Annotated in this window: 222 protein-coding genes, 1 tRNA gene, 2 pseudogenes and 2 riboswitches (2 of these 227 running past the window's edge); of the genes and pseudogenes, 106 read left to right on the forward strand and 119 right to left on the reverse strand. The window is 67.1% G+C overall.

The window, feature by feature from the left end; translation table 11 throughout:
• Window positions 1–585, reverse strand: the beginning of a protein-coding gene (locus tag HNP51_RS12530) for a zinc-dependent metalloprotease (protein WP_184270919.1). 1881 nt of this gene lie to the left of the window's left edge; 585 of the gene's 2466 nt are visible here — the first part of the coding sequence; the start codon lies at window positions 583–585; the stop codon falls past the left edge of the window.
• A 33-nt stretch (window positions 586–618) separates the two neighbouring features.
• Entirely contained in the window at window positions 619–2358 is a 1740-nt protein-coding gene (gene ggt, locus HNP51_RS12535) for a gamma-glutamyltransferase (RefSeq protein ID WP_184270921.1), read from the reverse strand.
• A gap of 389 nt (window positions 2359–2747) precedes the next feature.
• Here ggt and HNP51_RS12540 point away from each other — a divergent pair, with 389 nt between their 5' ends.
• Window positions 2748–5801, forward strand: coding sequence for a TonB-dependent siderophore receptor (locus tag HNP51_RS12540; RefSeq protein WP_260398484.1), 3054 nt, complete (start codon window positions 2748–2750; stop codon window positions 5799–5801).
• A gap of 79 nt (window positions 5802–5880) precedes the next feature.
• Complete coding sequence (locus tag HNP51_RS12545) at window positions 5881–7332, forward strand: amidohydrolase (protein ID WP_184270927.1); 1452 nt, start codon at window positions 5881–5883, stop codon at window positions 7330–7332.
• A gap of 247 nt (window positions 7333–7579) precedes the next feature.
• Here the strand turns inward: HNP51_RS12545 and HNP51_RS12550 are convergent, their stop codons facing one another.
• From HNP51_RS12550 to HNP51_RS12560, 3 genes are read right to left on the reverse strand one after another with little or no spacing between them, the layout of a single operon-like run.
• Window positions 7580–8029, reverse strand: coding sequence for a low affinity iron permease family protein (locus HNP51_RS12550; RefSeq protein ID WP_184270930.1), 450 nt, complete (start codon window positions 8027–8029; stop codon window positions 7580–7582).
• 33 nt (window positions 8030–8062) lie between these two features.
• Window positions 8063–9670 (reverse strand): amidase, encoded by a 1608-nt coding sequence (locus tag HNP51_RS12555; RefSeq protein WP_409360122.1) that lies wholly within the window; start codon window positions 9668–9670, stop codon window positions 8063–8065.
• Window positions 9604–11853: a S9 family peptidase gene (locus tag HNP51_RS12560; RefSeq protein WP_260400767.1), complete on the reverse strand. Its 2250-nt coding sequence runs from the start codon at window positions 11851–11853 to the stop codon at window positions 9604–9606. Before HNP51_RS12560 ends, HNP51_RS12555 begins: the two co-directional genes overlap by 67 nt.
• 138 nt (window positions 11854–11991) lie before the next feature.
• Between HNP51_RS12560 and HNP51_RS12565 the strand changes: the two genes are divergently transcribed.
• On the forward strand, window positions 11992–12807 hold the full coding sequence (locus HNP51_RS12565; protein WP_184270936.1) for a ferredoxin--NADP reductase: 816 nt from the start codon (window positions 11992–11994) through the stop codon (window positions 12805–12807).
• Window positions 12808–12811: 4 nt separating this feature from the next.
• The gene (locus HNP51_RS12570; protein ID WP_184270939.1) at window positions 12812–13159 is read left to right on the forward strand and encodes a chorismate mutase; all 348 of its coding nucleotides are present in this window, start codon (window positions 12812–12814) and stop codon (window positions 13157–13159) included.
• An 8-nt stretch (window positions 13160–13167) separates the two neighbouring features.
• Here HNP51_RS12570 and HNP51_RS12575 read toward each other — a convergent pair whose 3' ends face one another.
• Window positions 13168–13521 (reverse strand): Hpt domain-containing protein, encoded by a 354-nt coding sequence (locus HNP51_RS12575; protein ID WP_184270942.1) that lies wholly within the window; start codon window positions 13519–13521, stop codon window positions 13168–13170.
• Window positions 13521–14930, reverse strand: coding sequence for an amino acid permease (locus HNP51_RS12580; protein WP_184270945.1), 1410 nt, complete (start codon window positions 14928–14930; stop codon window positions 13521–13523). Before HNP51_RS12580 ends, HNP51_RS12575 begins: the two co-directional genes overlap by 1 nt.
• A gap of 196 nt (window positions 14931–15126) precedes the next feature.
• Between HNP51_RS12580 and HNP51_RS12585 the strand changes: the two genes are divergently transcribed.
• Window positions 15127–15202: transfer RNA gene (locus HNP51_RS12585), tRNA-Lys, on the forward strand.
• A gap of 61 nt (window positions 15203–15263) precedes the next feature.
• Here HNP51_RS12585 and HNP51_RS12590 read toward each other — a convergent pair.
• The 7 genes from HNP51_RS12590 to cyoA all read right to left on the reverse strand — a co-directional run bounded on the left by HNP51_RS12590 (window position 15264) and on the right by cyoA (window position 22205).
• Window positions 15264–15800, reverse strand: a complete 537-nt coding sequence (locus HNP51_RS12590; protein ID WP_409360126.1) for a response regulator transcription factor — start codon at window positions 15798–15800, stop codon at window positions 15264–15266.
• A gap of 5 nt (window positions 15801–15805) precedes the next feature.
• Window positions 15806–17128 (reverse strand): ATP-binding protein, encoded by a 1323-nt coding sequence (locus HNP51_RS12595; protein ID WP_184270951.1) that lies wholly within the window; start codon window positions 17126–17128, stop codon window positions 15806–15808.
• Window positions 17125–17805, reverse strand: a complete 681-nt coding sequence (locus HNP51_RS12600) for an SURF1 family protein (RefSeq protein WP_311769949.1) — start codon at window positions 17803–17805, stop codon at window positions 17125–17127. The genes HNP51_RS12595 and HNP51_RS12600 overlap by 4 nt, the downstream gene beginning before the upstream one ends.
• 94 nt (window positions 17806–17899) lie before the next feature.
• A complete protein-coding gene (cyoD, locus tag HNP51_RS12605; RefSeq protein ID WP_184270954.1) occupies window positions 17900–18304 on the reverse strand; it encodes a cytochrome o ubiquinol oxidase subunit IV in 405 nt (134 codons plus the stop codon).
• Window positions 18301–18945: a cytochrome o ubiquinol oxidase subunit III gene (gene cyoC, locus HNP51_RS12610; RefSeq protein WP_184270957.1), complete on the reverse strand. Its 645-nt coding sequence runs from the start codon at window positions 18943–18945 to the stop codon at window positions 18301–18303. The genes cyoD and cyoC overlap by 4 nt, the downstream gene beginning before the upstream one ends.
• 4 nt (window positions 18946–18949) lie before the next feature.
• Window positions 18950–20959: a cytochrome o ubiquinol oxidase subunit I gene (gene cyoB / locus HNP51_RS12615; protein WP_184270959.1), complete on the reverse strand. Its 2010-nt coding sequence runs from the start codon at window positions 20957–20959 to the stop codon at window positions 18950–18952.
• A 13-nt stretch (window positions 20960–20972) separates the two neighbouring features.
• Entirely contained in the window at window positions 20973–22205 is a 1233-nt protein-coding gene (cyoA, locus tag HNP51_RS12620; RefSeq protein ID WP_184270962.1) for a ubiquinol oxidase subunit II, read from the reverse strand.
• A gap of 190 nt (window positions 22206–22395) precedes the next feature.
• On the opposite strand from cyoA, the gene HNP51_RS12625 reads away from it, so the two are divergent.
• Both HNP51_RS12625 and HNP51_RS12630 read left to right on the forward strand, forming a co-directional pair.
• The gene (locus HNP51_RS12625) at window positions 22396–23739 is read left to right on the forward strand and encodes an MFS transporter (RefSeq protein ID WP_184270965.1); all 1344 of its coding nucleotides are present in this window, start codon (window positions 22396–22398) and stop codon (window positions 23737–23739) included.
• A 243-nt stretch (window positions 23740–23982) separates the two neighbouring features.
• Window positions 23983–24414: a hypothetical protein gene (locus HNP51_RS12630; protein ID WP_184270967.1), complete on the forward strand. Its 432-nt coding sequence runs from the start codon at window positions 23983–23985 to the stop codon at window positions 24412–24414.
• Window positions 24415–24491: 77 nt separating this feature from the next.
• On the opposite strand, the gene HNP51_RS12635 is transcribed toward HNP51_RS12630, so the two are convergent.
• From HNP51_RS12635 to HNP51_RS12660, 6 genes are all read right to left on the reverse strand, one after another.
• Window positions 24492–25400 (reverse strand): hypothetical protein, encoded by a 909-nt coding sequence (locus HNP51_RS12635; RefSeq protein WP_184270970.1) that lies wholly within the window; start codon window positions 25398–25400, stop codon window positions 24492–24494.
• Window positions 25401–25417: 17 nt separating this feature from the next.
• Window positions 25418–27946, reverse strand: coding sequence for a hypothetical protein (locus HNP51_RS12640; RefSeq protein ID WP_184270973.1), 2529 nt, complete (start codon window positions 27944–27946; stop codon window positions 25418–25420).
• Window positions 27947–28008: 62 nt separating this feature from the next.
• Entirely contained in the window at window positions 28009–28857 is an 849-nt protein-coding gene (locus HNP51_RS12645) for a molecular chaperone (RefSeq protein WP_184270976.1), read from the reverse strand.
• A 175-nt stretch (window positions 28858–29032) separates the two neighbouring features.
• Window positions 29033–29836 (reverse strand): hypothetical protein, encoded by an 804-nt coding sequence (locus HNP51_RS12650; RefSeq protein WP_184270979.1) that lies wholly within the window; start codon window positions 29834–29836, stop codon window positions 29033–29035.
• Between the two features lie 257 nt (window positions 29837–30093).
• Window positions 30094–30678 (reverse strand): hypothetical protein, encoded by a 585-nt coding sequence (locus HNP51_RS12655; RefSeq protein ID WP_184270982.1) that lies wholly within the window; start codon window positions 30676–30678, stop codon window positions 30094–30096.
• Between the two features lie 240 nt (window positions 30679–30918).
• Window positions 30919–33072, reverse strand: coding sequence for a malate synthase G (locus HNP51_RS12660; RefSeq protein WP_184270985.1), 2154 nt, complete (start codon window positions 33070–33072; stop codon window positions 30919–30921).
• Window positions 33073–33175: 103 nt separating this feature from the next.
• Between HNP51_RS12660 and HNP51_RS12665 the strand changes: the two genes are divergently transcribed.
• Entirely contained in the window at window positions 33176–34066 is an 891-nt protein-coding gene (locus HNP51_RS12665; RefSeq protein ID WP_184270988.1) for a LysR family transcriptional regulator, read from the forward strand.
• A gap of 161 nt (window positions 34067–34227) precedes the next feature.
• Here the strand turns inward: HNP51_RS12665 and HNP51_RS12670 are convergent, their stop codons facing one another.
• The 3 genes from HNP51_RS12670 to HNP51_RS12680 all read right to left on the reverse strand — a co-directional run bounded on the left by HNP51_RS12670 (window position 34228) and on the right by HNP51_RS12680 (window position 38232).
• Entirely contained in the window at window positions 34228–36690 is a 2463-nt protein-coding gene (locus HNP51_RS12670; RefSeq protein ID WP_184270991.1) for a prolyl oligopeptidase family serine peptidase, read from the reverse strand.
• Between the two features lie 85 nt (window positions 36691–36775).
• Window positions 36776–37189 (reverse strand): DUF2177 family protein, encoded by a 414-nt coding sequence (locus tag HNP51_RS12675; protein ID WP_184270994.1) that lies wholly within the window; start codon window positions 37187–37189, stop codon window positions 36776–36778.
• On the reverse strand, window positions 37189–38232 hold the full coding sequence (locus tag HNP51_RS12680) for a cyclopropane-fatty-acyl-phospholipid synthase family protein (protein ID WP_184270997.1): 1044 nt from the start codon (window positions 38230–38232) through the stop codon (window positions 37189–37191). The genes HNP51_RS12675 and HNP51_RS12680 overlap by 1 nt, the downstream gene beginning before the upstream one ends.
• A gap of 141 nt (window positions 38233–38373) precedes the next feature.
• Between HNP51_RS12680 and HNP51_RS12685 the strand changes: the two genes are divergently transcribed.
• Together HNP51_RS12685 and HNP51_RS12690 are read left to right on the forward strand one after the other, a co-directional pair.
• A complete protein-coding gene (locus HNP51_RS12685; protein WP_184270999.1) occupies window positions 38374–39075 on the forward strand; it encodes a CoA transferase subunit A in 702 nt (233 codons plus the stop codon).
• Between the two features lie 3 nt (window positions 39076–39078).
• Window positions 39079–39729, forward strand: coding sequence for a 3-oxoacid CoA-transferase subunit B (locus tag HNP51_RS12690; RefSeq protein ID WP_184271002.1), 651 nt, complete (start codon window positions 39079–39081; stop codon window positions 39727–39729).
• Between the two features lie 243 nt (window positions 39730–39972).
• Here HNP51_RS12690 and HNP51_RS12695 read toward each other — a convergent pair whose 3' ends face one another.
• The 6 genes from HNP51_RS12695 to flgK all read right to left on the reverse strand — a co-directional run bounded on the left by HNP51_RS12695 (window position 39973) and on the right by flgK (window position 46618).
• Window positions 39973–40593 (reverse strand): ABC-type transport auxiliary lipoprotein family protein, encoded by a 621-nt coding sequence (locus HNP51_RS12695; protein ID WP_184271005.1) that lies wholly within the window; start codon window positions 40591–40593, stop codon window positions 39973–39975.
• Window positions 40590–41528 (reverse strand): MlaD family protein, encoded by a 939-nt coding sequence (locus HNP51_RS12700; RefSeq protein WP_184271008.1) that lies wholly within the window; start codon window positions 41526–41528, stop codon window positions 40590–40592. The genes HNP51_RS12695 and HNP51_RS12700 overlap by 4 nt, the downstream gene beginning before the upstream one ends.
• 17 nt (window positions 41529–41545) lie before the next feature.
• Window positions 41546–42334 (reverse strand): ABC transporter ATP-binding protein, encoded by a 789-nt coding sequence (locus HNP51_RS12705; protein ID WP_184271011.1) that lies wholly within the window; start codon window positions 42332–42334, stop codon window positions 41546–41548.
• On the reverse strand, window positions 42331–43449 hold the full coding sequence (locus HNP51_RS12710) for an ABC transporter permease (protein ID WP_184271014.1): 1119 nt from the start codon (window positions 43447–43449) through the stop codon (window positions 42331–42333). Before HNP51_RS12710 ends, HNP51_RS12705 begins: the two co-directional genes overlap by 4 nt.
• Before the next feature lie 119 nt (window positions 43450–43568).
• On the reverse strand, window positions 43569–44507 hold the full coding sequence (locus HNP51_RS12715) for a flagellin (protein ID WP_184271016.1): 939 nt from the start codon (window positions 44505–44507) through the stop codon (window positions 43569–43571).
• Entirely contained in the window at window positions 44504–46618 is a 2115-nt protein-coding gene (gene flgK / locus HNP51_RS12720) for a flagellar hook-associated protein FlgK (protein ID WP_184271019.1), read from the reverse strand. Before flgK ends, HNP51_RS12715 begins: the two co-directional genes overlap by 4 nt.
• A gap of 390 nt (window positions 46619–47008) precedes the next feature.
• Here flgK and HNP51_RS18640 point away from each other — a divergent pair, with 390 nt between their 5' ends.
• From HNP51_RS18640 to HNP51_RS12755, 7 genes are all read left to right on the forward strand, one after another.
• Window positions 47009–48934, forward strand: coding sequence for a flagellar hook-length control protein FliK (locus HNP51_RS18640; RefSeq protein WP_260398486.1), 1926 nt, complete (start codon window positions 47009–47011; stop codon window positions 48932–48934).
• Between the two features lie 3 nt (window positions 48935–48937).
• Window positions 48938–49651 carry a flagellar hook assembly protein FlgD gene (locus tag HNP51_RS12730; RefSeq protein ID WP_184271022.1) on the forward strand — a complete coding sequence of 238 codons (714 nt, stop codon included), beginning with the start codon at window positions 48938–48940 and terminating at the stop codon, window positions 49649–49651.
• A gap of 47 nt (window positions 49652–49698) precedes the next feature.
• The gene (gene flgE, locus HNP51_RS12735; RefSeq protein WP_184271025.1) at window positions 49699–51456 is read left to right on the forward strand and encodes a flagellar hook protein FlgE; all 1758 of its coding nucleotides are present in this window, start codon (window positions 49699–49701) and stop codon (window positions 51454–51456) included.
• A gap of 186 nt (window positions 51457–51642) precedes the next feature.
• Window positions 51643–51927 (forward strand): DUF1153 domain-containing protein, encoded by a 285-nt coding sequence (locus HNP51_RS12740; RefSeq protein ID WP_105563033.1) that lies wholly within the window; start codon window positions 51643–51645, stop codon window positions 51925–51927.
• Window positions 51928–52112: 185 nt separating this feature from the next.
• On the forward strand, window positions 52113–53282 hold the full coding sequence (mnmA, locus tag HNP51_RS12745) for a tRNA 2-thiouridine(34) synthase MnmA (protein ID WP_184271553.1): 1170 nt from the start codon (window positions 52113–52115) through the stop codon (window positions 53280–53282).
• 52 nt (window positions 53283–53334) lie between these two features.
• A complete protein-coding gene (locus HNP51_RS12750; RefSeq protein ID WP_184271028.1) occupies window positions 53335–53853 on the forward strand; it encodes a hemerythrin domain-containing protein in 519 nt (172 codons plus the stop codon).
• 97 nt (window positions 53854–53950) lie between these two features.
• Entirely contained in the window at window positions 53951–55882 is a 1932-nt protein-coding gene (locus HNP51_RS12755) for a S9 family peptidase (RefSeq protein ID WP_184271031.1), read from the forward strand.
• A 45-nt stretch (window positions 55883–55927) separates the two neighbouring features.
• Here HNP51_RS12755 and HNP51_RS12760 read toward each other — a convergent pair whose 3' ends face one another.
• From HNP51_RS12760 to chrA, 3 genes are all read right to left on the reverse strand, one after another.
• Window positions 55928–56404, reverse strand: a complete 477-nt coding sequence (locus HNP51_RS12760; RefSeq protein ID WP_184271034.1) for a MarR family winged helix-turn-helix transcriptional regulator — start codon at window positions 56402–56404, stop codon at window positions 55928–55930.
• 15 nt (window positions 56405–56419) lie between these two features.
• Window positions 56420–57727: a S41 family peptidase gene (locus HNP51_RS12765; RefSeq protein WP_184271037.1), complete on the reverse strand. Its 1308-nt coding sequence runs from the start codon at window positions 57725–57727 to the stop codon at window positions 56420–56422.
• Window positions 57728–57864: 137 nt separating this feature from the next.
• Window positions 57865–59058 (reverse strand): chromate efflux transporter, encoded by a 1194-nt coding sequence (gene chrA / locus HNP51_RS12770; RefSeq protein ID WP_184271040.1) that lies wholly within the window; start codon window positions 59056–59058, stop codon window positions 57865–57867.
• 232 nt (window positions 59059–59290) lie between these two features.
• On the opposite strand from chrA, the gene HNP51_RS12775 reads away from it, so the two are divergent.
• A complete protein-coding gene (locus tag HNP51_RS12775; protein WP_184271043.1) occupies window positions 59291–59749 on the forward strand; it encodes a hypothetical protein in 459 nt (152 codons plus the stop codon).
• Between the two features lie 60 nt (window positions 59750–59809).
• Here the strand turns inward: HNP51_RS12775 and HNP51_RS12780 are convergent, their stop codons facing one another.
• Window positions 59810–60301: a helix-turn-helix domain-containing protein gene (locus tag HNP51_RS12780; RefSeq protein ID WP_184271046.1), complete on the reverse strand. Its 492-nt coding sequence runs from the start codon at window positions 60299–60301 to the stop codon at window positions 59810–59812.
• A gap of 182 nt (window positions 60302–60483) precedes the next feature.
• Here HNP51_RS12780 and HNP51_RS12785 point away from each other — a divergent pair, with 182 nt between their 5' ends.
• From HNP51_RS12785 to HNP51_RS12800, 4 genes are all read left to right on the forward strand, one after another.
• The gene (locus tag HNP51_RS12785) at window positions 60484–61311 is read left to right on the forward strand and encodes an acyl-CoA thioesterase II (protein ID WP_184271049.1); all 828 of its coding nucleotides are present in this window, start codon (window positions 60484–60486) and stop codon (window positions 61309–61311) included.
• Window positions 61312–61385: 74 nt separating this feature from the next.
• Window positions 61386–62576 (forward strand): acetyl-CoA C-acyltransferase, encoded by a 1191-nt coding sequence (locus tag HNP51_RS12790; RefSeq protein WP_184271052.1) that lies wholly within the window; start codon window positions 61386–61388, stop codon window positions 62574–62576.
• Between the two features lie 46 nt (window positions 62577–62622).
• Window positions 62623–63135 (forward strand): serine protease inhibitor ecotin, encoded by a 513-nt coding sequence (eco, locus tag HNP51_RS12795; protein WP_184271055.1) that lies wholly within the window; start codon window positions 62623–62625, stop codon window positions 63133–63135.
• A gap of 227 nt (window positions 63136–63362) precedes the next feature.
• Complete coding sequence (locus tag HNP51_RS12800) at window positions 63363–63695, forward strand: VOC family protein (RefSeq protein ID WP_184271058.1); 333 nt, start codon at window positions 63363–63365, stop codon at window positions 63693–63695.
• 9 nt (window positions 63696–63704) lie between these two features.
• On the opposite strand, the gene HNP51_RS12805 is transcribed toward HNP51_RS12800, so the two are convergent.
• The 3 genes from HNP51_RS12805 to thiE all read right to left on the reverse strand — a co-directional run bounded on the left by HNP51_RS12805 (window position 63705) and on the right by thiE (window position 66921).
• Window positions 63705–64487: a hypothetical protein gene (locus HNP51_RS12805; RefSeq protein WP_184271061.1), complete on the reverse strand. Its 783-nt coding sequence runs from the start codon at window positions 64485–64487 to the stop codon at window positions 63705–63707.
• A gap of 32 nt (window positions 64488–64519) precedes the next feature.
• Complete coding sequence (locus HNP51_RS12810) at window positions 64520–66196, reverse strand: HAMP domain-containing sensor histidine kinase (protein WP_184271064.1); 1677 nt, start codon at window positions 66194–66196, stop codon at window positions 64520–64522.
• Between the two features lie 65 nt (window positions 66197–66261).
• Window positions 66262–66921 carry a thiamine phosphate synthase gene (gene thiE / locus HNP51_RS12815; protein ID WP_184271067.1) on the reverse strand — a complete coding sequence of 220 codons (660 nt, stop codon included), beginning with the start codon at window positions 66919–66921 and terminating at the stop codon, window positions 66262–66264.
• A gap of 123 nt (window positions 66922–67044) precedes the next feature.
• On the opposite strand from thiE, the gene HNP51_RS12820 reads away from it, so the two are divergent.
• Window positions 67045–67230, forward strand: coding sequence for a bacterioferritin-associated ferredoxin (locus HNP51_RS12820; RefSeq protein WP_114817976.1), 186 nt, complete (start codon window positions 67045–67047; stop codon window positions 67228–67230).
• 166 nt (window positions 67231–67396) lie between these two features.
• On the forward strand, window positions 67397–67897 hold the full coding sequence (gene bfr / locus HNP51_RS12825; RefSeq protein ID WP_184271071.1) for a bacterioferritin: 501 nt from the start codon (window positions 67397–67399) through the stop codon (window positions 67895–67897).
• Window positions 67898–67960: 63 nt separating this feature from the next.
• Here the strand turns inward: bfr and HNP51_RS12830 are convergent, their stop codons facing one another.
• Window positions 67961–68686 (reverse strand): ABC transporter permease, encoded by a 726-nt coding sequence (locus HNP51_RS12830; RefSeq protein WP_184271074.1) that lies wholly within the window; start codon window positions 68684–68686, stop codon window positions 67961–67963.
• Entirely contained in the window at window positions 68686–69621 is a 936-nt protein-coding gene (locus HNP51_RS12835; RefSeq protein ID WP_184271078.1) for an ABC transporter ATP-binding protein, read from the reverse strand. Before HNP51_RS12835 ends, HNP51_RS12830 begins: the two co-directional genes overlap by 1 nt.
• Window positions 69622–69713: 92 nt before the next feature.
• Between HNP51_RS12835 and HNP51_RS12840 the strand changes: the two genes are divergently transcribed.
• From HNP51_RS12840 to HNP51_RS12865, 6 genes are all read left to right on the forward strand, one after another.
• Window positions 69714–70211, forward strand: a complete 498-nt coding sequence (locus tag HNP51_RS12840) for a DUF2975 domain-containing protein (protein WP_184271081.1) — start codon at window positions 69714–69716, stop codon at window positions 70209–70211.
• Window positions 70211–70456: a helix-turn-helix transcriptional regulator gene (locus HNP51_RS12845; RefSeq protein WP_184271084.1), complete on the forward strand. Its 246-nt coding sequence runs from the start codon at window positions 70211–70213 to the stop codon at window positions 70454–70456. Before HNP51_RS12840 ends, HNP51_RS12845 begins: the two co-directional genes overlap by 1 nt.
• Before the next feature lie 54 nt (window positions 70457–70510).
• Window positions 70511–71062: a TspO protein gene (locus HNP51_RS12850; protein WP_184271087.1), complete on the forward strand. Its 552-nt coding sequence runs from the start codon at window positions 70511–70513 to the stop codon at window positions 71060–71062.
• 127 nt (window positions 71063–71189) lie between these two features.
• The gene (gene efp, locus HNP51_RS12855) at window positions 71190–71756 is read left to right on the forward strand and encodes an elongation factor P (RefSeq protein WP_184271090.1); all 567 of its coding nucleotides are present in this window, start codon (window positions 71190–71192) and stop codon (window positions 71754–71756) included.
• A 135-nt stretch (window positions 71757–71891) separates the two neighbouring features.
• Entirely contained in the window at window positions 71892–72698 is an 807-nt protein-coding gene (locus tag HNP51_RS12860; protein WP_184271093.1) for an inositol monophosphatase family protein, read from the forward strand.
• A 228-nt stretch (window positions 72699–72926) separates the two neighbouring features.
• Window positions 72927–73958, forward strand: coding sequence for a glycerophosphodiester phosphodiesterase (locus tag HNP51_RS12865; protein ID WP_184271096.1), 1032 nt, complete (start codon window positions 72927–72929; stop codon window positions 73956–73958).
• A 119-nt stretch (window positions 73959–74077) separates the two neighbouring features.
• Here HNP51_RS12865 and HNP51_RS12870 read toward each other — a convergent pair whose 3' ends face one another.
• Complete coding sequence (locus tag HNP51_RS12870) at window positions 74078–75937, reverse strand: ABC transporter transmembrane domain-containing protein (protein WP_184271099.1); 1860 nt, start codon at window positions 75935–75937, stop codon at window positions 74078–74080.
• A gap of 132 nt (window positions 75938–76069) precedes the next feature.
• Here HNP51_RS12870 and rpmE point away from each other — a divergent pair, with 132 nt between their 5' ends.
• Together rpmE and HNP51_RS12880 are read left to right on the forward strand one after the other, a co-directional pair.
• On the forward strand, window positions 76070–76294 hold the full coding sequence (gene rpmE, locus HNP51_RS12875; RefSeq protein WP_184271102.1) for a 50S ribosomal protein L31: 225 nt from the start codon (window positions 76070–76072) through the stop codon (window positions 76292–76294).
• Between the two features lie 165 nt (window positions 76295–76459).
• Window positions 76460–78016: a murein L,D-transpeptidase gene (locus tag HNP51_RS12880; RefSeq protein ID WP_184271105.1), complete on the forward strand. Its 1557-nt coding sequence runs from the start codon at window positions 76460–76462 to the stop codon at window positions 78014–78016.
• Window positions 78017–78044: 28 nt separating this feature from the next.
• Here the strand turns inward: HNP51_RS12880 and HNP51_RS12885 are convergent, their stop codons facing one another.
• Together HNP51_RS12885 and HNP51_RS12890 are read right to left on the reverse strand one after the other, a co-directional pair.
• Window positions 78045–78536, reverse strand: coding sequence for a DUF1465 family protein (locus HNP51_RS12885; RefSeq protein WP_184271108.1), 492 nt, complete (start codon window positions 78534–78536; stop codon window positions 78045–78047).
• Between the two features lie 141 nt (window positions 78537–78677).
• Window positions 78678–78881, reverse strand: a complete 204-nt coding sequence (locus HNP51_RS12890) for a DUF1192 domain-containing protein (RefSeq protein ID WP_184271111.1) — start codon at window positions 78879–78881, stop codon at window positions 78678–78680.
• Window positions 78882–78960: 79 nt separating this feature from the next.
• Here HNP51_RS12890 and HNP51_RS12895 point away from each other — a divergent pair, with 79 nt between their 5' ends.
• On the forward strand, window positions 78961–79932 hold the full coding sequence (locus HNP51_RS12895) for an NAD(P)H-quinone oxidoreductase (protein WP_184271556.1): 972 nt from the start codon (window positions 78961–78963) through the stop codon (window positions 79930–79932).
• A 42-nt stretch (window positions 79933–79974) separates the two neighbouring features.
• Here the strand turns inward: HNP51_RS12895 and HNP51_RS12900 are convergent, their stop codons facing one another.
• Window positions 79975–80616 carry a beta/gamma crystallin-related protein gene (locus tag HNP51_RS12900; RefSeq protein ID WP_184271114.1) on the reverse strand — a complete coding sequence of 214 codons (642 nt, stop codon included), beginning with the start codon at window positions 80614–80616 and terminating at the stop codon, window positions 79975–79977.
• Between the two features lie 212 nt (window positions 80617–80828).
• Between HNP51_RS12900 and HNP51_RS12905 the strand changes: the two genes are divergently transcribed.
• Entirely contained in the window at window positions 80829–81494 is a 666-nt protein-coding gene (locus tag HNP51_RS12905) for a DUF1013 domain-containing protein (RefSeq protein WP_184271117.1), read from the forward strand.
• Window positions 81495–81695: 201 nt separating this feature from the next.
• Here the strand turns inward: HNP51_RS12905 and HNP51_RS12910 are convergent, their stop codons facing one another.
• Window positions 81696–81869 carry a YdcH family protein gene (locus HNP51_RS12910; protein ID WP_184271120.1) on the reverse strand — a complete coding sequence of 58 codons (174 nt, stop codon included), beginning with the start codon at window positions 81867–81869 and terminating at the stop codon, window positions 81696–81698.
• Between the two features lie 115 nt (window positions 81870–81984).
• On the opposite strand from HNP51_RS12910, the gene HNP51_RS12915 reads away from it, so the two are divergent.
• The 3 genes from HNP51_RS12915 to HNP51_RS12925 are packed head-to-tail and all read left to right on the forward strand — an operon-like array spanning window position 81985 to window position 83333.
• A complete protein-coding gene (locus tag HNP51_RS12915) occupies window positions 81985–82605 on the forward strand; it encodes a UbiX family flavin prenyltransferase (protein ID WP_221415905.1) in 621 nt (206 codons plus the stop codon).
• Entirely contained in the window at window positions 82602–83069 is a 468-nt protein-coding gene (locus tag HNP51_RS12920; protein WP_184271123.1) for a TIGR02444 family protein, read from the forward strand. The genes HNP51_RS12915 and HNP51_RS12920 overlap by 4 nt, the downstream gene beginning before the upstream one ends.
• Before the next feature lie 39 nt (window positions 83070–83108).
• Window positions 83109–83333 (forward strand): YdcH family protein, encoded by a 225-nt coding sequence (locus HNP51_RS12925; RefSeq protein ID WP_184271127.1) that lies wholly within the window; start codon window positions 83109–83111, stop codon window positions 83331–83333.
• A 12-nt stretch (window positions 83334–83345) separates the two neighbouring features.
• On the opposite strand, the gene HNP51_RS12930 is transcribed toward HNP51_RS12925, so the two are convergent.
• The gene (locus HNP51_RS12930; RefSeq protein ID WP_311769950.1) at window positions 83346–83912 is read right to left on the reverse strand and encodes a GGDEF domain-containing protein; all 567 of its coding nucleotides are present in this window, start codon (window positions 83910–83912) and stop codon (window positions 83346–83348) included.
• A gap of 135 nt (window positions 83913–84047) precedes the next feature.
• Here HNP51_RS12930 and purE point away from each other — a divergent pair, with 135 nt between their 5' ends.
• Entirely contained in the window at window positions 84048–84539 is a 492-nt protein-coding gene (gene purE, locus HNP51_RS12935; RefSeq protein WP_184271133.1) for a 5-(carboxyamino)imidazole ribonucleotide mutase, read from the forward strand.
• Window position 84540: 1 nt separating this feature from the next.
• Window positions 84541–85638, forward strand: a complete 1098-nt coding sequence (locus tag HNP51_RS12940; RefSeq protein WP_184271136.1) for a 5-(carboxyamino)imidazole ribonucleotide synthase — start codon at window positions 84541–84543, stop codon at window positions 85636–85638.
• A 42-nt stretch (window positions 85639–85680) separates the two neighbouring features.
• On the opposite strand, the gene HNP51_RS12945 is transcribed toward HNP51_RS12940, so the two are convergent.
• Window positions 85681–86367: a COQ9 family protein gene (locus tag HNP51_RS12945; RefSeq protein WP_184271139.1), complete on the reverse strand. Its 687-nt coding sequence runs from the start codon at window positions 86365–86367 to the stop codon at window positions 85681–85683.
• A gap of 192 nt (window positions 86368–86559) precedes the next feature.
• On the opposite strand from HNP51_RS12945, the gene rpsU reads away from it, so the two are divergent.
• Window positions 86560–86802: a 30S ribosomal protein S21 gene (gene rpsU / locus HNP51_RS12950; protein ID WP_184271562.1), complete on the forward strand. Its 243-nt coding sequence runs from the start codon at window positions 86560–86562 to the stop codon at window positions 86800–86802.
• An 86-nt stretch (window positions 86803–86888) separates the two neighbouring features.
• Here rpsU and HNP51_RS12955 read toward each other — a convergent pair whose 3' ends face one another.
• From HNP51_RS12955 to HNP51_RS12985, 8 genes and pseudogenes are all read right to left on the reverse strand, one after another.
• Window positions 86889–87173: a hypothetical protein gene (locus HNP51_RS12955; protein WP_221415906.1), complete on the reverse strand. Its 285-nt coding sequence runs from the start codon at window positions 87171–87173 to the stop codon at window positions 86889–86891.
• Window positions 87174–87259: 86 nt separating this feature from the next.
• Entirely contained in the window at window positions 87260–88705 is a 1446-nt protein-coding gene (locus HNP51_RS12960) for an ABC transporter permease (RefSeq protein WP_184271142.1), read from the reverse strand.
• On the reverse strand, window positions 88702–89670 hold the full coding sequence (locus HNP51_RS12965) for an ABC transporter ATP-binding protein (RefSeq protein ID WP_184271145.1): 969 nt from the start codon (window positions 89668–89670) through the stop codon (window positions 88702–88704). The genes HNP51_RS12960 and HNP51_RS12965 overlap by 4 nt, the downstream gene beginning before the upstream one ends.
• Before the next feature lie 97 nt (window positions 89671–89767).
• Window positions 89768–90394, reverse strand: a complete 627-nt coding sequence (locus tag HNP51_RS12970; protein WP_184271150.1) for a M23 family metallopeptidase — start codon at window positions 90392–90394, stop codon at window positions 89768–89770.
• Window positions 90395–90624: 230 nt separating this feature from the next.
• The gene (locus HNP51_RS12975) at window positions 90625–92442 is read right to left on the reverse strand and encodes an autotransporter domain-containing protein (protein WP_184271153.1); all 1818 of its coding nucleotides are present in this window, start codon (window positions 92440–92442) and stop codon (window positions 90625–90627) included.
• A 97-nt stretch (window positions 92443–92539) separates the two neighbouring features.
• Window positions 92540–93769 carry a phosphoglycerate dehydrogenase gene (gene serA / locus HNP51_RS12980; RefSeq protein ID WP_409360127.1) on the reverse strand — a complete coding sequence of 410 codons (1230 nt, stop codon included), beginning with the start codon at window positions 93767–93769 and terminating at the stop codon, window positions 92540–92542.
• A 135-nt stretch (window positions 93770–93904) separates the two neighbouring features.
• Window positions 93905–94429 (reverse strand): annotated as a pseudogene (locus tag HNP51_RS19015) (HAD-IB family phosphatase); the annotation flags it as partial.
• An 84-nt stretch (window positions 94430–94513) separates the two neighbouring features.
• Window positions 94514–95053 (reverse strand): hypothetical protein, encoded by a 540-nt coding sequence (locus tag HNP51_RS12985; RefSeq protein ID WP_184271568.1) that lies wholly within the window; start codon window positions 95051–95053, stop codon window positions 94514–94516.
• 189 nt (window positions 95054–95242) lie between these two features.
• On the opposite strand from HNP51_RS12985, the gene HNP51_RS12990 reads away from it, so the two are divergent.
• Window positions 95243–96169, forward strand: coding sequence for an Hsp33 family molecular chaperone (locus HNP51_RS12990; RefSeq protein ID WP_409360123.1), 927 nt, complete (start codon window positions 95243–95245; stop codon window positions 96167–96169).
• Between the two features lie 158 nt (window positions 96170–96327).
• On the opposite strand, the gene phoB is transcribed toward HNP51_RS12990, so the two are convergent.
• The 6 genes from phoB to HNP51_RS13020 form a co-directional block, all read right to left on the reverse strand.
• Window positions 96328–97017 carry a phosphate regulon transcriptional regulator PhoB gene (gene phoB / locus HNP51_RS12995; RefSeq protein WP_184271162.1) on the reverse strand — a complete coding sequence of 230 codons (690 nt, stop codon included), beginning with the start codon at window positions 97015–97017 and terminating at the stop codon, window positions 96328–96330.
• A gap of 40 nt (window positions 97018–97057) precedes the next feature.
• The gene (phoU, locus tag HNP51_RS13000; protein ID WP_184271165.1) at window positions 97058–97810 is read right to left on the reverse strand and encodes a phosphate signaling complex protein PhoU; all 753 of its coding nucleotides are present in this window, start codon (window positions 97808–97810) and stop codon (window positions 97058–97060) included.
• Window positions 97811–97820: 10 nt separating this feature from the next.
• Window positions 97821–98693, reverse strand: a complete 873-nt coding sequence (pstB, locus tag HNP51_RS13005) for a phosphate ABC transporter ATP-binding protein PstB (RefSeq protein WP_184271168.1) — start codon at window positions 98691–98693, stop codon at window positions 97821–97823.
• 4 nt (window positions 98694–98697) lie between these two features.
• The gene (gene pstA, locus HNP51_RS13010; protein ID WP_184271171.1) at window positions 98698–100008 is read right to left on the reverse strand and encodes a phosphate ABC transporter permease PstA; all 1311 of its coding nucleotides are present in this window, start codon (window positions 100006–100008) and stop codon (window positions 98698–98700) included.
• Complete coding sequence (gene pstC, locus HNP51_RS13015; protein ID WP_184271174.1) at window positions 100001–101431, reverse strand: phosphate ABC transporter permease subunit PstC; 1431 nt, start codon at window positions 101429–101431, stop codon at window positions 100001–100003. The genes pstA and pstC overlap by 8 nt, the downstream gene beginning before the upstream one ends.
• 139 nt (window positions 101432–101570) lie before the next feature.
• Window positions 101571–102995, reverse strand: a complete 1425-nt coding sequence (locus HNP51_RS13020) for a cell wall metabolism sensor histidine kinase WalK (protein ID WP_184271177.1) — start codon at window positions 102993–102995, stop codon at window positions 101571–101573.
• Between the two features lie 148 nt (window positions 102996–103143).
• Between HNP51_RS13020 and HNP51_RS13025 the strand changes: the two genes are divergently transcribed.
• Window positions 103144–105429, forward strand: coding sequence for an ATP-binding protein (locus HNP51_RS13025; protein WP_184271180.1), 2286 nt, complete (start codon window positions 103144–103146; stop codon window positions 105427–105429).
• A 13-nt stretch (window positions 105430–105442) separates the two neighbouring features.
• Here HNP51_RS13025 and HNP51_RS13030 read toward each other — a convergent pair whose 3' ends face one another.
• Together HNP51_RS13030 and aceA are read right to left on the reverse strand one after the other, a co-directional pair.
• Window positions 105443–105652 (reverse strand): hypothetical protein, encoded by a 210-nt coding sequence (locus HNP51_RS13030; RefSeq protein ID WP_114817991.1) that lies wholly within the window; start codon window positions 105650–105652, stop codon window positions 105443–105445.
• A 15-nt stretch (window positions 105653–105667) separates the two neighbouring features.
• Window positions 105668–106945 (reverse strand): isocitrate lyase, encoded by a 1278-nt coding sequence (aceA, locus tag HNP51_RS13035; protein ID WP_184271183.1) that lies wholly within the window; start codon window positions 106943–106945, stop codon window positions 105668–105670.
• 155 nt (window positions 106946–107100) lie between these two features.
• On the opposite strand from aceA, the gene HNP51_RS13040 reads away from it, so the two are divergent.
• Window positions 107101–108531 (forward strand): short-chain fatty acyl-CoA regulator family protein, encoded by a 1431-nt coding sequence (locus HNP51_RS13040; RefSeq protein WP_184271186.1) that lies wholly within the window; start codon window positions 107101–107103, stop codon window positions 108529–108531.
• 4 nt (window positions 108532–108535) lie between these two features.
• Here the strand turns inward: HNP51_RS13040 and HNP51_RS13045 are convergent, their stop codons facing one another.
• The 3 genes from HNP51_RS13045 to HNP51_RS13055 form a co-directional block, all read right to left on the reverse strand.
• Window positions 108536–109369 (reverse strand): universal stress protein, encoded by an 834-nt coding sequence (locus tag HNP51_RS13045; protein ID WP_184271189.1) that lies wholly within the window; start codon window positions 109367–109369, stop codon window positions 108536–108538.
• A gap of 77 nt (window positions 109370–109446) precedes the next feature.
• Window positions 109447–110880 (reverse strand): hypothetical protein, encoded by a 1434-nt coding sequence (locus HNP51_RS13050; protein ID WP_184271192.1) that lies wholly within the window; start codon window positions 110878–110880, stop codon window positions 109447–109449.
• Between the two features lie 67 nt (window positions 110881–110947).
• Window positions 110948–111937 (reverse strand): YafY family protein, encoded by a 990-nt coding sequence (locus tag HNP51_RS13055; RefSeq protein WP_260398488.1) that lies wholly within the window; start codon window positions 111935–111937, stop codon window positions 110948–110950.
• A gap of 93 nt (window positions 111938–112030) precedes the next feature.
• Between HNP51_RS13055 and HNP51_RS13060 the strand changes: the two genes are divergently transcribed.
• On the forward strand, window positions 112031–112273 hold the full coding sequence (locus HNP51_RS13060) for a hypothetical protein (RefSeq protein WP_184271193.1): 243 nt from the start codon (window positions 112031–112033) through the stop codon (window positions 112271–112273).
• Between the two features lie 71 nt (window positions 112274–112344).
• A complete protein-coding gene (locus tag HNP51_RS13065) occupies window positions 112345–112923 on the forward strand; it encodes an HdeD family acid-resistance protein (RefSeq protein WP_184271196.1) in 579 nt (192 codons plus the stop codon).
• Here the strand turns inward: HNP51_RS13065 and HNP51_RS13070 are convergent.
• From HNP51_RS13070 to HNP51_RS13080, 3 genes are read right to left on the reverse strand one after another with little or no spacing between them, the layout of a single operon-like run.
• Entirely contained in the window at window positions 112901–114367 is a 1467-nt protein-coding gene (locus tag HNP51_RS13070) for an amidohydrolase family protein (protein ID WP_184271199.1), read from the reverse strand. The two genes, HNP51_RS13065 and HNP51_RS13070, sit on opposite strands and share 23 nt — an antisense overlap.
• Before the next feature lie 39 nt (window positions 114368–114406).
• Entirely contained in the window at window positions 114407–114823 is a 417-nt protein-coding gene (locus tag HNP51_RS13075) for a DUF1801 domain-containing protein (protein ID WP_184271202.1), read from the reverse strand.
• On the reverse strand, window positions 114816–115205 hold the full coding sequence (locus HNP51_RS13080) for a cupin domain-containing protein (protein ID WP_184271205.1): 390 nt from the start codon (window positions 115203–115205) through the stop codon (window positions 114816–114818). The genes HNP51_RS13075 and HNP51_RS13080 overlap by 8 nt, the downstream gene beginning before the upstream one ends.
• Window positions 115206–115351: 146 nt before the next feature.
• Here HNP51_RS13080 and HNP51_RS13085 point away from each other — a divergent pair, with 146 nt between their 5' ends.
• On the forward strand, window positions 115352–115933 hold the full coding sequence (locus tag HNP51_RS13085) for a hypothetical protein (protein ID WP_184271208.1): 582 nt from the start codon (window positions 115352–115354) through the stop codon (window positions 115931–115933).
• Here HNP51_RS13085 and HNP51_RS13090 read toward each other — a convergent pair.
• The 8 genes from HNP51_RS13090 to HNP51_RS13125 all read right to left on the reverse strand — a co-directional run bounded on the left by HNP51_RS13090 (window position 115930) and on the right by HNP51_RS13125 (window position 122430).
• Window positions 115930–117351 (reverse strand): NAD(P)(+) transhydrogenase (Re/Si-specific) subunit beta, encoded by a 1422-nt coding sequence (locus HNP51_RS13090; RefSeq protein WP_184271211.1) that lies wholly within the window; start codon window positions 117349–117351, stop codon window positions 115930–115932. The two genes, HNP51_RS13085 and HNP51_RS13090, sit on opposite strands and share 4 nt — an antisense overlap.
• A gap of 42 nt (window positions 117352–117393) precedes the next feature.
• Window positions 117394–117771, reverse strand: coding sequence for a hypothetical protein (locus HNP51_RS13095; protein WP_184271214.1), 378 nt, complete (start codon window positions 117769–117771; stop codon window positions 117394–117396).
• Window positions 117772–117782: 11 nt separating this feature from the next.
• Window positions 117783–118067 carry a hypothetical protein gene (locus HNP51_RS13100; RefSeq protein ID WP_184271217.1) on the reverse strand — a complete coding sequence of 95 codons (285 nt, stop codon included), beginning with the start codon at window positions 118065–118067 and terminating at the stop codon, window positions 117783–117785.
• Window positions 118064–118390, reverse strand: coding sequence for an NAD(P) transhydrogenase subunit alpha (locus HNP51_RS13105; protein ID WP_114818003.1), 327 nt, complete (start codon window positions 118388–118390; stop codon window positions 118064–118066). Before HNP51_RS13105 ends, HNP51_RS13100 begins: the two co-directional genes overlap by 4 nt.
• Before the next feature lie 2 nt (window positions 118391–118392).
• Window positions 118393–118866, reverse strand: coding sequence for an endonuclease domain-containing protein (locus HNP51_RS13110; protein ID WP_221415909.1), 474 nt, complete (start codon window positions 118864–118866; stop codon window positions 118393–118395).
• A gap of 53 nt (window positions 118867–118919) precedes the next feature.
• Window positions 118920–120053: a Re/Si-specific NAD(P)(+) transhydrogenase subunit alpha gene (locus HNP51_RS13115; protein ID WP_184271223.1), complete on the reverse strand. Its 1134-nt coding sequence runs from the start codon at window positions 120051–120053 to the stop codon at window positions 118920–118922.
• Window positions 120054–120284: 231 nt separating this feature from the next.
• Entirely contained in the window at window positions 120285–120533 is a 249-nt protein-coding gene (locus tag HNP51_RS13120) for an aa3-type cytochrome c oxidase subunit IV (protein ID WP_184271226.1), read from the reverse strand.
• Window positions 120534–120627: 94 nt separating this feature from the next.
• Window positions 120628–122430: a M3 family oligoendopeptidase gene (locus HNP51_RS13125; protein WP_184271573.1), complete on the reverse strand. Its 1803-nt coding sequence runs from the start codon at window positions 122428–122430 to the stop codon at window positions 120628–120630.
• A gap of 261 nt (window positions 122431–122691) precedes the next feature.
• Here HNP51_RS13125 and HNP51_RS13130 point away from each other — a divergent pair, with 261 nt between their 5' ends.
• The 4 genes from HNP51_RS13130 (at window position 122692) to HNP51_RS13145 (ending at window position 127125) form a co-directional block, all read left to right on the forward strand.
• Complete coding sequence (locus HNP51_RS13130; protein WP_184271229.1) at window positions 122692–124503, forward strand: DUF4153 domain-containing protein; 1812 nt, start codon at window positions 122692–122694, stop codon at window positions 124501–124503.
• Window positions 124504–124615: 112 nt separating this feature from the next.
• Window positions 124616–126073 carry a sigma-54 dependent transcriptional regulator gene (locus HNP51_RS13135; protein WP_184271232.1) on the forward strand — a complete coding sequence of 486 codons (1458 nt, stop codon included), beginning with the start codon at window positions 124616–124618 and terminating at the stop codon, window positions 126071–126073.
• 69 nt (window positions 126074–126142) lie between these two features.
• Window positions 126143–126910: a 7-alpha-hydroxysteroid dehydrogenase gene (gene hdhA / locus HNP51_RS13140; RefSeq protein WP_184271236.1), complete on the forward strand. Its 768-nt coding sequence runs from the start codon at window positions 126143–126145 to the stop codon at window positions 126908–126910.
• A 20-nt stretch (window positions 126911–126930) separates the two neighbouring features.
• Complete coding sequence (locus HNP51_RS13145; protein WP_184271239.1) at window positions 126931–127125, forward strand: hypothetical protein; 195 nt, start codon at window positions 126931–126933, stop codon at window positions 127123–127125.
• Between the two features lie 34 nt (window positions 127126–127159).
• On the opposite strand, the gene HNP51_RS13150 is transcribed toward HNP51_RS13145, so the two are convergent.
• From HNP51_RS13150 to ykgO, 4 genes are all read right to left on the reverse strand, one after another.
• Window positions 127160–127954, reverse strand: a complete 795-nt coding sequence (locus HNP51_RS13150) for a helix-turn-helix transcriptional regulator (protein WP_221415910.1) — start codon at window positions 127952–127954, stop codon at window positions 127160–127162.
• Between the two features lie 407 nt (window positions 127955–128361).
• A complete protein-coding gene (locus HNP51_RS13155; protein ID WP_409360124.1) occupies window positions 128362–128616 on the reverse strand; it encodes a hypothetical protein in 255 nt (84 codons plus the stop codon).
• 203 nt (window positions 128617–128819) lie between these two features.
• Window positions 128820–129098: a DUF2312 domain-containing protein gene (locus HNP51_RS13160; protein ID WP_114817882.1), complete on the reverse strand. Its 279-nt coding sequence runs from the start codon at window positions 129096–129098 to the stop codon at window positions 128820–128822.
• Between the two features lie 222 nt (window positions 129099–129320).
• Window positions 129321–129446 (reverse strand): type B 50S ribosomal protein L36, encoded by a 126-nt coding sequence (gene ykgO / locus HNP51_RS13165; protein WP_006274063.1) that lies wholly within the window; start codon window positions 129444–129446, stop codon window positions 129321–129323.
• 367 nt (window positions 129447–129813) lie between these two features.
• Between ykgO and HNP51_RS13170 the strand changes: the two genes are divergently transcribed.
• Window positions 129814–131097 carry a lytic murein transglycosylase gene (locus HNP51_RS13170; protein WP_184271245.1) on the forward strand — a complete coding sequence of 428 codons (1284 nt, stop codon included), beginning with the start codon at window positions 129814–129816 and terminating at the stop codon, window positions 131095–131097.
• A gap of 177 nt (window positions 131098–131274) precedes the next feature.
• Here HNP51_RS13170 and cysS read toward each other — a convergent pair whose 3' ends face one another.
• Window positions 131275–132726 carry a cysteine--tRNA ligase gene (gene cysS / locus HNP51_RS13175; RefSeq protein WP_184271248.1) on the reverse strand — a complete coding sequence of 484 codons (1452 nt, stop codon included), beginning with the start codon at window positions 132724–132726 and terminating at the stop codon, window positions 131275–131277.
• Window positions 132727–132852: 126 nt separating this feature from the next.
• Between cysS and folE the strand changes: the two genes are divergently transcribed.
• The 17 genes from folE to HNP51_RS13260 all read left to right on the forward strand — a co-directional run bounded on the left by folE (window position 132853) and on the right by HNP51_RS13260 (window position 148923).
• On the forward strand, window positions 132853–133470 hold the full coding sequence (folE, locus tag HNP51_RS13180; RefSeq protein WP_184271251.1) for a GTP cyclohydrolase I FolE: 618 nt from the start codon (window positions 132853–132855) through the stop codon (window positions 133468–133470).
• A gap of 180 nt (window positions 133471–133650) precedes the next feature.
• Window positions 133651–134091: a biopolymer transporter ExbD gene (locus tag HNP51_RS13185; protein WP_184271254.1), complete on the forward strand. Its 441-nt coding sequence runs from the start codon at window positions 133651–133653 to the stop codon at window positions 134089–134091.
• Between the two features lie 137 nt (window positions 134092–134228).
• The gene (locus HNP51_RS13190; protein WP_184271257.1) at window positions 134229–136073 is read left to right on the forward strand and encodes a gamma-glutamyltransferase family protein; all 1845 of its coding nucleotides are present in this window, start codon (window positions 134229–134231) and stop codon (window positions 136071–136073) included.
• Between the two features lie 24 nt (window positions 136074–136097).
• Window positions 136098–136886 (forward strand): hypothetical protein, encoded by a 789-nt coding sequence (locus HNP51_RS13195; RefSeq protein ID WP_184271261.1) that lies wholly within the window; start codon window positions 136098–136100, stop codon window positions 136884–136886.
• A 51-nt stretch (window positions 136887–136937) separates the two neighbouring features.
• Window positions 136938–137804, forward strand: coding sequence for an alpha/beta fold hydrolase (locus HNP51_RS13200; RefSeq protein WP_184271264.1), 867 nt, complete (start codon window positions 136938–136940; stop codon window positions 137802–137804).
• A 46-nt stretch (window positions 137805–137850) separates the two neighbouring features.
• The gene (locus HNP51_RS13205) at window positions 137851–138705 is read left to right on the forward strand and encodes an aldo/keto reductase (RefSeq protein ID WP_184271267.1); all 855 of its coding nucleotides are present in this window, start codon (window positions 137851–137853) and stop codon (window positions 138703–138705) included.
• A gap of 39 nt (window positions 138706–138744) precedes the next feature.
• On the forward strand, window positions 138745–138993 hold the full coding sequence (locus HNP51_RS13210) for a helix-turn-helix domain-containing protein (RefSeq protein WP_184271271.1): 249 nt from the start codon (window positions 138745–138747) through the stop codon (window positions 138991–138993).
• A complete protein-coding gene (locus HNP51_RS13215; RefSeq protein ID WP_184271274.1) occupies window positions 138993–139631 on the forward strand; it encodes a Pr6Pr family membrane protein in 639 nt (212 codons plus the stop codon). Before HNP51_RS13210 ends, HNP51_RS13215 begins: the two co-directional genes overlap by 1 nt.
• A gap of 10 nt (window positions 139632–139641) precedes the next feature.
• Window positions 139642–141174, forward strand: coding sequence for a UbiD family decarboxylase (locus tag HNP51_RS13220; protein ID WP_184271278.1), 1533 nt, complete (start codon window positions 139642–139644; stop codon window positions 141172–141174).
• A 96-nt stretch (window positions 141175–141270) separates the two neighbouring features.
• Complete coding sequence (locus tag HNP51_RS13225; RefSeq protein WP_184271281.1) at window positions 141271–143592, forward strand: methyl-accepting chemotaxis protein; 2322 nt, start codon at window positions 141271–141273, stop codon at window positions 143590–143592.
• A 217-nt stretch (window positions 143593–143809) separates the two neighbouring features.
• Window positions 143810–145585 carry a M14 family metallopeptidase gene (locus tag HNP51_RS13230; protein WP_260398489.1) on the forward strand — a complete coding sequence of 592 codons (1776 nt, stop codon included), beginning with the start codon at window positions 143810–143812 and terminating at the stop codon, window positions 145583–145585.
• Complete coding sequence (locus HNP51_RS13235) at window positions 145582–145983, forward strand: MAPEG family protein (protein WP_409360128.1); 402 nt, start codon at window positions 145582–145584, stop codon at window positions 145981–145983. The genes HNP51_RS13230 and HNP51_RS13235 overlap by 4 nt, the downstream gene beginning before the upstream one ends.
• 43 nt (window positions 145984–146026) lie before the next feature.
• Window positions 146027–147373 (forward strand): TldD/PmbA family protein, encoded by a 1347-nt coding sequence (locus tag HNP51_RS13240; RefSeq protein ID WP_184271290.1) that lies wholly within the window; start codon window positions 146027–146029, stop codon window positions 147371–147373.
• A complete protein-coding gene (locus tag HNP51_RS13245) occupies window positions 147370–148164 on the forward strand; it encodes a 3'(2'),5'-bisphosphate nucleotidase CysQ (protein WP_184271293.1) in 795 nt (264 codons plus the stop codon). Before HNP51_RS13240 ends, HNP51_RS13245 begins: the two co-directional genes overlap by 4 nt.
• Window positions 148165–148179: 15 nt before the next feature.
• Window positions 148180–148440 (forward strand): DUF4170 domain-containing protein, encoded by a 261-nt coding sequence (locus HNP51_RS13250; protein WP_184271296.1) that lies wholly within the window; start codon window positions 148180–148182, stop codon window positions 148438–148440.
• Between the two features lie 97 nt (window positions 148441–148537).
• Window positions 148538–148726, forward strand: coding sequence for a hypothetical protein (locus HNP51_RS13255; protein WP_260398490.1), 189 nt, complete (start codon window positions 148538–148540; stop codon window positions 148724–148726).
• Window positions 148723–148923, forward strand: coding sequence for a hypothetical protein (locus tag HNP51_RS13260; RefSeq protein WP_184271298.1), 201 nt, complete (start codon window positions 148723–148725; stop codon window positions 148921–148923). Before HNP51_RS13255 ends, HNP51_RS13260 begins: the two co-directional genes overlap by 4 nt.
• Before the next feature lie 12 nt (window positions 148924–148935).
• On the opposite strand, the gene HNP51_RS13265 is transcribed toward HNP51_RS13260, so the two are convergent.
• Window positions 148936–149601 carry a fused DSP-PTPase phosphatase/NAD kinase-like protein gene (locus HNP51_RS13265; RefSeq protein WP_184271301.1) on the reverse strand — a complete coding sequence of 222 codons (666 nt, stop codon included), beginning with the start codon at window positions 149599–149601 and terminating at the stop codon, window positions 148936–148938.
• Window positions 149602–149692: 91 nt separating this feature from the next.
• On the opposite strand from HNP51_RS13265, the gene HNP51_RS13270 reads away from it, so the two are divergent.
• Genes HNP51_RS13270 through lpxK form a run of 4 tightly spaced genes read left to right on the forward strand, consistent with a single transcriptional unit; the run spans window position 149693 to window position 154580 of the window.
• The gene (locus tag HNP51_RS13270) at window positions 149693–151558 is read left to right on the forward strand and encodes an ABC transporter ATP-binding protein (protein ID WP_184271304.1); all 1866 of its coding nucleotides are present in this window, start codon (window positions 149693–149695) and stop codon (window positions 151556–151558) included.
• Between the two features lie 32 nt (window positions 151559–151590).
• Complete coding sequence (locus HNP51_RS13275; protein ID WP_260398491.1) at window positions 151591–152241, forward strand: lysophospholipid acyltransferase family protein; 651 nt, start codon at window positions 151591–151593, stop codon at window positions 152239–152241.
• Window positions 152242–152244: 3 nt separating this feature from the next.
• A complete protein-coding gene (locus HNP51_RS13280; protein ID WP_184271310.1) occupies window positions 152245–153546 on the forward strand; it encodes a 3-deoxy-D-manno-octulosonic acid transferase in 1302 nt (433 codons plus the stop codon).
• The gene (lpxK, locus tag HNP51_RS13285) at window positions 153543–154580 is read left to right on the forward strand and encodes a tetraacyldisaccharide 4'-kinase (RefSeq protein ID WP_184271313.1); all 1038 of its coding nucleotides are present in this window, start codon (window positions 153543–153545) and stop codon (window positions 154578–154580) included. The genes HNP51_RS13280 and lpxK overlap by 4 nt, the downstream gene beginning before the upstream one ends.
• 81 nt (window positions 154581–154661) lie before the next feature.
• Here lpxK and HNP51_RS13290 read toward each other — a convergent pair whose 3' ends face one another.
• Window positions 154662–155978, reverse strand: a complete 1317-nt coding sequence (locus tag HNP51_RS13290; RefSeq protein ID WP_184271316.1) for an amidohydrolase family protein — start codon at window positions 155976–155978, stop codon at window positions 154662–154664.
• A gap of 127 nt (window positions 155979–156105) precedes the next feature.
• On the opposite strand from HNP51_RS13290, the gene HNP51_RS13295 reads away from it, so the two are divergent.
• Entirely contained in the window at window positions 156106–156804 is a 699-nt protein-coding gene (locus HNP51_RS13295; protein WP_184271319.1) for a murein L,D-transpeptidase catalytic domain-containing protein, read from the forward strand.
• A 42-nt stretch (window positions 156805–156846) separates the two neighbouring features.
• Here the strand turns inward: HNP51_RS13295 and purD are convergent, their stop codons facing one another.
• From purD to HNP51_RS13310, 3 genes are read right to left on the reverse strand one after another with little or no spacing between them, the layout of a single operon-like run.
• Window positions 156847–158124: a phosphoribosylamine--glycine ligase gene (gene purD, locus HNP51_RS13300; protein ID WP_184271322.1), complete on the reverse strand. Its 1278-nt coding sequence runs from the start codon at window positions 158122–158124 to the stop codon at window positions 156847–156849.
• A gap of 48 nt (window positions 158125–158172) precedes the next feature.
• Window positions 158173–158613 (reverse strand): PRC-barrel domain containing protein, encoded by a 441-nt coding sequence (locus HNP51_RS13305; protein WP_184271325.1) that lies wholly within the window; start codon window positions 158611–158613, stop codon window positions 158173–158175.
• A gap of 15 nt (window positions 158614–158628) precedes the next feature.
• Window positions 158629–158790: a hypothetical protein gene (locus tag HNP51_RS13310; protein ID WP_184271327.1), complete on the reverse strand. Its 162-nt coding sequence runs from the start codon at window positions 158788–158790 to the stop codon at window positions 158629–158631.
• A 65-nt stretch (window positions 158791–158855) separates the two neighbouring features.
• On the opposite strand from HNP51_RS13310, the gene xseA reads away from it, so the two are divergent.
• The 3 genes from xseA to HNP51_RS13325 all read left to right on the forward strand — a co-directional run bounded on the left by xseA (window position 158856) and on the right by HNP51_RS13325 (window position 161207).
• Window positions 158856–160349 carry an exodeoxyribonuclease VII large subunit gene (gene xseA / locus HNP51_RS13315; RefSeq protein ID WP_184271330.1) on the forward strand — a complete coding sequence of 498 codons (1494 nt, stop codon included), beginning with the start codon at window positions 158856–158858 and terminating at the stop codon, window positions 160347–160349.
• A 134-nt stretch (window positions 160350–160483) separates the two neighbouring features.
• Window positions 160484–160696, forward strand: a complete 213-nt coding sequence (locus tag HNP51_RS13320; protein ID WP_184271334.1) for a DUF2093 domain-containing protein — start codon at window positions 160484–160486, stop codon at window positions 160694–160696.
• Window positions 160697–160709: 13 nt separating this feature from the next.
• Window positions 160710–161207, forward strand: a complete 498-nt coding sequence (locus HNP51_RS13325) for a response regulator (RefSeq protein ID WP_184271337.1) — start codon at window positions 160710–160712, stop codon at window positions 161205–161207.
• Here HNP51_RS13325 and HNP51_RS13330 read toward each other — a convergent pair.
• Together HNP51_RS13330 and HNP51_RS13335 are read right to left on the reverse strand one after the other, a co-directional pair.
• Window positions 161204–162118 carry a lysophospholipid acyltransferase family protein gene (locus tag HNP51_RS13330; RefSeq protein ID WP_184271340.1) on the reverse strand — a complete coding sequence of 305 codons (915 nt, stop codon included), beginning with the start codon at window positions 162116–162118 and terminating at the stop codon, window positions 161204–161206. The genes HNP51_RS13325 and HNP51_RS13330 overlap by 4 nt on opposite strands.
• Before the next feature lie 43 nt (window positions 162119–162161).
• Complete coding sequence (locus tag HNP51_RS13335; RefSeq protein WP_184271343.1) at window positions 162162–162932, reverse strand: SDR family NAD(P)-dependent oxidoreductase; 771 nt, start codon at window positions 162930–162932, stop codon at window positions 162162–162164.
• Window positions 162933–163043: 111 nt separating this feature from the next.
• Here HNP51_RS13335 and HNP51_RS13340 point away from each other — a divergent pair, with 111 nt between their 5' ends.
• Together HNP51_RS13340 and HNP51_RS13345 are read left to right on the forward strand one after the other, a co-directional pair.
• Window positions 163044–164312, forward strand: a complete 1269-nt coding sequence (locus HNP51_RS13340; RefSeq protein ID WP_184271345.1) for an EAL domain-containing protein — start codon at window positions 163044–163046, stop codon at window positions 164310–164312.
• Window positions 164313–164487: 175 nt separating this feature from the next.
• On the forward strand, window positions 164488–165174 hold the full coding sequence (locus HNP51_RS13345) for a 2OG-Fe(II) oxygenase (RefSeq protein ID WP_184271348.1): 687 nt from the start codon (window positions 164488–164490) through the stop codon (window positions 165172–165174).
• 50 nt (window positions 165175–165224) lie between these two features.
• On the opposite strand, the gene ileS is transcribed toward HNP51_RS13345, so the two are convergent.
• Window positions 165225–168152 carry an isoleucine--tRNA ligase gene (gene ileS, locus HNP51_RS13350; RefSeq protein ID WP_184271351.1) on the reverse strand — a complete coding sequence of 976 codons (2928 nt, stop codon included), beginning with the start codon at window positions 168150–168152 and terminating at the stop codon, window positions 165225–165227.
• Window positions 168153–168394: 242 nt separating this feature from the next.
• Here ileS and HNP51_RS13355 point away from each other — a divergent pair, with 242 nt between their 5' ends.
• From HNP51_RS13355 to HNP51_RS13370, 4 genes are all read left to right on the forward strand, one after another.
• Window positions 168395–168958, forward strand: coding sequence for a DUF3828 domain-containing protein (locus HNP51_RS13355; RefSeq protein ID WP_184271354.1), 564 nt, complete (start codon window positions 168395–168397; stop codon window positions 168956–168958).
• 118 nt (window positions 168959–169076) lie between these two features.
• Window positions 169077–170282 carry a saccharopine dehydrogenase family protein gene (locus tag HNP51_RS13360; protein WP_184271357.1) on the forward strand — a complete coding sequence of 402 codons (1206 nt, stop codon included), beginning with the start codon at window positions 169077–169079 and terminating at the stop codon, window positions 170280–170282.
• 37 nt (window positions 170283–170319) lie between these two features.
• Window positions 170320–171492, forward strand: coding sequence for a carboxynorspermidine decarboxylase (locus tag HNP51_RS13365; protein ID WP_184271361.1), 1173 nt, complete (start codon window positions 170320–170322; stop codon window positions 171490–171492).
• Between the two features lie 68 nt (window positions 171493–171560).
• Entirely contained in the window at window positions 171561–172025 is a 465-nt protein-coding gene (locus HNP51_RS13370; RefSeq protein ID WP_184271365.1) for a hypothetical protein, read from the forward strand.
• A 40-nt stretch (window positions 172026–172065) separates the two neighbouring features.
• On the opposite strand, the gene HNP51_RS13375 is transcribed toward HNP51_RS13370, so the two are convergent.
• From HNP51_RS13375 to HNP51_RS13385, 3 genes are read right to left on the reverse strand one after another with little or no spacing between them, the layout of a single operon-like run.
• Entirely contained in the window at window positions 172066–172995 is a 930-nt protein-coding gene (locus HNP51_RS13375) for a bifunctional riboflavin kinase/FAD synthetase (RefSeq protein WP_184271368.1), read from the reverse strand.
• Between the two features lie 9 nt (window positions 172996–173004).
• Entirely contained in the window at window positions 173005–173466 is a 462-nt protein-coding gene (locus HNP51_RS13380) for a MaoC family dehydratase (RefSeq protein WP_184271371.1), read from the reverse strand.
• 38 nt (window positions 173467–173504) lie between these two features.
• Window positions 173505–174374, reverse strand: a complete 870-nt coding sequence (locus HNP51_RS13385; RefSeq protein ID WP_184271374.1) for a TIGR01459 family HAD-type hydrolase — start codon at window positions 174372–174374, stop codon at window positions 173505–173507.
• 130 nt (window positions 174375–174504) lie between these two features.
• On the opposite strand from HNP51_RS13385, the gene lspA reads away from it, so the two are divergent.
• Window positions 174505–175032 (forward strand): signal peptidase II, encoded by a 528-nt coding sequence (gene lspA / locus HNP51_RS13390; protein ID WP_184271377.1) that lies wholly within the window; start codon window positions 174505–174507, stop codon window positions 175030–175032.
• A 68-nt stretch (window positions 175033–175100) separates the two neighbouring features.
• On the forward strand, window positions 175101–175667 hold the full coding sequence (locus tag HNP51_RS13395) for a DUF3035 domain-containing protein (protein ID WP_184271379.1): 567 nt from the start codon (window positions 175101–175103) through the stop codon (window positions 175665–175667).
• Window positions 175668–175743: 76 nt separating this feature from the next.
• On the opposite strand, the gene ispH is transcribed toward HNP51_RS13395, so the two are convergent.
• Window positions 175744–176715, reverse strand: coding sequence for a 4-hydroxy-3-methylbut-2-enyl diphosphate reductase (ispH, locus tag HNP51_RS13400; RefSeq protein WP_184271382.1), 972 nt, complete (start codon window positions 176713–176715; stop codon window positions 175744–175746).
• A gap of 149 nt (window positions 176716–176864) precedes the next feature.
• Here ispH and HNP51_RS13405 point away from each other — a divergent pair, with 149 nt between their 5' ends.
• The 3 genes from HNP51_RS13405 (at window position 176865) to HNP51_RS13415 (ending at window position 180593) form a co-directional block, all read left to right on the forward strand.
• Window positions 176865–177530, forward strand: a complete 666-nt coding sequence (locus HNP51_RS13405) for a Tat pathway signal sequence domain protein (RefSeq protein WP_184271385.1) — start codon at window positions 176865–176867, stop codon at window positions 177528–177530.
• A gap of 4 nt (window positions 177531–177534) precedes the next feature.
• Window positions 177535–179337: an arginine--tRNA ligase gene (gene argS / locus HNP51_RS13410; protein ID WP_184271388.1), complete on the forward strand. Its 1803-nt coding sequence runs from the start codon at window positions 177535–177537 to the stop codon at window positions 179335–179337.
• A gap of 245 nt (window positions 179338–179582) precedes the next feature.
• A complete protein-coding gene (locus tag HNP51_RS13415; protein WP_184271390.1) occupies window positions 179583–180593 on the forward strand; it encodes an adenosine deaminase in 1011 nt (336 codons plus the stop codon).
• Window positions 180594–180873: 280 nt separating this feature from the next.
• Here the strand turns inward: HNP51_RS13415 and HNP51_RS13420 are convergent, their stop codons facing one another.
• On the reverse strand, window positions 180874–181842 hold the full coding sequence (locus HNP51_RS13420) for a class 1 fructose-bisphosphatase (protein ID WP_184271393.1): 969 nt from the start codon (window positions 181840–181842) through the stop codon (window positions 180874–180876).
• A gap of 111 nt (window positions 181843–181953) precedes the next feature.
• Window positions 181954–182052: riboswitch (glycine riboswitch) on the forward strand.
• Window positions 182053–182213: 161 nt separating this feature from the next.
• Here HNP51_RS13420 and gcvT point away from each other — a divergent pair.
• The 6 genes from gcvT (at window position 182214) to HNP51_RS13450 (ending at window position 188003) form a co-directional block, all read left to right on the forward strand.
• Complete coding sequence (gene gcvT / locus HNP51_RS13425; protein WP_184271397.1) at window positions 182214–183329, forward strand: glycine cleavage system aminomethyltransferase GcvT; 1116 nt, start codon at window positions 182214–182216, stop codon at window positions 183327–183329.
• A 12-nt stretch (window positions 183330–183341) separates the two neighbouring features.
• Window positions 183342–183707, forward strand: a complete 366-nt coding sequence (gene gcvH / locus HNP51_RS13430) for a glycine cleavage system protein GcvH (RefSeq protein WP_184271400.1) — start codon at window positions 183342–183344, stop codon at window positions 183705–183707.
• A gap of 120 nt (window positions 183708–183827) precedes the next feature.
• On the forward strand, window positions 183828–185174 hold the full coding sequence (gene gcvPA, locus HNP51_RS13435; RefSeq protein ID WP_184271404.1) for an aminomethyl-transferring glycine dehydrogenase subunit GcvPA: 1347 nt from the start codon (window positions 183828–183830) through the stop codon (window positions 185172–185174).
• A 15-nt stretch (window positions 185175–185189) separates the two neighbouring features.
• Entirely contained in the window at window positions 185190–186770 is a 1581-nt protein-coding gene (gene gcvPB / locus HNP51_RS13440; protein ID WP_184271408.1) for an aminomethyl-transferring glycine dehydrogenase subunit GcvPB, read from the forward strand.
• 220 nt (window positions 186771–186990) lie between these two features.
• Complete coding sequence (locus tag HNP51_RS13445) at window positions 186991–187413, forward strand: hypothetical protein (protein WP_409360125.1); 423 nt, start codon at window positions 186991–186993, stop codon at window positions 187411–187413.
• 119 nt (window positions 187414–187532) lie between these two features.
• Window positions 187533–188003: a DUF6789 family protein gene (locus HNP51_RS13450; RefSeq protein WP_184271411.1), complete on the forward strand. Its 471-nt coding sequence runs from the start codon at window positions 187533–187535 to the stop codon at window positions 188001–188003.
• Window positions 188004–188079: 76 nt separating this feature from the next.
• On the opposite strand, the gene HNP51_RS13455 is transcribed toward HNP51_RS13450, so the two are convergent.
• The 10 genes from HNP51_RS13455 to HNP51_RS13500 all read right to left on the reverse strand — a co-directional run bounded on the left by HNP51_RS13455 (window position 188080) and on the right by HNP51_RS13500 (window position 195865).
• Entirely contained in the window at window positions 188080–188598 is a 519-nt protein-coding gene (locus HNP51_RS13455) for a F0F1 ATP synthase subunit B (protein ID WP_184271414.1), read from the reverse strand.
• The gene (locus HNP51_RS13460; RefSeq protein ID WP_184271417.1) at window positions 188598–189203 is read right to left on the reverse strand and encodes a hypothetical protein; all 606 of its coding nucleotides are present in this window, start codon (window positions 189201–189203) and stop codon (window positions 188598–188600) included. Before HNP51_RS13460 ends, HNP51_RS13455 begins: the two co-directional genes overlap by 1 nt.
• A 72-nt stretch (window positions 189204–189275) precedes the next feature.
• A complete protein-coding gene (locus tag HNP51_RS13465; protein WP_046651755.1) occupies window positions 189276–189500 on the reverse strand; it encodes a F0F1 ATP synthase subunit C in 225 nt (74 codons plus the stop codon).
• Window positions 189501–189559: 59 nt separating this feature from the next.
• On the reverse strand, window positions 189560–190351 hold the full coding sequence (locus HNP51_RS13470) for a F0F1 ATP synthase subunit A (RefSeq protein WP_184271420.1): 792 nt from the start codon (window positions 190349–190351) through the stop codon (window positions 189560–189562).
• Between the two features lie 14 nt (window positions 190352–190365).
• Window positions 190366–190698: an AtpZ/AtpI family protein gene (locus HNP51_RS13475; RefSeq protein ID WP_260398493.1), complete on the reverse strand. Its 333-nt coding sequence runs from the start codon at window positions 190696–190698 to the stop codon at window positions 190366–190368.
• A gap of 207 nt (window positions 190699–190905) precedes the next feature.
• On the reverse strand, window positions 190906–191580 hold the full coding sequence (gene scpB, locus HNP51_RS13480; protein WP_184271426.1) for an SMC-Scp complex subunit ScpB: 675 nt from the start codon (window positions 191578–191580) through the stop codon (window positions 190906–190908).
• A 183-nt stretch (window positions 191581–191763) separates the two neighbouring features.
• Window positions 191764–192591 (reverse strand): ScpA family protein, encoded by an 828-nt coding sequence (locus HNP51_RS13485; RefSeq protein ID WP_184271429.1) that lies wholly within the window; start codon window positions 192589–192591, stop codon window positions 191764–191766.
• Window positions 192588–193652 (reverse strand): beta-N-acetylhexosaminidase, encoded by a 1065-nt coding sequence (nagZ, locus tag HNP51_RS13490; RefSeq protein WP_184271433.1) that lies wholly within the window; start codon window positions 193650–193652, stop codon window positions 192588–192590. The genes HNP51_RS13485 and nagZ overlap by 4 nt, the downstream gene beginning before the upstream one ends.
• Before the next feature lie 148 nt (window positions 193653–193800).
• Window positions 193801–194595, reverse strand: a complete 795-nt coding sequence (locus HNP51_RS13495) for an SPOR domain-containing protein (RefSeq protein ID WP_184271435.1) — start codon at window positions 194593–194595, stop codon at window positions 193801–193803.
• Window positions 194596–194677: 82 nt separating this feature from the next.
• Entirely contained in the window at window positions 194678–195865 is a 1188-nt protein-coding gene (locus HNP51_RS13500; RefSeq protein WP_260398494.1) for a deoxyguanosinetriphosphate triphosphohydrolase, read from the reverse strand.
• Between the two features lie 115 nt (window positions 195866–195980).
• On the opposite strand from HNP51_RS13500, the gene HNP51_RS13505 reads away from it, so the two are divergent.
• The 3 genes from HNP51_RS13505 to HNP51_RS13515 all read left to right on the forward strand — a co-directional run bounded on the left by HNP51_RS13505 (window position 195981) and on the right by HNP51_RS13515 (window position 197692).
• Window positions 195981–196322, forward strand: coding sequence for an iron-sulfur cluster assembly accessory protein (locus HNP51_RS13505; RefSeq protein WP_311769951.1), 342 nt, complete (start codon window positions 195981–195983; stop codon window positions 196320–196322).
• Window positions 196323–196365: 43 nt separating this feature from the next.
• Complete coding sequence (locus tag HNP51_RS13510) at window positions 196366–196758, forward strand: hypothetical protein (protein WP_184271441.1); 393 nt, start codon at window positions 196366–196368, stop codon at window positions 196756–196758.
• 82 nt (window positions 196759–196840) lie between these two features.
• Window positions 196841–197692: a neutral zinc metallopeptidase gene (locus tag HNP51_RS13515; RefSeq protein ID WP_184271444.1), complete on the forward strand. Its 852-nt coding sequence runs from the start codon at window positions 196841–196843 to the stop codon at window positions 197690–197692.
• Here the strand turns inward: HNP51_RS13515 and HNP51_RS13520 are convergent.
• Window positions 197679–198989 carry a DUF418 domain-containing protein gene (locus tag HNP51_RS13520; RefSeq protein WP_184271447.1) on the reverse strand — a complete coding sequence of 437 codons (1311 nt, stop codon included), beginning with the start codon at window positions 198987–198989 and terminating at the stop codon, window positions 197679–197681. The two genes, HNP51_RS13515 and HNP51_RS13520, sit on opposite strands and share 14 nt — an antisense overlap.
• 64 nt (window positions 198990–199053) lie before the next feature.
• The gene (locus tag HNP51_RS13525; RefSeq protein WP_184271450.1) at window positions 199054–199998 is read right to left on the reverse strand and encodes a pepsin/retropepsin-like aspartic protease family protein; all 945 of its coding nucleotides are present in this window, start codon (window positions 199996–199998) and stop codon (window positions 199054–199056) included.
• Between the two features lie 154 nt (window positions 199999–200152).
• Between HNP51_RS13525 and thrC the strand changes: the two genes are divergently transcribed.
• Complete coding sequence (thrC, locus tag HNP51_RS13530) at window positions 200153–201541, forward strand: threonine synthase (protein ID WP_184271455.1); 1389 nt, start codon at window positions 200153–200155, stop codon at window positions 201539–201541.
• A gap of 72 nt (window positions 201542–201613) precedes the next feature.
• On the opposite strand, the gene HNP51_RS13535 is transcribed toward thrC, so the two are convergent.
• From HNP51_RS13535 to HNP51_RS18365, 4 genes are all read right to left on the reverse strand, one after another.
• The gene (locus HNP51_RS13535) at window positions 201614–202144 is read right to left on the reverse strand and encodes a cytochrome b (RefSeq protein ID WP_184271458.1); all 531 of its coding nucleotides are present in this window, start codon (window positions 202142–202144) and stop codon (window positions 201614–201616) included.
• 124 nt (window positions 202145–202268) lie between these two features.
• Window positions 202269–203231 carry a homoserine kinase gene (locus HNP51_RS13540; RefSeq protein ID WP_184271461.1) on the reverse strand — a complete coding sequence of 321 codons (963 nt, stop codon included), beginning with the start codon at window positions 203229–203231 and terminating at the stop codon, window positions 202269–202271.
• A 2-nt stretch (window positions 203232–203233) separates the two neighbouring features.
• Window positions 203234–204967, reverse strand: a complete 1734-nt coding sequence (locus HNP51_RS13545) for a Gfo/Idh/MocA family oxidoreductase (protein WP_184271464.1) — start codon at window positions 204965–204967, stop codon at window positions 203234–203236.
• A gap of 122 nt (window positions 204968–205089) precedes the next feature.
• Entirely contained in the window at window positions 205090–205326 is a 237-nt protein-coding gene (locus HNP51_RS18365; protein WP_221415912.1) for a hypothetical protein, read from the reverse strand.
• 75 nt (window positions 205327–205401) lie between these two features.
• A riboswitch (SAM riboswitch) is annotated at window positions 205402–205525 on the forward strand.
• A gap of 79 nt (window positions 205526–205604) precedes the next feature.
• On the opposite strand from HNP51_RS18365, the gene HNP51_RS13550 reads away from it, so the two are divergent.
• Window positions 205605–206672 carry a homoserine O-succinyltransferase gene (locus HNP51_RS13550; protein WP_184271467.1) on the forward strand — a complete coding sequence of 356 codons (1068 nt, stop codon included), beginning with the start codon at window positions 205605–205607 and terminating at the stop codon, window positions 206670–206672.
• On the forward strand, window positions 206669–207847 hold the full coding sequence (gene metB, locus HNP51_RS13555; RefSeq protein WP_184271470.1) for a cystathionine gamma-synthase: 1179 nt from the start codon (window positions 206669–206671) through the stop codon (window positions 207845–207847). Before HNP51_RS13550 ends, metB begins: the two co-directional genes overlap by 4 nt.
• Before the next feature lie 130 nt (window positions 207848–207977).
• Here metB and HNP51_RS13560 read toward each other — a convergent pair whose 3' ends face one another.
• The 3 genes from HNP51_RS13560 to dusA form a co-directional block, all read right to left on the reverse strand.
• Complete coding sequence (locus HNP51_RS13560; RefSeq protein WP_184271473.1) at window positions 207978–209798, reverse strand: methyl-accepting chemotaxis protein; 1821 nt, start codon at window positions 209796–209798, stop codon at window positions 207978–207980.
• A 103-nt stretch (window positions 209799–209901) separates the two neighbouring features.
• On the reverse strand, window positions 209902–210726 hold the full coding sequence (locus HNP51_RS13565) for a sulfite exporter TauE/SafE family protein (RefSeq protein WP_184271476.1): 825 nt from the start codon (window positions 210724–210726) through the stop codon (window positions 209902–209904).
• 126 nt (window positions 210727–210852) lie between these two features.
• The gene (gene dusA, locus HNP51_RS13570; RefSeq protein WP_184271479.1) at window positions 210853–211893 is read right to left on the reverse strand and encodes a tRNA dihydrouridine(20/20a) synthase DusA; all 1041 of its coding nucleotides are present in this window, start codon (window positions 211891–211893) and stop codon (window positions 210853–210855) included.
• 376 nt (window positions 211894–212269) lie between these two features.
• On the opposite strand from dusA, the gene HNP51_RS13575 reads away from it, so the two are divergent.
• Complete coding sequence (locus tag HNP51_RS13575) at window positions 212270–213067, forward strand: site-specific integrase (protein WP_260398495.1); 798 nt, start codon at window positions 212270–212272, stop codon at window positions 213065–213067.
• A gap of 104 nt (window positions 213068–213171) precedes the next feature.
• Here the strand turns inward: HNP51_RS13575 and HNP51_RS13580 are convergent.
• Window positions 213172–213972, reverse strand: a pseudogene (locus HNP51_RS13580) (transposase); the annotation flags it as partial.
• Between the two features lie 454 nt (window positions 213973–214426).
• Here HNP51_RS13580 and HNP51_RS13585 point away from each other — a divergent pair.
• The 3 genes from HNP51_RS13585 to HNP51_RS13595 are packed head-to-tail and all read left to right on the forward strand — an operon-like array spanning window position 214427 to window position 216128.
• Entirely contained in the window at window positions 214427–214981 is a 555-nt protein-coding gene (locus HNP51_RS13585) for a hypothetical protein (protein WP_184271485.1), read from the forward strand.
• Window positions 214968–215600, forward strand: a complete 633-nt coding sequence (locus HNP51_RS13590; RefSeq protein ID WP_184271488.1) for a matrixin family metalloprotease — start codon at window positions 214968–214970, stop codon at window positions 215598–215600. Before HNP51_RS13585 ends, HNP51_RS13590 begins: the two co-directional genes overlap by 14 nt.
• A complete protein-coding gene (locus tag HNP51_RS13595; RefSeq protein WP_184271491.1) occupies window positions 215601–216128 on the forward strand; it encodes a hypothetical protein in 528 nt (175 codons plus the stop codon).
• A gap of 117 nt (window positions 216129–216245) precedes the next feature.
• Here HNP51_RS13595 and HNP51_RS13600 read toward each other — a convergent pair whose 3' ends face one another.
• The 4 genes from HNP51_RS13600 to HNP51_RS13615 form a co-directional block, all read right to left on the reverse strand.
• The gene (locus tag HNP51_RS13600; RefSeq protein ID WP_221415913.1) at window positions 216246–216512 is read right to left on the reverse strand and encodes a hypothetical protein; all 267 of its coding nucleotides are present in this window, start codon (window positions 216510–216512) and stop codon (window positions 216246–216248) included.
• A gap of 429 nt (window positions 216513–216941) precedes the next feature.
• Window positions 216942–217151, reverse strand: a complete 210-nt coding sequence (locus HNP51_RS13605; RefSeq protein ID WP_221415914.1) for a helix-turn-helix domain-containing protein — start codon at window positions 217149–217151, stop codon at window positions 216942–216944.
• Between the two features lie 66 nt (window positions 217152–217217).
• The gene (locus HNP51_RS13610) at window positions 217218–217445 is read right to left on the reverse strand and encodes a helix-turn-helix domain-containing protein (protein WP_184271494.1); all 228 of its coding nucleotides are present in this window, start codon (window positions 217443–217445) and stop codon (window positions 217218–217220) included.
• A gap of 110 nt (window positions 217446–217555) precedes the next feature.
• Window positions 217556–217762, reverse strand: a complete 207-nt coding sequence (locus HNP51_RS13615) for a helix-turn-helix domain-containing protein (RefSeq protein ID WP_184271497.1) — start codon at window positions 217760–217762, stop codon at window positions 217556–217558.
• Window positions 217763–217879: 117 nt separating this feature from the next.
• Between HNP51_RS13615 and HNP51_RS13620 the strand changes: the two genes are divergently transcribed.
• Together HNP51_RS13620 and HNP51_RS13625 are read left to right on the forward strand one after the other, a co-directional pair.
• Window positions 217880–218368: an RNA polymerase sigma factor gene (locus HNP51_RS13620; RefSeq protein WP_184271500.1), complete on the forward strand. Its 489-nt coding sequence runs from the start codon at window positions 217880–217882 to the stop codon at window positions 218366–218368.
• A gap of 13 nt (window positions 218369–218381) precedes the next feature.
• A complete protein-coding gene (locus HNP51_RS13625) occupies window positions 218382–219227 on the forward strand; it encodes a FecR domain-containing protein (protein WP_260398496.1) in 846 nt (281 codons plus the stop codon).
• On the opposite strand, the gene HNP51_RS13630 is transcribed toward HNP51_RS13625, so the two are convergent.
• Both HNP51_RS13630 and HNP51_RS13635 read right to left on the reverse strand, forming a co-directional pair.
• Entirely contained in the window at window positions 219190–220176 is a 987-nt protein-coding gene (locus tag HNP51_RS13630) for a sodium:solute symporter family transporter (protein WP_260398497.1), read from the reverse strand. The two genes, HNP51_RS13625 and HNP51_RS13630, sit on opposite strands and share 38 nt — an antisense overlap.
• A 383-nt stretch (window positions 220177–220559) precedes the next feature.
• On the reverse strand, window positions 220560–221045 hold the full coding sequence (locus HNP51_RS13635) for a MarR family winged helix-turn-helix transcriptional regulator (protein ID WP_184271503.1): 486 nt from the start codon (window positions 221043–221045) through the stop codon (window positions 220560–220562).
• A gap of 65 nt (window positions 221046–221110) precedes the next feature.
• Between HNP51_RS13635 and HNP51_RS13640 the strand changes: the two genes are divergently transcribed.
• A protein-coding gene (locus tag HNP51_RS13640) for an N-acetylglutaminylglutamine amidotransferase (protein ID WP_184271506.1) crosses the window boundary here: on the forward strand, window positions 221111–221789 show its 5' end (the start). The gene runs 1097 nt beyond the window's last position; 679 of the gene's 1776 nt are visible here — the first part of the coding sequence; its start codon is at window positions 221111–221113; its stop codon lies beyond the right edge, outside the window.

Raw genomic sequence — 221789 nt, forward strand, 5'->3', positions numbered from 1 at the left:
GAAGACCAGGGTCTGGTCGAGGTCGAGGTAGCCGAGCGTCGGCGCCGCCTTGAACGTCCCCTGACGCCCGCGCTTCAGCCGCCCGGCGGCGTTGACCGCGTCGCGCTCGAGAAAGCCCGACAGGTCCACCGTGACCGAGCCGTCCGCATGGGTTTCGGCCACGTCGGCGGCCCAGATCACCGAGGGGGCGAAGGAGGCCGTCACCGCGTTCTGCTGGTCCGCCCCGGCGCCGACGGCGCGGAAGCGGTTGTTCTCGAACCGCGCCAGGACGCGATGGCCGACCTTCTGGAAGGCCACGATCTGAGCCTGTCCCAGGCCCGAGCGATCCAGCCCGACCCCGTCCATGCCCAGACCTGCCGACAGGCCGGGCTGATAGAGGTAGCGCCCCAGAACGCCGCCCTCGCCCGGCGCCGGCAGGCGGACCAGAACCCTGCCCTTCTCGCGATCCAGACGAACCGCGAACAGGCCCTCCTGGAAGGCGGCGGTCGCCTCAGGACGCGAGCCTCCCGCCTCAGCCATCGCGGGCGCGGCGCCCGCGACCAGAACCAGGCCGGCGACGCTCGCCAGCAGAACCTTGCGCAACATGGGCCGCCCCCGCGGTTGACTAATGCTGAAGTGCTACTGGACGCCGAGCGCCAGGGCGTCGGGACGGCGGGTGTCCGCCGCGCCCAGGAATCGGTCGCCCTCGATCATGATGGACTGGGTGCTGCCCATTGTCATGGATGGGCGGACCGTGTGGCCGCGCTCGCGCAGCAGGCGTTCGACGTCGGGCGAGAAGCCGCCTTCCAGTTCCAGCGGGCTGTCGCCGCCGCCCTGGTTCAGGCGCGGACGCATGGCCGCCTCGGCGATGTTCAACTGATGGTCGATGACGTTGGAGATCAGTTGCACCATGGTGGCGATGATATAGCCGCCGCCCGGCGTGCCGGTGACCAGCCAGGGCTTGTCGTCATCGAACACGATCATCGGCGTGATGGTCGAACCCAGACGCTTGCCCGGCGCCGGCGAGTTCGGCTGGCCGTTCGTGCCCCAGGAGAAGTTGTCGAGCGAGTTGTTCAGCAGGATGCCCGTCCCCACCGGGGCGACGTGCGCGCCGTAGGAGTTGGACAGCGTGTAGGTGTTCGACACCGCATTGCCGTGGGCGTCGGCCACCGAATAGTGGGTCGTGTCCTGGCTCTCGTACGGATAGGGGTTGCCCTCCGGGATGTCCGCGGCCGCCAGCGAACGATCCATGCGGATCAGCTTGACCCGCTCGGCGGCGAATTCCTTGCTGGCCAGCCCCTGCGCCGGCGTCGTCCACTGCGGCGCGCCGCCGATCAGGCGACGGTCCGACGAGACGATCTTCATCGCCTCCGAGATCAGGTGCAGGCTGTCGACGCTGCCCCAGCGCAGTTCGCGCATGGGGAAGTGCTCCAGCAGGTTCAGCCCCTCGGCCACGCTGACGCCCGAGGCGGTCGGCGGCATATAGGCGATGCGGTGATCGCGATAGGTGGACCAGATCGGCGCCGTCACATCGGCGCGGTAATCGGCCAGATCCTTCTCGTCCATGATCCCGCCGCCGGCGCGCACGCCTTCGACGATCTTTTTCGCCAGTTCGCCGCGATAGAAGGCGTCGGCCCCGCCCTGCTGCACCTGACGCAGGCTCCACGCCAGTTGCGGCTGCTTGAACCGTTCACCGGCGCGGTAGGGCGTGCCGTCCGCCTTCAGATAGGCTTCGCGCGCGCCGGGATCGGTGGCCAGAACCGTGGCGCGACCCGCCGTGGCGTCCGCCTCGCCGTCCGACAGGATCACGCCGTCCTCGGCCAGCTTGACCGAAGGGGCCACGACCTGGGCCCAGGTCAGGGCGCCGAAACGCTTGTGCGCCTCCCACATGCCCGCGACCGTGCCGGGCACCGAGACGTTGCGGAAGCTGGAGGGCGCGCGGCGGTCGAACTTGCCGCTGTCGTCCAGCAGGAAGTCCGGCGTCGTGGCGCGCGGCGCCGTGCCGTAATAGTTGATGGCCACGTCCTGGGCCGGACGATCCGCCGTCGCGGCCATGTGGACGATCATGTAGCCGCCGCCGCCGATATTGCCGGCGCGCGGCAAGGTCACCGCCTCGGCGAAGGCCACGGCCACGGCGGCGTCCACGGCGTTGCCGCCCTGTTTCAGGATGTCGACGCCGACCTGGGTCGCCAGGGCGCTCTGGCTCACCACCATGCCGCCGCGCCCGACCGTTGGGCTGTGGATCTGGCCGTAGCTGACAATGTCGCCGCCGCTGCCGACCGCAGGCCGGGTCGGAACCGCCGCCTCCTGCGCCAGAGCAGGCGCAGCCGCCAGCAGCGCCGCCGCAGCGACCGCCAAAATCTTCAGATGAGAACGCATAGCCACCCCGTCACAATTCGCGTCAGCTTCATCGAAATACGGAGCCTACCGGCAGGCCGCGTTCAATGAGGAACGTCTGATGAGAGCGATAGCATTGCTGAAACTGCGAACTCAAGGTCGATTTGGAGTGATTACATTGCTCACAATATTGGATATCAGCAATATTTGACCTTAACCGGTTGACGGCGCGATTGTGGCGGCATCTAGTCCGACCTGAGACGGAACCTCCGGGTCAGACGCATTTCATGCGCACCAGCCCCGGACGTCTCACACCAGACCAACCCGGCCGCCGCCGGACGAGCATCGGGGGGATACCGAGCTCGATGACCACCAGAGGGGATAACCAGACCATGCGTGCAGCCTTCGCTCGTCGAAGCTTGAAGACGGCCATGTTGGCCACCACGGCCCTGTTCGGCGCCGCGACCGGCGCCGTCGCTCAGGAAGCCGCCGAAGACCAAGCCACCCAGGTCGACGAGATCGTCGTGGTCGGCTCGCAGATTCGCGGCGCCAAGGTGACCGCCGCCCTGCCCGTCTCCGTGGTCAACGAGGAACAGATCCTGGCCACCGCCGCGACCTCGGGCGACGACCTGATCCGGTCGATCCCCCAGATGGGCGACGTGACCTTCAACTCGGCCTACCTGCCCGCCAGCTCGAACTCGGCGCGCGGCGACACCGGCTCGGTCAACCTGCGCGGTCTCGGCATCGGCAACACCCTGGTCCTGCTGAACGGCCGCCGCGTCGTCGGCCACCCGACCAGCCAGGCCAACGAACACCTGGTCCCGGTTCTGACCTACAACACCAACGCCATTCCGGTGACAGGCCTGAAGCGTCTGGAAGTCCTGCGCGACGGCGCCGCCGCCATCTATGGCGCCGACGCGGTGGCCGGGGTGATCAACACTGTCCTGCGTGACGACCTGAACGGCCTGACCGTCTCGGCCCAGTACGGCGGCGCCGAGGGCACCGGCATGCGCGAGACCAACTTCAGCGCCTACGGCGGTCGTGACTTCCACGACGGTCGCGGCAATCTGTCGGCCTTCCTCAACTACGACCACCGCACCGAGCTTTCGACCACGGATCAGGACTACACCGCCTCGCTGGACAAGCGGCCCCTGTTCGCCGGCACCGGCTTCGAGAGTGCAACGAACCTGAACAGCCGCTCGTCCCTGACGTCCTGGGGCCTGTTCCGGCCTACGGGCGGCACGGTGCGTCTGCCGGGCGCGACGTCCAACCTGACCGCTTTCAGCACGCAACCGTCGACCTTCTCGGGCTGCAACGCCGCCCTGGGCAATGGGCTCTGCCTCAAGTCCGGCACCGCGATCGACCAGCGCCTCTACTCGGACTCGGCGGCCCTGGGCGTCAGCGTCATGCCCAAGGTCGAACGCCTGAACGTCTTCCTGAACGGCAAGTACCGGCTGAACGACAGCGTCGAGGCCTTTGGCGAGCTGGGCTATTATCAGGCTGAAACCACCGCCTGGCAGGCCCCGATCAGCACCCTGTCGTCGATCGTCCTGACCATCCCCAAGACCAATTTCTACAACCCCTTCGGCGCCACGACCCTGCCGGGCGGAGCCATCAACCCAAACCGTCTGCCCGGCGTCACCGCCCCGGCCGGCGGCGTTGATCTGCTGCTCAGCGGCTATCGCTTTGACGACCTGGGCCCGATCGAGGTCAATGTCACCAACAAGCAGTACCGCGCCCTGGGCGGCCTGCGCGGCGAGTTCGCCGGCTGGGACTGGGAAAGCGCCCTGCTCTATTCCGAAGCCAGCGCCGAGGACATCAGCGATAACGTCTCGACCACGGCCCTGCAGAAGCAACTCGCCCTGTCCACGGCGGACGCCTACAACCCGTTCAATGGCGGCGACCTGAACAACCCCGCCTTCGGCGACGGCACGCCCAGCAGCAAGGCCGCCCTGGACGCCATCCGCCAGAAGCTGCGGCGCTACACCGAGACCACCCTTGCCCTGTGGGACTTCAAGGTCTCGCGTCCCGACCTCTTCGCCCTGCCCGCTGGCGATCTCGGCATGGCGGCCGGCGTCGAGGCCCGCCACGAAAGCCAACTGGACGACCGCGACGCACGGATCGACGGCACCATCACCTTCACCGACGCCTCGGGCGCCGTTTACGGCGACCTGATCAACTCGTCGATGAACCCGGACACCGAGGGCGACCGCACCGTCTATTCGGCCTATGCTGAACTGGCCGTGCCGATCATCTCGCCCGAGATGAACATCCCGTTCGTGCACAATCTGGAAGCCCAGATCGCCGGACGCTACGAGCACTATTCGGACTTCGGCGACATCGCCAAGCCCAAGGTCGCCGTGGCCTGGGATCTGGCCGAAGGCGTCCGTCTGCGCGGTTCCTGGGCCCAGGGCTTCCGCGCCCCGAATCTGGAGCAGATCAACGCCAGCATCGTCACCCGCTCGAACAGCAGCACCGACTGGGCCTATTGCGAGGCTCTGACCCGTCGCGGCGCCATCACCGGGCTCAACCGCTGCGTCAGCCCGACCATCACGCCCGGCTTCTCAGACGCGGCCTCGGTCAACACCGCCCGTATCCGTCGCAACGTGGCCGAACAGCGCGCAGGCAACCCGGACCTGAAGCCGGAAGAGTCGGAAACCGTGTCGTTCGGCACGGTGATCCAGCCGGACTTCACCCCCGCCGAACTGGGCGACTTCACCATCACCATCGACTGGTGGAACGTGAAGCAGGAAGGCATGGTCGGCGTCTTCCGCGGCCAGAACGCCCTGACGCTGGACTACCTGCTGCGCAAGCAGGGCAGCTTCAACCCCAATGTGGTCCGCGCCGCGCCGACCGCGGAAGACATGGCCATCTTCGCCGGTACAGGCATGCAGGCGGCCGGCGAGATCCTCTACGTCAAGGATCTCTACGACAACCTCCAGCCCCAGGAAGTGCAAGGCATCGACCTGGGCGTCATGTGGAGCCTGCGCGGCACCCGGTACGGCGACTTCAGCGCCAATCTGAACGTCTCGCACCTGCTGCGCTACTATCTGGACCCGTCCCCGGCGGTTCAGGCCCTGATGGACGCCAAGGCCAAGGGCGAGATCGACCCGGTCGTCGCCTTCAGCGGCAGCGCCGGCGATCTGATCCGTTCGGGCGGTCGTCCCGAATGGAAGTGGTCGGGTTCGGCCACCTGGCGCTATCAGAACATCACGGTCGGCGCCTACACCGCCTATATCGGCAGCGTCGAGCAGGACAATCTGACCAACTCGGCGGGCGAAGCCTGGACCGTCGACTCGCAGATCACCGGCAACCTGTACGGCGAGTACGAATGGAATGACGGCGGCCTGGCCGGAACCGCCGTGCGCGTCGGCGTGCGCAACCTGACGGACGAGGCCCCGCCCCTGGCTCTGGACGGCTACCTCGGCACCGTTCACCAGCCCTACGGCCGCTACTGGTACGCCAGCATCCGCAAGAGCTTCTGATCGCTCTTGACCCTGTCGGGCGGAAGGCGAGCCATCGCCTTCCGCCCCTTTCTGTTTCGACGACTGTTTGGAGTTCCCGATGAAACCCGTCTCCCTGCGCGTGCTGGCCGTCGCCGCCGCCCTGACCGGCCTGGCCGCCCCCGCCCTCGCCGCCGAACTGTCGCCTCAGGCCAAGGCCCAGATCACCGGCACGGTCGAGCGCAACCAGCCCGCCCTGGACCACGCCGCGCTGGAAATCTGGAAGTTCGCGGAGCTGGGCTATCAGGAGACGCAGAGCTCGACCCTGTTGCAGGGCCAGCTGACCGAGGCCGGCTTCACCGTCACGCCCGGCGTCGCCAACGAGCCCACCGCCTTCCTGGCCAGCTTCAAGACCGGCGACGGCCCGGTCATCGCCGTCCTCGCCGAATATGACGCCCTGCCCGGCCTGTCGCAGACCCTGAACCCGGTACAGGAATCGGCCGGCGGTCACGCGGGTCACGGCTGCGGCCACAACCTGTTCGGCGCCGCCTCGGTCCACGCCGCCATCGCGGTCAAGGACTGGATGGTCGCCAACAACATCAAGGGCGAGCTGCGCGTCTATGGCACGCCCGCCGAGGAAGGCGGCTCGGGCAAGGTCTATATGGTCCGCGACGGCCTGTTCAGCGACGTCGATGTCGCCGTCCACTGGCACCCCGGCAACGTCAACAGCGCCCGTCAGGGCGACACCATGTCCAATGTCTCGGGCAAGTTCCGCTTCTACGGCGTCTCGTCCCACGCCGCCGCCGCGCCGGACAAGGGCCGCTCGGCGCTCGATGGCGTCGAGGCCATGAACGCCATGGTCAACCTGATGCGCGAGCACGTGCCCGACCGCACCCGCATCCACTACGCCATCACCGACGGCGGCAAGGCGCCCAATGTCGTCCCGGCCTTCGCCGAGAGCTACTACTACGTCCGCCACAACGACCCTCAGATCGTCCGCGACGTGCTGGAGCGGGTGAAGAAGGCCGCTGAAGGCGCAGCCCTGGGCACCGGCACCCGCGTCGAGTTCGAGGCCATCGGCGGCGTCTATTCCATGCTGCCGAACGAAGCCCTGATGACCGTCATGGACCGCAACCTGCGCCATGTCGGCGGCATCACCTGGACGCCCGCGGAAATCGCCCTGGCCACCGAGATCCAGAAGACCCTGCCGACGAAACCCGATCTGGCCAGCGTCGGTACGATCGAGCCCGCCGTGATCGGCGGCGACTTCGGCGGTTCGACCGACGTCTCAGACGTCAGCTGGGTCGCGCCGACGGTCGGCCTGTCCACCGCCACCTTCGTCCCCGGTTCGGCGGGCCACAGCTGGCAGAACGTGGTGGCCGCCGGTTCGACCATCGGTCTGAAGGGCGCGCATCTGGCCGCCAAGACCCTGGCCCTGACCACGGCCGAACTGTTCCAGAGCCCGGACACCATCGCTGCCGCCAAGACTGAGTTCGAGCGCCGTCGCGGCCCGGACTTCGAGTACGAGGCCCTGCTGGGCGACCGCACCCCGGCGCTCAACTACCGCGACTAAAGCGCCGCGCCCCTTCTCCCCTTGTGGGAGAAGGTGGCCCGTCAGGGCCGGATGAGGGGTGTCGGCGCGACGTTTGCCGCGAGGAACTCACGCAGCGTCGCGCCAGCCCGCCTAATCCGTCGCTCCAATCCCGGAAAATCACGGCGACTGCGCGCATTTCAGGCCCGTTGTCCTGCCGCCTCCCCTCCCTCTGTCATAATGAGCGGTCTACCAGCGCCACAGAGAGATTTCAGACGATTCAGACGAATTAGACTCTATTTTTTGTCGAGCCTTCGACCGCGAGGTCCTCATCCATACGAGAGGCCGGCCGCCCCCGGACCGCCCGCGCCGGTTGGCCGGCATGGATGTCGCGACCGCGCCGCTCGACCTCCTTGAGGATGACCTCCAGTTCCTTGTCGGTCAGGTGCTCGATGCCGATGAAGCCTGCGTCCGCCTTCTTCACCGCATAGACCAGCTCGTCCAGCTTGGCGTGCATGGCCGCCGCGTCGCGGTTCTGGGTGTTCTGGATCAGGAAGACCATCAGGAAGGTGATGATGGTCGTGCCGGTGTTGATCACCAGTTGCCAGGTCTCGCTGAACTTGAAGATCGGCCCTGTCGTCGCCCAGACCACGACCAGCAGCAGGCACAGGATAAAGGTCCACGGTCGGCCAGCCATCTTGGCCGTCGTATTGGCGAAATGGTTGAACAGCTTTTCCATGGCCGTTTAACCCGCGGGAACAGCCAAGGTTGCTCAGCGTCCCGGCGGCGCTCGACGCTCACGCGTCGCCTGCTCGTAGGCATGGCCCAGCGACAGGATGCGGGCGTCGTCCCATTTCCCGCCGATGAAGCTCAGGCCCACCGGCATGCCCCGATCAAAGCCCATCGGCACGGTCAGATGCGGATAGCCCGCCACCGCCGCCAGCCGACTGGCCGAGCCCTGCATCTCATCCTCGTCCCTGGGATCGTTGGTCCAGGCCCGCGAAGTGGTCGGCGCGATCAGGGCGACGACCCGGTGCTCGGTCATCATCCGATCGATGCCGTCCGGTCCCGCCGCCTGCAGCGAGTTCGCCCGCGCCTCGACATAGGCGGGGTCGTTCAACCCGCCGGTCGCCTGGGCCCGCTCGAACAGGTCCTGGCCGAACACAATCGTCTCGCGCGGTTCGGCGGCGTTAAAGGCGATGACGTCGGCGAGGGTCCGCGTCTTCACCTGCGTCGGGTCGGTCGAGGCCAGATAGGCGTTCAGGTCGTGCTTCAGCTCGGTCAGCAGAACCGTCAGCTCCCACCCGCCGACGGCGCGCAGGTCTGCGGGTCCCTGTTCAATCTCGACCACCTCGGCCCCGGCAGCGCGCAGGGCGGCCAGGGCCCGCTCGAACTCGGCCCGCGTCTCGGCGGAATAGGAGGGCAGCAGGAAGCGCATCACCCCAATGCGGGCGCCCCGCAGACTGTTCGCGTCCAGCGCCGCGCGATAGTCGACCTTGCGAGCGTCCGCCTCGACCGTGGCCGGGTCGGCGGGATCGGAACCGGCAATGACCGTCAGGACGATGGCCGCGTCCTCGACCGTCACAGCCATCGGCCCCGCGGTGTCCTGCGAGTGGCTGATCGGAACGATATGGGTGCGGCTGACCAAACCCACGGTCGGCTTGAACCCGACCACGCCGTTGACCGAGGCGGGACAGGTGATCGAGCCGTCCGTCTCAGTGCCAAGGGCGACAGGCGCCAGGCCGATGGCGACCGCCACGGCGCTGCCCGAGGACGAGCCGCAGGGCGTGCGTGCGGGGTCATAGGGGTTGCGGGTCTGGCCGCCGACCGCGCTCCAGCCGCTGATGGACGACGACGAGCGGATGTTGGCCCATTCCGACAGGTTGGTCTTGCCGAGGATCACCGCGCCCGCGTTCCGCAGTCGGACCACCAGGGGCGCGTCACGCCCCGGCGCGTTGTCAGCCAGGGCCAGCGAGCCCGCCGTCGTCGGCATGTCGCGGGTCTCTATATTGTCCTTCAGCAGGACCGGCAGGCCTTTGAGCAGCCCCGACGCGACCGGTGTCTCGTCCGCCATCACCGACGGCGCCATAGCAATGACCGCAGAGGGCGGCCCCGGCAGAGCGTTATCGGCGCTCAACGTGACTTCAAGCGCCCCGGCCAGAGCCGCGCGCGAAGGATAGACGCCGTCCACGATCGCGGCGGCGGTCGGAGGCTGGAATATCCGCCCCCCGTCCTCACCCGCCAGCGTCCAGCTGCCGTCGTCGTTCGGTATGGCGCACGCCGTCAGCGCCAGGGCGCTGACGGCAGCGAGGATCAGTCCGCCTTTTCGGGCGCCCGCGTACCAATGGTGCGGTCGAGGAAGTCGAGGTAGGTGCGCCATAGGTGAAGCTGCCTCTCGTTGCCACGCACGCCGTGGCGCTGTCCGGGATAGAGCATGGTCTCGAACGGGATGCTCTTGGCCTGAAGCCCGTCCAGCACCCGCGTCGTGTTCTCGAAGATGACGTTGTCGTCGGCCATGCCGTGCAGCAGCAGCAAACGTCCGGTCAGGTTGTCGAGACGGCCCAGCACGTCCGACGCGGCATAGCCTTCCACATTGGCCTGCGGCGTCGACATGTAGCGCTCGGTATAAGCCGTATCGTAGAGGCTCCACTCGGTCGGCGGGGCGCCGGCCAGGGCCGAGGCCAGGCCCATCCTGGGCTCGGTCAGGGCCATCAGGCTCATAAAGCCGCCGTAGGACCAGCCCATCATGGCGATGCGGCTGTCGTCGACATAGGGCAGCGACCGCAGATAGTCGGCGGCGATGACCTGATCCTCGATCTCCGGCTGGCCCATCTTCAGGTAAAGCGCCTGCTTGAAGGCCGCTGAACGGTCGCCCTCGCCCCGGTTGTCCAGGCGGAAGACGATGTAGCCCGCCTCGGTCAGAAGCTGGTTGGTCGCGCCCTGCCAGGCGTTCTTGACGCCGCCGCCCGACGGGCCGCCGTAAACCTGCATGACGACCGGATAGGTCCTGGACGGATCAAAGTCCGGCGGCGTGGTCATCTGCCACATCAGGGTCTCGCCGTGGCTTTGCAGCGTGCCGAAGGTCGGCTTCTGCTGGCGCTCGGCAAAGGGCCAGAAGGGATGGCCGGGCTGGAGCTTGTTTTCCTCGATCCAGCGCACGCGCGTGCCGTCGATCGAATAGAGGGCCGACTGAGACGGAGTGTTCACGTCGGTATAGTTGCCGACATAGGCCGTGCCCGTGTCGTTGACCGAGGCGCTCCACCAGCCGCCGCGCGGGGTGACCTCGGTCGGCGCGCCCGTCCGCTTGTAGCTGGCGCGGAACAGCTGCTGCTCGATCGGGTATTCCTTGCCGTCGCGCATGGAGGCGGTGAAGAAGACCTCGCCCGTCGTCGGATTGACGCCCGCCAGCGACTTGACCGGATAGTTCCCCTGCGTGATCGCGCGCAGGCGGCGACCGTCGCGGTTATAGAGGTAGAGGTGGTTCCAGCCGCTCTCTTCCGACGACCAGATGAAGTTGCCGTCGGCCAGGGCCTTGAAGCTGTGGCTCAGCGGCACCCAGGCGTCCGAGCGCTGGGTGGCGATGACGCGGCTGGCGCCGGTCGCCGGATCCACGCTCAGCAGCTCCAGAGTCTTCTGGTCGCGCGACAGGCGCTGGACGTAGAGGGTCCGCCCGTCCTTGGCCCAGTTGACGCGGGCCAGATAGATGTCGGCATTGGCGCCCAGGTCGACCTTGACCCGTTTACCGGCCTGCACGTCCTGGACATAGAGCTCGACCACGGCGTTGGGACGCCCGGCGCGGGGATAGCGCTGCTGGATCACCGAAGCGCCGCCGCCGGTGATGTCCAGGCGCGGGATGATGTCGACGGTGCTTTCGTCCGTGCGCTGCAGGGCGATGAAGCGCTCGTCCGGGCTCCACCAGTAGCCCGTGTCGCGATCCAGCTCTTCCTGCGCGATGAACTCGGCCGTGGCCCAGGTGATCAGGCCGTCGCCGTCGTTCGTGATCGCCTGTTCGGCGCCCGACGCCAAGTCCAGCACGACCAGATCCTGATCCCGCACGAAGCTGACGAATGAGCCCTTGGGCGAGACCTTGGCGTCGATCTCATCGGCGGAGGTTTCCGTCAGGCGGCGCACGCTGCCGTCGGCGCGGTTGGCCAGGAAGATGTCGCCTTCCAGCGGCGCCAGGATGTAGCGGCCCTGCTCGTCCCACGAATATTCGACCACGCCGCGCGCCGAGATGCGCATGCGCTCGCGCCGCGCCTTCTCGGCCTCGGACAATTCGCCGGCGTCGGGGACCAGAGCCCGCGCGTCGATCAGCTTGAACGGCTCGCCGCCCTTCACCGGGGCGGCCCACAGGTCCAGCACGTCCACGTCGTCCTCACGCGAGCGCAGGAAGGCCAGCAGCTCGCCGTCCGGCGACAGGCTGACGCCCTTGGCCACCGGCCCCGACAGGGACGGATTGGCGAAGACCCGCTCGACCGTCAGGATCGAAGAGGCGGGCGCGGTCGCCGCCGGGGGCGAAGCGGGTTGCGGATTGGTCTGGGCGAAGGCCGAGGTCGCAGCCATCAGGATCGTCGAAGCAAGAAGGAATGTGCGCATGGCGGCGAAGCTAGAGGCGGAATCCGCCGCCGTCATCCGCAAATCTGCACGGCTGCGACGCCCGCGAGCCTTTCGCATTCGCCCTCGACCGCCTAGGTAGTCGCCATGTCCGACGCCTCCCTCGCCGCGCCGCCCGTCAAGGCCAGCCCGTTTCACAATCTGGAAGTCCTGTGGGTCCGCCACTGGACCGACCAGTTGTTCAGCTTCGCCCTGAAGCGGCCCGAGGATTTCCGCTTCCGCTCGGGCGAGTTCGTCATGATCGGCCTGCCGGGCGAAGACGGCGGCAAGCCGGTGCTGCGCGCCTATTCCATCGCCAGCCCCTTCTGGGCCGAGGAGCTGGAGTTCTTCTCGATCAAGGTGGCCGACGGCCCGCTGACGTCGCGGCTTCAGAAAATCCAGCCGGGCGACAGCGTCCTGATGGGCAAGAAGCCGACCGGGACCCTGGTGCTGGACGCCGTGACCGGCGGCGAGCGTCTGTGGTTGATCGGCACCGGCACGGGCCTGGCGCCCTGGCTGTCGGTGGCGCGCGACCCCGAAACCTATTCGCGCTTCAAGCAGGTCATCGTCTGCCACACGGTCCGCAACGTGGCCGACCTGGCCTACCGCGACTTCTTCACCCACGAGATCCACGACGACCCGCTGATCGGCGACGAGGCCAAGGCCCAGTTGACCTATTACCCGACCGTGACCCGCGAGCGCTTCGAGACGCCGGGCCGCATCACCGACCGCATCAAATCGGGCGACGTCTTCGCCGACCTGCAACTGCCCATCGGCTTTTCGCCCAACAGCGACCGCGTCATGCTGTGCGGGGCCATGGCCATGATCAAGGAAACCGGCGAACTGCTGGAAACCTATGGCCTGAAAGAAGGCTCGAACGCCGAACCCGGCGACTATGTTCTGGAGCGCGCCTTTGTCGGCTGACCTGATGACCTCTCCCGCCGCTGTCGCCGCACGCTCGGTTGATATCGACGACCGCAAGGCCCCGGAAGACTGCGCCACCATGGTCGACGTGCGTCAGGGCGTGGATGCCCTGGACCGGGCCCTGGTGACCCTGCTGGCCGAGCGCCAGCGCTATATGGACGCCGCCGCCCGCATCAAGCCGAACCGCGACGCCGTCTTCGACCAGGCCCGCATCGACGACGTGGTGGCCAAGGTCCTGGCGGCCGCTGAACCCGCGGGCCTGTCGCCCGACATCGCCGAGCCGGTCTGGCGCCTGCTGATCGACCGCTGCATCGCCCACGAGTTCGCCAAGTACGACGCCACGCGGGGCTGAGGCGAACCTCAGCCCTTCAGGCTTCTCAACATCAGTTCGTGGCGATAGGCGGCGATGTCGCTCAGAGCGACGTCCAGCGCCGTCTTGACCCGCTCCAGCCCTGCCGCGGCCAGCCCCTGCTCGCCGTGTTCGACCTCGTTGCAGACGACCGCCAGATCATTGGCGCCAATGCCGGCGCTCGCTCCGCGAATGGTGTGGACCGCATCGCGCCAGCCCTCGGACGCGGCGTCCAGCAAGGGCGACCACAGGGCCGCCTGCTGCACGAACAGGCCCAGCACCTCTTCGGTGATGTCGTCCATGCCGCCGGTCATGGTCTCGAGGACGGTGAAATCCACCGCCCCCGTCAGGTCGCGCGCCGCCATCAGGCTTCCGGGGTCTTGGCCAGGCGGGCGTTCTTGGACGACCACAGCAGATAGATGGCCAGACCGCCCAGGTTCCACAGCAGGAAGTACAGCTGTGTCGAGGCCTTCAGGCTGAAGAAGAAGGTGATGCAGCCGACGATGGCGATGCCGCCGACCAGCCACCACAGCGGGGTCTTGAACTTGCGCTCGCGGTTGGGCTCACGCACGCGCAGCACGATCAGGCTGACGCCCACGGCCATGAAGGCCATCAGGGTGCCGGCGTTGGCCAGCGACGCCAGTTCGTCCAGACGCATGATGCCCGCCAGAATGGCGACGACGATAGCGGTGAAAATGGTCACCACGACCGGCACGCCGCGGTTGGAAATCTTGGCCAGGCGGTTGGGCAGAAGCCCGTCGCGGGCCATGCCCAGGAAGATGCGGCTCTGGCCGAACAGGAAGGCCAGCAGCACGGTCGGCAGGGCGATGACGGCGGCGGCGGCGATCCACTGTGCCGCCACGCCCTGTCCCAGACCGCGCATGATCAGGGCCAGAGGCTCAGGGCTGTCGGAGAAGGAAGCCACAGGCGCGGCGCCGATCGCGGCTGCCGCGACGACGATATAGAGGATGGTGCAGACCACCATCGATCCGATGATGCCGATGGCCAGGTCGCGCTCGGGCTTCTTGGTTTCTTCCGCGGCCGTGGCGATGGCGTCGAAACCATAGAAGGCGAAGAAGATGATGGCCGCCGCCGCCATGACCCCGGTCTGCACAAAGGGCGCGCCAAAGCCGTAGGGCATAAAGGGCGTGAAGTTGGCCGTGTCGAAGTGCGGCAGGGCGATAGCCACAAAGGCCACCAGGGCGGCGATCTTGATCAGCACCAGCACCGCGTTCAGCGTGGCGCTCTCCTTGGTGCCCATCAGCAGCAGGCCGGTCACCACGGCGATGATGAAGACGGCGGGCAGATTGATCAGGCCGCCCTCGACGTGCGGCCCGACCGTCAGGGCCAGCGGCAGGTCGATGCCCAGCCCGGCCAGGAAGGGAATAGCGTAGCCGGACCAGCCCACGGCCACCGCCGAGACGACCAGCGAGTATTCCAGGATCAGGCTCCATCCCACGACCCAGGCGAAGATCTCGCCCAGCGAGGCATAGGAATAGGTATAGGCGCTGCCCGAGGCTGGCATGATGGTCGACAGCTCGGCATAGGCCAGGGCCGCGCAGGCGCAGACCAGACCCGCCAGACCAAAGCTGATCAGCACCGCCGGACCGGCCAGACCGGCGCCGACCCCGATTAGGGTCAGGATGCCGGTGCCGACGATTGCGCCGACGCCAAGGGCCATCAGGTGCGGCCAACTCAGGGTCTTCTTCAGCGCCGGCCCCTCTTGCGGGGCCAGCATCGCATCGATCGACCGCCGACGGTTCCAGAACGCCATATGTGTAGTTTCCTCGTGCCGCGTCTGCCGGCGGCTGATTCCGGCGACTATCTTAACGCGTCCGACAAACTTTAGAAAATGCCACGATCAGCCCTTGCGCCCCCCCGGCATCCTGAGTAATAGGACGGCCCTTCGGGCAACCCAGCGGGTCGCAACGAAGAACCGGCGCCACACCAAATGGCGCAGACGACGGTACGGGTGATTAGCTCAGTTGGTAGAGCAGCTGACTCTTAATCAGCGGGTCCACAGTTCGAACCTGTGATCACCCACCATCGTCTCTCTCAAACATCCTGAGAACATCCAGCCCCTCGGGGCCGGCGATCGCTTGCGCCTTTAGGTGACCTGACGCTTCTCCAGTTTCCGCGCCAGGGTGCGGCGGTGCATGCCCAGGCGGCGGGCCGTCTCGGAGATGTTGAAGTCGGTCTCGGCCAGGACTTCGTGGATACGCTCCCACTCCAGGGTCTTGATCGAGGTGGGACGGGCGCTCAGGGCCGCGTCGGGGTCGCCCTCCTGACGGGCGAAGGCGGCCTCGATCTCGTCCGTGCCGGACGGCTTGGCCAGATAGTGGCGCGCTCCCAGTTTGATGGCTTCGACCGCCGTGGCGATGCTGGCGAAGCCGGTCAGAACGACGATGTTCAGATCAGGATCAAAGGCGTGCAGGGTCTGCACGCAGGTCAGGCCCGAGGCCGCCCCCAGCTTCAGGTCCACCACGGCGTACTGCGGATGATGGACGGCCAGCAGTTCGACCAGCTGTTCGTGGCTGCGCGCCGACACCACCTCATAGCCGCGCCGTTCGAACGACTTGCGCAGGGTCTTGGCGAAGGCCTCGTCATCCTCGACGATCAATAGCTGGCGTGGGGCGTCGGTCAGTTCAGTCATTTCGGTGCCAAGGCCTCCAGAGGCAGGGTGAGGCGGACGCTGGCGCCGCCGTCGCGTCGGTTGGCGGCGACGACGCCGCCGCCCAGCTTGCGCATGACATTGACTAGCAGGAAGAGGCCCAGCCCCGCCCCTGCCCGCCCCTTGGTCGACTTATAGGGCTGGCCAACACGCTCAAGGATATCGGGCGAGAAGCCCGGCCCGTCGTCGTTAAACTCGACCGACAGCAGGTCCTGGTCCAGCGTCGCGGCGATGACCATGCGCTCCGCCCCCGCCTCATGGGCGTTGTCCAGCAGGGCGCTGAACACCTGTTTCAAAGCCGGATCGGCGATGATGCGCGGATCGCGCGGCGTCGGCCCCCTCAGGACCACAGCCATGGCGTCGTTGGACTTCTCGCGCCAGTCGGCCACGATTTCGGACAGGAAGCCGCCCAGGGTGGTGATGGTCGGCGCCTCGCCTCGCGCCTCGCCCGCCGACATCAGGATGCCGGTGACGATGGTCTTGCAGCGCTCGACCTCGGCCTGCATCTCGGCGATGTCAGCGGCCAGATCGGCATTGGCCGTCAGTTCCGGCATCCGCTTCCAGTCGCTGAGGATGACCGACAGCGAAGCCAGCGGCGTGCCCAGCTCATGCGCGGCGCCGGACGCCAGCAGGCCCATGCGGACGATGTGGTCCTGTTCCGCCGCCTGCTGCCGGGCGTCGGCCAGATAGGCGTCGCGCGCCCGCACGTTCTGGGTCGTGCGCGTGACGAAGGCGACCAGCAGCACAGCGATCAGGATGAAGTTGACCAGGGCCCCGGCCTGGATCAGCCCCAGGCGCGCGTCTGCGCTGGGCGGCAGCAAGAGGGGCTGATGCCAGACAGCCAGCAGGCCCAGACAGGCGCTGGTCACCAGAACAAAGCCCCAGGCGTAGGGCGGTCGAAGCAGCACTGCCGCCAGCACGATCTGCATCAGATAGAGGGCTGCGAACGGATTGCTGGCCCCGCCGCTGAAGAACAGCAGCCAGGTCAGGGCGGCGACATCGGCAAACAGGGCCAACAGCAGCTCGGGATCCGTCACGCTCTGTCGGCGCAGCGCCACCGGGGCGCTGGCCAGGTTCATCAGCGCCAGCCCTGTCGGAGCCAGCAGCAGCATGCCCAGCGGCAGGGGAATCTTCAGCCCCCAATGAACCACGGCGATGGTCACCACCTGCCCGACCACCGCCAGCCAGCGCAACTGGATCAGCAGCAACATGTTGCGCCGCCCGGCCGCGCCCGGCGACACCGGCGCCTCGGCCTGGTCGTCCAGACCTAGGAGGCTGCGCGCGAACCCGATCGCGCTCATCGCCTGCGCTTCCTTTCCTCACGCAGGAACAAGACGAAGCCCGCCGCCGACATCAGGGCCAGACCGAACCAGGTCAGGGCGTAGATCAGATGGCTGTTGGCGAACCGCACCACGGTCAGGCCGCCGCGCGGCCAGCCCCCCGGATTGGGCGTGGCGTCGGCGTCGATGAAGTAGGAGGCGACCGGCCCGGCAAGCCCCCTCGCCTTGGCGATCCCCGCCACGTCGCGCGAGAACCAGCGGTCGCCCGCCGGATCATTCGCGCGCAGGAAGCCGCCGTCGGGTTCCGTCAGGCGCAGCAGGCCGACGACCGTCGTCTCGCCTTCCACCTGAGCGGCGGCGCGCTCCGCCGGCTTCTGGCGCTCGGACGGCACGAAACCTCGGTTGATCAGGACGGTAAAGCCGCGATCCGTCACCAGCGGCGTCATGACCCAGTAGCCGGGTCCGAGGTCCGTCACCGCCTTCACCAAAGCCTCGTGCTGATGATCGAAGCGGCCGCTGACGACGACCCGACGATACTGATCAGTCTGCCGCGTGATGGTCTGGTCCGGCGGCGGCGCGGCGACGGGCGCGGCGTGGATGCGGGCGTCGACCTGCCGGATCAACGCCTGCTTCCAGGCCAGCCGCTGCACCTGCCAGACGCCCAGAGCCGAGAAGCCCGCGAACAGCATGGCGAACATGACCGCCCCCAGGATCAGGGCGGTCCTGCTGCGCGGCGGCCGGGCGGGTCGCGACGACGGCTCTATGGCGCTTCTCCCCGGCTAGCCGTCAGGCTCAGCCCATGCTCTGCATCTCATGCGTGGGCATCATGTTGGTGTTCAGGTGATACATCACCCAGACCGAGCCCGCGACGGCGATCACCACGATGACGATGGTGAAGATCAGCGCCAGCATGTTCCACCCGCCCTCGGACTTGTGGTTCATGTGCAGGAAGAAGACCATGTGCACCACGATCTGCACCACGGCGAAGGCCGTGATGATCAGACCCGTGGTCTGCGGCGCCAGGGCCTCGCTCATCACCAGCCAGAATGGGATCGCTGTCAGCACGACCGACAGCAGGAAACCGATCATATAGGTCTTGAACGAGCCGTGATCGTGGTCGTCGCCATGATGGTGATCATCGTGGTGATGGTCACTCAGAGTCTTGGCAGCGTGTTCGTTGTGGGCCTCGGCGCTCATCGCAGCATCCCGAACAGATAGACGAAGGTGAAGACGCCGATCCAGATGACGTCCAGGAAGTGCCAGAACAGGCTGAGGCACATCAGCCGGCGCTTGTTGGCCGGGATCAGGCCCTTCTGCCAGACCTGGATCATCAGCGTGACCAGCCAGATGATGCCGAAGGTGACGTGCAGACCGTGGGTGCCGACCAGAACGAAGAAGGCCGACAGGAAGCCGCTGCGCTGGGGCGTGGCGCCCAGGTGGATCATGTGGGCGAACTCATAGAGCTCGATCCCCAGGAAGCAGAGGCCGAACAGACCGGTGATCGCCAGCCAGGTCTGCATCTGGGCCGTACGGTTCTTGACCATGGCCAGCATGGCGAAGCCGTAGGTGATCGACGACATCAACAGCATCGACGTGTTCAGCGCCACCAGCGGCAGGTCGAACAGGTCCTTGGGCGCCGGGCCGGCGGCGTAGTTGCCGCCGATCACCGCATAGACGGCGAACAGCATCGCGAAGATGAGGCAGTCGCTCATCAGATACATCCAGAAGCCCAGCATGGTGCTGTGGCCTTCCGGGTGATGCGGCTCCTCGACCGGGTGGTAGATCGGCCGCCCGGCCTCGTCGACGTAGTCAGGGTTCAGGGAAGCTGCGTGGCTCATCAGATCATCCCTTCGCCGCTGCGGCCGCCAGGGCCTTTGTGTGCGCGTCCTCGGTCGCCTGCACCGTCTCGGTCGGGATGTAGTAGTCGCGCTTGTAGTTGAAGGTGTGGAAGATGGCGTAGGCGATCAGGGCGAAGAAGCTCAACGCCGCCAGCCACCACATGTACCAGATCAGGGCGAAGCCCATGACCGTCGACAGGCCGGCCAGGATCACCCCCGCCCCCGTGTTGGCCGGCATGTGGATGGGCCTGTAACCGTCGATCGGACGCTCATAGCCGCGCGCCTTCATGTCCCACCAGGCGTCCGAGTCGTGGATGATCGGCGTCTTGGCGAAGTTGTAGTTCGGCGGCGGCGACGACGTGGACCACTCCAGGGTGCGGCCATGCCAGGGATCGCCCGTCTCGTCGCGCAGCTTGTCGCGGTTGATGATCGAGACGGCGAACTGGATCAGCATGGCCAGGATGCCGACGGCGATGATGCCGGCGCCGACCGCCGCGATGATGAACCAGATCTGGTAGGACGGATCGTCGAAGACTCGCATCCGCCGTGTCACGCCCATGAAGCCCAGGACATAGAGCGGGGCGAAGGCGACCCAGAAGCCGACCACCCAGCACCAGAAGCTGACCAGCCCCCACTTCTTGTCCAGCTTGAAGCCGAAGGCCTTGGGCCACCAGAAGTTGATGGCCGCGAACAGGCCGAACAGCACGCCGGCGATGATGACGTTGTGGAAGTGGGCGATCAGGAACAGCGAGTTGTGCAGCACGAAGTCGGCCGGCGGCACCGCCAGCATGACGCCCGTCATGCCGCCGACCACAAAGGTCAGCATGAAGGCGACGGTCCACATCATCGGCAGCTCGAAGCGGATACGGCCGCGGTACATGGTGAACAGCCAGTTGAACAACTTGGCCCCGGTCGGGATCGAGATGATCATCGTCGTGATCCCGAAGAAGGAGTTCACGGACGCGCCCGAGCCCATGGTGAAGAAGTGGTGCAGCCACACCAGGTAGGACAGGATGGTGATGACCACCGTCGCATAGACCATGGACGTATAGCCAAAGAGCTTCTTGCCCGAGAAGGTCGAGGTGACTTCCGAGAAGACGCCGAACAGAGGCAGGATCAGGATATAGACCTCAGGGTGGCCCCAGATCCAGATGAGGTTCACGTACATCATCGGGTTGCCGCCGAAGTCGTTCGTGAAGAAGTTGGTGCCGAGGTAGCGGTCCGCCGTCAGCAAGGCCAGAACGGCGGTCAGCACCGGGAAGGACGCCACGATCAGGACGTTCGCGCACAGCGAGGTCCAGGTGAAGATCGGCATCTTCATCAGGCCCATGCCCGGCGCGCGCATCTTCACGATGGTCGCGATCAGGTTGATGCCGGACAAGGTGGTCCCCACCCCCGCGATCTGCAGCGCCCAGATGTAGTAGTCGACGCCGACGCCGGGGCTGTAGCCGATGCCCGACAGCGGCGGATAGGCCAGCCAGCCGGTGCGGGCGAACTCGCCGATGAACAGCGAGGCCATGACCAGCACCGCGCCCGCCGTCGTCATCCAGAAGCTGAAATTGTTCAGGAAGGGGAAGGAAACGTCCCGCGCCCCGATCTGCAACGGCACCAGATAGTTCATCAGGCCGGTGATCAGGGGCATGGCCACGAAGAAGATCATGATCACGCCGTGAGCGGTGAAGATCTGATCATAGTGGTGAGCGTTGAGGTAGCCCTCGGCCCCGCCGAAGGCCATGGCCTGCTGCAGGCGCATCATGATGGCGTCGGCGAAGCCGCGCAGGAACATGACCAATCCCAGGATCATGTACATGATGCCGATCTTCTTGTGATCGACCGTGGTGAACCATTCGGTCCAGAGATAGCCCCACAGCTTGTAGCGGGTGATCAGGGCCAGGGTCGTCAGACCGCCCAGCACGACGACGGCGAAGGTGGCGACCAGGATGGGTTCGTGGAACGGCAGGGCGTTCCAGTCCAGCCTTCCGAAGATCAGGGATGCGATGTGATCAATAGACATGTCGGTCAGGCGCTCAGGATTGCGACGCAGAGGGGGCGTCGGCGACGGTCGGCGCAGGAATGCGAGGGGCGAAGGGCCAGCCGGCGGCGGCGACTTCGGTGCGAGAGGCCTGACCCGGCCGGGTCAGGCCCCTGCCCATGATCTGTTCGGTGGGGGCCGAGCGGGTGATCTGGGCGGCCAGTTCCTGACGGCGGCGGCCTGCGTCCACGGCGGCCTTCTCGGCCTCCAGCGGGGTGCAGATCGCCATAACGTAGGACTCGCCTGAACCCAGGACGGCCTCGCCGCGACGGGCATACTTGTCATAGGCCAGCGGCCAGGTGGCGTGGACGGCGGTCAGACCCAGGCCGCCCTTCCTGTCGATGGCCATCATCTCGCCCATGCACATCTTGCCCGGCTCGACGCACATGTTCAGCACCGCGTCGAACAGGCCTTCATCGACCGAGGCATAGTGCAGTACCGGCACCTTCTCGCTGGGCTTTTCCAGCTCCAGGTAGGTTTCGCGATCCAGGCTCTTGCTGTCGGCGCGCACGCCCGCGACCCACTGGTCGAAGCCGGCCTGATCCAGACCGTGGAAGGCGAAGCGCATGTCCGAGAAGCCGTCGCCCGAATAGTTGGCCGAGAAGCCGACGTACTTGCCCGGACGGTTGATGACGGCGTTCATCTTCGTCTCCATGCCTGGCATGGCGTAGATCTGACCGGCCAGGGCGGGGATGTAGAAGGAGTTCATCACACCGGTCGAGGTGATGTGGAAGCGGATCGGCCGGTCCACCGGCGCGGCCAGTTCATTGACCGTGGCGATGCCGTACTCGGGGTAGATGAACAGCCACTTCCAATCCATGGCGACGACATTGACCTGAAGCGGCTCGACCCCGGCGGCGACGGGTTGCCCCTTGTTGATCCGATCCAGCGAACGATACGGATCCAGCAGATGGGTGCCCGACCAGGTGATGGCGCCCAGGCAGATGATGATCAGCAGCGGCGCAGCCCAGATCACCAGCTCCAGATGGGTCGAGTGGTCCCAGTCGGGCTCATACCGGGCTTCCTTGTTCGACTCCCGGTACTTCCAGGCGAAGAAGACGGTCAGCGCCATCACCGGGATGATGATGATCAGCATCAGCACCACCGACCAGACCAGCAGGTCGCGCTGCTGCGCCGCGATGTCGCCCGCAGGCGACAGGACGACGGCTTCGCACCCCGACATCAGGGCCAAAAGGGGCAGCAGCAATAGGGGTCGCAGGCGGCGCACGGCGGTTCCTGTTCGGGAAGAGGGCTCTGGCACGGTCATTGTGCGTCGCCCCTACCGCCGCCCGCCGAGGGGGGACATTGGACAATCCGTCCTATCCCCCGCGAAGATGATCGGGAGCAAATGACGGCTTTCGCCATTCTTACCATGTCGGCGCGCGTGTCGCGCCCGGGTCCAGGGAACGTCATCGGTCATGAACGCCACCAGCGGCGCGCCTTCTTCAGAGTCCCTCGAGCGGGACGCCAGCCACATCAACGCGCGACACGGCAAAATCGACGCCGGAGAAATTGCGATCGGCGTGATCATCGGTCGCACGTCGGAATTCTTCGACTTCTTCGTCTATGCGATCGCCTCGGTCGTGGTCTTCCCGCAGCTGGTCTTCCCCTATGCGGGACCACTGGGCGGGACCCTGCTGTCCTTCGCCGTCTTCGCCGTGGCCTTTATCGCCCGGCCGTTCGGCACGGCGCTGTTCATCGCCATCGACCGGCGCTTCGGACGCGGGACGAAGCTGACCATCGCCCTCTTCCTGATGGGGATTTCGACCGTCTGCCTCGGCTTCCTCCCCAGCTACGCCCAGGTCGGACACTGGGCGGCCGTCATGCTGATCGTCTTGCGCATCGGCCAGGGCGTGGCTCTGGGCGGCGCCTGGGACGGCATGGCCTCGCTGCTGGCTGTCAGCGCCCCGGCCAACCGTCGCGGCTGGTACGCCATGGTGCCGCAACTGGGCGCGCCCTTCGGCCTGATCGTGGCCAGCGCCCTGTTCGCCTACTTCCTCAGCAAGCTGTCGGCCGCCGACTTCCTCGACTGGGGCTGGCGCTATCCCTTCTTCGTGGCCTTCGCCATCAACGTGGTGGCCCTGTTCGCCCGCCTGCGCATCGTGGTGACGCCCGCCTTCCAGGCCGCCTTCGAGACGCTGGAGCTGCAGCCGACGCCGGTGCTTCAGGCCATCCGCGAGGAAGGTCCCAAGATCGTCATCGGGGCCTTCGCTCCGCTGGCCAGCTTCGCCATGTTCCACATGGTGACGGTCTTCCCCCTGTCCTGGGTCTTCCTCTACACGGAAGAAGCGCCCAGCCGCTTCCTGATCATCGAACTGATCGGCGCCGTTTTCGGCCTGGTCGCCATCCTGGCCTCGGGCTGGCTGGCCGACCGCTATGGCCGACGCGCCCTGCTGGCCGTCACCGCCGCCGGGATCGCTGCCTTCTCGGGCTTCGCGCCGCAGATGCTGGACGGCGGCCCGATGGGCGAGCTGGCCTACATGATCCTAGGCTTCGTCCTGCTGGGTCTGTCGTTCGGTCAGGCCTCGGGCGCCGTGGCTTCCAGCTTCAGCCTGACCAACCGCTACACCGCCTCGGCCCTGACCTCGGACCTGGCCTGGCTGTTCGGCGCCGGCTTTGCGCCCCTGGCGGCCCTGGCTCTGTCAGGCAAGTTCGGCCTGATAGCGGGCGGCGGCTACCTGCTGTCGGGCGCCGTCTTCACCCTGCTGGCCCTGTGGCTGAATCGTGAACTGGGACAGGGCCGGGCCGGCGCCAAGACCTAGGTCTTGAAGACCGACATACCTCATCTTATCTGGGGCGCGATCGGATCGCGCCCCATTTTTGTGCGTTCTGCAAGGGTCCTGACCGCGTAGCTGCGGCCGCGTCAGAACTTGCCAGGCTCCGAACGCCAACAAGGTTAGCGCCGATTAACGACAGGGCTTAAGCGCACGCTAAGCCTGTCTACTCGCTTGGAGTTAAGAGCCGACAAGTATCGTGTTGTTGAAATCAAGGGTGATGAGGACGTCATGACCAAGAAGATCTCGGCAAAACGCCGCATGTTTCTAGCTCTGGCCGCCTGTGCGGCCGCCATCCTGGCGCCCCAGGTCGCTGCCGCCGGCCCGACGGCGGGTCATTCCTACCGACTGCGCGCCACGGTGCCGGTCGCCTGCTGGGTGCGCCCCACGGGCACGGTCATGGCCGAAAACGGTCGCGCGGGCTCGGTCGTCGAAGCCTGCAACAGCCCCGGCGGCTTCACCGTCTCGGCCCAGTACCGCCCGCTCGCGGCCAGCGAGAAGGCCAAGATCGTCTATGGCGACCGGTCAATGAACCTGTCCAAGAGCGGCATGCTGGAACTGCGCCGCTCCAACATGGCGACGATCCGCACCGTCGATTATCGCTTCGACGAGGTCGAACTGGAGCAGCCGCTGATCCTGGCCCTGACCATTCAGCCCATCTAGGCTGAGCACAGGCTGAATACTGAAACGCCCCGCAGGATCTGCGGGGCGTTTTCGTTTCCGGCGAAATGATCGCGGCGTCAGATGGCCGCGACGGTGAAGGTCAGGGTGTCGCTGTACTCGCCTGCCCTCTTGCCCGACACATCGCCGATCCGCACGGTCAGCGGATAGTCGTCACGACGCGCCGTCTGGGACACGACATTGATCGTGTCCGTCCGCTGCAGATTGATGTCCTGAGCCCCGACCTTGAGGTTGTAGTCGACATACCAGGCCGTCGCGCCCTGGCGCAGGCGTCCACGGTTGGCCGAAGTGACGGAGACGCGGTAACCGCCCGTGCTGTGCACATAAAGGGCGGTGTTCAGCGGGCGCGGCCCCTCGGTCAGTTCGCCCAGGTCGATGACAGGCGTGCCGTTAGGACGCGAAAACTCGCCCTTGAGGCCTATGGCGGCGGCGGCGGCGAGATCAAGCACCAGAGTCACCGGACGCGTGGCGTGGATCGTCCCGTTGGCCTGCTCTACGAACAGGTTGGCGACCTGAGTATATCGCCCCTGAGCCACGCCCGCCTCAGGGAAGGCGGCGAAGGTGATGCGGGCCGGCAGTTGTTCGCCCTGCTTGATCGAGACGCTGGTCCCGTTCCGCCTTGCGCTCTCGCCTGATCGCGGCGTGATATCGACGCCGCCGTAATCGACATCGACAAGCGTATAGCGCACGCGGTTGGCGCCGCCCGGGGTCGTCAGACCGAACGCTTCGGCTTGCAGCGAGGCCAGGATATTGCCGTTGCAGGGGGTCCTCCCGCTGTTCACCAGCAGGACGTCGAAGGTGCGCTGGGCGATTTCGTCTTCCAGGGGGTTGTAGCGGATCACCCACTGATCCAGCGCCGGCTGGATCGTCAGATTGCACTTGTCCTGGGCCGAGGCTTGACCGGGGATCAGCGCCAACAGACCAAGGGCCGCAACGGCGGCGAAGGATTTCGAGAGGGTGGAGACCATGATCGTCTTCCTTCCGTTCATTGGTCGGTGATGTCGACCGACACGGCGACAGTCTTGAGATCCAGCAGACCTTCGTTGTCGGCTGGAACCGTGAATTCGAACCCGGCGGCGGGCGAAGTGAAGAGCTCGACCCGATAGGTCTTGCCCGGGATCAGCTTCTGAATGGCGAACCGCCCGACCGAGTTGGTGAAGAACAGCTCCGGCTCGGCCGTGGGATCATCAAGCAAACGAACGCGACCCGAGATCAACGCCGCTGGCTTGCCGGCGTTGCCGACCATCCGGCCCAGAGCCGAGACGAAGGCGTCGCTGCCGACCTGGATGGCGTAGCCGCTCTTGTAGCCGGGCCGAACGCGCCGCACGCCTTCGCCGATGTCGTAGCCCGGCGGCACGCCCAGCACGTCATAACGCACCGACTGATCGACATAGGAGGTCAGGGTGTTGGACACCGCCGGCCCCAGGGCGCCGCTGCGCGAGGTGTAGTTTCCGCGCTCGAACGACTCGCCGACGATCACCGGCTTATCTTCCAGCGACTGGTGCGGATAAAGAATGGCGAAGCTGTCGTAGATGTTGCGCCCGATGGCGACCTTGCCGCCCGCCGTCGAGATCGAGGCGCCGACGCGCAGCGAGGTCACCTGCTCGTCGGTGATGTTGCTGAAGCTCTGACCGAACGTCGTATGCGTCAGGCTGGCGTCGAAGCGGTTGGCGATATAGTCGAGCTGGCCGCTGAGCGTGCCGGGCCCGTCGTCATAGGTCGAAGCCACCGAGTAGCCGAACGATCCCACGCGGTTCTCAGGTGACTGCTGGAAGCGCAGGCTGCCGCTATTGCGCGCCGAACTGTATCGAGCCTCGCCACGGCGGTCGTAGCGCGGCTGCCAGACCAGGGCGACGGTCACGCCGACGCCGTCGCTGGAGCCCGTGCCGAAGTTACCGCCATAGTCGACCCATTCGGCACCAACCTGAACACTCCACTCCGGAGCGAAGCGATAGGAGCTGACAGCACTCAGCGAATAGGAGTCGTTGGTAGTCCCGCGCCCCAGCCGGTAGGAAGCGCTAGCCGTTGCATTCCAGGCATCGGAAAACTGGTGCGAATAAGCGCCGGTGAGCGCCCAGGACGTCGAGTTATCTCCGAACGCATTGCCCAGGGTGGCGTAGTCCTCAGACGTATAGTCGGCCACGACCGTCCAACTGTCGTAGGTACCGCCCAGATCGACGAAGTGGTCATAGCTCAGCGCATAGGCGTAACCTGCCCCCCTGTCAGCGTTGCTGGCAGAGGCGTTCAGTTGCAGACGCGCACCGTTGCGCAGAATGAACTGGGTCTGGCCGGTGACGTTCTGAACATCTTCGGACGCCTGCAAGCCCAAGCCGACGGCTGGCTTGTTCAAGAAGGCCTTACGCCAGAATCCGCTGAAGGCCAGCGAGCCGTCGGAATAGTCGGGCGAACCGAACGTCCCGGAATTGGTCACGCCCAGATAGGCGCCGTACTCGTAATCCCCCGGCTCCAGTTCGATCGAGTCCAGATAGGCGCTGTAGGACACCATCTCGCGGCGACCTGACTCGTTCTGGATTTCCAACTGGACGTCGTTCGAGCCTGTTTGGAGCGGCAGATTGGACAGGTCGTACTGGCCTGGGTCCAGCTTGAACTCACGCACGAAGACGCCGTTGCGCAACACGCGCACGGTTGAGGATTCCTGCAGCACGAGCTGGCGACCGCCAGACAAGCCGTTGTTGCGGAAGCTATTGAAGCGTTGCGTCTGGCGCGTCACGCCAACGCCGCCCATTTCGGCGAAGCCCTGACGACCGCGTGTCTCGACGTTCAGATCGCCCAGAAACCAGCGACGGTACTCAGCGGGTTGATCGAAAACGAAGCGAGCGTAGCGGCGCTCGATCTCGTAATCGCCCGAAGATTGATCTTCGCGTCCTTGAACATCGGCCTCCAGCACCACGCCCTTGTAGCGGACGGCGCCGTTCAAGAAGACGCTGGGCGAGGTCACGTCGCCCGTCGACTGGCGTCGCGACACGGCCAGGTTGGTGTTCAGATAGGCGCTGAAGTTTTCGGGCGCCTCTCCCGGCTCCTCGGGCCGACCGCCCTGGAACAGGGATTCGACCGAGCGTTTGGTCGGATCGATGCGCAGCACCAGAACCGCCAGCTGATCCGGGTCATAGTCCAGCGAAATGCCGGTGGCGTTGATCTCCTCCGGGGCGAAGGACTCCACGCCTTCCAGTTGCGTCTTCAGCTCGGCTTGCGCCTCGGGCGTCAGCAGGGGATCGATCAGCGCCCGGAACCCGGCGCTCTCGACGATGAAGCGGTCGTCGCGCGTCAGCAGCACCGGCATTTCGCCCAGCACGCGACGGTTGAAGTTCAGCGGCACCGTCATGGCGATGTCGCGGTCGTAGGGATTGATGTTGGGGCGCGTCTGCGGCGCAGCAGCAGAAGCGGGCGCGCTCGGCGCCGGGGCCACGGCCTCCGACGCCTGCTCTGCCGCCTGAGAGGCAGCCTGCATCAAGCCCACGACATGGGCGTGCGCCCAACCACTGGGCGTCGCCATGACCGCGGTCGCCAGCACGAGCTTTGAGGCTGCGCCCCGCAGCGTCTTTCTTCCGGCCGTCGTCATCGTGCGAATCGCACGCTCACCGGCTTGGCCGGATCCAGCTCGACACCGGTCGGCACCTTGAACGTCCGCTTGCCGCCTAGGGGAGCCAGGTAGCCGACGCCGACTATCTGCGAGATTTCATCGCCAGTGAATTCACGATGGAAGGGCTGCCCAGCCTTGTCCGTCCCCTCCATGATCCAGGTCGCGCCGCTCATCAGCGCGTAGCGCTTGCCGGTATTGGCGACCACGATCTCGACGCCGGGCTGCGCAGGGGGCGGCGGCGAGGCTTCACCGCCGCTGAGGCTGGGATCGACCTCGGGCTCCGGCGGGGTGACCATGGCCGGCACAGCAGACAAAACTTCGACCTTGGGCTGAGCACCAGGCGGGGCCACGACGATCAGCGCTTTCATCGTATAGAGAACCTGAACCGAGAGCGAACCGCCGCTGTCGGGCGTGGTCGGATCGACCTGCACAGGCAGCTGCTTCACCCACAGGTAGTAGGCGCTCGAGGATTCGATGGTTGGTTCGCCGACCCACTGCACACGCACGACCTGACGGCCGCCGACCGGCACCAAGCCCTGCGGCGGGAAGACCAGGAAATCCTCGTCAGCCGGCGTCTCGACGATATTGCCGTCGGCGTCTATATCCATCCGCGTAATCAGGGTTTCGAACGGCAGAGCCGCCGAGCCGACATTGCCGACCTCGATCCGGGCCGCCGAACCGGCGCCCGTCGTGGTCAGTTCCGACACCATGGGCGAGACGCGCATGGCCCAGGCGGCTGACATGACCAGCAGACCCGCAACAAGCCCGCCGGCCAGGGCGGCCAGGCGGCTGCCGCGCATGAAGCGAAAATCAGATCGCAGCATCAATCATTACTCCCCCGAGGCCGTCCGCGGACCGCCGTCTCAAGAACTCAGTGCAGGCCAGGCCCGCCGCCGCAACGCCCATTGCGCGCGGCGAACAGCCTAACGAGCAATGGTCACTGAAACGAAAACGGGGAGGGCGAAACGCCCTCCCCGACGTCTTGCGTCTTAAGGCTGCTTACTGAGCAGCGATGAGCACCTGGAAGGAGCTCGTGTAGTTGCCGGCCAGCAGGGCTTGGGTCGGCTGCGGCACCAGAACCGTCAGGTTCATCGGCGACTTCCAAGCGCCGTTGGCTTGGTCCTCGGTCAGATCGCCTTCAACCATGGTCAGGGTGCGGCCGATGGCGGCGCCGCCGCCAGCAACCTGCGAAGCGCCCTGATACGAAGCCGTCACGCGGTACGGCAGCTTGTTGGTGAAGACGGCGTTGTCGAAGCCCGAGTTCGAGTTGTTGGTCATGTCAGCCACGGCGCGGCTCAGCGTGACCGTGTTGTTGGTGTTGCAGCCGGCCAGGTTGGTCTGGATCGTCAGGACGGCCGGAGCGACCATGGTGAAGGCGGCGTTCGGGCCGGTGTTGTCGCCAGCGTAGATGCCCAGGGTGCCGAAGTCGAAGTCCTCGGTGCTGTTGTCGCCCGAGTAATAGACGCAGTCCTTCGAAACAGCGTCCTTCAGCGAGAAGGTAGCGCTGTCATTGCCGACGGCGCCCACGTCACCGGCCGACAAGCCGACAGCGTGCCAAGCCGACTGCTGAGCACCGCCATTGGCGGCGCGCAGGCCGTTAGCCAAGGTTTCAGCAAACGCCTGGCCGGGGCCAGCATTGGCCGACGGAACGTTGACGGTCGAACCCGGCGTGATCACGCCGAAGAAGTTGGTGCTGTTGTTGGTGTACTGGCCCTTGTTGATGACCTGCACGGCTTGAGCCGAAGCGGCCGAGGCGGTCAGGGCGGCGACGGCGACGCCGGCCAGAATCGAAGCGATTTTCATAGGAATTCTCCAGGTGAGGTTCTGACGAAACTTGTCGACCGAGATGAACAAGCTCCCCCGATCTGCAAACAACATAACAAAACGTAAAAATACAAGTCAACGGAAAATACCGTCGTTAGGCATGATTGTGTCGATTCAACTCGTAGGCGAGAAATATATTTTCCACCTTATACGCAGAAGGCGATCGCCCAACACATGAGCGATCGCTTGATTTACATAAGATTTGATCTTTATAGTTAAGCTTATTGCTTTAACTACTACACGCGCGGCGCCAACGTGATGTTGAGAACCTCCGAATACTCGCCCGCAAGCAAACCCGCTTCAGTCGGTCGGTTCGTGAGAATCCGGATGCGGCCGCCGCCCTGGGCGATGCCCTCGCCGCTGCTCAGCGTCTTCTTGGCGACCAGGTTTTCGCTGGCGAAGGTCCCGCTCAAGACCGCCGGGATCGGGTTGATCGTCGGAATGGCGACGTTCAGCGTGTAACCCAGCCGTCCCGCGAACGGCCCTTCGCCGCGCGGCTTGTTGACGTGCGCCAGGCCGCCGCCTTGCGACTGGAAGCTGATGTCGAACGGGACATTGCAGGCCAGACCGAAATCGGCCTCGACCTGCTGGCCGCCCGTCAGTTCGCCGAAGTCGATGTCGCCGCCGCCCGACAGACGGCAGCTGGCGGTGATCTTGCCCTTGACGATGACGTCCAGGCTGCTCGCCGAGCCGCTGTCGCTAACGGTTTCGGCAGAAGCCGCCGTGACGGTGGTCGCCGCCAGCACCAGAGCCATCAGGCCGGCCGCTTGCGCCATCGAACGCACCGTCGCGCGCTTCCCCTCGGAAGTGGTCAGAAACAAGCCCACTATTCGCCTCCCCTAGCCGCAACTCGCGGCTCCCCCGCCACCAGGAGGGGGTTCGTAGGTCAGCGTTCCAAGAGCCATGCCATCCCGAAATGGCACACCCCCTCAGCGGGCGCAGCGTCAGCCCCTCGCCGCAAGGGTTAATGAAACGTTAACGGACGCGGTTCTACGAGCGCCGTTAAGGTTTGACAAGCTTTCGCTTCATTTTGGGACAACGTCGAAATTTGCGTTGAGAAATCAACCCGCCTTGGCGCGACGCCGCCAGGCGGTCAGCAGGTGTTCGGTATAGCCGTTGGGCTGCTCGCGCCCCTTGAACACCAAATCGCAGGCGGCATTCCACGCGGGGCCGTCAAAGGCCGGCGCCAGCGGGCGATAGACGGGATCGCCCGCGTTCTGACGATCCACCACGACGGCCATCCGCTCCAGCGCCGCCCTCACCTCGCCTTCCGTGACCACGCCGTGGCGTAGCCAGTTGGCCAGATGCTGGCTGGAAATGCGCAGCGTGGCCCGGTCCTCCATCAGGCCGACGTCGTGGATGTCCGGCACCTTGGAGCAGCCGACGCCCTGATCGATCCAGCGCACGACATAGCCAAGGATGCCCTGGGCGTTGTTGTCCAGCTCCTGACAGATCTCCGCCGCGCTCGGGGCCTCCGTCGCGAACGGGGGAGTCAGCAGAGCCGTCAGTCCCGTGGCGGGGCGCGCGGCGATCTCGGCCTGACGCGCCCAGACGTCGACCTCATGATAATGCAGGGCGTGCAGGGCCGCCGCCGTCGGCGACGGGACCCAGGCGGTCGAGGCCCCGGCGCGCGGATGCCCCGCCTTGGTCGCCAGCATCTCACCCATGCGGTCGGGCGCGGCCCACATGCCCTTGCCGATCTGGGCGCGTCCAGTCAGACCCGCTTTCAGGCCGATATCGACGTTGCGGTCCTCGTAGGCCTTGATCCAGCCGGTGTTGCGGATGGCCTCTTTACGAACGACCGGCCCGCCTTCCATCACCGAATGGATCTCGTCGCCGGTGCGATCGAGGAAGCCGGTGTTGATGAAGGCGACCCTGCCCTTCGCCGCCGCGATGCAGTTGGCCAGGTTGACGCTGGTGCGCCGCTCCTCGTCCATGATGCCCATCTTCAGCGTCAACGGCGGCAGCCCCACCATCTTCTCGACGGCGCCGAAGACGGCGTCGGCGAAGGCGACCTCCGCCGAGCCGTGCATCTTGGGCCGCACCACATAGATGGAGCCGGCGGAGCTGTTGCGCTGATCCGCCGGACGCTTCAGGTCGTGCAGGCCGATCAGGCCGGTCATGGCGATGTCGATCAGGCTCTCGGGGACCTCGCGCCCCTCCCCGTCCAGCACCGCATCGGTGGTCAGATGCAGGCCGACGTTGCGCACCATCAGCAGGCTGCGCCCCCTCAGAGCGAAGGCCGATCCGTCCGGCGCCGTGTAGGAACGGTCGCCGTTCATGCGCCGCTGCATCGTCTGGCCGTCCTTGACGAAGCCCGCCGACAGGTCGCCGCGCATCAGGCCCAGCCAGTTGGCATAGACCAGCCGCTTGTCCTCGGCGTCCACCGCCGCGACGCTGTCCTCGGCGTCGGCGATCACCGACAGCGCCGCCTCGACGACGACGTCGGCCACGCCCGCCGGATCGGTGCGCCCGATGGCATGGGCGCGGTCGATGACGATCTCCAGATGCAGGCCGTTGTGGCGCAGCAGGACGCCCGAGGGCGCCGCCGCCTCGCCCGCATGGCCGGCGAAGGCCGCCGCGCTCGCCAGGCCCGTTTCAATTCCGCCTTCCAGAGTGACGATCAGCCGCCCATGCTCGACCCTGTATCCCGTCGCCTGGGCGTGCGAGCCCGCCCCCAGAGGCGCCGCCTGATCCAGCAGGGCGCGGGCGCGGGCGATGACCTTGGCGCCACGCTCGGGATCATAGCCGCCGCCCTTTGGCGCCTCGCCCAGCGCGTCCGTGCCGTACAGGGCGTCATACAGACTGCCCCAGCGCGCATTGGCGGCGTTCAGGAGATAGCGGGCGTTGGTCAGGGGCACGACCAACTGCGGCCCGGCCATGGTGGCGATCTCGGGATCGACATTGGCGGTTTCGGCGCGAACATCGGCCCGTTCTCGCTCGATGTAACCGATCTCGCGCAGGAAGGCCTGATAGGCCTCGGGGTCCGGCTGACCCGGATGGGCGCGGTGCCAGTCGTCCAGTTGGGCCTGAAGCTCGTCGCGGCGCGCCAATAGCGCCGGGTTCTTCGGCGCATGCTCCGCCAGCAGCCCCTCCACCCCGGCCCAGAAGGCGTCGGGCGCGACGCCCGTGCCCGGCGCGGCTTCGTCGCGGACGAAGGCGTCCAGCTCGGCGGCGACGCTCAGGCTTCCGTGACGGACATAGGTGGTGGACATGGCGACTCTCCCTTGAGCCTCAACCCTAGCGGGGCGCCCGCAACCTAGCCACGGCGAAGATCGACGGCTATCTTTGCCGAAAATGCAATGACGAGACCGCGCCATGCTGGCCGAGTATGAGATCTTCGTCCGGGCGCTGGAGGAAGGCAGCCTGTCCGCCGCCGCCCGCCGTCTGGACCTGTCGCCCGCCGTGGCCTCGCGCCGGCTGGCGCGACTGGAGGACCGGCTGGGGGTAAGGCTGATCGAGCGCACCTCGCGGCGGCTGGCCCCGACCGAGGCCGGGCGGCTGGTCTATGACCGCGCCATGCAGTTGCTGGACGGGGTCGAGGATCTGGAGGCCTTGGTGTCGCGCCGCACCACCCAGGCGCGCGGCTTGCTGCGGGTCTCGGCCCCGACCTCGTTCGGGCGGCGACGGCTGGCCCCGCTGCTGACGCCCTTCCTCGACGCCCATCCCCGGCTGACGCTGGAACTGAACCTCAGCGACGCCTTCGTCGACCTGATGGCCGAGGACGTGGACGTGGCTGTGCGCATCGGCAGCTATGAGGCGGGCGATCCCGCCATGCACCGCCTGGCCCCAAACCGCCGCGTCCTATGCGCTGCACCGTCCTATCTGGCCGAGCACGGCGCGCCGCAGACGCTGGACGACCTCCGCCATCACGCCCAGCTCGCGGCCGAGAACCAGTCGGCCTGGCGCCTGGAAGGCCCCGACGGCCCCGTCACCTTCCGCGCCCGCAGCCGGGTGCGGACCAATTCGTCAGAGGTGGCGCGTGAATTGGTTCTGGCCGGAGCCGGCGTCGCTCTGCGCTCGACCTGGGACGTGGGCGAGGAACTGCGCGACGGGCGCCTGCTGCGGGTCTTGCCGCAGTATGCGGGGGCCTCCGACGTAGCCGTCTTCGCCCTGACAGCCGGGCGGGCCCGCGCCGAAAACCGGGTCCGGGCCTTTATCGACTTCCTGGCCGGCCTCTATGGCGATGTGCCAGAATGGGACAAATGACCCCTTCCTTCTCCCCTTGAGGGAGAAGGTGGATTGCGAAGCAAGACGGATGAGGGGTGCGAAGAAGCTTGGTTGGCGAAACCCGATCAACCTCGCGCCGACACCCCTCATCCGGCCCTGACGGGCCACCTTCTCCCTCAAGGGGAGAAGGTGCGCAGATATTACTGCGCCGCCGTCGTCGCCTTCGGCTTCAGATAGCGGTCCAGCCAGGCGGCCATTTCCCACTGGGTGTGGCCGACCGATTCCCGCGCCCGATAGCCATGGTCCTCCAGCGGCAGGACGACATAGCGCGCTGTCGCGCCATTGCCTTTCAGCGCCGCATAGAAACGCTCCGACTGGATCGGGAAGGTGCCCGAGTTGGCGTCGGCCTCGCCGTGGATCAGCAGGATCGGCTCATTGACCTTGTCGGCATAGGCGAAGGGCGACATGGCGTTATAGGTCTCGGTCGCCTCCCAGTAGGAGCGCTGCTCGGCCTGGAAGCCGAACGGCGTCAGGGTGCGGTTATAGGCGCCCGAACGCGCGATGCCGGTCTTGAACAGATCGGTGTGGGCCAGCAGGTTGGCCGTCATGAAGGCGCCGTAGGAGTGGCCGCCCACCGCGATCCGGTCGCGGTCGGCGACGCCCAGGGCCACCACCGCATCGACCGCCGCCTTGGCGCTGGCCGACAACTGCTCGATGTAGGTGTCGTTAGGCTCGGCCCCGTCGCGACCGATGATCGGCATCGTCGGGTTGTCGAGGATGGCGTAGCCCTGGGTCAGCAGGAACAGGTGGCTGATGCCTGCCGGACGCACGAAGCGGTTCTCGGTGTCCACGACCTGACCGGCCACGGCGGCGTCGGTGAACTCGGCCGGATAGGCCCACATCAGCAGCGGCAGCGGACCGTCGCGATCCTTATCGTAGCCGGCCGGCAGATAGAGGGTGCCCGACAGTTGGACCCCGTCGTCGCGGGTATAGGTGATCAGCTCGCGCTTCACGTCGGCCAGTTGCGGCGCCGGATCGGGGAACTGGGTCAGCTGGGTCACGCCGCCGTCCAGGTCGCGCAGACGCAGGTTGGCCGGATCGGTGCGGCTTTCGCGATAGGTGACCAGCTTGCGGCCCGCGTCGTCCAGGATGCCGACGACGGTTTCGTATTCGCCCTGGGCTGCACGCCACAGACGCTCCGTCTCGCCGGTCTTCAGGTCCAGGGTGTCAAGGAAGGGATAAGCGCCCTGACGCGTGGCGCCGTCGCCCTCGACGAAGACCTTGGAGCCGTCGGCGGTGAAGCGAATGGTCGAACGACCGCGCGCATTGGGCTCGACGACCACCGAGCCCGGATCATTGTAGCGGTCCTGATAGTTGCGATCGACCAGGACGCGGCCAGCACCGGGGTTGGACGGATCGACCAGGGTGCGGGTCTCGTGGCGGGTGTTGAACCAGCGGCTGTTGACGATGGCCACGTCGTCGCGGCCCCACTGCACGCCGGAATAACGCTCCTTCAGGTCCACCAGGGTGCGCGGGCGATCATTGAACGGCGCTTGCAGCATCAGGACCCGGTCGCGCACCTCGGCGGCGTTGCGCGGATCGCCGCCGTCCTGGGCCTCGACCCAGACCAGGGTGGCGTCGGCGTCGGCGCGCCACTGGGCCGCGCGCGGGCCAGGGGCCACGGCGTCGAACGGCGTCGGCACATTGTCGCGCAGCGGCAGGTCGGCGACGCGGTGCGCCTCACGCCCGTTCAGGTCGGTGATGATCACCTCCGCCGGGAACAGGCTGGCGGGCACAACGTAGGAATAGGGTTTCTTGACCCGCGTCTGCAGGATGTAGCGGCCGTCCGGCGACACGGAGGCGCCCAGGAAGACGCCCGGCTGGCCGATGGTGCGGGCGCGGCCGTTGAGCGGCACGATGGTCAGCTGGCTGGTGAAGTAGTGGTCGAACAGGGCCTCGTCGCCGGCGTCAGCCAGCAGGTCCTGATAGGTGCGCACCGGGGCCGCACGGCCGCCGGTCTCGGCCACGGTCGGGCCCGAGGGCGGGCGCGTCACGTCGGGCGCGGCGCGGCGACCGGCGGGCACGGCCTGAACCAGCAGACCTGAGGCGTCGGGCAGCCAGCTGAAGCCCGCGCCATTCGCGGCGTTGACCGTCGGTCCCGTCAGGCGGCGCGCCTGGGCCGAGGCCACGTCGGCGGTCCACAGTTCCAGCCCGTTCGGGGTGTTCAGCAGGAAGGCCACGGCCTTGCCGTTCGGGGCCCAGCTGACATTGGTCAGGCGCGCATTGGCGGGCAGACCCGAGACGACGCGCGCCGCGCCACCCTCGACGGCCTGGAAGCTGAGGCCCGTCAGCCAGGTGACGCGGCTGTTGGCCGGGCCGTTGTTCTGCGGATTGATGCGGTATCCCGCCAGGCGCAGCATGGGCTCGGCCAGTTCGGCGATGCTCGGCAGGTTCGAGCGATCTTGCAGCAGAAGGGTCTGGCGATCCGGGCTGAGGCTGGCCGTCGGGTTGGGCTTGGAATCGAGGATCTGCGCGATCGGCTGCGGCGGCTGCTGATAGGTCGGCGCGGCAGGGGCCTGAGCGGCCGCGGGCATGGCCAGCGCAGGCACGGCCGCCAGAATGACCAGCGCAGGCAGGGCCTGCTTCAACAGTTGACGACGCATGATGTTTTTTCCCCGACTTCGCGCCCGCAAACGCCGGGCGCAAAAGGTCTAGGGGCGCTCTTGCCCGAGGGTCAACCCTTACGGCTCAGCCAAAGCGCCCTTCGGTCCATCGTGCGACGAAATAGCCGCCCACGGACGCCACCGCAGTCAGGGTCGTCCCCCAGCACAGGTCAATGATCGTCAACCGCGTGGACCAGACGCTCAGCGTCGCCTGATTGGTCAGGTCGTAGGTGGCGTAGGCGACGAAGCCGAGCACGGCCCCGTTCAGCAAGGCCCGCGTCCAGGCCGCCTCCTTCAACGCCGGCGTGATGGCGAAAAATACGATGCCGCCGATGGAGATCAGATAGAAGATCACCGCCGCCGTCATGTTCGGCTTGTCGGCCATCAGAGGGCCGATCACGGGACGATAGAGCCGATCCGCCATGGTGGTCAGCCAAACCGCGTCGATGGCGGCGAAGGTCAGGCCCGCGCCCAGATAGGCCGCGACATATTTCAACATCAGGACAGGCCCTCTCCGGCCGGCTTCAACAGATAGTGGCTGACCGCCCAGGTGCGGCCCTCGTCGTTTCCGAACAGACCCGCCGTCGCCAGGTAGAAGCGACGCCAGCGTCGGGTCCACAGCGCCGCGTCCCGGCCATAGGTTTCGCGCATCAGCACGGCCACCCGCTCGGCGTTGCGATCCATGTTGGCCAGCCAGTCATTCGCCGTCCGCGCATAATGCCTCCCGTTCCAGGTCCATTCCTGCGCCACCTCGAACAGGTCGGGGAACTGTCGGATCAGGCCGCGGCTGGGCATGATCCCGCCGGTGAAGAAATGCTGGGCGATGAAGTCGCCGCTGTCGGTGTGGTCGAATCGATAGGGCGCGTCGCGGTGGGTGAAGACGTGGATGAACATCCGCCCGTCGGGCTTCAGCCAGCCTTTCGCCCGCGTCAGCAGCGCCCGCCAGTTGGCCATGTGCTCGAACATCTCGACCGAGACGATGCGGTCAAAGCCGCCGCTCTCGGCCTGAAAATCATTCATGTCGCAGGTCACGACCGTCAGATTGGTCAGACCCCGCGCCCGCGCCTGGGCCTCGATATGGCCGCGCTGGCCGTGACTGTTTGAAACGGCGGTGATCCGGGCGGCCGGATAGCGCTCCGCCATCCACAGGCTCAGCGAGCCCCAGCCGCAGCCCAGTTCCAGAATGGTCTGCCCGTCGGCCAGTTCGGCGTGGGCGCAGGTTTCGGCCAGCGCCTTCTCCTCGGCCTGATCCAGGGTCTCGGCCCCGTCGCCATACAGGCAGCAGGAGTATTTCAGCCGCGCGCCCAGGCAGATCTGAAAGAACTCGGGCGGCAATTCGTAGTGTTGGTCGTTGGCCGCATCCGTGTGCTCGGCCACCGCCCGGCGCGCCATTTCCCGCGCAAAGGCGGCCTGATCGTGCGGCCCGTCGCGATCCAGCCGCCGCCGCGCCTCGCTCACCAGGCTGTCGATCGCCGGACGGGCGATGAAGTCGGGAAAGGGCGCATCCTGCAACTGACGGATGGCGACGTTGACCAGGCTCATGCGGATTCCATTGTCGATAGGGACGGCTCCTTGCATACGCAGCAGCCGCGCCTTTGGATGCGCACGCTTGCTCCGTCCCCTCGCCCGCTTTAAGGACGGAGAAGACCGCAATATTCATCAGACGGTGAAAAAGGGAGAGCGATGCGCAAGATCTACGCTGACGTCACGTCCGCGCTGGAGGGCCTGACCTTTGACGGGATGACCGTCATGTCCGGCGGCTTCGGCCTGTGCGGCATTCCCGAGAACCTGATCGCGGGCTTGAAGGCCTCGGGCGTCAAGGGACTGACCGTCATCTCCAACAACGCAGGCGTGGACGGCTTCGGCCTGGGCCAGCTGCTGGAGACCAGGCAGATCGCCAAGATGATCTCGTCCTACGTCGGCGAGAACAAGGAGTTCGAGCGGCAATACCTCGCTGGCGAGTTGCAGCTGGAGTTCAACCCGCAAGGAACACTCGCCGAGCGCATCCGCGCGGGCGGCGCGGGCATCCCGGCCTTCTTCACCGCCACCGGCGTCGGCACCCTGGTCGCCGAGGGGAAGGAAGTGCGCAATTTCGACGGGAGGGACTACGTTATGGAAACCGGCCTGATCGCTGACCTCGCCATCATCAAGGCCTGGAAAGCCGACGAGCGCGGCAACCTCGTCTTCCGCAAGACGGCCCGCAACTTCAACCCGATGATGGCCACCGCCGGCAAGGTCACGGTCGTCGAGGTCGAAGAGATCGTGCCCACCGGCTCGCTGGACCCCGACCACATCCATACGCCGGGCGTCTATGTCGACCGCCTGATCCAGACCGTGTCCGAGAAGCGCATCGAACAGCGCACCGTCCGCCAGAAGGAGGCCTGATCCATGGCTCGTACTCGCGAACAACTGGCCGAACGCGCCGCCAAGGAGCTGCAGGACGGCTTCTACGTCAACCTCGGCATCGGCATCCCGACCCTGGTGGCCAACTATATCCCGGAGGGCATGGAGGTCACTCTCCAGTCGGAAAACGGCATGCTGGGCATGGGCCCCTTCCCCTATGAGGGCGAGGAAGACCCCGACCTGATCAACGCCGGCAAGCAGACGATCACCGAAATCCCCGAGAGCAGCTACTTCTCCTCGGCCGACAGCTTCGCCATGATCCGCGGCGGCCACATCAACCTGTCGATCCTCGGCGCCATGGAAGTGGCCCAGAACGGCGACATCGCCAACTGGATGATCCCGGGCAAGCTGGTGAAGGGCATGGGCGGCGCCATGGATCTGGTCGCGGGCGTCAAGCGCGTGGTCGTGGTCATGGATCACGCCAACAAGCACGGCCAGTCCAAGGTCCTGAAATCCTGCACCCTGCCGCTGACCGGCACGGGCGTGGTCAGCCGCATCATCACCGACCTCGCCGTCTTTGACGTCAAGCCGGACGGTTCGGGTCTGGAGCTGATCGAACTGGCCGAGGGCGTGACCCTGGACGAGGTCGCGACCAAGACCGAGGCGACCTATACGGTGGCGGCGGGTCTGGGCTGAACCGCGCCCTCCCCGCCTGAAGACAGAAACCCCGGCGACCGCGAGGCCGCCGGGGTTTACTTTTATTCCCTTCTCCCAGTGGGAGAAGGTGGCCCGCAGGGCCGGATGAGGGTTCCCGATATCTGTCGGCGCAAGTCGTAGAACCGCAGCGGCTTACGCCGATTGAACCCTCAGCCCCTCACCCTTTCGCCTTGCGGATCGCTTCGCTCTCCGAGGCTCAAGCCCTCTCCCGCCGGGAGAGGGTTACTTCGTCGTCGCCTGGAAGCCCTGCTGGTCCGTCCAGAGAACGATCTGGCGGCTGGCCTCGGCGGTGGCGCGGTCGAAGGCGGCGACGATGCCCGACTGGCGGTTCTCACCCGCGCTTTCGCTGACGGTGATGCGGTCCTCGGCCACGATCGAGCGGTCGCCAGGGCGCACCAGACGCAGCAGGACCACGATACTGGCGTTCGGCACGGCGCCGGGCGCGGCGTAATCCGCCTCGAAGCGGCGCACGTCCACGCTCAGCAGCAGCCCGTCGCGCGTCAGGGGACCGTTGCTCAACACCGTGCAGGTTCCACCGTCGAGGAAGGCGTTGCGCAGAGCTTCCTCGAACAGGGTCTCGGCGGGCGACACCCAGCGCGCGCCCTTGATGTAGGCCGCCTCGGCCCCGGTGACGGCCAGGATGCGATCGCCGCGCGCAGCCTCGGGGAAGTCGATCCGGCGCATCGACACATGGACGTCCGGGCAAGCCGAGGTCGCCCCCGTCCCTGCAAAGGCCGAAGCCCCCCCGAACCGATAGAGCTGAACCGGATCGGGCGACGACAACAGGGCGCAACCGGACAGGGCGACCGACGCAGCCGCGATCACAAGAGCGGAACGGATCATGGCTGCACCTCGATTTCCTTGGACGGCGCCTTCGAGATGAAGTCGCGTGGGCTCTCACGGACATTGTCGATCAGCGACTGCAGCGAGCGCGTCGCCTGATCCAGTTGGCGGATAGTGTCGTTCAACTGCGGCACGGTCTGCGTGCCGAAGTCGCCCAGCGGCCCCTCCAGCCCCGTCGCCGTTCGGTTGATCGAGGCGATGGTCTGCTGGGCTTCGCGCGTGGCGGCGTTGATGTTGGCGATGGCCTGCTTGCCGTCCGTGTCGATCATCTGACGCGCGCTGGCGCCCAGGGCCTGGTATTCGCCGACGGCGGCGTTGGCCTTGGTGATCGTCTCTTCAAGCTGCTGGAACATGCCCTTGCGGGCTTCCAGTTCGGCGGTCAGGGCCTCGACGTTCTTCACACTGGACGAGAAGCTGCGGATGTTGTCGTCCGACATGACGCGGTTGATGCGGTTCAGCGCGTCCACCGTCTGGGCCAGAACCGTGCCGGACCCGCTCAGCAGTTCCGCAATGGGGCTGGGCTGACTCTGGATCACCGGCACGACGTTCGGCGGATACTGGTCCTTCAGCAGGGCGCTGCTGGCTTCGCCCGCCGTGATCTGAATGTAATTCAGGCCGGTGATGCCTTGCGGCTCCAACTGGGCGCGCGAGGTGACGCGCACGGGGGTCGTGCCGTTCAGGCGCACCCGGGCGATGACCTGATCTCCCTTCTGGGGGTCCAGGTTCAGGGCCGTGACCTCGCCGACGCGGATGCCGTTGAAATGCACCTCCCCGCCTTCGGACAGACCGCGCACGGGACCATAGAAGACGATGTCATAGACGTCGTAGTCGTTGTTGAACTGCAGGCGGGCCAGCCAGATCGTGAACACGGCCAGCGCCAGCAACAGGGCGACAGTGGCGATGCCGACAGCGGCGTAGTGGGCGTCTCTTTCCATCTTTCGTCCCGCTCTCCTCAAGCGGCCTTATGGGCGGCGCGACCGCGCGGCCCCAGGAAGTATTCCTTGATCCAAGGGTGGTCGGAACGTTCCAGTTCCTGAACCGTGGCCTTGGCTACAACGTGCTTGTCAGCCAGCACCGCCACCTTGTCGCAGATGGCGTAGAGGCTATCGAGGTCGTGGGTGATCATGAAAACCGTCAGGTCCAGGTCGTCGGACAGGTCGCGGATCAGCTGATCGAAGGCGGCGGCGCCGATGGGGTCCAGCCCCGCGGTCGGTTCATCCAGAAAGATCAGTTCGGGGTCCAGGGCCAGGGCGCGGGCCAGGCCGACGCGCTTGCGCATCCCGCCCGACAGCTCGGCCGGTTTGAGATAGTGGGACTCCGGCTTCAACCCGACCATGGCGATCTTCATCTCGGCCAGTTCGCGGATGGTGTTGGCTGGCAGGGTGGTGTGCTCAACCAGGGGCGAGGCGACATTGTCGAGAACCGTCAAGGCAGAGAACAGCGCGCCCTGCTGGAAGAGGACGCCCGTGCGGCGCTCGACCTCGGCGGCCTCGTCCTTGGTCATGGTTTCGCGATCGACCCCAAACAGCTTGACCGAGCCGCCCTCGGGCTGTTTCAGGCCAATGATGGAGTTCAGCAGCACCGTTTTGCCGGTGCCCGAGCCGCCGACCACGCCCAGAACCTCGCCGCGTTGCACGTCCAGATCGAGGTCGTGATGGATCACCCGGTCGCCAAACTGACTCAGCAGGCCGCGCACCTCGATGACGTTCTCACGTATCGGTTTTTCTTTTGGAGCCGTCACAGGTTCAGCTCCAGGAAAATCATGGCGAAGACCGCGTCGAGGAAGATGATGGCGAAGATGGCCTGAACCACCGCCGCCGTCACGCGGCGCCCCAGGCTCTCGACGTCGCCGGCCACAGACATGCCCTGACGGCAGCCGATGGCGGCCACCACCACGGCGAAGACCGGCGCCTTGATCAGACCGACCATCAGGTGCTGGTCCATCATCGGATCTTCGGTGATGCGCTGGATGAAGAAGGACGGACCATAGGCCAGCTCGCTCCAGGTCACCAACATGCCGCCGAACAGGCCCGACACCATGCCGACGAAGGTCAGCAGCGGCAGCATCAGCAGCATGGCCGCCAGCCGCGGGATCACCAGGGCCTGGAACGGATTGACGCCCATGACCTGCATGGCGTCGACTTCCTGGTTCATCCGCATCGACCCGATCTCCGCGGCGAAGGACGAGGCCGACCGGCCCGCCAGCAGCACCGAGGTGATGACCACAGCGAACTCGCGCAGCACCGAGACAGCGACCAGTTGCACAGTGAATACGCCCGCGCCGAACTGGGTCAGCAGATTGGCCCCCAGGAAGGCGATGACGGCGCCGATGAAGAAGTTGGTCACGGCGATGATCGGGATGGCGTCCAGCCCAGACCGCTCCGCCTGACTGAACCAGGCGGGCCAGCGGATGGCGCCGGGATGCTTCAATGCCGAACCCACGGCGACGATCAGCCGCCCCAGGAAGGCCAGCGACAGCACAGCCTCGGCGGCGAAGTCGTAAACGCCCAGGCCGATCTTGGCGAAGGTCCGGGTGAAGGCGCCGGCGCGTTTCGGCGGCGCGCTGGACTCGCGGTCCAGCTTCTCGACCATGGCGTAGATGCGTCCTGCCTCGGGGCGTTCACGCCATACGGTCTTGGGCAAGGGCTGCGACAGGTTCTGCACGATCGCCAGGGCGCCGGCGGTGTCGAACCGCCCCAACTGGTCCAGCGCCAGCTCTGCGACTGGCCGGTCGCCCAGGTCGTCAGACAGGCGACGCGCCGTGCGGGCCAGACCCATGGTGGTCCAGTCGCCCGTCAGCCGCAGTCGCGCACCGCCGTCCGGCCCGTCCTCGATCTGAAAATCAGCTACGTCCATGCCCACCCTTTACCCGAGCTTGGCCTGATCGCCCATGGCGAAGCTCGTGGAAGAGGCAAACGCGCTGAAACCCGGATCGTTCAATGCACTGCGAACAGAGTTCCCGCTTCGCCCGACGATCAGCGCAGATAGTTGAGCAGCGACACATCCCGCAGTTGGCTGATCACCTGAGCCGAGGCCTGAATGGCGATCTGGGCCATCTCCAGCTCCGTCACGGCCTGCGCCATGTTGGCGTCGGTCTTGCCCGACAGGATGGTGTCGACTGAAATCTTGCGGGCTTCCTGCGACTCCAGCAGCGTATCGACCCGGGCCTGCATCGAACCGTTCTTGGCCTGGATGTTGACCACGTCCTTGGCCGCAGTTTCGAAACGCCCCATCAGCGCGGTCAGCGCGGTCTTCTGGGCGTCGTCCATTTGACCGTTCAGCGGCGTGCCCTGATGCAGGATCTGCAGGTCGCGGAAGACGTCGAAGAGAGCCTGACCGATATCGCTGGCCAGGAAGCCCGTGTCCATGGTGACGGTCTCGTCCAGCCGGGACGTCTGTTTCAGCTGGTCGTTCTTGAAGACCCCCGCCACGCCGGGCATGGCCGCCAGCTTCTCAAGGTCAGTCCCAGCGGGTGCGGTCGGCAGCACCACAGCCTGCTGATCCACTGCCCCGCCCGAGAACAGGGACTTGCCCTGGTGCTTCATGTTCAGCCCGTCCTGGGCCATCTTGAAGATGGTCTCCATCTCGGACATCAGCCCCTCCATCCGCCCGGCGGCGATGGCGTTGGCGATGGCCTGGCGACCGGCTGTGGCGGCGTCGGCGACCCGATCCAGCCCCATGTCCTGCATCGTCAGGCGGTCGGCCACGGTCTTGTTGGTGTCGATGAAGCCCTGGATTCGCGTCTGGCTGGACTTCAGAGCGATGACGGTCTCGGACTGTCGGCCGAAACCGACCAGATCGGTGGCGTTCTTCTTGGTGTTGACCTTGTTCTGCGCTTCCTCGCCGCGCGCTTGCGCGTTCATCAGGTGCAGCAGGGCCGACTGATAGTTTCCAAACGTCGCAACGCGGGTCATCGCATCATTCCGATCAGGGTGTCGTACATTTCCGACGCAGCCTGGATAAGGCGCGCCGAAGCGTTAAAGGCTTGCTGATAGGTGGTCATCAGCACCAGTTCTTCGTCCATGTTGACGCCCTCTGCCGAGCTGCGTCGCGCCGACGCCTCTTGATAGAGCGCCCCAGCATTCGTCGCCCGGGTCTTGGCGATCGTCGCCTTGCCGCCAAGATCGCCCGAGAATTCCGCGGCATAGCGCGCCAGGGACATGCTGACCGCGCCCGCGCCGCCCGCCGCCGAAAACGAGGCCGCGTTCTGGTCGGCCTTGGCCAGTAGACGCCCGCCGCTGCCGTCGTTCTTGCTGAGCGCCGGCGTGCCCGCCGCCACGCCCAGGTTCAGTTGGGCCAGGGCCAGCTTGGACGGGTCCTTGACGATATCGCTGCGCACCGAGAAGCCCCCGCTGCGCGAAGCCCGTGCGCCGCTCAGGCCGAACAGCTCGCTCATCGACACGCCGGACGGAACCTGGCGGGTGCCGTCCTCGATCACCGACATGGTCGACGGCGGCGCGCCGTGGCCGGTGAAGATCAGTTCGCCGGCGCTGTTCATGCTGAAACTGCCGTGGACGCCGACGCCCGTCGTGGGGTCGTTCAGCGCCGTCAGCATCTCGGTCATCGTCCCCGCGCCAGCAGGGACCGCGACCGCCAGATCGCGGATGCGCGAACCCGAAGCGTCGGTGAAGCGGAACTTGATCGTCTCGCCCGGCGTGAAACCGTGCTGCGAGGTGGGCGTCAGGCCGGTGTCATAAAGCGCCGGACGCTCGGTCGAGACCAGGTCGTTCAAGCCGAAATAGTGCGAGAAACCGCGTCCGGCCTTGTTGCTGGGCGTGGCGGCGTCGTCGGCGATGGCGATGCCGCTGCCGACCGGCGCCTCAATGCTCAAACGTCCGTTGACGAAGCTGGCGGTCGCTCCGCCCAGTTGTCCGTTCAGGGTGGTCAGGAAGGTGGCGGGCGTGGCCGCCACGCCGTTGATCGTCATTGTCCCGCCCGAGAAGACAATCTCGGCCGAGTTCTGGATCACGCCCTGGGCGTCGACCGTAGTGATGGTGGTCTTGCCGGTGAAGCCCGCCAGGGCCGTCTCCAGCGACTGTCCGACGTTGCGGCCGTTCAGCACCGACGGCGCGGGGACCGAAGACGAGGCGTTGTGCGCCCGGTTCAGCTCGTCAGCCAGCCGCGTCATCAGCTCGCCCAGACGCTCAGCCGCCTCGGGAGCGTCCACGTCGCGAAGCTCCAGCAGGCCCTTGATCTCGCCGGAGGCCAGACCCTCGGTCAGCGGTCGCCGCTGGCCGTTCGGCTCGGTGACCATGATCTGGTTGAAGACGGTCTCGGACGACACCGCGCCCGCCCGTTGATACTCCAGCTTGGCCGCGCCCTGCCCGGCCAGCAGAATCCCGGCGCCGGTCCGCACCTCGACCCCGCCGATGGAACGGGTGGTGATCCGTACGTCCATCAACTCGGACAGTTCGTTGATCAGGCTGGCCTGAATGGTCTGTGCGCCAGTGGAGTCCGTGCCGACGACATTGGCCTTGGCGATGTCGACGTTCAGCTTCTCGATCTGATCGACCAGGCCGTTCACCTTGTCCACGGCGCTGCGCAGACGCCCGTCGGCCTCCTCGCGCGTGGCCTGGATCTCCTTGGCGACGCGCGCGGCCTCATCGAACATGGCCTGGGTCTTCCAGATCGCGTCCTGACGCAGCGGCCCCGAGGTGGCGTTCTCCGCCGAGGTCGAGAAGGCCGAAAAGATCTTGTCGATCTGGGCGAAGAAGCCGCTGTCCGCGCCCGGGTCGCCGAACTGCGACTGGATGCTGTTGAACAACTCATAGCGCACGGACTGACGCCCGGCGTCAGCCCCGGCCGACAGGCTGGCGGCCTGAAGGAAGCGATCGGTGGCCAGGCGGATGCGCACGACCTCGACACCCGCGCCCGCGCCCTGGCTGGCCCAGGACTGCTGGTCGGCGACCTTGCGGATATAGCCGGGCGTGTTGACGTTCGAGACGTTGTCGGAAACCACCCGCAGCTGCGTCTGAGCCGTGTTCATGCCCGAGGTGGCGATGTTCATGATCGAGTTCAGGGACATCAGGCACGACCTCCATGCAGGGCCGCGCCCGGCAAGCCTTGCTGGCCTGCGCGCAAATCTTGCCCGGCTTTATGGTTAGCCATTCTAGCCAACTCCTTGAATTTGTTAGACATCGGCTTTTCAGCACCTGTGCGTTCACACAACGAGGCGCAAATCGCGGGCCAAGCCGCCTCAAGGCCGGGATCGTCCGTTCCCGCCCGGCAAAAAGCGTCAGGAGCGGCAAGAACCGCCGGGCGTCAGGCCTCCCCGGGTGCCGGGTAATTCCGAAAATTATGTTCATATTCAACTCACTAATAAGATACTCAGGCTTGGCCCGGCGCTTGCGACAGCGCCTCCCGAACACTTGGGTGCAGTAGGCGCCGATACCCCAACGAAAGCCTATCGCCCTTCATGTCCGCGCTGAGCGTCATGTCCATGATCGTCCCGACCGCCACCGGCGCGACGGCTGCCGCCTCGATCGAGACGGCGGCGGACGACGGCCTGTTCGCGGGCCTGATCGCCGCTGTGACGCCGTCATTGAAGACCCAGGGCGAAGAGGGTGATGCCGAGGCGATCTCTGTGGACCCCGCCGCCGAGGCCCTGGCGCTGGAGACTTCCGCACCGGCTTGGGCCCCCATTCCTCTGATCGCCCCCGCCGCTTTGCCGGTCACGCCGCCGAACGCGCCTGCCGCGCCCTCCGAAAACGCCGAAGCCCCCATGGCCGCGGCGCCGGCGCCGACCGCGCCCGTCTCGCCGCCTTTGTCGCTGGATGGTGAAGCCGCGCCGTCGGTCGACCCGATACCCGCTGATAACGTCTCGACCTCCGCCAACCCCTCTGCGCCCGTCTCGGCGCAACCGCCTGTCGCACCCGCCGCGCCGTCACTCCCCGGCGCAGCGCCGGTGGAACCTCGCCCCGCTCAGGCTCAGGCTCAGGCCCAGGCTCAGGCTCAGACGCAAGTGCAGGCTCAGACCCTTGCCGCTGAAGCCCCCGAACAGCCAGCCCGCGTCGCCGCTGAGATCACGCCGCCCGCAGAAGCGGCTCAGACACCAACCGCGTCCATTCCATCAGACACGCGCCAGGTCGCCGCGCCTACTCCAGTCGCCCCTGTCACCACGCCAATCGCGACCGCCGCACCGGCCTCGGTTGAAACGCGCGCAGAGCCTGTCGTCGCCACCGCGCCCGCTATCCCGCAAAGCGCGGCCTCGGCCACAGCGGCTGCTCCCGCCCCTGCTGCGCCCATAGCCGTAGCCGTAGCCGTAGCCGCCTCATCCCAGCCCGTGCCCGAAGCCGCGCCGGCCCGAGCCGCCGCACCGACCGCCGAGCCGATCGCCCCGACTCCCGTAGCGATTGCGGCTGCCGTCGCCACGCCCGCGCCGCGCGTCACCTTGACGCCGCAGCAACCCGCCTCGCCCGTGGCGGCGCCCGCGCCTGCCGCTGACGCCTCAGAACCCGTCGTCGCCGCTCCGGTCGTCATCGCCGCGTCGGACGCGGATGCTGACGCGCCGCCTGCCCAACCCGCACAGACCGCTCAGGCCGCACAGGCCCCAAGCCCGGCCCCGCCGACCGCCGCACCGGCTCCCACGCCGGTCCGCAACGGTTCAGCCCGTCTGGACGAGCGTCAGTCCAACGCCGCAACCTCGAACGCTTCTGAGGCCAAGGCCGACGCCCCCGCCAGCGCCCAGGCCCGCGCAAACCTGACCACAGCCACGCCCGCCGCAACCACACCGGCGACGACGGCTGCGCTGAACGACAAGGCCGCGCCCGCGCCGATCCTGCCCGCCGACGTCGCGCCGCTCGACGCCCAGGCCGACCTGGCGCCGTCGCAACAGATCCTGGACGCCCAGGCCGCCGCCTCGACCGCCCAGCGCGATCTGGGCCAGTCGCAGCTGTCGCGCGCCACGGTCGAGACCACGGCCCAACTGGCCGCCCAGATCCTCAAGAAGCTGGAAGGCCGCTCGACCCGCTTCGACATGGCTCTGACGCCCGAGGGCCTTGGCCGCGTCGATGTCAGCCTGGAAATCGATTCCGACGGTCGCCTGGCCGCCCGCCTGGCCTTCGACAACCCTGCGGCGGCGACCGACATGCGCGCCCGCGCCGACGAACTGCGTCGTCAGCTTCAAGACGCCGGCTTCCAGCTGACCCAGGACTCGCTCGAGTTCTCGGAGCGCAACCCCTCCTCGGGCTTTGGCGGCGGCGGCGCCTTTGACCGCGCCCCTGACCGCCGCGCCTTCGCCGGCGCCGCCCGCCTGGCCGCCCAGGCCGACGCCGTCCTGCCGCCTCCCGGCGCCTGGACATCCCTCTCGATGACGCCCGACCGCGTCGATATGAAGGTCTGATCGATGGTCACCGCCGTCAATGGAAACACTGCCCAGGGCAAGATCAACACCGGCTCGAGCATGCTGGCGTCGAACTTCGAGACCTTCCTCTCGTTGCTGACGGCCCAGCTGAAGAATCAGGACCCGCTGTCGCCGATGGACTCCAATGAGTTCACCGGCCAGCTGACCCAGATGGCCGGCGTCGAACAACAGCTGCTGTCCAACCAGTTGCTGACCGCCCTGTTGAACGGCCAGAAGGGCGACGGCCTGGCCAACGCCTCGAACTACATCGGCAAGGACGCCACCGCCGTCTGGGATGCGACCAAGGCCGCCGACGGCAAGGCGACGTGGAGCTATGAGCTGGGCAAGAACGCCACCGAGGTCGAGCTTCAGGTCCTCAACTCGACCGGTCAGGTCGTCTGGAAGGGCCCGCCGCCAGAAGGCGGCACGACGTCCGGGGTGCACGACTTCAACTGGACCGAGGGTCAGGACGGCAGCGTCTATACGCTGAAGGTCGTGGCCAAGGACGGCACCGGCAAGGTCGACGCCCAGGTCCTGATGCGTGGTCGGATCACCGGCGTCGAGATGTACGCCGACGAGCCCTACGTCACCATCGGCAACTCGGTCATGCCGCTGTCCAGCATCATCGCGCTCGACGAGAAGAACGCCAGCGTGACACCGCCGAAGCCGGATCCGACGCCGGAGCAGCTTCCCGTCATTCCCGAGACCGACGCCTGAACGGCGGCCCTCTCGATCCCCAGATTTCCGCTTAAGGAGCCGACACAATGAGCATCAACAGCGCCATGCAGGCCGGGGTTTCCGGTCTTTCCGCCAACTCCGCCGCCCTGGCCGCGATCTCGCAGAACATCGCGAACGTGAACACCATCGGCTACAAGCGCACCCAGGGCGAGTTCCAGACCATCGTGAACAGCCAGAGCAAGGGCGCGGGCGGCTATGCGGCCGGCGGCGTCATGACCACGGCCCGGCACTTCATCAGCCAGGAAGGCCAGTTGCAGCGCACGACCGAAAGCACCGACCTGGCCGTCGACGGTCAGGGCTTCTTCGTCACGACCGAGAAGGCCGAGGGCGTCGGCGCCACCGACAGCCGCCTGTTCACCCGCGCGGGCGCCTTCCGCATCGACAACCTGGGCTATCTGAAGAACAGCTCGGGCCTGTATCTGCAGGGCTGGCCCGTCGATTCCAACGGCGACATCGCCACGGACCCGTCGGACCTGACCCGTCTGCGCTCGATCAACATCGGCACGGTCGGCGGCACCGCCGAGCCCACCACCCGCGCCCAGATCAACGCCAACCTCTATTCCGGCCAGGCCATCTCGAGCGCCTCCGCCCCGCAGAAATATACGGGCGTCGCCATGGTCCCCGCCGCGTCGGGTCCCAAGGACTTCACCGTCCGCTACTCGCCGACCGGCGTCGCCAACCAATACAACGTCACGGTCAAGACCGGGATCGAGACCATCAACGCCGTCGCCACCTATGACGCCGCCGGCAACCTGGCCACCCTGACCGGCCTGACCCCCGCCGGCGCGTCCGTCGACGGCACCCTGGACAACCTGACCCTGCCTTCGGGCGGTGCGGTCTCGCTGAGCAGCCCCGGTCTGGGCATCAAGACCAACAACATCGCCAAGACCAAGTACGACCCGTCGATCAACTCGATGGCCATGTACAATGGCGAGGACGACAACCCGCTGGGCGTGAAGCCGGACTTCAAGATCAACATCCCGGTCTCGGACTCCAAGGGCGGCCAGCGCAACATCGAGATCCGTCTGCTGAAGAGCGACGTGGCCAACGAATGGTACGCCGAAATCGTCGCCGTCCCGGCTGAGGACGTGGTCACCGGCGGGGCCTATTCGAACGGTCAGATCAAGAAGGGCGTCATCGCCTTCACCCCGGCGGGCCGCCTCGACATCTCGACCATGCAGGGCTGGCCCGCGGGCAAGGGCCTGTTCGACGACCCGGCCAACGCCGTCCTGGACTTCGGCAAGTCCGACCCCAACATGGTCATCGACCCCGCCGACCCGAACGACGACCTGAAGGTGAAGTGGGCCGACGGCCTGGGCATCTCGTCCCAGACCCTGACCCTGGATCTCGCCACCTCGGCCGGCGGCCTCAGCCAGCTGAACACGGCCTCCATCGTCCAGTCCACGGTCACCAACGGCACCGCCTTCGGCAACCTGTCGGACATCAAGATCGACGAGAACGGCTTCGTCACCGCCATCTTCGACAACGGCGTCATGCGCCGGATCGCCCAGGTCGCCATCGCCACCTTCCCCAGCCCCGACAGCCTGCGTCAGGTCACCGGCAACGCCTTCCGCGTCAGCCTGGACAGCGGCACCTTCAACCTGAAGGCGGCCGGCACGGGCGGCGCGGGCATGATCGCGGCCCAGCAACTGGAATCCTCGACCGTCGACCTCTCGGCCGAGTTCACCAGCCTGATCACCACCCAACGCGCCTACTCGGCCTCGTCCAAGATCATCACGACGGCGGACGAGATGCTGGCCGAACTGCTCAGCATCAAGCGCTGATCGCTTAACCGGACTCCGTGAGTAAGCCTTTGTTAGACTCGATGAATCCTTCGTTTCCGGCGCCTCGCATGCGCCGGGGACGGAGGATGCGTCTTAGCCATTCCTTCACCACGACGCTTAAACGCCCCTTAGCGGGGGGGCTCCTAGGGTACGCGTCGATGGTGGTGGTGAAAGAGGCTTAAGCCCATGCTGCAAGAGCGACGCCTGAATAGTAGAGGCGAACAATATGTGGTCGGCCCGACGGGCACGCCGCTGACCCTGCGGGATCTCCCGCCGGCGGAAACGAACCGCTGGGTGATCCGCCGCAAGGCCGAAGTGGTCGCCGCCGTTCGCGGCGGTCTGATCAGCCTGGAAGACGCCCTGACGAAGTATCGTCTGACGGCCGAGGAATTCATCGCTTGGCAACAGGCGATCGACAAATGGGGCATGCAAGGCCTGCGCACCACGCGCATCCAGAGCTACCGGGATTGATGACATCCCTTTGGGGGCCTACCGCGCTTCGCGCTACTTGAGGCCCCGAGATCACAAGGCCGCTTCTGGAAACAGAGGCGGCCTTTGTCGTTTTAACGCTCCGCCTCGAAATCGAACGCGAGGCCCTCTATATGGCGGCGATGACCCTGGTTGACGACACCTGCCCCATCCCGACCATCGCCCCCATGTCCGGCGCCGCCGACATGGACGCCGCGATCGAGAGCGCGCGACAGGCCGTCGGCCTGCCGGTCGGCGCGCGCGTGGTCGCAGCCATGTCGGGCGGGGTGGACTCCACCGTCGTCGCCGCCCTGCTGGCCAAGGCGGGCTATGACGTGGTCGGCGTCACGCTCCAGCTCTACGACCACGGCGCCGCCCTGAAGAAGAAGGGCGCCTGCTGCGCCGGTCAGGACATCCACGACGCCCGTCTGGCCGCCGAACTGATCGGCATCCCCCACTACGTCCTGGACTACGAAAGCCGCTTCAAGGACGCCGTGATCGACCAGTTCGCGGACTCCTATCTGAAAGGTCAGACCCCGGTCCCCTGCATTCGCTGCAACCAGACGGTCAAGTTCCGCGACCTGCTGGACGTGGCCCGCGACCTGGGCGCCGAGGCCATGGCCACCGGCCACTACGTCCGCCGCGCCGCCGTCGGCAATCGCTCGCAGATGAGGAAGGCCGTCGATCATTCGCGCGACCAGTCCTACTTCCTGTTCGCCACGACCCAAGATCAGCTCGACTATCTGCGCTTCCCCCTGGCCGATCTGGAAAAGCCCCAGGTGCGCGGCGTCGCCGCCGCTCTGGGCCTGCGCATCGCCGCCAAGCCGGACAGTCAGGACATCTGCTTCGTGCCGTCGGGCGACTATCGCACCCTGATCGACCGCCTGCGTCCGCAAGGCCGCGAAGCCGGTCAGATCGTCCACATGGACGGTCGCATCCTCGGTAAGCACGGCGGCATCACCGACTACACCATCGGCCAGCGCCGGGGTCTGAACGTCGCCGTGGGCGAGCCCCTGTTCGTGACCAAACTCGACCCCGACAACCGCCGCGTCATCGTCGGCCCGCGCGAGGCCCTGCTGACCGCCAGCCTGATCCTGGAAGAAACCAACTGGCTGGGCGATCAGGCCACGATCGAGGAAGCCGCCCGCGACGGCGCCCCCGTCCTTGCCCGCGTCCGCTCGACCCGCCAGCCCTCGCCGGCTCGCCTCAGCATGGACGATGGCGACCGCATTTCCGTCGTCTTCGATCAAGGCGAGGAAGGCGTCGCCCCCGGCCAAGCCTGCGCCCTCTACGATCCGGCCGATCCCGACCGCGTTCTGGGCGGCGGCTTCATTCAGAGCACCACCGCTGTCGTCTGATCAGCCTATCGACGGGCTCGCGCTGGGCCTTCGCCTTGGCCTGCCCGCCGACATGCTCTATCTGCGCGACGCCTTCCCGCGAGAGCGCTGGACCGGGGCCTTGCCCGAAACCGCCGCCTTCTGGCTCCAGATGCACGCCGGCTTCCGCGCCCAGCAGGTTCAGATGGCCGACGCCGCGACGCGCTGGCGCTCCGGCCAACTGGACCCGCGCGGCCTTCACGCCGCCCTGATCCCGACGCTGCAGGCCTTCCTCCAGCATCTGGACGGCCACCACCGCGTCGAGAGCGGGCACTATTTCCCGCAGTTCCGCCTGATCGAGCCGCGCATCCAGACCGGCCTCGACCTGCTCGACCGCGACCACGACGCCATCCACGCCCATCTGGACGCCCTCTACCATTCCGCCGTCGCCTTTCATCGGGGGGTCGCCGGTCAATCCTCCGACGCCCCCGACCACGCTCACCGCCTGGCCGACACGCTGGACCGCGCCGCCCCCAGCCTGACCCGCCACCTCGACGACGAGGAAGACATCGTCATCCCCCTGTTGGCGTTAAAGGGAGCGTCCGCAGCCTGACCTCGCAGAACGTCGCTCATTAAAAATTTCGACAGACCGCATCCAGCAGCCCATGGTGAAGCCTCACAAGGTCATCACCCGCTCCACGAGGCTCAGAATGCGCTCCTTCGCCTGCATGGTTTCCGCCCTGACGCTCGTCGCCGCCGTCCCTGCCCTCGCCGTCGCTGAACCGGCAGCGCCCGCGCCGGCGTCTTCGACCGCCGCCACGCCCTACACCGCCGCCCAGTTCTTCGAGACGACCAGCTTCGCGATGGCCAACCCGGACGGTCTGGCCTTTTCCGAAGGGCGCAGCCACGTCCTGATCTCGTCGGACAAGACCGGCGTGTTCAACGCCTACGCCCTGCCCGTCGCGGGCGGCGATCCCGTGCCGCTGACCGCCTCGACCGCCAACGCCACCTTTGCCCAGAGTTACTTCCCCGACGGCCGCCGCGTCCTGGTGGCGGCAGACCAGGGCGGCAACGAGCTGACCCACATCTATGTGCGCGAGACCGATGGGACGCTGCGCGACCTGACGCCGGGCGATAAGCTCAAGGCGGGCTTCGTCGGCTTCAGCGACGACGGCCAGACCTTCTGGCTGACCAGCAACGAGCGCGACGCCGAGGTCTTCGACCTCTACGCCTATGACGCCGGCACCTATGAGCGGAAGCTGATCTTCCAGAACCCCGGCATGGATCTGGCGGCGGTGTCCGGCGACGGGCGGCTGGTCGCCTTGACCAAGTCCCACACCAGCGCCAACTCCGACATCTATCTGGCCGACCTTCAGGCGGGCGGCGAACCCTATCTGATCTCGCAACACACCGGCGACGTCGCCTATGAAGTCAACGATTTCGGCCCCTTCAACGCGACCCTGATCTACACCAGCAATCAGGACGGCGAGTTCAGTCAGGCCTACGCCTATGACATCGCCAACAAGGCCCACAACCGCACCACCCAGGCCGACTGGGACGTCATGTATGTCGCCTTCTCGCCCAACGGCCGATACCGCGTCACAGCGGTCAACGCCGACGCCTCGACCGCGCTGACCATCGAGGATTCTCAGACCCGCGCGCCCGTGCGCCTGACCGGCCTGCCCGAGGGCGACATCACCGGCGTTCGCTTCGATCCCGGCGCCGGTCTGGCCGCCTTCACCGTGGTGTCCGACACCTCGCCCGCCGACGTCTTCGTCGCCGACCTGTCGACCGGACAGGCGCGCCGCCTGACCTCGGCCTTGAACCCGGCGATCCGGGAAAGCGATCTGGTCGAGGCGACCATCGTCCGCTATCCGGGCGAAGGCGGGGTCATGGTCCCGGCGGTTCTCTATCGGCCCAAGGGCGCCTCGGCGGCCAACCCGGCCCCAGCGGTCGTCCTGGTCCACGGCGGACCGGGCGGTCAGACGCGGCGCGGCTATTCGGCCATGGTCCAGCACCTGGTCAATCACGGCTATGCGGTGCTGGGGGCCAACAACCGGGGCTCGTCCGGCTACGGCAAGACCTTCTTCCACATGGACGACAAGAGGCACGGCGAGGCCGACCTGCGCGACATCGTCGCCGGCGGCGACTGGCTGCGGGCCCAGGACTGGGTGGCCGATGATCAGGTCGCGGTCATGGGCGGCTCCTACGGCGGCTACATCACCGCCGCGGCTCTGGCCTTCCACCCCGAGAAGTTCGAGGCCGGCATCGACATCTTCGGCGTGACCAACTGGGTGCGGACCCTGCAATCCATCCCCGCCTGGTGGGGGGCGCAGCGCGTGGCCTTGTATGACGAGATGGGCGACCCGGCGGTCGACGCCGAGCGCCACCGCGCCATCTCGCCTCTGTTCCACGCCGACAAGATCCGCCGCCCCCTGCTGGTGGTGCAAGGCGCCAACGACCCGCGCGTGCTTCAGGTCGAGAGTGACGAACTGGTCGAGAAGGTCCGCGCCAACAATGTGCCGGTCGAATACGTCGTCTTCCCCGACGAAGGCCACGGCTTCCAGCGCCGCGCCAACCGCATCACCGCCCAGGAAGCCTATCTGACCTTCCTGAACCGCTACGTGCGCAAGGCGGAGTGACCGGGTCGGCGGTTCCGCGGCGAGGCGGAACCGCCTTCTCCCGGCTCACGGCCTCTTGCCGTCCTTCAGATCGGGCATGCGGTCGACCAGGGGCCGCGCCTGAAGGGACTGGATGGCCCGTTTGATCCCGTCGAACACCGGGCCGGCGTCCTGCTCCATTTCGGCGTAGGCCCGCTCGAACGCGCCATCCAGGCTGTCGAGCAGGGCCAGTTGTTCGCGCCCCCTGTCCGTAATCGCGATCAGGACCGCGCGCTGATCCTCGGGATTCGGCTGGCGCGTCACCAGCTCCAGCTTCACCAGCCTGGGAATCTTCTGCTGGATCAACTGGTGCGAACGGTCCAGCGCCCGCCCGAGGTCGGCGACCGAAACCGGACCCAGCGCCGAGATCGCAACCATCAGGGACGACGACTTGACCGGAATGATCAGACCGGCCCGCGCGAACACCTCGGCCGACTGCTGCTCGATCAGGTCGCTCAACTGCTCGCTGAGACGCCCCAGGAACGTGCGGTTCAACTCGATCATTCGCCCGACAGCTCCTCAATCCAGTCGACGATAGACGCTCGTCTCGCCAGACTTCTCAACACGCTCCAGCCCCGTCACGGCGCCGTTCGCGCGCACCAGCCGGAAGCGGTAGTCATCGGACCCCTGAACTGCAAACAGATCCTTGCCGATCGGGTCCAGCGCCAGAACGAAGCGACCGCGCCAGTGATAGGCCAGGCCGGTCGGGGTGCGGACCAGGGTTCGCCCCTCATAGGCGCCGGACGCCTCGTCCAGGTCCTTGGCGCTCGGGGTCTGGCCGGCGATGGCGAACTCTACCGGAGCCAGGGCCCATGCGGCGTCCGCGTCGCCGGCGGTCGCCCGGCTCTGCAACAGGAACTTCTGCGCCGCCAGTAGCGCGCCCGAGGCCGGCACGACCAGATCAGGCGTCACGCCGACGCCCTCGAAATCCTGTCCCTTGATCGGATCGCGGATCTGGCCGATCGGGACCTGCAGCATGAAGCGATCATCGACCGGCACCCGCGTGACCGGATGAGCGCCGCCGGCGGTCTGCTCGCCGATCACGGTCGCCCGACCCAGCCGCTGCAGCGAGAAGGCCATCCACTCGGCCGCCGAGAAGGACGTCGATCCGGTCAGAACCACGACGGGCACATCGCCCGACCGCTGACCCGGCACGGCGGCCAGGCTCCATTGCCCCCGCGCCACCCGCTTGCCGTCCTCGTTGTAGTTGTAGTCGAAGAACTCCTGTTCCTTGCCGGCCGGGTAGAGGTAGCTCATCAGCAGTTGCGCCATCTCCAGCACGCCGCCGTTGTTGTAGCGAAGGTCGAAGATGATCCCCTTGGCGCCTTCAGTGAACCGCATGGCCCCCACCGCCGTGTCCTGGGCGTACTGCGGGTCGGCGAAGAAGTCGAAACGGATGTAAGCCAGCCCCCCCTCCAGCCGCCGCGCGTCACGAAAGCCGAAGTTGGCCGCCCGTTCGACGTCGCGTCGCGCCTGGGTCGTCGCGTCGCCGCTGGCCTTGGCCTGACGGTTGGCGACGACCTCATCCGGGTCGAAGACCACCGTGAAATGCAGGTCATCGCTCGCCTTGACCAGACCCTGGGACAGGCTGCCCGCGAACTGGTCGGCGTCGATCGGCGTAGCCTGAACCCGCCGATCCAGCTCGGCCGAGATGGCGGGGATCCGATCCTGGAAGACGTAGTTTCTTTGCAGCGCCGCCTCCAGGCGAGCAACGACCTCTCGCTGCGTCCGCTGATCCAGACTCTTGGCGTCCGCCCCCTGGGCGAGAGCCGATCCCGGCGCCAGAACGGCGACCGCCACCAGGGAGATGAAGGTCCGAGAAAACATCGCCGCTCCTATTTATACAAGATATTGCGCAATATGTTGTATAAATAGGCGTGTCAAATTCCGCTTGCGGACCAGACGCCAACCTCGCGAAACGACTTGCGGACCTGGACGTTAGCTACGCTCCCAGGCAGAGGCCGTCAGCCGAAGATCAATCTCCCTGCGAGAGCGCCAGACGCAATAAGTAGCGGCGCCGCCCACTTCCCTTTCGCCAGCCACACCGCTGCTAGTGCTGTTAGGAAAATGAGGGCAGCGCCCCAGAGGATCGGCGCACGTTCAGCCGTTGACCACGTCAGCTGGAGACAGGTCGCCCCAATGACTCCAACGACGGCCGCTGCGACCCCAGCCAACACGCGGTGCAGCGCCGGGTTGTCCACCACAGCTTCCAACCTTTCGAACAGTATCAGGGAGAAGGCGAAGGCCGGCAGGAAGATGCCCGCTGTCACCGCCAAGGCTCCGGTCCAACCGCCTGCGACATAGCCGGCGAAAGTACCGAAAATCACCAGTGGCGCGGGCAGCACTCCAGCCAAGGCGACACCGTCGAGAAAGGCGCCGTCGGACAGCCATCCCCGTCCCACGGTATCGGCACGAACGTAGGGAATGGCTGTGTAGGCCCCGCCAAAGGTCAGGAGCCCGCCCTTGAGGCCTGCAACAAACAGATCAAGCGTTCCCGCTTCAGTGATAGGGCCGTTGACCTTGATGGCCGCAGTCATCCCGACTGAGTGCAGGATGACAGATAGCGCAACGGCGACCATACCCACGCCCAAAGCGATCCAGGGTCGTCCGCTGAACCCGTAGATCAGGCCTCCAGCGACGAGCGGTATCCAGAACGGCGCGCCGATAAGGCTGGACGCAAAGCCGAGGCCTGCCAGCAACCACAGCATTCGGTCTTCAAGGACGTGCCGCCCGATCCGCGGCACCGCCCTGATGATGAGCGCCACCACGACGATCTGAACCCCGAGCAGCGCACCGGTCCAGATAGCGCGACCGGCGACCAAGACGTCATAGGCCCATGCCGCCAGCATCATCAGGATAAAGCCGGGCAACATGAACCCGAGGCCCGCTAAAACGCCGCCTATGCGGCCACGCGCCAACATCCCCATGTGTACGCAAAGCTCATGCGCTTCTGGACCGGGAAGCGCCTGCATTACCGCCAGCAAGCGGTTAAACCGTGCGCTGGAAATCCATCGCTCACGCTCAACGAGCTGGTGTCGGATCATGGCGATCTGCGCGACAGGCCCGCCGAATGCCAGGACGCCGAAGTGCAGAAATTTCAGGAACAGGGCGATGAGCGTAAGGCGAGGAGCAATCGCTTCTTCCCGGGCAGCGGCCATCACCTTGCTTCTATCTCCAAGCACGCGCGGCGCTACAGCGGACCGCTCGCCATGTGTCATGGCAGACCATGTGTCAGGCAGACCCTAGAAGGAAGGCCCAAGGTCGTCGTGGGGCGATGTCCGCCAACCCCCCCTTAGCTGACGAAAGCGACGTCCGCTCTTGGGTCAGGATGCGAACCTCCGCTTTCGGCGCCGCAGGCTAGGATCGAATCGACTTTTTGCGGTCATTTGGATGATCATCGTTACGGCTCCCCCCAACGACCTAGTGGTATGCAAGGATAATCCGGGATTGTCCGTCGGCCGCCCTCTGCTCGATACGGGGAAGAAGATGATCATTGCTGCATTTTTGAGTGTCGGCCTCATGGGGCAGGAGGCAGGACCTCCGATCATCACGCCGGTGAACCCTGAGGCCGCCGAAGCCGTCGCCGCATTCGTGGGCTTGGGAAGATACGCCGGCACGTGCGCCGCTCATCTCCCCGCCGGTGCTAAGGCGCGGCTGGACGGCCTCACCTCCGATCAGGCGCCTCCGGGTGTGCCGACTTGGCTCGTTTCGGGTTTTAGGCAGGGGTATGAGCAAGGTCTCGCGGACTCCAGCCGCCCCGATAAAACTGCCGCTGAATGTCGAGACATGGAGCGGGCAGCAAACGCTCGGATGCAGGCCGCCGCAGAACGGCTAAAAGGCCGCCTCTAAGGGGTTGCGGCTCAGTTCCGCCCCCCCTTTAGCTGACGTCCAGATAGTCCGCCTTCAACGCTAGGCCGCCTCGTCCTTCGGCAGGACGTCGCCCACCGTCGGGCGGTTCTCGGCCCAGGTCAGTTCGATGTCGCGGGGTTTGACGATCTCATTGCAGTGGCCGCAGGCGATGCGGGGTTTCAGGTCGTGCCCACAGGTCTTGTGGATCATGGCGATGCCGCTGTCGGCCTCGCCATAGACGTGCTTCTCGCCCCAGGCGTGCAGCGTCACCAGCACCCCGTACAGGTCCTTGCCCTTGGCGGTCAGGACATATTCGTTGCGCGGCGGGCGTTCGGAATAGAGCTGCGGCTCCAGCACGCCATGCTGAACCAGCGACTTCAGCCGCGCCGCCAGGACGTTGCGCGCCACGCCCAGACGCTCCTGCCACTGTTCGAACCGGCGCACGCCGTTGAAGGCGTCGCGGATGACCAGCAGGGTCCACGGGTCGCCGATCACCTCCAGCGTGGCGGCGATCGAGCAGCTCTGGCGGCTATAGTCGGCGGTGCGTCCCATGCAGCGGAAAGTGACCCCGCGTCAGGCTTTTGACAAGTGGGTTGCCAATCGGGACGCAGTTTGTCAGTTTCTTTTAGCAACGAACCGACGACTCCCCGGTCGGGTTCCTGCATTCCTCGACTTGCGGGCGGCGACGCTTCAGTCTCCGCCCGCGCCTCTTTCGCCTGCTGTTGCGTGGACCGATGACCGAAGCCGACCTGCTGCACGACGCCCTGACCCTGACCCCCGATGAGCAAGGGCTCGCCGCCCACCTGTCCGGCGAATTCTCCAACGGTCCCATCGCCGCCCCGCCCGAGGCCGGCTTCCCCTTCGGCGGCCTGCTGGCGGCCCTGTGCGCCGGGGCCATGCGTCAGGGGTTGGAGATCAAGGCCCCCTTACGCAGCCTCACCGTCCAGTATCTGGCCGCCGCCAAATACGGCCAGCCGCTCCATTTCCGCCCCCGCCTGCTGCGCGGCGGCCGCAACGTCGCCTACGCCGTGGTCGAGGGCGGGCAAGGCTCGCGCCTGACCCACCACGCCAGCGCCACCTATGGCGCCGACGGCGACAGCGCCGAGACCCTCAGCCCGCTTTCGGCCCCGCCGCCTTTGCTGGACAGCGACGCCCCCGGCCTCAGCGGCCCCATGGCCCCGCGCTTTTCACAGCACGTCGACTATCGCTTCGACGGCGGCCCCAACATCCTCGGCGGCAACGAGGGCAAGCCCGTGATCGAGCGCGTCTGGATGCGGACCCGCGACGGCGCCCCACTGGACGAACTGCGGCTCTGCTACCTGCTGGACGCCCTCTATCCGCCCGCCTGGACCGCCTTCAAGGCGCCGCCGATGATGACCAGCGTCGATCTGCGCTACGACTTCATCAACGACCCGACGCCCGAGACCGCGCCCGATGGCTGGGCCTTCTTTGAATACCGGCTGCTGGATCACGGCCTGGGCTGGTCGCTGGACGAAGCCGTCGCCTGGGGAGCGGACGGCCGCCCCCTGGCGCTGGCCCGTCAGCGTCGCAAGCTGCTCTAGGGCGGCTGAGCTTGCCAGCAGGCCTCCGGCTCCCCTAATCCCCCGCGAAACGCTTCATACTGGAAACGCCCCCCATGACCGCCGCATCCGATCCCGTCGTCATCGTCTCCTTCGCCCGCACGCCGATGGGCGGCTTCCAGGGCGCGCTGTCCACGGTCAAGGCCACCGACCTGGGCGCCGCCGCGGTCAAGGCCGCCGTCGAGCGCGCCGGCGTCGCCCCTGAAAAGGTCGAGCAAATCTACATGGGCTGCGTCCTGCCCGCCGGTCTGGGCCAGGCCCCGGCGCGTCAGGCCGCCATCGGCGCCGGCCTCGGCAAGCACGTCGAGGCGACGACGGTGAACAAGATGTGCGGCTCGGGGCTTCAGGCCGCCATGATGGCGCACGACGCCCTTCTGGCCGGCACCGCCGAGGTCATCGTCGCCGGCGGCATGGAGTCGATGAGCGGCGCCCCCTATCTGATGAACAAGCACCGCGGCGGCGCCCGCATCGGCCACGACGTCATCGTCGACAGCATGATGATGGACGGTCTGGAAGACGCCTATTCCCCCGGCAAGGCCATGGGCGTCTTCGCCGAGGACTCCGCCGCCCAGTATCAGTTCACGCGTGAACAGATGGACGAATACGCCATCGAAAGCCTCACCCGCGCCAAGGCCGCCATCGCCTCGGGCGCCTTCAAGGCCGAGATCGTTCCGGTCGAGGTCGCCACCCGCAAAGGCCCCGTCACCGTCAGCGAGGACGAGCAGCCCGGCAAGGCCGATCCGGCCAAGATCCCCACCCTGCGCCCCGCCTTCACCAAGGACGGCGGCATCACCGCCGCCAACGCCTCCTCGATCTCGGACGGCGCCGCAGCCCTGGTCATGACGCGCGAAAGCACGGCCAAGGCGCTCGGCCTGCCCATCGTCGCCCGCGTCGTCGCCCACGCCGCCCACGCCCATGAGCCCAGCCTCTTCACCACCGCCCCCGTGCCTGCCATGCAGAAAGCCCTGAAAAAGGCCGGCTGGTCGGTCGAGGACGTGGACCTGTGGGAGGTCAACGAGGCCTTCGCCGTCGTCGCCATGATCGCCCAGCAGGAACTGGGCATCGACCGCGCCAAACTGAACGTCAACGGCGGCGCCACGGCGCTCGGCCACCCCATCGGCGCCTCGGGCGCGCGCATCCTGTCCACCCTGCTGGCGGCGCTTCAGGCGCGCGGCGGCAAGAAGGGCATGGCGTCGCTGTGCATCGGCGGCGGCGAAGCCGTGGCCATGGCCGTGGAACTGCCCTGAAGCTGTGGCGTTCTCCACGGTCACGCTAATCTTGGCCGTGGAGACTATGCCTTTGAAAATCCTCCCCTCCCTCTTCGCCGGCGTCGCCGCACTGACCTTGGCGGCCTGCGCCACCGCTCAGGCGGGAAGCCCGATGACCGACAGCACGCCCAGCGCCCAGACCGCCGACGCCCTGAAGGCCTTCCCCGCCGCCAGCGCGGGTCAGACGCGCCACGTCATCACCCTGCCGGCCCAGGCCGACGAAAGCGCGCTTAAGGTCGAGCTGATCCTGGGCAAGACCCAGACGGTGGACTGCAACCGCCAGTTCTTCGGCGGCCGACTGGAGACCCGCACGGCCGAGGGTTGGGGCTACGACTACTACGTCCTGCCGGCCCTGGGGAACGCCGCGAGCACGATGATGGGCTGCCCCCCCGGCTCGGAACGACAGGCCTTCGTCACCACGCAGGAACAGCCGCTGATCCGCTACAACTCGCGCCTGCCGGTGGTGGTCTACGCCCCGTCGGACGTCGAGGTGCGCTATCGTGTGTGGCGCGCGGGCGAGACCCAGACGGCGCGCTGATCGCCGTCATTGATGGACACCAGACGCGGGCGTCGGTCGTTTTCGACCGGCGCCCGTTTCGTTTCCCGCCCCGCGCATCGCTCCGCCTCGCGCATGAGCGAAGCCAGCGAGGCGCATCCGGCGCTCAGGACGATCATGGGCCGACTCCTGCATTTGCGAACCATTTGCAGGTTTGCGCAGAGTCGGCTGCCGTGCAAGCGTCCGCCGTCATTTTTTGGAGACTCGCCATGCGCGAAGACGGCAAGCTGGACTACCTCGAACTGCCCGCCACCGACATGACGGCGCACAAGGCCTTCTATGCCTCGGCCTTCGGCTGGGTGTTTCAGGACTACGGCCCCGACTACGCGGCCTTTGGCGAGGGCCTGGACGGCGGCTTCACCACCGAGGCCATGACGCCAAAGCCCCTGCCCATCCTCTACGCCCAGGACCTTGAAGCCATGCTGGCGAAGGTGCAGGCGGCAGGTGGCGAAATCACCCACCCGATCTTCGCCTTCCCCGGCGGTCGCCGCTTCCACTTCCGCGACCCGTCCGGCAACGACATGGCCGTCTGGTCGGAATAGACTCGAAGCCTATTTAGGGTCCACCGACTGAGCGATCCGCTCGGCGGCGTCGCGGTCGGCGCCGTCGAGGCTCATCAGCCAGACGTGGATTTCCCGCGGAGCGTCGGGCCGCTGGAACAAATGTTCCATGGCGATCCGGCGCGTCCCCTCCGGCACGATGACCGAGACGCGGCCCGCCGCCGTCACCTGCTCGCCGTCATAGATGGGAAACTGCGACGATGGTCCGGCATAGATCATGGCCAGGGTCTTGGCGCCCTTGCGGACAGACCAGACCTTGGAGTCCGGCGCAGCCCGCCCCTCAAACAGTTGAACCCCGCTGGGCAGCTCGATGCGGAACGGCAGGGCGGCGACTGAGGCGGCGCTAAGCGCGCCCGGCGCCGGCGCCGTCGCTCTGACCGGGGCCGAAACCGCCGAAGGCGCCGGAGCGGGCCGGGCTGGAATAACTGGCGTCGCGGCTACAGGGGCGCGCGCTGGCTCAACTGGAACCGGAGCAGGCGTCGGCGCAGGGCGTGGAACAGGCGCAGACGTCACTCGCGCGGGGGCGGGGACCGCCTGAGCAGGCGCAGGCCTCGGCGTCGGCGCCGCCGTCGGTCGAACAGGCGCAGCAGTCATCGGCGCAGGGCTCAGCATCGGAGCCGGAGCGGCCGGACGCGCGGCAGGCGGCGCTCCGTTCAGCAGCCGGGTCAGTTCCTCGGCGCTCTGCGCGGGGGCCCGAGATTGCGCCTGGGATTGCGCCTGGGCCGCCACGGGCGCCAGGCTCAACAAGACGGAAGCGAGAAGCAGGGTTTTCATGGCGCGACCTTGGCCCCCGCCCCGCCCGGCGGTCAAGCCGCCGGCAGTTCGACCCAGAAGGTCGCGCCCTCGCCCGGCGTCGAAATCACGCCGATCTCGCCGCCCTGCAGCTCGGTCAGGCGCTTGGCCAGGGCCAGGCCGATGCCATGGCCCTCGATGGCCGAGCGCTCCAGCCCCAGACGGTTGAACGGCTCGAACAGTTGCGCCTGCTTGTCCAGGCTCAGCCCCGGCCCGAAATCGGTCACCTCGATCCGCACGCGATCATCGGCCCAGGCCGTGCGCATCAGCACCCGCCCTCCCGATGCGCCGTACTTGACCGCGTTGCCGGCCAGATTGCCGATGACCTGGGCCAGACGCTGGGAATCCGCCTGGGCGATCAGGGCGTCGCCCTCGACCTGCACTTCGACCGACAGGCCCTTGGTCTCTGGCTTGAGGATCAGGCCGCGCCGCACGTCTTCCAGCAGACCGGCCACGTCGGTGGGCCGCAGCTCGACCTTCACCGCCCCGGATTCGGCCCGGGCCACGTCCAGCAGGTCATGAGCCAGAGCCTCGACCTGCCGCGCCGTCTTGACCAGCATCTGCGCCATTTCGACCTGATCGGCCGAGGTCGCGCCCAATTGGCCGCCGGCCCACAGCTCGCCGATACCGATGATGCCGCCGACGGGGCTCTTGATCTCGTGGGCGACGTTGGCCAGCAGCCGCGACTTGGCCGCCGAGGCCCGCTCGGCTCGCTCGCGTCCCGCCCGCGCCCGCTCCGCCAGCCGGTCGCGTTCCTCCAGCAAGGCCGCCACCATCAGGATCGGCATGTAGCCCAGCAGCACCAGAAGCTGCGCCAGCACGGCGCGATTCTCGGCTGCGAACGAATGATAGGGACCGTGGCCCGCCATGGTCCCGCCGATGGCCATGACCGTCACCACGACCAGGGCGGCCGCGATGCCGGACACCCGGAACCGCACAGCCATCAGCAGCAGCAGCGGCATCAACAGGAATCCGTAAGGCAGACTCAGATGCGAAAAGATGGCGTAGCAGGCGCCGCCGATGAGCCCCAGCAGGGCCACGCCCTCCGCCAGCCGCCCCGGCTGACGCACGATCGCCAGATGTCTCCGCTGCAGGGCCAGCCCGAAGGCGCCGATCACCGCAAAGCCCAGCGCGTGGCCGAACCACCAGATCCGCGCCCCGTCGATGACATCCAGGTCCAGCATGGCGTTCAAAGCCAGGGCGCTGATGACGGCGGACGGCAGGGGCGCCACGGCGCAGACGCCCAGGAACTTGCCCAGGCCCTCGACCGAGTTGATGCTCAACCCGGGAACGAAGCGGCGCACCAGCACGACGGCCAGGACGATCTCCATCAGGTTCATCAGCATGAACATGACGGACAGGACTGGACCATTGCCGACCAGGAACTCGCCCGCCAGCACGCCTGTCACCACCAGAACGCCGAACCCCAGGTCATAGGTGAGGCCTCGACCGCCCCGCAGCCAGACCGCCATCGCCAAGGCGCCCGCGCCCCACAGAGCGGCGACCAGACCGTTGGTCCGCGCGAAACTGATCGCCAGCACGACCAGAATGGTCACGCCGACCGCGGTCAGAATTGGCGCAAGAGGCTGACGAAAGAAGGCGGTGTTGGGCGCGGATAAAAGGGCGCCGCCGTCCGCAGTGTCTGCGTCGAGAACGGTTTCAGCCCTGTCGAGCGCTCGGCTCATCGTCATGATCGGGTCCGGTGTACGCGACTAACGCTCCCATCCTGCCGGACCTTCCTAAACATCCTCTGAAGTCAGAAGGCGCTTTCGAGCACGGCGTTGAACGCGCGAACCGCCGCCGCCGGTCCGTCGGCATGCTTCCAGACGCCCGCGCTGACGGCCACGAAGTCGGCGCCCGCAGCGGCCACCTGAGCCGCATTCTCGACCGTGATGCCGCCGATAGCCACGCACGGCGTCTCCATCGTCTCCTGCCAGATGGTCAGTTCAGCCAGTTCGGGCCGATGCGTCGTTTGCTTGGTGTCGGTCGGGAAGAAGGCCCCGAAGGCGACGTAGTCTGCGCCTGCCTCAGCCGCCTCCATGCCCAGATGGCGGCTGTCGTGGCAGGTGGCGCCGATCATGGCGTCGGGCCCCATGATGCGCCGGGCTTCAGCCACCGGCGTGTCGTCCTGGCCGACATGCACGCCGTCGCAGCCTGTCACCTTCGCCAGATCGGGTCTGTCGTTCAGGATCACCGCCACGCCATGAGCCTGGGCGATCGGGGCCAGCCGCGCCGCGGCGGTCTTGATCTGATCATCCGACGCGTCTTTCAGCCGGATCTGCAGGGCCGCGACCGGCCCCGCCGACAGGGCCTGCTCCAACAGACCGGCGAAGGCCTCCAGATCGGCGATGGCCGGCGGCGTGATCAGATACAGCTGACAGGGCGGGCGGGGCGGAAGAGCGGGTTGACGAGCCATGCCCCCCGCCCTGCCCGTCCCCGCGCCGGGCGTCAATGTCGCAACCCTATGCGAACGATTTGCACTCGCCTTAAGACCTGCTATAGCGAGCCATTCTCAGTAACTGCCTCGGGGCTTGCCGCCTTGTACGTCTGCAACTGTAACGGCCTTCGCCAGCGTGACGTCGCCCAAGCCATCGAGGCGGGCGCCACTCGCCCGCGTGAGATTTTCGCATCCAATCAATGCACTGCCCAGTGCGCGAAATGCGTGTGCGAAATGCGCCAGATGATTCAGGACACCCAGCAGGCCTTCGCCCTCGCCGCTGAGTAGTCGACGCATCTGACAGCGAAATTCACTCGCACTATCAATGCAGTGATAAATATTCGCAAATGAACCACGTCGCCTTTGCCGTGGTAAAAGCCTTCCTGACAGGCTGCGTTGAGTCTGGAGCGCCGTTCCGGCCTCCCTTCGCCGCCCACGACGAAAGGCGACGACCATGAAGGGCGATCCGGCGATCATCCGCACCCTCAACGCGGTGCTGACCAACGAGCTCACGGCGGTCAACCAGTACTTCCTGCACGCGCGCATGTTCGAAAGCTGGGGCCTCAGCCACCTCGGCAACGTGATCTATCAGGAATCGATCGGCGAGATGAAACACGCCGACATGCTGATCAAGCGGATCCTCTTCCTCGACGGCCTGCCTAACCTGCAGGACCTGCACAAGCTCAAGGTCGGCGAAGAGCCGATCGAATGCCTGGGCGCCGACCTTCAGCTGGAAATCGACAGCCGCGCCACGACCCGCGACGCCGTCACTCAATGCGAAGCCGCCCACGACTACGTCAGCCGCGACCTGCTGATGAAGATCCTGGCTGACACCGAGGAGCACGTCGACTTCCTCGAGAACCAGCACAAGCTGATCGAACTGCTGGGCGCCCAGAACTACCTCCAGTCCGCCATGAGCGAGATCAAGACCGACGGCGCCGCCACCGGCAACTGATCGCCTTCAGCGCCATCATCAAGGAAGGGGGCGGTCGAGGTTCGGCCGCCCCCTTTTCTTGACCTAGAGCACCTCGCGCCGCGCCAGGTGCGCCACGGCCAGGATCAGCACCACCAGGCCCAGGCCCCCGCCCAGCCCCAGCGCGGTCTGCATCCGCCAGGCCTCGCCCGCCAGGATATTGACCGGCATCTGCCACGGCATGAAGACGCCCTGCCTGGCGGCTGTCGCCACGACCGCGAAGAAGGTCCCGCCTATGCCCACGATCAGGGCCGGCACGAAGCTGGCGAAGCGCATCGCGACCCAGAACTGAATGGCGATCATCAGCGTGCCCGCCACGACCATCAGTCCCAGAGACCGGGCATAGGCCGCCAGTTCGAACACGCCGGTCGGCGCCACAACCGGCTTGATCTGGGCGGCGAGGAAGGCCGCGGCTCCAGACAGCCCCAGCACCGCCACGCTCATCAGCGCCACCAGACCGATGACGCAGATCGCCTTGGCCGCGTACAGGCTCCAGCGCGGAATGGGCAGGGCGCGCAAATGGTCCCAGGACCTCGGCCCATGCTCCATGTGGGCGACGAGGGCGGTCAGGGCCGTGACGCTCATCGGCATCATGAAATAGGCCCATATGGCGACCGCCGAACCCATGACCATGTCCCAGGTCACGGCCTCCTTGGCGCGCAGCATCATCAGGAAGCCGAACAGGGCGATCAGCCCGGGCGCCGCCAGGGCCAGCAGCAGGGCCAGCGAACGGTTCAGCTTGCGAACCTCGACAGACAGAACGGTCAGCATCACGCGGCCTCCGGCAGGGGTTGAGTGTTTTCGGTCACCTGGCGATAGAGCCCCTCCAGCGAGCGTTCGCGGGCGCCAAAGGCGAAAACCCCGACCCCCTGCTCCACCAACGCCCGATTCAGCCCCGCGGCGACCTGGTCGTGATCCTGACCGGGCCGCAGGCGCGCGATCATGCCGTCAGCGCCTTCCACCAGGGTAAGGTCCCATCGCCGCAGCACCGCCGCCGCGCGCTGGGGGTCGTCGACCCGCAGGGTGATCTCCGGCGCCTCCGCCGCCTTCAGCGCGGCCAGTTCGCCTTCCAGCACCAGCCGTCCCTGATGGATCACCCCGACATGGGTGGCGATCTGCTCGATCTCGCCCAGCAAATGACTGGACAGCAGGACCGTCGCCCCGGTCCGGGCGGGCAGGTCGCGCAGAAAGCCGCGCATCTCGGCGATGCCGTCCGGGTCCAGACCATTGGTCGGCTCATCCAGCACCAGCACCGGCGGCGCGCCCAGCATGGCCCGGGCCAGCCCCAGCCTCTGCCGCATCCCCAGGGAATAGCCCGCGACCCGGCGCCCCGCGTCCGCCCGCATCTCCACCACGCTCAGCACCCGGTCGATCTCGCTGGGCGGAAGGCCCAGAAGCCGGCGGCTCAGATCCAGGTTCTCGCGCCCGGTCAGATTGCCGTAGAAGCCGTGCGCCTCCAGCAGGGCGCCGATCTTGCGCGCCGCGCCGGTGCGGTCGCGGGCCACGTCCACGCCACCGACCCGCGCCGTCCCCGCCGTCGGTCGGATCAGACCCAGCAACATCTTCAGCGTCGTCGTCTTGCCCGCGCCGTTGCGGCCCAGAAAGCCATAGACCGCCTGATCCGGCACGGTCATCGACACCGCCTCCACCGCCGTCCGCGCGCCAAAGCGCCGCGTCAGCCTTTCCGTCTCGATCATGCCGACCACGATCGCCCTCCATTCGTTTAACTCTTAGATAAAGTTGCGAAGCGCCGATCTTTAAGTCAAGATTAAAGATCAGTCAGATTCGGAACCGCCAGATGACCCACGATCTCGACCGCTTTCGGCGCCTGTGCGGCCAGTACCGCTGGCTGGCCGTCTTCATGGTGGCCAGCGTGGGCCTGCTGCTGATCCTCGCCCACCTGGTCGCTCCGCTGGTCCAGTGGGGGCGCACGCCGACCCTGACAGGCGGGCGCGATGTCGCCGCCTCTCTGATCTGGATCGCCCCCGCCGTCTGCTATCTGTTCGGCGTCTGGTCGATCGGCGCCGGCATGGGGCAGTTGGCCAAGGGGCGGCTGATCCAGCCCACCCTGGCCTCGACCCTGCGCCGGGTCGGGCTGGCGCTCGGCTTCGGCGGAGTGATCAGCGTCTTCGTCGTCACCAACCTGCTGCGCCTGATCGGCTCCAGCCAGGGCGGCTATCTGCATTTCGACGTGGCCGGGATGACCCTGGGCATGATCGGCGGCGCCCTGTTTCTGCTGGGGCGGGTGGTGGATCAGGCCGGCGCCGTCCAGGCCGAGCTGGACGAGATGATCTGATGGCCGTTCGCGTCACCCTGGACGCCCTGATCGTCGCCAGGGGCATCAAAGCCAGAGACCTGGCCGCCCAGGTCGGGCTCAGCGAAACACAGCTCTCCCTGTTTCGCTCCGGCAAGGTCAAGGGCATCCGCTTTCGCACCCTGGCCCGGCTGTGCGCGGCCCTGGGCTGCCGGCCGGGCGACCTGCTGGACTATGATCTGGACCCGGCCGACCTCGAGCCGCCGGACACGACCGAGCCGGACTGACGGAACCGCCCCGGCGGCGCGTCATTTGATGTCCTGAACTGTTCAGGAGCCGCCATGCCCATCGAAGACGCCCTCGACACCGCCCGCGATCAGGCCGCCGACTTCCTCAACGCCGAGGGACGCGACTGGACCCATGTGGCGCTGGGCCTGGCCTTGACGGCGGGTTTCGCCCTGGCGGCGACCACGGCGGCCTCAAGACTGATCCGCCCGCAGCCGCGCCGCGCGCTTCAGCCGCTGGGCGGCGACGCCCCGATCACCGAGCGCCCCCGCGGCCCGATCAGCTTGATCCTTCCCGCCATGTTCTCGGCCACCACCCTGTCCGCCGTGCGCGTCTGGAACGCCCCGGCCCGCCCCGAGCGCCGCACCGCCATGGCCCTGTGGATCGCCGCCCAGGCCGTCAGCGCCGTCTGGCTGGCCGTGCGCCCGACGCGACTGACGACACAAATCGCGGCCGCCATGTCTTCCGCCGGCCTGGCGGCCGCCTTCGCCCACGAAGCGCGCAAGCTGGACCCCGCCGCCGGCAAGCTGGCCTCGCCCACTGGCATGGGCGTCCGACTGGCCAACCGGGCCGAAGCCCGGCTGCGCGGCGACCCGATCGCCTCCTAGATCCGCCGACCGCCGATCAGCGCCCCCATTGCCCTTTTTCCGCTGTTCCTCTACGGCTCGCCGCGATTTCGCGTGCCCGCCCACGAGCGGCCGGGCCGCCCCCAGCCCTCAGACCCCAGCGGTTTTTATGAAAATCAACGGCAACACCATCAAGCCCGGCATGGTCCTGCAACACAACGGCGGCCTCTGGGTCGTCACCAAGGCCAGCCACGTCAAGCCCGGCAAGGGCGGCGCCTTCGCCAACGTCGAGGCCAAGAACCTCGAAACCGGCAACAAGCTGAACGAACGCTTCCGCTCGGAAGACAAGGTCGAGCGCGTCACGCTGGAACAGAAGGACTTCTCCTACCTGTTCGACAACGGCGACAGCCTGGTCTTCATGGACGACGCCACCTACGAGCAGATCGAGCTGCAAAAAGGCTGGGTCGGCGACGAACGCATCCCCTATCTGCAAGAGGGCATGAAGGTCATCATCGAGATGCATGAAGACCGTCCGATCGGCCTGGAACTGCCGGAACAGGTGACGCTGGAAGTCGCCGAGACCGAGCCTACCGTGAAGGGCCAGACCGCCTCGTCCTCCTACAAGCCGGCCAAGGCCAACAACGGCGTCCGCATCATGATCCCGCCCTACATGGGCGTGGGCGAGCGCATCGTCGTCGACACCTCGACCGGCGAATACGTCCGCCGCGCGGACTAACAAACACCGTCTTTTCCGGCCAAGGTCGGGCGCTTAAGACGTATCTACAGGGGCGCGGATGGTCCGCGCCCCTTTTGCTTCTCCGTCTCTCCGGGCCGACAGGGCCTTCAAGGACAGCCGGACCAGGAGAACCCCATGGCCCTCGCCTCTGCTCTCGTTCAGGTCATCATCGGCGCCGTGCGCAAGACCGCACGCCCCATGCTTCGCGATTTCGGCGAAGTCGCCCAGCTTCAGGTTTCGCGCAAAGGGCCCGGCGATTTCGTCACGGCCGCCGACCTGAAGGCCGAAGACACCCTCTTCGAACTGCTGATGAAGGCCCGCCCCGGCTACAGCTTCCTCGGCGAGGAACGCGGTCTGGTCGAAGGCACCGACAAGTCGCACACCTGGATCGTCGACCCGATCGACGGCACCACCAACTTCATGCACGCCATGCCCCACTTCGCCATCACGGTGGGCCTGGAGCGCAAGCACCCGGACGGCTCGTCCGAGATCGTCGCCGGCGTCACCTACAACCCGGTGATGAACGAGCTGTTCTGGGCCGAAAAGGGCAAGGGCTGCTACCTGAACGACCAGCGCATCCGCGTGTCGGGTCGTCGCGACCTGTCGGAAAGCCTGATCTCGACCGGCCTGCCCTTCATCGGCAAGACCGGCCACGCCCAGTCGATCAAGGACATCCACGCCGTCGGCCAGCGCGTCGCCGGCATCCGTCGTCTGGGCGCCGCCTCCCTGGACTTCGCCTGGGTCGCCGCGGGCCGCTACGACGCCTTCTTCGAGCGCAACCTGCAACCGTGGGACGTGGCGGCGGGCATCCTGTTCGTCACCGAAGCAGGCGGCACCGTCACCACTATCGACATCGACGGCGATCCCAAGAACGGCAAGCAGATCGTGGCCTCCAACCCTGAACTGCACCCGCAGCTGCGCAAGCTCCTGCAAGCGGCGTAAGGCCTCTGATCCTCCCCCGTTTCACGGGGGAGGGGGACCGCCGCAGGCGGTGGAGGGGGCGGCCACGGCCGCCACCCTCAAACATTTCGCAGGGCTGCTCTCCAATATATCCGGGACGACCTCGATCCCGCCCCCTCCACCATGCTGCGCATGGTCCCCCTCCCCCGCTACGCAGGGGAGGATCGCTCTAATCACACGCGCGTCACGTCCTGCCCCTACCCTCGGCGCATGATCCGTCTCATCCTGACCGCCGCCCTTCTCCTCAGCGGAACCCCGGCCATGTCTGCGTCTCCTCAGGTCATCGCCCATCGCGGCGCCTCCGGCGAACGCCCCGAGCACACGGCCTCGGCCTATCGGCTAGCCGTGGAACAGGGCGCCGACGTCATCGAGCCCGATCTGGTCATGACCCGCGACGGCCAGTTTGTGGTCCGCCACGAGAACGAGATCGGCGGCACGACCGACGTGGCCGACCGCCCCGAATTCGCCGCCCGTAAAACCACCAGGACCATCGACGGCGTCCCGACCGCCGGCTGGTTCACCGAAGACTTCACCCTGGCCGAGCTCAAGATCCTGCGCGCCCGCGAACGCCTGCCCCTGCTCCGCCCCGCCAACACCGCCTGGGACGGCCAGGAGACGATCCTGACCTTCGACGAGGTCGTCGCCATCGCCCGCGAGGCGACCGCCCGCACCGGCCGCGTCATCGGCGTCGCCCCCGAGCTCAAGCACCCGTCCTATTTCGCCGGCATCGGCCTGCCGATGGAGGAAGCCTTCGTCGCCGCCCTCGACCGCCACGGCCTGACGGACGCCGACGCCCCCATCCTCATCCAGTGTTTCGAGGTCGGCCCGCTGCAAAGGCTGAAGGCCCGCATCGACGCCCCCCTTTTGCAGTTGATGAGCCTCTCCGGCGGCCCCGCCGACCGTCCCGACCTGATCTACGCCGCCATGAGCACGGCTGAGGGCCTGAGCGCCATCGCCGCCTACGCCGATGCGATCGGGGTCGAGACTGGCCTGATCCTGCCGGGCGACGCCACAGGCCGCAGCATGCCCGCCACCTCGTTGGTCAGCGATGCCCACACCGCCGGGCTCAAGGTCGTGGCTTGGACCTTCCGCGCCGAGAACTTCTTCCTGCCGCTGGAACACCGCCACGGCGACGCTCCCGCCGACCACGGGGACCTGAGCGGCTATCTGAAGGCTTTCTACGCGCTCGGCGTCGACGCCGTGTTCAGCGACTTTCCGGGTGCGGCGGTGGCGACGCGCTAGCCACCGTCAACGTCATCCCGGAAGCGGCGCAGCCGCTATCCGGGACCGCAGGAAGCGCCCACCGTCGAGCCTTGGACGGTCCCGGCTCTCCGCTTCGCTTTGGCCGGGATGACGGAAAATCAGGTTCCCTGGAACTGCAGGGCCGCCAGTCGCGCATAAAGCCCGCCCAGAGCCGTCAGCTCCACGTGGGTGCCCTCCTCGACCACCTTGCCGCCGTCCATGACGACGATGCGGTCGGCCCGCAGGACAGTGGCCAGACGGTGGGCGATGACCAGGGTGGTGCGCTCGGACATGGCCTGATCCAGCGCCGCCTGCACCATACGCTCGTTCTCGGCGTCCAGAGCGCTGGTGGCCTCGTCCAGCAGCAGGATCGGGGCCTCGCGCACCAGGGCGCGGGCGATGGCCAAGCGCTGGCGTTGGCCGCCCGACAGGCTCTTGCCGCGCTCGCCCAGCGGCGTGTCGAAGCCCTGCGGCAGGGCCTCGATGAAGCCCAGCGCCTGCGCCTCATCGGCCACGGCGCGAGCCTCGGCCAGGGTCGCGGCCTCGCGCCCGAAGCGGATATTCTCCAGCGCCGAGCCCGAGAACAGGGGCGCCTCCTGCGACACCCAGGCGAAGCGCTCGCGCACCGCGATCGGATCGGCGGCGCGCACGTCCACCCCGTCCACCGAGACCAGACCCGATTGCGGATCATAGAAACGCAGCAGCAGGCGGAAGACGGTCGACTTGCCCGCCCCCGACGGCCCGACCAAGGCCACGGTCTCGCCCGGACGCACGGTCAGGCTGAAGCCCTTCAGCGCCGGCAGGTCGGGACGCCCCGGATAGGCGAAGTCCACCGCCGACATCGACACCTCGCCCAGCGGCGGCTGCGGCAGGGCGACAGGATTGGCGGGCGGAGCGATGGCGGGAACAGCCCGCATCAGCTCGTCGATCCGCTCCATGGCCCCGGCGGCCTTCTGCACGTCGCCCCAGCTTTCACCCAGCGCGCCCACGGCGCCAGCGGCGAAGACCGACAGCAGAACAAACTGCAGCAAGGCCCCCGGCGTCATGGTCCCGGCGATCACGTCCTGCGCCCCCAGCCACAGCACCAGGGTCACGCCGCCGAACATCACCACGATGATCATGGCTGTCATCACCGCCCGCGCCCGCATGCGGACCAGGGAGACGCCGAAAGCCTCCTCCACCGCCGCGCCGAAGCGGCCGATGGCGCTCTTTTCCCGACCGAAGGCCTGGACGGTCTCGATGGCGTCCACGCTCTCGCCGGCGAAGCCCACGGCGTTGGCGAAGGTGTCCTGCGACTTGACCGTCAGCTTGCGCACCTGACGGCCGAAGATGAACAGGGGCACGATCAGAATCGGCACGATCAGCAGCACGAACCCGGTCAGCTTGGGGCTGACGAAGAACAGCAGGATCACCCCGCCGATCAGGGTGAAGAAGTTGCGCAGGGCATAGCTGACCGAGGTGGTCAGCAGGGTGTCCACCAGTTGGATGTCGGTCGTCAGGCGCGACAGCACCTCCCCGGTCCGCATATGGGCGAAGAAGACCGGGTCCAGCGTCAGGATGCGCTTGAACAGCGCCGTCCTCAGGTCGGCGATGACCCGCTCGCCGGTCTTGGTGACGTAGAAATAGCGGAATGCCGTCGCCAGCCCCAGAATCAGGGCGTTGGCGCCCAGAATCAGGAACCAGGTGTTGATGTCGCGACCGCCGTTTTCGAAGCCGTTGTCGATGGCGCCGCGCGCCGTCGCCGTCAGCCCCAGGGACGCCGCCGTCGAGAACAGCAGCCACAGGCCGGCGATGCCCGCATCCAGTCGATGCCGCATCATGAAGGGCAGCAAACGCCCCAGAGGCCTGATGTTGCGGGTCTTGGCGCGCTTGCCGCCGGCCTCATCCATCTGTTCAACCAGCAGGGCGCCGGCGCCGGGGCGGCCCTGAGCGGCTGAGTTGGCCTCAGGCGAAGCGGAAGGCGTGGAAACTTGGGTCATGACCGCGCTCTTGCCCCGGATCGCCCCCCGGTGTAAACGCCGCCGCTCATTCCCGCCGCAAGCCTCGGCGGGTTTCTCTATTTACGCGCACTGACGGTCGGCATCGTCGAAGCGCAGAGACGGATCAGATCGATGAAAGCGGACACGCACCCCGACTACCACTTCATCACGGTTGTGATGACTGACGGCAGCTCCTTCCAGACCCGTTCGACCTACGGCAAGGAAGGCGCCTCGCTGGCCCTCGACATCGACCCGTCGACGCACCCGGCCTGGACCGGCGGCAACGCCCAGATGCTGGACCGCGGCGGCCGCGTGTCGCGCTTCAACAACAAGTTCGGCGGCTTCATCAAGAAGTAAGCCCTACAGCCCCTTCTTCGGGCTGCGACAAAGTCGCCACAGAAGCGCCGGTCCGATGGGCCGGCGCTTTTTGTTTGCCCGGAACGTCGATAACATGGGGGCGTTCGATCCTTCGGGGCGCAGACGACGGGTCTGGCGCCGGACCGGACTATAAGAGCTTCAAGTATGAACCGACGGGAATTGGGCTTTGGCGTCGCGACGACGACCCTGACCCTTGGCGCAGCCTCCACCGCACTGGCGCAGAACCGACCGGTCGATCCCCAGGTCTTCATCGCCGGCTTCGACGCCCAGGCCGGTCGCCTGCCCGAAGCCGTTCAGGCCGACGTCCGCGCCGTCTATCAACTGACCGGCGGCAAGCCGATCTGGACCGCCGACCGTCTGCGCGTGCTGCAGGAGGTCGCCGCCGGCGCTGAACGCCACGCCCTGCCCGCTGGCGACTTCTTCGACTTCGTCGGTCTGGCCGCTGACCCGGCCTCGTCCGAGATTCGCACCACCGCGGCCGCCGTCACCTATGCCCGCGTCCTGGCCGAGGGCCGCGTCCGTCCCGAGACGGTCGAGGACCTGTGGGAGATGCAGAAGAACAGCGTCGACATCCCTGGCGGCCTGACCAAGGCCGTCAGCGCCAATCAGCTGAGCCAGTGGTTCGACGGTCTGGCCCCCACCGACATCGGCTACACCAACCTGTCGGCGGGCTACGCCCGCTATCGCCGCATCACGCGCGCCGGCGGCTGGCCGGCATTCCGCGCCGGCGAGACCATTGAGCCCGGTGCCAGCGACAACCGCATCCCGGCCCTGATCGCCCGCCTGGTGGCCGAGGGCGACCTCAGCGCGGCGGCGGGTGAGCGGCTCAAGGGCAATCTGGTCTATGGGTCTGAGCTGCAACAGGCCGTGCGCGGCTTCCAGACCCGTCATGGCCTGGGGGCTGATGGCCGCATCGGCGGCGGCACCCAGCGCTCGCTCGGCGCTTCAGCGGAGGACCGCGCGCGCCAGATCGCGCTCAACCTGGAACGCCGCCGCTGGCTGAAGCGCGACCTGAATCCCGAGCGGATCGAGGTCAACACCGCGGCGGCCATCATGGTCTATTGGAAGGACGGCAAGCCGGTTCACTCCAACCGCGTCGTGGTCGGCTCGGCCGAGAATCAGACGCCCAGCCTGGAAAAACCCTTCGCCTCGGTCGTGGCCAATCCGCCGTGGACCGTGCCCATGGGCATCGCCCGCCGCGAGATCCTGCCCAAGGGTCCCGGTTATCTGGCCGCCCACGACATGTACATCAACAAGGACGGCTGGGTGGTGCAGCGCGCCGGGCCGCAGTCGTCGCTGGGCTATGTGAAGTTCGAGCTGCGCGACAGCTACGCCATCTTCCTGCACGACACCCCGGCCAAGGGCGCCTTCAACCTGTCGGTGCGTCAGCGCAGCCACGGCTGCGTTCGGGTCCAGAACGCGGTCGAGTTCGCCCGTCTGCTGCTGCAACCCGATCCGGCCAAGCTGGCCCAGTTCGACGCCGCCCAGGACAGCCGCGAGACCACCCGCGTCACCACCGGGCGCGAGATCGCCGTACGCCTGCTCTACTGGACCGCCTTCGTCGACGGACAGGGCCGCGTGGCCTTCCGCGAGGACGTCTATCGTCGCGATGAAAAACTGGCCCAGGCGCTGGGCATCGCCGTCAGCCTGCCGCGCGTCATCGCCGATGGGCCGAGCGACGCCAACGACGTCGGGCCGTAGGTCTCGATTTAAAAGGTATTCGGGGGGCCTAGCCCCCGAAGGCCGCCTGCAGGCGATCCAGCTGGCTCTGCACCGGATTGACCGGGGCGTCTTCGTCGCCGCCCAGATACATGCGCTGATCCAGGTGCAGGACGCGGTCGTAGAGCTTTTCAGCGCGCACGGCGTATTCGATCAGGGCGATGGGCAGTTCGCGGTGGCTGGGCTCGCTCTCGACCTTGCGGTCGGCCAGCCGATAGCGCGGCTCGCAGGCCGCGACGGCGCTCATGTCGTCCTCGCGCACGGCGCGCTGCACCAGCAGCCAGGACGCTATCTGCATCAGCCGCGTCGTCAGCTTCATGCTTTCGCCCGCATAGGCCAGAGCCGCAGCGCGCGACAGCAGCCGCGAATCCTGACGCCCGTCGCGGTCCAGATAGGCGGCGGTCTCCTCGACCAGTTCCATGCCCTCGCGGAAGGTTCTGTCGAACAGCTCAGAACGCGCGAAATCCAGCACCTCAGCGCTGCGCGAACGCAATCCGACCATATCAGCGTCGATGGCAGTCAACTCGGTTCTACCCATGAAAAGTCACGCGCGTCCGTCAGAAACTCGCGGGTCGAAACGACGCCGCACGGACCGGAACTGCAATCGTCATGCCACGGATTACGAAATCGCGGGAGAGGCCAATCAGCGGAAATTGAACAGGGCGTCGGCGGCGCTGCGCTTGGAGGACTTGCCTTCGATGGCCGCCTTGGCGCGGGCGATCTCGGCTTCGAGCGCAGCGATGCGCTCGTGCAGCTCGTCCACGGCATAAAGGTCCAGATCCTCACGGCTCAGCGCTCTCAGCGCTTCGCCGCCTTGGGGCCGGGGCTCCAGGTCTTCGAACGTCATCACCGCCTCCGTGGCCAGAAACCACACGAACCCGTATGAAAACGCTCCAATGACGACGAATGCAAGCGGCGGAGACATCATGCGGGTCATCGAGATCGAAGGCGGCAAGGGCCCAGCCGAGGCGCTGCGTCTGGCGGAACGCCCCCAACCGACGCCCGCGCCGGGCGAAATTCGCATCCGCGTGCGCGCCGCCGGGGTCAATCGGCCCGACATCGTTCAGCGCCTGGGCCACTATCCCGCCCCGCCCGGCGCGTCGGACATTCTAGGGCTGGAGGTCGCGGGCGAGGTCGACGCCGTGGGTGAAGGCGTGACCCGCTGGAAGATAGGCGACCGGGTCTGCGCCCTGCTGGGCGGCGGCGGTTACGCCGACTACGCCGTGGTCGACGCCCGTCACGCCTTGCCTGTCCCCGACAATCTCGACTTCGTTCAGGCCGCCGCCCTGCCCGAGACCGTCTTCACCGTCTTCACCAACGTCTTCGAAGGCGGCGGGCTGAAGGCGGGCGAGACCCTGTTGATCCACGGCGCCACCAGCGGCATCGGCGTCATGGCCATCCAGATGGCCAAGGCGGCGGGGGCCCGCGTCATCGCCACCTCGCGCGGCGCGGCCAAGGCCGAGGCGGCCCTCACCTTGGGCGCCGACGTCAGCCTGGACGCCACGGACGGCGACCTGCTGGCGGCCATCAAAGCCGAGGGCGGCGCCGATGTGGTGCTGGACATGGTGGGGGCCGCCTATGCCGAGCTGAATCTGAACGCGCTCAAGCCCGGCGGGCGCTGGGTGGTCATCGCCACCCTGACCGGCGCCCTGGCCCAGATCGACCTGATGCGGGTCATGCTGAAACGGATCGTCCTGACCGGCTCGACCCTGCGCAGCCGCTCGACCGACGAGAAAGCTCGGTTGACCGCCGCCGTCGAACAGACGATCTGGCCATGGGTCGCGTCCGGCAAGGTGTGCGCCAAGGTCGAGGCGACCTTCCCTCTGGAACAGGCCGCCGTCGCGCATCAGCGACTCGAGGCCGGCGACCACGTCGGCAAGATCGTCCTGACCCTCTGACAGCTAAAAAAACGGGAGGCCGGAGCCTCCCGTTCTAAATGCTTACCAGTTGCCGCCGCGGCGGGCGGGACGCAGAGAGGAGATCCGGTCGTTCATTCCCGTACGGCCCAGGTTGGTGACGTCGCCGTCGATGATCTGGCAGCGGCCGCGATAGTTGGCGTCTTCGCAGACCTCCCAGCTTCCCCGACCCAGTCGCATCGAGCTGATGGCGTCGTTCAGGCCGCTGTTGCGCAGGTTCGGAACTTCCTGACGGAAGGTCATCGACTGGCCGCGATAGTTGGCGTCGCGATAGACGGTGATCGAAGTATTGCCCCAACCGCCGCCATTGCCGCCGCCCGGACCGCCGGGCCAACCCGGATTGCCGCCGTTGCCGCCGCCGGGACGACCATTATCCTCGTAGTCGCCGCGATGATTGTAGCAAACCAGCAGGCCGTTATCGTTGCCTATGTCGCTGCTGGAGCAGCGCGCCAGTTCGATAGACGTTTCGCGCATCTGGCCGCGGCGGTCGCGGCAATCGGCATATAGTCGACCCTGATTGACGTAGGAGCCTGTGCAACTCTGCGCGTAGCTGCCGCGCGGGGCGCCGCGCGCCTGAGCCTGCGCCTCCGCCGAACCCGACGGCACAGTGACGGCGCCGCCAAAGGCCATGACTGCGCTGGCGGCGATAATCGCGAACTGTCTCATGGAGGTGTCCTTCCTGATCCTTTGGCGCACAACGCACCACAAGCCAGACTGTTCAACATTCTCGATGAACCTTTGCTGTACGTGGCATTCGGACGGCGTTTTCTTTTATCGCGAAAGCGCCTATACAGAAGTCTCAGCGCCCGGCCGAAAGGTCGGGCGCCGTCGATTCAAACGCCCGATTTTCGGGCCGCAAACGCCGGGACGCACGCCCCATGACCGACATCCTGATGCCCAAGGCCACCGCGGTCTGGCTGGTGGACAACACCTCGCTCTCCTTCGAGCAGATCGCTGATTTCTGCGGCCTGCACCCGCTGGAAGTGCGGGGCATCGCCGACGGCGACGTGGCCCGCGACATCCGCGGCGTGGACCCGGTGACGGGCGGCCAGCTGACGCGCGAAGAACTGGAAAAGGCTCAGGACAACCCTGACTACCGCATGAAGGCCGTGGTCAGCCGCCACGCCGAGTTGCTGAAGCCGTCCAAAACCGCGCCGAAGTATACGCCCGTATCGCGCCGCCAGGACCGCCCCGACGCCATCTTCTGGTTCGTGCGCAACCACCCGGAAGTGACCGACGCCCAGATCGCCAAGCTGCTGGGCACCACCAAGTCGACCATCGAGAGCGTGCGCAACCGCACCCACTGGAACTCGGCCAACATCAAGCCGGTCGATCCGGTGACCCTGGGCCTGATCGGCCAACTGCAACTGGACGAGATCGTCAAAAAGGCCGCTGACAAGAAGGCCAAGGACGACGCCAAGAGCGGCGGCGCCGCCCTGCAATCGATCCAGGCCGAGCCGGAAGAGCCCGAGTTCGTGCCGGAAGAGCGCGTGCGCCCGGGCGCCGAACCGACCGCCGAATCGGTCTTCGGCAAGAACGACTGATCGTTCCGCAAATCTGAATATGGAAACGGCCCCGGAGAGCAATCTTCGGGGCCGTTCTCGCTTTTCGGGAGGCTTGGAACCTGATCGGTTAAGGTGGGATCGCTTCGCGATTCCGCCGATGCCATGAATCAGGCTCCAGGATTGATGCTGAAGCGAATATCTGCGCCGAGTTGGACTGCGTCCAACTCAACCGATTTCGCTCTAGTGAATCCTGGCCTCCAGACTAGTGATCTCTTCCTTCAACCTGAGCTTTCGCTGCTTCAGCTCCCTGATCTGGATCGGGTCCGCGGTGGGTCTGCGCGCCTCCTGCTGAATGGTCTCATCCAGCGACCGGTGCCTATTTCCCAGTTCGCGAATACGAGCCTCGATGGTCATGGCTTGCGCCTCCATGTCTAAGGGACCACTACACTGAGCGCCTGGAACGACGGCCTGTGGAATCACATTGCAGTGACCCCGCGCCGCTCCGGACACGGAGAGACTGGAAGTCAAAATGGCCGAAGATGTGAACTCGACCATACGGAACTCGCCCCCCTCGCGGCTGGTCGTTGGAATCTCTGGCGCTTCCGGCGTCGTCTATGGCGCGCGGGCGCTGGACGCCCTGCGCGAACTGGGCGTGGAGAGCCATCTGGTCGTTACGAAAGCCGCCCTGCTCACATTGTCGCAGGAGACGGACCTGAGCCCAGACGACCTGATGTCGAAGGCGGACGTGACCTACAAGCTGGGCGATGTCGGCGCCGCCATCGCCTCGGGCTCGTTCCGGACGCTCGGCATGATCGTCGCCCCCTGCTCGGTGCGGACCATGAGCGAGATCGCCACCGGCGTAACCTCGACCCTGCTGACCCGCGCCGCCGACGTGGTGCTGAAGGAGCGTCGCCCTCTGGTGCTGATGGTGCGCGAGACGCCGCTGCACCTGGGCCACCTGCGCACCATGACATCGCTGGCGGAAATGGGCGCCACCATCGCCCCGCCCCTGCCCGCCTTCTACGCCAGGCCCGCGAGCATCGCCGAGATGGTCGACCAGTCGGTCGGGCGGGCGCTGGACCTATTCGGTCTGGATTGGTCGGCGGTGCGCCGCTGGAAAGGCCTCAACGCCGGCCTGACCCAGGCATGAGCGATCTTTGGGCCTGGACCCTGACGGCCTACAAGGCGCCGGGTGTGGCCGAGGCCTGCCTCAGCCTGCAGGACCACCACGAGCAGAACGTGCCTCTGCTGCTCTGGGCCGCCTGGGTCGCCGTCACCGGCCGCCGCCCGGACGAGGACACGATTGAGGCCGCCTGCGACGCGGCCCGCGCCTATGACACCGTCATCGTCAGCCAGCTTCGCGCCGTTCGCCGCACGCTGAAGGCCCCTATCCCCGACATGGACCACGACCACCGCGAGGCCCTGCGTCAGCAGGTCAAGACGCTGGAGCTGGACGCTGAGCGCCGCCTGATGCTGGAACTGGAAAGCCTGGCCCCGGCGCCCTCCGGCGCCCCGCGCCGCACCATCGAAGGTCTGGCTGAAACGGCGCGGATGTGGACGCGGGTCGTGCCGCGCCCGGCGCTGACGATCCTAGCGGATCGCCTTCCCGCCTGAGCGCCGGTCGGCTATAAGCAGGGACGTCCGGGGCGCACCATGAACGATGACCAACCCTTCCTGTCCGATGAGGACAATCGGCTGCGGGCCGAGCTGAAAACGCTTCAGCAGGAACACGCCGACCTCGAGGCCTCGATCGAGGCGCTGTCGCACATGCCGATTCCCGATCAGCTGCTGATCGCCCGGCTCAAGCGCAAGAAACTGGCCCTGCGCGACGAGATCGTGAAGGTCGAGGACCGCATCCTGCCCGACATCATCGCCTAGGCAGACGAAGGCTCAGCGGCCCTTCTTCCTCAGCCACATGGCCGCGTCGGCTTCGGACAGCCAGACCTCGGGATCAGTCTGCCCCGCATAAGCCCGCACGCCGAAGGACCCGCCCAGCGCCGCGCGCTCGCCCTGCCACTGGAAGCCCTCGGCCTCCAATGTCTGGGCCAGACGTTGCGCCTTGTCGCGCCCTTCCTCGACCCCAGCGTGCAACAGCAGCAGCGCGAACTCGTCGCCGCCCAGCCGCCCGACCGCGTCGGATTCCCGCACATTCTCCAGCAACAGATCGGCGACCCGCACCAGGGCGGCGTCCCCCGCGGCGTGACCCAGCCGGTCATTGACGCCCTTGAAGCCGTCCAGATCAAGATAAAGCAACACGGCCTGAACATCGTGGCGGCGACAGAAGGCCATGCTGCGGTTCAGCACCGTCATGAAGCCGCGCCGGTTCAGCGCCGGCGTCAGAACGTCGTGATCGGCAAGGGCCTCGGCAGCCTCGGCGCGCGCGGTCAGGGCGGCGACCTCGGCGCGCAGCCGTTCGATCTCGGCGTGCAGATCGGTCTCTGCAGTCGGTTCGGCCACGTGGTTCAAGTCAGGCTCCGGCGTCGCGAATCAGGTCCGACTCAGGGCCAAGCGACGCCGATGATTCTAACGACCTTGGTTGCGGGCGCAACGCGCGTGCTGTAACGGGCCGCTTTCCGTGTGGGGAGCCTTCGCATGACCGCCTCGACGCCACCCGTCGCCATCATCATGGGCAGCCGTTCCGACTGGCCGACCATGAAGCTGGCCGCCGAACGTCTGGATCAACTGGGCGTCGACTGGGAGGCCAAGGTCGTCAGCGCCCACCGCACGCCGCAACGCCTTTATGACTTCGCCACGACCGCCAAGGCCAACGGGCACAAGGTCATCATCGCCGGCGCCGGCGGCGCGGCCCACCTGCCCGGCATGGCCGCCTCGATGACCGACCTGCCCGTGCTGGGCGTGCCGGTCCAGTCCAAGGCGCTGAAGGGGATGGATAGCCTGCTCTCCATCGTCCAGATGCCCGGCGGCGTGCCCGTCGCCACCCTGGCCATCGGCGAGGCGGGCGCCGCCAACGCCGGCATCCTGGCGGCGCAGATCCTGGCCCTGTCTGACCCCGCGCTCGCCGAACGCCTTAGCGCCTTCCGCGCCGCCCAGACTGCTTCCGTCGCCGAAACCGTCGAGGACTGACTTGCCCCAGCTGCCCCTGAGCCCCGGATCGACCCTCGGCATTCTCGGCGGGGGCCAGTTGGGCCGGATGCTGAGCCAGGCCGCCTCGCGCCTCGGCTTCGACGTCGTGATCCTCGACCCGCAGCCGGACTGCCCGGCCGCCCGCGTCTCGCGCGCCCAGATCACCGCCCCCTATGACGATCCCGACGCGCTGCAAGCGCTCGGCCGGTTGTGCGACGTCGTCACCTTCGAGTTCGAGAACGTCCCCGCCTCCTCGGTCGAGACCCTGGCCGAGGCCGGCGCCCTGGTCGCGCCCGGACCGACGGCCCTGGCCGTGGCCCAGGACCGGGTGGACGAGAAGACCTATCTGAACGCCGTCGGCGCCGTCACGGTCGACTTCGCCGCCGTCTCGACGCTGGATGACCTCACCAACGCCATCGACCAACTGGGTCTGCCCGCCCTGCTGAAGACCCGCCGCGAGGGCTATGACGGCAAGGGCCAGGTCTGGATTCGCGACGCCGCCGACGCCGAGGCCGCCTTCGAGGCCATCGGTCGCCGCCCCGCCATTCTGGAAGCCGCCGCCGTCTTCAACCGCGAACTGTCGGTGATCGCCGCGCGCGGCCATGACGGCGCCGTGGCCGTCTATCCCTTGGGCGAGAACATTCACGCCAACGGGGTGCTGAAGACCACCCTGGCGCCCGCCGCCGTCGACGCGAAGACGCAGGGACGCGCCCATGAGATCGCCTCGGCGGTGCTCGACGGCCTCGACTACGTCGGGGTCATGGGCATCGAGCTGTTCGACATGGGCGCCGATTCTGACGGAAACTCCGTCCTGCTGGTGAACGAGGTCGCCCCGCGCGTCCACAACACCGGCCACTGGACCCAGGACGGCTGCGTCTGCGACCAGTTCGAACAGCACATCCGCGCCATCGTCGGCTGGCCGATGGGCCCCACCGAGGCCCACGCCCGCATCGAAATGACCAATCTGCTGGGCGACGAGATCGAGCAGTGGCGCGCGCTGGCCGCCGAGCCGAACGCCCGCCTGCACCTCTACGGCAAGCACGAGGCCCGCGCCGGTCGCAAGATGGCGCACGTGAACAGGGTGCTGGGGGCGGTTTAGCCACCCCCCGCTCATCCCGGCGAAGGCCGGGATGAGCGGAGGTTAGTCTGTTTCCTTCGCCCCGTACCGCAGCCGCCCCAGAGCTTCCGTCACCGCCTTCAGCGGCGCGTCGAAATCCTTGCCGGCCTTCCACTTCTCGAAGGCCATGACGTTCTCGATGCGACGGGCGACAAAGGCGTCAGCCGCCTCGCGGCCTTCGAACCAGCGCATGGTCAGGGCGGGGATCAGTATGCCGCCCAGGATGGCGCGCTTGGAATAGTGGTTCTGGTCCGTCGCCGTATCGCCGGCCCAGCGCCACAGGTGGTCAGCGCTCTCCCAGGCCAGCTTGAAGCCCAGGTCCACATTGGTCGGCAGGGCCAGGAAGCCGGCGCAGCGCTTGGCCGCCTCGATGTCCTGCGCCCCCGCCTCCAGCCGCGCCGAGACAGCGGCGGCGATTCGCTGGCGAATCTTCATCGTCTCCGGCGGCGTGGCCTCCAGCGCTTTCAGGGCGCGCGAATCGTGACGCCGCGACAGCAGGACCGCCAGATCACGCGCCCCGTTCGGCAACAGCAGTTCCTCGTCGCCCAGCGACAGGCCGTTCGCCTCACACGCCGCACGCACCAGACGGCTGTTCCAGCCTAGCGCGGGCGCGCGTTCTATAGCGGCGTCCAGCACCGCCTGCTCCATACGGACAGCCCAGTCGTCCTTGGGCGGGGCGGGTTTGGGATCGGCGGGGGCGGCTTCGGTCATATCCCCAAGATAGTCCTGTCCTTCCGGCATTTCGACCCATCACGATTGCCTGTGTCGATCTGGACAGGCCCCGACTGGTCGTGTATCAGCGCGCCTTCATCCGAGAGCCTCAGTTCTTTCGGTCGAGATTTTTATTTTGTCTGCCCGTCTCCCTTCGAAAGGACGCGGCGGGCGGCCAAAGGAGAGATAACCCTGGTTCAGATTTTCGTTCGCGACAACAACGTCGATCAGGCGCTCAAGGCCCTGAAAAAGAAGATGCAACGTGAAGGCAGCTTCCGTGAAATGAAGCGCCACGTGCACTTCGAAAAGCCTTCGGAAAAGCGCGCCCGTCAAAAGGCTGAAGCTGTCCGTCGCGCTCGCAAGCTGGCTCGCAAGCGCGCCCAGCGCGAGGGTCTGCTGCCGGCTCCGAAGCCCCGGGTTCCGGGCGGCCGTTAATACGGCCCCAGCCCAGGCTGAAAGTTCAAGGCCCGCTCCGGGAAACCGGAGCGGGCCTTTTCTTTGGCTGAAGGGTCAGGTGGCGCCTAGAAGACGCCGACCGCGGCGTCGGCCCAGATCAGCAGCACGGCGAAGACCAGTGCCCCGCCGATGGCCAACCGCCAGGCCAATGCCTTGGTGCGCCAAGCCACGAGCTCGAAGATCAGGCCTGCCCCGACCAGCAACACGCCCGCAAAGGCGAAGTCCGCCGCGTCCCACGCCACCTCGCGAGTGAACTGCATGGCGATTAGCGGCAGAAGCAGCAGGCCTGCGATCAGCCCCCACATCAACAGCCGCCACTGCCCGCTTGTCGTCCTCGCTATCGTCGTCATGATACGCCTCGATGAATGAGATCGTCTTTCGTCCGCCTCAGTGAACGGACGGCGGCGCGCGCAGTTTCACGGGCGCCGCCGTCGCCTCAGCTCCCGCCGCGCACGGCGCCCAGGAAGCTCTTCCAGTTCAGCTTGACGTCCGACAGGGCGCCGGCGCGGAAGGCCCGCCCCGCGACCCAGACCATCAGGGCGGCGAACAGGAACATGCCGATCAGGGCGCCCACGATCTCGACCAGGGGCGGACCGCTGGGGGCGCGCGCGGCCATGACGAAGGGGGTGAAGGGGGGGATCAGGCTCATGATCTTCACCACCGGCGCGTCCGGCGTACGGATGGCCAGCTGCATCACGATCAGCGGCACGAAGAGCACCATCATGATCGGCCCCATCAAGGTCTGGGCGTCGCGCGGCGTCTCGCAGAAGGCGCCGATGGCTGCGAACAGGACCGCGTACATCAGATAGCCGCCGACCATGAACAGCAGGAAGTAGATCAGCAGGCCATTGCTCATCAGCACCGAGCCGATATCCCGGGCCATGTCCGGCGCGGCCAGGATAAGGCCGATCCCCCCCAACCCACCCCAGGCGGCCAGAACCGTCAGCGTCAGCAAAGCCACGCCCAGCACCTTGCCGGTCAGGATTTCGGTCGCCGAGGCCGAGGACAGCAGGACCTCAAGGATCTTGTTCGACTTCTCCTCCATCACGCTGTTCAGCAGGATCGAGGCGCCCGTGATGATCAGCGACCACAGGATGAAGCCCACCGCCAGACCGACCACGGTCGGCAGCTTGTCGCGGAACGACACCTCGCCCCCCGACGCCGCCTTGGGCGAGAAGACGGACAGTTCGGGACGGAACCTATCCGTCTGGGCCACCACCGCAGGGTCGATGCCGCTGGCGGCGAAGACCTGACGGCGATTGACGTCCTTCAGGGCGTCGCGAACGGCGTCCTCGACGGCGTCGTCGGTGGCGCGGGCGGTCCAGACGCGGGCGCCGGGCTGGCCATTGGTTTCAGTCAGGAAGACGATGCCGCTCAGCTTCTGGCCCTCGGGCGCATCGTCGCCCAGGTAGCGGCGGGCCAGAGCGTCGCGGGCCTCGCCGGGGGCGGCGGCGAGGATTTCCGCTGGCGGCGCAACCAGATTCAGGCTGCGCTTGGGGGTTTCAAAGGCTGCGCCGGCGCGGGGCGCCTCACGCTTCAGCGCTGCAACGCCAGCCTCAAAGCCTTCGTTCTCGGCCACCTTCCGCACCCGATCACCGCCCGCCACTCCCGCCTCGGGTATGGCGGCCATGCGCAAGGCGCTGATATCGCCCTTCGCCTGCTCGCTTTCCAGCGACTGACGCACGGCGGAGGCCAAACCCGACCCAGCCGGCGCCTCATCGACCAGGGCCACCGAACGCATAGGCTCGGACTGGCTCATCAGGATGGGAATGGCGCCGCCCAGCGCCCCGAACAGGGGGAAGGCCAGCAACGACAGCCAGAAGCCGACGGTCTTGGCATAGGCCATGAACTCGCGGCGCGCGATCAGAAGGGTGCGGTTCATCGGGCAGCCTCCGTCTTGAGCGCATCGCGCGCAACGCTCTGGTCCTCATCCGGATGATCGCCGGTCAAACCGATGAAGGCGTCGTGCAGGGTCGGCTCCTTGATCTGGAACCGGCGCACGTCCAGCCCGGTCAGGAAGGCCGATTTCAGCGCCTCCTGCCCGCCAGCGCCCTGCGCCAGCCCGGCGCGCAGCGTGCGCACGCCGTCTTGATCGTTCAGCACCTCGACGCCGGAAACCCCCGGCAGGGCCGCGACAGCCCCCGTATCCAACACCCCTTCGAGTTCCAGGAAGCGCGGCGAGGTCGCCCTCGCCTGATCCACGGTCCCCTCGAAGGCCTTCTTGCCGCGCGCCAGCAGCACGACCTTGTCGCACAGCCGCTCGGCGTGTTGCATGACGTGGGTGGAGAACAGGACGGTCGCCCCATCGGCGGCCAGGGCCCGGATCATCGCCTCCAGTCCCTGCTGGTTCATCGGGTCGAGGCCCGAGAAAGGTTCGTCCAGGATCACAAACTCGGGTCGATGCACCACGGAGGCGATCAACTGGACCTTTTGCGCCATCCCCTTGGACAGCTCTTTCATCTTTTTCTTCTGGGCGTCGCCCAGGCCCATCTGCTCCAGCATCTCGCGGGCGCGCTTGCGGCCCTCGGCCTGGGGCAGGCCCTTTAGGCCGCCGAAGAAGGAGATGGCGTCCACCGGCGTCATCTTCTTGTAGAGACCACGCTCTTCGGGGAGGAAGCCGATCCGGTCGCGCACCTTGCGTCCATCGTCAGCGCCAAGGATCTCGATCCGGCCGGACGTGGCGGGCTGTAGCCCCAGGATCATGCGCAGGGTCGAGGTCTTGCCCGCGCCATTGGGGCCGAGAAAGCCGCAGATCGTGCCCTTCTCGACCGCAAAGCTCAGGTCGGACACGGCCTGAAAGCCGCCGTATCTCTTGCTGATTCCATCCAGCGTCAACGCTGCTGTCATGCCGTCCCCCTTCAACCGTCAGATGCGAATCCTAACGGTGCGGCGGGCACAATGGAAAGGCTATTTTACATTACGAATCGGTCATGATCGGCGACGCCTACTTGGAAGCGCTGACCTTCACGTCAAAACTCTGACCTACGACCTTGGTGGGGTTCACCTGGCCGCCATTGCGGCGGACCTCGAAATGCAGGTGCGGCCCCGTCGAATAGCCGGTTGAACCCACCAGACCGATACGCTCGCCCGAGGCCACCGACTGCCCAGTGTGCACGTCGATGCGGCTCAGATGACCATAGACGCTGCTCATGCCGTTCGGATGCTTCACCTCGATGAAGTTGCCATAGCCGCCCGCCTGGAAGCCGGCGCGGACCACCCTGCCCTCAGCGGTCGAATAGACGCTGGTGCCCTTGGGCGCGGCGATATCGACGCCCTTGTGGGCGCGAGCCTTGGCTTCGATGGCCAGTTTACGCAGACCGAAGGCCGAGTTGACCCGATAGCCCTTCACCGGGGCCTCGAACACGATCTTGCGCATCAGAGGGCCGGCGGGTTGAGCCACTGCCGTCACCGGCGGGGCGGCGGGGGCGGACAGGTCGTCGACCTTGTCCGGGGCGGGATTGGCGCCGTGCAGCGGAGCGGCGGCCATGGCGAGAACAGCGGCGCCGGCCAGCAGGGAGATCTGACCGACATGAAGCACGAACGGCCGGGCGGCCGGGGGAAGAAAACGCATACTAAAACAACAGCTCCTGGCGCTTTTTCAAGCGGGAGGGCCGTCGTGGTCGCGCAATGCGCGGATGGCGGAAGAACACTCGCCGACGGCCGGGGTTGTCCTTTTCTGGCATTACACCGGGTCGCGAATGGGGCGCCGCAGGGGCGACAAGGCGTCGCACCGTGGAACCCGCACGCGAAAGGGGCCGCGCGACCTGCGCCGCGCGGCCCCTCTCCTGTCTGGCAGACGCCTTACAGCGGCAAGGTCAGTTGCACCCCGCCCATATGGCTGTCGGCCTGATCGCCGAAACGCCCCTTGTAGCCAATGGAGACCTTCAGACGGTCCATCACCGTACCCTCGATGCCCACCGAGGCCAGGAACTGACCACCCCAGGGCTGATCGATTTCACGCGCCAGGATCTTCGCCGGGTTACCGGCGATGCCAGTCTGCACCGCGTCGCTGTCGTCGCTGAGGCTGTCACGATAGCCGCCCTCGGCGAAGAAGTGGAAGCGGTCGATGCCCGCCTCGGCGCGCAGGGCGATCTCGGCGGTCGCGCCCTGAACCGAACGGTCCTGATAGGCATACTGGGCCGCGACGCCCTGTTCGGTGAAGGCGTCCACGTCGCTGTTGATCCAGGCCACGGCGGCGCGCGGCGACAAGGCGACGCCGCCCATGTCGAACCACATCCCGCCCTGCAGACGCGCACCCGTGCTGACGCCGCGTGTCGAGCCGGTGTGAACGATCGGGGCCAGGGAGGTCAGGCGGCTGACGTCGTTGAAGTCGTCCTGGGCCACGCCCGCCGCCGCGTTGACGAACAGGTCGCCCGAGCGCCAGCCGCCGTAGATGTCGAGGCCGAACGTGTCGAGGTCGACGTTCAGCGCGCCCGCGTCCACATCGGCGTTGCGGTAAGAACCGGCCAGGCCGAAGCGCATGGTCTCGGTGCCCGACTCCAGCGCGATCCGCACGCCGTAACCGTCCGAGGTCGCCGCGCCGATGGCGCCGCGCGCGTCGGTCTTGGTCCGGTCGGCCAGGGCCGCGACCGAGATCGCCGTCCCCGCCGTCCAGGCGTCGCGGCCGGACAGGCTGGCGGTCGAGCCGTCCAGCGCGTCCTCACGGTGACGCCAGGCGGTCTCGCCCAGCACGGCCGTCTGCGTGCCCAGATCTCCGTAATAGAGGTAATCGTTGGCCAGGCGCGCGATCAGCCTGTGCCCCGCCGCCGTCGGGTGGACGCCGTCCCAGTAGAGGTAGGTATCCGGCGTCGAACAGGCGGTCGTCCCGGTAAAGCAGGCGTCCTTGGCGTTGGTCAGGCCGAAACGCTCCGGGCTGCCCGACAGGGTGTCGCTGATCTTGTAGAGGTCCATCAGGATGATGTTGGTGTTGGGCTGGGCCGCCGCCGTGGCCATCATCCCGGTCAGCAGCGCGCTGTTGAAGGTTGTTCCGGCGTAGTCGGCCAAGGGCGACGCCGGCAGTCCGGGCCCCTTGTTGAACTGCGGCGTGGTGCCCAGTCGCGGCAGGTTGGTCACCAGAATGGTGCCCGCCCCGGCCGAGGCCACGCTGTTGACGATGAACTTCATGTCCGCCGCCGCGCCCAGGGCGACGGTCGAGATGCTGCCCTGCGGGTTCGCCGACGCGCCCGCCGCCGGGATGCCCTGGAAGATGTTATTGGCGCCGCCCAGGATGCTGACCAGATCGCCCGCGCCGAACTTGCCGCCCGCGCCCGTATAGGCCAGCAGTTGATTGCGCATTCCAGGCGGGGAGGCTTGGCTGTCGGTGCGCGCGCCGCCGAAGGCGTAGTTGACGCTGCCCGTCACCGGCGCGCCGGCGGTGTAGCGTCCGGCGTTGAAGCCCAACAGCTCCGTGAACACCGGCCCGTTGGAGAATCGCCCCTGGAAATAGGGCGGCGAGGTCGGGTTCGTGCCGCCCGTCGCGGCGAAAAGATTGCCGTTGTCCGACAGGCTGTCGCCGAACACAACTAGCCGGTTATAGGTTTGGGCCCCGGCGGCGCCGGCCGTCGAGACAGCCGCCAGAGTCAGCGCGGCCAGAGCCGCTCCGCGAAGAAGACGTGACATCGGTGTTCCTCCCTCGACCGTCAGTGCGCGGTCGTTAGTGAGAGGATGCGCCGCTTGGCCGCTAACGCAAGATGCCCCTAGGGAAGCTGAACAACGATCAGTGAAGCGTACGGAAGCGAAGTGTGCCCGGCAGGTCACGCAGGGTCTTCAACACCTCGGGGTCATAGTCGCGATCCACGTCGGTGATGACGTATCCGGTCCGCTCGTCCGTCTTCAGGTGCTGGCCCAGGATGTTGAGGCCCGCCGCCGACAGGGCGCGGTTCAGCTCGGCCAGAACGCCCGGCTGGTTCCTGTGGATGTGCAGCAGACGGTGGGCGCGCGACACCTCCGCCAGTTGCACGTTCGGCAGGTTGACGCAGAAGGTGGTGTCGCCCCGGTTCAGATAGCCCAGCAGGCGCTCGGCCGCGAACTCGGCGATGGCTTCCTGCGCCTCCTCGGTCGAGCCGCCGATGTGGGGCGTCAGGATGACGTTCTTCAGGCCCTGCAGGGGGCTGGCGAAGGGATCGGCGTTGGTGCGTGGCTCCTCGGGGAAGACATCGACCGCCGCGCCGGCGACCCGGCCCGACTTCACCGCCTCGGCCAGGGCGTCGACATCGACGACATGACCGCGCGACAGGTTCAGGAACAGGACGCCCGGCTTCATCCTGGCGAACTGCGCCGCGCCGATGATGGCGGTGTTCTCCTTGCGCCCGTCGACGTGCAGGCTGACGACGTCGGCCTCGGCCAGCAGGGCGTCCAACGAGCGCATGCGCCGGGCGTTGCCGAGGGCCAGCCGCTCCGACAGGTCGTGGAAGATGACGCGCATGCCCAGCCCCTCGGCCAGCACCGACAGCTGCGAGCCGATGGCGCCATAGCCGACGATGCCCAGGGTCTTGCCGCGCAGTTCGCGCGAGCCGGTGGCGGACTTGTTCCATTCCCCCCGGTGCATGGCCGCCGACTTGTCGGCCACGTCGCGCATCAGGACGATGGTCAGGCCGATGGCCAGTTCGACCACCGAACGGGTGTTGGAATAGGGGGCGTTGAAGACGGCCACGCCATGTTCGGCGGCGGCTTCCAGATCGATCTGGTTCGTGCCGATGCAGAAGGCGGCGATAGCCAGCAGACGGTCGGCGCGTTCCAGCACTCGCTTGCTGACGTTGGTCTTGGAGCGGATGCCCAGGACGTGCACGCCCTTAATCGCCTCGATCAGGTCGTCCTCGTCCAGCGCGCCCTTCAGGGTCTCGACGGAATAGCCCGCCTCCTCCAGCCGCTCGACGGCGGCGGGGTGGATGTTTTCCAGCAGCAGCATCTTGATGCGGTTGCGCGGATAGGACCAGCGGCCCGACACGCCCTCGGCGAACAGGACCTCGTCCAGCGAGGCGGCGACGGCGTCGGCGACCTCGATCACCTTGGCCCGGCCGACGACCTCGGTGAAGGCGTAGAAGCGGTCGGCGGCGCCGGCGAGCTTGACCTCGGCGTCGGTCCAGCCGTCGCCGACCATGACCACGGGTCCGGTCAGGTTCAGGGCCTTGATGACCTCGGGCTTGCCGTTGTCGCGCGACAGGGGGTTGGCGTCGTCCACGCCCGTCACCCGGCCCTCGGCGTCATAGATCAGGTCGTTGGCCAGAACGTGATCAGCGGCGATCCCCAGCCGCGCGGCCAGGGGCGCGATCACCTCGCGGAAGCCGCCCGACAGGATATAGACCCGCTCGGCGTGGCGCTCGAAGAAGTCCACGTTGCGGCGGATCGAGGCGCTGGCCTCGTCCAGAATACGGTCGCTCAGGGCCTCGACGTGGCTGCGGGTCAGGGACAACAGGTCCAAACGGCGGCGCAGGGCCGTGCCGAAGTCCACCTGCCCCGTCATCGCCTGGTCGGTCAGAGCCGCGATTTCGGCCTTTTTCGCCGCCGCATCGGGCGCGTCGGACAGGGCGATGTCAGCGAGCGCCTCAAGCGTCTCGATGCGCACCAGGGTGGAGTCGAAGTCGAAGATGAAGACGGGCGAAGTCATGCCCCGCCCCTAGCCCACCTTCGCACCTGCAGCAATAAAAAGGGGCGCCGAAGCACCCCTTTCCGCATGAATTTTCCAAAAACGTCACAATTTGCCGAAACCGCTCGATCCCCCGCTCCTGCGACGGTTTTCCAGGGCCGCAGCGCCGATGGCGGCGGCGATGGTGGCCACGGCCAGCAAGGCCCCGCCCTCCCTGGCGTGATCACGGGCGAAGTCGCCGGCGTCTTCGGCATAGCGGCGCGCCTGTCTGGCGTAACGTTTCATCGGCTTGCGGGAATTTTTGCGCGAACGATGCAGCCAATGTTCAGCCTTGGATTTCGCTTCATGACCGAAATGGCCGGCGCGCTCGCCGGCGTAGCCGCCCAGATCGGCGGCGCGATGGGTCAGATCACCCGCTCCATCCCGCACCCCGCGCGCGATGTCATCAAACCGATGACGAAGCGCCTCGGCGTCGAACCAGCCCCGCGGGTCAACCCGTTCGCGTAGCTGCTGATAGCGGGTCGGGCCTGAACGCTGATTCAGCAGCAGGGCGGCGATACCCACACCGGCCAGCACGGCGACGACGCCGGCGGTGATCCCGGGGTGTTTGCGGACTTCGTCCACGGCGTTGAACTGTCGAACCATAGGCAATCAAACCTCTTCTTGTCGAAACTGTCGTCAGGACAGGAGCGAACCGCGTCAAAAGAGGTTCCGCCACAAACGGCCAAGCTGCAAGCCGCGTGGGCGGATGGCCCCTGCCCCTTACCAAGCAGGGGCAGGCTCCCTATGTTGCGCCGCTTCCGAACAGTTTCGCCTTTTATCAGGATCTTCGCCGTGACCGATCACGCGCCCACCGCACAACCAAACCCCGCCCCTGCCGACGACTTCGCCGCCGCGTTCCAGATCGAAGGCTGGCCCGTGCGCGGCCGCCTGGTGCGGTTGGGCGAGGCCGTGGACAAGGTCCTGTCTGCCCATGACTATCCCGCACCCGTCGCCGGCCTGCTGGGCGAAGCCTGCGTCCTGGCCGCCATCGTCGGCTCGGCGCTGAAATTCAAGGGTCGTTTGATCGTTCAGGCCCAGGGCGACGGCCCGGTGCGCTACGTCGTCGCCGACTACGACACGGCGGGCACGCTGCGCGGTTTCTGCCGCTTTGACCCTGAAGAGGTGGCCGCGGTGTCCGAGGGCGACGTCCGTCCCGGCGCACAGGCGCTGCTAGGCAAGGGCGTCTTCATGATGACCATCGACCGAGGCGAGGATTTCGAACGCACCCAGGGCATCACGCCGATCGAGGGCGAGAGCCTGTCGCTGTGCGCCGAACACTACTTCACCCAGTCCGAGCAGGTGCCGACCAAGGTGCGCCTGGCCGTGGGTCAGGTGACGACGGCGGCCGGCACGGCTTGGCGCGCGGGCGGCGCCATGATCCAGGTCATCGCCAGCGACGACGCGCGCGGTTCGACCGAGGAAATCTGGGAACGCACCCGCGCCCTGTTCTTCACCCTGGGCGACGACGAACTGATCGACCCCACCATCAGCGCCGAGACATTGCTGTTCCGCCTGTTCCACGAGGACGGCGTGCGGCTGGAAGGCGCCCAGCCTCTGACCGCCGTCTGCCGCTGTTCCAAGGAAAGGATCACCGGCGTCCTGGGCTCCTTCCCGGTCAGCGACCGCGCCGAAATGATCGAGGCCGACGGCTTGATCCGCGCGACCTGCGAATACTGCTCGACCATCTATGAGATCGACCCGGAAGAGATCGCGAGCTGACACATCAATCGCCCTCCCCTTCATGGGGAGGGTGACTGAGCCCGCAGGGGGAAGTCGGGTGGGGACGCTTTAGCAAATCAAGCGCCGCGCTCCGTATCGCCGCCCCCTCCGGTCGCTTGCGCGACCACCCTCCCCATGAAGGGGGAGGGAGAATTCTTCTAGCTGTTCAAATCCAGCGAATAGCCCGCCGAACGCACCGTCCGGATCGGGTTGACCGTGCCCTCGACGTTCAGCGCCTTGCGCAGGCGACCAACGTGGACGTCGACCGTGCGGGCCTCGACATAGACGTCCGAGCCCCAGACGGCGTCCAGCAGCTGTTCACGGCTGAACACCCGGCCCGGATGCTTCATCAAATGATCCAGCAGGCGGAACTCGGTCGGGCCGAGGTGGATTTCCTTGCCGGCACGACGGACGCGGTGGGCGACGCGGTCGATGACGATGTCGGCGTGGTTGATGCGATCGTCGGCCAGGCCCGGACGGATGCGGCGCAGCACCGCACGGATGCGCGCCGTCAGTTCCGTCATCGAGAAGGGCTTGGTCATGTAGTCGTCGGCGCCGGTGTCCAGGCCGCGCACGCGGTCAGATTCCTCGCCGCGCGCGGTCAGCATGATGATCGGCAGGTTGCGGGTCTCGGCCCGACCGCGCAGACGACGGCAGACCTCGATGCCCGACAGCTTGGGCAGCATCCAGTCCAGCAGCACCAGATCGGGCAGGCGCTCGTCGACCTGCAACAGCCCCTCCTCCCCGTCCGCCGCCACGGTCACGTCATAGCCTTCCTTCTCCAGATTGTACTGGAGCAGGGTGGCCAGGGCGTCCTCGTCTTCCATCACCAGAATATAGGGTTGCACGTCAGGCTCTCCGGTCGGTCGAAGTCGTCAGCGGGAAGGGTCAGCCAGCCGTCGGGTCGGACGGCGGCGGTGTCGAAATATGCGGCGTGGAGGTCTGTTCCTCGCCGGGGCCAGGGACGGCCTTGGGTCGTTCGCCCAGGATGTCCTCGCCGGTGATCTCATAGTGGACGGTTTCGGCGATATTGGTCGCGTGGTCGCCGATCCGCTCCAGGTTCTTGGCCATGAACAGCAGATGGGTGCAGGCCGTGATCGTGCGCGGATCGCCCATCATGTAGGTCAGCAGTTCGCGGAACAGGGCGTTGTAGTGCTCGTCCACCTCGTCGTCGGTGCTCCACACCGACAGGGCGCGTTCCAGCTCAGACGCCGTGTAGGCGTCCAGCACGTCACGCAGCCGGGTCGAGACCAGACGGCCCATCCGCTCGATCGAGCGGGTCAGCACCTGCATCGGCTCGCCCTCAGCCAGGATCAGCGCCCGCTTGGCGATGTTCTTGGCCAGATCGCCGGTACGCTCCAGATCGGAGGCCAGCTTCATGGCCCCCAGCGTCCGGCGCAGGTCCGAAGCCACCGGCTGACGCAGGGCGATCAGGCGGATGGACTTCTTCTCGATGTCGCGATGCAGGGCGTCCAGACGGTTGTCGCGCTCGACCACCGCCTTCGCCAACGCCACGTCGCGACGGGCGACGGATTCGATGGCGTCCGCCACCTGCGCCTCGGCCAGACCGCCCATGCGGACGACCTCGGCCGTCAGCTGGTTCAGTTCGTCGCCGTAAGCCTTGACCGTGTGCTGGTTCATGCTCGCGCCCTTAGCCGAAGCGGCCGGTGATGTAGTCGAGCGTGCGGCGCTCGCGCGGATTGGTGAAGATCTCTTCGGTGTCGCCGGTCTCGACCAGCTTGCCCATGTGGAAGAAGGCCGTGCGTTGGGACACGCGGGCCGCCTGGGCCATCGAGTGGGTGACGATGACGATGCAGTAGCGCTCGCGCAGTTCGTCGATCAGTTCCTCGATCTTGGCCGTGGCGATCGGGTCCAGCGCCGAGCAGGGCTCGTCCATCAGGATGACTTCGGGTTCGACCGCGATCGCGCGGGCGATGACCAGACGCTGCTGCTGACCGCCCGACAGGCCGGTGCCCGGCGAGTGCAGGCGGTCGGCGACCTCTTCCCACAGACCCGCGCGCTTCAGCGCCTTCTGGACGATGTCGTCCAGTTCGCCCTTGGACGTGGCCAGGCCGTGAATCTTGGGCCCATAGGCGACGTTCTCATAGATCGTCTTGGGGAAGGGGTTGGGCTTCTGGAAGACCATGCCGACCTGGGCGCGCAGCAGGACCGGGTCGATCTTGCGGTCGTTGATGTCGCCGCCGTCCATCTCGATGCGGCCGGTCACGCGGCAGCCCGGAATGGTGTCGTTCATGCGGTTCATGGTCCGCAGAAAGGTCGACTTGCCGCAACCCGACGGCCCGATCAGGGCCGTGACGGTCTTGTCCGGGATGTCCAGCGAGACATCGAACAGGGCCTGCTTGTCGCCGTAGAAGACGCTGACGTCGCGCGCGGCGATCTTGATCGGACCCAAGGGCGCAGACGCATGGGCGCCGACCACCGGGGCGGTCGTCAGGGGTGCGGGTTCGCGGACGGCGGAACCGCCGCCTTGGCCCTCAGGGGCGCGGAAGATGTTGAACTTCATAAGACTACCACCGGCGTTCGAACCGCCGACGCAGCAGGATCGCGGCGGCGTTCATGACGATCATGAAGGCGAGGAGCACAAGGATGGCGGCGGCGGTCCGCTCGTGGAACGCGCGCTCCGACGCGTTCTCCCAGATGTAGATCAGCGAAGGCAGGGCGCCGACCGGCTCGTCGATGGCATGGGGCACGCCGGGGACGAAGCTGATCATGCCGATCAGCAGCAGGGGCGCCGTCTCGCCAAGGGCGTGGGCCATGGCGATGATCGAACCCGTCATGACGCCCGGCATGGCCAGGGGCAGGACGTGGCCGAACACGGTCTGGGTGCGGCTGGCGCCCATGGCCAGGGCCGCCTCGCGGATCGACGGCGGCACCGCCTTAAGCGACGAGCGCGTAGCGATGATCACCGTCGGCAGAGCCATCAGGGCGAGAACCAGACCGCCGACCAGCGGGCTGGCGCGCGGCAGGTGCAGGAAGTTGATGAAGAGGGCCAGCCCCAGCAGGCCGTAAACGATCGACGGCACCGCGGCGAGGTTGTTGATGTTGACCTCGATGATCGCGGTCAGGCGATTGCGCGGCGAGTATTCTTCCAGCCAGACAGCGGCGCCCACGCCGACCGGAATGGCGATCAGGGCCGTGACCAGCAGCATCAGGGCCGAACCGACCACGGCGCCCAGCAGACCCGCCAGCTCCGGCTGGGTCGAGTCGCCCTTGGTGAACAGGGCGCTGTTGAAGTGCGCCCGCACGGCGCCGGACGCCTTCATCCGGTCCAGCCAGGCCATCTGCTCATTACTGATGCGGCGTTGATCCTCGGGCGTGGCCTGGGAAATCTCGCCCTTCAGATAGAGGTCGGCGTTGTCGGACAGGGGCGCCGAGACCGGCACCGTCTGGCCAACCAGGCCGGGCTGGCGCGCGATCATGCCCGCCGCCTGGAACTTCAGCTCCGACGAGAACAGGGCCTTCATGGCCGCGGCCTTGGAGCCTTGGGCGTCGTCTTGGATGCCCAGACGGCGCACCTGTTGCTCGGCCACCATCTGCTCGAAATTGGCGCCCTGAGGATAGCCGCGGTCGATGCGCGCCGGGTCCATATAGACCGGCAGGGTGACGCTGTGGGCGTAGAAGGCCGTGCGGCCCTGCATGATGATGCTGCCCAGCAGGATCACCAGGAAGATCAAGGCGAAGCCGATGGCCGCGCGGCCATACCACTTGAAGCGGGTCTCGCGGGCGTAGCGACCGCGCAGCCGGGCCTGCAGCCGCTGGGTGCGCGAACTGACGCCGGTCACGGTCTGGCCCGTCGGGTTTTGGGCGGCGTCAGTCATATTGTTCCCGATAGGCTTGCACGATGCGCATGGCGACGATGTTGAGCAGCAGGGTGACGACAAACAGGGTCAGGCCCAGGCCGAAGGCGGCCAGGGTTTTTGGGCTGTTGAACTCCTGGTCGCCGGTCAGCAGGGTGACGATCTGCACCGTGACGGTCGTGACCGTATCCAGCGGGTTCAGCGTCAGCTTGGCGGCCAGACCGGCGGCCATGGTCACGATCATGGTCTCGCCGATGGCGCGCGAGATGGCCAGCAGGAAGGCGCCGGCGATGCCCGGCAGGGCGGCGGGCAGAAGCACCCGCTTGACCGTCTCGGACTTGGTCGCGCCCATGGCGTAGGATCCGTCGCGCAGGGACTGCGGCACGGCGTTCATGATGTCGTCGGACAGGGAACTGACGAAGGGGATGAGCATGATGCCCATGACCGCCCCGGCCACCAGAGCCATCTGGTTCTGCACCAGCAGCAGGTATTGGCCGATCCCGTCCAGCGGTCCGCCGACCAGCCAGCCGCCGATGGTGTTGAAGAAGACGCGGAAGGCCGGGCCCACGGTCAGGGCGGCGAAGAAGCCGTAAACCACGGTCGGCACGCCGGCCAGAACCTCAAGCAGGGGCTTGACCACGGCGCGGGTGCGACGACCGGCGTATTCCGACAGATAGATGGCCGAGAACAGGCCGATCGGTCCCGCCACCATCATGGCGATCATCATGATCAGGAAGGTGCCGGCGAACAGCGGCACGGCTCCGAAGGCGCCCGACGAACCGATCTGGTCGGCGCGGATCGCCATCTGCGGGCTCCACTTGGTCCCGAACAGGAATTCGGTGATCGGCACCGAGTTGAAGAAGCGAAGGCTGTCCCAGACCAGGGAGAAGATGATGCCGACCGTCGTCAGCACCGCCACCGCCGAACAGGCGAACAGGACGATGCTGATCCAGCTCTCCACCCGGTTGCGGGCGCGCAGGTCCGGGCGGATGCGGACGAAGACGAAGACGCCGCCCAGAATGGCCGCGATCAGGGCCGCGACGCCGCCGCCCCAGCTCAGGGCCGACGAGATACGGTGCGCGCGGCGTCCCTCGGCCGGGAGTTCCTCGGCATAGGGGGCGGGCCAGATCTGCTGGGCCTCAAGGCCGTCGCCGATGCGGCGCGCGTCCGAGAAGAAGGCCTCGCGACGGAAGGGCTCCAGCTGGGCGACGCTGTCCGGCGCGCCGGCGGCCAGCATCTGGCGCTCCAGCGGGGCCGAGAAGATCGAGGCGGCGATCAGCACGACCAGAGCCGGCATGCCGACCCAGATCAGGGCGTAGAGGCCATGCTGCCCCGGGCGCGAGTGGGCCTTCACCCCCGCGCTGCGACGCGTCGCCAGCCTGCGCCCGCCCAGATAGGCGAGAACAGAGAAGCCGATCAGCAGTAACAGAAAAATCCAGATCATCCGGGTCCGTACGCGCGTGAATCACAACGCATCGGGGGCCGGTGCGTTTCGGCCCGGAAACTGCCCGCGATTGGCGAGCGGAATAAGACGGCGGCGTGACAGTTCTGTTACGACGCCCATCCTTCATGTCGCAGGCCTGTCACGCCACGGGTCCGCCCCCAGAATCCGCGTCCCGCGCGGGCGCCAGGGGGAAGCAGGCGGTGAAGATCGCCCCCTGCCCCAGAGCGCTGTCCACGGCCAGACCGCCGCGGTGGCGGATGATGATGTGGCGCACGATGGCCAGGCCCAGGCCCGTCCCCTGTCGTTCGCCGCTCTTCTGGCCCTCGACGCGATAGAATCGCTCCGTCAGGCGCGGCAGGTGCTCGCGCGCCATGCCGGGGCCGTGGTCGCGCACGGTGACGACGGCGTATTTCTGACCCGCCTCGCGGTCCGGCGTGGCCAGCGACAGACGCGTGCCCTCGGGCATCCGCGCCGTCATGACCTCGTCAAGACTAAGGTCGCGCTCGATGGCGATCTCGATCACCCCGCCGCTGCTGGAGTATTTCAGGGCGTTGTCGATCAGGTTCTGAATCACCTGAATGATCTCGTCACGGTCGCCCGAGACCGTCGCGCCGCCCTGTCCGAGGTCGGCCTTGATGGTGACGCCGCGCTCGCTTGAGATGACGCTGACCGCGTCCACCACGTCCGAGGCGGCCCGCGCCAGATCGACCCGGCCCAGCGGCGCGATGTGCTCGTTCAGTTCAATCCGACTCAGCGACAGCAGGTCGGCGACCAGCCGCCCCATGCGGTCGGCCTGGATCGCCATGATGTCGAGGAATTTGTCGCGCGCCTTGGGGTCGTCCTTGGCGTGACCCTTCAACGTCTCGATGAAGCCCGACAGCGAGGCCAGCGGCGTGCGCAACTCATGGCTGGCGTTGGCCAGGAAGTCGACGCGCATCATCTCCATGCGCCGTGTGTCGGTCTCGTCACGCAGCGCCAGCAGGGCCAGCGTCCCGGCGCCCCACAGATGGGCGTCCCGCTCAGGCAGCGGGCGGACAAAGGCCCGCCAGTGACGTTCCTGGGCGCCCCCGCCGACGTAATCGACCGTGCTGCTGAAATCGCCGAACAGGGCCTCGTCCACCGCCTCCAGCACCTTGGGATCGCGGATGACCGAGACCAGCAGCCCGCCACCGGCCCCGTTCAGGCGAAACAATTCGCGCGCCGCAGCGTTGGCCAGGGCGATGCGACGCCCGGCGATATCATCGGCCTCGCCGCCGCTGATGATCAGGATGGGATCAGCCAGGGCTTCGAACACATCGGCCAGCAAGGCGCCGTCGGGGGCCAGATCGACAGGCCCGCTGCCGTCCAGTTCGCTGATGCTGGCCAGAGGCTGAGGCCGACGATTGACCAGCCAGGTCGTCGTCGCCACCGCCACGGCGCCCGCCGCCAGCCAACCCGCCAGTTCCGGCTTCATCACCGCCAGCACCGCCATCACCAGAATGGCCACGCCGCCGCTGGCGCCGGCGGTCCAGAGCCGGGACGAGGCGGTGGGTGCGACCGGCGAAGGCGAGTGCTCATACGGCATGAAAATCGACGTTATCTCATTATTCAGCGACTGGCCCTAGGCTGGCCGCGACTCGAAAGACGACCGGGTGAGCCGAGATGGTGGCGCATAGCGTAGTTTGTTCACCGATTTGCGGCAGTCTTTTCGGCGGGTTGGAGGGGCTTGTGACGTGAATACGATCCTGAACTGCCTGGTTCAGCAACACGATTGGCGGATTCTGCCCTTCGCCCTGCTTGTCTCCGTCTTCAGCCTGCTGATCGCCCTTTGCCTGTTCGATCGCGCCCGCAATGTCGCCCGACGCTCGCGCCGTGTCTATCTGATCGCCGTGCCCCTGGTGGCCGGCCTCGGCGTCTGGAGCACCCACTTCATCGCCATGAAGGCCTACGACATCGGCGTCCCGGCGCGATATGACGTGAGCGAGACCGCCGCTTCGCTGGCGGTCGTCATCGTCGCCTTCTACGTCGCCATGCACCTGGCTTTGGCGGATGTCGGCCGCATGGGGCGCCTGGTCGCCGCCTTGACCTGCGGCCTCGGCGTCGCGGCCATGCATTTCCTCGGCATGTCGGGACTGCGGCTCTCAGGCGCCATCCTGTCGTGGAACGCCCCGCTTGTCGTGGTGGCGGTCATCGGCGGCATGCTGTTGGTCAGCGGGGTTGCCCTGCTGCCTTGGCGTGTGGGCGCCAAGCGGGTCATCGTCGCCACCATCTTGGCGGCGCTGGGGGTCTGCTGGCTGCATTTCGTGGCCATGAGCGCCGTGGTCATCACGCCGACACCCGGCGTGATCCTGCCGGTCGCCGCCGCCGCCGAAACCACCCTGACCCTGTGGATCGGAGCCAGCGTCGGCCTGCTGGCCATCATCGCGGCCTTCCTGACCGGCATGGTCTGGTGGTCGCGACACAGCGCCCTGGGCCAGCTGCGCGAGGCCATCGAAGCCATGCCCGACGGCCTGGGCTTCTATGACGCTGACGACCGGCTGGCGATCTGGAACCGTCGCTACACGGAGATCAATCCCGAGGTGACGGCAGCGCTGAAGGTCGGCGTCACCTTTCGCGAAGTCCTGATGGCGGGCATCAACGCTGGCCTCTATCCTGCCGCCCTGGGGCGCGAAAGCGCCTGGATCGCCGAGCGCATGGCCAATCGCCGTCGTCCCAGCGGGGCGATGGAGCAGCAGATCGGCGGCCGCTGGCTGCGGGTTCAGGACCGCAAGACCGCCGAGGGCGGCACGGTCACCGTCTGCTCCGACATCAGCGACATGAAGCGCGACGCCCAGGCCCTGGCCGAGGCCAGAGACGCCGCCGACGCCGCCAACCGCGCCAAGAGCCAGTTCCTGGCCAATATGAGCCATGAGATCCGCACGCCACTGAACGGCGTCATCGGCGTGGCGCAAGCGCTGGCCCGAACCGACCTGAACGAGCAGCAGCACGAAATGCTGGAGCTGATCCATTCCTCCAGCCGCACGTTGCAGACCCTGCTTAGCGACATTCTCGATCTGGCTCGCGTCGAGTCCGGGCGGTTGGAACTGGGCGACGAGCCCTTCGACCTGACCCGCGCCGTAGAGGAAGCCGGACAACTGTACGCCGCCGCCGCCCGCGACAAGGGCCTGCAGTTCTTCGTCGAGGTCGCGCCCGAAGCGCGCATCTGGATGCACGGCGACGCGGTGCGGCTGAAGCAGATCCTGACCAATCTGGTCTCCAACGCCGTCAAGTTCACCGCCTCCGGCTTTGTCAGCCTGACGGTCGACGCCGGACCGCAGGGCCTGCGCTTCGTCGTGCAGGACACCGGCATCGGCTTCGACGCCGAGACGCGCGACCGCCTGTTCAGCCGTTTCGAACAGGCCGACGGCGACATCACCCGTCGCTTCGGCGGTTCCGGCCTGGGCCTGGCCATCAGCCGGGAACTGGCCGCCATGATGGGCGGCGGACTGGGCTGCGAGAGCGAGCCGGGCGGCGGCGCCGCCTTCATCCTGACCCTGCCGCTACGTCCAGCCGAGGCGCCCGCGCCGACGCCGACCCTCGTTGCATCGGAGGACTCGGTCTTTGTCGAGACCACGCGCCGTCTGCGCATCCTGGTCGCCGACGATCATCCCACCAACCGCCGCGTGGTCGAGTTGATCCTGGACCAGGCGGCCGTCGATCTGGTTTCGGTCGAGGACGGAGCCGAGGCGGTCGAGGCCTGCCGCGCCGCGCCCTTCGACCTGGTGCTGATGGACATGCAGATGCCAGTCATGGACGGGCTGACGGCCACCCGTGAAATCCGCCTGCACGAAATCGCCATGGGCATGCCGCGCACGCCGGTCGTCATGCTGACCGCCAACGCCCTGCCCGAACATATTGCGGCAGGAACCGAGGCCGGCGCCGACCGCCATCTGGCCAAGCCGTTCAGCGTCGAGGCCCTGCTGGCTATGGTGCAGGAACTGACCACGGACGCGCCTCAGGCCGCTGAGCGAGCGGCCTGAGAGTCTTCGTCTTCTATTCGTAGCCGTGAGCGGCTTCGTTGATCACCTGTGACGGCATGGTCGAGAAGTCGATGCTGACCGGCTTCACCGCCTTGGCCTGAAACGTCTTGATGACGTGGTCCAGGCGCTTGCGGACTTCCTTCGTCGCCTCGGCGTCCGGGTCGAGACCCAGCGGCGCCAGGCAGAATTCGATGATCGCGTGGGGTCGGTTCAGAGGTTCCATAGGCTCATTCCTTTCCTAAGCGGCGTGGAACTGGGCGGTTTCGGTGGAGTCTTTCAGGGCCGTGGTCGAGGACTGGCCGTTCGAGATCACCGTGGCGACCTGATCGAAATAACCGGTGCCGACTTCGCGCTGGTGACGGGTGGCGGTGTAGCCGGCCGCCTCGTTCGAGAACTCGCGCTGCTGCAGCTCGGAATAGGCCGCCATGCCGCGATCGCGATAGCCGTCGGCCAGCTCGAACATCGAGTTGTTCAGGCTGTGGAAGCCGGCCAGGGTCACGAACTGGAACTTGTAGCCCATGGCCCCCAGCTCGCGCTGGAACTTGGCGATGGTGGCGTCATCCAGCTTGGCCTTCCAGTTGAAGGAGGGCGAGCAGTTGTAGGCCATCAGCTTGCCCGGATGCTCCTTCTGGATCGCCTCGGCGAACTTCTTGGCGTCGTCCAGATCAGGGTGCGAAGTCTCCCACCACAGCAGGTCGGCGATGTTGGCGTAGGAAAGGCCACGCGCGATGCAGTGATCCAGACCCGTGCCTTCCTTCAAGCGGAAGAAACCTTCGGGCGTGCGGTTTTCGCGATCGATGAAGGGCTGGTCGCGCTCGTCGATGTCCGAGGTGATCAGTTGGGCGCTCTCGGCGTCGGTGCGGGCGACCGTGATGGTCGGCGTGCCCATGACGTCGGCGGCCAAACGGGCGGCGACCAGGTTGCGGATATGGGCCTGGGTCGGGATCAGGACCTTGCCGCCCAGGTGGCCGCACTTCTTCTCAGAGGCCAGTTGGTCCTCGAAGTGGACGCCGGCAGCGCCCGCCTCGATGAAGGCCTTCATGATCTCAAAGCTGTTCAGGGGCCCGCCGAAACCGGCCTCGGCGTCAGCGACGATGGGCGCGAACCACTCACGCTTGGCGCCGCCCTCAGCGTGCTCGATCTGGTCGGCGCGTTGCAGGGTACGGTTGATGCGGCGGCACAATTCCGGCGCGGCGTTGGCCGGATACAGTGACTGGTCGGGATACATGGCCCCGGCGGTGTTGGCGTCGGCGGCGACCTGCCAGCCCGACAGATAGATGGCCTTCAGGCCCGCGCGGACCATCTGCATCGCCTGATTGCCGGTCACGGCGCCCAGGGCGTTGATGAAGGGCTCGTCGTGCAGCAGCTGCCACAGACGATTGGCGCCGCGCTCGGCCAGGGTGTGGGTGACCGGCACCGAGCCGCGCAGGCGCAGGACGTCCTCCGGCGTATAGGGCCGTTCGATGCCGTCGAAACGGCCGGCGGGCGAAGGAACCAGATCGGCGAAGGTCGTCATGTTCGTCTCGGTCTCGATAAGGCGCGGCCGCAGCCGCTGTCCCGAAAACCTGAACACGCATCCGTCACGAAGGACACATAGATAGAAGCACCATTCAAGTCAAACAGTCACATCATGACACTTGCTAAGGAGTCATGTTGTGACATGATCGCGCCATGAACGCCGCCGCTGATCGCAAACTCTTCCTCGGCGGCCGCCTGAAAAGGCTGCGGCGCGACCTCGGCCTGTCGCAGACGGCGATGGCGAGCGACCTGGGCGTCTCGCCCTCCTATCTGAACCATATCGAGCGCAATCAGCGTCCCGTCTCGGCCCAGTTGCTGCTGCGTCTGGCCGAGACCTATGACGTCGACCTGAGGAACCTGGGCCAATCCGGCGGTCCCGCGTCCGAGGCTGAACTGGCCGAGGCCTTCGCCGACCCCCTGTTCCAGGGCCTGGCCGTGCCGCGCCACGAGATCGTGCAACTGGCCGAGGATCAACCCGCCGCCGCCGACGCCATCCTGCGCCTCTACCGCGCCTTCTCCGACCGCCGCGTGCGCGACCGCGCCGAGGCCGAGGCCGGCGGCGGCGCGGCCCCGACCGACAGCCCGTCGGAATGGGTGCGCGAGTATGTTCAGGCCCGCCACAACCACTTCCCCGAGCTCGACGCCCTGGGCGAGGCCCTGCACGACGCCCTGCGCGCGGAAGCCCCCGCCCCCGACGAAGGCTTCGAGGCCCTGGCTCGAGGGCGCCTGTTCGCCCGCCACGGCCTGACTGTGCGCACCCTGCCCGCCGAGGTCATGGTGGAATGGACCCGCCGCTTTGATCCGCACCGGGGACGGCTGCTGCTGTCCGACGCGCTCGGCCCCTCCTCGCGCGCCTTCGCCGTCGCCTGCCAACTGGCCCTGATGGAGCACGGGGCCGAGCTTCAAGCCCTGACCGAGGCGGCCAACGCCCCCGACTCCCCAACCCGCAACCTGCTGAAGGCCTCGCTGACCAACAGCCTGGCCGCCGCCGTCCTGATGCCCTACGCCGCCTTCCAGCGCACAGCGGAAGAGACCGGCTATGATTTGGCCCGGCTGCAGGCCCGCTTCGGCGTCGGCTTCGAGCAGGCGGCGCACCGGCTAACCACCCTGTCACGTCCCACGGCGCGCGGCGTGCCCTTCTTCCTGATGCGAGTGGATCAGGCGGGCAATGTGTCCAAGCGCTACGCCTCCGGCGCCTTTCCCTTTTCGCGCTTCGGCGGGGCCTGCCCGCGCTGGCGGCTGCACTCGGCCTTCCGCACGCCCGGCAGGATCGTCACCCAGATCATCGAGACACCCGATGGCGGCCGCTGGTTCACCCTGGCCCGCACGGTGGACCGTCAGGGCCAGGACGCCTTCACCGAAGGCCAGGACCTGGCCATCGGCCTAGGCTGCGAGCTGAAACACGCCCACCGCCTCATCTATGCGCGCGGCCTGGACCTGCAAAAGCCCGAGATCACGCCCATCGGCCCGGCCTGCCGTCTGTGCGAACGCCACCCCTGCGCCGAACGCGCCGCCCCGCCGGTCGGGCGGGCGCTGACGGTGGACGACTGGTCGAAGTCGGTCAGTCCCTATCCGTTCGCCTGACGGCTTAGTGCGCCAGCAGCAGGGCCACCGGGCTTTCGGTGATCAGGGTCTGGGTCACGCCGCCGAAGATCCACTGCCGCATCCGGGCGTGGCCCCAGGCGCCGCTGACGATGGCGCCGGCCTTCATCTCGGCGGCGCAGTCCAGCAGACGACGGCCCGACGAGCGGTCGTCATGGGCCCGGGCCTCGGCCTCGGCCTTGACGCCATGACGGGTCAGCCAGGCGACGACGTCGGCTGTGCGTAAACGCGCGCCGTCCATGTCCTCGGGATCGCAGAGCTCCAGCACGCGCACGCTTTCGGCCTCGCGCAGCATGGGGATGGCGGCGACGGCGGCCAGACGACTCTCGCGACTGTCGGTCCAGGCCAGCAAGACCGGAGACCCGACCACGGACCGCGCCGGGTTCGGCGGCAGGATCATGACCGATCGCCCCGCCCGCATGGCCAGATCAGCCGGATGCGGCGCCCGCCAGCCGCTGGCGTTGGCCGCGTCGCGCCCGACGATCAGCACGTCGGCGGCGCGGGCGTGCTTGATCAACAGGCTGGTCGGATCGCCCACGTCGGCGCGCCATTCGCACGACACGCCCGCGCGGGTCGCGATCTCCCGAAAGCGATCCTCCGCGCCCTTCAGCGCCTTCTCGGCGCGTTCGTGCTGCTCAATCAGCACCTCGCCGAGCAGAATGCCCGCCCCATAGGCGTCGGCCATCGGCGTCTCGGGTGCACAGGCCGACACTCCGATCAGGTGCGCCCCGTGCGCCTTGGCCAAGGCGGCCGCCTGCTCAATCCGTTGGGTGTTGTCGGCTTCGTCATCGACATAGACGATCAGGCTGGACCAGGTCATCGCGACTTCCTCTCGTTCCAGAACGATAGAACGCCGCGGGCCGGCTTTGGTCCTTGATCACGATCAAATAACAGCGATCAGATCAGGATGATCTTGCCGTTCTCGACCCGGTGCGGAACGCCCGTCTTGCGGAACAGGCTGGCGATCTCGGCGGCGGGATCGGCCGCGCCCTGATCCAGCATCCGCTCGATGGTCTGCGCCAGCGACGGATCGCCCGAGACGCGGGTCAGGGCGTCCAGCCATTCAACACGGCTCAACACGCCGTCCTCACGGTTGGCGGCCAGCACCGGGCGCAGGAAGTCGAACCAGTCGCCCCCATCGCGCCGCGCCTGCGCCCCTTCCGCCGCCATGGCGAAGACGGCGCCACAGGCGTAGTAGGCTCGGTGCTCGCCCCGATCGCCCGCCTCGGCCACCGGCTTGCGGGCCAGGTCGATGCAGTCGTCCACCTCGGTCTGAAGTTCGGCGCGATCGTCATAGGCCGGGTCCAGCGCCTTCAGCGCGCGCACCGCCATCAGGTCGGCCCCGCCCTCGGTGATCCAGGCGTCGCGGGCGAACTGATAGCGCACCGCCTGCCCCAGCCAGAAGTGCGCGCTCTCATGCCCGATGAACCAGCGCGAGCGTTCCAGCACCTGCTGGCTGGGGTTCAGCACGCCCACGCCCTCGAACTTCATGACGATCAGGCCAGGCAGGACGCTGCCGCCCATGCTGGACAGACGCTCGGTCGGGCCGTTCCAGCTGACCATGACGGTCGAGGTCTCGCTGCCCACGCCCGGCGCGCCGAGACGACGCAGGTAGTAGTCCCCGACGTGGGGGGCGAAGCTGCGGATTTCCTCGCCGATCCACGGCGGCAGGTTCGGGTCGATGACCGTGGTCAGGCCCTCGCCCGGCGTCACCCGCGCCTGGCCCAGCAGGACATAGGAGCGCTCGCCCGTCGTGGTCAGATTGGCCTGACGCTTGCCGTTGAACAGCACCGGCCCGGCCGTGTCACGCCAGGTGACGGTGGAGGCCCCGCCTTCCAGATCGACGCCGTTCAGGTCTGCAGGCATGGCCTCGGCCGCTTCCACCGACGGCAGGGCGAAGACGTCGAACTGACGCGTCGGCAGGGCCACAGCGCCGTCCGAGAAGGTCAGCGTGCCGTACTCCGCCTCCAGATAGACCGACTTGGGCTTGAGCGAGAAACGGACGTGACGCGGCACGGGACCGCCATCCAGAGCGCGGATCACATCATAATGGCCGCGCCGTTCCATGACGACGCCGGGCGTCTCGACCGTCCACTGGGTCGGACGCCAGGGCTGGCGCACATCGGTCATCAGAGCCGAGTCCATGAAGGCCCAAACCTGTGCGTCGCGGTTGAAGACATAGTCCGCCGTCCACCGGTCGCCGTCGCGCACGACCTCGACCACCGGCGCGGCGCGCACGTCCCAGGTTCCTGGCGGCAGGGGCGCAGCGGCGCAGGCGCCCAGCAGGGCCGTGGCCAGGACGGTCGAGACGGCGAGGGCTTTCAGAGGCAAGGCGGAAACTCCGAACTGTTCAGCTTGAGCATAGGCGACGCAGCGCCCGCGTCAGCTTACGGTTTGCTCAGGATTGCGCCCGCTCTAGGGCGCGGCCCGCGGCCGCCAGCTCGCTCGCCATCACCGCCTTTAGGCGCTGCGGGGCCTCAATCGTCACCTGCTCGCCCCAGCTGAACAGGTGCCAGGCCAGTTCGCGCATGCCCGAGGCGCGGAACCGCACCACGACCGAACCATCCGCCTGGCCCTCAATGGTTTGCGTCGGGTGCCAGCGCCAGCCGCGCGCCTCGGCCGCGCCCTCGGGAGCGATGCGCAGCACCACCTCCTCGATCTCGTCCTGATAGATGCCGAAGGACTGACTGGCGAAGGCCGCCAGATCGAAGTCGGCTGGCGGCGCCGCCACCCCGTCGCCCGCCTCGACTGAGGTCATCCGGTCAAGACGGAAAGTCTGGATGCGCCCGCTCTCGCGGTCCGCCGCCACCAGATAATTGGCGCGCCCGAACATGATACCGCACGGAGCAACGCTGCGGCTGCGCGCCTCGGCCCCGGGTCGCGAATAGATGAAGCCCAGAGGTCGGCCCGCCAGCACCGCCCCACGAATCTCGGCCAGCACCGCCTCGTCCGCCGAGGGACGCGGCCCGGCTTGAACGGCGATGGTCTCGGCGCGGACCAGGGCCTCCAGATCGGGCGCGAGCCGGTTCAGGGTGGTCGAGCGCATCGCTGCCTTCACCTTACGCTCCAGCCCCTCCAGGGCCGCCGCCCGCCCCGCCTCGCCTGCGCCGCGCAATCCCGCCGCCGCCTTGGTCAACTCCAGCATCTCGGTCGCGGTCGGGGCCTGCTCAAAGGCCGACAGACCGCCGCGAATGCGCCAGCGCTTGGTCGGCGGGTCCGACACCTCCTCGACCTGCGGGAACAGCATCAGCACCGCGTCGCGCATCCGCTCGGCCGTACGCCGCCCGACCCGCAGCTGGCCCGCCATTTCGTTGAGCGTCAGGCCCTCGGCGCTGGCCGCCATGCCCCGCGCCAGGTCGATGACCATCGCCGCCTTGTCGTGCCGCAAGAAACTTCTCCACAGAGATACGTCCGAACCTGACGCAATGCTGTCGCATCCTCTCAACATCAGCAAGAGGCAATCGCTTCAGGAGATCACGACATGGCCTTCGCCCGCACCCCGACGGTTCAAAAGCCCGCCCGCAAGACCTTCGCCGACCGCTACATGATCGTGCCGTGCGAGGCCGAGGGCGACCTGGCCGTCATCTGGGACCGCCAGGAAGAACAGGTCGTGGACGTCATCTCAGCCTCGGCCAGCAGCCGTTACTCGGACGAGGACGCCCTGTGGGACGAGTTCCACGCCGCCCCGGCCGCCGCGGGCCACGACTGGCGCATGGCGGCCTGACGGAACCCGCAAAGCCTAACAGCGTTCGGCCTGAACTGACCCCTATGGTCACGCCAGCCGGGAAGTTGTTGATGACGTCGTCTCACACCGCCGCGCCTTCGCTCGAAGACATCGTGAAGTCGGCCCTCCACCGATCATGGTGGCTGTTGCTGCTGCGTGGGATCATCGCCGTCGCCTTCGGCGTCGCGACCTTCGTCTGGCCGCAGATCAGCCTGCTGAGCCTGATCCTCGTCTATGGAATCTACGCCGTGGCGGACGGCGTTCTGGCCCTGATCGCCGCCATTCGCGGCGGCGGCATCGCCCCGCGCTGGTGGCTGGCGCTGGGCGGGGTGGTCAGCATCCTGGCGGGCGGTCTGGCCTTCGTCTGGCCCGGCCTGACGGCCCTGGTCCTGGTCTATCTGATCGGCTTCTGGTCGATCATGCGCGGGATCATCGAGATCGTCGGCGCCATTCGCCTGCGCAAGGAAATCGCCAACGAGTGGACCCTGATCGCGGCGGGGGTCCTGTCGGTGATCTTCGGCCTGATCCTGGTCTTTGCGCCGGGCAGCGGGGCCATGGGCCTGCTGTGGCTGATCGCGGCCTGGGCCATCCTGTTTGGCGGCCTGCTGATCGTCCTCGCCTTCCGCGTCAGGAAGCTGGCGAAGGCGTAAAGTCCGCGTTGCGGGCGACGACGCGGGCGCGGATCTCGCCGCGCATCCGCTCCAGTTCGTCCGCGTCGATCAGACGACCGCGCAGCACCACGTCGGCGATGCGCCGCGTCGCCGACACGTCCTTGAGCGGGTCCGCCTCCAGCACCAGCAGATCCGCCGACTTGCCCGCCGCCACCGCGCCGTAGCGCTCTCCCTGGTTCAGGAAGCGCGGCCCGTCCACGACCGACCCCATCAGGGCCTCGCGCGACGTCAGCCCCAGCTTCACATAGAGCTCCAGCTCGTCGTGCAGCGAGAAGCCCGGATAGTTGAACGAGTTGAGGAAGCCCGCATCCGTCCCGGTCAGGATGGTCACACCCGCGTCGCGCAGCATGGGCAGGGTGCGGGCGGTGACGTCCTTGACGAAATGGCGGTCGGCCACCTGCTGCGGCGTCGCCTTGGCCGCCCGCTCGACGCGCCAGGCATAGGTGGCGCGGATGCCCGGCCCGACATAGGCCAGGCCGGCGTCGTGCGAGTGGTCGTCCAGATCGAGGTTCGCCAGCGTGGTCGAGCCGTAAAGGGTCGGCGACACCGCCGTGCCCAGTTCACGCAGCCGAGCATAAACGCGCCGCGCCGTCTCCACGTCGAAGGTGTCGGCATAGCGCCGCATGGTCTGGGCGTAGGTGTACTTGCCCGCCAGATAGTCGGCGGCGATGGCGGCCTCGTCCTTCGAGCCTGCTTTCATGGCGTAGTCGAGGTGTTCGATGGACGACAGACCCGCCTCGGCGGCCTCCAGCACGGTGATGCTGGCCGGGATGTGGGCCGAGGTCTTCATGCCCCGCTTCTTGGCCTCGCGCACGGCGTAGAGGAAGAGTTCGGGCTTCAGGGTGTTGTCGGTGATCTTGACGAAATCGACGCGCAGGGCCTGCAGTCGGTCCAGGGCGGCGTCGACATCGGCCTCGCTGCCCGTCTCGATCACGCCCTTCCAGACCGGGGCGATGCCCTCGATCTTGGGACCGGAGGTGAAGATGCGCGGGCTGTCGGGCGTCGGCGGGGCGTCGCGCCAGTCCAGCACCTGCTGCGCCAGGTCGCCCGCCGCGTCGCGCACCGCCACCACGCCGTTGACGACATAGAGGGGCATCAGCTCGGCGTTCTCGCCGATCAGGGTCTCGCCGCCGCCGAAGTGGACGTGCATGTCCCACAGGCCGGGCATGACGTAGCGGTCGCCGAGATCCTGCGTCCGCGCCGCGCGATAGCGGCTGGCCTGTCCCTCAGGGAGGACGGCGACGATGTCCCCGCCGCGCACGGCCACCAGTTGATCAGGGGTCGTCGTCCCCTTCTCGACGTCGACCACCGTGGCCGAGGTCAGCAGCAGGTCGATCGTCTCCACCGGGGTTTCAACGGCGGTCAGCGGCGCCGTGGCGCAGGCGGACAAGAGAGCGGCGGCGGCGATCAGGAAATGGCGCATGGCGTTCGCTATACGCGGGGCCCGCGCCCCGCAAGCCGATCAGGGATAGAGCCGCTTCATCTCTGCCACCGACCATTCGCACAGCTCACGCAGCACGCCCACGTCGATCTGATCCAAACGCTTGATGTAGAGGCAGGATACGCTGGTCGTGTGCGGTCCCAGCCGGTCCAGCAAATCGGTCTGCGCGGTGAATCCCGGCATGATGTAAACGGTCAGCGCCGCCTTGCGGGGCGAGAAACCGATGATGGGCCATTCGGCCGGCTTCCTGGTCGAGTTGACGTAGGTGTAGCGGCCGAAACCAACGATGGACGGCCCCCACAGGACCGGCGTCTCGCCCGTGATCTCGCGCATCAGGGCGCAGACGGCCAAGGCGTCCTCGCGTCGCCGCGCCGGTTCGACGGCGGCCAGAAAGTCCTCGACCGAGGCGTCGGTCGGCTGGGTCTTGAGGTCAGACACTCGGCGTCTCCACGGCATCCGCCGCCAGCCCCGGCGCCGTCGAACAACTGGCCAGGGTCCAGTCGCCCAGACTGCGCAACCTGCGCCAGGCCCCGGCGGGCGCCGCGATCTGCGGCTGATCCGGCCCCAGCATCAGGGGCCTCAGCCCCTGATCCGTCGCGATCTCGAGCTCCAGCTGAGCGCCCATATAGAAGGCCCAGATTTCGGTCGTCTCGACCAAGCGCCAGTCGCCCGCCTGGCCGGTCAACAGCCGGTAGTCGGTCGCCGCCTCGGACCCGCAGACGACCAGGCCGGGATCGCGCGCCATCGGTCGGAAATGCCCGCCCTCGGGATGGGGGCTCAGCGACAGGTTGGCGATGACTTCGTCGGCGCTGAAATCCATCTCCCCCTCCGCTGCCAAGGTCCATCAAGGGACAACTTCGAGCGCTTGATGGCCCTGTTCGCGGTCAGACTCAACGTCGCCGCGCCGCGCTTTAGCCACAAAACGCCGGTGTTCTAACGGTGAATTGGAGAGGCTTGGGGGATGTCATGCTGATCATGTTGCTGTCGCTTGCGCTGGCGCAATCGCCGCCCGCCAATGACCCGTGCGGCTATGACCGAGCCGCCATGATGGCCCAGCCAATACGTGATTTTGATCAGAATCCGTCGGGCTGGCGCATGGTCGCCAAATCACCGGGCTGCGAAGCTCAGGCCGCCGACCTGATCAAAGCCTACCGCCGCGCCAACTGGGCGGCGCACAAACCCGCCGAAATCCACACCAGCTATTGGCACGAGGGCCAGATGCGTGCGGCGGCGGGTCAGGACCAGGCGGCGATCCCCCTGCTGATGGCCGGGGTCAACCCCTACCCGCTTCACGGCAAGGAGATCTATGCCCAGGGGACGGTCGCCTTCCTCAACCGCGACCGGCGCGGCCTAGAAGACGCTCGCGCCCGCCTCGCCGCCCTGCCCGTGCCGCCGGACTGGAGTGAGATGCAGGCGGCGGCGGCCTCCCGAGACGTCACGCTGGCGTGGCCGCCGAACCTCGACATTCTCGACCGACTGCTGGCCTGTTTCGACCGCCCCTATAGCGAAGCCTATGGCGATTGTCGGCCCGAGACGTCCGCGCCCTAGAGCGCCTTCACGATCCCCTCGACCATCTTCTTGGCATCGGCGAACAGCATCATGGTGTTGTCGCGGAAGAAGAGTTCGTTCTCGACGCCGGCGTAACCCGCCGCCATGCCGCGCTTGATGAAGAGAACCGTCCCCGCCTTCTCCACGTCCAGCACCGGCATGCCGTAGATGGGCGATTGCGGGTCGGTCTTGGCGGCGGGGTTGGTAACGTCGTTGGCGCCGATGACGAAGGCCACGTCGGCGGAAGAGAACTCGGAGTTGATGTCCTCCAGCTCGAACACCTCGTCGTACGGCACGTTGGCCTCGGCCAGCAGGACGTTCATGTGGCCCGGCATCCGGCCCGCGACGGGGTGGATGGCGTACTTCACCTCGACGCCCTCTTCCTTCAGCTTGTCGGCCATTTCGCGAAGCGCGTGCTGGGCCTGGGCCACGGCCATGCCGTAGCCGGGGACGATGATGACCTTGGAGGCGTTCTTCATGATGAAGGCGGCGTCCTCGGCCGAGCCCTGCTTGACGGGGCGGGTTTCGACCCCGCCCGAGCCGCCGGCTGCGGCGGCGTCCCCACCGCCGAAGCCGCCCAGGATGACGCTGACGAAGCTGCGGTTCATGCCCTTGCACATGATGTAGCTAAGGATGGCTCCCGACGAGCCGACCAGGGCGCCGGTGATGATCAGGGCGATGTTTTCCAGCGTGAAGCCGAGCGCCGCCGCGGCCCAGCCGGAATAGGAGTTCAGCATCGACACCACGACGGGCATGTCGGCGCCGCCGATGGGGATGATCAGGGTCGCGCCCAAAATCAAGGCGATGGCGAAGACGCCCCAGAAGGCCCAGATCGCCGTGCCGCCAGTGCCGATCAAGACGCCGATCAGGAAGACCAGGGCCAGGGCCAGGCCGATGTTGATCAGGTGCCGCGCCGGCAGCAGGATGGGCGAGCCGCTCATCCGGCCATCAAGCTTGGCGAAGGCGATGACCGAGCCGGTGAAGGTGATGGCCCCGATGGCGACGCCCAGGCTCAGCTCGACGATCGACAGGGTCTTGATGCCGCCCTCGGCCGTCATGATGCCGAAGGCGTCGGGCGCATAGACGGCGCCGACCGCCACCAGACAGGCGGCCAGACCGACCAGGGAGTGGAAGGCCGCGACCAGTTGCGGCATCGCCGTCATCGGCACGCGCCTGGCGATCAGAGCGCCCGCGCCACCGCCGACCACGACGCCGCCGCCGATCAGGGCCAGGGTCATCAGGTCCAGCGCGCCGGACGTTCCCAGCGTCAGCAGGGTCACGCCGACGGCCACAGCCATGCCGATCATGCCGAGCGTATTGCCGCGACGGCTGGTCTCCGGGCTGGACAAGCCCCTGAGCGAGAGGATGAACAGGACCCCCGCGGCCAGATAGGCCAGCGCGGCTATGGATGCGTTCATCAGATCCCCTCCCCCAGGGTCATGTCAGTCGGTCATTTCAGATCAGAAGACGTTGACGACGGCCGGCGTCGCCGCGTCGCGAGTGCCGGCCGAGGTGGCCACGCCGTTCTTGACGACGGCGACGCCGACGCCGCCCTCGCCGCCCGTCTTGGTCAGGCGGCAGCTGCCGTTGTCGCTGGGCAGACGCCCGGCCATGCGGCCCGTGCCCGTGTGGTTGATGCGGTTCATGCGGATGCCGCGCACCGTCACGGGCGCGAACTGGCATTGCAGCGCCCAGGTCGCGCCCTGGGGCGCCGCGACGGACCAGTGCAGGCCGCCGTAAGGGTTCTGGCCGACCTCTTCGGTCTTCTGGGCCGAGGCGGCGCCCGAGGCGGCGACGGCGGCGGTCAGGACGGCGGCGAAAATCAGGGGGGTTTTCATCACGATTACTCTTAGGATTTGGTCAGACCTTGGGTGCGGGACAGTCGCCACAGCGCGGCGGCGATGAACAGCGGCCCCAGGAATATCATGGCCCAGTCGAAGACGGTCATCTCGCGGTTCTGGATGACGATGCGCGTCAGCACGGCGGCGAAGACCAGCACCACGCCGCAGTCCTGGAACCGCAGCCGACCGATGGGGTCCTTGACCCGCACCCAGCTCCAGATCCACAGGGCCACGCCCAGACCGGTGACGGCCCAGGAGACATAAAAGGCGAACAGAACCGGCGAGAAAATCACGAGGCCTTGGGCCTTTCCTTCTTCTTGTACATGGCCAGCATCCGTCGCGTGACCATGAAGCCGCCGAAGATGTTGACGCTGGCGAGCGTCACCGCCGCCACGCCCGCGCCCTTGGCGATCCAGGCGTTCGGACCAGCAGCCTCGGGGCTCAGCGCCGCTGCGGCGATCAGGCCGCCGACGATGATGACGCTGGAAATGGCGTTGGTCACGGCCATCAGCGGCGTGTGCAGCGCAGGCGTCACGCTCCACACCACATAATAGCCGACGAAGATCGCCAGCACGAAGATGGCCAGGCGGAAGACGGTGGGATCGACGTGTTCCATGTTCAGATCACCTTTCCTATGCGGTTCGAGGCGAGATTTTGAATACGGGTCACGACCCCGTCCATGTCGGCCTCGACCTCACGGGTCGATACCCTCAGCGTAACGTAGCCTTGGCCTTCAAACCACGCATCGCGCTTCAGATCGCGTAGCGCCACGTGCGTCAGATTGTGCACGTCGCCATCGACCTCGACCACCAGTGAGGCACGATGGCATATAAAGTCGGCCACATACGGACCAACCGGACCTTGACGCCGAAAGCGCACGGGCAGTTCGCGCAGGCGCTCCCACAATTTCGCTTCCGTCCAGGTCGGCTCGGCGCGCAAACGACGCGCGCGCTTAACCGTCCGTGTCGGCGTCCTATTCCGCTCAAAGCCCTCCCCCTCGATGGGGGAGGGTTGGGTGGGGGTGAAGGCAGACGGTTTCAAGATGGGTGAAGGCGACGCCTCACCAGTCTCGCCGGCGACGTCCGCGTTCACACCCCCATCCCCAACCCTTCCCCCATCGAGGGGGAAGGGAGCATATTCGCTGATCATCCCTTCACGCCTTCATGCACGACGGCCCCACCGTGCGTCACGACAGCGGCTTTGAGGATTTCGTCGTCCAGATCCAGCGTCACGACGCCCTCCTTCAGCATCAATCCGACGAAGGCGGTCAGGTTGCGCGCATAAAGGGCGCTGGCGTCCGCCGCGATCCGGCCCGGCAGGTTGGTGTAGCCGACGATGGACACGCCGTTCGCCGTGGTCACGACCTCGCCCGCCTTGGCGCCCGCGACGTTGCCGCCCGCCTCGACCGCCAGATCGATCAGGACCGAGCCGGGCTTCATCGACGCCACCTGTTCGGCGCTGACCAGCACCGGCGCCGCGCGGCCGGGGATCAGGGCCGTGGTGATGACGATGTCCTGCTTCTTGATGTGTTCGCCGGTCAGGGCAGCCTGCTTGGCCTGGTATTCCGGCGACATCGGCTTGGCGTAGCCGCCCGCCGTCTGGGCGTTCTTGAACTCTTCGTCCTCGACCGCCAGAAACTTGGCGCCCAGGCTTTCGACCTGTTCCTTGGTCGCCGGGCGCACGTCGGTGGCGGTGACCACCGCGCCCAGACGCCGGGCCGTAGCGATGGCCTGCAAGCCCGCCACGCCCACGCCCATGACGAAGACCTTGGCCGGGGCGACCGTGCCCGCCGCCGTCATCATCATCGGGAAGCCCTTGCCGAAGGCATAGGCCGCCTCGATCACCGCGCGGTAGCCGGCCAGATTGGCCTGGGACGACAACACGTCCATGACCTGGGCGCGGGTGATGCGCGGCACGAATTCCATGGCGAAGGCAGTGACGCCGGCGCCCTTCAGCGCTTCGACCGTGTCCTTCTCGCGATAGGCGTCCAGCATGGCGATAACGATGGCGCCAGGCTTGAGCGCGCTGGTTTCCTGCGCCGTTGGGCCGCGCACCTTCAGCACGATGTCGGCGCCCTCCAGCACTGCGCGGGTGTCGGGCTTCACCGTGGCCCCGGCCTCAGCGTAGTCGGCGTCGAGAATGGACGAGCCGATCCCCGTCCCGGCCTCGACCGAGACGGTCGCGCCGAGCGCGATCAGCTTCTTCACCGTCTCCGGCGTTACAGCGCAACGCGTTTCGCCTTCACGGCGCTCGCGGGTCACGGCGATGGCGACAGCCAAGCGAATCCCTCCCAAGTCCCCCAGAGCCCGAACGTTAGGACGAAGCCAAAGCGGGCGTCAAAGCGCAAATCGCCCCTTCGCCTGACAATTTGTTGCGGCGCGGGGGAAAATTCCACCCGTCAGCGCAAATTTCGACCTTTTCGCTCGCTGCATCGGACACGAAAAAGCCCGCCGGACGCGGGAGCCGGCGGGCTTTTCGAATACCGCAGCGCCGCAAGCGCGGCGGCGAACTCAGTGGGCGGGCTTGGAGCGCAGGGCGAAGAAGCCCGCCACGCACAGAACCGCCGCGCTGATGGCGCCAGCCATGAAGCCTGCCCCGACGGCGAACCAGACGGTCAGCAGGACCAGGATGGCGGCGGTCGCCAACGAGCCCCACTTGGCCAGGAAGAGGAAGAGGTGCCAGGTCGAGACCTGTTCCGAGATTTCCATCGTGCCGTGCACATAGGCGTGTTCGGCGTGGTCTGCGTGCTGGTCGGACATTCAGGTCTTCCGAAAAAGAGTCGAGATTTCGACGGCTCTTATAGCGACGCCCGCGCGGGGCTCAAGCCCGCGCGGCGCCTTGCTGCGTTCATGGCTAGGCCGACAGCGCCTCGAACTGATCGACCAGACGTTCCAGACGCCGGGTCCCGATGGTCCAGAAGGCCGGGTCGCGCGGGTTCAGACCGAAAGGCTTCAGCGCCTCGACATAGGTGTGGGCCCCGCCGCCCGACAGCAGGTCGCGATAGAGGGGCGTGAAGGCCTCAGGGTCCTTGGCGCGCGTCTCCATCAGGGCCGCGACCAGCAGGTCGCCGAAGGCGTAGGCGTAAACGTAGAAGGGCGAGTGGACGAAGTGGCTGACGTAGGCCCACCAGTTTTCATAGCCGGGGTTCAGCGTCACCGCCGGGCCGAGGCTGGCGCCCAGTTCCTCCATCCAGATCTCGCCTATGCGCTCGACCGAAACCTCGCCCGCCGCGCGCTCGTCGTGGAAGCGCGTCTCGAAGCGGTGGAAGGCGATCTGGCGCACCACCGTGTTCAGACCATCCTCGATGCGGCCCGCAAGAAGCGCGCGCTGGTCGGCAGGCGTCGCCTCGGCCAGAAGGCGGTCGAAGGTCAGCCCCTCGGCGAAGATGGAGGCGGTCTCGGCCAGCGTCAGCGGCGTGTCGGCCAGCAGGCTGCCCTGCGCCGCCGCCAGGGTCTGATGCACCCCGTGGCCCAGTTCGTGGGCCAGGGTCAGCAGGTCGCGCCGCTCGCCCATCCAGTTCAGGAAGACATAGGGGTGGCGGTCCGCCGTCACCGGGTGGGCATAGGCGCCGGACTGCTTGCCCGGTCGGGCCCTGGCGTCGATCCACGGCCGGTCGAAGAACCAGGCCGCGCGCTCGGCGAAGTCGCCGCCCAGGTCATTGAAGCTGGCCAGCACCACCTCGCGCGCCTGCGCCCAGTCATAGGTGCGCGGCGGCGTCGCCTCGATGGGGGCGTTGCGATCCCAGTGGTCCAGGGCCGTCTTGCCCATGGCCTTGGCTTTGAGCGCGTAATAGCGGTGCGAGATGCGCGGATAGGCTTCGGCCACGGCCTCGGCCATGGCGTCGACGCTCTCGCCGTCGACCTCGTTGCCCAGATGGCGGCTGTCGGCGGGGCGTTTGAAACCGCGCCACTTGTCCTCCAGCGCCTTGTCGGCGGCGACGGTGTTCATGACCATGGCCATGGTCTGGGCCTTGTCGGCGAAGGCTTTCGACAGGCCCTCGGCGGCGGACGCGCGCTTGGCGGCGTCGGCGTCGCTGAGGCGGTTCAGGGCTTCGGACAGGGTCAGGCTTTCGCCGTCGGCGTCGGCCCGCAGCGCCGCCAGGGTCTCGTCGAACAGGCGCGGCCACTGAGCCTGAATCGGGCCGCGCTCGGCGATGAAGGTTTCCAGCTCGGTGGACAGCTCGTGCGGCTTCATCGCCCGCACCCGGCGCAGCCAGGGCGACCAGCGCGCGGCGGCCGGATGGGCAGAAAGCGCCGCGGCGATCTCGGTCTCTTCCAGCTGGTTGATCTCCAGCGTCAGCCAGACGGTCGGGGTGGCGATGACCGTCATCTTCTCGCGGATATTGGCCTCGAAGCCCTGCGCCCCCGCATCGTCGCGCGCCGTCGAAGCGGCGAGGAAGGCGAAGGCGCCCAGACCGCCCATGACGTCCGCCGCCTGCTCGTACAGGGCGATGGTCTGATCCAGCGCCGCGCCCAGCGCCGCCGCGTCGCCGCGCTGGGCGATCAGCTTGCCCTGATAGGCATTCATCTGATCCACCAGAGCCTTGGCGCGCTCCAGGTCGGCGCCGATGCGCGCATCCTCGCGCGAGGCGTAGAGGTCGGACAGGTCCCACAGGGGGGCGTCGGCGAATTCGGTCATCTGGACGGGCGCGTTCATGCCCTTGGTTGTGGGGGCGCGGGCGGGCGGGCGCAACACCCAAGCCGCTCGTCCACTCCACACCCCGCTCATCCCGGCGAAGGCCGGGATCCAGATGCAAACGCTGCGGGTGGGAGTTGATGGCGAAAAACGCCATTCGCGTTCAGCGGCGCGCCTTACAATCTGGATCCCGGCCTTCGCCGGGATGAGCGGATTTGGGGCGGGACTTTCCATTCCTGCGAGTAAGCGCCAACCTGCCGACAAAGCTCAGGGGGCCACGCCATGACCGACCCGTTACACGACCAGACCGGCCGCGCCTCGCTGGACGGCGCGCGGGGACTGGCCGTCGCCCGCCTCAGCATCGGTCTGGCGCAGGGGCTGCTGCTCTATGGCCTCTATCGCAGCATGGCGACGCACGACGCCCTGACCTGGCCCGCGACCAACCCGCCGCTGTTCGCGGCCCTGGTTCTGGCCTGCGCCTTTACGCCGGTCATGCTGCTGGCGGGGGTCGGGCGGTTGTCGGTCAAGGCGCTCGCGATCTGGGGCGCGGTCGCCGCCGCGGTTCTGGCCCTGCTGGGCTGGCACGACGCGGCGCAACAGGCCAGCGACCACTTCCGCCCGCCCTATCTGCGCTTCCCCGTCGTCGCCTTCAGCGCCGCCGCCCTGTTCATCGCCCATCACCTGATCGTTCCGGCGGTCGCCCCGGCAGAGGGAAGGCGGCGCTGGATCGCCGACTTCGACGACTATTTCGACACGGCGTGGAAGGCGGGGGTGCAACTGGTCCTGTCGCTGGGCTTCACCGGGGCCTTCTGGCTGCTGCTGTTTCTGGGCGCGGCCCTGTTCCGCATCATCGGCCTCAGCTTCCTGTCCGACCTGATCGGCGAGGAATGGTTCGCCATTCCCGTCACCTGCCTGGTCTTCGCCATCGCCGTGCAGCTGACCGACGTGCGGGCGGGCCTGATCCGGGGCGTGCGGACCGTGGCCCTGATGCTGCTGTCCTGGCTGCTGCTGGTCATCACGGTTCTGGTGGCGGGCTTCCTTTTGGCCCTGCCCTTCACCGGGCTGGACGGATTGTGGAAGACGGGCAGCGCCACGGCCCTGGTGCTGTCGGCCGCCGCCGCCCTGATCATCCTGATCAACACCGCCTATCAGGACGGACGCGAAGATAACCTGCCGCCGGTGGTGCTGCGCGTGGCCGTGCGGGTCGCCGCCGTCCTGCTGACGCCGCTGATCCTGATCGCCGTCTGGGGCCTGAGCCTTCGCATCGGCCAGCATGGCCTGACCCCGGACCGGATCATCGCTGCGGCCTGCGCTCTGGTCGGCGTCATCTATGCGGCGGGCTATGGCTGGGCGGCGCTGTCGCCCTTCTGGAAGAAGACGGCGTGGATGAAGCCGCTGGAGCGCACCAATGTCGCCGCCGCCGTCCTGACCGTCGGCGTCATCCTGGCCCTGTTCAGCCCCCTGCTCGATCCCGCCCGCCTGTCGGTCGGGGACCAGGTCGCGCGGCTCAAGCGCGGCGCCGTCAGCCCGGCCGAGTTCGATTACGGCTTCCTGCGCTTCGATGCGGGCAAGGCCGGCCGCACCGCCCTCGCCGCACTGGCCAAGTCGTCAGACGCCCAGATCGCGCGTCGGGCCAAACAGGCGCAGGCGGCCGACAATCGCTATGATCTGAAGCAGACCGACGCGTCCATTCCGCCCCGCATACCCCGCATCGAGGCTTGGCCGGTCGACGCCGCCCTGCCGGCAGGCTTCGTGACGCCGGTACGACCCGGCGACCCCCGCTACTATTGCGAAGAGGCCGTCGCGTGCCTGGCGACCGCCCGCGACCTGAATGGCGACGGAAAGAACGAAGTCCTGCTGGCCGACAACTATCGCATCGCCCTGTTCGCACAGGGGGCCGATGGCGGCTGGAAGCATCAGGGCGACTATCGCATCGCCTACTGCGGCACAGGCCCCACCAATGTCCGCGACCTGCTGAAAGACTCGCAAACCGCACCCGTCGCATCCACCTGGCCGGACCTGACGACCGCGCGTGGAAGCGGTCGCTTCCAGCCGGAACAGGACTGCCCCAAACCTGCCGCCGTTAACCCCTGACTCAGTTCTCCGAAACCCGATCTTCACCCCCTGCCTGTTATAGGTGAGCTTCAAGCGAGCCGATCCCGAGCAACGAGGACGGCCGTGACGGTGATGTTAGGGTGTGTATCCAATGGCCAAGACCGTTCTGGTCGTCGATGATGATCCCACGCAGCGCCGCCTGATCCAGGCGGTGCTCGACCGCGAAGGCTATGCCGTCGTCCACGCCGAGAGCGGGGGCGAGGCGATCGACCGCCTGACCAAGGGCGGCGGCGCGGACGTGGTGCTGCTGGATCTGGTCATGCCGGGCCTTTCGGGTCTGGAGACCCTGGCGGAAATCCGCACGGCGGGCGTGGCCGTGCCGGTCATCGTCCTGACGGCCAACGGCGGCATCGAAACCGTGGTCAAGGCCATGCAGGCCGGGGCCCAGGACTTCTTCGTCAAGCCGGTCGGGCCTGAGCGCCTGCTGATCGGCGTGCGCAACGCCCTGCAACTGACGCAGCTTTCCGCCGAGATCGGTCGTCTGAAGAAACACGTCTCGGGCCGGACCTCGTTCGACGACATCGTCGGCGACAGCCCGCCGATGCGCATGGTCAAGGCTCTGGGCGTTCGCGCCGCCAAGTCCGGCATCCCGGTGCTGATCACCGGCGAGAGCGGCGTGGGCAAGGAAGTCATCGCCCGCGCCCTGCACGGCGCCTCGGACCGGTCGGGCAAGCCCTTCGTGGCCGTCAACTGCGGCGCCCTGCCCGCCAACCTGGTCGAGTCGATCCTGTTCGGTCACGAGAAGGGCAGCTTCACGGGCGCTACCGACAAGCACCTCGGCAAGTTCATGGAGGCCAACGGCGGCACCCTGTTCCTGGACGAGATCGGCGAGCTGCCGTTGGACATGCAGGTCAAGCTGCTGCGCGCCCTGCAAGAGGGCGAGATCGACCCGGTCGGTTCGAAGCGCGCGGTCAAGGTCGACGTCCGCATCGTCTCGGCCACTAATCGCGACCCGGCCCAGCAGGTCAAGGAAGGCGCCTTCCGCGAGGACCTGTTTTATCGCCTGAACGTCTTCCCGATCGAGGCCCCTGCCCTGCGCGAACGGCGCGAGGACATCCCGGCCCTGGTCGAGCACTTCATCGCCCGCTTCAATGTGGAAGAAGGCAAGCGCGTCGCCGGGTGCGCCGTCGAGACCATGGCCTTGCTGCAGGCCTTCGACTGGCCCGGCAATGTGCGCCAGCTGGAAAACGCCATCTATCGCGCCCTGGTCCTGGCCGATTCGCCCCTGTTGCAGCCGCACGACTTCCCGGCCATCTCGGGCGTCGCCATGCCGCTGACCTCGGGCGGCGTCATCTCGCACGACCGCGCCGAGACGCCTCAAAGCCACGACAACGGCGAAGCCCTGCCCGACAGCCCGGTCCGCATCATCGATGCGCGCGGCCATTTGCGCACGCTGGAAGAGATCGAACGCGACCTGATCCAGCACGCCATAGAGGTCTATTCCGGCCACATGAGCGAGATCGCCCGGCGCCTCGGCATCGGCCGCTCGACCCTGTACCGCAAGGTCCGCGAACAGGGGCTGGAAGAGCAGCTGAAGGAAGCGGGCTGAGGTTCGAAGGAACCTGATCCCGCAAGCTGAGCTTTACCTCTGGCCCCCTTGGGCTGGACGGAGGACGCCATGGCTATCGAAAGCGCATTTCGGCTGGACGGCGACGTCGCCATCGTCACCGGCGGCGCCGCCGGGATCGGGCGCGGCATCGCCGAGACCTTTGCGCAGGCCGGGGCCGCCGTGGTCGTGACTGACCTGAACAAGGACGGCGCCGACGCGGTGGCCGAGGGCATCGTGGCGTCGGGCGGCCGGGCCATCGCCCTGGAATGCAACGTCACAGACGAGGCCCAGCGACAGGCCGCGATTGACGCCGCGCTTCAGGCCTTCGGCAAGATCACCCTTCTGGCCAACAACGCCGGCGGCGGCGGACCCAAGCCTTTCGACATGCCGATGCGCGATTTCGAATGGGCGTTTCAGCTCAACGTCTTCGCCATGTTCCGCTTCATGCAGATGGTCGCGCCCCACATGGAGCAGGCGGGCGGCGGGGCGATCCTGAACATTTCCTCGATGGCCGGCGAGAACAAGAACAGCCGCATGGCCTCCTATGGATCGTCCAAGGCGGCGGTCAATCACCTGACCCGCAACGTCGCCTTCGACCTGGGTCCCAAGGGCATCCGCGTCAACGCCATCGCGCCGGGGGCCATCAAGACCCACGCCCTGTCCACCGTCCTGACGCCCGAGATCGAAAAGGCCATGCTGAAGCACACGCCGCTGGGTCGTTTGGGCCAGCCGCAGGACATCGCCAACGCCGCCCTCTTCCTGTGCTCGCCCGCCGCATCGTGGGTCAGCGGACAGGTCCTGACGGTTTCCGGCGGCGGGGTTCAGGAACTGGACTGAAGCCGTGCTAGACTGTCGGCATGAGCGACCACCACGACGACCAGTCCCCCGCCCCGGCGGAAACCGCGCCGACCGAAACCCCGATCCAGCGCGCCCTGCGTGAAAAGCAGGAAGCCATCGCCGCCCGCGCCAAGCCCCCGCGCGGCGGCCGCTTCCAGCGCGAACAGGCCGCCCGCGTCAAAAGCGGGGCCGTGCGGCCGTGGAGCACCAAGTAGGGGCCGGCGCGAAGCCGACGGCCCCAAGGGTGGGCTATTCGACGCGACGCCAATATGCGGTGAACGACATACCTATCGGATTGTCATTCCTATCCCGCCTAAAACTCGATTTTTGGCCAATGAATTGAAGACGCTGATCCGTGGCGCCTTCTTGTAGCTCGCGCCACGAAAGCACGCTCAACAATGCACTGTTTTCTTCGCGCGACAGGTTCGCGCGGCTAACGCCACGCGCTTCGCAAAGAGAAGCTGTGCAAATTATGTCGAGTTTCGCGATCGCCTCGGCAAAGGCCGGAGTGCGACGATAGACGCTAGAAAGCGCGGCCTCAGTGCCGGCGGACCATGCCGGGTCAGCTACACCCGCAGCCATCTCAGCGTGAAGAGCGCTGAAATCGGGAGTAGCAGCGGAGGTTGTTTTTTCAGAATAAAGAACCGGCTTTGGTGCGGCGGTCTCTGCACCAGTAGTCTGATAAGCAAACATCACAACTGCGATGAGGCCTGTGGCTGCTAGCATTGAAATTTTCCATCGTCGGTGAAGCGATGCGCGAAGAAGCGCACCTGGACGATTAGTTTCTGCACAGCGAGCGCGCGTTTCACTTAGACCAATTTCCTCGTGACGATTTTCTTGTGCTGCGACTATCCGAGCGATCTCGCGACTGCTGCTTATGCCCGTTTTCCGTCGAGCAGAGCGAAAGCGCTCATTTACTGCTGCCTCAGACATACCTCTGATAGACGCGATGGATTTGGCAGTATGCCCCTGCCCCAAAAGCGAAAGGAGATCTCGCTCGGTGTCGCTCAGGCGAGCAACCTGATCTCTATCATTGTGCTTCATGGCCTCTGACGCCCCCCACCTGTGCATCCGCTCGCGAACAAGGCGCCAAACCAGCCTCAGTCTCGGTCTGCCCTGCTCACATACTGCGTTCAGACCCCGAAATCGCAAGGGGCCGAAAGCGGAGATCCCTAGGGCGGCGTTTTCTTCCCTTTCGTCATCCTACGGCAAGCCGCCTCTTGGCGGCGCAGACCGGGGGACCCAGCGGCGCGCGAGAGCGCGAACCTGTCGCGCAGACGATGGTCAACATTTCTCGTGAACAGATCGCCTTCGGCGCCGCTGGGTCCCCCGGTCTCACTGCGCTCGCCGGAGGATGACGAAAGCGAAAGCGCACACCAAACAGCCGCCATCTGGGTTCCGGGTTCGCTGCGCGCCCCGGAATAACGGAAGGGGGCGGCGAGAGCGGCTCCTCACTCCTCGGCCTTCTTCGCCTTGCGCATCCAGGGGCGGATTTCCTCGCCGTTGGCCTTGGCTGTGATTTCCTTGAGCTTGCGGCCCTGCATGGTCGAGAAGGCCTGACCGGGGGCGCCCTTTTCGGGGTCAGCGAAGGCGCGGCCGTGGGTCTGGATGCGCTCGCCGACCGAATCGAGGAAGTCGCCCTCCCATTCGGACAGCGAAACGCCCGCCTTCTCTGCCGAGCGGCGGGCGCGTTTGAGGGCGTTCAAAGCCGACCGCTTCGCGGCCTCCTTCTGCTGCTCCCAAGGCGACAGCGAAGGTTTGGTTTTCAGGGCGCTACCGCCCTTCTGGCTGCTGGCCCGCGCCAGCCCGCTGGAGCGCAGCTTGGATGCGTCGCCGCCCTTCAGGCTGCTGGAGCGTGAAGGGCGGTCGCTGGGGGGCTTGAAGGGGGTGCGCTTCAGGCCCGCCTCCCTCAGATCTCGCCGAGGGCCGACAGGTAGAGGTCGAGGATGGCTTCTTCTTCCTGACGCTTGGCCTTGTCCTGCTTGCGCAGACGCAGGACCTTGCGCAGGACCTTGACGTCATAGCCCTCGCCCTTGGCCTCGGCGAAGACCTCCTTCATGTCGACCATGACGGCCTGCTTGTCCTCTTCGAGGCGCTCCAGGCGTTCGATGATCGAGCGCAGACGGCCCTGGGCCGTGGCGGTCAGGACGTCGGAAGAGGCGTCGAAGGCGGGGGCGTCGTCGGCCATGGGAGAAACTCCAGAAACTTGAATTGGCCGGCGGGCGACCGTGAACCCACTCTCAAGCAGACCGGGGGCCGACAGGGCAAGAAAGGAATCGCCCGAACAGCTCAAGAGGCCGAATCGCTGGCGCTCCAGCAGCCTGACGTCCGGACACGAAAAAGGCTGCGGACAGAGCCCGCAGCCTTTGAATATCGCAACCGCGGCGCCGAAACCGGCGCCGACGCGGTCTTAGCCTTGCTTGGCTTTGAAGCGCGGATCGGTCTTGTTGATCACATAGACCACGCCCTTGCGGCGAACGATCTTGCAGTCGCGGTGGCGACCCTTGAGCGACTTAAGCGAGCTACGGACCTTCATGGTCGGACGTCCCGAAAATTGGAGGCCCGTGAGGGCGATCAAAAACAAATGCGCTGAGCCCTGCGAACAGGACCTTGCGGCGGAGCGGTGCGTATAGAGAGGCCCTCGCCTTTCGTCAACATTCCGCGCCGGGATTCCGCTGGAGGCCTGGCCTCCGGGTCGAACGGAGGGTCTCCGGACATGCACGTCCGGCGCGTCGCCCCTCCGCCACCAGGCCGTGTCCAAGGGAGCTGAAATGTAAAACGCCGTTCGTTAAGCGGGCGCTTTTGAAAAGGGTTAGCGCGGGCTTAACCCTTTTCACGGAAACCCCTTTTGGCTTCGCGCGCTTGTGATTGGTAGTGGAATTCGGGGGCGTTAGCCTGTGGTCATGCGTATCGCCTATCGTCTTGTCCTGATTGGTTCCGTTGCGGCCTGTGCGCCCATGGTTCCTCCCCTGCCTCAGCCGCAGCCGGTTCCGCCGTCCGTGGTCGAGCCAGCCCCCGCGACGCCGCCGTCGACGCCGCCCGCTGCAACGGACCTGTCCGACGCCTATGATCAGGCCAGCTTCGAAGCCTGGAAAAAGAGCTTCCTGGATCGCCTCGGCGGATCTCGGAAGTGGGAGTATTCTCGCGAGCTGAACGGCGTCACGCCGAACGCCAGCGTCATCCGCCTGGATCGCAACCAGCCCGAATTCTCTCGCCCCGCCGGCGCCTATATCCAGAGCGCCACCGCCCCGGCCCGAATCGCCATGGCGCGTCAGCGCGTGGACCGCGTGCCGTGGGAGGTGACGCAGCGATTCGGCGTGCCGACCGAGATCCTGCTGGGCGTCTGGGCGCAGGAAAGCGCCTTTGGTCAGGTTCAGGGCGATTTCGACGTCATCCGCTCGCTGGCCACGCTGGCCTTTGAAGGCCGCCGCCGCGCCTGGGCCGAGGATCAGTTGAAGAACGCTCTCGACATCGTCGTGGACGGCAGGCGTGACCGGGCGGGCCTCAAGGGCAGCTGGGCGGGCGCCATGGGCCAGACCCAGTTCATGCCCGACAACTATCTGAAGCTGGGCGTGGATCAGAACGGCGACGGCAAGGTCGACATCTGGGGCTCGGACGCCGACGCCCTGGCCTCGGCCGCCAACCTGCTGGCCCAGGCCGGATGGAAGCGCGGTCAGGGCTGGGCCTATGAGGTCATTCTGCCCGCTGACTTCGACTACAGCCAGGCCGAGGGCCCCAAGCACAACTGGGCCTTCTGGTCAGGCCGCGGCGTGCGCCTGGCCAACGGCGCGATGCTGAACGCCGACGAAGCCGCCGAGGGCGCGACCATCTTGTTGCCCCAGGGCGCCAAGGGGCCGGTCTTCCTGGCCCTGCCCAACCACTATGTGATCCGGCGCTACAACAACTCGGTCAGCTATGCTCTGGCGATCGGCCTGATCGCCGACGGGGTGGCGGGCAAGCCGCCGCTGAACGCCGCCTGGCCCAACGACGGCCCGCTGACCCGCGAACAGCGCGTCGGCGCCCAGACGGCCCTGACGCGCATGGGCTTCGATACGCAGGGCGTGGACGGGGTGATCGGGTCGAACACCCGCACGGCGCTGCGCCGCTGGCAGCAGGCCAACGGACGGGTGGCGGACGGCTATCTGACCGACGTGCTGGCGGACGAGTTGATCAGGCGGGCGCGCTGATCATCCTTCTCCCCTTGCGGGAGAAGGGGGCAGGCGAAGCCTGACGGATGAGGGGTGTGAGCAACTCCCATCCGATCAAGGCCGAAACGCCTGATCCACGACATCTCAAACGTTGCGCCGACACCCCTCATCCGGCCCTGACGGGCCACCTTCTCCCGCAAGGGGAGAAGGAAGAGATTACCCCTTCATGCGCCAGGTCGCGCCTTGCGGGCCGTCCATGACGACGACGTTCAGTTCGTTGAGGCGGTCGCGGATGCGGTCGGCTTCGCCCCAGTTCTTTTCGGCGCGGGCGGCGGCGCGCTGTTCCAGCAGGGCCTCGACCTCGGCCTTGAGCGCCGGATCGCCGCCCTCGAACCATTCGTCCGGCGTCAGGGCCAGCACGCCCAGCAGGCCGGCGGCTTCGATCAGGCTCCAGCGGGCCATGGCGACGTCGTTGATGTCGGCCTCGGCGTCGTTCAACAGATCGCGCAGGGCGTTTCCCAGCCCGAACAGCTGGGCGATGGCACCTGGGGTGTTCAGGTCGTCCTCCAGCGCATCCAGCACCGGGTCCAAAGCGTTCTCGGCCAGCTCCATCTCGGCCTCGTCCAGCGCGGCCTCGTCGAAGTCGGCCAGGGCCGCGTCAGCGTCGCGCAGGACGCCGTAGAGACGGTCCAGGTTCTTGCGGCTCTGCTCCAGCAGGGTCTGGTTCCAGTCCAGCGGCTGACGATAGTGGGCGCTCAGCAGGGCCCAGCGCACCACCTCGCCCGGCATGGCCTGCACCAGATCATGCAGCAGCAGGACGTTGCCGATCGACTTGGACATCTTCTCGGCGTCCACGGTCAGGAAGCCGTTGTGCATCCAGTAGCGGGCGTATTCGTCGTGCGCCTGATCGCCATGGGCGTGGCCGTGGGCGCAGACGCCCTGGGCGATCTCGTTCTCATGGTGCGGGAAGACCAGGTCGATACCGCCGCCGTGGATGTCGATAGGCAGACCCAGGGTCTTCTCGATCATGGCCGAGCATTCGATGTGCCAGCCGGGACGCCCCTCGCCCCACGGCGAGGGCCAGGACGGCTCGTCCGCCTTGGACGGCTTCCACAGGACGAAGTCGTGGGGGTTCTTCTTGTACGGCGCGACCTCGACGCGGGCGCCGGCGATCATGTCGTCCAGATTGCGGCCCGACAGCGCGCCGTAGGACGGATAGGAAGAGACGTCGAACAGGACATGACCCTCGGCCGCATAGGCGTTGCCGGCGTCGATGATGGCCTGGATCTGGGCCGTGATGGCGTCGATGTAGTCGGTGACGTGCGGGGCGATGTCGGGCGGGCTGACGTTCAGCAGGCCCATGTCGGCCAGATAGGCGGCCTCATACCGCGCCGTGATCTCGCCGATGGCGACGCCTTCCTTGGCCGCCTTGGCGTTGATCTTGTCGTCCACGTCGGTGACGTTGCGGGCGTAGACGACCTTGTCCGGTCCATAGGCGCGGCGCAGCAGCCGCACCAGGACGTCGAACACCACCGGCGGACGCGCATTGCCGATATGGGCGTAGTCATAGACCGTGGGGCCGCAGACATAGAGCGTCACCCGGTTCGGATCGCGCGGCGTAAAGGCGCGCTTTTCACGGCGAAGGGTGTCGTGGATATGCAACGGCATGGGTGACAGTCTTTGCGAGTTTTCTTGCGGGACGGACGGCGTGTCCCATATAGCGGCCTGATACACAGTCCGAACGGATTGGTAAAAGGTAGCCTTGGCGGTCTCCCCGCCCCGCTGGATCAGTTCATGAGCACTTCGCCCGCCAAGCCCGTCCTTGTCACCGATGAAACCACCGTCGTGCGCCCCAGCCGCGAACAGGCGCTGGAGGCCGTGCGCACCCTGATCGCCTGGGCGGGCGACAATCCGGCGCGCCCCGGCCTGATCGACACGCCCAAGCGCGTGGTCGACGCCTATGGCGAATGGTTCGACGGCTACGACGCCGATGCGGGCAAGGAGCTGTCGCGCACCTTTGAGGACGTGACCGGCTATGACGACATGGTCATCCTGCGCGACATCGAGATCGAGAGCCATTGCGAGCACCACATGGCCCCCTTCCTGGGCAAGGCCTATGTCGCCTACCTGCCGGGCGAGAAGGTGGTGGGCATCTCCAAGCTGGCGCGCGTGGTCGAGATCTTCGCGCGTCGCCTGCAAAACCAGGAGACGCTGACAAACGACATAATCGAGGCCATCGAATCGCACCTGCAGCCGCGCGGCGTGGCCGTCCTGCTGGACGCGGCGCACCAGTGCATGACCACGCGCGGCGTGCATCACCGCCACGTCACCACCATCACCACCCGCTTCACCGGCGCCTTCAAGACCGACCCGGCCCTGGCCGACCGCTTCCTGAAACTCGCCCGCGGATAAGGGGTTTGAACCGGTCGTCTCGCACCTGCGAAGCGGCTGGTTATGCAATCTTATTGCCCGATGACGCGAATTCGTCACGCATGACGGCTTTACAAGCCCGGCGCGGGACGCCAAGACACGAAACATACCTTTGAGTGCTGCTCGCCAAAGAATGCGAGCTGTGATGGGAGACGACGGCGTATGGGCTCTAAACTTTCCGGTCCCGCGGGCCAGGGTGGCAAAACGATCGAACAGAACGCGGACATCAACGTCACGCCGTTCGTCGACATCATGCTGGTTCTGCTGATCATCTTCATGGTCGCCGCGCCGCTGGCCACCGTCTCGATCAAGCTGGACCTGCCGCCAGCGGTTCCGAGCGCGACCACCGAGAAGCCCAAGGAACCCGTGTACATCACGATCCAGGAATCGGGCAGCATCTACATCGCCGAGAAAGAAACCTCGGTCGCCACCCTGCCGGCCGACGTCTGCGCCGCTCAGGCCGTGGCCACGGATTGCCGCGAAGAGCGCGTCTTCGTTCGCGCCCAGGCCGAGGTGAAGTACAACCAGTTCATGGAAGTCATGAACAAGCTTCAGGAAAATGGCTTCTACAAGGTCGGCCTTCTGAACGAAGACATCGAGTAGGACTTCAGTCCGCTCAAAGAAATCAGGGCCGTCCCTTCCCGGGGCGGCCCTTTTTCTTGGTCCGAATTTCAACAGGGCGCTTGCCCTGCCCCTCGCCGCCGTTCTTGATGCGGGCCAGAGTTTCGGGGGAAATCGCCATGCGTCGTCGCACCTTCCTGTCCAGCCTGCCGGCCGGCGCCCTTCTGGCGGGAGCCGGATCGGTCGCCGCGCAAACCGGGGGCTCGTCGCGACGAGAACAGACACAGCACGCCGTCGCCTCCCCGCGCCCGGCCGATCCCTATGCGGACGTGGGCATCGGCGACCGGGTGACGGGGCCGAAGTTCGTCGGCCGCTCGACCGTCTGGGGGGCCAACGGCGCCGCCGCCACGGCCCACCCCGCCGCCACGCTGATCGGTCTGGACACCCTGCGGCGCGGCGGCTCGGCCATCGACGCCGCCATCGCCATCAACGCCGCCCTGGGCTTCCTGGAGCCGACCGCCAACGGCATCGGCGGCGACGCCTTCGGCCTGATGTGGGACCCGGCTCAGAAGAAGGTCGTCGGCTTCAACGGCTCGGGGAACAGCCCCCGCGGCCTGTCGCTGGCCACGGCCCGGTCCAAGGCCGGTCCCGACGGCTATCTGCCCAGGTACGGCGCCGTAACCGTCAACGTGCCCGGCACGGTCGACGCGTGGTGGAGCGCGCATCAGCGCTACGGCAAGCTGCCGTGGAAGGACGTCCTGATCCCCGTCGCCGAGCTGTGCGAACAGGGCGTGCCCGTGCCCGAGGTCATCGCCTGGTATCTGGAGCGCAACATGGCCGGTTTCGACCGCGCCAGCGCCCAGATCGAGGAAAACGACAACCGCAAGAAGGTGTATCGCCCCCACGGCCGCACGCCGAAGACAGGCGAGGTCTTCGCCAACCCCGACCTGGGCCGCACCTACCGCCTGATCGCCGAGGGCGGACGCGACGCCTTCTATGACGGCGCCATCGCCGATCACATCGAGCGCTATTTCAAGCGCATAGGCGGCTGGATGACCCGCGCCGACCTGGCCGCCCACCGCACCGAATGGGTCGAGCCGTTGATGACCACCTATCGCGGGGTCGAGGTCTATTCGCTGGGACCAAACACTCAAGGGTTGTCGACCAACCAGATCCTGAACATCTGCGAACAGTTCGACCTGAAGGGCATGGGCTTCCAGTCCGCCGCCTCGATCCACGTCCAGGCCGAGGCCAAGCGCTTGGCCTTCGAGGACCGCGCCCGCTACTTCGCCGACGAGCGTTTCGCCAAGGCCCCGACGGCGTGGCTGAACTCCAAGGAATACGCGGCCGAGCGCGCCAGGCTAATCAACCCGAACCGCGTCATGGACCGCGTCTTCCCCGGCGACGCCCCGACCCAGGGCGACACCACCTATTTCAGCGTGGCCGACAAGGACGGGATGATGGTCAGCTGGATCCAGTCCAACTATCGCGGCATGGGCTCAGGGCTCACGCCCGACGGCCCGGACGGCGGGACCCTGGGCTTCATGTTCCAGGACCGGGGCGAGCTGTTCGCGCTGACCGACGGCCACCCCAATGTCTATGCGCCGGGCAAGCGCCCCTTCCACACCATCATCCCCGGCTTCGCCTGCAAGGACGGCGAGCCGTGGATGGCCTACGGCGTCATGGGCGGCGGGATGCAGCCGCAGGGCCAGGCCCAGATCATCATCAACATGGTCGACTACGGTCTGGACCCGCAGCAGGCCGGGGACAGCCCGCGCTGGCAGCACTACGGCTCGTCCGAGCCGACCGGCCAGTCCGCCGAAGGCGTCGGCAAGCTGCATCTGGAATCCGGCGTGCCGGAGGCCACCAAGCAGCAACTGACCGCCATGGGCTGGGACCTCGGCCCGCCCGACGGCGGCTTCGGCGGCTATCAGAACGTCATGAAGCAGATCAACGCCCAGGGCCGCTGGACCTATGGCGCGGCGACCGAGATGCGCAAGGACGGCAACGCCCTGGCCTACTGATCCGGACTGTTTGAGGAAGACGCCATGATCGCGACCCTGCTGGCCGCCGCCACCCTCGCTGCGCCTACCGCCTGTACGCCCGTTCCCGGCGTCGAGGCCCTGTGGAAGGACGAAATCCGCTACGTCGTCGTCGGCGAAATGCACGGCACGACCGAGACCCCCGCCGCTTTCGCCGACCTGGTCTGCGCGGCGCGGGACAAGGGGCCGGTGACGGTCGCGCTCGAATTCTCGGAAGGCATGCAGCCGATGCTGGACGCCTTCATGGCGGCCGAAAGCAACGAAGCCGCCCGCGCGATTTTGGCCGCCTATCCGCACGGCCCCTTCGTCCATCACGACGGACGCGGCAGCGTCGCCATGCTGGACCTGCTGCTGCGCCTGCGCGCGATGCAGCGCGAGACGCCCAGCCTCAAGGTCGTCGCCTTCGCGCCCGACAGCCCGCGCGTTCAGGGCTTCAGCCAGTCGTACTACGACCTCGACATGGGCCATCGGCTGGCCACGGCCGCGCGCAAGGCGCCCGGCAGCCGGATGCTGGTTCTGGTCGGCAACATCCACGCCCAGAGGAAGACGATCGAACGCATGAACCTGACGCCCGCCGTCGTCCACCTGCCGCCCGCCGAGGTCCTGAGCCTCTACGTCGTTCAGCAGGGCGGAACATCTTGGAACTGCGGACGCGACGCCTGCGGGGCCAACCCCTTGCCGGAAGCCTACGACGGCGCGGCGCGCGGCGTGATCGTCCAGCCCTATGGAAACGGCGCCTTCGACGGGGTTCTCGCTCTGGGTCCGACCACAGCGTCGGAGCCCGCCAAGCCTTGACCTGACGCCGCGTCAATCGCCTAGAGTTCGTTTCCAAACAGGACGGACTCCATGAGCGACCTTGTCACGCGCGACTTCACCGCCCCGGCCCCCGACGGCTATCTGCTGTCTATGCGGCTGGTGTCGGCGGCCGAGCCCCGCATCGCCGTGCTAGTGTCGTCCGGCACCGGGTTTCCCAAGGGCTTCTATGAGCGGTTCGCCCGGCACATGGCCGAACGGGGCGCGGCGGTGCTGACCTATGATTTCCGGGGCATAGCCGGGTCACGGCCCGATGATCTGAAGGCCATGGCGATGGACTATCCCGACTGGGGTCGGCTGGACATGCCCGCCGCCCTGGACGCCCTGATCGAGGCCGCGCCGGGACTGCGCGTCGTCCATGTCGGGCACAGCGTCGGCGGGCATTTCCTGGGCTTCATGGCCAATCAGGACCGGATCCACCGCCACGCCTTCGTCTCGGTCGGGACCGGCTGGTGGGGCGGGCATCACCGATCCTACAACCCGATGGAGCTGTTCTTCTGGCTGGGTTTTGGGCCGTTCAGTCTGATGCGGCACGGCTATATCAAGGGCGGCGGCCTGTGGGGCGGGACTGATCTTCCGCGCGGGGTCTTCACCACCTGGCGACGCTGGTGCCTGAAGCGGGAATACTTCTCGCGCGAGCTGGCGACGAGCTTGCGACCGCATCACTATGAGGCCGTGACCGCGCCGATCCGCTCGTGGATCTTCACCGACGATCCCATCGCCACGCCGAACAGCGCGCGGGACCTGCTGAGCGTCTATCCCAAGGCTCCGTCCGAGATCAGCGTCCATGCGCCGTCCGACTTCGGCGCGCGGCGGATCGGCCACGAAGGCGCCTTCCGCAAGGGCATGGAGCCGCTGTGGGACCGGATTTTCCACTGGCTGGAGAATGGCGAAGGCTGATCCGGCGCCTATATCGAGCGCTCCCCCGACTTCGCGGAGCCAACTCATGCCCTATTCTGACCAGCCCACCGTCGTCGCCGCGGGCGTGGAGATTCCGCTTCTGGGCTTCGGCACCTGGCAGCTGGAGGCCGACGATGCGCGGCGCATGGTGCGCGAGGCCCTGCGCATCGGCTATCGCCACATCGACACGGCCTGGATCTACAAGAACGAGAAGGCCGTGGGCGACGGCATCGGCGACGCGGTGGCGCAAGGGATCGTGGCCCGCGACGACATCTTCGTCACCACCAAGATATGGGTCGAGCATTTCCATCGCGACGCCCTGCTGCGTCAGGCCGAAGAGTCCGCGATCAGCCTGGGCCTGACGCCGGACCTGCTGCTCCTGCACTGGCCCAAGCCGACGCCGGCGCTGGCGGAAACCATCGGCGCCCTGAACGAAGCGCAGGAGAAGGGTTTCACCCAGCATATCGGCCTGTCGAACTTCCCGTCGGCCCTGTTCCGCGATGCGGCGGCTCTGTCGAAGGCGCCGCTGGTGACCAACCAGGTCGAGTACCATCCCTATCTGTCGCAGAAGACCCTGATCGAAACGGCGCGCGAGCTGGGGTCGTCCCTCACCGCCTGGTCGCCGCTGGCCCAGGGCAAGATCGCCGACGACGCCGTGATCGGCGACATCGCCAGGGTTCATGGCAAGACCAACGGCCAGGTGAGCCTGCGCTGGATCATCCAGCAGGGCGTCATCGCCATTCCGCGCACCGCCAAGGAAAGCCGCGCGACCGAGAATTTCGACATCTTCGACTTCGAACTGTCGGCGGACGAGATGGCCAGCATCTCTGCCTTGGCTCGCCCCGACGGCCGTCTGGGGGACTGGCTGGACGCGGCCTTCCAATGGGATCAGGATGCCTGACCTAACGGCGTCATAGACGCTCGCGTCAGGGAGGACGCCATGGGTTCGGTTCTGGGCTTTCCGGGGATTGATCCGATGGACGCCGTCGTCGGCGCCCGTATCCGGCGCTGGCGCGACCAGCGGGGCGTCGCGGCCGAGGATCTGGCCACCGCCCTCGACCTGACGCCCGAGGCCCTGCGTCGGGTCGAGGCGGGGCGAGAACATCTGGATTCAGCCGGCCTCGACGCCGCCACCCGCGCCCTGCACCTGCCGGTGTGGGCGCTGGCAGCCGACAGGCCTGAGTATTGATGGCCCGCCTCTATCGCGCCGTCTTCGCCTGCGTCGGCTGGTTCGCCGTGGCGCTTCAGTATGGGGTGACGCTGGCGGATAACCCCGACAGCAGCGCGGGCGAGCTGACGCTGAACTTCTTCAGCTACTTCACCATCCTGAGCAATATTCTGGTGGCCCTGGCCCTGACGGCGCCGGTCGTGGCGCCGAACAGTCGGCCGGGGCGCTGGTTCGCGGGCGAGGGCGTGCGGGCGGCCATGGCCATGTACATCGTCGTGGTCGGGGTAGTGTACCATTTCCTGCTGGCCCCGACCTGGAACCCGCAAGGGTTAGCCCTGCTGGGCAACAGCCTGCTGCACTACGTCATGCCCGCCGCCTTTGTTCTGGACTGGCTGCTGTTCGCGCCCAAGGGCCGTCTGAACTGGGGCGATCCGGCCAAGTGGCTGATCTTTCCGCTGGTCTATGGCGGCTGGACTCTGATCCACGGCGCGCTGAGCGGCTGGTGGCCCTATCCCTTCGTGGACGTCGGCGCTCTGGGTCTGGGGCGGGTGCTGCTGAACTTCGTCGGCCTGCTGGTCTTCTTCCTGATCGTCGGCCTGACCGTCGTGGCGATTGACCGCACGTTTGGACGGCGTGACAGACGCCGCGTACCCGCCTAAGCGTCAGCGCATGGCCTACAAGTCCCTGCGCGATTTCATCGCTGTCCTCGAAGCCGATGGCGAACTGGTTCGCGTCTCCGAACCCGTCTCCACCCATCTGGAGATGACCGAGATCCAGACCCGGCTGCTGAGGAACGGCGGCCCGGCGGTCCTGTTCGAAAAGCCGGTCATGCCGGACGGCTCGATCAGCCCCATCCCCTGCCTGGCCAACCTGTTCGGCACGGTGAAGCGGGTCGCCATGGGCGTGACGCTGGAGGGCAAGACCCGTACCACGGCGGGCGAACTGCGCGAGGTCGGCGAACTGCTGGCCTTCCTGCGCAACCCGACGCCGCCGCGCGGCTTCTCGGACGCCATGGAGATGCTGCCCCTAGCCAAGACCGTCATGTCGATGCGGCCCAAGACGGTGAACAAGGCCCCGGTGCAGGAGGTGGTGCTGAAGGGCGATCAGATCGACCTGACGTCGCTTCCCATTCAAGGCTGCTGGCCCGGCGAGCCCGCGCCCCTGATCACCTGGGGTCTGGTCGTGACCAAGGGGCCGTCGGACGACCGCGAAGACGACTTCAACCTGGGCATCTATCGGATGCAGGTGCTGGGCAAGGACAAGGCCATCATGCGCTGGCTGGCCCACCGCGGTGGAGCCCAGCACTATGCCCGGCACAAGAAGGCCGGAAAGCGCGAGCCCCTGCCCTGCGCCGTGGTGCTCGGCGCCGATCCGGGGACCATCCTGGCCGCCGTGACGCCGGTGCCGGAAACCCTGTCTGAGTATCAGTTCGCCGGCCTGATGCGCGGCTCCAAGGCCGAACTGGTCCCGTGCAAGACCGTGCCGCTTATGGTGCCGGCCAACGCCGAGATCGTGCTGGAAGGCCACGTCCTGCTGGACGAGTTCGAGGACGAAGGCCCCTACGGCGACCACACCGGCTATTACAACTCGGTCGAGAAGTTCCCGGTCTTCCAGGTGACGGCGATCACCATGCGCAAGGACCCCATCTATCTGACCACCTTCACCGGCCGTCCGCCGGATGAGCCGAGCGTGCTGGGCGAGGCCCTGAACGAGGTCTTCATCCCCCTGATCCGGCAACAGTTCCCCGAGATCACCGACTTCTGGCTGCCGCCCGAGGGCTGCAGCTATCGCATCGCCGTGGTGTCGATGAAGAAGGCCTATCCGGGTCACGCCAAGCGCGTGATGATGGGCTGCTGGAGCTATCTGCGCCAGTTCATGTACACCAAGTGGATCATCGTGGTGGACGACGACATCAACGCCCGCGACTGGAAGGACGTCATGTGGGCCGTCTCGACCAAGATGGACCCGGCGCGCGACATCACCGTCATCGAGAACACCCCCATCGACTATCTGGACTTCGCCAGCCCCGAGAGCGGACTGGGGTCCAAGATCGGTCTGGACGCCACCGACAAGTGGGAGCCCGAGACCAAGCGCGAATGGGGCGAGGAGATCCGCATGGACGAGGCCGTGGTCGAGCGGGTCAACGACATCTGGGACAGCCTCGGATTGCCGGGCGACAAGACGCCGATCTGGAAAAAATAGTCCGCCGGAGCGGTCGTCGAACCGTAGTCTCCCTAAGGCCGCGATAAGCCTCCCCTTAACCCTGTCATCGATAAGACGACGGTGATCGAGGAGAGTATGCGCGTGTTTAAAAACCTGACTGTCGCCGGAAAAATGCTTCTGGCGGGCGGAGCCGTTACGGGTGCGCTGCTGCTTTTCGCGGCCTTCGCCGTGTCGCAGAATACGCGAACCGTCACCCGCGAGCTGTCGCATGACTATGCCCAGGCTCTGGGCGACAGCGCGGTGGCGAACGTCAGCGGCAAAATCAACGAAGCCTCGGCGACGGCACGCTCCATGGCGGAGACCATCGGCAAGGCGCACGAATCCGGCGTGCGCGACCGGGGTACGGTCATGGCCATGCTGAAGCCAGCCGCCGCCGCGACCCCCCTGGTCATGGGCAGTTGGTTCATGGCTGCCCCCGACGCCTTCGACGGCCGTGACGCCGCCATGACAGGCCGCGCCGACCTGGGCTCGAATGCCTCCGGGCGCTTCATGACCTACTGGGTCAATGACGGCGGCACGATCACCCTGCAGAAGCCGATGGAGAGCTCTGACTACGAAGAGCCCTATTACGCTCAGCCCTTCTCGTCGGGGAAGCCGGCCATCGTCGAGCCCTATGCCGAGGACGTCGGCGGCAAGACCGTGCTGATGACCTCAGTCGCCTATCCAGTCGTCTCGGGCGGCAAGGTTATCGGCGTAGCCGGTCTGGACCTGGCGCTGGACGATCTGTCGACCCTGCTGGGCAAGATGAAGCCCCTGGGCACGGGTGAGGTGATGCTGCTGTCCGGCAGCAGCCACTGGGTCTCCCACCCGGACGCCGCCCTGCGAGCCAAGGCCTACACGGAAGACCAGGCCGACGCGGTGCGCACGGTTCTGAGCAGCGGCCAGACCAACCAGTTGAACGGCTTGCGCAACCTGTCCGGCGTGCCGATCAAGCGCCTCGTGATTCCGGCCCCTCTGGCTGGCCTGAACGCCACATGGGCTCTGGTGACCGACATCCCCACGGCCGCGATCAACGGGCCGTCCGACCGCCTGGCGATCGCCATGATGATCGGGGGCATGGTCATCCTGGCCCTGGTCCTGGCCAGCCTCTTCTTCGTGACCGACCGCGTCGTGCGCCGCCCGCTGGCGCGACTGACCACCTCGGTCAAGGCGCTGAACGACGGCCGCTATGAAGAGCCGGTCCAGGGCATCGAAAGCGCCGACGAGGTCGGCAGCATCGCCCGCGCCCTCGACGGCTTCCGCCACCAACTGGCCGAAACCGTCCGCCTGAGAACCGAGCAGGAGCAGACCCGCGCCGCCGCCGAGGCCGAACGCCTGCGCAACGACGCCATTCGCCAGGCCGCCGAAGAGGAACAGCGCTTTGTCGTCGCCTCGGTCGGCGAAGGCCTGTCTCACCTGTCTGACGGCAACCTGACCTATCGCCTGGAAGCCGACTTCCCCGCCGACTATCGCAAGCTGCGCGACGACTTCAACGTCGCCATGGGCCGGATGGAAGAGACCATATCGGTCATCATCAGCAGCGCCGCCGGCATCCGCTCGACCACCTCGGAGATCAGCCAGGCCTCCGACGACCTGTCGCGCCGAACCGAGCAGCAGGCCGCCAGCCTGGAAGAGACCGCCGCCGCCCTGGAAGAAGTCACCACCACCATCCGCCACGCCTCGGACGGCGCCAATCGCGCCCACGATATCGTCGAGGCGACCCAGCAGAACGCCCGCCGCAGCGGCGACGTGGTCGATCAGACGGTCACGGCCATGCGCGAGATCGAGAGTTCGGCCCAGCAGATCAGCCGGATCACCGGCGTGATCGACGAGATCGCCTTCCAGACCAACCTTCTGGCGCTGAACGCCGGGGTCGAGGCGGCCCGTGCCGGCGACGCCGGACGCGGCTTCGCCGTGGTCGCCTCCGAAGTGCGGGCCCTGGCCCAGCGTTCCGCCGAGGCCGCCAAGGAGATCAAGGCCTTGATCGGGGCCAGCTCGGAGCGGGTCAACCAGGGCGTCCGACTGGTCGATGACACCGGTCAGGCCCTGACCCGGATTATCAGCGAGGTCGCCGAAATCAGCGGCCTGGTCGCCGACATCGCCGCCTCGGCCAAGGAGCAAGCCAGCGGCCTGGGCGAGATCAACGTGGCGGTGAACCAGATGGATCAGATGACCCAGCAGAACGCCGCTATGGTCGAGGAATCCACCGCAGCCGCTCATTCTCTGGCGCAGGAAACCACCAGCCTTTCCGACCTGATGGGCCGCTTCCGCATTCGCGACGCCGCCGCGCCGGTCCGCGTCCCCGTTCGTGCGCCAGCCGCGCGCCCCGCCGCACCCGCCCGAACGGTCGTCGCCCTCAAGGCTGTTGGCGGGCGGGGCCAGTCCGCCGCTCAGTCCACCGACTGGGAAGAATTCTAAAACCCCGAGGGCTCGTCATCCGGCGGGCCCTTTTCGGTTTGCCGGGTGACGCCGCCTCTCGCCGCAAATAAGCTGAGCCATTGGGCGCGACTGAAGCCTTGCCACAGACTTGCCGGAGGCTTGCCAGACGATGACGATCATCCCACGAAGAGGCATGCGCCCTGATTGTTTCATAGCGGCGGCTGTCGCCGCCCTCGTCGCTTGCGTGAGCCCCGCCATGTCCCAGACCCCTTCTGTTTCAAACACCGCGCCCTGGGATCAGGCCTTTCTGCCGCCCGCGCCCGCGTGGAGCGGCGCGTCCAAGGCCCTGCTGCGCGACGCCTCCGATCCCTGGGTCACGGCCTTCGAGGCCGATGCAGCGCATGACTTCTCTCCCTCCTATGCCGACACCCGCGCATGGTTCGACCGGCTGGATGCGGCCAGCGACCTGATCCGCATCGAGCAGTTCGGCGTCTCGCCGGAAGGGCGGCCCATTTATGCGGTGATCGCGTCGAAGGATGGGGCGACGCTTGATCCGTCCAAGCCCGTCCTGCTGGCGCAGGCCGGCATCCATCCGGGCGAGATCGACGGCAAGGACGCGGGCATGATGCTGCTGCGCGACATGGCCTTCTACGGCAAGGACGGCTTGCTGGACCGGGCCAACCTGATCCTGATCCCGATCCTGAGCGTGGACGGGCATGAGCGCACCGGCCCCTATTCCCGCCCCAACCAGCGCGGACCGCGCAACCAGGGCTGGCGTCACACGGCGACCAACCAGAACCTGAACCGCGACTTCATGAAGCTGGATCAGGCCGAGATGCAGGCTGTCATGGGCCTGATCCACAAGTATCAGCCGGACCTCTACGTCGATATCCACGTTACCGACGGCATCGATTATCAATACGACGTCACCTATGGCTACAACGGCGAGGACGGCGTCTGGAGCCGCAGCCCGGCGATCGCCAGATGGCTAGACGAGGCCTTCAAGCCAGAGATGAACGCCGCCCTGGAGGCCCAGGGCCACATCCCCGGCGAACTGGTCTTCGCCATCGACGACCGCGATCCCAAGAAGGGGATGAACGACGGCGGCCTGGGCGAACGCTATTCCAACGGCTGGGGCTCGGCGGCCCACGTCCCGACCATCCTGATCGAGAACCACAGCCTGAAGCCGCACGAACAGCGGGTGCTGGGGACCTATGTCTTCCTGGAAGAAGCCCTGAAGGTTCTGGCCGAAAAATCCCAGACCCTGCGCGCCGCCATCAGCGCCGACCGCGCCCAGCGCCCCGCCGAACTGCCCGCCAACTTCAAGGGCGACGACCAGCCGACGCGGATGCGCCCGTTCAAGGGCATCCTTTATGACACCTATGACAGCGCCGCCTCGGGCCGCCCCGAACTGCGCTGGCTGGGCCAGCCGGACCCGGAGCTGTGGCAGGTGCCCTACTTCGGCTCGCATCCGACCCTGACGCTGAAGCGCCCGACCGCCTACTGGGTGCCGTCCTATCGCGCCGACCTGATCGAGCGGTTGAAGATGCACGGCGTGCAGATGGAGACCCTGGCGGCGCCGTGCACGGTGGCCGTCGACATGCTGCGCCTGGTCGATCCCAAGGTCTCGGGTCGCACCAATGAAGCCCATGTGCCGATCACGGTCAGCGAGGTCCGCACGGAGGCCAAGGACTGGACCTTCCCCGTCGGTTCGGTCCGCGTGCCGACCGATCAGCCGTTGGGCGACGTCGCCATCCTGCTGCTGGAGCCGCAGTCGAGCGAGAGCTTCTTCGCCTGGGGCATGTTCCCCGAGGTGCTGAACCGCGTCGAATACATCGAGGCCTACGCCATCGCGCCCCTGGCCGAGAAGATGCTGGCCGCCGATCCGGCGCTGAAGGCCGAGTTCGAGGCCAAGTTGGCGGCCGAGCCCGCCTTCGCCGCCGACGGCGACGCGCGTCTGGCCTGGTTCTATGAGCGCACGCCCTTCTATGATCAGCGCTTCCGCCTCTATCCGGTCGGACGGGAGAACTGAGCATGGTGCCTTCGATTCAGGCGGCGACCCTGTGGGGCGGGCTGCTGATCCTGCTGCTGCTGGTCCTGTCCAGCGTGGTGGTCAGCCGTCGGCGTCGGCATCTGATCGAGTTCGGGGACGGCGGAAATCCCGAGATGACGCCCGCCGTCCGGGCCTTCGGCAACGCGGCGGAATACATCCCCGCCGGCATCTGCGGCCTGATCCTGCTGGCCTTCGTCGGCGCGCCGCCCCTGCTGATCCACGGCGTCGGCGGCGTACTGTTCGCGGGCCGAGCCATCCACGCCCTGGGTCTGCTGTTCCAGAAGGGGCCGTCGCTGGGCCGGGTGACGGGGATGGTCCTGACCTGGCTGGCCCTGCTGGTGGCGTCGGTCAGCTTGATCGCCTGGTCGGTGATCTAAGCCTTCTTGTTGCGATGCGGGGTCGGGTCCGCCATATCGGGGCATGTCCGATAAGACGCCCTCCCCCGACATCCTCCATGACTTGGTCGCCGCCGCGCTGAAGGCCGGTGCCGACGCCGCCGAGGCGGTCTCCGCCCACCGCGCCTCACTGTCCGTCGGCGTGCGCAACGCCGAACTGGAAGAGGTCGAGCGCGAGGAGGCCCGCGATCTGGGGCTCCGCGTCTTCATCGGGCGACGTCAGGCCACGGTGTCCGCCTCGGACCTGTCCGACGCAACCCGCGCCCGCTTGGTCGAACGCGCCGTGGCCATGGCCCGGCTGGCGCCCGAAGATCCCTATGCGGGTCTGGCGCCGCAGGACCGTCTGGCTCAGGGGCCGCACGCCGACCTCGACCTGTTCGACCCGTCCGAACGCACCGCCGAGGCGCTGGAAGCCGCTGCCGCCGAGGCGGAGGCCGCAGCGCTCGGCGTCGCGGGCGTATCCAAGTCGGAAGGCGGTCACGCCTCCTGGTCGGCCAGCGAATGGCGTCTGGTCACCTCGCACGGCTTTGACGGCCGCCATCAGGGCAGCGCCTTCTCTCTGGGCGTCGGCGTCATCGCCGAGAAGGACGGGGCCATGGAGCGCGGCGGCGAAAGCCGCGCCACCCGCCACCTGTCGGACCTGCCCGGCGCCGCCGAAATCGGCCTGAAGGCCGGAGAGCGCGCCGTGGCCCGCGTCGGCCCGCGCAAGATCGCCTCGACCACCGCCCCGGTCATCTTCGAGAACCGCATCGCGACGCAGGTGCTGTCGCCCCTGCTGGGCGCCATTTCCGGCCCGGCCATCGCCCGCGGCAGCTCCTTCCTAAAGGACAAACTCGGCCAGCGCGTCCTACCCGCCGGGGTCGACATGATCGACGATCCCTTCCGCCTGCGCGGCCTGGGTTCGACCCCGTTCGACGACGAAGGCGTGGCGGTCGAACGGCGCGAGATCGTGCGCGACGGCGTCCTGACCACCTGGCTGCTGAACAGCGCCGCCGCCGCTCAGCTGGGTCTGGCCTCGACCGGCCACGCCTCGCGCGGTCTGGCCGGGCCGTCCGGCGTCTCGACCCACAACCTGCATCTGGCGCCGGGCGAGAACGACAAGGCGGGCCTGATGGCCGAGGCCGGGTCAGGCCTGCTGATCACCTCCATGTTCGGCCCCTCGCTGAACGGCAACACCGGAGACTGGTCCGCCGGGGTGTCCGGCTTCTGGTTCGAAGACGGCGAGTTGGCCTATCCGGTCAGCGAAGTGACCGTGGCGGGCAATCTGATCGACCTCTACGCCCGACTGGTGCGCGGATCGGATCTGGAGTTCCGGGGTTCCTTCAACAGCCCCTCCCTGATGTTCGACGCGGTGGCCATCGCCGGAAAATGACCGACCTCCTGTCTGACCTCGAGCTGATCCGCGACGCGGCCCTGGCCGCCGGTCGGCTGGCGCTCGAGCATCGCGAGGCGGGGCTGAAGGTCTGGTCGAAGGAGGGCGGCTCGCCCGTCACCAGCGCCGACCTGGCGGTGGATCAGCTGTTGCGCGACACGTTGCTGAGCGCCCGGCCCGACTACGGCTGGTTGTCCGAGGAGACGGCGGACAGCCCCGAGCGACTGACGAAAAAGCGCATCTTCGTCGTCGATCCCATCGACGGCACCGTCGCCTATATGAAGAACAAGCCGTGGTGGTGCGTGCCCATCGCCGTCGTCGAGGACGGTCGCCCGGTCGCCGCCGTCATCCACGCCCCGATGCTGGGCGAGATGTTCGAGGCCACGCTGGGCGGCGGCGCCCGACTGCAGGGCCGCCCCATCAGCGCTTCGGACACCGACACCCTGGAGGACGCCGAGCTTCTGGCCGACGCCCGGCTGATGGAGGCGCGCGAATGGGCCGAGCCCTGGCCCGAAATGCGCTTCACCAAGCGCAACGCCCTGGCCTACCGCATGGCCCAGGTCGCGGCGGGGGCCTTTGACGCGGCTATCGCCATCAGCCCCAAATGGGACTGGGACGTCTGCGCCGGCGCCCTGATCGCCGAGGAGGCCGGGGCCAAGGTCAGCGACCATATGGGCCGCGCATGGTGCTTTAATCGTCCCGATCCGCGACAAACCAGCCTGATCTGCGCCGCGCCGGCCCTTCACCCGTTGATCGTGAGGCGTACAGCGCCTATCCCGCTGGCCATCTGATCATCCCCTCTCGCAATGGACCCCCTCTCCATGGCCGACGCCCATAACGCGCACGATCCCCAACTGCTTCACCTCGTCATCGGCGGCGAGATGCGCCACCCGGCCGAGCCGGTCTTCCGCGATCTGGACAAGGTCGAGTTCGTCGGCGCCTTCGGCAACTATGAAGAAGCCAAGAAAGCCTGGAAGGCCCGCGCCCAGGCCACCGTCGACAACGCCCACATGCGCTACTTCATCCTGCACGCGCACAAGCTGATCGACCCGCGCTCCGACGTCTAAGGTCGACGCGCGCCTCACGGCGACGTTTTCGGAACCGCACAGGCGGCTGACGCGCTTTCTCGTCAGCCGCCTTTGGCGTTTCTGGAGGACACGTGGCATGCTGACACCCACCCTGATCGTCCTGCTGTTGGTGATCCTGGCCGTCGCCGCTATCGTCTGGGTCGTGCGCAAAGGCCCCGCGCATACGCCCCGTCCGGGCGAGGATCAGGATACGGCTTGGAACGACCCGATCACCCCGGCCGAAACCCATCACCACCGCCCCCGCGAACCGGAGACGCGACCTTGACCCTGTTCGGCTACACCATCGACGGACAGCAGCTGTTCGGCGTCCTCTCCCTGGTCAGCGTTCTGGCCCTGTGGCTGGTCGTTCTGAGACGCGAGCGCGGCTATGCGCGCTGGTTCCGCCAGTGGGAGGCCGACCGCAAGGCCCGCCGCGACGCCGAGACCGCGCACCACGGTCCCAAGCGCGGTCCCTGGGGCTGACGACGAGGCTGACTACTCGCGCTTCAGCAGGCGGTCGACGACCAACTTGCCCCACCAGCCGGCCTTGAACTCGGCGCGGATCGCCTTGGGGTCATATGCGTCGCTGTCGATCCAGTCCTCGAAGCTGAGGCCGGTCGGCTCGATCTCATTGACGTACTTCTCCAGCACATAGTCGAGCACGCCGGTCAGCCCCTCGCGGCTGTGAAGGGTGCGCTTGCCCAGTTCCGACATGGCTGCCGAGATCGGCTCGCCCAGATGGAAGTGGCGATAGAGCACCGCCATCATCCCCGCCCGATCCGCGCCCGACTTGCAGTGGATCAAGGCCGGATACTCGATGCTGCGGAACAGCTCGCGCGCCCGATGGATGCGGTCGCGGCCCGGCGGATCGCGCGAGTCCAGCGGGGCGTCGATCAGGGTGAGCCCGAGACGCTCGCACGCGTTCTTCTCCAGCCAGTAGTAGGCCTCATCGCGCTGTCCGCGCAGATTGATGACGGTCTTAATCCCGCGCTTCTGCCAATAGGCCAGTTGCCCCGGCGACGGCTGATTGGTGCGCACCAGATCCGGTCCCAGCCAGTGGGCGTTGGTGAAGGCCGTGCGCAGGAAGGCGTGATCCGCCCAGAAATAAGACCACCGCGCCTTGCACCGGCCCATCAGCGTTGTCAGATCATAGCGCGCCATAAGCCGCAGATAACGACGAAACCGCCCGGCGTCACCCTCAGCTTGACGGCGGCGGCTTGACTTGACGCCCGTCCCGTTCGACCGAGAGCCAATGACTGTTCCTGCGCCCGCCTCCGACACCCGCGAACCGCTGCGGCCGCTTCTGGGCCGCATCTGGCGCGACTACCTGTCCCGGCACAAGCGCGCCTTCTTCGCCTCCATGTTCTTCGCGGCCGTTTCGGGCGGTCTGACGGCCCTGCTGCTCAAGTTCCTGGAACCGGCGATCGACCTGCTGTTCACCAAGCACGAAGGCCCGGTGGAGGTCTGGGGCCTGGTCACCATCCCGTCGGACAAGGTGCTGATCCTCATCCCGCTGTTCATCATCATGGTGGCGGTGATCCGTTCACTGGCCATGGCGGCGCAATCGGCGCTGGTGAACCGCCTGGGCCACGGCATCGTCGGCGACATTCAGCGACAGCTCTTCTCGGGCATGATCCGGGCCGACCTGTCGCGTCTGCGCGGCCAGCATTCGGGCAGCTTCGTCTCGTCCGTCCTGTTCGACGCCAACCTGGTGCGCGAAGCCTTCACCTCGGGCGTGGTCAACTACACCCAGAACGCGCTCATGCTGCTGGGCGTCATCATCGCCATGGGCTTCATCGATCTGCCGCTGACGCTGATCGTCCTGCTGGGCGTGCCCGTGGTCAGCTGGATCATCCGTCGCTTCGGCCAGAAATCGCGCAAGGCCGCACGCGGAGCCATGGTCGAGACCGAGGCCCTGTCCAGCGCCCTGATGGAGAACCTGGACGGCGTTCGGGTCATCAAGATCGAAAACCGCGAAGCCGCCGAGGAAGCCCGCGTCGGCGAGGTCATCGCCCGGCGCCAACGCCATATCATCAAGGGCTCCGACAGCCGCGCCTTCGCCGGCCCAGCCAGCGACATCGTCGCCTATGGCATCGTCGCCGCCGTCATGGCCTATGCCGGGTGGAGCGCCAGCCAGGGCCAGATGACGGTCGGCGCCTTCGCCTCATTCATCGGCATGCTGCTGCTGGCCGGTCAGGCCCTGCGTCAGGTGACCAACCTGACCACGGTCCTCAGCGAGGGCCTGACCGCCGCGCGCCGCCTGTTCACCGCCCTGGATATCGAGCCGGAAATCCGCGAGGCGTCCAACGCCATCGAGCTGGAGACCGGCCCGGTCACCGTCGCCCTGGATCACGTCTCCTTCGCCTATCAGACCCGCGAGGACGGGGCCGCGCCGACCCTGTCGGACGTCAGCCTGCACGTCGCGCCGGGCGAGACCATTGCTCTGGTGGGGCCGTCGGGCGGCGGCAAGTCCACCATCCTGTCACTGCTGCCGCGCTTCTATGACGTGACCGCCGGGGCGGTGACGATCAACGGTCGCGATGTCCGCGAGCTGAAGCTGCAGTCCCTGCGCGATCACATCGCCCTGGTGACGCAGGAGCCCTTCCTGTTTGACGACACCATCGCCGCCAACATCGCCTATGGCCGCAAGGGCGCCACCGCCGAACAGATCATCGAGGCCGCCCGGTCCGCCGCCGCCCACGACTTCATCACCGCCCTGCCCGAGGGCTACGCCACCCGCGTCGGCGAGGCGGGGATGCGGCTGTCGGGCGGTCAGCGCCAGCGCGTCGCCATCGCCCGCGCCTTCCTGAAGGACGCCCCGATCCTGTTGCTGGACGAGGCCACAAGCGCGCTGGACACCGAGAGCGAGGCCCTGGTCCAGGCGGCGCTGGAGCGGCTGATGCACGGTCGCGCCACCCTGATGATCGCCCACCGCCTGTCCACGGTTCAGAACGCCGACCGCATCTATGTCATCGATGCAGGGCGTGTGGTCGAACAGGGAACCCACGCCAGCCTGGTCAAAAAGGGCGGCCTCTACGCCCGACTGGCGCGGCAGCAGTCGCTGGACGGCCCGCTTCCCGTCATCGCCTCGCCCCTGCCCGACGAGACCGGCGCATGAGGCCGCTACGCAATCCTGTGATCCAGACCTCCATGGCCTGGATTCTCTCGGAGTGGATGCGGTTCTGCTACGCCACCATCCGCTGGGAACATGAAAACCAGCAGGTCGCCGAAGAGGTCTGGGCCGAGGGCGGCGGCGTGCTGTGCGCCTTCTGGCACGCGCGGCTGGCCCTCGCGCCGGCCTCCTGGCCGATGAAGCGGGCGCAGCCGATCAAGGGTCTGGTCTCGCTCAGTCCCGACGGCGAGTTCTTCACCAAGGCCGTGGCGCGTCTTGGCATCCCCGCCGTGCGCGGATCGTCCAGCAACAAGGACAAGGCCAAGCAGGCCAAGGGCGGGACGCAGGCTCTGCGCGACGGCCTGAAACAGTTGAAGGTCGGCGGCCTGGCCGTCACCCCCGACGGCCCGCGCGGACCGGCGCGCCATATGGCCGAGGGCCTGCCCCTGATGGCCAAGCTGTCGGGCGCACCCGTCCTCTTCATCGGCGTTTCTTGCAAGCCCGCGATTCGCCTGAACAGCTGGGACCGGGCGGTCCTGCCGCTGCCCTTCGGCAAGGGCGCGGTCGTCTGGGACAAGGCCTGGTATCCCGAAGGCGCCGAGATGGCCGAGGTCGCCGCCGACTGGACCGAACGCCTGACCGCCGTCGAGGCCCGCGCCGATGCGCTCACCGGGCTGGAGCGGATCTAGGCCGTGATCTTCAGCCCCGCCCTGATCGCCTATCGCCTGCTGACCCGCCTGATCGAGCCTTTGGCCCCGCGCCTGCTCGACGCCCGCGTCAAGCAGGGCAAGGAAGACCCCCAGCGCGTCGACGAGCGGCTGGGGCTGGCCGGCGTCGCCCGCCCCGCCGGGCCGCTGATCTGGATTCACGGCGTCAGTGTCGGCGAGGCCCTGTCCATCCTGCCGCTGGCCGAGCGCATCCGTAAGGAGCGCCCCGACGTGACGGTTCTGGTCACGACCGGGACCCTGACATCGGCGCAGATTCTGGCCAAACGCCTGCCGCCCGGCGTCATCCACCAGTTCGCACCCGTGGACAGTCCCGGCGCCGTCGCCGCCTTCCTCGACCACTGGCGGCCCACCGTCGGCGTCTTTGTCGAGAGCGAACTGTGGCCCAATCTGCTGATGGCGGCGAAGAAGCGCGGAACAGCCCTGGCCCTCGTCAGCGCCCGCATCACCGACAAGACCGCCGAGGGCTGGAAGAAGGCCCCCGGCATGGCTCGCGCCCTGATGGCGACATTCGCTCACGTCTGGCCCCAAGATCAGGCCAGCGCCGACCGGCTGACGTCCCTGGGCGCCCGCGTCGACGGTCAGGTGAACCTGAAGCTGTCGGGCGAGCCCCTGCCCTATGATCAGGGCGAGTTCGGCCGCCTGTCGGCCCTGATCGACGACCGACCCGTCGTCGTCGCCGCCAGCACCCACGAGCACGAGGAAATGGCCATCGTCGGGGCGCTGGATCATCTGGCCGACCGGCTGTTCCTGATCGTCGTGCCGCGCCACCCGGATCGCGCCGACGAGATCGCGCGGTCGCTGGCCCAGGACGGCTACAGCTTCGCCCGGCGCAGCCAGCGCCAGCCGATCACGGATCAGACCGACATCTATCTGGCCGACACGCTGGGTGAACTGGGCCTGTTCATGCGGCTGGCTGATGTGGTGGTCATGGGCGGGTCGTTCGCGCCCGCGCTGGGCGGCGGGGCCGTCGGCGGGCATAATCCGCTGGAGCCGGCCCGTCTGGGCAAGCCGGTCGTCACCGGCCCCGACGCCAGCAACTGGGCCGCCGTGACGCGGATGCTGAAGTCATCCGGGGGGCTGATCTCTGTGCTGTCGCCGTCCGAACTGCCCAGCGTCGTCGGCCCCCTGCTGGCCGATCCCGACGCCGCTCGCGACATGGGCGAACGCGGCCGCCGCGCCGCCGCCGAGGCCGCCGCGGGGCTGGACCGCCTGTGGCTGGCGCTTCAGGCCCACCTGCCCGCCGCCCCCTCGCGAGGCCGTCGATGAAGCTGAACACGCCCCGCTGGTGGTACAGCCGCGACCGCCGCCATGCCCCGGTGGCGCGGATGCTGCTCAAGCCCGCCTCGTGGATCTGGGCTGGCGTCACCGCGCGCCGCATCGCCAAGGCCGCGCCGGTCGATCCCGGCGCGCCGGTCATCTCCATCGGTAATCTGACTGTGGGCGGCTCGGGCAAGACGCCCATCGCGCGCGAGGTGCTGCGCCTGCTGCACACGCAAGGGATCAAGGCCGCAGCCCTGTCGCGCGGCTACGGCGGGACGCTGGAGGGGCCGGTTCAGGTCGATCTGGCCGTCCACACCGCCGCCGAGGTGGGCGACGAGCCGCTGATGCTGGCCGCCGACGCGCCCGCCTGGATCGCCCGCGACCGCGTCGCCGGAGCCCAGGCCGCCGTGGCGGCGGGCGCCGAGGCCCTGGTGCTGGACGACGCCCATCAGAACCCGACGCTGAAGAAGACCCTGAGCCTGATCGTGGTGGACGGCGAGACGCGCGGCGACGAATGGCCCTTTGGCGACGGCTCGGTCTTTCCCTCTGGCCCGATGCGCGAGCCGCTGAAGGCGGGACTAGCCCGCGCCGACGCCGTCGTCATCCTGCTGCCCGCCGACCTGGCCGAGGCCGATCCTGAGTTAGTCGAAACCTTCGGCGCCCTGCCCGTCTTCATCGCCCGGCTGGAACCCGCCGCCGCCCCGCCTGCGGGGCCTCAGGTCGGCTTTGCCGGCATCGCCAAGCCGTGGAAGGTGGAGCGGTCGCTGATCGCCGCCGGCTGCGACCTGAAGGACTTCGTACCCTTCCCCGATCACGCGGCCTTGTCAGAGCGCGACTTCGCCCTGCTGACGGATCGAGCCTCCCTGTTCGAGGCGGGGCTGGTCACGACGGAGAAGGACTGGGTGCGTCTGCCGCCGAAATGGCGCGACCGGATCGTTTCCTGGCCGGTCGCGGCGAAGTTCGCGGATGAGGAGGCTTTTGTTGAATTGCTGCGCTCATTCCTTCTCCCCTTGCGGGAGAAGGTGGCAGCCGGAGGCTGACGGATGAGGGGTCGCGCCGCGCTTGCTGACGCCGCCCTTCATTCGACCGCGGGCCACCTTCTCCCACAGGGGGAGAAGGATTCAATCGGCGCGGAAGACCTGGCCGTTCTTCATCACGAAGCGGACGCGCTCCAGTTCGGTGACGTCGCTGAGCGGATCGCCCGAGACGGCGATCAGGTCGGCGGGCATGCCCGGCGCCAGACGACCGGCTTCGTTCGAGATCTTCAGGTGTTCGGCGGCGCCGACGGTGGCGGACTGGATGGCCTCCAGCGGGGTCAGGCCGGCGCGAACCAGCAGGGCGAACTCCTGGGCGTTGTCGCCGTGGGCCGAGACGCCGGTGTCGGTGCCAAAGGCGATGCGAACCCCGCCTGCGTGCGCCCGTCGCGCCATGTCCAGCATCTTGGGTCCGGCTTCCAGCGCCTTGGCCGTCTGTGCCGGGGTGAAGTAGTTGTCCGGCCTGGCGGCGACGCGCGCCACATAGTCGCCGGCCATCAGGGTCGGGACCAGCCAGGCGTTGTGCGCCTTGAACAGCCGCATGGACTCGTCATCGAGATAGGTGCCGTGTTCGATGGAATCGCCGCCCGCCTTGAGGAAGGCGTTGATGCCGTCGACGCCGTGGGCGTGGGCCGTGACCTGACGCCCCATTCGGTGGGCCGAGGCGACGATGGCGGCCAGTTCGTCTTCGCTGAACTGCTGGGCCAGACCGGCCGCGGTGTTGGACAGGACGCCGCCGGTGGCGGTGATCTTGATGATGTCGGCGCCGCTGCGGACCTGAAGCCGGACAGCGCGCATGCAGTCCTCGACGCCCGAACAGACGCTTTCCGGCGACAGGACGTGCATGACGTCCTCGCGATAGCCGTTGATGTCGCCGTGTCCGCCGTGGACCGACACCGCCGAACCCGAGGCGATGATGCGCGGTCCCGGCACGTCGCCGCGCCGCACGGCGTCGCGCAGCGCGAAGATGGCCTCGTTGCTGGCCCCCAGATCAGCCACCGTGGTGAAGCCGGCGTTGAGAGTGCGTCGGGCGTAGCGTGCCCCGACCATGGCCTGGGTGGCGTTCGATTCCGTCACCTCGTCCAGACGCCCGGTGGGGCTGGATTGGCCGGTCAGGTGGACATGGCTGTCGATCAGGCCAGGCAGGACGAAGGCGCCGCGCAGATCGACCACCTTGCCGTCGCCGACGAAGCCGTCGCGGATTTCGATGACCTGGTTCCCTCTGATCACGAGAGTTTTATCTCGCAGCACCCGACCGCTGGCGGGATCGGCCAGAAGCCGCCCCACTTGGACGAACGTGGTCGGCTGTTCCCCAGAAACGGCAGCGACCGCGGGGGCTTGCTGTGCCTGCGCCGACGTCGCCGCCAGAACGGCGACGGTCACAATCAAGGCCAGTTTCTTCATCGGTCCCTCCCAGAACTCCAGCTTTCACCTTAGACGCTCGTCGGCTTTCGCCAAGGCTCAGGTTGCGTCGTTACGGGGCTTCGTGAAACAAGCCGTCACAGTTGTTTAAATGTGCGAGGGGCGTCGCATGCGGCTATCCAGACGTGGCTTGATCTTGGGCGGTTCGGCCCTGTTGGCGGGATGTACTTCCGCCGCCTCTACCGTTCAGCTCGCCGGCGCTGCGCCTGCCAGCCTTCCGATCGTTCCGGTCCCGACCGTCGCGCCGCAGCCCGCCACCTTGGCCAAGGTCAGCGGCCCGGTCATCGACCCGCACGGGATCGTGCGCCAGGACCTGATGGAGCGCGCCCAGGCCGCGCTGGACACTCACGGACACAAGATTTCCAAGCGCGACCGGATGTATCTGGTCGATTTCCAGAAGTTCTCGGGCGAGGACCGCTTCTACGAGGTCGATCTGGAAGGCGGCTGGGTCACGGCCTATCGCACCAGCCACGGTCGTGGCTCCGACCCGGCGCACTCGGGCTTCGCCCAGCGCTTCTCGAACCAGATGGACAGCCATATGTCGTCCATCGGCGCCTACGCCACGGCAGGCGCCAGCTGGGGCAGCCAACAGGGGCCGAACGTCCTGCTGGACGGGCTGGAGTATTCCAACAACCGCGCCCGCGAACGCGCCATCATCATCCACGGCGCGGACTACGCCGACCCGGCCTTCCTGGCTCGGGAGGGCAAGCTGGGTCGGTCCTACGGCTGCTTCTCGGTGTCCCACGCCGACCTGGCGCCCCTGCGCGAACGCATGGGCGACGGTCGGCTGCTGTTCGCCATGGCCTGAGCGAGTGCAGCCGCTTAACGCGGCCACACTGACCAGAGCCGCTTAACGCGGCTCCAGCGCCCGCCAGCCGATGTCGGTTCGGTTGAAGCCGCCCGGCCAGTCGATCTTGGCGATGGCTTCATAGGCGCGCGTCCGGGCCTCGGCGATGTCGGCGCCATAGGCGCAAACGTTCAGCACACGACCACCAGCGGCTGTCAGCGTCCCGTCCTCGCGCTTCCTGGTTCCCGCATGGAAGACCTGGACGTGTGGCCCGAAGTCCTGATCGGCGCCGCGGATGACCGAACCCTCCAGCGGGCTGTCGGGATAGCCCTTGGCCGCCAGAACCACACAGATGACCACCCCGTCCTTGAACCGGGGGGCCGGCGCCTTAGTCAGGTCGCCGCGGGCGCAGGCCAGCAGCAGGGGCACGATGTCGCCGTCGAAGCGCATCATCAGCACCTGGCATTCCGGGTCGCCGAAGCGGGCGTTGAACTCGACCACCTTGGGGCCTTCGCTCGTCGCCATCAGACCGGCGTAGAGGACGCCGCGATAGGGCGCGCCCTCGGCGGCCATCATGCGGATGGTCGGCTGCACCACGCGTTCGTCGGCCTGCTGCACCAGTTCGGGGGTGAAGACCGGCGCCGGGGAATAGGCGCCCATGCCGCCCGTGTTCGGTCCCATGTCGCCGTCGAATGCGCGCTTGTGGTCCTGGGCGCCGCCGAACAAGACGGCCCGCTGGCCGTCGCACAGGGCGAACAGCGAGCCCTCCTCGCCGTCCATGAACTCTTCGATGACGACGCGCGAGCCGGCCGAGCCGAAGCGCCCGCCCAGCATCCGCTCGATCTCGGCCTCGGCGTCCTGCCTGTCGGGGCTGATGGCCACGCCCTTACCCGCCGCCAGGCCGTCGGCCTTGATGACATAGGGGGCGGAATAGTTGTTCAGCGCTGCCTTGGCCGAGGCGGTGTCCTCATAGACGCCGTAACCCGCCGTCGGGATGCCGTGGCGTTGCAGGAAGGCCTTGGAGAAGGCTTTCGACGTTTCCAGTTGCGCCGCCTTGGCGGTCGGGCCGAAGCAGGGGATGCCCGCCGCATTCAGCCGGTCGGCCAGACCCTCGGCCAGGGCCGATTCCGGTCCGACCACGACCAGATCCGCCTTCATCTCACGCGCCAGGGCGGCCAGGCCCTCGGCGTCGGTGGCCTTGAACTCGGGCCGCAGCTCGGCGTGCCTGGCCATGCCCGGATTGCCGGGCGCGGCGACGAGCCGCGTTACCAGCGGCGACTGGGCTATTTTCCAGGCCAGGGCGTGCTCACGCCCTCCCGATCCGACGAGCAGAATGTTCATGATCGCGAAATGACCGGCCCAGCCGCCGCGGTCAAGCGGGAGAAAGGGTTACTGCGCCGGCGGCGTCCAGCGCGGCAGGGCCGCCAGCTGCTGCGCCGTCAGGTCGGTGGTGAGGTCCTTGTCGGCGCCGTTGTTGCGCGCCAGGCCGCGAACCTGATCAACCGGCACCTGCACCTTGACGTCGCCAGGTCCGTCCAGTTCGACCACCAGATGGGTCAGTTTGCCCGCGGCGTCCAGCACCAGGACCTCAACATCACCCAGGTCGGTATTGTCGGCGGCGATCAGATCGGCGTCCTCCAACTGCTTGCGCGACATGCCAAAGGCCAGGGCGGCGTCGGTTGCGGCCAAGTCGGCTCGGGTCTCGGTCACCGGAGCGGGCGCTGCGCCGGGCGCGGGGGCCTGAACCACGTCGTCGGTGCGATTGTCGCCGCAGGCGGCCAGAGCCATCAGGGCAGCGGCGGAGACGGCGGTCAGGGCTAAGGTCTTCATGTGGCTTCCTCCAATTCAGAACAGGGCCGAGGCCACATAGATGGCCGCCCCCAGCAGCAGGATGACGCCGATCAACAACCAGGGACTGACCGACGGCGCGTTGCTGCGTCGCGACAGCTGATGCTCTCGCGGCGCGCGGTCGGCGGGATCGGTTCCGGGCGGATCAGCGGGCTCCATGGTGAAGCCAACGAGCGGGGCCGCTGCCCGTTCCCGCCCGCGACGACACGGGCTAAGGTGACGCCATGATCTCTGACAACGACTATGCTTTCGAAGGCCCCGCCGAAGCGCCCGCCGCCGCGCGCGACAACAACCCGCCCCTGTCGATCTCGGAGCTGAGCTTCGCGCTGAAGCGCACCCTGGAGGACCGCTTCGGCCACGTGCGGCTGCGCGGCGAGATCTCCAAGGTGAACCGCCACGCCTCGGGCCACGTCTATCTGACGCTGAAGGACGACAAGGCCGCCATCGACGGCGTCATCTGGAAGGGCGTGGTCAAGGGTCTGGGCGCCCAGCCGGAAAGCGGGCTGGAAGTCATCGTCACCGGCAAGATCACCTCCTACCCGGCCCGATCCTCCTATCAGATCGTCATCGAGAGCATGGAGCCAGCGGGCGCGGGCGCGCTGCTGGCCCAACTTGAACGCTTGAAGGGCCGCCTGCGCGACGAGGGCCTTTTCGAGCCCAGCCGCAAGAAGTCCCTGCCGACCTTCCCGGCGACGATCGGCGTCATCACCAGCCCGACGGGCGCGGTGATCCGCGACATCCTGCACCGCATCGCCGAGCGCTGGCCCTGCCGCGTCATCGTCTGGCCGGTGGTGGTTCAGGGCGACGCCGCCGGCGGTCAGGTGGCGAACGCCATTCGCGGCTTCGATCAGATGACGCCGGACGGGCCGATCCCCCGCCCCGACCTGCTGATCGTGGCGCGCGGCGGCGGCTCCGTCGAGGACCTGTGGTGCTTCAACGACGAAGCCCTGGCCCGCGCCGTGGCCGAGGCCCGCATCCCCATCATCTCGGCCGTGGGACACGAGACCGACACCACCCTGATCGACTTCGTTTCCGACCGCCGTGCGCCGACGCCGACCGGCGCGGCCGAGATCGCCACGCCGGTTCTGGCCGACCTGCGCTGGGCGCTGAGCGATCTGGAGGCGCGTCTGGCGCGCGCCGGTTCGCGCCTGCTGGAGGATCGCCGCACCCGGCTGCGCGCCGCCGCGCGCGGCCTGCCCGCCCGGCCCGAGGACCTGCTGGCCCTGCCGCAACAGCGGCTCGATCACGCCGCCAGCCGTCTGGGCTCGGGCCTGCACCGCAACGTGGCTGTGCATGAGCGCCAGCTGGCCGTGGTCGGCGGACGCCTGTCCAAGGGCCTGCTGGACCGCGCCATCGAACGGCGCGGCGACCGGCTGGCCGCCTATGCCGACCGTTTCGGCCCGGCGATGAAGCGGCGGCTGGATCGCGACGAGACCCGGCTGGCCGCCCTGTCGCGGGCTCTGGCCACCCTCGATCCCAAGCGGCCCAAGCCCGGTTTCGCCCGCATCGAGGACGCGGTCGGGGCCATGATCGCCTCGGCCGCCGCCCTGTCGCCGGGTCAAGCCGTGCGCATCGTCTTCAGCGACGGCGCCCGGGGCGCGACCATCGACGGCGAAGGCGCGGGGCCTCGGCCGATGGCTCAACCTGCTGCCCCGCCCGCGTCCAAGCCCGCCCCGCGTCCCAAGCCGTCAACGGCGGGACAGGGCGACCTGTTCTAGCCGTACATCCGCTCACTCCCGCGACGGCGGGTGAGCGGCTCGAGTTGGGACGCGCCCGTCACGACTTTGTCTTCTTTGAGATGACGGCGATTCACCTCTCGTCTCGCACGCCGAGGCATGCCAATCATCGGTTCATGACGACGCCTGTTTCGCCTCCCGTTTCGCCCTCGCCCGCCACGTTGCATTACGGCGACGGCGAGTTCGCCGTGCTGCGCCCCGGTGCCTATGTGACCTGCGCCGTCAGCGGCGTGCCGATCCCGCTTCCCGCCCTGCGCTACTGGTCAGTGGACCGTCAGGAAGCCTACGCCAGCCCGCTGGAATTCATGGCCGCCGCGCGCGACGCCTGACGACAGCAAACCCATGTCCGCCCTGCAATCACTCGACGTCCTCCTGGCCGACGACAACCCCAATATGCGGTCGATCGTCTTCGCCATGCTGAAGTCCATCGGCGTGACCAGACTGCGCGAGGTCGCAGACGGCGCGGCGGCGCTGGAAGCGCTGAACGCCCGGCCGGCCGATCTGGCCATCGTCGATTTCAGGATGTTGCCGGTGGACGGGGTGACCTTCACCCAACTGATCCGCACCGCGCCGGATAGCCCCAATCCCTATCTGCCCATCATCATGATGACCGGGCATTCAGAACGGCGCCGCGTGGCGCAGGCGCGCGATGCCGGCGTGACGGAGTTCCTGGTGAAGCCAGTCACGCCATTGGCCCTTCTGACCCGCATCCAGTCCGTGATCATGCACCCGCGCGAGTTCATCAGGACCGAGGACTATTTTGGGCCTGACCGCCGCCGCACCCAGAATGAGAACTTTGCGGGACCGTTCCGGCGCGCCACCGACGCCTTGCTCGACTAGGCCTCGGACGCCGCCAGCGCCGCATAGACCTCGGCTGGCCAGCGCTTGTGGACCCAGAACCAGTCCACCGGATGCTCGCGCACCCGATCCTCGACGAAACGGTTGACCGCCTGAATGCCCGCGAGGATGTCGGCGGTTTTGTCGCCGGTGTCCGGCACAGCGATCGGCGCGTGCGCAGTCACGCGGAAACGCACGCCGGGCAGGCGCACCACCGACAGGGGCTGCATCACCGTGCCGAATTTCAACGCCAGGCGCGCCGCGCCGGGCGAGGCGTTGACCGGTTGGCCGAAGAACTCGACCTCGGGTCCCTGATTGTACTTCTGATCGACCAGCAGGGCGATGGACTCGCCGCGCTTCATGCCCGTCATCAGCTCGCGCGTGCCGTCGCCCTTGGGCGCGAACAGCTTGATGCCGTAGCGCTCGCGGCTCTGGCGGATCAAGGCGTCGACATAGGGGTTGTTGGCCGCGCGATAGGTGACCTGGCACGGCACGCCCGCGGCGAGAATCGCCGCCGCCATCACTTCGAAATTGGCCAGATGGCCCGAGACGAAGACCACCGGCCGTCCGCTGTCGCGGATGGTCTGCAACCGTTCGAAGCCGACCAGATCGATACGCCCGCCTTCCGGCGTCAGGCGATCCATGACCGCCAGTTCGGCGAAGGTGCGGCCGGTCTGCTCCCACTGGTCGATCGCCAGTCGAGCCCGCTCGCCGGCGTCCATATCGGGAAAGGCGATGCGCAGGTTGCGCGTCACCGTCTTGTGCGTGCCCGTCAGCGGGCCAAGCGTCCGCAACAGCCGACCACCAAAGCCGGACGCCCCCTCGACACCCAGCGCCCGCAGGAAGGCGAACAGCGCCTTGAACGCGACCGCCTCCATCCGCCAGTTCAGGTCCTGAAGAAACGGGACCTTCATCTGGGCGCTGCCGCCCTGGGGGCTACTTGAGCGCGCGTCGCTATCACCAGGCAATCGTCAGTCCGCCGTCCACTACAAGAGTCTGTCCGGTCACATAGGCCGAGGCAGGGCTGCACAGATAGACCGCCGTGCCCGCGATTTCATCAGGCTGGCCGATCCTTTTCAGCGGGGCGGGCTCGGTCACGGTCTTCAGCAGCTCCGGGTTCTCCCACAGGTATTTGGCGAAGTCGGTCTGGACCAGGCCAGGCGCGATGCAGTTCACGCGCACGTTCGACGGGCCGTATTCCACCGCCAGATTGCGCGCCAGCTGCATGTCGGCGGCCTTGGAGATGTTGTAGGCGCCGATCAGGGCGTTCCCGCGTAGCCCGCCGATCGAGGAGATGATCAGGATCGCGCCGTCCTTGCGCTCCAGCATCTGCGGCGCAACCATCTGGATCAGCCAGTGGTTGGAGATGACGTTGTTCTGAAGAATCTTTTCGAACTGGTCGTCGGCGATCCCCGCCATCGGCCCGGCATAGGGATTGGTCGCGGCGTTGCAGACCAGGATGTCGATCTGGCCGAACGCGGCGTTGGTCTCGTCCGTCAGACGCTGCAGATCTTCCTTGGAGGCGATGTTGGCGGGGATGGCGACGGCGCGGCCCGCGCCGTGCTTTTCATTGATGGCGGCGGCGACTTCTTCGCAGGGCCCGGCCTTGCGCGAGGAGATGACGACGCGGGCGCCGTGCTCGGCCAGACGCTCGGCGATGGCCTTGCCGATGCCCTTGGACGAGCCGGTGATGATGGCGACCTTGCCGCTCAGATCGAACAATTCCACGCCTAAACCTCCCATTTGGTCGGATTTCTGTGTCCGAACCCTAGCCGTTACCTCTAGTTACCCTGATACTTGGCCGATTCCATACGGGAAAGGCGGTTCAACACCGGCCCCATGCGCAAGATCACCGGCGGTTTTCTGTTCTTCGGCTACCTGTTCCTGTCCCTGGCCATCGGGCAGACGATCTGGCGCGCCGGTATGGGCGCGGGCGCTGGGGCCGCCGGCGTGCTCGGCGCCCTGGGCGTCATGCTGGGCCTGCACGCTGCCATCGCCGGGGTTCTGGACCGTCGCGCCCTGCGCAAGGAGATCGCCAAAGTCCGCGAGGCGCACCGCCTTCTGGCCGATGCGATGGAGTCGACCCAAGGCGCCCTGACCGAACTGGCCGAGGCCATCGAAAGCGGTGCCCTGTCCAAGACCGAGGCCCTGACTGGCGAAGTGCGAATGCTGGAGGGCCTGATCCAGCAGATGAGCGAGTCGATCGACGACCGCCTGTCGTCGTCGCCGATCACCGCCGACACCTTTGAGGGCCGCCGTCAGGTCCAGTCGAACACCCTGCTGAAAACCGTCCACGACGCCCTGACGGAAAACCGGGTCGACCTCTATCTGCAGCCGGTCGTCACCCTGCCGCAGCGCCGCACGGTCTTCTACGAAAGCTTCACCCGGCTGCGCGATCCGTCCAACCGGGTCATGATGCCGGCCGAGTATCTGTCGGTGGCCGAGGGCGAGGGCCTGCTGCCCGCCATCGACAACCTGCTGCTGTTCCGCTGCGCCCAGATCGTGCGCCGTCTGGCGCGTCAGGATCGCAAGGTCGGGGTCTTCTGCAACGTGTCGCTGGCCTCGCTGGGCGACGAGACCTTCTTCCCCCAGTTCCTCGATTTCCTCAGCCAGAACCGCGACCTCAAGGACGCCCTGATCTTCGAACTGGGCCAGGCCACCTTCGACGCGCGCGGCGCCGCCGAAGCGCGCAACATGGCCAAGCTGGCCGACCTGGGCTTCCGCTTCTCCATCGACAAGGTGCAGACGCTGGATCTGGACTTCGCCGACCTGCAACGCTCGGACGTGCGCTTCATCAAGGTGGCCGCCGACCTGCTGATCGAACAGCTGCTGGACCTGGACGGCGCCACGCCCCTGGCCTCGCAGCCCGACATCCAGGCCGCCGACTTCGCCCCCCTGACCCGCCGCTACGGGCTCGAGCTGATCGCCGAGAAGGTCGAGACCGAGAAGCAGGTGGTCGACATCCTCGAACTCGACATCGGCATGGGCCAGGGCCACCTGTTCGGCGAGCCGCGCGCCATCAAGGAAGCTGTCCTGGCCGAAACCGATCCGCCCGCCGAGTTCGTACGCACCACGCTGCAGTCAGCCGAGCAACGCCGGCGGTTCTGATCCCCTTTCGTCATCCCGGAAGCCCGCAGGGCTATCCGGGACCGCCGAGAACGCCACCCTCAAAACACCGCGCCCCTGGCGGTCCCGGCTCTTGGCTCCGCTCCGGCCGGGATGACGGGGGAAAAACAGCCGAAAACCGCCAGACAGTCGGGCCGCCACGCGTTCCGATGTCCATATGACCGACACCCTCGACTGGCCCCGCATCGCCGATCATCTGAACGCCCAGGGCTGGGCCGTCGTCGGCCCGCTGTTGACACCCGCGACCTGCTACGCCCTGCAGGCCCTCTACGACCAGCCCGAGCGATTCCGCAGCCGCATCCTCATGCAGCGGCACGGCTTTGGGCAGGGCGAGTATCAGTATTTCGACAATCCGTTGCCCGATCCCCTGCCCCGGCTGCGGGCGCGGCTCTATGCGGGTCTGGCGCCCATCGCCAACGGCTGGGCCGCGCGACTGGAGCGGCCCGGCTTTCCCGACAGTCTCGATGAGCTGACCGCCCAATGCCGGGCGGCGGGCCAGGCCCGGCCGACCTCGCTGATGCTGCGCTACGGTCCCGGCGACTACAACCGGCTGCATCAGGACCTCTATGGCGATCTGGTCTTCCCCTTGCAGGCGGCGATCCTGCTCAGCGATCCCGGTGAGTTCGAAGGCGGGGAGTTCGTGCTGGTCGAGCAGAAGCCGCGATCGCAGTCACAGGCCCACGTCGTGCCGCTGAAACAGGGCGAAGCCGTGATCTTCGCCGTGCGCGAGCGTCCGGTTGCAGGGACGCGCGGCGACTATCGCGTGCAGATGCGCCACGGGGTCAGCACGGTGCGGTCGGGCAAGCGGATGACGCTGGGGCTGATTTTTCATGATGCGGCCTGAAGCCCGATCAAGAAAAAGGCCCCTCCGTCGAAACGAAGGGGCCTCATCCCTTAAGCCTTCTGCGCGTCCAGCCAGCGGACCGCATCGGCGTCGCGGGCCGACAGGTCCGGGAAGTCGGCGTCGGAGCCGACATCCGGCACCCGGCGCCAGGAACGGGCGCACTTGGGATAGTCGGCCAGCTTGACCTCGACAGTGACGGCGTCGCCGCCGACCACAAGTTCAGCGCCCGAGGTGCGGAAGACCTCGGCGGCGTCCAGACCCTCGAACGGGGCCAGCAGGTCAGCCGGGGCCGTGACCACCGGCCAGGCGTCCAGCGCCCCGCCGATCAGCTTGTCGCGACGGGCCGCTTCCAGCGCCTCGTTGACGACTTCCAGCACCGTGTTGACCCCGGCCCAACGTTTAGCCTCGACGGGGTTGCGCCATTCGCCCGGCGTTTCCGGGATGACGCGGGCGCAGTTGCTGCCGGCGTCCGGGAAGCGCGTGGTCCAGGCCTCTTCCATGGTGAAGGGCGTCAGCGGCGCCAGCCAGGCGGTCAGGCGCATGAAGACCTCGTCCATCACCGTGCGGGCGGCGCGGCGACGGACGCTGTCGGGACGGTCGCAGTAGAGACTGTCCTTGCGCACATCGAAATAGAGCGCCGACAGGTCGCCCGAGCAGAACTCCAGCACCGGACGGACCACGTCCTGGAAGCGGTATTCCTCGTAGGCCTGACGCACCTGACCGTCCAGTTCCCACAGACGGTGCAGGATGAACTGCTCCAGCGGCGGCATCTCCGAACGATCAAGGCGTTCCGCCTCGTCGAAGCCGTTCAGGGCGCCCAGCAGATAGCGGACCGTGTTGCGCAGCTTGCGGTAGGCGTCGACCGTGGTCTGCAGGATCTGCTTCCCGATCCGCTGGTCCTCGGCGTAGTCCACCAGGGCGACCCAGAGGCGCAGGATGTCGGCGCCCGACTCCTTGATGACGACGGCCGGGTCGGTGGTGTTGCCACGCGACTTCGACATCTTCTCGCCGTTCTCGTCCTGGGTGAAGCCGTGGGTCAGGACGGCGTCATAGGGGGCGCGACCGCGCGTGCCGGAACCCTCCAGCAGGTTGGACTGGAACCAGCCGCGGTGCTGGTCGGAGCCTTCCAGATAGAGGTCGGCGGGCCAGTGCGACGGGCGGTCGCCGACATAGCCGTGAGCCGGATCGCGGGCCTCCAACGTGAAGGCGTGGGTGCAGCCGGAGTCGAACCAGACGTCCAGGATGTCCTGGATCTTCTCGAAGCGGTCGGCGTCGTGCGCGCCCAGGAAGTCGGCGTCAGGCCGATCAAACCAGGCGTCGGCGCCGCCCTCGGACACGGCCTTCAGGATGCGGGTGTCGACCTCGGGGTCATGCAGGGGCTGGCCCGTCTGCTTGTCCACGAACATGGCCAGGGGCGTGCCCCAGGCGCGCTGACGGCTGATCAGCCAGTCGGGACGGCTCTCGACCATGGAGCGGATGCGGTTCTTGCCCGCCGCCGGGTGGAAGGCGGTGGCGTCGATGGCCGTCAGGGCCTTGTCGCGCAGGGTTGCACCGTCTTCCAGTTCTTCATCCATGCGGATGAACCATTGGGGCGTGTTGCGGAAGATGATGGGGGCCTTGGAGCGCCACGAGTGCGGATAGGAGTGCTCCATCCGGCCGCGCGCCAGAAGATTGCCGGCCTCGATCAGCTTTTCCATCACCGCGCCGTTGGCGGGGCCGAACTTGCCGGTCTTCTTGCCCTCGGTCTCCAGCACCTTGAGGCCGGCGAACAGGGGAACGTGCTCATAATAGGCGCCGTCGGCGTCCACCGTGTCCGGCACCTCGCGGTGGCCGTGGGCCAGCCAGACGGCATAGTCGTCCGCGCCGTGGCCCGGCGCGGTGTGGACGAAGCCGGTCCCGGCGTCATCGGTCACATGGTCACCGGCCAGCAGGGGCACGGAGAAGCCATAGCCGCTGTCCAGCGCCGCCAGCGGATGGGCGCATTCCAGACCCGAGGGGTTGATGGCGTCGACGCGGGTGAATCCGCTGATCTTGGCCGCCTTGAACACGTCCTCGGCCAGCTTGTCGGCGATGATGAAGCGATCGCCCGGCTTGGCCCAGGGCTCGTAGTCCAGTCCCTCTTCCAGAGCCGTGACCTCATAGAGGCCATAGGCGATCTCGGGGCCATAGCTGATGGCGCGGTTGGCCGGGATGGTCCAGGGCGTGGTCGTCCAGATCACCACCGAGGGCGTGGCCGCGCGGAAGGACAGCAGGTCGTCGGGATGGCTGTCGGTCGCGCCGACCACCGGGAACTTGACCCAGATCGTGGGCGAGACGTGGTCGTGATACTCGACCTCTGCATCGGCCAGGGCCGTGCGCTCGACCGGCGACCACATCACCGGCTTGGAGCCGCGATACAGCTGGCCCGAGTTCTTGAACTTGTGGAACTCGGCGACGATGGCCGCCTCGGTCGAAAAGTCCATGGTGGCGTAGCGGTTGTCGAAGTCGCCGGTGATGCCCAGGCGCTTGAACTGATCGCGCTGCACGTCGATCCAGCCGGCGGCGTATTCACGGCAGGCCTTGCGGAACTCCGACTTGGAGACCTCGTCCTTGCGGCGGCCCTTGGCGCGGAACTGCTCCTCGATCTTCCACTCGATCGGCAGACCGTGGCAGTCCCAGCCGGGCACATAGTCCACGTCGTAACCCAGCAGGAAGCGCGAGCGGACCACGAAGTCCTTCAGCGTCTTGTTCAGGGCATGGCCGATGTGGATGTCGCCGTTGGCGTAGGGCGGGCCGTCGTGCAGGACGTAGAGCGGCGCCTTCTGGGCCTGACGTGTCGCGCGCAGGTGGCTGTAGAGGTCGCCCCAGGCGGCGATGATCTCCGGCTCCTTCTTGGGCAGCCCGCCGCGCATGGGGAAGGGCGTCTCGGGCAGGAAGACGGTGTCGCGATAGTCGCGGCCCGATGCTTCAGTGGCGGTGTCGTTGGTGGCGTCGGCCATGGGGTAATCTTTGTCTTTGTGCGCGGGCGCCGAGGAGGCGGCGCGGACGCAGTCTAGCGTGAAGGCCGTTGGACGGCATCGGCGATATTCGATCCCGACGTGCGCGGGGCTCTACGGCCCTGGCGCTACGCCGGGCGGCTAATCGAAATCGGACGGATCACGCGAACGGTCATGGTTGAAACCGTCTAGCAGACCGGGCGGCGCCTGCGCCATAGTCGATGCAAACAGAGGGAGGCGATCAGATGCGCGTTCAGGCGATGACGGCGGCGGCAGTGCTGGCTTTGACGGCGGCCTGTTCGCCCGCAGAGGAGAAGGCCCCCGCCCCCGCCCCCGCCGCCGAAGCGCCGCTGACTGGCCGCGCGGCCATCTATGCTGCGGGCGAGCGGGACGCCGAGGCCTTCGTCCGCGCTCTCTACGCCAACGCCGCCGCGCCCCTGGCGAACGATCCGGCGGCGGCGACGATCAGCCCCGGTCGCGACCCGCTCTATTCCCGCACCCTGAACGCCCTGATCGGCGTCGACTTCCGCGAGGCCCAGTCCCGGAATGAGGTCCCCTATCTGAACTATGACCCCGTCTGCGCCTGTCAGGACGCCGACGGCTTCGCCCTGACCGGGCTGAAGATGACGCCCGACGGCGAGAAGGCGGCCTCGGCCGATGCGACCTTCACCAACCACGGCGAAACGCAGCAACAGACCCTGAAGCTGGTCAAGGAAGGCCCCATGTGGCGCATCGCCGACGTCGTCGACGCCAAGGGGCAGTCCCTGCATGACGCGCTGATGGCCATCGCCGAGCGTGCGGAGGGCTGACCGCAACTCCTGCGACACGCGACCGTTAGCGATCCTGTCATCATCGTGTTAAGAGCCCCGCCCCTTATAGCGGCGGCGGTGTCGCCAAAGCCTTTCAGACTTCTAGGAGAAGCCACACATGAGCAGGGTGCTGGTTATCGGTGCAGGCGGCGTCAGCTCTGTCGCCGTCCACAAGATGGCGATGAATGCGGACATCTTCTCGCATATCACCCTGGCGAGCCGCACGAAGTCCAAGTGCGACGCCATCGCCGAATCCGTGAAGTCGCGCTTTGGCGTGACCATCGACACGGCCCAGATCGACGCCGACGACGTCGCCGCGACCACGGCCCTGATCCAGTCGGTCAAGCCGGCCCTGGTGGTCAACCTGGCCCTGCCGTATCAGGACCTGGCCATCATGGACGCCTGCCTGGCCGCCGGCGTCAACTACCTCGACACGGCCAACTATGAGCCGCGCGACGAAGCCAAGTTCGAATACAAGTGGCAGTGGGCTTACCAGGACAAGTTCAAGGAAGCCGGCCTGATGGCGCTGCTCGGCTCGGGCTTCGACCCCGGCGTGACCTCGGTCTTCGCCACCTACACCAAGAAGCACCTGCTGGACCGGATCGACACGCTCGACATCCTGGACTGCAACGGCGGCGACACGGGTCTGCCCTTCGCCACCAACTTCAACCCGGAAATCAACCTGCGCGAAGTGACCGCTGAGTCGCGTCACTGGGAAAACGGCCAGTGGGTCGAGGGCCCGGCCCTGAGCCACAAGCAGGAGTTCAACTTCGAAGGCGTCGGCCCGAAGAACATGTACCTCATGTACCATGAGGAACTGGAGTCGCTGGCCAAGTTCTACCCGGAAATCAAACGCATCCGCTTCTGGATGACCTTCGGCGACAGCTATCTGAAGCACCTCGAGGTGCTGGAAAACATCGGCATGACCTCGATCGAGCCGATGATGTTCCAGGGCCGCGAGATCATTCCGATCGAGTTCCTGAAGGCCCTGCTGCCGGAACCCTCGTCGCTGGGTCCGATCACCAAGGGCAAGACGAACATCGGCACCATCGCCACCGGCGAGAAGGACGGCGTTCAGAAGACCTTCTACGTCAAGAACATCTGCGACCACGAAGCCGCCTATGCCGAAACCGGCAACCAGGCTGTCAGCTACACCACGGGCGTTCCGGCCATGATCGGCGCGGCCATGATGCTGACCGGCACGTGGAAGGGCGAAGGCGTCTTCAACATGGAGCAGCTGGACCCCGATCCCTTCATGGACATGCTGAACAAGCATGGCCTGCCGTGGACCGTGGAAGAGCTGGACGCCCCTCTCGCGTTCTAAAATGCTCGCCTTCTAGAGACCTGAGTGAAAAGACGACATGGAAACCAAGGCCGGCGATCCCGGAGCCTTTGCTCATTTTGATCTGAACCGCGTCGCCTCGCCCGCTTTCGTGGTGGACGAGGCTGCGGTGCGGCGCAATCTGGCCGTGCTGAAGGACGTGCGCGACCGGGGCAATGCCCGGGTCCTGCTGGCGCTCAAGGCCTTTTCCATGTGGTCGCTGGCGGACGTCGTCGGGGAATACCTCGACGGCGTCTGCGCCTCCGGTCTGTGGGAGGCGCGGCTGGCGCGCGAGTTCTACAAGGGCGAGCTGACCACCTATTCGCCCGCCTACAAGGCCGAGGATCTGCCCGAGATCCTGCGCCTGTCCGACCACGTCATCTTCAACTCGCCGGATCAGGTCACGCGCTTCGCCGACCTGATCGCAGAGGCCCGCGCGGCTGGCGAGACCTTCGAGATCGGCCTGCGGCTGAACCCCGAACACTCCGAGGGCGAGGTCGCCAAGTACGACCCGGCCCAGCCCTGCTCGCGTCTGGGATTCCCGGTGTCGCAGCTGCGCCCCGAGCATATGCAGGGCGTCGACGGCCTGCATATCCACGCCCTGTGCGAACAGGATTTCGAGCCCCTGGCCCGTATCTGGGCGGCGGTGGAGCCCAAGCTGGCGCCCCTGCTGGGCGGGGTGAAGTGGCTGAACCTCGGCGGCGGCCACCACGTGACCCGCGCCGACTACCAGACCGACCGTCTAGTCGCCTTCCTGAACAAGATCGCCGAACGCCACGGGGTGCAGGTCTATCTGGAGCCGGGCGAGGCCGTGGCGCTGGACGCCGGCATCCTGATCGGCGAGGTGCTGGACGTCTTCGACAACGGCATGCCCATCGCCATCACCGACATTTCAGCCACCTGCCATATGCCGGACGTGATTGAGGCCCCCTACCGCCCCGCCATGCTGCATGAACCCGCGGACGGCGTCACAGTGCGTCTGGGCGGTCCGTCCTGCCTGGCCGGCGACATCATCGGCGACTACGTCTTCGCCGAACGCCCGACGCCCGGAACGCGCCTCGCCTTCCTCGATCAGGCCCACTATTCGATGGTGAAGACCAACACCTTCAACGGCGTCCCCCTGCCCGCCATCGCCCTGTGGAACAGCGCCACGGACGAGCTGCGGATGGTCAAGGAGTTCGACTGGACGGAGTTCCGCGACCGGCTGTCGTGAGGTGACGAGCGGCGTTGTAGTTCAGCGCTCGAAATCGAGAAACCACTCATAGAGCCTAATGGTCATCGATGTTTCAGAACGAACGCAACTACGAACCGGCTGTCGAAGCGTTAAAACCTGCGCTTCACAATTTACCCGGCAAAATCGTCGCAATCACTGGACTGCCGGGCGTCGGCAAAACTTCTCTGGGGCGATATCTAGCTTACCGCTTCAATGTCTCGCTGATCGAGACGGACCTGTTCCTTCGCCGAGCGTGTGGAGCGATGGAACACCATGAGGATTTAATCGACCAGGTCATTGGCACCAGGCTCGACCAAGAAGACCCTGAACGGCAGCGACCAGTTGTCATCGAGGGAGCGACTGTGCTGCGCCTATTGGATCGGCTGGGACGCAGACCAGACTTCATTATCCAAGTCATCAACAGCGACGCTCCAGCGAGCAACCCCAGGTTGGCAAAAGAGCTGGAAGGCTACGATGCCGAATATACACCAGCCTCCGCAGCCGATTTATTTCTCGACTTTTCAGCTAGCTAATAGCTGTTTTAGGCAGCACGAGATCCGAACCGAAGAGCGGTCAGCCCAGCACGGCCCGCGCCGCCGACGCGTCCGCCTCGATCTGGACCTTCAGTTCATCCAGCCCGTCGAACTTCATCTCGCCGCGCAGGAAGGCGACCAGTTCGGTCTCAATGGTCTGGCCGTAGAGGCTCTCGTTGAAGTCCAGCAGCCAGACTTCCAGCAGAGGCTGTTCAATCTCGAACATGGGGCGGACGCCCAGGTTGGCGACGCCCTTCACGACCCGGCCGTCCTGCAAACGGGTGCGCGTGGCATAGACCCCGTAGGCGGGGCGCATATAGTCGCCCATGGCGATGTTGGCGGTCGGCACGCCGATGGTGCGGCCGCGCTTGTCGCCGTGGATCACCTCGCCCTGGATGGCGTAGGGGCGGCCCAGGATGGCGGCGGCGCGGTCCATGTCGCCGGCCTTCAGCGCCTCGCGTACGGCGGACGATGACAGCTTCAGGCCCGAGGCGTCGTCGATGCGGTCGGTGACGGAGACGGTGAAGCCCAGGGTTTCGCCATAGGTGCGCAGCAGGGCGGGCGAGCCGGAACGGCCCTTGCCGAAGGTGAAGTCGAAGCCGACGGCGGCGTGGGCGATGCCCAGACCTTCGGACAGGACACGACGGGCGAACGCCTCGTCGGTCATCCCGGCCATCTCGGCGTCGAAGGGGATCAGGTAAAGGCGGTCGACGCCCAGCGGCGCCAGAGCCCGAGCCATCTGGTCCGGGGTCATCAGACGGAAAGGCGCGGCGTCCGGCTGGAATAACCGACGCGGGTGCGGGTCGAAGCTGACGACGCCCAGCGGCGCACCCAGACGCTGGGCCGCCTCTCGGGCCGAGGCGATCACCGCCTGATGACCGCGGTGCACGCCGTCAAACGCGCCGACGGCCACCGCCGCCCCGCGTTGCGAGGCCGGCAGGCCGCGCCAGCCGCGAATGACCTCAACCACGTCGGGGGCTCAGCGGGCCGAGGGCTTGCGCCGACGCGGCACGCGCACGACGGCCACGCCGTCCATGATCAGCTTGTCGCCGACAAAGCCTTCGCATTTCAGTTCGACGCGGGCGCTGTCGGACTCCATCTCGATCACCGTGATGACGATGCGGACCGAATCGCCGATGCGGACCGGGAAGTGGAAGGCCAGGGTCTGCGAAATATAGATGGACCCAGCGCCCGGCAGGATGGTGCCGACCACGGCCGAGCCGAAGGCGGCGCTCAACAGGCCGTGGGCGATTCGGCCGCGATAGGCGGTCTTGGACGCAAATTCTTCGTCCAGGTGCACCGGATTGAAGTCGTCCGACGCCTCGGCGAACAGGCGAATACGGTCCTCGGTGACGTGGACGGTCTTCTCTGCGGCCATGCCGACGTGGAGTTCATCGAGGATGTAACCGCCCGACGGATGCTGTGTGACGTATTCGACCATCAGCGGCCTTTACGGCAGGTGCGACGAAATGGCGAGCCTCACCAGGCCAGTTCGAGCGCGGCGTAGCGGGCGAAGGTCGTCTCGGCTCGGAGCAATTCACCGGCAAGCGCCGGATCCAGGGTTCCGTCCGGCCCCTTGGCCGCGTCGCCGTGGATGCCCTGCGCGATGAACAGGCAGTCCAGCGCCTGCTCGGCCGCGCCCAGAACATCGGTGATGACGCCGTCGCCGATGCACAGGACGCGCGAACGATCCACCGGACGGCCCATCAGCTTTTGCGCCTCGCGCAAGGCCAGTTCGTAGATGGGGCCGAAGGGCTTGCCCGCCATGACCACGCGTCCGCCCATGGACTCGTAGAGGTCGGCGATGGCGCCGCCGCAGTAGATGATGCTGTCGCCCTTCTGCACGATGCGGTCGGGGTTGGCGCAGATCAGCTCCAGATCGCGCTCGACGGCGGGGATCAGGCGTTCGCGGTAGTCCTCGGGCGTCTCGGTCGCGTCGTCGAACAGGCCGGTGACGGACAGGAAGGCGGCGTCCGTCGCGTCATGGGCGCTGGTCAGGTTCAGCCCCTCGTACAGAACGAAGTCGCGGTCCGGGCCGATGATCCACGCCGGGCCAGGGGCGCGGCGGGCCAGTTCGGCGCGGGTGGCGTCGCCCGAGGTGACGAAGGCCTTCCAGGCGCTGCGCGGCACGCCGAGCGCATCCAGCTGCGCCACCACATCCGAGGACGGGCGCGGCGAGTTGGAGATCAGGACGACATGGCCGCCCTTGGCGTTGAAATCGGCCAGGGCGGTGCAGGCGGTGGGCCAGCTCTCGCGGCCGTTGTGGATCACGCCCCAGACGTCGCACAGCAGGATGTCATAGTCGTCGGCGACAGCGGACAGGTGAGGCAGGGCGTGAGGCAGGGTCATGGTCCGGTTATAGCCCCCCGAACGCAGGGGGGAAGGCCGCAACCGGCCCCTTGCCCCATCGGCCAGGCATCAAACCCGCGTTGATTTCCCTCTTCGCCCTCGCCCTGCTTCCTGCTAACCGGCTTGAGACATGAAAATTTCTCGCCTCGCCTATGCCGCCTACGGCATCGCCCTCGTCGTCATCGTGTTGGACCAGCTGACCAAGGCCTGGGTCCTGGGCGCCATCGACGCAGCGCACATCTCGCAGATCCCCGACGGCTATCGCATCGCCGAGGTCGCCCCGCCCTTCTTCAACCTGACCTATGTGCTGAACACCGGCGTCAGCTTCGGCCTGTTCGGCGGCGGCGCAGGACGCTGGGTCCTGAGCGTCTTCTCGGTCCTGGTGGCGATCGCCCTCGCCGTCTGGGCGACGCGCTCGGATCGCAAGCTGCTGGCCGCGGCCATCGGCCTGGTCATGGGCGGCGCCCTGGGCAACGTTTTCGACCGCATCCGTTTCGGCGGGGTCGTGGACTTCCTCGACTTCTCGGGATCGGGCCTGTTTCCGTGGATTTTCAACATTGCCGACGCAGGCATCACCGTGGGCGTCGTCCTGCTGATCCTGGACAGCTTCCTCTCCGAACGTCGTCCAACGGTTGGCGTGGCCAACGAAAAGTCGTAATCACCCCCTCTTCACTGTCGTCCCGAGCCAGCGCCGTTGGGCGCGCCTCCCGGAGCCGAGCTGACCTTATGCGTATCCGCAACGCCGTTACCGTGGCCCTTTTCGCCACTACCGCCCTCAGCCTGACCGCCTGCGCCAGCGTGAAGCAAAGCATTGGCCTGTCGAAGGTCGTTCCCGACGAATTCGTCACCGTCGCCAGCGCCCCTCTGTCGCTGCCGCCGGAATACGGCCTGACCCCGCCGTCGCCGGGCCAGCCCCGTCCGCAGGAACTGGCCCCCGAAAGCGCCGCCCGTCAGATCCTGCTGGGTCAGCGCCAGGCTGTGACCCGCACCGGCGGCGAACAGGCCCTGGTGACCCAGGCCGGCGCCGACCGCGCCGATCCCCTGGCCCGCTACGTTGTCGATGACGAGTTCGGCGACCTGGCCCACAAGGAAGAAAGCTGGGCCAACCGCGTGCTGTTCTGGCGCAAGAACGACCCTGCGACCCAGGCTCCGACCGTCACCCAGACGGCGGAAGGCGCGCGCACTGTCGACGCCACCACCGAACACGCCCGTCTGCAGGCCCTGACGGGCGGCCGGCAAGGCATCGCCATCACCCCGCGTCAGGATCGCGGCTTCAAGCTGCCCGGCCTCTAAAAAGACTGAAGGCGAAGAGAATCAGGGGCGCGTTCGTTTCGACGGACGCGCCCTTTTCCTTGCGGACCTCTGTCCGTCAGGCCGTCAGAACGCGGGGCAGTTTGAACGATACGGTTTCTCGCGCGCCGTCGTCCTCGGTCACGGTCGCATCGAACCGATGGCGGATGGCGTCGATCAGGGCCTCGATCAGAGGTTCGGGCGCCGAGGCCCCGGCGGTGACGCCCACGGTCGTCACCCCCTCGAACCAGGACCACTCGACGTCGCTGGCGTCATCGACCAGACGGGCGTCGCCCGCCCCGGCCTTGAGCGCCACATCGACCAGACGCGCCGAGTTGGACGAGTTCTTGGACCCAACCACCAGCACCAGCTGACAGCCCTCGCCCAGACGTTTGACCGCCTCTTGCCGGTTGGTGGTGGCGTAGCAGATGTCTTCCTTGTGCGGGTCCGGCAGTTCCGGGAAGCGCCGCTTCAGCGCCGCCAGGATGTCGGCCGTATCGTCCACTGACAGCGTCGTCTGCGTGGCGTAGGCCAGAGGTTGATCCCCAGGCCGCTGGAAGTTTTCTGCGTCCGCCACCGTCTCGACCAGACTGATCGAACCCGGCGGCAGCTGCCCCATGGTTCCCACCACCTCCGGGTGACCGGCGTGGCCGATCAGGATGATGTGGCGGCCCTGCTCGTGATGGCGCTCGGCCTCGACATGGACCTTGGACACCAGGGGACAGGTGGCGTCGAGGAACAGCAGCTCGCGCGCCCGAGCGGTCGCCGGCACCGACTTGGGCACGCCGTGGGCCGAAAAGACGACCGGCCGGTCGTCAGGGCATTCGTCCAGTTCCTTGACGAAGACGGCGCCCATGCCCTTCAGCCGCTCGACGACGTGGCGGTTGTGAACGATCTCATGGCGCACATAGACGGGGGCGCCGAACTTCTCGATGGCGCGCTCCACGATCTGGATGGCCCGGTCCACCCCGGCGCAGAAGCCGCGCGGCGTGGCGAGGCGCACGTGGAGGGGGCGGCGTTCAAAGGCGGAGGGCGATACGGGCGCGTTCATGGCCCGGAACCTAGTCGCTCAAGCGGCTTACCGCCACCGGCTGCATGGTCGCGTTTGCCGCGCCTCGCTTTAGCCGCTATCACCACCGAGCGTGGCTTGGTCGGACGTCCGATCGTCCCGCGCCCCCTTCGACTGCCGGAAAGCTCCTGATGCGTCGCGTCCTGACCGCCCTCGCCGCCCTCTCCCTCGCGGCCGCGCTGATTCCCCAATCCGCCGAGGCCCAGTCCGGCGGCCGTCCAGGCGGCCAGCAGAGCCGTGAACAATCCCCCGACCAGGGCACGTCGCAGCGCTCGCGCCAGGTGCGCATCGCACCGCTGTCGCGCCGCGCCAACGCCGGCCCCTGCCCCTATGTGAAGGTGCTGTACGACGCCGCCCGCTATGTCGAGATGGCTGACTTCAGCCGCCCCTCCACGGCAGGCGTCGGTTTCACCGGCGAGATCGAGGGCGTCACTGCCGATTGCGTCTATCGCGACGCCGATCCGATCCGCCTGGACTTCAACGTCCTGTTCAACCTCGGCAAGGGTCCGCAGGCCTCTGGCGACGGCCGCACCTATCGCTACTGGGTGGCCGTGACCGAGCGGAACAGCGCTGTTCTGGCCAAGGAATATTTCGATCTGCCGGTGAACTTCGACGGCCAGACCACCACCTCGGTCCAGCAGGCGCAGACCATCGTCATCCCCCGCGCCGACGCCACCACCAGCGGCAATAATTTCGAAGTCCTGATCGGCTTCGACATCACGCCGGAGATGGCCGAGTTCAACCGCTCGGGCAGCCGCTTCCGCGTCACCGCCGGCCAGACCCAACCGAACCCCTAAGCACATGACCGATCTCAAGACCTCTCTCAGCGAAGCGGTCGCCACCGCCTTCGCCGCCGAAGGCGTGGACGCCGCCCTGGCCCGCGTGGTCGCCTCCGACCGCCCCGACCTGGCCGACTTCCAGTCCAACGGCGCCCTGGCCGCCGCCAAGGCGCTGAAGGCCAACCCGCGCGAACTGGCCGCCAAGGTCGCCGAGCGTCTCAGCAACGATCCGCGCCTGTCCTCGGTCGAGGTCGCCGGCCCCGGCTTCATCAACCTGAAACTGTCTGACGCCGCCCTGGCCCAGCGCGCCGCCGAGGTGGCCGCCGACGAGACCCTGGCCGGCGCCTCGCTGAACACGCCGTCGCGCAAGGTCGTCATCGACTACGCCGGTCCCAACGTGGCCAAGCCGATGCACGTCGGCCACCTGCGCTCCTCCATCATCGGCGAGAGCCTGAAGCGGCTGTTCCGCTTCCGCGGCGACATCGTCTGGGGCGACGCCCACTTCGGCGACTGGGGCTTCCAGATGGGCCTGCTGATCACCGCCTGCGGCGACGAAGGCCTCGCCCTGCCGTTCATGGCCGACGGCGACGGCCCCTTCCCCGCCAACAGCCCGGTCACGTTGGAAGACCTGGAACGCCTCTATCCGCAGGCCGCCGCCAAGGCCAAGGAAGACCCCGCCTTCCGCGACCGCGCCCGCAAGGCCACCGCAGAACTGCAGGCTGGTCGCCCCGGCTACCGCGCCCTGTGGGCCCATTTCGTCGCCGTCAGCCGCACCGCGCTGGAGCGTGAATTCGGCGCGCTCGATGTCACCTTCGACCTGTGGAACGGCGAGTCCGACGCCGATCCCCTGATGCCGGAAATGCTGGCGCATCTGAAGGAAACCGGCCTGCTGGTCGAGGACGACGGCGCCCAGGTGGTCCACGTCGCCAGGCCCGGCGAGACCCGCAAGAAGAAGCTGGCCGACGGCTCGGTCATCGAGGCCCCCAGCCCGCCGCCCCTGCTGGTGGTGTCGTCGGAAGGCTCGGCCATGTACGGCACGACCGACCTGGCCACCATTCTGGACCGCCGCAAGTCCATCGACCCCGACCTGATCCTCTACGTCGTCGACGAGCGTCAGGCCGAGCATTTCGAACAGGTGTTCCGGGCCGCTTATCTGGCCGGTTACGCGCCCGAGAAGTCGCTGGAGCACCTTGGCTTTGGCACCATGAACGGGGCCGACGGCAAGCCGTTCAAGACTCGCGCGGGCGGCGTGCTGAAGCTGCACGACCTGATCACCATGGCCACCGACAAGGCGCGCGAGCGTCTGAAGGAAGCCAAACTCGGCGACGACCTGCCGGAAGCCGAGTTCGAGGACATCGCCCGCAAGGTGGCGGTCGCCGCGTTGAAATTCGCCGACCTGTCGAACAATCGCACCACCAGCTACGTCTTCGATCTCGACCGCTTCATGAGCTTCGAGGGCAAGACCGGCCCCTATCTGCTGTATCAGGCCGTGCGGGTGAAATCCCTGCTGCGCAAGGCGGCCGATCAGGGCGTCGAGATCGCCCCCATCGCCATCGTCGAACCGGCCGAACGCGACCTGGCCCTGACGCTGGACGCCTTCGATGCGGCCACAGCGGACGCCTATGACAAGCGCTCGCCCAACCTGATCGCCGAGCACGCCTATCGCCTGGCGCAGAGCTTCTCCAAGTTCTACGCCGCCTGCCCGATTCTGGTCGCGCCGGACGCCGCCACCAAGGGCTCGCGCCTGGCCCTGGCCGCCGCCAGCCTGCACCAGCTGGAAACGGCGCTGGGCCTGCTGGGCATCGAGACGCCCGAGCGGATGTAATGTCAGCGCCCTTCTCCCGATGGGAGAAGGTGGCCCGAAGGGCCGGATGAGGGTCGACGCTTTCAGTCGGCGTGAGCCGTTGCGCTACGGCTTACGCCGACAGGACCGTTAGCCCCTCACCCTTTCGCCTTACGGATCGCTTCGCTCTCCGGGGCTCAAGCCCTCTCCCGCCGGGAGAGGGGCTCTGCTGGTGACGGACAGGGGCGCATTCGCTAAGGTCGAGGCCAAGTTACGGAGCCTCCCCCATGTCCCTCGACGCCTTCATCGCCGGCCTGCCCAAGGCCGAACTGCATCTGCACATCGAGGGCTCGCTCGAGCCCGAACTGATGTTCGAACTGGCGCAGCGCAACGGCGTCGCCATCCCCTACGACAGCGTCGAGGCCGTGCGCGCGGCCTATGACTTCTCGAACCTTCAGGACTTCCTCGACATCTATTACGCGGGCGCCGCCGTGCTGCTGACGCGCAAGGATTTCGAGGATCTGGCCTTCGCCTATTTCCAGCGCGCCGCCGCCGACAACGTGCGCCACGCCGAGATCTTCTTCGATCCCCAGACCCATACCGACCGGGGCGTGCCCTTCGGCGTGGTGGTCGAGGGCCTGATCGCGGGCATGGACCGGGCCAAGGCCGAGCTGGGCGTCACCAGCGGCCTGATCCTGAGCTTCCTGCGCCACCTGAGCGAGGACGAAGCCTTCGCCACGCTGGAGGCCGCCAAGCCCTATCTGCACCACTTCATCGGCGTCGGGCTGGATTCGTCGGAGGTCGGCCACCCGCCGTCCAAGTTCCAGCGCGTCTTCGCCGCCGCCCGTGATCTGGGCCTGAAACTATGCGCCCACGCTGGCGAGGAAGGCCCGCCCGCCTATGTGCAGGAGGCCCTGGACCTGCTGCACATCGACCGCATGGACCACGGCAACCGCTCGATGGAGGACGAGGCCCTGATCGCTCGTCTGGCCGCCGAGCAGATGACCCTGACGGTCTGCCCCCTGTCGAACCTGAAGCTGTGCGTAGTCAAGGACCTGAAGGACCACCCGGTCCCCGAGATGCTGCGCCGCGGCCTGCACGTGACGCTGAACTCGGACGACCCCTCCTATTTCGGCGGCTATGTGAACGCCAACTACATCCAGTTGGCGAACGCGGTAGGCCTGACGCGCGAGCAGGTGACGCAGCTGGCGAAGAACAGCTTCGAGGGCAGCTTCCTGAGCGACGCCGACAAGGCCGCGCGGATTGCAGAAGTGGACGCCTACGCGGCGGCGCACTGATCTTCTCTTTCGTCATCCCGGACAGGCCGAAGGCCTGATCCGGGACCGCCGGAAGCGCATCCGTTTGATTGTCGCGGGGTGTGTAGGCCCCTCTCCCTTACCGCTCATCCCGGCGGACGCCGGGATCCAGTAAGAGCTCCACGCGCATCGGCTATATCACGCGTCGTACTGCGTCGTGCTTGAAGCCAAAGCACTGGATCCCGGCGTCCGCCGGGATGAGCGGGATTTTTTGGCGTTGTGTCCGGCTCTGCGAGGCTTGGCCGGGATGACGGTGTGAAGGTTACGCCGCCGCGATCTGATCGACCTCGTTGGCCGAGCCGAGGGCCACCGGGATGCGCTGGTGCAGTTCGGTCGGGGTCACGTCCAGAATGGCCTGTTTGCCGTCCGTCGTCGCCTTGCCGCCTGCCTGTTCGATCAGGAAGGCCATGGGGTTGCCTTCGTACATCAAGCGCAGCTTGCCGGGCTTGTTCGGCTCGCGCTTGTCCCACGGGTAGAGGAAGACCCCGCCGCGCATCAGGATGCGGTGGACGTCGGCTACCATGGCGGCGACCCAGCGCATGTTGAAATTCTTGCCCCGAGGACCGTCCGCGCCCTGCAGGCAACCGTCGATGTAGCGCTGCACGCTCTCGGCCCAGTGGCGCTGGTTCGACATGTTGATGGCGAACTCCTTGGTGTCCGCCGGGACCGTGATCCGCTCGTGCGTCATCAGCCACTGGCCGTCATGCGACAGGGTGAAGCCGGCCACGCCCTGGCCCGTGGTCAGCACCAGCATGGTCTGACCGCCATAGACGGCATAGAGCGCCGCGACCTGATGACGGCCGGACTGCAGGAAGTCGGCCTCGGTCGGCGTCGCCGAGGGCGCCTTCAGCACCGAGACGATGGTGCCGACCGGCGCATTGATGTCGATGTTGGACGAGCCGTCCAGCGGGTCGAACAGGACCAGGTATTCGCCCGTCGGGTTCGTCGCCGGCTGGACCGTATCCATCTCCTCGGACGCCACGCCCGCCACGGCCGGGCAGGCCAACAGCATATCCGTCAGGACGTCGTTGGAGATGACGTCGAGCTTCTTCTGCTCCTCGTCCTGGACGTTGACGACGCCGGATGCGCCCAAGGCGCCGACCAGAGCCCCGCCCGAGACGATCTTGCGGATCTCGACGCAGGCGGCGGCGGCGGCCGTCAGAGTCTGGCTCAGAGCCTGCGGCAGAGCGAGCGAGGCCAGGTGGGCGGCGAGGTCGGTACGGGCGGTCATGGCGGCGTTCAATCCTGTCACGAGAGCAGTTCGGCTCCTCATGGCCTTTCGGATCGTACACGGCAAGTCCGGCGCCGCTTGACTTCGGCCCGGAGTCGGGGCCTTAGGTCGAGCGCTCTCGCGGGAGAGATCGGCGGTCGTGTAACGGCTGTCGGGGCCGAAGGCGCAACCGCCCCGGAAACGCTCAGGCAAAAGGACCGCGAGGGCGCACGGACGCTGGAAAGTCGCCCCCCTTCCCGGGATTCATGGGCGCGCCGACGGAGCAAGGCTGCTCGCCCCCTGGGCGACGGTCGGAATCTCTCAGGCTTCAGGACAGCGGGGGCGCGACGACGGCGAAGCTATCGCCGCAACCCGCGACCGGAGGATGCTCGATGAGCGACCAGGCCCTGAAGACCACCCCCCTCAACGCGGCGCACCGCGCCCTTGGCGCCCGCATGGTCGGCTTCGGCGGCTATGACATGCCGGTCCAGTACGAAGGCGTCCTGGCCGAGCACCGCTGGACCCGCGAACACGCCGGCCTGTTCGACGTCTCGCACATGGGTCAGGCCAAGATCACAGGCGCCGACGCGATTGCGCAGTTCCAGCGCTTCGTCCCTGGCGACTATGAAATCCTGAAGGCCGGCAAGCAGAAGTATTCCCTGCTGCTGAACGCCGAGGGCGGCATCATGGACGACCTGATGGCGGGCAAGCCCGACCATGACGGCCTCTATGTCGTGGTCAACGCCGGCAACAAGGACGCCGACTTCGCCTTCCTGAACGCCAATCTGGCGGGCGACGCCAAGCTGACCGTCCTGGACGACCGCGCTCTGCTGGCCATCCAGGGGCCGGAAGCCGCCGAGGTCATGGCCAAGCACGAACCCGCTCTGGCCGAGATGGGCTTCATGGATTCGGCCCGTCTGATGCTGTTCGGCGTCGACTGCTTCGTCTCGCGCTCGGGCTACACCGGCGAAGACGGCTATGAGATTTCCGTGCCGAACGCCGATGCCGAGCGGGTCTGGAACCTGCTGCTGTCCGACGCCCGCGTGAAGCCGATCGGCCTGGGCGCCCGCGACTCCTTGCGCCTCGAAGCCGGTCTGCCCCTGCACGGCCACGACATCGACGCCGGAACCACCCCGGTCGAGGCCGCGCTGACCTTCGCCCTGTCCAAGTCGCGCAAGGAAGCCGCCGACTTCAACGGCGCCGAACGCATCCTGAAAGAACTGGCCGACGGCTCGTCGCGCGTCCGCATCGGCCTGAACGTCAAGGAAGGCGCCCCGGCCCGCGAAGGCGCCGAGATCGCCGACATGGACGGAAACATCATCGGCAAGATCACCTCGGGCGGCCCCTCGCCAACCTTGGGACACAACATCGCCATGGGCTACGTCCCGCCGGCCTTCGCCGAACTGGGAACGGACCTGAAAGTCATCGTGCGCGGCAAACCCGCCGCCGCCGAAGTCGTCGCCACACCCTTCGTGGCCACTCGCTATTATCGCAAACCTAAAGCCTGAGAGATCAGACACATGCGCTTCACCAAAGATCACGAGTGGGTTCGCCTCGAGGGCGACGTCGCCACGGTCGGCATCTCCAAGCACGCTGCTGACGCCCTGGGCGACGTGGTGTTCGTCGAGACGCCGGAAGCCGGCAAGACCGTCTCGGTCGGCGACAGCTTCGCCGTCGTAGAATCGGTCAAGGCCGCTTCGGACGTTTACGCCCCGGTCGCCGGCGAAGTGGTCGAGGGCAACGCCGCCCTGGCCTCGGCCCCGGAAACCGTCAACGCCGATCCCGAAGGCGAAGGCTGGTTCGCCAAGATCAAGGTCTCTGACGCCTCGGCCGTCGAAGCCCTGATGGATCAGGCCGCCTACGACGCCTACCTGACCACCCTTTAAGGCTCCCGCCTTCTCCGCTCAGCCTCGCGGAAGCGGGGACCCAGCTCTTTGGGATCAAGCAGCGGTGTTTGAAGCTTAAACCTGGGTCCCCGCTTCCGCGGGGATGAGCGGAATAAAGTAATGCGCTACCTCCCCCTGACGCCCGACGACCGTGAGGCCATGCTGGCCGCCATCGGCGCGAAATCCATCGACGACCTGTTCATCGACGTGCCGCAGGCCGCGCGCCGCGACGGCTTTGTCGCCCTGCCCCGCGTGGCGGGCGAGCTGGAGGTCGAACGGGCCCTCTCGGCCATGGCGGGCAAGAACGCCACGGCCTCGATCGTGCCCTTCTTCTGCGGCGCCGGCGCCTACAAGCACCACGTCCCGGCCACGGTCGATCACGTGATCCAGCGGTCGGAGTTCCTGACCAGCTACACCCCCTACCAGCCGGAAATCGCCCAGGGGACCCTGCAGTACCTGTACGAGTTCCAGACCCAGGTCGCGAACCTGACCGGCATGGAGGTCGCCAACGCCTCGCTCTATGACGGCTCGACCGCCATGGCCGAGGGCGTGCTGATGGCCACCCGCGTGACCCGCCGCAACAAGGCCGTCATCTCGGGCGGCGTGCATCCCCACTACGTCAAGGCCACCGAAACCGTCGTCCACGCCGTCGGCGTCGAGACCCAGGCCCTGACCGCTGCGGTTGACGCCGAAGACGCCGTCATCGCCGCCATCGACAAGGACACCGCCTGCGTCGTCGTCCAGACCCCCAACGTCTTCGGCACCGCCACCGACCTGACCAAGATCGCCGAGGCCGCCCACGCCGCCGGCGCCCTGCTGATCGTCGTCGTCACGGAAGCCGTGTCGATGGGCCTGCTCAAGTCGCCCGGCGAAATGGGCGCCGACATCGTCGCGGCCGAAGGCCAGTCGATCGGCAACGCCCTGAACTTCGGCGGCCCCTACATCGGCCTGTTCGCCACCCGCGAGAAGCTGCTGCGCCAGACCCCCGGCCGCTACTGCGGTGAGACGGTGGACGCCGACGGTCGTCGCGGCTTCGTCCTGACCCTGTCCACGCGCGAGCAGCACATCCGCCGCGACAAGGCCACGTCGAACATCTGCACCAACTCGGGCCTCTGCTGCCTGGCCTTCACCATCCACATGAGCCTGCTGGGTGAGACGGGCCTGCGCCAGATGGCCCTGCTCAACCACGAGAAGGCCGTCGCCACCCGCGACGCCCTGGCCGCCATTCCCGGCGTCGAGGTCCTGACCCCGCGCTTCTTCAACGAGTTCGCGGTCAAGCTGCCGAAGAACGCCGCCGAGGTGGTTCAGACCCTGGCCGACAACGGCATCCTGGCCGGCGTGCCCTACAGCCGTCTGGCCCCGGAAGCGGGTCTGGACGATGTCCTGCTGGTCGCCGCGACCGAGACCACGCTGGACGCCGACATCAAGATCCTGGCGGGTGCGCTCGCCAAGGTCCTGGCCGCCTAAAGGGAGTTTGGAACCATGAGCACGATGAACACTGTCGGCCGTCCGACCGCCCCGAACGCCCTGCCGGACAACGACTACAAGCACCCGACCCTGACGGGCGCGCGCGGCCTGTTGCAGGACGAGCACCTGATCTTCGAAGGCGAAGGCTGGGGCAAGACCGGGGTCGACCTGCCCGAGCCCGCCACCGACGGTTCGGACCTGGGCGACCTGGTCCGCAAGGACCCCATTGGGCTTCCGGGTCTGTCGGAACCGGAGGCCATGCGCCACTATGTGCGCCTGAGCCAGAAGAACCACGCCATCGACCTGGCCATCTATCCGCTGGGTTCGTGCACGATGAAGCACAACCCGCGCCTGAACGAGAAGATGGCGCGTCTGCCGGGCTTCTCGGATATCCACCCGCTGCAGCCGCAATCGACGGTTCAGGGCGCGCTGGAGCTGATGGACAACCTGGCCCATTGGCTGACGACGCTGACGGGCATGCCCGCGGTCGCCCTGTCGCCCAAGGCCGGCGCGCACGGCGAGCTGTGCGGCCTGATGGCCATCCGCGCCGCCCACGAAGCCAAGGGGGAGCATGAGCAGCGCCGCAAGGTTCTGGTCCCGACCTCGGCCCACGGCACCAACCCGGCCACCGCCGCCTTCGTCGGCTATTCGGTGGTCGAGGTCGCCCAGACCGACGACGGCCGCGTGGATGTGGCCGACTTGGCGTCCAAGCTCGGTCCGGACGTGGCCGCCATCATGGTCACCAACCCGAACACCTGCGGCCTGTTCGAGCGCGATATCCTGGAGATCAGCCGCCTGACGCACGAAGCGGGCGCCTACTTCTATTGCGACGGCGCCAACTTCAACGCCATCGTCGGCCGCGTTCGTCCGGGCGACCTCGGCGTCGACGCCATGCACATCAACCTGCACAAGACCTTCTCGACGCCCCACGGCGGCGGCGGTCCCGGCGCCGGTCCGGTCGTGCTGTCGGAAGCCCTGGCCCCGTTCGCGCCCGCCCCGTGGGTCGTGAACACCGGCGAGGGCTACAAGCTGGTCGAGCGCGAGGAAGACGAGGCGGCCCAGGCCTTTGGCCGTCTGTGCGCCTTCCAGGGGCAGATGGGCATGTATGTGCGCGCCCTGTCCTACATGATGAGCCACGGCTCGGACGGCCTGCGTCAGGTGGCCGAGGACGCCGTCCTCAACGCCAACTACATCAAGGCCCGCCTGTCGGACCTGATGAGCGCCGCCTTCCCCGAGGGACCGTGCATGCACGAGGCCCTGTTCGACGACGAATGGCTGAAGGGCACGGACATCACCACGCTCGACTTCGCCAAGGCGATGATCGACGAAGGCTTCCACCCGATGACCATGTACTTCCCCCTGGTCGTCCACGGGGCGATGCTGATCGAACCGACCGAGACGGAATCCAAGCAGGAGCTGGACCGCTTCATCAACGCCATGCGCCTGCTGGCCGAGGCGGCGAAAGCCGGCGACGTCGACCGCTTCAAGGGCGCGCCCTTCCATGCGCCCCTGCGGCGTCTGGACGAGACCCGCGCCGCGCGCTCGCCGCGTCTGCGCTGGTCGGCCCCGGAAGGCTCCAACATCGCCGCCGAGTAAGGCAGCGAACCCGACCCGAAGTGAAGCGCCGTGTCTTTCGAGACACGGCGTTTTGCTTTTCAGACCCCTCTTACGAAAGCTTCATTGGCACGCCACGGTTCGGCCTTGTCATCCGTGTCTGGGATAGTGTGACGGCATCGCCACGGTTGGTGTGAACTTCCCGGAGGAAGGATCGCACCGCACGAGGAGGCGTTGTCTCCCTGCCTCCCCCCTCCCGCCTGTGACGCCTTTGACCCTTGCCCTGATCCCCTTCCGCGCCGACAGCCGGCCTCGTCAGAGGCCCGGACTGCTGCGTCGCGCGGGACGGCTGGGCATGATGTCTCTGGGCTTCCTGATCATCGGCCTGGGCATCCTGATCGCCCCCCTGCCCGGTCCCGGCGGCGTGCCCGTCATCGCCCTGGGTCTGGTCCTGCTGCTGCGCAACTCCTGGTGGGCCAAGCGCCAGTTCATCCGCGCGCAGTACGCCCGGCCCAAGTGGGTCTATCCCTTCCGTCGCCTGATGCGGAAGAACCCGGAGATCGCGCCTGTCTTCTGGCAGCAGGCCCTGCGCGCCGAGAAGGTCGTGCTGCGCAAGCGTCCGTCGCGTCAGCTGATCCGGGCCCGCAAGCGCATCCGTCGCTTTTTCCGCAAGCTCTTCCGCTAAAAAGCCACATTTCATCGCACACGGTAACGTGAACGGCGGATCAGCCCGTCGCGCGCCGAACGGCGTATGCTTCCCCTCGCGTAGTCAAAAGGCAGATGGCGTTGGGAGGCGCTTTTCTCATGATGTCACGCGTAAAACAGGGAATCGTCGCCGGCTTCATAGCGACCGTCGCGGTTTCCATTCTTGAAGCGGTGAACCTCTTGTTCGCCAAGGTTTTCGATCCCTTCCCTGAAGTCGTCGCCCGCATGTTCGGATTGGGCAGCAATCTGGCGGCGGGCTGGGCGATCCACTTCGTCATCGGCTCGCTGATCATGGGGCCGCTGTTCGCGATCCTCTATGCCCGGTTGCCCACCAACACGCCTGAGACCAAGGGCATCCTGTTCGCCGTGGCGGCCTGGGTGGCGATGATGCTGATCATCACCATGATGGGCGATCCGCGCACCTTCTCCGGCAGTGCGGGCTTCGGCACCTTCGGCTGGATGTTGATCACCCACATGATCTTCGGCGGGGTGATGGGCAACGTCTTCGCCCGGATGCTGGCGCGCGAGAAACGCGCCGCTGGCTTCATCCACGGCGCGCCCGCCCACTAACGGTCGGATGCTCCTGAAACGCAAAAGGCCCCGCCGTCGCCGGCGGGGCCCGATGTGTTTGTCGCTGTGACCGCGATCAGTTCAGCTTGTCGCCGATCTGAGCGATGGCGGCGTCGAGCATGGGGTCCGACTTGGCGCCGGCCAGGCGGGCGGCCAGGATATCCTCAGCCGCCTTGGCGGCCAGCTCAGCGGCCGCAGCCTTGACCTCGGTCGTAGCCTGGGCCTCGGCCTGGGCGATGCGACGCTCGGCCAGAGCCTGACGACGGGTCAGGGCCTCTTCCAGACGCACCTTGGCTTCAGCTTCCAGACGGCGGGCGTCGGCTTCAGCGGCGGCCAGCATCTCAGCGGCCTGGGCTTCAGCTTCAGCCTTCTCCAGACGAATCTGGGCCAGCATGGCTTCGGCCTCGGCGCGCAGACGGGCGGCCTCGTCCAGTTCCGACTGGATCTTGGCGGCCTTGTCGTCCAGCGCCTTGGCGACCATTTTCGGCACACCCACGGCGATCACGATGCCGATGAAGATCAGCAGGCCGACGAGAACCCACAGCTCGGCGCTGGTTTTGACGTCCCAGAAATGGGGGTCGAAGAACATGTTCATCAGGCGGCTCCCTTGACGGCGGCGTCGGCCTCGGCGGCCGTCGGGGCCTTGCCGGTCAGACGCTCGACGATGGCGCGCGTGGTGTCCGAGGCGATAGAGGCGGCGTGAACCATGGCGCCGTCGCGGGTCGCCGCGATGGCCTTCTCGGCCTCGGCGACGCGGGCGGCGACAATGGCTTCTTCCTCGGCCTGACGGGCCTGGATTTCAGCCGCGACACGCGCCTTGGCGGCGGCGGCCGTGGCGCGGGCGTCAGCGCGAGCCTTCTCGAGGTCGGCCTTGGCGGCGTCGGCCTGGGCGGCGGCTTCGGTCTGGACCGAACGCGCGGTGGCGACGGCCGAAGAAACGGTCTCGGCCCGTTCGTCGATCACGCGGCGCAGGCGCGGCGCGAAGACCTTGGCGACGAGCACATAAAGAATAGCGAACAGGATCAGCAGGTAAACGGCCTGCCCGGCCCAGTGCTGGAACTCGAACTGCGGCAGTCCGCCGGCGTCATGCTCGGCAGCGGCGGCAGCCGCATTGGCGGGCACGTGCCCGGTTTCGGCCGCGTATTCGACGGCCTGTTCCACCGGCAAGACCGGGGGCGGAGCAGAGGGGGTTGCAGCCATGATTATCCGTCGCGAAAGCAGATGCGGCGGCGCAGCCGGTCAGGCGCGCCGCCGCTGATCAAGTGTTCGGGTTTAGCCGAGCCAGATCAGGATGCCGAGCACGAAGGCCAGGATGCCCAGGGCTTCGGCGAGGGCGGCGCCCACGAACAGGTTACCGACTTGCGACGCGGCGGCAGCCGGGTTGCGCAGGGCGCCGGCCAGGAACTGGCCGAAGATGTTGCCGACGGCCAGAGCCGAACCAACCATACCGATGGTGGCGATACCGGCGCCGATGAACTTGGCGGCTTCAGCTTCCATAATGATATTCCTAATTCTTGGAGCGTTTGGAGGGTGGGGTTTAGTACTGGTCCGCAGCCTTAGTGGCCATGACCCAGGTTGACCACATCATTGAGATAGATGCAGGCCAGAACAGCGAAGACGAAGGCCTGAAGGAAGGCCACGAGGAACTCAAGCGCAGTCAGAGCGACCACCATGCCGAGCGACAGGGCCGCCACCGGCAGGGCGAACAGGCCCACGCCGCCCGCCAGCGCCACGCCCATGAGCGAGACGATAAAGCCGGCGAAGATCTTCAGCGCCACGTGACCGCCCAGCATGTTGCCGAACAGACGAAGCGCCAGGGTCACGGGACGCAGCAGGAAGGAGAAGAATTCGATCAGGCCGACGACCGGACGCAGCACCAGAGGCGCGCTGGTCGGCCAGAACAGGCCGAAGAAGCCCAGGCCGTTCTTGGCGATGCCGATGATGACCACCAGGGCGAAGGTCAGCACGCCGAAGGTGGCGGTGACGGCCAGCTGCGAGGTGGCGGTGAACGTCAGGAACATGCCCAGCAGGTTCATCATCAGAACCAGCATGAACAGCGTAAAGACGAACGGGAAATACTTGCGACCGTCGTGGCCGATGATCGACTGAGCCAGGTTGTCGATCATGCCGAACATGGTCTCGCCCGCAGCCTGCAGACGGCCCGGGACCACCTGGGCGCGCGACGTCGAGACCTGCAGGAAGGCGATGACCAGCACAAACGCCAGCGTCATCGCCAGGTGCGAGTTGGTGAAGGCCAGGTGGACCGTACCAATGACCGGCAGCGTGACTTCACCGAAGTCGAGGCCGGGCAGCGGCGTGATCTGGAACTGATGAATCGGATCGGCCACGGGCCTTTCGCTCCTTAGTCTTCTTCTTCGCCGGCCTCGACGTAGGGAACGGGTTTCGCCGTCACTCCCGCCGCCAGGGCCTGCGCCATCAGCCGATTGGCTGTGCGGCGCGCCATGTAGATCGCCAGGGCGAAGCCCAGAAGGACTCCGACCAAAAGGCCCCAGGGGCTCGTACCGAACAAGCGGTCAAAGCCGAACCCGAGACCCAGACCAACGAAAACACCGCCGAGCAACTCGGCGATGATCTTGTAGGCCTGCCCCGTCACCGCGTGCGCAGCGAACTCGGCCGATTGCTCGACCTTGGTCCTGTCCTCCAGCGCGGATGCGCTGTCGTTGAGGCGTTTCATCGCCTCTTCGCGCGATTCCGTCATCGGGGATATGGACCTATTCGCTCAGCGTCCGACATAGGGCCGGAACGGGTCTGAATTCGGCGCGGAACCTATAGCCGAGGGGGCCTCAGGTCAAGGCGGGCCGCCCCTTAGTTAAGTTTAAGTTTTTCAGCACCTTAACTTCAAAAGACAAACAGGCGTGGCGATGCGTCGCTGCTCGGCCCGTCAGTCGCCGTCCGGGCTGACGAAATCCTGGGCGAACTCGGGCGATCCGTCATCGTGGCCGCTCAGCCCATCTTCGCCTTCGCTGTCGCCGCTGCGGGTCGGATCGGGCACCTCGAAACCGACAGGAATCGCGAGATCCAGCAGGCCCGCCGCCTTCATCTCCTGCACGCCGGGCAGGTCATAGAGGCTGGCCAGGCTGAAATGCTCCAGGAACCGATCGGTCGTGGCGTAGGTGACGGGGCGCCCCGGCGTGCGCCGACGCCCCCGCAGCCGTACGAAGTCCATCTCCAGCAGCAGGTCCAGCGTTCCCTTGGACAGGGAGACGCCACGCACGCTCTCGACCTCGGCCCGGGTGCAGGGCTGGTGGTAGGCGATGATGGCCAGGGTCTCGAGCGCGGCCTTGGACAGGCGGCGCGGCTCGTCGCGTTCCTCGGTCATCAGGAAGCCCAGGTCGGCGGCGGTGCGGAAGCGCCAGCGATCAGCCACGCACTCCAGTTCGACCCCGCGGCCCTGATAGCGTTGACGCAGGGCGGCTATGGCCCGGCCCGTATCGGCGCCCTCGGGCAGACGCCGCGCGATCTCGGCCGCCGACAGCGGGGCGGCGGCGGCGAACAGCAGGGCCTCGACCCGGCGTTCGATCTCGGCGTCGTCGGGTTGGAAACTGAGGTCAGACATTAAAACACCGGCCGTACGCGCCCCCTACCCTCGTCATCCTCGGGCTTGTCCCGAGGATCCAGAGACTCGACGCTGAACGAAGGATACACCGCGCCTCACGAAGCAAGGATGCGGTTCTGGATCCTCGGGACAAGCCCGAGGATGACGAAGAGAAGAAAGGCCGGATGAGCGAATAGCGGGAGTTCACGGCGTCAGCTCCAGCGGCTGACCGAGGCCCCGGCGTTTGAGGAAAAGCTCGGCGAAGGCTTCGGACTGGCGCACGTCCATGGCCCCCTCCTTCACCAGCTCCAGACTGGCCGACAGGGTGGAGGCGGTATAGCTGGCCTGGCTGGGCCCCTCGCCTTCGTCCTCGCGCGCCGGCGCCACCTGATCCAGCGGGGTCCAGTCGGCCAGGCGCGGCATCATGGACCGCAGCCAGTCGCGCGCGGCCTCCAGCTGGAAGGCCTCCACCCGCTGGCCCGGCGCGTAGTTGCGCCGCTCCTCGCGGCGTCGCTGGGCGACATAGGCGGCCATCAGCTCATACAGGCTGGCGTCCACGCGGTCGGAGGGGATGATGACGGTCGCTTCCGGGTCACCGCGGGTGAAGACGTCGCGCTTCAGCTGCGGGCGGCTGGTGATGGCCTCGACCGAGCGGCGCATGGCCTCCAGCTTCTGCAGGCGAAACGCCAGGGCGGCGGCCATTTCCTCGGCGGGCGGCTCCTCGGCCTTGCCCTTCTCGGTGCGCGGCAGCAGCAGGCGCGACTTCAGATAGGCCAGCCAGGACGCCATCACCAGATAGTCGGCGGCCATGGCGAAGTTGCGCCGCCGCGCCTCGTGAACGAAGGCCAGATACTGTTCCGCCAGCTTGGTGATGGACAGTTTCAGCAGGTCCACCTTCTGCGTGCGCGCCAGCGCCAGCAGGACGTGCAGCGGCCCTTCGTAACCTTCCAGATCGACGACGAAGGCCTCGGCGGCGTCTGCCTCGGCGACGGCGGTGAAGTCCAGATTAGGCTGGAAGGCGGTATCCCTCACTGGGCCTGAGCCGGAGCTTGAGCCTCGCCCACGTCCGGCCCCTTGGCGGCGTCGAAGCGACCGCTCAGGGCCGCCTCCAGCCGGGCGCGGGCCTCGGCCACGTCCAGAGGCTCGGGCGTGTGGACGATGCGGGCCAGCGCCGCCTCGGCGCGGCGCCTGGCCTCGCCCTTCAGCTTGCCGGTTCCTTCAGCGACCTGACGCATTTCGCCAAGGTCGCCGTTGCAGTGCAGGACGACGTCGCAGCCCGCCTTCAGCGACTGTTCGGCGCGCTCGGTCAGGGTGCCCGACAGGGCCTTCATCGACAGGTCGTCGGACATGATCAGGCCAGAGAAGCCCAGATGCTCGCGCATCAGGCGGATGCCCTTCTTCGAGGTCGTGGCCGGGCGCTTGGCGTCGACGGCGGTAAAGACGACGTGGGCCGTCATGGCCATCGGCATGTCGGACAGGGCCTTGAACGGGGCGAAGTCCCAGGCGTCCAGCGTCTCCAGATCGGTCTCGACCACCGGCAGGTCGTGGTGGCTGTCGGCGAAGGCGCGGCCGTGGCCGGGAATATGCTTGATGATGGGCAGGACGCCGCCCGCCAGCAGGCCCTCGGCCGCCGCCCGGCCCAGTTGGGTCACGGTCGCCGGGTCCTGGGCATAGGCGCGGTCGCCGATGATGTCGTGGGCGCCCGGCACCGGCACGTCCAGCACCGGCACGCAGTCCACGGTGATGCCCAGTTCGCGCAGGTCGTGGGCCATCAGCCGCGCACCCAGACGCACCAGTTCGCGCGCCGCCATCGGGTCGTTGACGGCCTTCAGGTAGGCCGAGCCCGGAGGATACTTGGGCCAGTGCGGCGGGCCGAGGCGCTGCACCCGGCCGCCTTCCTGATCGATCAGGACCGGGGCGTCGGCGCGGCCCACGCTGTCGCGCAGATCCTCGACCAGGGCCTTGACCTGAGCCGGGGTGTCCACGTTGCGACGAAACAGGATGAAGCCCCAGGGTTTGGCCTCGGCGTAGAAGGCGCGCTCCTCCGCGGTCAGCTTGTGGCCGGAACAGCCGTAGATGGCGGCGGAGGTCATATTTTTCTCCCGCTCATCCCCGCGGAAGCGGGGACCCAGGTTTGAGCCGCGCAAGCAACGAAGGCCGAAAGCCTCCTGTCACCGGTTCGGGCATCTCGCCAAAGAACTGGGTCCCCGCCTCCGCGGAGATGAGCGGACATCTTGGTCATTAGCGGACGATGCAGTCGCGACCGGCGGCCTTCAGCGCGTTGCAGAAGGCGACGGCGCGGTCGCGGCTCATGCCGGTGAAGGTGGTGCGATAGACGGTCGAGCCGTTGGCGGCGGTGACTTCCTGCACGCGCTTTTCAGCGCCCGAGGCGAACGAGCCGAAGCGCGAGGCGACGGCGGCGTATTCACGATCGGCGATGGCGGTCGAGGAGAAGGCGCCGATCTGCACGCCCGACGAACCGCCAGCGGCGGCGGGAGCGGCCGGAGCCGGAGCGGCCGGAGCCTTGACGGCCGGCGCTGCGGTCACGGGCTTGGCCGGAGCCGGAGTTGCTGGGGCGACCACAGCCGGGGCGGCGGGCGGCAGGGCCGTCGGCGCGACGGGGAGAGGCTGGGGCGCCGGGCGCGGCTCGACGGCTTCCGGGCCGGGGGTGAAGGTGGGGACGGCGTCGGTCGCCTCTCCGCCGTCGCGATAGACGCGCACGCCCGCTTCCGGGTCGATCGGCTGGGCGTCCAGCGGCGCCTCGACCTTCATGCTCTCGACCGGCGTGCCGACGGCGGGCGGAGCATCGGTCGAGGAGCGCACGCCCGAACGATAGAAGACCACCACAGCCACGATCAGGAGCAGCAGGACGACGGCGCTGATGATCAGGGTGATCGGCGGCGACTTGGCGGTCGGGGCGCGACGGGGATCATAGCTGCGACGCTCGAACGGCAGGTCGTCGTCGGTGGGCGGCGTATAGGCCCCCCGCTCGCGGCCGGCGTTGGGGTTGCCTCGGTGATCGTCGTCGTAGGACATGGGTCGCGCTTTCTGGATCGGCTCCGCGCGCGAATCGGCGCGTGAGGAACTTCAGTCTAGCCCGCCCGTGGCCTCTTTCGAATCACAGATCAAGCGCCAGATCGAGACTGAACAGCTTGCCGTGGACTTCGATGGCGTAGCGGTCGGTCATCCCGGCGATATAGTCGCACACCGCCCGCGCCCGCTTGACCGGATCATCCGACAATGCCTGGGCCGACCATTCGGGCGGCATGACCTCGGGTTCTTCCATGAACAGGTGGAACAGTTGCGACAGGACGCGGCGCGCCTGGCTGCGGGTGCGGTTTACGCGGTAGTGGCGATACATCCGCTCGAACAGGAAGCGGCGCAGCACGCCCAGGTCGGCCATCATGCCGGCTGAGAACTGCACCATCATCTGCGGGGCCAGACGCACATCCTCGGCGGTGACGATGCGGTGTTCGGCCAGCCGCCGCTCGGTCTCGGCCAGAACGTCGTCGACCATGATGCCGATCATGCGGCGCACGGCCTCCAGCCGGATCATGCGGTCGTCCAGCGCAGGCCAGTCGCGGCGCGCCTCGGCCAGGCAAGGCCCGATCAGCGGCACCTCGGCCAGGTCGGCCAGGGTGAACAGCCCCGCCTGCACCCCGTCGTCCACGTCGTGGTTGTTATAGGCGATGTCGTCGGCGATGGCCGCGCACTGGGCTTCCAGCGAGGCGAAGGTGTCCAGACGCAGGTCCCAGTTCGCGCCGCCGCCGGGGGCGTAGGCCGCGACCGTCTTCCACGCCGGTTCGCCCAGGTGATGCATCACCGGGCCGTTGTGCTTGATGACGCCCTCGACCGTTTCCCAGCTCAGGTTCAGGCCGGGGAATTTCGGATAGCGGACTTCCAGCTCGGTGATGACGCGGAAGCTCTGGACGTTGTGATCAAAGCCGCCGTAGTCGGCCATCTGGGCCTGAAGTTCGTCCTCGCCCGCGTGGGCGAAGGGCGGGTGGCCCAGGTCGTGGGCCAGGGCGATGGTCTCGGCCAGATCGTCGTCCAGCCGCAGCGCGTGGGCCAGGGACCGGGCAATCTGGGCCACCTCCAGACTATGGGTCAGGCGAGTGCGATAATGGTCGCCCTCGTGCGCCACGAAGACCTGGGTCTTCTCCTTCAGGCGACGAAACGCCGTGGCGTGGATGATGCGGTCGCGGTCGCGGGCGAAGGGGGTGCGGGTGCGGCTGGCGGGCTCGAAAACATGGCGGCCACGGCTGGCGGCGGGGTCTTCAGCGAAGGACGCGCGGGTCTGGCTCAAGGCGGACAGCACTTCTATTGCGACACAGGCCTTTGCGAACGCCTGTCCGCTCCTCATATAGAGAGCCGTGAGCACCGTCCAATCCACAGAATCAGTCCGCGACCTGTCGCTTTCGATTTCGGCCCGCGCCCCGGAAGGCATCCTTCTGGCCGAGAGCGCGGCCAAGCGTCTGGCCAAGCTGGCCGAGATCGAGGGCAAGCCCGTCATGCTGCGCGTCGCCGTCGACGGCGGCGGCTGCTCGGGCTTCCAGTATCGACTGGAGCTGGTCGACGCGCCCGAGGCCGATGATCTGGTCGTGCGCCGCGACGGTCAGGCGGCGGTGATCGACCCGGTCTCCATCCCCTTCCTCAAGGGCTCCGAGATCGCCTTCGTCGACGAACTGGCGGGGGCGCAGTTCGTGGTGCGCAACCCGAACGCCTCCTCCAGCTGCGGCTGCGGCGTCAGCTTCGCCATCTAAGGCTACGCTTGGCGCGGGTCGGTCGGGCGCCCATTTAGACGTTATGCGCCGCCTGATCCTCATCACCTTGATGCTCGCCGCCGCGCCTCTGGCCGCGAACGCCCAGACCTGGCCCGGCTGGCCGGGTCCTCCGCCGGCCGGATACGATCCCGGCTCGGCCATCGCCGATCAACACCGCTATGAGATGGACCGCCTGCGCAATCAGGCCGCCGAGCGCGAGGCCTTGGCCCAGCAGCAGCGGCTGCAGACGCGGCTGACCCTCCAGCGCCTGGAGGCCGCGCGCCAGCCCGCCCTGCCCTCGCCGCCGCCGACCGCCTACGTCCCGCGCACGCTCGAACAGGAACGGGAGGCTCGCGAGGCCCAGGCCGCCCGACGCGAGGAAATGACGCGCGGCGTCACCGAGATCGACGCCTGGCTGGACCGCCGTCCGAACTGACCGCCCTTTACAATTGCATCCCTTCCCTGCCCGCCGCGTTTGGGCCTAGCTTCGGGCGAGATTTCAGGGTGGAGACGACATCATGCGTTGGCAGGGCGGACGGCGCGGCGGCGGCATCGAAGACCGACGCGGCATGGGCGGTGGCGCCGTGGCGGGCGGCGGCATCGGGGTTCTGGTGCTGGCGGCCATCGGCTACTTCGTCTTCGGCATCGACCCCAACACGACCCAGCAGGTCGCCAGCCAGTTCGGCGGCGCCAGCCAGTCCGAGCAGGCCGGCAAGATGGGCTCGCCCGAGGATCAGGCCGGACAGTTCGTCGAGGTCATCGGCTCCAACATCAACGACGTGTGGAAGACCAAGCTGCGCGGCTATACCCCGCCAACCACCGTTCTTTATGAGCAAGGCACCCAGACCGGCTGCGGTTTCGGCCAGTCGGCCATGGGTCCCTTCTACTGCCCCGCCGATCAGAAGGTTTACCTGGACCTGGGCTTCTGGCGCGAAATGGAGACCAAGCTGGGGGCTTCCGGCGCCGACTTCGCCAAGGCCTATGTCATCGCCCACGAATTCGGCCACCACGTCCAGACCCTGACAGGCGCCAGCGAGCAGGTGCAGCGCGCCCAGCAGGCCGCGCGCTCACAGGCCGAGGGCAATAAGTATTCCGTCGCTCTGGAACTTCAGGCCGACTGCTACGCTGGCGTCTGGGCCCGAAACGCCGCCGCCGTCTCAGGCGGTCAGGTGGCGCTTGAGCCGGGCGATCTGGAAGAGGGCATGAAGACCGCCCAAGCCATCGGCGACGACACCCTGCAACGCCGCGGCGGCGGCCGCGTCTCGCCCGAAAGCTTCACTCACGGCTCGGCGGCGCAACGGGTCGAATGGCTGCAACGCGGCTATCAGACCGGCGATCCGGCCGCCTGCGACACGTTCAAGGGGCTGTGACGGCGCGGGCGCGACGGATCGGCGGAAGCTGGCCATAGGCGACCAGCCGCAGCCCCCACTCCATCGGCCCAAAGGCGAAGACGCGTAGCCACAAGAGGCTGCCGACGGCCAGCACCACCCAGATGACGGCGGCGATGCCCCACAGGGTCCACCAGTCAAAACGACCCCAGAGATGCAGGCCGTAGAAGAGCAGCGACGTGATCGCCGACTGGGCCAGATAGTTGCTCAGCGCCATCCGGCCCATGGCCTGGAGCCCCGCGCCGATGACGCCAAACGCATTCCACTTCCACAGGCTGAGGATCAGCCCCACGTGGCCCAGGGTGACGCCCAGTCGCCCCAGCTCATAGGTAGCGCGCGTCAGCCATAACTCGGGCGAAAAGTCATGCCGCCACAGCGACGCCGCCTGGACGCCGTTGATCGTCAGGCCGACAGCATAGCCCAGCAGGGCCATCAGAAGGTAGAACTGCAAGGGCCTCGCGCCGCTCAGCACGCCCAGCTTGAACAGGGCCATGCCCAGCAGCATGAAGGCCACGCACTCCATCACCAGGATGATGGTGTAGCTGGACGCGGCGTACTCGACCCAGGTGTGGACACTCCACTTCAGCAGGCTGACCGGACCGCCGGTGCGCAGCTCGACCTGCTCGGCGCGGGCTTCGCGCGTCGGCTGGCGCGCCCTGACCGCCGCCTGATAGGCGTCCAGAGACTCGCGCTGCCTGGGGTTCAGACGTTCAATGGGCAGTTGGCTTTCGGCCACGGCCCGGCCTTCGCGCGCCTCGACGGCCCGCTTGTAAGCGCTCGCGCCCTGGACTCCGGTCAACACGACGATCAGCAGCACCGAGGTCAGGATCAGGGTGCGTGGCCTCGCCGCCCGGAAGGCGAACAGGAAGAAGCCCGCCAGGCCATAGACATAAAGAATGTCTCCTGGAAACAGCAGGATGGTGACATTGCCGACACCCAGAACCAGCAGGGCCATACAGCGCCGGAAATAGACGTCAGCCGCCTCGATCGTGCCCTTGCCGTCGCCGCCGCGCAGAGTGATCAGCAACATTCCGGCCCCGAACAGCAGGGTGAACAGCCCGCGCATCGAGCCTTGCAGGAAGACATGCTGAACCAGCCAGGCCCGCCAGTCCGGGTTCTCCAGACTGGGCGCCGTCTGCGGCACATAGGCCTCCCAGATGCCGCCCATGGAGATGATGTTGACCAGCAAGATACCGCACAGGGCGAAGCCCCTCAGCAGGTCCAGACTCTCCAGCCTTGAGGGCGAGGCGACGGGCGCGCTCACAATTGCATCGGTCATGGGCGCACGCGTTACCGCCGTTCCCCCCTGTAGCAAAGATCGATATTGTAACAAAACCTGGCCGTCAGCCGACAGTCAGATCCATCATCGGCGAAACGTGCAGCTGGCCCCGCCCCAGGGCGACCACCACCTCGCGATCCTCGAAAGCGGCCACGCCCAGCAGGGCGTCGGGATAGTTTGGCAGGGGCGAATCCGCGAACACTGGCGTCTCCACCCCGCGCCACAGGTCGTCGCCGAAGGTGACCGTGCGCGCCTTGATCACCCGCGCCTTCGCCATGCCGCCCAGAACAATGCTGGCCCCCGCCGTTTCAGGTCGTCCGTCCAGCAGGCCGGCCGCGTCGGCCGCGCCCTGGCTCAGGGCGATAAGGGACGAAAACCCGGTGTCGATCACGGCCCGCATCACCGCCCCCTCGACCGTGACCTCGGCGGTCAGAGCCGTTCCGCTGCGTTTGACCGGCACAGCGCGCATAGCGGGCGAGACCACATGGCCGTCCGGATCGGCAAACCGCGCCCTGCGACGTTTCATATCAAGATCGAGCACCGCCTCGCCCAACAGGTCCTGTCCCAGCACCAGCGGCGTGCCCAGGCCCGCCGCATCCGCCAGCGGCCCCAGGTCGAGGATGGCCGCGCGCAGACCTGACACTGTCAGCGTGCCGACCGCCATGTCCAGCGTCACCCCGCGCCCGACCTGCGGCTGCCCTCCGACGCCGTAAGCCACCAGAGGCATGTCGAAGAAGGTCGTCAGGCCCAGGGCCTCGACCAGGGCGCGGTCGATCACCGAATACTGGGCGCCGCTGTCGATCAGGGCCGTCACCTCGCGCCCGGCGATCCGCACCCGCACGGTCGGCGTGGCGGCGTCCGCGACGACGAAGGGCGACCACCCGCTGGTCCCGCCGTCGGGAAACCGCAGCGTCGGCCGACGCCAGATCACATGGTCCTTGAGCCACAGGCCGCCGCCGACAGCGGCCGCGGCGGCGCCCACGCGGATCATGAAGGAACGGCGTCTCATCGCCCCTGACATGGACCGGACGACGGCGAGACGCCAGCCCCGACGACGCCGCACGCCCCTGATCGCCATCTTGTTGCGCAAAATCGCGAAAACCCCTTCGCAAGCGCAAAATAATCATGACGAAGGGCCAAGCTACGGATAGAAACGACCCGTCATGAGCACCTCCCCCGACCGCTACCTTTCGACGCGCGGCGACGCCGCCCCGACCAATTTTGCTGACGCCCTGCTGCGCGGCATCGCCCCCGACGGCGGCCTCTATATGCCCCAGGCCTGGCCCGCCCTGCCCGTCGATGCGACGCGGCCGGCGCGGACCTATGCCGAGATGGCCAGGGAGGCGATTTCGCCCTTCATCGGCGACGCCCTGCCTGTCGGGGCGCTCGACCGGGCGCTGGAGCGCCTGACCCAGGGTTTTGATCATCCGGCGGTGACGCCCCTGGTCGAGCTGGAGCCGGGCCTGTTCGTGCTGGAGCTGTTCCACGGCCCGACCGCCGCCTTCAAGGATCTGGCGATGCAACTGGTCGCCGCCCTGTCGGACGAGGCCCTGGCCGCGACGGGCCAGAAGCTGACCCTGCTGACCGCCACCAGCGGCGATACCGGCGCCGCCGCCGTGCGCGCCTTCGCGGGCGCCGAGCGCATCAATCTGGTGGTGCTGCACCCGCTGGACCGCGTCTCGCCGGTTCAGCGCAAGCAGATGACGACGGTGCAGGCGGACAATGTCCTGAACCTGGCCGTGCGCGGCGACTTCGACGACTGCCAGCGTCTGGTGAAGGGCCTTCTGGCCGAGGAATCCCTGCGCGACGGCCGTCGCCTGTCATCGGTCAACTCGATCAACTGGGGCCGACTGGCGGGACAGATTCCCTACTATATCTCGGCCACGGCCCAGCTGGGTCAGGCGGCGACCTTCGTCGTCCCGACCGGCAATTTCGGCGACGCCTTCGCCGGCATCGCGGCCAGGAAGATGGGCCTGCCGGTCAAGGGCTTCGTCGCCGCCGTCAACCAGAACGACGCCCTGGCCCGCGCCATCAACGAGGGCGTCTACGCCCGCCGTCCCGCCGTCGAAAGCGGCAGCGTGTCGATGGATGTGCAGGCCCCGTCCAACTTCGAACGTCTGGTCTATGAGGCCTCTGGCCGGGACGCCGAGGCTGTCCGCGCCGTGTTCGAAACCTTCGCCCGCGACGGCTCGGTCACCCTGTCGTCGGACCTGCTGGCCGCGCTGAAAGCGGAAGTCTCCGCCGTCTCCATCGACGAGGCCGCGACCCAGGCCGAGATCGCTCACGCCCACGCCGCCTGGGGCCGCGTCGTCTGTCCGCACACGGCCGTCGCCCTGGCCGCTGCGCGCCGTCTGGACCGCGCCAACGGCCCCGTCGTCGCGCTGTCGACGGCCCACCCGTCCAAGTTCGGCGCCTTTGTCTCGGACGTGCTGGGCTTTGAGCCGGAACCCGCCCCCGTCATCCGCGCCCTGGGCGACCAGCCCGAGCGCCTGACCATCATCGACAACACGGCCGAGGCCGCGCTGGCGGCGGTGAAGGGCTTCGCGGCGTAAGGCTTCAGCCCGCCCGACGGGGATAGGGCGCAGGCATAGGCAGAGAGGGCGATCCGAGCGCCGAGGCCCTCCTTAGGCGCGGCCCAGCATACGCTTAAGCGTGCCGTCACGAAGCACGTAGTGGTGGAACAGGGCTGCGCCAGCGTGCAGACCCACGAGCCAATAGCCGACCACCCCGATCGTCTCGTGCACGTCCTTGACCTGATCCGCCAGGGCCTCGTCGGGCGCCGTCAGGGCGGGAAGCGACAGACCAAAGAAGGGGATCGGCTTTCCGCCTGCGCTGAGCGTCAGCCAGCCCAGGAGCGGCATGGCGATCATGAAGGCGTAAAGCGCCACGTGCATGGCCGCTGCGAACCAGTCGTTCCAGCTTCGCGGCGTCGAGGGGCGAGACGTCAAGAAGCGAGCCAGTAGACGCGCCCAGACCAACAGGAAGACGGTCAGGCCGAGCATGAAATGCCAAGCCTTGAGCGCCTCGCGCGGGTCGCTGCCACGCGGATAGATTTCTCGCAGCAGGATGCAGCCATAGACGGCGACCAGCAGGACGAGCATCAGCCAGTGAAGGCCGATGGAGACACGGCTGTAGGCGGGCTTCGTCTGTGGCATGTGACGGCTGTTTCGCTGGCGGCGCGAGGCAGGCTCGGACCGGGTTTCAAGAACGGAGTGAGTTCTTCTAACGCGAGTCCATGACGCTTGCGCAAGCGCCGCGAACTCGCGCCCCACAGCTCCCTCAGACCGTCTCCGCCGCCTTCCAGTAGTCCAGCCGGCGGAAGAAGGGAGCCGGGTCCTTGGGCGTAACCAGGTTGGCGGGGTCGTGGAAGATGCGGTCGTGCAGGCGGGTCAGGGTGAAGCGCACCGCCGCCGCAGCCCCCAGTCCGGGAAGGGCTTCGGCCTCGGCGGGCGTCAGGGGGCGCACGGACTCATAACCCTTCTGGAAAGCGCGCAGGGCCGACTGCATGGGCCGGCCTTCGGCGTCGAAGCCCCAGGCGCTGAGCGCGATGGCCAGGTCATAGGCCAGGACGTCGGTGCAGCCGAAGTAGAAGTCGATCACCCCGCCGATGTCGCTCTTGCCGTGCTCGTTGGTGGCGAACAGGACGTTGTCGGGGAAGTAGTCGGCGTGGATCGGCCCGCGCGGCAGGGCCGGGTCGCTCCACGGCTCGGCCAGACGCGGCAGCAGGGCCTTGATCTGATCCAGCATCTTGCGGTCGACACCTTTCGCGGGCCCGTCGCAGCGCGCGGCCAGCGCCGACCAGGCCTCGGGTCCGACCGGGTTCTGGCGCTCGACGGCATAGTCGGCGGCGTCCAGGTGCAGCAGGGCCAGCACCTGTCCGGCGCGATACTGTTCCTTGTCGGACGGCTGGCGCTTCCAGGCGCCGGGCGCCCAGTTGAGGATGGCGGCGGCGCGGCCATTCAGACGGCCGATGATCTCGCCCTGGCGATCGGCGACGGGCGACGGCGTCGGGAACCCGCGCGCCGCCAGATGCCGGGTCAGGCCGAGGCAGAAGGGCAGCGAGGCCGCGTCCGTCCGCCCTTCGAACAGGGTCAGGACATAGGCGCCCGACGTCGTCTCCAGCCTGTAGTTGGTGTTCTCGACCCCCTCGGCGATCGGCGTCAGCGCGACCAGATCGCCCAGGGGGTAACGCATGAGATAGTCAGCGGCCTGATCCGGCGTGACGGGCGTGAAGACAGCCATGTTCAGACCAGCTCCGCCGCCGCGCGACGGGCGCGCACCACGTCGGCCACATCGGCCAGCACGCTCTCGGTCGTGGCCCAGCGCCCGGCGCCGCGGCCCTTGCACGTCCAGACGCGACCGTCCTGACCATAGACTTTCAAGGCGTTTCTCTCTCCGTTCAACGACTGGAAGAGCGCGTCTTTCAGATCGCCGTCAAGCCGCACCGAGGCTTCCAGACGACCACCGCGATCATGACAGGCGCCGATCTGGCGCACCGGGCGGTCGCCCAGCGGCGTCTCGGCCGACAGCTCGTCGCGCGGCAGGTCGGCCGGGGCGCGGCCGAAGGCCTCGAAGGACAGCAGCTTGACCTTGGCGGCGGCGTCGTGGCCTTCCAGATCCGAGGACGGGTCCTCCTCGGCGAAGCCCGCCACGCGGGCGTCGGACAGGGCGTCGGCGAAGGCCGCGCCCTCGCCCAGACGTTGCAGCATGAAGTTGACCGTGCCGTTCAGCACCGCCTCGAACCCGGCGACCGGTCCGGCGGCGCGGGCGGCGCGCAGGGTCTCGATCATCGGCGCGCCGCCGCCGACCGAGGCCGACCAGGCGACGCGACAGCCATTGGCGGCGGCCAGGGCCTGCAAGCCCGCCGGATCGCGGGCCACGGCCTGCTTGTTGGCGCTGACCACGTCGCAGCCGGCCTCCAGGGCGCGACGGATCAGGGCGTGACCAGCCTCGCCTTCGGACATGGCCTCCAGCAGCAGATCCGGCTTCTTGGCCAGCAGGGCCTCGACGTCGTTGGTGAACAGGTCGGCCGGCGCGGCCACGTCGCGCTTCTTGGCCGGATTGCGGACCAGGACGCCGACCACCTCATAGCGCTTGTCCGGAAGCAGCCGGTTCAGCAGACCGCCGCCGACAACGCCGCAACCGGCCAGGGCCACGCGCAGCGGTGCCTCGGGTTGAACCGGCCCGGGAGGCGCGCCGCGCTCTCCGACCACCGTGCCCTCGGCGCGGCCCAGGGCGGCGACCTCGATCTCGACCCCGTGCTGCATGCCCAGATCGATGGCGTCATGCTGGACCAGAGCCCCGCCCAGCTGGCGCGCCGTCTCCCAGCTGGCGCGGCGATAGCGCAGCGGCGTGCCCGTTTCGCAGGCCGGATCGCGGTCGTAGAGGCCGTCCACATCCTTGACCAGACGCACCCGGTCGAGCCCCAGCTCGGCGGCAAGAACCACCGCCGTCAGGTCCGATCCGCCGCGTCCCAGCAGGGCCACGCGGCCGTTCGAGCGCACGCCGCCGAAGCCGGGAACCACCACCACCTCATGCTCGGCCAGGGCCTGTTGCAGGCGCTCGCCCTTCAGGCTGACCGGCCGGGCGTGCTGCGCCGGACCCTCGACCACGATCCCCAGTTCCCCCACCGACAGACCCACCGCGTCCAGCCCCACCCGGTCGCAGGCGATGGCGACCAAGGCCGCCGCCTTTTCCTCGCCCAGCACCACATAGGCCGGCAGAAGTTCGTTCTCGTGATCCAAGCCCAGCGCCCGGGCGTCGGCCAGCAGCCGATCCGTGTGACCCGACAGGGCCGACACCACCGCCACCACCTTCCGCCCGGCGCGAACGTGGCCGTAGATTTCCGAGGCCACGGCGGGGGCTTCGGCGGCGTTGCGCAGCACGGACGAGCCGAACTTCAGCACCACGACTTCGGCGTCGGGAGCCGCCTGAGGTTTCTGTTTGTCGGCGACGAGAGCGAGGGCGGAAGCGGGCATCGGGGTGATCCTGAAGGCGGGGTCTGGTGGGGAGGTCGGGGTGGGCTCGGGCCATAAAAAAACCCGCCCGGGGGTCCGGGCGGGGTGATCGGTTTTTGCGTTTCTCGCCTAGGCGGCGCGCATCATCCGGTCCCCGCCCGCGAGGGCATGGTGGTGGTACCGGTGGTCGTAATCATGGACGCGACGAGGCCCGTCGCCGAAGCGGCGATCTGGGTGGTCATCATGCTGGCGAGGCGGTCAAGCACAGGCGGCGTCCGGTTGAAAAATCCTGCCTCAAGGTGTTCCAGGACCCCGCACCGCGTCAACCCCTCGAAGAACAAATTTTTCCCGGACGCGCCACAAAAGCGCAATTTCACCACCTTGCGGTCTCCAATCGCCAAAATGAGGTGAATTATTTCGCTTGACCGGCGCCCTTCGCAACCGCAACGTAAGGTCACTCATCAAGACCGGCTGAGGGATTAGGCCCTTTGACGCCGGGGCAACCATCGGGTTCCGCCCGAAACGGTGCCAACTCCTGCGGGGTTTTCAGGGCGACCTGAAGACCGCGAGAGATGGGTGGAGCATCGACGAGGCGACGCTCCACGGTCTGTCACTGCATGGGTTCCTTGGCGAGCCGTTTTGCTGAGTGACGAGACCCATGACCCTGGCCCTGATCGACCCCATCGACCCTGTTGAAGAGCCCGCTTGTCGGCCCGCCTCCGCACGCCGTCCGTCCGAGCTGCTGTCGCGCGACGGGGCCCATGACGTCGTCGTGCCGATCCCCGACGGCTTCCCGCTCGATTTCGGCGGAACCCTGAACCAGAAGCAGATCGTGGGCCGCCTGCACGGCAAGGCCGGCGCCCCCCTGATCGTCGTGGCCGGCGGCATCTCCGCCGACCGCTATGTCCACCGCACCGAGACCAAGGGCCTGGGCTGGTGGTCCGGCGCCGTGGGCGTTCGCGCCCCTATCGACCTGACCCGTTTCCGTGTCCTGGCCTTTGATTTCGCGCCCGATTTCGGTCCCGACGCCAAGGACGCCAAGCCGCCGCTGACCATCACCACCCAGGATCAGGCGCGGCTGCTGGCCCTGCTGCTGGATCATCTCGGCGTGGACAAGGTCGCGGCCTTCATCGGCTGCTCCTACGGCGGCATGATCGCGCTGGCGTTCGGCGAACTCTTCCCCGACTGGGCCGAGCAGCTGGTGGTGGTGTCCGCCGCCCACCGCCCTCACCCCCTGGCCACCGCCTGGCGCGGCATCCAGCGCCGCATCCTGCAACTGGGCCTGGAGACCGGCCGCGTCGATCAGGCGGTCGGTCTGGCCCGCGAGCTGGCCATGACCACCTATCGCACCCCCGACGAGTTCGGCGAGCGCTTCGATTCCGAAGCCCCCAGCCATGCGGGTCAGGCCTATCCCGTCTGCGACTATCTGCAGGCGCGCGGCCGGGCCTATCGCGACCGCACCACGCCCTCACGCTGGCTGAGCCTTTCGGACTCCATCGACCGCCACCGCGTCGAACCCGAGGCCATCACCGCCCCCGTCACCCTGATCGGCTTCACCACCGACCGCCTCTGCCCCATCGACGACATGAGGGAACTGGCCGCGCGCCTGCCCAACCTCTGGCGGTTCGAACAGCACCCCTCCCTCTACGGCCACGACGCCTTCCTGAAGGAAGACGTTCTGGTCGCCGAAATCCTGACCTCCGTTCTGAAGGACATCGACCAATGAGCCGCGCCCGTCCCGCCGATCCCCGCACCATCGCCGCCCGCTCGGGCGTGGATACGGATACGGCCCACGGCGCAGTCATGCCGCCGCTGTATCTGTCGTCCAACTATTCCTTCGCCGGCTTCGATCAGAAGCGGAAATACGACTACTCGCGCTCGGGCAATCCGACCCGCGACGTCCTGGCCGACACCCTGGCCGAGCTGGAGGGCGGCGCCGGCGCCGTCATCACCGCCACCGGCATGGCCGCAGTCGACCTGCCGCTGTCCTTGCTCAACCCCGGCGAACTGCTGATCGCGCCGCATGACTGCTACGGCGGCACCCACCGCCTGCTGTGCGCCCGAGCGAAGAAAGGTCATTTCCGCGTCGCCTTCGTCGATCAGAACGACGGCCAAGCAATGGATGCGGCCCTGGCCGACGGCGCCAAGCTGGTGCTGATCGAGACCCCGTCCAACCCCCTGCTGCGTGTGGTGGACGTGGCCGACGTCTGTCGCCGCGCCCATGCCGTCGGCGCCAAGGTGGTCTGCGACAACACCTTCCTGTCGCCCGCCCTGCAACGCCCGCTGGAGCTGGGCGCCGACATCGTCGTCCACTCGACCACCAAATACATCAACGGCCATTCCGACGTGGTCGGCGGCGCCGTGATCGCGGCGGATCCGGCGGATCATGAACAACTGGCCTGGTGGGCCAACTGCCTGGGCGTCACCGGCTCGCCCTTCGACGCCTATCAGACCCTGCGGGGCCTACGCACTTTGTTCACCCGCATCGAGCGCCAGCAGGCCACCGCCGGCCTGGTCGCCGCCGCCCTGGAGCAGCACCCGGCGGTCAAGGCCGTCCACTATCCCGGCCTGAAGTCCCACCCCGGCCACGCCCTGGCCGCGCGCCAGCAGTCGGGGCCGGGCGCCATGCTCAGCTTCGAACTGAACGGCGGGACCGACGCCGTGCGCGACCTGATCGAGCGCCTGGACATCTTCACCCTGGCGGAATCCCTGGGCGGCGTCGAAAGCCTGATCGCCCACCCGGCCACCATGACCCACGCCGCCATGACGCCCGACGCCCGCGTCGTCGCCGGCATCACCGACGGCCTGATCCGCCTGTCGGTCGGACTGGAGCATCAGGACGACATCCTGGCCGACCTGGTTCAGGCGCTGGACGCCCTGGTGCTGCAACAGGCGGCGTAAAGGGCAGCCGTCATCCCGGAAGCGGCGGAGCCGCTATCCGGGACCGCAGGAAAAGCTAACGGCGGCGTTCTGGGCGGTCCCGGCTCTGCGCCTCGCTCCGCGAGGCTTCGGCCGGGATGACGGGGCCGCATCAGGCCACCGCGCGTTCCAGCATCTGCTGCTGACCGCGCGCGTCCATCCCTGCGCCGTCCAGCGAGAACTGCCCCATCATCCGGTCCAGCTCGCGGGCGTCCTGCGCCAGAGAATGGCTGGCGGCGGTGGATTCCTCGACCATGGCCGCGTTCTGCTGGGTGACCTGATCCATCTGGGCCACGGCGATATTGACCTGTTGCAGACCGCTGGACTGCTCCTGCGACGAGGCCGAGATCTCGCGGGCGATGGCGGTCAGGCGGGTGATCTGCTCAGCGATCCGCTCCAGCGCATGGCCGGTGTCGCCCACCAGGGCCACGCCCTCGCCGACCTGGCGGCTGGAGGCCGAGATCAGGGTTTTGATCTCCTTGGCGGCTTCGGCCGAGCGCTGGGCCAGAGCCCGCACTTCCGAGGCGACCACGGCGAAGCCGCGACCGGCCTCGCCCGCGCGCGCCGCCTCGACGCCCGCGTTCAGGGCCAGGAGATTGGTCTGGAAGGCGATCTCGTCGATCACTCCGATGATGTTGCCGATCTCGTTCGAGGATTGTTCGATCTCGCCCATGGCGACGATGGCGCGGCCGACCACGGCCTGCCCTTGCGTCGCTTCCTGACGGGCGCCGTCGACGACGCCGCCGGCCTCGATCGCGCCCTCGGCGGAGCGGGCCACGGTGGCGGTGATCTGCTCCAGGGCGGCGGCGGTCTCCTCCAGCGAAGCGGCCTGCTGCTCGGTGCGGCGCGACAGGTCGTCCGAGGCCTGGCTGATCTCATGGGCGCTGGCGCCGATGGCGCTGGAGCGATCCACGATGACGCGCATCGTGCTCTGCAACTGGGTCATCGCCGCGTTGAAGTCGGCGCGCAGCTTCTCGTACTCGGGCGCGAAGGCGGCGTTCAGGCGGAAGGCCAACTGGCCGCTCGACAGTCGTTCGAGGCCAGAGGCGATGCCATCCACCACCTGGGCCTGCTGGCGGGCCGCCTCGGCGTCGCGTTCGGCCTGAGCGATGCGGGCCTGTTCGGCGGCGGCGCGCTGGACCTCGGCCTCGGCTTCAAGACGCACCTTTTCCTCGGCGTTCTGTTTGAAGGTCAGGACGGCGTCGGCCATGTGGCCGATCTCATCGCGACGGCCGATGGCGGGAATGGCGACGTTCAGATCGCCCGAGGCCAGGCGGGCCATGGCGCGGGTCATGGCCTCGACCGGACGGCTCAGCGCCCCGATCAGCCAGGCGATGGCGCCGAACGCGATGATCAGGGCCACGACCCCGCCGATGGCGAAGCTCCAGTAGGCTTCCTTGTAGGCGAAGGCCTTGGCCTTGGCGTTGGCGGCGGCGACCACCGCCTCCTTTTCCTGAATGGAGGTGATGGCGGCGCGGATGTCCGACAGGCGCGCGCCGGCTTCCAATCCGGCGACGGCCTGAGGCTGGGTGGCGGGATCGCGGGCCAGAGCCATGAGGCCGTCGGCGCTCTGGTGGAAGGCGTCGACCGCCCCCTTCAGCGCCGCCTGTTCCTGGCCATAGGCGGCGTTGACGTCGGCGGCGGCCAGGTCGGCCAGTCGCGACACCAGAACCTTGCCCGGTTCCTCGTATTTGGGAATGAAGTCGGCGTCGCGCGTCGCCACATAGGCGCGCATGGCGTTCTGCTGCTCGACCGCGGCGGCCAGCACCAGGTCCGAGGCCTTGAACATCTCGGCAGAGGCGGCGTTGTTGGCGTCTGCGCGCTGCAGCACCGTCACGGCCCACAGGACCACCATGGTCGCCATCCCGCAGGCCGCGATGACGGCGGCGAAGGACAGCATCAGCTTCTTGGGAACGGACAGGTTCTGCAGCATTTTCTACGCTCGGGGGGATGACTGCTATCTCCCTAACCGCGCGCGGTTCGCCAAAGCCTTAGCGTTTCACCTCGGAAATCTACGTAGGCGAAATGAGTATTTCTCAAAGTGCTTTCAGAACCACCGAGAGAGCGGTCAGCAACAGATAGACCGCGAAGGCCTTCCTCAACACCTTTCGATTGAGCCGATGGGCCAGCCGCGCGCCATAGGGGGCGGTCAGGGCGGTCAGCAGTCCCATGATCACCGCCGCCGGGACGTTGACGTAGCCTAGCGACAGCGGCGGCCGCCCCGGCGCGTCCCAGCCGAAGATCGCAAAGCCCAGGGCCGCCGTCGCCCCGATGGCCAGGCCGAAACCGCTGGCCGTCGCCACCGCCTGATGGATCGGCCGACCGCACAGGGTCATCATCATGCCGCCGAAACTGCCGCCGCCGACGCCCATCATGGCCGACAGCAAACCGATGCCCGTCCCCGCGCCGCGGCGTCCCCAGCCCGTCGGCAGATCCTTGCGCAGGGTCACATGCTCGGGCAGCAGCCCCATCTGGGCCGCGATCAGCAGCAGACAGACGCCATAGACGACGGCCAGGCCTTCCATCGAGGTGAAACCCGCGATCGCCGCCCCGACCAGGCCGCCGAACGCCACCCAGGGCGTCCAGGTCTTCAGCACCTGTTCGTCCACCGCCCCATGCGCCCGGTGCGTCGCCAGCGACCGCAGCGAGGTGGCGACGATGGTCAGCAGCGAGGTGCCGATGGCCACGTGCAGATTGCTCTCGCCGCCCACCCCCAGCACCGAAAAGGCGTAAAACAGCGCCGGCACCAGCACGGTCCCGCCGCCGACCCCGAACAGGCCGCCGATTACCCCCGCCACCGCGCCCGCCGCGACCAAGGCGGCGGCCATCATCAGCAGTTCGGACAGGGGCAGAGCGCTCATCGCCTGGGCATAGCGGGCGCTTTCCTCCTCGTCATCCCGGAAGCGGCGCAGCCGCTATCCGGGACCGCAGGAAGCAGCGGCGCCTTGGGCGGTCCCGGCTCAAGGCCGGGACGACGAAAGTAAAGATCAGGCCGCTTCTTCAGACGCCGCCTCGCCCAACCGGCTATGCCGCGCCTCGGCCTCGCGCACGGCCTCGACGGCGCGGTCCACGACCTCCAGCCCGGCCCCGGCCTTGACGCCCTCGACGGTCAGGATGCGGCGGAAGGCCCGCGCCCCGGCCCGGCCGTGCATCAGGCCCAGCATATGCCGCGCCATGCTGGCCAGGTTTGCCCCCTCGTCCAGCCGTCCGGCCATATAGGGGCGATAGCGTTCGATGGCGGCGAAGGGATCGACGTCCTCGACCTCCATCCCGAAGATGCGGCGGTCCACCTGCCCCAGCAGGGCCGGCTCGTGATAGGCGGCGCGGCCCAACATGACGCCGTCCAACCGCACGCCGTCGGCGTCATCCAGATGCGCCTCGGCCTGATCCAGATCGCCGATGCCGCCGTTGATGCAGATGGTCAGATGCGGCCGCTCGCGCTTCAGACGCCGCACCAGGGCGTAGTCCAGCGGCGGCACGTCGCGGTTCTCCTTGGGCGAAAGGCCCTTCAGCCAGGCCTTGCGCGCATGGACGATGAAGTGGGTGATCCCCACCGCCGCCGAGGCGTCAACGGTAGCGAACAGGCTGACCAAGGGGTCCTGATCATCGACGCCGATGCGGCACTTGACCGTGGCGGGGACGCTGACCGCCTCCCTGATCGCCGCCATGCAGTCGGCCACCAGCTCCGGCTCGCGCATCAAACAGGCGCCGAACTTGCCCGACTGCACCCGGTCCGAGGGACAGCCGACGTTCAGGTTGATCTCGTCGTAGCCGTAAGATTCGCCGATCTTCGCCGCCTCGGCCAGTTGCGCCGGGTCCGAGCCGCCCAGTTGCAGCGCCACCGGATGCTCGACCGCGTCAAAGCCCAGCAGCCGCTCGCGATCGCCGTGGATCACCGCCGGCGCCGTGACCATCTCGGTATAGAGCAGCGCCCGGCTGGTCAGGGCGCGGTGAAACGCCCGGCAGTTGCGGTCGGTCCAGTCCATCATGGGGGCCACGGACAGTCTATGAGCTTGATTTATAGACATTTTTTCAGTAATATCAAAAAGTTGGAAGGCGGCGTGTGCACTCGAATTTGCGACGTGTTGCGACGTTTTTTCCGGGTTTTCGACACCTCAGTGCACACAGAGCGCACACGAAATGGCGACGTACTCGAAACTCCCGTCAGGAACGTGGCGGGTCCAGGTGAGACGGAAGGGTCGCTATATAAGCGAGACCTTCCTCAAACGCGATGACGCGCGCCGGTGGGCCACCGAAGCCGAGGGGCGGATCGATCGCGGCGAGGTCCCTACCCCCTCACGGTCAGCGCGGCTTCGCACGTTCGGCGAACTCATCGACCTACACATCGAGGACATGAAGTCCGTAGGGAAGGCGCCCAGGCGCTCGAAAGCGGCGACGCTAAAGATGCTGAAGACGCGCCTGGGGGGTAAGAAGATCGCCCAACTGGATCGACAACTGTTCATCGACTTCGGTCGAAGGCGCGCCACCGAAGGCGCCGGCCCCATGACGCTGAGCATCGACATCGGGGCGATCAAGCTCATCCTCTCCCATGCTGCGGCGGTTCACGGCCTGACAGTCTCGGTCGAGGCCATCGACATGGCCCGCCTCGCCCTCAAACGCCTTGGCCTGATTGGCAAGGGCGTCGAACGAGATCGCCGGCCTAGCGATGAAGAACTCGAGCGCTTGATCCGCCACTTCGACGAGAAGCCTCGTCAAACCATACCCATGGGAGCTGTCATTCGGTTCGCGATCGCAACGGCGATGCGCCAGGAGGAGATTTTCAAAGTCGTCTGGGATGACTACGCAAGCCGGACCAAGATGCTGACCATTCGCGACCGGAAAGACCCTCGCGAGAAGACAGGAAATGATCAGCGCATCCCCCTGCTGTCAGTCTCCGGTTTCGATCCCGTCGCGGTGATCGAAGATCAGCGCCCTGCCCGCTCGAATGCGGACCTTCGCATCTTCCCTTTCAGTCACCGGTCTGCCGGCACGGCGTTCACGCGAGCCTGCAAAAGCCTCGAAATCGTGGACCTGCATTTTCACGACCTTCGTCACGAAGGAACCAGCCGCTTGTTCGAAGCCGGCTTTCAGATTCAGCAGGTCGCGCTCGTCACCGGTCACAAGGATTGGAAGATGCTCCGTCGGTACACCCACCTGAGACCAGAATCCCTTCACGTGATCGCTTCCGGATTTGCCGACTAAAGCTGCCGCCTTTCCGGAGGGCGCTGTCAGCAACGCGCCGATTTCGTTGAAAAGGCGGCTGCTGAGATCGTCGCCAGTAACGGGCGCTGCGGTTTGCTCCCGCGGTAGAGGTCCTGGGCGTGGTCGTAGGCGAAGTCGGCGCGCGAGAAAGTCCCGTCGATCCGCTCCGACTTGTCGATGACGAGGATGCGCGGCTCGATGCCCTGATCGTGGACCAGCCAGTCCAGCATCTCGGCCGAGCCATAGGCGGTGTCCGCCGCCAGTCGGCGGGCCACAGATCATGATGCTCACGCGCACGGTGGATCATGGTGCGGACGGCCGTCACCTCGGCTTGGCGCACCGCCGTAGACGGCTCGACATCGACAATGATCGCGTGTTCCAGATCGATCAGATAGTTGGTTGCATAGGCGAAGAAGGCCAGCCCCTTGTTGGCACCGGTCCAGCGCGAGGTCGGATCGGCCGGTGAGATAAACTTGGGCGTCACGGGGGTCGCGCCGCCGAAGGCGGCGTCGTCCAGCACGGCCAGATACTCGTCGATGGCGCGGCTGGCAGCCTCCGGCGGCAGGCCTTCGTGGCCGGGCACGCAGCGCTGGCGGTTGGCGTCGGCCTTGATCAGGCTGGCGTCGACCGCGAAACCCTCTCCGCCAACTAGGCCTCACGGATGCATCGCCGCAGCACCGTCTCGAACAGTTCACGCAACACATTGGTGTGGCGAAAACGGCCGGGCGGTTCTTCGAAAAGGTCGAGTGATCCGGCACATCACCGTCCAAGCTCAACCGGCAGAACCAGCGATAGGCCAGGTTCAGATGGACCTCCTCGCACAGACGCCGCTCCGAGCGAAAGCCGAAGCAATAGCCAACCAGCAGCATGCGGATCAATAACTCAGGATCAATCGAAGGTCGGCCTATGGCGTTATCCCTGTGCGGCAGAATAAAACTGACCTCACGTCTTTAGACGCGCTGTAGTCTTTTATCGGGACGAGCCGTTCGAGAGTCATCTCGAAGAAATTCCCGGAACCTTGATCGACGAACCAAATTAGGAAAGGACTGCAACCAGGAAGAAACAGTGAAGCCACTCCCAACTATAGCTACGGTTGTTCTGTCCACGGCTTTGGCGTCGGCTGTGAACGCGCAACCCGCCCCGGCGACGGCATACCCCGATGCTCCCGCGGGGATCGAGCGTCCGACCACGGCGGCGCCCACCGATCCCGTCGAAGCGTTCCTTGAGAGGACAGCAGAGCGACAACGGAATAGGGAGGCCGCACTTTCCCGGCGCGGCGCAACTGCACTTGTCGCTCAACTCAGACCGCTTGTAGCCAACGCACGCATCGCCCCCAATGGGCTCGGGCGAAACCCGCAGATGCGGGCTCGGCTGGAGTCAGCGCTGAATGTTGAAGTTATCCAATTGCTGGCGGCCGCCGGATTGCGACCTGCGGATATTCTACGAAATCGGGCGCGCGGCGTCGATGTGTTCGAAGCCGCCTCAGCCGCGATCCGAGGAGAGACTACTTTCCAACAGCAGGCCGCTCTTGCCCAGAGTATCGTCGTGGCTGAGGCGCTGGATCAGCGCCAGACCAGCGCAGGGGATGGGTTCGGTTCCACAATCCGATTTCGGGTGGTGGACCGCCTTAAAGGCGATCTTTCACCAGGCGCCGAGTTCGCCCTGCGACAGCAGTCCACGGAAACCATGGAGGTCAGCACCGACCTGCGGCCCGCCGCGGGCGAGCAATTCCTACTGCTCCTGTCGCGAGACTATTACCAGCAGTTGGTCGCTGAGGCAGGCAGGCAGAGCCAGGATGCAGCCTATGCGCAGATCATGCCGGGCTATCTGGTTTCTCGAGAGGGCCTGATGCCCACTGTCATCGGACAACCCCGTCTTTCTTCAATCGAGGAAGCTAGAAATGCAGCTCAATAAATCCGTATCAACGGTTTGCCGCTCGGCGCTTCTGGCCCTTTGCTCATGCCTCGCCGCCACGCCGGCGTTGGCGCAAACACCGCCAATGGACCGGAAGTGGGCGACGCCCTCGGCACACGTTTTCATTCACGTAGACATGCCGCCTGCTTGCGATGCCGCGACCCAGCGTGCCATCGATACGTGGAACGCTCAGGGATCGCGGTGGACGTATGGGTGGACCTCGCAGAACTACCAGACGGACCGCCAAGCCTACGTCGGTCGGGTCACAATCGCGCCGCAGCGGTTGAGCCCGTCTGTGCCAGGCCAAGCGACTAGATATCCGAATACTGGTACGATGATGAATTCGGCCTGGGTCGGCATCAACGACCAGATGCTCTACTGGAACGGTTCCTATTATACCGCAGATGGCGACCTCCAGTGCCCGACGAGCGGCGGGGTGGCGTCGAACCGCTACAGTTTCGAGTATGTGGCTTTGCATGAGCTTGGGCACTCGCTCGGCTTTGGGCATCACAACGACTACAGCTGCGCCATGAGTTACGGCACCTTCGCAGGGGACACCCGCACACGTCCCTGCGCTGCGGAGGCGGCGGAACTGCGCCGACAGTACGGAGCCCGATAGATGAGAGCCGCTATTGTCGCGATTTTGTTCACTAGTTTGATAGCGGCCTGCTCCGCCGATTCCGGGCTAGGGCAGCAGGCCGTTCCGGCCAACTGGCGGGCAGTCGCGTTCGATCCCTGTTGCACGATCCATGTGCCCCCGACGTTCCGCGAAGTTCCCAAGCCTTCCGGCGTGCGCGATCCCAGCTTCATCGTGGTCGGGAATGACGCCACCGAAATTGTTTTCGAATACCGGCCCCAGGTCAGCTTTCCGGAAGGCCCTCTGGGCCAGCAGGATTGGTCACAGGATCGCATGAAGGTCGATGGGCAGGAGGCTGACCTCGTCTCCTACGCGGCGACAGACGCGTTCGTCGGTGGAAGGACGTTGCGCATGCGGGCCAGGCGGCCGGAAGCCCAGACACATCAGTCGGCACCGACGCCAGCGAGAGGCATGGAACTTGGCGCCACTGCGAACTGCCGAACAGACGCCGATTGTGACGTGGCGCGCCGTGTTTTCTCGCTGATCAACTTTAGCGACAGCCCCGGTTAGATTTCGGTTCAGTCGGCTGCCTGGTCGTGTTTCGGCCGGATGGTCTGCGGCGGCAGCCAAGTGCGCGACCTAGGTCAGGCCTGATCGGCCGTCTTGCGGAGCTCGGCGATGCGCTTGTCACTCGCCTCGGCGACGACCTGGCGCAGCACCGATGCGTTCGGGGAGGAAGGCCAGTTCTTCATCGGTGATGCGGTAATGGCGTGAGTAGCGGGCCTTCACGTAGGCCGCTCTCAACAACTCGAAGCAGCGCTTCTGGAACTTGGTGTGGTGGGGCAAGACTTCGCGGAGCTTCGGCTCAAGAGGCTCCGTCATGTTGCGGAGGCGGATGAGGTTGTGGCTCTTGGGGGAGTAGAGCGTTAGGGCCTGTAACAGAGCCAGGGTCATTGTTGGCCCGTGTCAGCACGCGCAGGCTGAACGGAAGTCGGTTGCCCATGATCGCGATAGGGGCGTTTGAGCGCCATCTTCCGGACGTCGTTCAGCTGATGAAGCTGACCTAACGAACGTTCGCCTATCCGCGCGCATCAGAGACTGCGCCAGCTTGACGGTTAACTTCTCGTTTCCCATGTGTGGAACTGGGAGGACGCGGACGACGAGATCGTGATGAACGGCATTTAGCTGCGCCCGATATCCGAAGCCGGCCTTGCCGCGAAGACGGCTTCGCGCAGCGCCGTTTCGGCGAGCGCTGCGCCTCAAGCTCTGATCCGGATCGAACCAGCTCCGCGCGTTTTTACACGGCCTCAGTCACAAGCGCGCGTAGCGCTGGCTAAAAGAACTCCTGCAAATCGGGATATTCCGGCCATGCGCCCGGCAGCGCTATTCCAGAAGCCGGCTTGGCGGCACCCCTAGCGCAGCAGCAATGCGTCCCAGCGCCCTGATGCTAGGATTTCTCGTGCCGCGCTCGAGATCGCTGAGATAACTCCGCTTCATACCAGCCCGGAAGGCCAGTTCCTCCTGCGAGAGGTCTGCAGCTGTACTTAGAACACGCACGTTGCGGCCTAAAAGGGCTACGACGTCCACAGGCATAGGAGACCGGCCAAGCTCGAACTTGGCTGCCCACCAGACGTGTCATTTCATGGAGCTATGCCGGTCTCAGCTATCCTGATCCGCAGGGGTGCCTGATAGGAGTTCGATGGGATCTCGATCCAAGGCCTTTGCTATTCGCTCGACGACCATAAGGGTTGGATTTCGGCGCCCCCGCTCCAGTTCACCAATATAGCTGTAGGCAAGCCCGACATCGTGAGCGAGCGCTTCCAACGTAAGGCCCTTTGCACGCCTCGCGTTTCTAACATTTCGGCCAAATGTGGAAGCCAGCCCCATCGGCCCAACGGGCCGATAAAGAGCCGCCTAAACCAGTTACGATAGTGACCAAAGGGACCGTTTGGCCTGTTTCACCGGGGCAGGATGGCGATTACCCTCCCCGTTCGTGGCTATTTCAGCAGCAAGATGTGCGGACTTACGTTCAACGCATCGGCAAGTGCCTCAATGACCGCTAGCGACGGATTTCGCCGACCGCGTTCAAGTTCGCCGACATAGCTATAAGAAAGGCTCGCGGCATCAGCGAGCGCCTCAATTGTAAGGTCGCGCGTTTGCCGAATACGCCGGACGTTTCGCCCAAATGCCTCCCGCAGATCCATCGATCCAACGGCAGCGAAACAACCTCGCCCCTCCAGTCACTATAGTAACCATTCGACAAGGCTGTTAGACTCTCGGTGATGCCTTTGGCTCCGGCGTCGCAGGCTGGACGCGTTCTCATGACGTTTGGATCGGACCGACTAGACGACCACGAACGGCGTGGTCTTTCGCAGCTGTACGGTCAGTACTCTGACTGGCTCTCAACCCGTCTCCGCCATTTAGGCGTTACGGGTGTCGACGACGTCGTCCAGGAAACCTACCTCCGCATCGCCCCCTATCAGGCGCGCGGCGAGGTCCGTCACCCCAAGTCCCTCCTCCTCCGGATCGCCACCAACCTCGTGGCCGAAGAAGGCCGCCGCGCTCAAAGGCAACGCCGCCACGCCGCCTCCACGCCCACCTCTGCCGACGCCGCCTCCCAGACCGAAACCGTCCTTCTGAAGCAGCTCGTCCTCAAGCTTCCGCAACCCGAGCGAGATATTTTCATGCTCAGCCGCTTCGGAGGTTTGACAAACGAGCAGATCGCTGGGCGATTAGAGGTGTCGGTGAAGACCGTGGAGCGTCGCATTTCGCGGGCTCTGAAACAGGTCGATGCTCAACTCCGACGCTAGACCAGGGGCTTCAATGCCGGCTGAGGCAAAGACACGAACGGCCGCCGACGACCAAGCGACCGATTGGATTGCGCGGCTGGGCACGCGCACCATTTCGCTGGACACGATCCACGAATTCGCCAGGTGGCGCGAAGACCCGGCAAACGCCGAAGCCTATCGTCGTGCGGAGCAGTTGTGGTCACGTACAGGTGAACTGGCGGAAGATCCTGACATCCAGGCCGCGCTCGCGCAGGCGCAGCGTCGACGTCCCAGACGCTTCGGCGCCAAACAGATCGGTGCAGTCGGCCTGACTGCGGCTCTGGCCGCCTCGCTCGCGGCAGGCGTCTTCTTCTGGCAGGGCCGCGACACCTACGCCACCGGCATCGGCGAGCAGCGGGTCCTGCAACTAGCCGACGGGTCGCGTGTCCGCCTGGACACCGCGTCAAAGATGCGGATCCGCTTCACCGCGGGGGAACGTCGCATTGAGCTTGCCGAAGGCCAAGCCCTCTTCGAAGTAGCGCACAACCCTGGCCGCCCGTTCGTGGTTTCGACGACAGACGCATCTGTGACGGCTGTCGGAACGGTCTTTGAAGTGCGTCGCGTCGGATCAGAGACCCGGGTCGTTCTTGTATCGGGTGCCGTCGATGTGGCGCAGGCTGCCGCGCCGGGCGCGCCTCAAAGGCTGCAGCCCAACCAACAGTCAGCCATCAAGTCAGGCAAAGCCAAGGTCTCGACCGTGAACGCCCACACAGCGACGAGTTGGACCGACGGAGAACTGACCTTTGTGGACACGCCGCTTGCTGATGCCGTCGCTGAGGTGAACCGCTATCTGGCGGCTCCGATTAGAGGGCCACCACGCCCAGCATGCCGACGCCGATGACGGTGGCGCCATAGCCGATGGTGGCGGTGATGAAGGTCGGCTTGATCAGGTCTTCGCGCACCGCAAACAACCGCTGCGCAATGGTCTGGTTGCCAATCGCATAGGCCAGGACGGCGGCGATGTAGGGCGCGCCCTGGTTGAAGAAGGCGTCCGACGAAAAGAATGAGCCCTGCTGGGGCGTCACATTGGCCGCGCCCTCTACAAAGACAGCCGGCCCGCCGACGGCGAAGAAGACCGCCGGGATGATGATGACCACAGCGCCCAGCATGGCGCAGACCTGAATGAAGTCCGTCAGCACTGAAGCCCGGAACCCCGACCAGAGCGTATAGAGCAGGACGCCGCCGGCGAGCACAGCGATCCCCTGGCTGAAGCTGAAGGGCGAAAGCATGGCGATCAGGGCCCCGCCGGCGATGAAGTTGGACGTCAGGCTGATCACGCTGCCGAGGATGTTCGAGCTGGCCAGCATCAACTGACTGGAGCGTCCGTGCCGGGCGTACATGACCTCGGCCAGGGTATGGGCCTTGGGCGCCACGGCCCGTATCCGCTTGCCGTAGGGGTAGATGAACAGGATCATCAACGCGCCCCACAGCCCATAGTGGATGGGGCCAGACAGGCCGTAGGTGTAGCCGGACGTGGCCGAGGCGTACATCGACGCCGCCCAGATCCAGGTCGCCGTCATCGAGGCCGCCGATATGCCCAGCCCGATGCTGTTGCCGGCCGTCATGTAGTCGTCTGCATTTTCCTTGCGACGGCTGATGGCCATGGAGACCAGCATGGTCCCGCCGAAGAAGACCGCCAGAAGGGCGACCGTCAGCGGTCCGCCCAATTGGTGAAGTTGTATTTCATCCACGCCGGTCAGCGCTCCTGTCTTGCTCTGACGCGCCAGGCGCGCCGCCCTGGGCGCACGCCGCATCAGACCGCGCCGCGCCAGGCGCCGACGGACGATCATTTCACAGGTGCGCAGACGCCCGACCCCAGCCAGGCGCGATGGTGGTGGCGCCGCCGATGCAGCGCCTATGCAGCCGTCTCAAGACAGACCGCAGCGCAACCATAGTTTGGGTAAGGCGAAGCTGAGATAAACTTATTGTGCGATGCAGTAGAAACAGGCTCCGCCATCAGATGTCCTGCGGCGACGGCGTGGCCCTCAAAATACGGCAAGGTCTGTCTTTGAGCCCGACGGTCGCGCTATCGACGAGGCTGATCGAGATATTCTGAGATAATCGCTGACCGCACGATTACCGCTTGACTCGAAAACCGCGCCCGAAGCCGAAAACGATCTCAAGCTCAAGACCCGGCGACATCTTCCGCAAAAAGGCCGACCGCACCCCGCTCTCAACCCTGGGGGGCTGCTCCGACCATGAAGCCCGCCAAAACATCCAGAGCCTCCGCCAGATCCCTGCGCCGTTCGACGGGCAGTTGGCCGAAGGCGGCGATGAAGCCCTCGCCCAGCAGGTCGGGCGAGTCCGCAAGGGCGGCCTGGCCTGCCTCTGTCGTGCGGACGTGGACCACGCGACGATCCCGCGTCGAGCGATAGCGGACCACCAGCCCCTTCGCCTCCAGCTTGTCCAGAACGCCGACGACCGTCGGCGCCGACATGGCCGCATCTCGCGATATGGCCTGGGTCGTCACCTCCCCCAGCGAGCGCACGGATTGCAGCACGATCAGTTGCGGCAAGGTCAGCCCCGACAGCCGAGCGATTTCGCGCGAGCGGACGTCAATCGCCTGGGCGATGCGCCGCATGGACCGCACCAGGGAGGCGGTCGGATCGGCGGGGCGTTCAGGTCGGGGAACCGGGTGCGGGCTGAGGATCGGGTCCATCAGGGTTGAATTCCTTAGTGTGCTAACTATTTGTGCACGCTACATTCACAGTACAAGGACAGCCTATGTGCGGCCTGAGCGGCGAGATCAATCACGACGGGCGTCCCGTAGACGCCGACGCCCTGCAACGCATGACCGAGGCCCTGGCGCCGCGAGGGCCTGACGGCGCCGGCATCGTTCTGCGGGGTTCGGTCGGACTGGGTCATCGCCGCCTCAAGATCATCGATCTGTCTGAAAAGGCCCAGCAGCCCATGGTCGATCCCGAGCTCGGGATCACCCTGGTCTTCAACGGCTGCCTCTACAACTATCCGGAACTTCGCCAGGAGCTTCAGGGTCTCGGCTACCGCTTCTTTTCCGAGGGCGACACCGAGGTCATCATCAAGGCATGGAAGGCCTGGGGCGAGACCTGCGTTGATCGCTTCAAGGGCATGTTCGCCTTCGTGCTGCACGAGCGTGACAGCGGCCGCACGGTCATGGCGCGTGACCGGTTCGGCATCAAACCGCTTTATCTGGCCGAGAAAGGCAAGCGACTGCGCTTCGCCTCGACCCTGCCGGCCCTGCTGGCGGCTGGCGATATCGACACCACGATCGACCCGGTCGGCCTGCACCACTACATGACCTTCCACGCGGTCGTGCCGCCGCCCCACACCCTGCTCAAGGGCGTCAAGAAATTCCCTCCCGCGACGATCCGCGTCATCGAGGCCGACGGAACGTCGCGTGATCGCCTGTATTGGCAAGCCAACA

This window comes from Brevundimonas bullata, assembly GCF_014207965.1.
Taxonomy (GTDB): Bacteria; Pseudomonadota; Alphaproteobacteria; order Caulobacterales; family Caulobacteraceae; genus Brevundimonas; species Brevundimonas bullata_A.

What these genes read in the sequence shown, in the direction of transcription:
- HNP51_RS12570 (WP_184270939.1), top strand. Translation starts at nt 12,812, where the DNA reads ATGACCTCTCCCGCCGCTGTCGCCGCACGCTCGGTTGATATCGACGAC.
- ykgO (WP_006274063.1), bottom strand. Translation starts at nt 129,446, where the DNA reads ATGAAGGTCCGTAGCTCGCTTAAGTCGCTCAAGGGTCGCCACCGCGAC.
- HNP51_RS13310 (WP_184271327.1), bottom strand. Translation starts at nt 158,790, where the DNA reads ATGGAGCCCGCTGATCCGCCCGGAACCGATCCCGCCGACCGCGCGCCG.
- HNP51_RS12755 (WP_184271031.1), top strand. Translation starts at nt 53,951, where the DNA reads ATGCGCTCCTTCGCCTGCATGGTTTCCGCCCTGACGCTCGTCGCCGCC.
- HNP51_RS13595 (WP_184271491.1), top strand. Translation starts at nt 215,601, where the DNA reads ATGAGAGCCGCTATTGTCGCGATTTTGTTCACTAGTTTGATAGCGGCC.
- HNP51_RS13380 (WP_184271371.1), bottom strand. Translation starts at nt 173,466, where the DNA reads ATGGTCGAATACGTCACACAGCATCCGTCGGGCGGTTACATCCTCGAT.
- HNP51_RS12635 (WP_184270970.1), bottom strand. Translation starts at nt 25,400, where the DNA reads ATGGTCTCCACCCTCTCGAAATCCTTCGCCGCCGTTGCGGCCCTTGGT.
- HNP51_RS13185 (WP_184271254.1), top strand. Translation starts at nt 133,651, where the DNA reads ATGGGCTCTAAACTTTCCGGTCCCGCGGGCCAGGGTGGCAAAACGATC.
- HNP51_RS13610 (WP_184271494.1), bottom strand. Translation starts at nt 217,445, where the DNA reads ATGGGGCTGGCTTCCACATTTGGCCGAAATGTTAGAAACGCGAGGCGT.
- HNP51_RS12670 (WP_184270991.1), bottom strand. Translation starts at nt 36,690, where the DNA reads ATGCGTCGTCAACTGTTGAAGCAGGCCCTGCCTGCGCTGGTCATTCTG.
- cyoB (WP_184270959.1), bottom strand. Translation starts at nt 20,959, where the DNA reads ATGTCTATTGATCACATCGCATCCCTGATCTTCGGAAGGCTGGACTGG.
- HNP51_RS13230 (WP_260398489.1), top strand. Translation starts at nt 143,810, where the DNA reads ATGTCCCAGACCCCTTCTGTTTCAAACACCGCGCCCTGGGATCAGGCC.
- HNP51_RS13550 (WP_184271467.1), top strand. Translation starts at nt 205,605, where the DNA reads ATGACCCTGGCCCTGATCGACCCCATCGACCCTGTTGAAGAGCCCGCT.
- HNP51_RS12945 (WP_184271139.1), bottom strand. Translation starts at nt 86,367, where the DNA reads ATGACCGAAGCCGCCCCCGCCGATCCCAAACCCGCCCCGCCCAAGGAC.
- HNP51_RS13070 (WP_184271199.1), bottom strand. Translation starts at nt 114,367, where the DNA reads ATGCGCCATTTCCTGATCGCCGCCGCCGCTCTCTTGTCCGCCTGCGCC.
- HNP51_RS13095 (WP_184271214.1), bottom strand. Translation starts at nt 117,771, where the DNA reads ATGAAAACCCCCCTGATTTTCGCCGCCGTCCTGACCGCCGCCGTCGCC.
- gcvT (WP_184271397.1), top strand. Translation starts at nt 182,214, where the DNA reads ATGAGCGACCAGGCCCTGAAGACCACCCCCCTCAACGCGGCGCACCGC.
- HNP51_RS12905 (WP_184271117.1), top strand. Translation starts at nt 80,829, where the DNA reads ATGACCGACATCCTGATGCCCAAGGCCACCGCGGTCTGGCTGGTGGAC.
- HNP51_RS12540 (WP_260398484.1), top strand. Translation starts at nt 2,748, where the DNA reads ATGTTGGCCACCACGGCCCTGTTCGGCGCCGCGACCGGCGCCGTCGCT.
- HNP51_RS12840 (WP_184271081.1), top strand. Translation starts at nt 69,714, where the DNA reads ATGACCCACGATCTCGACCGCTTTCGGCGCCTGTGCGGCCAGTACCGC.
- HNP51_RS12865 (WP_184271096.1), top strand. Translation starts at nt 72,927, where the DNA reads ATGATCCGTCTCATCCTGACCGCCGCCCTTCTCCTCAGCGGAACCCCG.
- HNP51_RS13090 (WP_184271211.1), bottom strand. Translation starts at nt 117,351, where the DNA reads ATGAACGCATCCATAGCCGCGCTGGCCTATCTGGCCGCGGGGGTCCTG.
- HNP51_RS13450 (WP_184271411.1), top strand. Translation starts at nt 187,533, where the DNA reads ATGATGTCACGCGTAAAACAGGGAATCGTCGCCGGCTTCATAGCGACC.
- HNP51_RS13405 (WP_184271385.1), top strand. Translation starts at nt 176,865, where the DNA reads ATGCGTCGCGTCCTGACCGCCCTCGCCGCCCTCTCCCTCGCGGCCGCG.
- HNP51_RS12750 (WP_184271028.1), top strand. Translation starts at nt 53,335, where the DNA reads ATGCTCTATCTGCGCGACGCCTTCCCGCGAGAGCGCTGGACCGGGGCC.
- nagZ (WP_184271433.1), bottom strand. Translation starts at nt 193,652, where the DNA reads ATGACCTCCGCCGCCATCTACGGCTGTTCCGGCCACAAGCTGACCGCG.
- HNP51_RS13325 (WP_184271337.1), top strand. Translation starts at nt 160,710, where the DNA reads ATGTCCGCCCTGCAATCACTCGACGTCCTCCTGGCCGACGACAACCCC.
- HNP51_RS12985 (WP_184271568.1), bottom strand. Translation starts at nt 95,053, where the DNA reads ATGGTTCGACAGTTCAACGCCGTGGACGAAGTCCGCAAACACCCCGGG.
- dusA (WP_184271479.1), bottom strand. Translation starts at nt 211,893, where the DNA reads ATGTCTATAAATCAAGCTCATAGACTGTCCGTGGCCCCCATGATGGAC.
- HNP51_RS12625 (WP_184270965.1), top strand. Translation starts at nt 22,396, where the DNA reads ATGAACGCCACCAGCGGCGCGCCTTCTTCAGAGTCCCTCGAGCGGGAC.
- HNP51_RS13085 (WP_184271208.1), top strand. Translation starts at nt 115,352, where the DNA reads ATGCTGATCATGTTGCTGTCGCTTGCGCTGGCGCAATCGCCGCCCGCC.
- HNP51_RS12645 (WP_184270976.1), bottom strand. Translation starts at nt 28,857, where the DNA reads ATGCTGCGATCTGATTTTCGCTTCATGCGCGGCAGCCGCCTGGCCGCC.
- HNP51_RS13105 (WP_114818003.1), bottom strand. Translation starts at nt 118,390, where the DNA reads ATGGAACACGTCGATCCCACCGTCTTCCGCCTGGCCATCTTCGTGCTG.
- HNP51_RS13275 (WP_260398491.1), top strand. Translation starts at nt 151,591, where the DNA reads ATGGCCTGGATTCTCTCGGAGTGGATGCGGTTCTGCTACGCCACCATC.
- HNP51_RS13615 (WP_184271497.1), bottom strand. Translation starts at nt 217,762, where the DNA reads ATGGATCTGCGGGAGGCATTTGGGCGAAACGTCCGGCGTATTCGGCAA.
- HNP51_RS13255 (WP_260398490.1), top strand. Translation starts at nt 148,538, where the DNA reads ATGCTGACACCCACCCTGATCGTCCTGCTGTTGGTGATCCTGGCCGTC.
- HNP51_RS12550 (WP_184270930.1), bottom strand. Translation starts at nt 8,029, where the DNA reads ATGGAAAAGCTGTTCAACCATTTCGCCAATACGACGGCCAAGATGGCT.
- HNP51_RS12870 (WP_184271099.1), bottom strand. Translation starts at nt 75,937, where the DNA reads ATGACCCAAGTTTCCACGCCTTCCGCTTCGCCTGAGGCCAACTCAGCC.
- gcvH (WP_184271400.1), top strand. Translation starts at nt 183,342, where the DNA reads ATGCGCTTCACCAAAGATCACGAGTGGGTTCGCCTCGAGGGCGACGTC.
- rpmE (WP_184271102.1), top strand. Translation starts at nt 76,070, where the DNA reads ATGAAAGCGGACACGCACCCCGACTACCACTTCATCACGGTTGTGATG.
- HNP51_RS12665 (WP_184270988.1), top strand. Translation starts at nt 33,176, where the DNA reads ATGCTGGCCGAGTATGAGATCTTCGTCCGGGCGCTGGAGGAAGGCAGC.
- HNP51_RS12830 (WP_184271074.1), bottom strand. Translation starts at nt 68,686, where the DNA reads ATGCTGACCGTTCTGTCTGTCGAGGTTCGCAAGCTGAACCGTTCGCTG.
- HNP51_RS13535 (WP_184271458.1), bottom strand. Translation starts at nt 202,144, where the DNA reads ATGCCACAGACGAAGCCCGCCTACAGCCGTGTCTCCATCGGCCTTCAC.
- pstA (WP_184271171.1), bottom strand. Translation starts at nt 100,008, where the DNA reads ATGACTGACGCCGCCCAAAACCCGACGGGCCAGACCGTGACCGGCGTC.
- HNP51_RS13060 (WP_184271193.1), top strand. Translation starts at nt 112,031, where the DNA reads ATGGCCTTCGCCCGCACCCCGACGGTTCAAAAGCCCGCCCGCAAGACC.
- HNP51_RS12700 (WP_184271008.1), bottom strand. Translation starts at nt 41,528, where the DNA reads ATGGAAAGAGACGCCCACTACGCCGCTGTCGGCATCGCCACTGTCGCC.
- HNP51_RS12765 (WP_184271037.1), bottom strand. Translation starts at nt 57,727, where the DNA reads ATGTTTTCTCGGACCTTCATCTCCCTGGTGGCGGTCGCCGTTCTGGCG.
- HNP51_RS13605 (WP_221415914.1), bottom strand. Translation starts at nt 217,151, where the DNA reads ATGCCTGTGGACGTCGTAGCCCTTTTAGGCCGCAACGTGCGTGTTCTA.
- ileS (WP_184271351.1), bottom strand. Translation starts at nt 168,152, where the DNA reads ATGGCCGACGCCACCAACGACACCGCCACTGAAGCATCGGGCCGCGAC.
- pstC (WP_184271174.1), bottom strand. Translation starts at nt 101,431, where the DNA reads ATGATCTGGATTTTTCTGTTACTGCTGATCGGCTTCTCTGTTCTCGCC.
- HNP51_RS12955 (WP_221415906.1), bottom strand. Translation starts at nt 87,173, where the DNA reads ATGACGACGATAGCGAGGACGACAAGCGGGCAGTGGCGGCTGTTGATG.
- HNP51_RS13515 (WP_184271444.1), top strand. Translation starts at nt 196,841, where the DNA reads ATGCGTTGGCAGGGCGGACGGCGCGGCGGCGGCATCGAAGACCGACGC.
- HNP51_RS13520 (WP_184271447.1), bottom strand. Translation starts at nt 198,989, where the DNA reads ATGACCGATGCAATTGTGAGCGCGCCCGTCGCCTCGCCCTCAAGGCTG.
- HNP51_RS13020 (WP_184271177.1), bottom strand. Translation starts at nt 102,995, where the DNA reads ATGCCGTATGAGCACTCGCCTTCGCCGGTCGCACCCACCGCCTCGTCC.
- HNP51_RS13040 (WP_184271186.1), top strand. Translation starts at nt 107,101, where the DNA reads ATGAACGCCGCCGCTGATCGCAAACTCTTCCTCGGCGGCCGCCTGAAA.
- HNP51_RS12910 (WP_184271120.1), bottom strand. Translation starts at nt 81,869, where the DNA reads ATGACCATCGAGGCTCGTATTCGCGAACTGGGAAATAGGCACCGGTCG.
- HNP51_RS13620 (WP_184271500.1), top strand. Translation starts at nt 217,880, where the DNA reads ATGACGTTTGGATCGGACCGACTAGACGACCACGAACGGCGTGGTCTT.
- HNP51_RS12595 (WP_184270951.1), bottom strand. Translation starts at nt 17,128, where the DNA reads ATGAGCGCGATCGGGTTCGCGCGCAGCCTCCTAGGTCTGGACGACCAG.
- HNP51_RS13575 (WP_260398495.1), top strand. Translation starts at nt 212,270, where the DNA reads ATGCTGAAGACGCGCCTGGGGGGTAAGAAGATCGCCCAACTGGATCGA.
- HNP51_RS13240 (WP_184271290.1), top strand. Translation starts at nt 146,027, where the DNA reads ATGTCCGATAAGACGCCCTCCCCCGACATCCTCCATGACTTGGTCGCC.
- HNP51_RS13120 (WP_184271226.1), bottom strand. Translation starts at nt 120,533, where the DNA reads ATGTCCGACCAGCACGCAGACCACGCCGAACACGCCTATGTGCACGGC.
- HNP51_RS12845 (WP_184271084.1), top strand. Translation starts at nt 70,211, where the DNA reads ATGGCCGTTCGCGTCACCCTGGACGCCCTGATCGTCGCCAGGGGCATC.
- cyoD (WP_184270954.1), bottom strand. Translation starts at nt 18,304, where the DNA reads ATGAGCGCCGAGGCCCACAACGAACACGCTGCCAAGACTCTGAGTGAC.
- eco (WP_184271055.1), top strand. Translation starts at nt 62,623, where the DNA reads ATGCCTTTGAAAATCCTCCCCTCCCTCTTCGCCGGCGTCGCCGCACTG.
- HNP51_RS13635 (WP_184271503.1), bottom strand. Translation starts at nt 221,045, where the DNA reads ATGGACCCGATCCTCAGCCCGCACCCGGTTCCCCGACCTGAACGCCCC.
- HNP51_RS12695 (WP_184271005.1), bottom strand. Translation starts at nt 40,593, where the DNA reads ATGATCCGTTCCGCTCTTGTGATCGCGGCTGCGTCGGTCGCCCTGTCC.
- HNP51_RS13590 (WP_184271488.1), top strand. Translation starts at nt 214,968, where the DNA reads ATGCAGCTCAATAAATCCGTATCAACGGTTTGCCGCTCGGCGCTTCTG.
- HNP51_RS12805 (WP_184271061.1), bottom strand. Translation starts at nt 64,487, where the DNA reads ATGAAAACCCTGCTTCTCGCTTCCGTCTTGTTGAGCCTGGCGCCCGTG.
- HNP51_RS13625 (WP_260398496.1), top strand. Translation starts at nt 218,382, where the DNA reads ATGCCGGCTGAGGCAAAGACACGAACGGCCGCCGACGACCAAGCGACC.
- HNP51_RS13220 (WP_184271278.1), top strand. Translation starts at nt 139,642, where the DNA reads ATGGCCTACAAGTCCCTGCGCGATTTCATCGCTGTCCTCGAAGCCGAT.
- HNP51_RS12920 (WP_184271123.1), top strand. Translation starts at nt 82,602, where the DNA reads ATGAGCGATCTTTGGGCCTGGACCCTGACGGCCTACAAGGCGCCGGGT.
- purD (WP_184271322.1), bottom strand. Translation starts at nt 158,124, where the DNA reads ATGAACATTCTGCTCGTCGGATCGGGAGGGCGTGAGCACGCCCTGGCC.
- HNP51_RS12810 (WP_184271064.1), bottom strand. Translation starts at nt 66,196, where the DNA reads ATGACGATGAGCCGAGCGCTCGACAGGGCTGAAACCGTTCTCGACGCA.
- HNP51_RS13340 (WP_184271345.1), top strand. Translation starts at nt 163,044, where the DNA reads ATGCGCAAGATCACCGGCGGTTTTCTGTTCTTCGGCTACCTGTTCCTG.
- xseA (WP_184271330.1), top strand. Translation starts at nt 158,856, where the DNA reads ATGATCTCTGACAACGACTATGCTTTCGAAGGCCCCGCCGAAGCGCCC.
- HNP51_RS13585 (WP_184271485.1), top strand. Translation starts at nt 214,427, where the DNA reads ATGCGGGCTCGGCTGGAGTCAGCGCTGAATGTTGAAGTTATCCAATTG.
- HNP51_RS12915 (WP_221415905.1), top strand. Translation starts at nt 81,985, where the DNA reads ATGGCCGAAGATGTGAACTCGACCATACGGAACTCGCCCCCCTCGCGG.
- HNP51_RS12975 (WP_184271153.1), bottom strand. Translation starts at nt 92,442, where the DNA reads ATGTCACGTCTTCTTCGCGGAGCGGCTCTGGCCGCGCTGACTCTGGCG.
- HNP51_RS13295 (WP_184271319.1), top strand. Translation starts at nt 156,106, where the DNA reads ATGCGGCTATCCAGACGTGGCTTGATCTTGGGCGGTTCGGCCCTGTTG.
- HNP51_RS13600 (WP_221415913.1), bottom strand. Translation starts at nt 216,512, where the DNA reads ATGACCCTGGCTCTGTTACAGGCCCTAACGCTCTACTCCCCCAAGAGC.
- HNP51_RS13565 (WP_184271476.1), bottom strand. Translation starts at nt 210,726, where the DNA reads ATGAGCGCTCTGCCCCTGTCCGAACTGCTGATGATGGCCGCCGCCTTG.
- HNP51_RS13045 (WP_184271189.1), bottom strand. Translation starts at nt 109,369, where the DNA reads ATGACCTGGTCCAGCCTGATCGTCTATGTCGATGACGAAGCCGACAAC.
- HNP51_RS12740 (WP_105563033.1), top strand. Translation starts at nt 51,643, where the DNA reads ATGCTGCAAGAGCGACGCCTGAATAGTAGAGGCGAACAATATGTGGTC.
- HNP51_RS13200 (WP_184271264.1), top strand. Translation starts at nt 136,938, where the DNA reads ATGAGCGACCTTGTCACGCGCGACTTCACCGCCCCGGCCCCCGACGGC.
- HNP51_RS13495 (WP_184271435.1), bottom strand. Translation starts at nt 194,595, where the DNA reads ATGTCCTACGACGACGATCACCGAGGCAACCCCAACGCCGGCCGCGAG.
- argS (WP_184271388.1), top strand. Translation starts at nt 177,535, where the DNA reads ATGACCGATCTCAAGACCTCTCTCAGCGAAGCGGTCGCCACCGCCTTC.
- HNP51_RS12545 (WP_184270927.1), top strand. Translation starts at nt 5,881, where the DNA reads ATGAAACCCGTCTCCCTGCGCGTGCTGGCCGTCGCCGCCGCCCTGACC.
- chrA (WP_184271040.1), bottom strand. Translation starts at nt 59,058, where the DNA reads ATGGCCGCTGCCCGGGAAGAAGCGATTGCTCCTCGCCTTACGCTCATC.
- HNP51_RS12575 (WP_184270942.1), bottom strand. Translation starts at nt 13,521, where the DNA reads ATGGCGGCGCGCGACCTGACGGGGGCGGTGGATTTCACCGTCCTCGAG.
- HNP51_RS12760 (WP_184271034.1), bottom strand. Translation starts at nt 56,404, where the DNA reads ATGATCGAGTTGAACCGCACGTTCCTGGGGCGTCTCAGCGAGCAGTTG.
- HNP51_RS12775 (WP_184271043.1), top strand. Translation starts at nt 59,291, where the DNA reads ATGATCATCGTTACGGCTCCCCCCAACGACCTAGTGGTATGCAAGGAT.
- HNP51_RS12890 (WP_184271111.1), bottom strand. Translation starts at nt 78,881, where the DNA reads ATGACGTTCGAAGACCTGGAGCCCCGGCCCCAAGGCGGCGAAGCGCTG.
- HNP51_RS13560 (WP_184271473.1), bottom strand. Translation starts at nt 209,798, where the DNA reads ATGCTGCAGAACCTGTCCGTTCCCAAGAAGCTGATGCTGTCCTTCGCC.
- HNP51_RS13265 (WP_184271301.1), bottom strand. Translation starts at nt 149,601, where the DNA reads ATGGCGCGCTATGATCTGACAACGCTGATGGGCCGGTGCAAGGCGCGG.
- HNP51_RS13225 (WP_184271281.1), top strand. Translation starts at nt 141,271, where the DNA reads ATGCGCGTGTTTAAAAACCTGACTGTCGCCGGAAAAATGCTTCTGGCG.
- HNP51_RS12555 (WP_409360122.1), bottom strand. Translation starts at nt 9,670, where the DNA reads ATGGCGCACCTACCTCGACTTCCTCGACCGCACCATTGGTACGCGGGC.
- HNP51_RS13545 (WP_184271464.1), bottom strand. Translation starts at nt 204,967, where the DNA reads ATGCCCGCTTCCGCCCTCGCTCTCGTCGCCGACAAACAGAAACCTCAG.
- HNP51_RS13370 (WP_184271365.1), top strand. Translation starts at nt 171,561, where the DNA reads ATGTTTCAGAACGAACGCAACTACGAACCGGCTGTCGAAGCGTTAAAA.
- HNP51_RS13170 (WP_184271245.1), top strand. Translation starts at nt 129,814, where the DNA reads ATGCGTATCGCCTATCGTCTTGTCCTGATTGGTTCCGTTGCGGCCTGT.
- HNP51_RS13510 (WP_184271441.1), top strand. Translation starts at nt 196,366, where the DNA reads ATGCGCCGCCTGATCCTCATCACCTTGATGCTCGCCGCCGCGCCTCTG.
- HNP51_RS13385 (WP_184271374.1), bottom strand. Translation starts at nt 174,374, where the DNA reads ATGACCCTGCCTCACGCCCTGCCTCACCTGTCCGCTGTCGCCGACGAC.
- HNP51_RS12715 (WP_184271016.1), bottom strand. Translation starts at nt 44,507, where the DNA reads ATGACCCGCGTTGCGACGTTTGGAAACTATCAGTCGGCCCTGCTGCAC.
- HNP51_RS13135 (WP_184271232.1), top strand. Translation starts at nt 124,616, where the DNA reads ATGGCCAAGACCGTTCTGGTCGTCGATGATGATCCCACGCAGCGCCGC.
- HNP51_RS13525 (WP_184271450.1), bottom strand. Translation starts at nt 199,998, where the DNA reads ATGAGACGCCGTTCCTTCATGATCCGCGTGGGCGCCGCCGCGGCCGCT.
- gcvPB (WP_184271408.1), top strand. Translation starts at nt 185,190, where the DNA reads ATGAGCACGATGAACACTGTCGGCCGTCCGACCGCCCCGAACGCCCTG.
- cyoC (WP_184270957.1), bottom strand. Translation starts at nt 18,945, where the DNA reads ATGAGCCACGCAGCTTCCCTGAACCCTGACTACGTCGACGAGGCCGGG.
- aceA (WP_184271183.1), bottom strand. Translation starts at nt 106,945, where the DNA reads ATGACGACCTTCGCCGATCTGGTTCCTTCGCCCGCCGGCCGTTTCGAC.
- HNP51_RS13195 (WP_184271261.1), top strand. Translation starts at nt 136,098, where the DNA reads ATGATCGCGACCCTGCTGGCCGCCGCCACCCTCGCTGCGCCTACCGCC.
- efp (WP_184271090.1), top strand. Translation starts at nt 71,190, where the DNA reads ATGAAAATCAACGGCAACACCATCAAGCCCGGCATGGTCCTGCAACAC.
- HNP51_RS13360 (WP_184271357.1), top strand. Translation starts at nt 169,077, where the DNA reads ATGAGCAGGGTGCTGGTTATCGGTGCAGGCGGCGTCAGCTCTGTCGCC.
- HNP51_RS13395 (WP_184271379.1), top strand. Translation starts at nt 175,101, where the DNA reads ATGCGTATCCGCAACGCCGTTACCGTGGCCCTTTTCGCCACTACCGCC.
- HNP51_RS13305 (WP_184271325.1), bottom strand. Translation starts at nt 158,613, where the DNA reads ATGAAGACCTTAGCCCTGACCGCCGTCTCCGCCGCTGCCCTGATGGCT.
- HNP51_RS13420 (WP_184271393.1), bottom strand. Translation starts at nt 181,842, where the DNA reads ATGACCGCCCGTACCGACCTCGCCGCCCACCTGGCCTCGCTCGCTCTG.
- HNP51_RS12785 (WP_184271049.1), top strand. Translation starts at nt 60,484, where the DNA reads ATGACCGAAGCCGACCTGCTGCACGACGCCCTGACCCTGACCCCCGAT.
- HNP51_RS12630 (WP_184270967.1), top strand. Translation starts at nt 23,983, where the DNA reads ATGACCAAGAAGATCTCGGCAAAACGCCGCATGTTTCTAGCTCTGGCC.
- HNP51_RS13250 (WP_184271296.1), top strand. Translation starts at nt 148,180, where the DNA reads ATGGACCCCCTCTCCATGGCCGACGCCCATAACGCGCACGATCCCCAA.
- HNP51_RS12730 (WP_184271022.1), top strand. Translation starts at nt 48,938, where the DNA reads ATGGTCACCGCCGTCAATGGAAACACTGCCCAGGGCAAGATCAACACC.
- HNP51_RS12885 (WP_184271108.1), bottom strand. Translation starts at nt 78,536, where the DNA reads ATGGTCGGATTGCGTTCGCGCAGCGCTGAGGTGCTGGATTTCGCGCGT.
- HNP51_RS12850 (WP_184271087.1), top strand. Translation starts at nt 70,511, where the DNA reads ATGCCCATCGAAGACGCCCTCGACACCGCCCGCGATCAGGCCGCCGAC.
- phoU (WP_184271165.1), bottom strand. Translation starts at nt 97,810, where the DNA reads ATGAACCAGCACACGGTCAAGGCTTACGGCGACGAACTGAACCAGCTG.
- folE (WP_184271251.1), top strand. Translation starts at nt 132,853, where the DNA reads ATGAGCACTTCGCCCGCCAAGCCCGTCCTTGTCACCGATGAAACCACC.
- HNP51_RS12925 (WP_184271127.1), top strand. Translation starts at nt 83,109, where the DNA reads ATGAACGATGACCAACCCTTCCTGTCCGATGAGGACAATCGGCTGCGG.
- HNP51_RS12680 (WP_184270997.1), bottom strand. Translation starts at nt 38,232, where the DNA reads ATGAGCCTGGTCAACGTCGCCATCCGTCAGTTGCAGGATGCGCCCTTT.
- thrC (WP_184271455.1), top strand. Translation starts at nt 200,153, where the DNA reads ATGAGCACCTCCCCCGACCGCTACCTTTCGACGCGCGGCGACGCCGCC.
- flgE (WP_184271025.1), top strand. Translation starts at nt 49,699, where the DNA reads ATGAGCATCAACAGCGCCATGCAGGCCGGGGTTTCCGGTCTTTCCGCC.
- HNP51_RS13080 (WP_184271205.1), bottom strand. Translation starts at nt 115,205, where the DNA reads ATGGATTTCAGCGCCGACGAAGTCATCGCCAACCTGTCGCTGAGCCCC.
- HNP51_RS13345 (WP_184271348.1), top strand. Translation starts at nt 164,488, where the DNA reads ATGACCGACACCCTCGACTGGCCCCGCATCGCCGATCATCTGAACGCC.
- HNP51_RS12895 (WP_184271556.1), top strand. Translation starts at nt 78,961, where the DNA reads ATGCGGGTCATCGAGATCGAAGGCGGCAAGGGCCCAGCCGAGGCGCTG.
- HNP51_RS13030 (WP_114817991.1), bottom strand. Translation starts at nt 105,652, where the DNA reads ATGGAACCTCTGAACCGACCCCACGCGATCATCGAATTCTGCCTGGCG.
- lspA (WP_184271377.1), top strand. Translation starts at nt 174,505, where the DNA reads ATGAAAATTTCTCGCCTCGCCTATGCCGCCTACGGCATCGCCCTCGTC.
- HNP51_RS12565 (WP_184270936.1), top strand. Translation starts at nt 11,992, where the DNA reads ATGTCCGACGCCTCCCTCGCCGCGCCGCCCGTCAAGGCCAGCCCGTTT.
- HNP51_RS13630 (WP_260398497.1), bottom strand. Translation starts at nt 220,176, where the DNA reads ATGATCGTCCGTCGGCGCCTGGCGCGGCGCGGTCTGATGCGGCGTGCG.
- HNP51_RS12960 (WP_184271142.1), bottom strand. Translation starts at nt 88,705, where the DNA reads ATGAACCGCACCCTTCTGATCGCGCGCCGCGAGTTCATGGCCTATGCC.
- HNP51_RS13210 (WP_184271271.1), top strand. Translation starts at nt 138,745, where the DNA reads ATGGGTTCGGTTCTGGGCTTTCCGGGGATTGATCCGATGGACGCCGTC.
- HNP51_RS12965 (WP_184271145.1), bottom strand. Translation starts at nt 89,670, where the DNA reads ATGACAGCAGCGTTGACGCTGGATGGAATCAGCAAGAGATACGGCGGC.
- HNP51_RS13465 (WP_046651755.1), bottom strand. Translation starts at nt 189,500, where the DNA reads ATGGAAGCTGAAGCCGCCAAGTTCATCGGCGCCGGTATCGCCACCATC.
- HNP51_RS13415 (WP_184271390.1), top strand. Translation starts at nt 179,583, where the DNA reads ATGTCCCTCGACGCCTTCATCGCCGGCCTGCCCAAGGCCGAACTGCAT.
- HNP51_RS13160 (WP_114817882.1), bottom strand. Translation starts at nt 129,098, where the DNA reads ATGGCCGACGACGCCCCCGCCTTCGACGCCTCTTCCGACGTCCTGACC.
- HNP51_RS13365 (WP_184271361.1), top strand. Translation starts at nt 170,320, where the DNA reads ATGGAAACCAAGGCCGGCGATCCCGGAGCCTTTGCTCATTTTGATCTG.
- HNP51_RS13125 (WP_184271573.1), bottom strand. Translation starts at nt 122,430, where the DNA reads ATGAACGCGCCCGTCCAGATGACCGAATTCGCCGACGCCCCCCTGTGG.
- HNP51_RS13540 (WP_184271461.1), bottom strand. Translation starts at nt 203,231, where the DNA reads ATGGCTGTCTTCACGCCCGTCACGCCGGATCAGGCCGCTGACTATCTC.
- ispH (WP_184271382.1), bottom strand. Translation starts at nt 176,715, where the DNA reads ATGAACGCGCCCGTATCGCCCTCCGCCTTTGAACGCCGCCCCCTCCAC.
- HNP51_RS12900 (WP_184271114.1), bottom strand. Translation starts at nt 80,616, where the DNA reads ATGAGACAGTTCGCGATTATCGCCGCCAGCGCAGTCATGGCCTTTGGC.
- HNP51_RS12690 (WP_184271002.1), top strand. Translation starts at nt 39,079, where the DNA reads ATGGCTCGTACTCGCGAACAACTGGCCGAACGCGCCGCCAAGGAGCTG.
- HNP51_RS13145 (WP_184271239.1), top strand. Translation starts at nt 126,931, where the DNA reads ATGAGCGACCACCACGACGACCAGTCCCCCGCCCCGGCGGAAACCGCG.
- HNP51_RS12600 (WP_311769949.1), bottom strand. Translation starts at nt 17,805, where the DNA reads ATGTTCGCCATGCTGTTCGCGGGCTTCTCGGCTCTGGGCGTCTGGCAG.
- mnmA (WP_184271553.1), top strand. Translation starts at nt 52,113, where the DNA reads ATGTCCGGCGCCGCCGACATGGACGCCGCGATCGAGAGCGCGCGACAG.
- HNP51_RS13270 (WP_184271304.1), top strand. Translation starts at nt 149,693, where the DNA reads ATGACTGTTCCTGCGCCCGCCTCCGACACCCGCGAACCGCTGCGGCCG.
- HNP51_RS12650 (WP_184270979.1), bottom strand. Translation starts at nt 29,836, where the DNA reads ATGAAAATCGCTTCGATTCTGGCCGGCGTCGCCGTCGCCGCCCTGACC.
- HNP51_RS13150 (WP_221415910.1), bottom strand. Translation starts at nt 127,954, where the DNA reads ATGAAGCACAATGATAGAGATCAGGTTGCTCGCCTGAGCGACACCGAG.
- HNP51_RS13355 (WP_184271354.1), top strand. Translation starts at nt 168,395, where the DNA reads ATGCGCGTTCAGGCGATGACGGCGGCGGCAGTGCTGGCTTTGACGGCG.
- flgK (WP_184271019.1), bottom strand. Translation starts at nt 46,618, where the DNA reads ATGTCCCTGAACTCGATCATGAACATCGCCACCTCGGGCATGAACACG.
- scpB (WP_184271426.1), bottom strand. Translation starts at nt 191,580, where the DNA reads ATGTCTGACCTCAGTTTCCAACCCGACGACGCCGAGATCGAACGCCGG.
- HNP51_RS12780 (WP_184271046.1), bottom strand. Translation starts at nt 60,301, where the DNA reads ATGGGACGCACCGCCGACTATAGCCGCCAGAGCTGCTCGATCGCCGCC.
- HNP51_RS12580 (WP_184270945.1), bottom strand. Translation starts at nt 14,930, where the DNA reads ATGGCGTTCTGGAACCGTCGGCGGTCGATCGATGCGATGCTGGCCCCG.
- HNP51_RS13245 (WP_184271293.1), top strand. Translation starts at nt 147,370, where the DNA reads ATGACCGACCTCCTGTCTGACCTCGAGCTGATCCGCGACGCGGCCCTG.
- HNP51_RS12685 (WP_184270999.1), top strand. Translation starts at nt 38,374, where the DNA reads ATGCGCAAGATCTACGCTGACGTCACGTCCGCGCTGGAGGGCCTGACC.
- HNP51_RS13215 (WP_184271274.1), top strand. Translation starts at nt 138,993, where the DNA reads ATGGCCCGCCTCTATCGCGCCGTCTTCGCCTGCGTCGGCTGGTTCGCC.
- HNP51_RS18640 (WP_260398486.1), top strand. Translation starts at nt 47,009, where the DNA reads ATGTCCGCGCTGAGCGTCATGTCCATGATCGTCCCGACCGCCACCGGC.
- HNP51_RS12660 (WP_184270985.1), bottom strand. Translation starts at nt 33,072, where the DNA reads ATGTCCACCACCTATGTCCGTCACGGAAGCCTGAGCGTCGCCGCCGAG.
- HNP51_RS13455 (WP_184271414.1), bottom strand. Translation starts at nt 188,598, where the DNA reads ATGAACATGTTCTTCGACCCCCATTTCTGGGACGTCAAAACCAGCGCC.
- HNP51_RS13065 (WP_184271196.1), top strand. Translation starts at nt 112,345, where the DNA reads ATGACGTCGTCTCACACCGCCGCGCCTTCGCTCGAAGACATCGTGAAG.
- HNP51_RS12800 (WP_184271058.1), top strand. Translation starts at nt 63,363, where the DNA reads ATGCGCGAAGACGGCAAGCTGGACTACCTCGAACTGCCCGCCACCGAC.
- bfr (WP_184271071.1), top strand. Translation starts at nt 67,397, where the DNA reads ATGAAGGGCGATCCGGCGATCATCCGCACCCTCAACGCGGTGCTGACC.
- HNP51_RS12710 (WP_184271014.1), bottom strand. Translation starts at nt 43,449, where the DNA reads ATGGACGTAGCTGATTTTCAGATCGAGGACGGGCCGGACGGCGGTGCG.
- HNP51_RS12790 (WP_184271052.1), top strand. Translation starts at nt 61,386, where the DNA reads ATGACCGCCGCATCCGATCCCGTCGTCATCGTCTCCTTCGCCCGCACG.
- HNP51_RS13290 (WP_184271316.1), bottom strand. Translation starts at nt 155,978, where the DNA reads ATGAAGAAACTGGCCTTGATTGTGACCGTCGCCGTTCTGGCGGCGACG.
- pstB (WP_184271168.1), bottom strand. Translation starts at nt 98,693, where the DNA reads ATGAAGTTCAACATCTTCCGCGCCCCTGAGGGCCAAGGCGGCGGTTCC.
- HNP51_RS12860 (WP_184271093.1), top strand. Translation starts at nt 71,892, where the DNA reads ATGGCCCTCGCCTCTGCTCTCGTTCAGGTCATCATCGGCGCCGTGCGC.
- HNP51_RS13320 (WP_184271334.1), top strand. Translation starts at nt 160,484, where the DNA reads ATGACGACGCCTGTTTCGCCTCCCGTTTCGCCCTCGCCCGCCACGTTG.
- HNP51_RS13205 (WP_184271267.1), top strand. Translation starts at nt 137,851, where the DNA reads ATGCCCTATTCTGACCAGCCCACCGTCGTCGCCGCGGGCGTGGAGATT.
- HNP51_RS12880 (WP_184271105.1), top strand. Translation starts at nt 76,460, where the DNA reads ATGAACCGACGGGAATTGGGCTTTGGCGTCGCGACGACGACCCTGACC.
- gcvPA (WP_184271404.1), top strand. Translation starts at nt 183,828, where the DNA reads ATGCGCTACCTCCCCCTGACGCCCGACGACCGTGAGGCCATGCTGGCC.
- metB (WP_184271470.1), top strand. Translation starts at nt 206,669, where the DNA reads ATGAGCCGCGCCCGTCCCGCCGATCCCCGCACCATCGCCGCCCGCTCG.
- HNP51_RS13475 (WP_260398493.1), bottom strand. Translation starts at nt 190,698, where the DNA reads ATGAAACGCCTCAACGACAGCGCATCCGCGCTGGAGGACAGGACCAAG.
- HNP51_RS13460 (WP_184271417.1), bottom strand. Translation starts at nt 189,203, where the DNA reads ATGGCTGCAACCCCCTCTGCTCCGCCCCCGGTCTTGCCGGTGGAACAG.
- HNP51_RS13190 (WP_184271257.1), top strand. Translation starts at nt 134,229, where the DNA reads ATGCGTCGTCGCACCTTCCTGTCCAGCCTGCCGGCCGGCGCCCTTCTG.
- HNP51_RS12970 (WP_184271150.1), bottom strand. Translation starts at nt 90,394, where the DNA reads ATGCGTTTTCTTCCCCCGGCCGCCCGGCCGTTCGTGCTTCATGTCGGT.
- HNP51_RS13130 (WP_184271229.1), top strand. Translation starts at nt 122,692, where the DNA reads ATGACCGACCCGTTACACGACCAGACCGGCCGCGCCTCGCTGGACGGC.
- ggt (WP_184270921.1), bottom strand. Translation starts at nt 2,358, where the DNA reads ATGCGTTCTCATCTGAAGATTTTGGCGGTCGCTGCGGCGGCGCTGCTG.
- purE (WP_184271133.1), top strand. Translation starts at nt 84,048, where the DNA reads ATGACCGCCTCGACGCCACCCGTCGCCATCATCATGGGCAGCCGTTCC.
- HNP51_RS13330 (WP_184271340.1), bottom strand. Translation starts at nt 162,118, where the DNA reads ATGAAGGTCCCGTTTCTTCAGGACCTGAACTGGCGGATGGAGGCGGTC.
- thiE (WP_184271067.1), bottom strand. Translation starts at nt 66,921, where the DNA reads ATGGCTCGTCAACCCGCTCTTCCGCCCCGCCCGCCCTGTCAGCTGTAT.
- cysS (WP_184271248.1), bottom strand. Translation starts at nt 132,726, where the DNA reads ATGCCGTTGCATATCCACGACACCCTTCGCCGTGAAAAGCGCGCCTTT.
- HNP51_RS12640 (WP_184270973.1), bottom strand. Translation starts at nt 27,946, where the DNA reads ATGGCGACGCCCAGTGGTTGGGCGCACGCCCATGTCGTGGGCTTGATG.
- HNP51_RS12675 (WP_184270994.1), bottom strand. Translation starts at nt 37,189, where the DNA reads ATGTTGAAATATGTCGCGGCCTATCTGGGCGCGGGCCTGACCTTCGCC.
- hdhA (WP_184271236.1), top strand. Translation starts at nt 126,143, where the DNA reads ATGGCTATCGAAAGCGCATTTCGGCTGGACGGCGACGTCGCCATCGTC.
- HNP51_RS12560 (WP_260400767.1), bottom strand. Translation starts at nt 11,853, where the DNA reads ATGGCTGCGACCTCGGCCTTCGCCCAGACCAATCCGCAACCCGCTTCG.
- lpxK (WP_184271313.1), top strand. Translation starts at nt 153,543, where the DNA reads ATGAAGCTGAACACGCCCCGCTGGTGGTACAGCCGCGACCGCCGCCAT.